Annotated in this window: 191 protein-coding genes, 1 tRNA gene, 4 pseudogenes and 2 other annotated features; of the genes and pseudogenes, 77 read left to right on the forward strand and 119 right to left on the reverse strand. The window is 53.0% G+C overall.

From position 1 onward, the window contains the following. The first annotated feature begins 49 nt into the window (after positions 1-49). Both ACF8D4_RS07240 and ACF8D4_RS07245 read left to right on the forward strand, forming a co-directional pair. Positions 50-1,615, forward strand: a complete 1,566-nt coding sequence (locus ACF8D4_RS07240) for an RNA-directed DNA polymerase (RefSeq protein WP_054745046.1) — start codon at positions 50-52, stop codon at positions 1,613-1,615. Between the two features lie 184 nt (positions 1,616-1,799). Then, positions 1,800-2,172 (forward strand): annotated as a pseudogene (locus ACF8D4_RS07245) (alpha-amylase family glycosyl hydrolase); the annotation flags it as partial. Between the two features lie 53 nt (positions 2,173-2,225). Here the strand turns inward: ACF8D4_RS07245 and tilS are convergent. From tilS to rpsB, 24 genes are all read right to left on the reverse strand, one after another. Beyond that, positions 2,226-3,761: a tRNA lysidine(34) synthetase TilS gene (gene tilS, locus ACF8D4_RS07250; RefSeq protein ID WP_274626085.1), complete on the reverse strand. Its 1,536-nt coding sequence runs from the start codon at positions 3,759-3,761 to the stop codon at positions 2,226-2,228. Beyond that, entirely contained in the window at positions 3,761-7,234 is a 3,474-nt protein-coding gene (gene dnaE / locus ACF8D4_RS07255) for a DNA polymerase III subunit alpha (RefSeq protein ID WP_274626086.1), read from the reverse strand. Before dnaE ends, tilS begins: the two co-directional genes overlap by 1 nt. Positions 7,235-7,409: 175 nt before the next feature. After that, positions 7,410-8,129, reverse strand: a complete 720-nt coding sequence (locus ACF8D4_RS07260) for a response regulator (RefSeq protein ID WP_392468566.1) — start codon at positions 8,127-8,129, stop codon at positions 7,410-7,412. After that, positions 8,113-10,770 carry a DUF4118 domain-containing protein gene (locus ACF8D4_RS07265; RefSeq protein WP_392464836.1) on the reverse strand — a complete coding sequence of 886 codons (2,658 nt, stop codon included), beginning with the start codon at positions 10,768-10,770 and terminating at the stop codon, positions 8,113-8,115. The genes ACF8D4_RS07260 and ACF8D4_RS07265 overlap by 17 nt, the downstream gene beginning before the upstream one ends. A 4-nt stretch (positions 10,771-10,774) precedes the next feature. Then, the gene (gene kdpC / locus ACF8D4_RS07270; RefSeq protein WP_107006177.1) at positions 10,775-11,332 is read right to left on the reverse strand and encodes a potassium-transporting ATPase subunit KdpC; all 558 of its coding nucleotides are present in this window, start codon (positions 11,330-11,332) and stop codon (positions 10,775-10,777) included. Positions 11,333-11,344: 12 nt separating this feature from the next. Continuing rightward, positions 11,345-13,360, reverse strand: a complete 2,016-nt coding sequence (gene kdpB, locus ACF8D4_RS07275) for a potassium-transporting ATPase subunit KdpB (protein ID WP_392464900.1) — start codon at positions 13,358-13,360, stop codon at positions 11,345-11,347. Between the two features lie 109 nt (positions 13,361-13,469). Then, on the reverse strand, positions 13,470-15,155 hold the full coding sequence (kdpA, locus tag ACF8D4_RS07280) for a potassium-transporting ATPase subunit KdpA (protein ID WP_392464838.1): 1,686 nt from the start codon (positions 15,153-15,155) through the stop codon (positions 13,470-13,472). A gap of 2 nt (positions 15,156-15,157) precedes the next feature. Beyond that, positions 15,158-15,247, reverse strand: a complete 90-nt coding sequence (gene kdpF, locus ACF8D4_RS07285; RefSeq protein ID WP_071238225.1) for a K(+)-transporting ATPase subunit F — start codon at positions 15,245-15,247, stop codon at positions 15,158-15,160. A gap of 288 nt (positions 15,248-15,535) precedes the next feature. Continuing rightward, the gene (locus tag ACF8D4_RS07290; protein ID WP_392464839.1) at positions 15,536-17,248 is read right to left on the reverse strand and encodes a GSCFA domain-containing protein; all 1,713 of its coding nucleotides are present in this window, start codon (positions 17,246-17,248) and stop codon (positions 15,536-15,538) included. Between the two features lie 338 nt (positions 17,249-17,586). Continuing rightward, positions 17,587-18,207 carry a ribonuclease HII gene (rnhB, locus tag ACF8D4_RS07295; protein ID WP_317058894.1) on the reverse strand — a complete coding sequence of 207 codons (621 nt, stop codon included), beginning with the start codon at positions 18,205-18,207 and terminating at the stop codon, positions 17,587-17,589. Further along, entirely contained in the window at positions 18,204-19,364 is a 1,161-nt protein-coding gene (lpxB, locus tag ACF8D4_RS07300) for a lipid-A-disaccharide synthase (protein ID WP_208137295.1), read from the reverse strand. Before lpxB ends, rnhB begins: the two co-directional genes overlap by 4 nt. A gap of 14 nt (positions 19,365-19,378) precedes the next feature. Further along, entirely contained in the window at positions 19,379-20,149 is a 771-nt protein-coding gene (lpxA, locus tag ACF8D4_RS07305; RefSeq protein ID WP_025010988.1) for an acyl-ACP--UDP-N-acetylglucosamine O-acyltransferase, read from the reverse strand. Then, complete coding sequence (gene fabZ / locus ACF8D4_RS07310; RefSeq protein WP_025010987.1) at positions 20,146-20,607, reverse strand: 3-hydroxyacyl-ACP dehydratase FabZ; 462 nt, start codon at positions 20,605-20,607, stop codon at positions 20,146-20,148. The genes lpxA and fabZ overlap by 4 nt, the downstream gene beginning before the upstream one ends. A 37-nt stretch (positions 20,608-20,644) precedes the next feature. Further along, positions 20,645-21,670 (reverse strand): UDP-3-O-(3-hydroxymyristoyl)glucosamine N-acyltransferase, encoded by a 1,026-nt coding sequence (gene lpxD / locus ACF8D4_RS07315; protein ID WP_107110913.1) that lies wholly within the window; start codon positions 21,668-21,670, stop codon positions 20,645-20,647. Positions 21,671-21,674: 4 nt separating this feature from the next. Beyond that, positions 21,675-22,172, reverse strand: a complete 498-nt coding sequence (locus ACF8D4_RS07320; protein ID WP_037466989.1) for an OmpH family outer membrane protein — start codon at positions 22,170-22,172, stop codon at positions 21,675-21,677. Positions 22,173-22,230: 58 nt separating this feature from the next. Beyond that, the gene (bamA, locus tag ACF8D4_RS07325) at positions 22,231-24,714 is read right to left on the reverse strand and encodes an outer membrane protein assembly factor BamA (RefSeq protein WP_025887252.1); all 2,484 of its coding nucleotides are present in this window, start codon (positions 24,712-24,714) and stop codon (positions 22,231-22,233) included. Between the two features lie 31 nt (positions 24,715-24,745). Then, positions 24,746-26,128: a sigma E protease regulator RseP gene (gene rseP / locus ACF8D4_RS07330; RefSeq protein ID WP_392464841.1), complete on the reverse strand. Its 1,383-nt coding sequence runs from the start codon at positions 26,126-26,128 to the stop codon at positions 24,746-24,748. Between the two features lie 15 nt (positions 26,129-26,143). After that, complete coding sequence (ispC, locus tag ACF8D4_RS07335; protein WP_044734897.1) at positions 26,144-27,334, reverse strand: 1-deoxy-D-xylulose-5-phosphate reductoisomerase; 1,191 nt, start codon at positions 27,332-27,334, stop codon at positions 26,144-26,146. 4 nt (positions 27,335-27,338) lie between these two features. Further along, a complete protein-coding gene (locus ACF8D4_RS07340; RefSeq protein WP_044734898.1) occupies positions 27,339-28,196 on the reverse strand; it encodes a phosphatidate cytidylyltransferase in 858 nt (285 codons plus the stop codon). A gap of 20 nt (positions 28,197-28,216) precedes the next feature. Beyond that, the gene (gene uppS / locus ACF8D4_RS07345) at positions 28,217-29,044 is read right to left on the reverse strand and encodes a polyprenyl diphosphate synthase (RefSeq protein WP_028779852.1); all 828 of its coding nucleotides are present in this window, start codon (positions 29,042-29,044) and stop codon (positions 28,217-28,219) included. Positions 29,045-29,128: 84 nt separating this feature from the next. Next, on the reverse strand, positions 29,129-29,686 hold the full coding sequence (gene frr / locus ACF8D4_RS07350) for a ribosome recycling factor (protein WP_025010981.1): 558 nt from the start codon (positions 29,684-29,686) through the stop codon (positions 29,129-29,131). Between the two features lie 28 nt (positions 29,687-29,714). Next, positions 29,715-30,446 carry a UMP kinase gene (gene pyrH, locus ACF8D4_RS07355; protein ID WP_025010980.1) on the reverse strand — a complete coding sequence of 244 codons (732 nt, stop codon included), beginning with the start codon at positions 30,444-30,446 and terminating at the stop codon, positions 29,715-29,717. Positions 30,447-30,515: 69 nt separating this feature from the next. Then, positions 30,516-31,367 (reverse strand): translation elongation factor Ts, encoded by an 852-nt coding sequence (gene tsf / locus ACF8D4_RS07360; protein ID WP_044734899.1) that lies wholly within the window; start codon positions 31,365-31,367, stop codon positions 30,516-30,518. 132 nt (positions 31,368-31,499) lie between these two features. Next, positions 31,500-32,228, reverse strand: coding sequence for a 30S ribosomal protein S2 (gene rpsB, locus ACF8D4_RS07365; RefSeq protein WP_025010979.1), 729 nt, complete (start codon positions 32,226-32,228; stop codon positions 31,500-31,502). A 417-nt stretch (positions 32,229-32,645) separates the two neighbouring features. Here rpsB and map point away from each other — a divergent pair, with 417 nt between their 5' ends. The 4 genes from map to ACF8D4_RS07385 all read left to right on the forward strand — a co-directional run bounded on the left by map (position 32,646) and on the right by ACF8D4_RS07385 (position 37,514). Continuing rightward, a complete protein-coding gene (gene map, locus ACF8D4_RS07370) occupies positions 32,646-33,449 on the forward strand; it encodes a type I methionyl aminopeptidase (protein ID WP_028779850.1) in 804 nt (267 codons plus the stop codon). A gap of 20 nt (positions 33,450-33,469) precedes the next feature. Further along, positions 33,470-36,049 (forward strand): bifunctional uridylyltransferase/uridylyl-removing protein GlnD, encoded by a 2,580-nt coding sequence (gene glnD, locus ACF8D4_RS07375; RefSeq protein ID WP_109248336.1) that lies wholly within the window; start codon positions 33,470-33,472, stop codon positions 36,047-36,049. A gap of 17 nt (positions 36,050-36,066) precedes the next feature. Next, the gene (dapD, locus tag ACF8D4_RS07380; protein WP_028779848.1) at positions 36,067-36,891 is read left to right on the forward strand and encodes a 2,3,4,5-tetrahydropyridine-2,6-dicarboxylate N-succinyltransferase; all 825 of its coding nucleotides are present in this window, start codon (positions 36,067-36,069) and stop codon (positions 36,889-36,891) included. Positions 36,892-37,148: 257 nt separating this feature from the next. Continuing rightward, positions 37,149-37,514 (forward strand): DUF3718 domain-containing protein, encoded by a 366-nt coding sequence (locus ACF8D4_RS07385; protein ID WP_025010977.1) that lies wholly within the window; start codon positions 37,149-37,151, stop codon positions 37,512-37,514. 25 nt (positions 37,515-37,539) lie between these two features. Here the strand turns inward: ACF8D4_RS07385 and purU are convergent, their stop codons facing one another. The 3 genes from purU to ACF8D4_RS07400 all read right to left on the reverse strand — a co-directional run bounded on the left by purU (position 37,540) and on the right by ACF8D4_RS07400 (position 40,357). Beyond that, positions 37,540-38,373 (reverse strand): formyltetrahydrofolate deformylase, encoded by an 834-nt coding sequence (purU, locus tag ACF8D4_RS07390; RefSeq protein ID WP_044734902.1) that lies wholly within the window; start codon positions 38,371-38,373, stop codon positions 37,540-37,542. A gap of 86 nt (positions 38,374-38,459) precedes the next feature. Continuing rightward, a complete protein-coding gene (locus ACF8D4_RS07395) occupies positions 38,460-39,941 on the reverse strand; it encodes a PTS transporter subunit EIIC (protein ID WP_045283557.1) in 1,482 nt (493 codons plus the stop codon). After that, on the reverse strand, positions 39,893-40,357 hold the full coding sequence (locus ACF8D4_RS07400) for a flavodoxin (RefSeq protein WP_028779863.1): 465 nt from the start codon (positions 40,355-40,357) through the stop codon (positions 39,893-39,895). Before ACF8D4_RS07400 ends, ACF8D4_RS07395 begins: the two co-directional genes overlap by 49 nt. 127 nt (positions 40,358-40,484) lie before the next feature. Here ACF8D4_RS07400 and ACF8D4_RS07405 point away from each other — a divergent pair, with 127 nt between their 5' ends. After that, positions 40,485-40,661: a hypothetical protein gene (locus tag ACF8D4_RS07405; RefSeq protein ID WP_099049524.1), complete on the forward strand. Its 177-nt coding sequence runs from the start codon at positions 40,485-40,487 to the stop codon at positions 40,659-40,661. A gap of 264 nt (positions 40,662-40,925) precedes the next feature. Here ACF8D4_RS07405 and truC read toward each other — a convergent pair whose 3' ends face one another. Both truC and ACF8D4_RS07415 read right to left on the reverse strand, forming a co-directional pair. Then, the gene (gene truC, locus ACF8D4_RS07410; protein WP_144132626.1) at positions 40,926-41,768 is read right to left on the reverse strand and encodes a tRNA pseudouridine(65) synthase TruC; all 843 of its coding nucleotides are present in this window, start codon (positions 41,766-41,768) and stop codon (positions 40,926-40,928) included. Further along, on the reverse strand, positions 41,740-42,063 hold the full coding sequence (locus tag ACF8D4_RS07415; protein ID WP_208141981.1) for a YqcC family protein: 324 nt from the start codon (positions 42,061-42,063) through the stop codon (positions 41,740-41,742). The genes truC and ACF8D4_RS07415 overlap by 29 nt, the downstream gene beginning before the upstream one ends. Positions 42,064-42,167: 104 nt before the next feature. Here ACF8D4_RS07415 and ACF8D4_RS07420 point away from each other — a divergent pair, with 104 nt between their 5' ends. Continuing rightward, complete coding sequence (locus tag ACF8D4_RS07420) at positions 42,168-43,181, forward strand: DUF3549 family protein (protein ID WP_096142630.1); 1,014 nt, start codon at positions 42,168-42,170, stop codon at positions 43,179-43,181. Beyond that, the gene (locus ACF8D4_RS07425) at positions 43,178-43,567 is read left to right on the forward strand and encodes a DUF3301 domain-containing protein (protein ID WP_025010973.1); all 390 of its coding nucleotides are present in this window, start codon (positions 43,178-43,180) and stop codon (positions 43,565-43,567) included. The genes ACF8D4_RS07420 and ACF8D4_RS07425 overlap by 4 nt, the downstream gene beginning before the upstream one ends. 1,002 nt (positions 43,568-44,569) lie before the next feature. Here the strand turns inward: ACF8D4_RS07425 and ACF8D4_RS07430 are convergent. The 3 genes from ACF8D4_RS07430 to ACF8D4_RS07440 form a co-directional block, all read right to left on the reverse strand. Further along, positions 44,570-45,127: a hypothetical protein gene (locus ACF8D4_RS07430; protein WP_045283555.1), complete on the reverse strand. Its 558-nt coding sequence runs from the start codon at positions 45,125-45,127 to the stop codon at positions 44,570-44,572. A 197-nt stretch (positions 45,128-45,324) separates the two neighbouring features. Next, positions 45,325-45,630 carry a DUF962 domain-containing protein gene (locus ACF8D4_RS07435; protein ID WP_025887243.1) on the reverse strand — a complete coding sequence of 102 codons (306 nt, stop codon included), beginning with the start codon at positions 45,628-45,630 and terminating at the stop codon, positions 45,325-45,327. 12 nt (positions 45,631-45,642) lie between these two features. Further along, positions 45,643-46,293 (reverse strand): GNAT family N-acetyltransferase, encoded by a 651-nt coding sequence (locus ACF8D4_RS07440; protein ID WP_096142629.1) that lies wholly within the window; start codon positions 46,291-46,293, stop codon positions 45,643-45,645. A gap of 222 nt (positions 46,294-46,515) precedes the next feature. Between ACF8D4_RS07440 and ACF8D4_RS07445 the strand changes: the two genes are divergently transcribed. Beyond that, entirely contained in the window at positions 46,516-46,746 is a 231-nt protein-coding gene (locus ACF8D4_RS07445) for a DUF2789 domain-containing protein (protein WP_045283554.1), read from the forward strand. Positions 46,747-46,768: 22 nt separating this feature from the next. Here the strand turns inward: ACF8D4_RS07445 and ACF8D4_RS07450 are convergent, their stop codons facing one another. Continuing rightward, positions 46,769-47,134, reverse strand: coding sequence for a DUF3192 domain-containing protein (locus ACF8D4_RS07450; protein WP_037466957.1), 366 nt, complete (start codon positions 47,132-47,134; stop codon positions 46,769-46,771). Between the two features lie 166 nt (positions 47,135-47,300). On the opposite strand from ACF8D4_RS07450, the gene ACF8D4_RS07455 reads away from it, so the two are divergent. Next, complete coding sequence (locus ACF8D4_RS07455) at positions 47,301-47,639, forward strand: hypothetical protein (RefSeq protein ID WP_037466986.1); 339 nt, start codon at positions 47,301-47,303, stop codon at positions 47,637-47,639. Then, the gene (locus ACF8D4_RS07460; protein ID WP_028779837.1) at positions 47,639-48,412 is read left to right on the forward strand and encodes a Zn-ribbon-containing protein; all 774 of its coding nucleotides are present in this window, start codon (positions 47,639-47,641) and stop codon (positions 48,410-48,412) included. Before ACF8D4_RS07455 ends, ACF8D4_RS07460 begins: the two co-directional genes overlap by 1 nt. A gap of 41 nt (positions 48,413-48,453) precedes the next feature. On the opposite strand, the gene syd is transcribed toward ACF8D4_RS07460, so the two are convergent. Continuing rightward, a complete protein-coding gene (gene syd / locus ACF8D4_RS07465; RefSeq protein ID WP_045283553.1) occupies positions 48,454-49,095 on the reverse strand; it encodes a SecY-interacting protein in 642 nt (213 codons plus the stop codon). Between the two features lie 59 nt (positions 49,096-49,154). Here syd and queF point away from each other — a divergent pair, with 59 nt between their 5' ends. Further along, the gene (queF, locus tag ACF8D4_RS07470; protein ID WP_025887237.1) at positions 49,155-50,012 is read left to right on the forward strand and encodes an NADPH-dependent 7-cyano-7-deazaguanine reductase QueF; all 858 of its coding nucleotides are present in this window, start codon (positions 49,155-49,157) and stop codon (positions 50,010-50,012) included. A 61-nt stretch (positions 50,013-50,073) separates the two neighbouring features. On the opposite strand, the gene ACF8D4_RS07475 is transcribed toward queF, so the two are convergent. Then, positions 50,074-50,814: a 4'-phosphopantetheinyl transferase superfamily protein gene (locus tag ACF8D4_RS07475; protein ID WP_146146520.1), complete on the reverse strand. Its 741-nt coding sequence runs from the start codon at positions 50,812-50,814 to the stop codon at positions 50,074-50,076. A gap of 146 nt (positions 50,815-50,960) precedes the next feature. Next, positions 50,961-51,245 (reverse strand): hypothetical protein, encoded by a 285-nt coding sequence (locus ACF8D4_RS07480; protein WP_129978400.1) that lies wholly within the window; start codon positions 51,243-51,245, stop codon positions 50,961-50,963. Between the two features lie 392 nt (positions 51,246-51,637). Here ACF8D4_RS07480 and ACF8D4_RS07485 point away from each other — a divergent pair, with 392 nt between their 5' ends. The 6 genes and pseudogenes from ACF8D4_RS07485 to ACF8D4_RS07510 all read left to right on the forward strand — a co-directional run bounded on the left by ACF8D4_RS07485 (position 51,638) and on the right by ACF8D4_RS07510 (position 70,450). Then, positions 51,638-52,423 (forward strand): helix-turn-helix domain-containing protein, encoded by a 786-nt coding sequence (locus tag ACF8D4_RS07485; RefSeq protein WP_051472692.1) that lies wholly within the window; start codon positions 51,638-51,640, stop codon positions 52,421-52,423. Further along, positions 52,420-59,901: an SDR family NAD(P)-dependent oxidoreductase gene (locus tag ACF8D4_RS07490; RefSeq protein ID WP_392468569.1), complete on the forward strand. Its 7,482-nt coding sequence runs from the start codon at positions 52,420-52,422 to the stop codon at positions 59,899-59,901. Before ACF8D4_RS07485 ends, ACF8D4_RS07490 begins: the two co-directional genes overlap by 4 nt. Beyond that, positions 59,898-62,060: a PfaB family protein gene (locus ACF8D4_RS07495; protein ID WP_144132617.1), complete on the forward strand. Its 2,163-nt coding sequence runs from the start codon at positions 59,898-59,900 to the stop codon at positions 62,058-62,060. Before ACF8D4_RS07490 ends, ACF8D4_RS07495 begins: the two co-directional genes overlap by 4 nt. Before the next feature lie 15 nt (positions 62,061-62,075). After that, a complete protein-coding gene (locus tag ACF8D4_RS07500) occupies positions 62,076-68,003 on the forward strand; it encodes a beta-ketoacyl synthase N-terminal-like domain-containing protein (protein WP_260885283.1) in 5,928 nt (1,975 codons plus the stop codon). Positions 68,004-68,229: 226 nt separating this feature from the next. Then, positions 68,230-69,660, forward strand: a pseudogene (locus ACF8D4_RS07505) (PfaD family polyunsaturated fatty acid/polyketide biosynthesis protein); the annotation flags it as partial. A gap of 325 nt (positions 69,661-69,985) precedes the next feature. Further along, a complete protein-coding gene (locus ACF8D4_RS07510) occupies positions 69,986-70,450 on the forward strand; it encodes a GNAT family N-acetyltransferase (RefSeq protein WP_025010961.1) in 465 nt (154 codons plus the stop codon). Positions 70,451-70,600: 150 nt separating this feature from the next. Here ACF8D4_RS07510 and ACF8D4_RS07515 read toward each other — a convergent pair whose 3' ends face one another. Next, positions 70,601-71,047: a GNAT family N-acetyltransferase gene (locus ACF8D4_RS07515; protein WP_144132613.1), complete on the reverse strand. Its 447-nt coding sequence runs from the start codon at positions 71,045-71,047 to the stop codon at positions 70,601-70,603. A 305-nt stretch (positions 71,048-71,352) separates the two neighbouring features. On the opposite strand from ACF8D4_RS07515, the gene ACF8D4_RS07520 reads away from it, so the two are divergent. Beyond that, positions 71,353-71,760, forward strand: coding sequence for a hypothetical protein (locus ACF8D4_RS07520; protein WP_392464851.1), 408 nt, complete (start codon positions 71,353-71,355; stop codon positions 71,758-71,760). Here ACF8D4_RS07520 and ACF8D4_RS07525 read toward each other — a convergent pair. Continuing rightward, on the reverse strand, positions 71,754-72,476 hold the full coding sequence (locus tag ACF8D4_RS07525) for a helix-turn-helix transcriptional regulator (protein ID WP_144132611.1): 723 nt from the start codon (positions 72,474-72,476) through the stop codon (positions 71,754-71,756). The two genes, ACF8D4_RS07520 and ACF8D4_RS07525, sit on opposite strands and share 7 nt — an antisense overlap. A gap of 228 nt (positions 72,477-72,704) precedes the next feature. Here ACF8D4_RS07525 and ACF8D4_RS07530 point away from each other — a divergent pair, with 228 nt between their 5' ends. Further along, a complete protein-coding gene (locus ACF8D4_RS07530; protein WP_392464852.1) occupies positions 72,705-75,824 on the forward strand; it encodes an NAD(P)-binding protein in 3,120 nt (1,039 codons plus the stop codon). A 94-nt stretch (positions 75,825-75,918) separates the two neighbouring features. Here the strand turns inward: ACF8D4_RS07530 and ACF8D4_RS07535 are convergent, their stop codons facing one another. Together ACF8D4_RS07535 and ACF8D4_RS07540 are read right to left on the reverse strand one after the other, a co-directional pair. Next, a complete protein-coding gene (locus tag ACF8D4_RS07535; RefSeq protein WP_037474430.1) occupies positions 75,919-77,586 on the reverse strand; it encodes a GGDEF domain-containing protein in 1,668 nt (555 codons plus the stop codon). A gap of 228 nt (positions 77,587-77,814) precedes the next feature. Continuing rightward, entirely contained in the window at positions 77,815-78,330 is a 516-nt protein-coding gene (locus ACF8D4_RS07540; RefSeq protein ID WP_028779824.1) for a GNAT family N-acetyltransferase, read from the reverse strand. A 234-nt stretch (positions 78,331-78,564) separates the two neighbouring features. Between ACF8D4_RS07540 and ACF8D4_RS07545 the strand changes: the two genes are divergently transcribed. Next, positions 78,565-79,548: a DUF4382 domain-containing protein gene (locus tag ACF8D4_RS07545; protein WP_096142620.1), complete on the forward strand. Its 984-nt coding sequence runs from the start codon at positions 78,565-78,567 to the stop codon at positions 79,546-79,548. Between the two features lie 110 nt (positions 79,549-79,658). Here ACF8D4_RS07545 and ACF8D4_RS07550 read toward each other — a convergent pair whose 3' ends face one another. Next, positions 79,659-81,029, reverse strand: coding sequence for a magnesium transporter (locus tag ACF8D4_RS07550; protein WP_028779822.1), 1,371 nt, complete (start codon positions 81,027-81,029; stop codon positions 79,659-79,661). A 120-nt stretch (positions 81,030-81,149) separates the two neighbouring features. Here ACF8D4_RS07550 and ACF8D4_RS07555 point away from each other — a divergent pair, with 120 nt between their 5' ends. Continuing rightward, positions 81,150-81,641 (forward strand): glutathione peroxidase, encoded by a 492-nt coding sequence (locus ACF8D4_RS07555; protein ID WP_045283548.1) that lies wholly within the window; start codon positions 81,150-81,152, stop codon positions 81,639-81,641. A gap of 322 nt (positions 81,642-81,963) precedes the next feature. Here the strand turns inward: ACF8D4_RS07555 and ACF8D4_RS07560 are convergent, their stop codons facing one another. Together ACF8D4_RS07560 and ACF8D4_RS07565 are read right to left on the reverse strand one after the other, a co-directional pair. Then, entirely contained in the window at positions 81,964-82,161 is a 198-nt protein-coding gene (locus tag ACF8D4_RS07560; protein ID WP_025010954.1) for a hypothetical protein, read from the reverse strand. A gap of 668 nt (positions 82,162-82,829) precedes the next feature. Further along, the gene (locus ACF8D4_RS07565) at positions 82,830-83,348 is read right to left on the reverse strand and encodes an SCP2 domain-containing protein (RefSeq protein ID WP_025011922.1); all 519 of its coding nucleotides are present in this window, start codon (positions 83,346-83,348) and stop codon (positions 82,830-82,832) included. 140 nt (positions 83,349-83,488) lie between these two features. Between ACF8D4_RS07565 and ACF8D4_RS07570 the strand changes: the two genes are divergently transcribed. Next, positions 83,489-84,490: a peptidase U32 family protein gene (locus ACF8D4_RS07570; RefSeq protein WP_044734919.1), complete on the forward strand. Its 1,002-nt coding sequence runs from the start codon at positions 83,489-83,491 to the stop codon at positions 84,488-84,490. A gap of 10 nt (positions 84,491-84,500) precedes the next feature. Next, positions 84,501-85,361, forward strand: a complete 861-nt coding sequence (locus ACF8D4_RS07575; protein ID WP_044734920.1) for a U32 family peptidase — start codon at positions 84,501-84,503, stop codon at positions 85,359-85,361. A gap of 44 nt (positions 85,362-85,405) precedes the next feature. Here ACF8D4_RS07575 and ACF8D4_RS07580 read toward each other — a convergent pair whose 3' ends face one another. Then, positions 85,406-86,113, reverse strand: coding sequence for a DUF998 domain-containing protein (locus tag ACF8D4_RS07580; protein ID WP_045283546.1), 708 nt, complete (start codon positions 86,111-86,113; stop codon positions 85,406-85,408). Positions 86,114-86,629: 516 nt separating this feature from the next. Here ACF8D4_RS07580 and ACF8D4_RS07585 point away from each other — a divergent pair. From ACF8D4_RS07585 to ACF8D4_RS07610, 6 genes are all read left to right on the forward strand, one after another. Continuing rightward, positions 86,630-88,174: a PAS domain-containing methyl-accepting chemotaxis protein gene (locus tag ACF8D4_RS07585; protein WP_144132605.1), complete on the forward strand. Its 1,545-nt coding sequence runs from the start codon at positions 86,630-86,632 to the stop codon at positions 88,172-88,174. A gap of 373 nt (positions 88,175-88,547) precedes the next feature. Next, entirely contained in the window at positions 88,548-89,825 is a 1,278-nt protein-coding gene (locus ACF8D4_RS07590) for a YjiH family protein (protein WP_392464901.1), read from the forward strand. Between the two features lie 139 nt (positions 89,826-89,964). Next, complete coding sequence (locus tag ACF8D4_RS07595; protein ID WP_392464857.1) at positions 89,965-93,615, forward strand: two-component regulator propeller domain-containing protein; 3,651 nt, start codon at positions 89,965-89,967, stop codon at positions 93,613-93,615. Positions 93,616-93,704: 89 nt separating this feature from the next. Then, complete coding sequence (locus tag ACF8D4_RS07600; protein ID WP_052658119.1) at positions 93,705-94,571, forward strand: UDP-2,3-diacylglucosamine diphosphatase; 867 nt, start codon at positions 93,705-93,707, stop codon at positions 94,569-94,571. A gap of 15 nt (positions 94,572-94,586) precedes the next feature. Next, positions 94,587-96,335, forward strand: a complete 1,749-nt coding sequence (locus ACF8D4_RS07605; RefSeq protein WP_280638541.1) for a lysophospholipid acyltransferase family protein — start codon at positions 94,587-94,589, stop codon at positions 96,333-96,335. 51 nt (positions 96,336-96,386) lie between these two features. Beyond that, positions 96,387-96,794 (forward strand): CBS domain-containing protein, encoded by a 408-nt coding sequence (locus ACF8D4_RS07610; RefSeq protein ID WP_025011917.1) that lies wholly within the window; start codon positions 96,387-96,389, stop codon positions 96,792-96,794. Positions 96,795-96,831: 37 nt separating this feature from the next. Here the strand turns inward: ACF8D4_RS07610 and ACF8D4_RS07615 are convergent, their stop codons facing one another. The 12 genes from ACF8D4_RS07615 to murJ form a co-directional block, all read right to left on the reverse strand. Beyond that, positions 96,832-97,131, reverse strand: a complete 300-nt coding sequence (locus ACF8D4_RS07615; RefSeq protein WP_144134829.1) for a TapY2 family type IVa secretion system protein — start codon at positions 97,129-97,131, stop codon at positions 96,832-96,834. Next, positions 97,128-97,523, reverse strand: a complete 396-nt coding sequence (locus tag ACF8D4_RS07620) for a type IV pilin protein (RefSeq protein ID WP_028779812.1) — start codon at positions 97,521-97,523, stop codon at positions 97,128-97,130. Before ACF8D4_RS07620 ends, ACF8D4_RS07615 begins: the two co-directional genes overlap by 4 nt. 8 nt (positions 97,524-97,531) lie before the next feature. Further along, positions 97,532-101,113: a pilus assembly protein gene (locus ACF8D4_RS07625; protein ID WP_144134831.1), complete on the reverse strand. Its 3,582-nt coding sequence runs from the start codon at positions 101,111-101,113 to the stop codon at positions 97,532-97,534. Then, complete coding sequence (locus tag ACF8D4_RS07630; RefSeq protein ID WP_044735902.1) at positions 101,110-101,568, reverse strand: PilX N-terminal domain-containing pilus assembly protein; 459 nt, start codon at positions 101,566-101,568, stop codon at positions 101,110-101,112. Before ACF8D4_RS07630 ends, ACF8D4_RS07625 begins: the two co-directional genes overlap by 4 nt. Before the next feature lie 10 nt (positions 101,569-101,578). Then, positions 101,579-102,538 carry a PilW family protein gene (locus ACF8D4_RS07635; protein WP_025011915.1) on the reverse strand — a complete coding sequence of 320 codons (960 nt, stop codon included), beginning with the start codon at positions 102,536-102,538 and terminating at the stop codon, positions 101,579-101,581. 4 nt (positions 102,539-102,542) lie between these two features. Further along, positions 102,543-103,094, reverse strand: a complete 552-nt coding sequence (pilV, locus tag ACF8D4_RS07640; RefSeq protein ID WP_025011914.1) for a type IV pilus modification protein PilV — start codon at positions 103,092-103,094, stop codon at positions 102,543-102,545. A 255-nt stretch (positions 103,095-103,349) separates the two neighbouring features. Further along, positions 103,350-104,303 (reverse strand): 4-hydroxy-3-methylbut-2-enyl diphosphate reductase, encoded by a 954-nt coding sequence (gene ispH / locus ACF8D4_RS07645; RefSeq protein WP_025887210.1) that lies wholly within the window; start codon positions 104,301-104,303, stop codon positions 103,350-103,352. A 1-nt stretch (position 104,304) separates the two neighbouring features. Continuing rightward, positions 104,305-104,727, reverse strand: coding sequence for an FKBP-type peptidyl-prolyl cis-trans isomerase (gene fkpB / locus ACF8D4_RS07650; protein WP_025887209.1), 423 nt, complete (start codon positions 104,725-104,727; stop codon positions 104,305-104,307). A gap of 5 nt (positions 104,728-104,732) precedes the next feature. Continuing rightward, the gene (lspA, locus tag ACF8D4_RS07655; RefSeq protein WP_025011911.1) at positions 104,733-105,248 is read right to left on the reverse strand and encodes a signal peptidase II; all 516 of its coding nucleotides are present in this window, start codon (positions 105,246-105,248) and stop codon (positions 104,733-104,735) included. A gap of 11 nt (positions 105,249-105,259) precedes the next feature. Beyond that, the gene (ileS, locus tag ACF8D4_RS07660; protein ID WP_392464862.1) at positions 105,260-108,085 is read right to left on the reverse strand and encodes an isoleucine--tRNA ligase; all 2,826 of its coding nucleotides are present in this window, start codon (positions 108,083-108,085) and stop codon (positions 105,260-105,262) included. Between the two features lie 32 nt (positions 108,086-108,117). Beyond that, positions 108,118-109,053: a bifunctional riboflavin kinase/FAD synthetase gene (gene ribF / locus ACF8D4_RS07665; protein ID WP_044734928.1), complete on the reverse strand. Its 936-nt coding sequence runs from the start codon at positions 109,051-109,053 to the stop codon at positions 108,118-108,120. Between the two features lie 65 nt (positions 109,054-109,118). After that, a complete protein-coding gene (gene murJ / locus ACF8D4_RS07670; protein ID WP_101059508.1) occupies positions 109,119-110,678 on the reverse strand; it encodes a murein biosynthesis integral membrane protein MurJ in 1,560 nt (519 codons plus the stop codon). A 255-nt stretch (positions 110,679-110,933) separates the two neighbouring features. On the opposite strand from murJ, the gene rpsT reads away from it, so the two are divergent. Beyond that, the gene (rpsT, locus tag ACF8D4_RS07675; protein WP_025011908.1) at positions 110,934-111,200 is read left to right on the forward strand and encodes a 30S ribosomal protein S20; all 267 of its coding nucleotides are present in this window, start codon (positions 110,934-110,936) and stop codon (positions 111,198-111,200) included. Positions 111,201-111,263: 63 nt separating this feature from the next. On the opposite strand, the gene ACF8D4_RS07680 is transcribed toward rpsT, so the two are convergent. Beyond that, positions 111,264-111,560, reverse strand: coding sequence for a metalloregulator ArsR/SmtB family transcription factor (locus ACF8D4_RS07680; protein WP_025011907.1), 297 nt, complete (start codon positions 111,558-111,560; stop codon positions 111,264-111,266). Between the two features lie 135 nt (positions 111,561-111,695). On the opposite strand from ACF8D4_RS07680, the gene ACF8D4_RS07685 reads away from it, so the two are divergent. Then, entirely contained in the window at positions 111,696-113,099 is a 1,404-nt protein-coding gene (locus ACF8D4_RS07685) for a M28 family metallopeptidase (protein ID WP_071238257.1), read from the forward strand. Between the two features lie 75 nt (positions 113,100-113,174). Here ACF8D4_RS07685 and yaaA read toward each other — a convergent pair whose 3' ends face one another. Then, positions 113,175-113,951: a peroxide stress protein YaaA gene (yaaA, locus tag ACF8D4_RS07690; RefSeq protein WP_392464865.1), complete on the reverse strand. Its 777-nt coding sequence runs from the start codon at positions 113,949-113,951 to the stop codon at positions 113,175-113,177. A gap of 111 nt (positions 113,952-114,062) precedes the next feature. After that, a complete protein-coding gene (locus tag ACF8D4_RS07695; protein WP_096140796.1) occupies positions 114,063-115,562 on the reverse strand; it encodes a sodium:alanine symporter family protein in 1,500 nt (499 codons plus the stop codon). 425 nt (positions 115,563-115,987) lie between these two features. On the opposite strand from ACF8D4_RS07695, the gene ACF8D4_RS07700 reads away from it, so the two are divergent. The 5 genes from ACF8D4_RS07700 (at position 115,988) to ACF8D4_RS07720 (ending at position 122,988) form a co-directional block, all read left to right on the forward strand. Continuing rightward, positions 115,988-118,354 (forward strand): phosphoketolase family protein, encoded by a 2,367-nt coding sequence (locus ACF8D4_RS07700; protein WP_392464867.1) that lies wholly within the window; start codon positions 115,988-115,990, stop codon positions 118,352-118,354. Positions 118,355-118,642: 288 nt separating this feature from the next. Further along, positions 118,643-119,743: an OmpA family protein gene (locus ACF8D4_RS07705; protein ID WP_392468572.1), complete on the forward strand. Its 1,101-nt coding sequence runs from the start codon at positions 118,643-118,645 to the stop codon at positions 119,741-119,743. A gap of 242 nt (positions 119,744-119,985) precedes the next feature. Continuing rightward, entirely contained in the window at positions 119,986-120,939 is a 954-nt protein-coding gene (gene tal, locus ACF8D4_RS07710; protein WP_101059481.1) for a transaldolase, read from the forward strand. A gap of 38 nt (positions 120,940-120,977) precedes the next feature. Next, complete coding sequence (pgi, locus tag ACF8D4_RS07715; protein ID WP_144227353.1) at positions 120,978-122,615, forward strand: glucose-6-phosphate isomerase; 1,638 nt, start codon at positions 120,978-120,980, stop codon at positions 122,613-122,615. Positions 122,616-122,805: 190 nt separating this feature from the next. Next, complete coding sequence (locus tag ACF8D4_RS07720) at positions 122,806-122,988, forward strand: DUF3545 family protein (RefSeq protein ID WP_025010585.1); 183 nt, start codon at positions 122,806-122,808, stop codon at positions 122,986-122,988. A gap of 61 nt (positions 122,989-123,049) precedes the next feature. On the opposite strand, the gene ACF8D4_RS07725 is transcribed toward ACF8D4_RS07720, so the two are convergent. The 3 genes from ACF8D4_RS07725 to ACF8D4_RS07735 form a co-directional block, all read right to left on the reverse strand. Continuing rightward, a complete protein-coding gene (locus ACF8D4_RS07725) occupies positions 123,050-123,592 on the reverse strand; it encodes a hemerythrin domain-containing protein (protein WP_025010584.1) in 543 nt (180 codons plus the stop codon). A gap of 201 nt (positions 123,593-123,793) precedes the next feature. Next, positions 123,794-124,891 carry a response regulator transcription factor gene (locus tag ACF8D4_RS07730; RefSeq protein WP_044734935.1) on the reverse strand — a complete coding sequence of 366 codons (1,098 nt, stop codon included), beginning with the start codon at positions 124,889-124,891 and terminating at the stop codon, positions 123,794-123,796. Then, positions 124,879-126,888 carry an ATP-binding protein gene (locus ACF8D4_RS07735; protein WP_392464870.1) on the reverse strand — a complete coding sequence of 670 codons (2,010 nt, stop codon included), beginning with the start codon at positions 126,886-126,888 and terminating at the stop codon, positions 124,879-124,881. The genes ACF8D4_RS07730 and ACF8D4_RS07735 overlap by 13 nt, the downstream gene beginning before the upstream one ends. Before the next feature lie 99 nt (positions 126,889-126,987). Here ACF8D4_RS07735 and nfo point away from each other — a divergent pair, with 99 nt between their 5' ends. Then, positions 126,988-127,842 carry a deoxyribonuclease IV gene (gene nfo / locus ACF8D4_RS07740; RefSeq protein WP_045283538.1) on the forward strand — a complete coding sequence of 285 codons (855 nt, stop codon included), beginning with the start codon at positions 126,988-126,990 and terminating at the stop codon, positions 127,840-127,842. 151 nt (positions 127,843-127,993) lie between these two features. Here the strand turns inward: nfo and thrC are convergent, their stop codons facing one another. The 3 genes from thrC to thrA are packed head-to-tail and all read right to left on the reverse strand — an operon-like array spanning position 127,994 to position 132,737. Further along, a complete protein-coding gene (gene thrC / locus ACF8D4_RS07745; protein ID WP_146507769.1) occupies positions 127,994-129,277 on the reverse strand; it encodes a threonine synthase in 1,284 nt (427 codons plus the stop codon). A gap of 38 nt (positions 129,278-129,315) precedes the next feature. Then, positions 129,316-130,275 carry a homoserine kinase gene (gene thrB, locus ACF8D4_RS07750; protein ID WP_044734938.1) on the reverse strand — a complete coding sequence of 320 codons (960 nt, stop codon included), beginning with the start codon at positions 130,273-130,275 and terminating at the stop codon, positions 129,316-129,318. Continuing rightward, positions 130,272-132,737, reverse strand: a complete 2,466-nt coding sequence (thrA, locus tag ACF8D4_RS07755) for a bifunctional aspartate kinase/homoserine dehydrogenase I (RefSeq protein ID WP_392464873.1) — start codon at positions 132,735-132,737, stop codon at positions 130,272-130,274. Before thrA ends, thrB begins: the two co-directional genes overlap by 4 nt. 34 nt (positions 132,738-132,771) lie before the next feature. Next, positions 132,772-132,892: a sequence feature (Thr leader region), on the reverse strand. 77 nt (positions 132,893-132,969) lie between these two features. Here thrA and ACF8D4_RS07760 point away from each other — a divergent pair. The 3 genes from ACF8D4_RS07760 to ACF8D4_RS07770 all read left to right on the forward strand — a co-directional run bounded on the left by ACF8D4_RS07760 (position 132,970) and on the right by ACF8D4_RS07770 (position 134,537). Continuing rightward, a complete protein-coding gene (locus ACF8D4_RS07760) occupies positions 132,970-133,095 on the forward strand; it encodes a hypothetical protein (RefSeq protein ID WP_258180936.1) in 126 nt (41 codons plus the stop codon). 302 nt (positions 133,096-133,397) lie between these two features. Beyond that, a complete protein-coding gene (slyD, locus tag ACF8D4_RS07765) occupies positions 133,398-134,009 on the forward strand; it encodes a peptidylprolyl isomerase (protein ID WP_144379870.1) in 612 nt (203 codons plus the stop codon). Between the two features lie 147 nt (positions 134,010-134,156). Continuing rightward, complete coding sequence (locus ACF8D4_RS07770; protein WP_345869955.1) at positions 134,157-134,537, forward strand: hypothetical protein; 381 nt, start codon at positions 134,157-134,159, stop codon at positions 134,535-134,537. 1 nt (position 134,538) lies between these two features. On the opposite strand, the gene trpR is transcribed toward ACF8D4_RS07770, so the two are convergent. Continuing rightward, positions 134,539-134,814 (reverse strand): trp operon repressor, encoded by a 276-nt coding sequence (gene trpR, locus ACF8D4_RS07775; RefSeq protein ID WP_025010576.1) that lies wholly within the window; start codon positions 134,812-134,814, stop codon positions 134,539-134,541. Positions 134,815-135,011: 197 nt separating this feature from the next. Between trpR and ACF8D4_RS07780 the strand changes: the two genes are divergently transcribed. Beyond that, positions 135,012-135,464 (forward strand): cytochrome c, encoded by a 453-nt coding sequence (locus ACF8D4_RS07780; RefSeq protein WP_025010575.1) that lies wholly within the window; start codon positions 135,012-135,014, stop codon positions 135,462-135,464. A 62-nt stretch (positions 135,465-135,526) separates the two neighbouring features. Here the strand turns inward: ACF8D4_RS07780 and ACF8D4_RS07785 are convergent, their stop codons facing one another. Beyond that, complete coding sequence (locus ACF8D4_RS07785) at positions 135,527-136,204, reverse strand: cytochrome b/b6 domain-containing protein (protein WP_025010574.1); 678 nt, start codon at positions 136,202-136,204, stop codon at positions 135,527-135,529. Positions 136,205-136,516: 312 nt separating this feature from the next. Here ACF8D4_RS07785 and hpf point away from each other — a divergent pair, with 312 nt between their 5' ends. Both hpf and ACF8D4_RS07795 read left to right on the forward strand, forming a co-directional pair. Next, the gene (gene hpf, locus ACF8D4_RS07790; protein ID WP_054744341.1) at positions 136,517-136,870 is read left to right on the forward strand and encodes a ribosome hibernation-promoting factor, HPF/YfiA family; all 354 of its coding nucleotides are present in this window, start codon (positions 136,517-136,519) and stop codon (positions 136,868-136,870) included. Between the two features lie 108 nt (positions 136,871-136,978). Further along, positions 136,979-137,098: a sequence feature (Phe leader region), on the forward strand. Between the two features lie 38 nt (positions 137,099-137,136). Next, positions 137,137-139,092 carry a chorismate mutase gene (locus tag ACF8D4_RS07795; protein WP_107110675.1) on the forward strand — a complete coding sequence of 652 codons (1,956 nt, stop codon included), beginning with the start codon at positions 137,137-137,139 and terminating at the stop codon, positions 139,090-139,092. Here the strand turns inward: ACF8D4_RS07795 and ACF8D4_RS07800 are convergent. The 11 genes from ACF8D4_RS07800 to ffh form a co-directional block, all read right to left on the reverse strand. Beyond that, positions 139,080-140,381 carry a sodium:proton antiporter gene (locus ACF8D4_RS07800; RefSeq protein ID WP_096140804.1) on the reverse strand — a complete coding sequence of 434 codons (1,302 nt, stop codon included), beginning with the start codon at positions 140,379-140,381 and terminating at the stop codon, positions 139,080-139,082. The genes ACF8D4_RS07795 and ACF8D4_RS07800 overlap by 13 nt on opposite strands. A 46-nt stretch (positions 140,382-140,427) precedes the next feature. Further along, positions 140,428-140,763 carry a hypothetical protein gene (locus ACF8D4_RS07805; protein ID WP_025010570.1) on the reverse strand — a complete coding sequence of 112 codons (336 nt, stop codon included), beginning with the start codon at positions 140,761-140,763 and terminating at the stop codon, positions 140,428-140,430. A 99-nt stretch (positions 140,764-140,862) separates the two neighbouring features. Further along, positions 140,863-141,960, reverse strand: coding sequence for an FAD-binding oxidoreductase (locus ACF8D4_RS07810; RefSeq protein WP_392464878.1), 1,098 nt, complete (start codon positions 141,958-141,960; stop codon positions 140,863-140,865). A 68-nt stretch (positions 141,961-142,028) separates the two neighbouring features. Beyond that, positions 142,029-143,690: a hydroxylamine reductase gene (gene hcp, locus ACF8D4_RS07815; RefSeq protein ID WP_392464880.1), complete on the reverse strand. Its 1,662-nt coding sequence runs from the start codon at positions 143,688-143,690 to the stop codon at positions 142,029-142,031. Between the two features lie 229 nt (positions 143,691-143,919). After that, complete coding sequence (tyrA, locus tag ACF8D4_RS07820) at positions 143,920-145,059, reverse strand: bifunctional chorismate mutase/prephenate dehydrogenase (protein ID WP_045283579.1); 1,140 nt, start codon at positions 145,057-145,059, stop codon at positions 143,920-143,922. Positions 145,060-145,072: 13 nt separating this feature from the next. Further along, positions 145,073-146,164: a 3-deoxy-7-phosphoheptulonate synthase gene (locus ACF8D4_RS07825; protein WP_044734945.1), complete on the reverse strand. Its 1,092-nt coding sequence runs from the start codon at positions 146,162-146,164 to the stop codon at positions 145,073-145,075. Between the two features lie 325 nt (positions 146,165-146,489). Then, entirely contained in the window at positions 146,490-146,843 is a 354-nt protein-coding gene (gene rplS / locus ACF8D4_RS07830) for a 50S ribosomal protein L19 (RefSeq protein WP_025010567.1), read from the reverse strand. A 34-nt stretch (positions 146,844-146,877) separates the two neighbouring features. After that, on the reverse strand, positions 146,878-147,621 hold the full coding sequence (trmD, locus tag ACF8D4_RS07835) for a tRNA (guanosine(37)-N1)-methyltransferase TrmD (RefSeq protein WP_093982523.1): 744 nt from the start codon (positions 147,619-147,621) through the stop codon (positions 146,878-146,880). 16 nt (positions 147,622-147,637) lie between these two features. Continuing rightward, a complete protein-coding gene (gene rimM / locus ACF8D4_RS07840; protein WP_025010565.1) occupies positions 147,638-148,168 on the reverse strand; it encodes a ribosome maturation factor RimM in 531 nt (176 codons plus the stop codon). 21 nt (positions 148,169-148,189) lie between these two features. Next, positions 148,190-148,441, reverse strand: a complete 252-nt coding sequence (rpsP, locus tag ACF8D4_RS07845; protein WP_025010564.1) for a 30S ribosomal protein S16 — start codon at positions 148,439-148,441, stop codon at positions 148,190-148,192. Between the two features lie 215 nt (positions 148,442-148,656). Then, positions 148,657-150,030 carry a signal recognition particle protein gene (gene ffh, locus ACF8D4_RS07850; protein WP_025887855.1) on the reverse strand — a complete coding sequence of 458 codons (1,374 nt, stop codon included), beginning with the start codon at positions 150,028-150,030 and terminating at the stop codon, positions 148,657-148,659. Positions 150,031-150,335: 305 nt separating this feature from the next. On the opposite strand from ffh, the gene ACF8D4_RS07855 reads away from it, so the two are divergent. Then, complete coding sequence (locus ACF8D4_RS07855; RefSeq protein ID WP_025010563.1) at positions 150,336-151,124, forward strand: inner membrane protein YpjD; 789 nt, start codon at positions 150,336-150,338, stop codon at positions 151,122-151,124. Between the two features lie 100 nt (positions 151,125-151,224). After that, on the forward strand, positions 151,225-152,493 hold the full coding sequence (locus ACF8D4_RS07860; protein WP_025010562.1) for an HlyC/CorC family transporter: 1,269 nt from the start codon (positions 151,225-151,227) through the stop codon (positions 152,491-152,493). Positions 152,494-152,516: 23 nt separating this feature from the next. On the opposite strand, the gene ACF8D4_RS07865 is transcribed toward ACF8D4_RS07860, so the two are convergent. The 12 genes from ACF8D4_RS07865 to rpoE all read right to left on the reverse strand — a co-directional run bounded on the left by ACF8D4_RS07865 (position 152,517) and on the right by rpoE (position 162,896). Next, positions 152,517-153,056, reverse strand: a complete 540-nt coding sequence (locus ACF8D4_RS07865; RefSeq protein ID WP_345879589.1) for an Mpo1-like protein — start codon at positions 153,054-153,056, stop codon at positions 152,517-152,519. Between the two features lie 295 nt (positions 153,057-153,351). Then, on the reverse strand, positions 153,352-153,732 hold the full coding sequence (acpS, locus tag ACF8D4_RS07870) for a holo-ACP synthase (RefSeq protein ID WP_028779787.1): 381 nt from the start codon (positions 153,730-153,732) through the stop codon (positions 153,352-153,354). Then, positions 153,732-154,469, reverse strand: coding sequence for a pyridoxine 5'-phosphate synthase (pdxJ, locus tag ACF8D4_RS07875; protein WP_025887852.1), 738 nt, complete (start codon positions 154,467-154,469; stop codon positions 153,732-153,734). The genes acpS and pdxJ overlap by 1 nt, the downstream gene beginning before the upstream one ends. Positions 154,470-154,580: 111 nt before the next feature. After that, positions 154,581-155,306, reverse strand: a complete 726-nt coding sequence (gene recO, locus ACF8D4_RS07880) for a DNA repair protein RecO (protein WP_109247701.1) — start codon at positions 155,304-155,306, stop codon at positions 154,581-154,583. Positions 155,307-155,314: 8 nt separating this feature from the next. After that, positions 155,315-156,304, reverse strand: coding sequence for a GTPase Era (gene era / locus ACF8D4_RS07885; RefSeq protein WP_025887851.1), 990 nt, complete (start codon positions 156,302-156,304; stop codon positions 155,315-155,317). Next, positions 156,301-156,984, reverse strand: coding sequence for a ribonuclease III (rnc, locus tag ACF8D4_RS07890; RefSeq protein ID WP_028779786.1), 684 nt, complete (start codon positions 156,982-156,984; stop codon positions 156,301-156,303). Before rnc ends, era begins: the two co-directional genes overlap by 4 nt. Continuing rightward, positions 156,981-157,895: a signal peptidase I gene (gene lepB, locus ACF8D4_RS07895; protein WP_025887849.1), complete on the reverse strand. Its 915-nt coding sequence runs from the start codon at positions 157,893-157,895 to the stop codon at positions 156,981-156,983. The genes rnc and lepB overlap by 4 nt, the downstream gene beginning before the upstream one ends. A 437-nt stretch (positions 157,896-158,332) precedes the next feature. Beyond that, a complete protein-coding gene (lepA, locus tag ACF8D4_RS07900) occupies positions 158,333-160,123 on the reverse strand; it encodes a translation elongation factor 4 (protein ID WP_025010555.1) in 1,791 nt (596 codons plus the stop codon). A gap of 117 nt (positions 160,124-160,240) precedes the next feature. Beyond that, complete coding sequence (locus ACF8D4_RS07905) at positions 160,241-160,720, reverse strand: SoxR reducing system RseC family protein (RefSeq protein WP_208124981.1); 480 nt, start codon at positions 160,718-160,720, stop codon at positions 160,241-160,243. A 10-nt stretch (positions 160,721-160,730) separates the two neighbouring features. Continuing rightward, positions 160,731-161,663, reverse strand: coding sequence for a MucB/RseB C-terminal domain-containing protein (locus ACF8D4_RS07910; protein ID WP_025887844.1), 933 nt, complete (start codon positions 161,661-161,663; stop codon positions 160,731-160,733). Positions 161,664-161,672: 9 nt separating this feature from the next. Further along, the gene (locus ACF8D4_RS07915) at positions 161,673-162,293 is read right to left on the reverse strand and encodes a sigma-E factor negative regulatory protein (protein ID WP_025887842.1); all 621 of its coding nucleotides are present in this window, start codon (positions 162,291-162,293) and stop codon (positions 161,673-161,675) included. Positions 162,294-162,317: 24 nt separating this feature from the next. Continuing rightward, on the reverse strand, positions 162,318-162,896 hold the full coding sequence (rpoE, locus tag ACF8D4_RS07920) for an RNA polymerase sigma factor RpoE (protein WP_025010551.1): 579 nt from the start codon (positions 162,894-162,896) through the stop codon (positions 162,318-162,320). A gap of 199 nt (positions 162,897-163,095) precedes the next feature. Between rpoE and nadB the strand changes: the two genes are divergently transcribed. Next, complete coding sequence (gene nadB, locus ACF8D4_RS07925) at positions 163,096-164,706, forward strand: L-aspartate oxidase (protein ID WP_025010550.1); 1,611 nt, start codon at positions 163,096-163,098, stop codon at positions 164,704-164,706. Between the two features lie 17 nt (positions 164,707-164,723). Here nadB and ACF8D4_RS07930 read toward each other — a convergent pair whose 3' ends face one another. The 10 genes from ACF8D4_RS07930 to rppH form a co-directional block, all read right to left on the reverse strand. Continuing rightward, on the reverse strand, positions 164,724-165,146 hold the full coding sequence (locus ACF8D4_RS07930) for a protein YgfX (RefSeq protein ID WP_025010549.1): 423 nt from the start codon (positions 165,144-165,146) through the stop codon (positions 164,724-164,726). Further along, a complete protein-coding gene (locus tag ACF8D4_RS07935; RefSeq protein WP_028779782.1) occupies positions 165,127-165,366 on the reverse strand; it encodes a succinate dehydrogenase assembly factor 2 in 240 nt (79 codons plus the stop codon). The genes ACF8D4_RS07930 and ACF8D4_RS07935 overlap by 20 nt, the downstream gene beginning before the upstream one ends. Before the next feature lie 98 nt (positions 165,367-165,464). Next, entirely contained in the window at positions 165,465-166,373 is a 909-nt protein-coding gene (gene nhaR, locus ACF8D4_RS07940; RefSeq protein WP_025010548.1) for a transcriptional activator NhaR, read from the reverse strand. A gap of 16 nt (positions 166,374-166,389) precedes the next feature. Beyond that, the gene (locus ACF8D4_RS07945) at positions 166,390-166,773 is read right to left on the reverse strand and encodes a hypothetical protein (protein ID WP_037474378.1); all 384 of its coding nucleotides are present in this window, start codon (positions 166,771-166,773) and stop codon (positions 166,390-166,392) included. Next, positions 166,770-167,945, reverse strand: coding sequence for a Na+/H+ antiporter NhaA (gene nhaA, locus ACF8D4_RS07950; RefSeq protein WP_025010547.1), 1,176 nt, complete (start codon positions 167,943-167,945; stop codon positions 166,770-166,772). Before nhaA ends, ACF8D4_RS07945 begins: the two co-directional genes overlap by 4 nt. A 116-nt stretch (positions 167,946-168,061) precedes the next feature. Next, positions 168,062-168,856 (reverse strand): thymidylate synthase, encoded by a 795-nt coding sequence (gene thyA / locus ACF8D4_RS07955; RefSeq protein WP_301560764.1) that lies wholly within the window; start codon positions 168,854-168,856, stop codon positions 168,062-168,064. Further along, positions 168,856-169,683 carry a prolipoprotein diacylglyceryl transferase gene (lgt, locus tag ACF8D4_RS07960; RefSeq protein ID WP_044734948.1) on the reverse strand — a complete coding sequence of 276 codons (828 nt, stop codon included), beginning with the start codon at positions 169,681-169,683 and terminating at the stop codon, positions 168,856-168,858. Before lgt ends, thyA begins: the two co-directional genes overlap by 1 nt. A 37-nt stretch (positions 169,684-169,720) precedes the next feature. Beyond that, positions 169,721-170,521 carry a sulfite exporter TauE/SafE family protein gene (locus tag ACF8D4_RS07965; protein ID WP_044734949.1) on the reverse strand — a complete coding sequence of 267 codons (801 nt, stop codon included), beginning with the start codon at positions 170,519-170,521 and terminating at the stop codon, positions 169,721-169,723. Positions 170,522-170,570: 49 nt separating this feature from the next. Next, on the reverse strand, positions 170,571-172,805 hold the full coding sequence (gene ptsP / locus ACF8D4_RS07970; protein ID WP_044734950.1) for a phosphoenolpyruvate--protein phosphotransferase: 2,235 nt from the start codon (positions 172,803-172,805) through the stop codon (positions 170,571-170,573). Between the two features lie 25 nt (positions 172,806-172,830). Then, on the reverse strand, positions 172,831-173,355 hold the full coding sequence (gene rppH, locus ACF8D4_RS07975) for an RNA pyrophosphohydrolase (protein ID WP_096140816.1): 525 nt from the start codon (positions 173,353-173,355) through the stop codon (positions 172,831-172,833). Between the two features lie 697 nt (positions 173,356-174,052). On the opposite strand from rppH, the gene mutH reads away from it, so the two are divergent. Further along, positions 174,053-174,727, forward strand: a complete 675-nt coding sequence (gene mutH, locus ACF8D4_RS07980) for a DNA mismatch repair endonuclease MutH (protein ID WP_025010541.1) — start codon at positions 174,053-174,055, stop codon at positions 174,725-174,727. A 123-nt stretch (positions 174,728-174,850) separates the two neighbouring features. Continuing rightward, positions 174,851-175,933, forward strand: a complete 1,083-nt coding sequence (locus tag ACF8D4_RS07985; protein WP_025010540.1) for an adenylate/guanylate cyclase domain-containing protein — start codon at positions 174,851-174,853, stop codon at positions 175,931-175,933. A gap of 52 nt (positions 175,934-175,985) precedes the next feature. Here the strand turns inward: ACF8D4_RS07985 and oxyR are convergent, their stop codons facing one another. The 3 genes from oxyR to ACF8D4_RS08000 all read right to left on the reverse strand — a co-directional run bounded on the left by oxyR (position 175,986) and on the right by ACF8D4_RS08000 (position 178,587). After that, complete coding sequence (oxyR, locus tag ACF8D4_RS07990; RefSeq protein WP_028779775.1) at positions 175,986-176,894, reverse strand: hydrogen peroxide-inducible genes transcriptional activator OxyR; 909 nt, start codon at positions 176,892-176,894, stop codon at positions 175,986-175,988. Between the two features lie 258 nt (positions 176,895-177,152). Beyond that, positions 177,153-177,518: an Hpt domain-containing protein gene (locus ACF8D4_RS07995; protein ID WP_025010539.1), complete on the reverse strand. Its 366-nt coding sequence runs from the start codon at positions 177,516-177,518 to the stop codon at positions 177,153-177,155. Positions 177,519-177,666: 148 nt separating this feature from the next. Continuing rightward, positions 177,667-178,587 carry a TIGR01212 family radical SAM protein gene (locus ACF8D4_RS08000; protein WP_025887834.1) on the reverse strand — a complete coding sequence of 307 codons (921 nt, stop codon included), beginning with the start codon at positions 178,585-178,587 and terminating at the stop codon, positions 177,667-177,669. 500 nt (positions 178,588-179,087) lie between these two features. On the opposite strand from ACF8D4_RS08000, the gene gltB reads away from it, so the two are divergent. From gltB to ACF8D4_RS08040, 8 genes are all read left to right on the forward strand, one after another. Continuing rightward, positions 179,088-183,536 (forward strand): glutamate synthase large subunit, encoded by a 4,449-nt coding sequence (gene gltB, locus ACF8D4_RS08005; RefSeq protein WP_392464891.1) that lies wholly within the window; start codon positions 179,088-179,090, stop codon positions 183,534-183,536. 6 nt (positions 183,537-183,542) lie between these two features. After that, positions 183,543-184,949 (forward strand): FAD-dependent oxidoreductase, encoded by a 1,407-nt coding sequence (locus ACF8D4_RS08010; RefSeq protein ID WP_392468575.1) that lies wholly within the window; start codon positions 183,543-183,545, stop codon positions 184,947-184,949. Positions 184,950-185,167: 218 nt separating this feature from the next. Then, entirely contained in the window at positions 185,168-185,860 is a 693-nt protein-coding gene (locus tag ACF8D4_RS08015; RefSeq protein WP_045283528.1) for a 5'-methylthioadenosine/adenosylhomocysteine nucleosidase, read from the forward strand. 19 nt (positions 185,861-185,879) lie between these two features. Next, the gene (locus tag ACF8D4_RS08020) at positions 185,880-186,869 is read left to right on the forward strand and encodes a cobalamin biosynthesis protein (RefSeq protein WP_144159506.1); all 990 of its coding nucleotides are present in this window, start codon (positions 185,880-185,882) and stop codon (positions 186,867-186,869) included. Positions 186,870-186,939: 70 nt separating this feature from the next. Further along, positions 186,940-187,314 (forward strand): DUF2721 domain-containing protein, encoded by a 375-nt coding sequence (locus ACF8D4_RS08025; RefSeq protein WP_025010535.1) that lies wholly within the window; start codon positions 186,940-186,942, stop codon positions 187,312-187,314. After that, entirely contained in the window at positions 187,314-187,937 is a 624-nt protein-coding gene (locus tag ACF8D4_RS08030) for a trimeric intracellular cation channel family protein (RefSeq protein WP_190532882.1), read from the forward strand. Before ACF8D4_RS08025 ends, ACF8D4_RS08030 begins: the two co-directional genes overlap by 1 nt. Before the next feature lie 2 nt (positions 187,938-187,939). Next, on the forward strand, positions 187,940-188,413 hold the full coding sequence (locus ACF8D4_RS08035; protein ID WP_025010533.1) for a nuclear transport factor 2 family protein: 474 nt from the start codon (positions 187,940-187,942) through the stop codon (positions 188,411-188,413). Between the two features lie 90 nt (positions 188,414-188,503). After that, positions 188,504-188,935, forward strand: a complete 432-nt coding sequence (locus ACF8D4_RS08040) for a hypothetical protein (RefSeq protein ID WP_052678787.1) — start codon at positions 188,504-188,506, stop codon at positions 188,933-188,935. 100 nt (positions 188,936-189,035) lie between these two features. Here the strand turns inward: ACF8D4_RS08040 and tyrS are convergent, their stop codons facing one another. Then, complete coding sequence (gene tyrS / locus ACF8D4_RS08045; protein ID WP_054744332.1) at positions 189,036-190,232, reverse strand: tyrosine--tRNA ligase; 1,197 nt, start codon at positions 190,230-190,232, stop codon at positions 189,036-189,038. 124 nt (positions 190,233-190,356) lie between these two features. On the opposite strand from tyrS, the gene ACF8D4_RS08050 reads away from it, so the two are divergent. From ACF8D4_RS08050 to ACF8D4_RS08070, 5 genes are all read left to right on the forward strand, one after another. After that, on the forward strand, positions 190,357-191,757 hold the full coding sequence (locus ACF8D4_RS08050) for a peptidoglycan DD-metalloendopeptidase family protein (protein WP_045283526.1): 1,401 nt from the start codon (positions 190,357-190,359) through the stop codon (positions 191,755-191,757). 14 nt (positions 191,758-191,771) lie between these two features. Beyond that, positions 191,772-192,881 (forward strand): anhydro-N-acetylmuramic acid kinase, encoded by a 1,110-nt coding sequence (locus ACF8D4_RS08055; RefSeq protein WP_025010529.1) that lies wholly within the window; start codon positions 191,772-191,774, stop codon positions 192,879-192,881. 269 nt (positions 192,882-193,150) lie between these two features. After that, the gene (gene aqpZ / locus ACF8D4_RS08060; protein WP_028779766.1) at positions 193,151-193,849 is read left to right on the forward strand and encodes an aquaporin Z; all 699 of its coding nucleotides are present in this window, start codon (positions 193,151-193,153) and stop codon (positions 193,847-193,849) included. Between the two features lie 126 nt (positions 193,850-193,975). Then, positions 193,976-194,353, forward strand: coding sequence for a DUF2750 domain-containing protein (locus ACF8D4_RS08065; protein ID WP_025010527.1), 378 nt, complete (start codon positions 193,976-193,978; stop codon positions 194,351-194,353). A 59-nt stretch (positions 194,354-194,412) separates the two neighbouring features. Then, positions 194,413-194,832 (forward strand): hypothetical protein, encoded by a 420-nt coding sequence (locus ACF8D4_RS08070; protein ID WP_146507787.1) that lies wholly within the window; start codon positions 194,413-194,415, stop codon positions 194,830-194,832. Between the two features lie 63 nt (positions 194,833-194,895). On the opposite strand, the gene erpA is transcribed toward ACF8D4_RS08070, so the two are convergent. Further along, complete coding sequence (erpA, locus tag ACF8D4_RS08075; protein WP_025010525.1) at positions 194,896-195,246, reverse strand: iron-sulfur cluster insertion protein ErpA; 351 nt, start codon at positions 195,244-195,246, stop codon at positions 194,896-194,898. Then, positions 195,239-196,042 (reverse strand): DUF6776 family protein, encoded by an 804-nt coding sequence (locus ACF8D4_RS08080; protein WP_146507788.1) that lies wholly within the window; start codon positions 196,040-196,042, stop codon positions 195,239-195,241. Before ACF8D4_RS08080 ends, erpA begins: the two co-directional genes overlap by 8 nt. A 130-nt stretch (positions 196,043-196,172) precedes the next feature. Between ACF8D4_RS08080 and ACF8D4_RS08085 the strand changes: the two genes are divergently transcribed. From ACF8D4_RS08085 to nhaD, 4 genes are all read left to right on the forward strand, one after another. After that, positions 196,173-197,825 carry a chloride channel protein gene (locus ACF8D4_RS08085; RefSeq protein ID WP_081782932.1) on the forward strand — a complete coding sequence of 551 codons (1,653 nt, stop codon included), beginning with the start codon at positions 196,173-196,175 and terminating at the stop codon, positions 197,823-197,825. A gap of 124 nt (positions 197,826-197,949) precedes the next feature. After that, complete coding sequence (locus ACF8D4_RS08090) at positions 197,950-198,969, forward strand: aspartate carbamoyltransferase (protein WP_025010522.1); 1,020 nt, start codon at positions 197,950-197,952, stop codon at positions 198,967-198,969. Between the two features lie 29 nt (positions 198,970-198,998). Continuing rightward, positions 198,999-200,282 carry a glutamate-1-semialdehyde 2,1-aminomutase gene (gene hemL / locus ACF8D4_RS08095; RefSeq protein ID WP_028779763.1) on the forward strand — a complete coding sequence of 428 codons (1,284 nt, stop codon included), beginning with the start codon at positions 198,999-199,001 and terminating at the stop codon, positions 200,280-200,282. 477 nt (positions 200,283-200,759) lie between these two features. Continuing rightward, complete coding sequence (gene nhaD, locus ACF8D4_RS08100) at positions 200,760-202,010, forward strand: sodium:proton antiporter NhaD (protein WP_045283525.1); 1,251 nt, start codon at positions 200,760-200,762, stop codon at positions 202,008-202,010. 66 nt (positions 202,011-202,076) lie between these two features. Here nhaD and ACF8D4_RS08105 read toward each other — a convergent pair whose 3' ends face one another. Both ACF8D4_RS08105 and ACF8D4_RS08110 read right to left on the reverse strand, forming a co-directional pair. Further along, positions 202,077-203,237, reverse strand: coding sequence for a general secretion pathway protein GspB (locus ACF8D4_RS08105; protein ID WP_190532891.1), 1,161 nt, complete (start codon positions 203,235-203,237; stop codon positions 202,077-202,079). Continuing rightward, positions 203,237-204,892 carry an ExeA family protein gene (locus ACF8D4_RS08110; protein ID WP_025010520.1) on the reverse strand — a complete coding sequence of 552 codons (1,656 nt, stop codon included), beginning with the start codon at positions 204,890-204,892 and terminating at the stop codon, positions 203,237-203,239. The genes ACF8D4_RS08105 and ACF8D4_RS08110 overlap by 1 nt, the downstream gene beginning before the upstream one ends. 167 nt (positions 204,893-205,059) lie before the next feature. Here ACF8D4_RS08110 and ACF8D4_RS08115 point away from each other — a divergent pair, with 167 nt between their 5' ends. Next, a complete protein-coding gene (locus tag ACF8D4_RS08115; RefSeq protein WP_101059501.1) occupies positions 205,060-206,301 on the forward strand; it encodes a multifunctional CCA addition/repair protein in 1,242 nt (413 codons plus the stop codon). Positions 206,302-206,528: 227 nt separating this feature from the next. Then, positions 206,529-206,795: an Lpp/OprI family alanine-zipper lipoprotein gene (locus ACF8D4_RS08120; protein ID WP_025010519.1), complete on the forward strand. Its 267-nt coding sequence runs from the start codon at positions 206,529-206,531 to the stop codon at positions 206,793-206,795. Positions 206,796-206,927: 132 nt separating this feature from the next. Here the strand turns inward: ACF8D4_RS08120 and ACF8D4_RS08125 are convergent, their stop codons facing one another. Genes ACF8D4_RS08125 through folB form a run of 4 tightly spaced genes read right to left on the reverse strand, consistent with a single transcriptional unit; the run spans position 206,928 to position 209,417 of the window. After that, entirely contained in the window at positions 206,928-207,737 is an 810-nt protein-coding gene (locus ACF8D4_RS08125) for a putative RNA methyltransferase (RefSeq protein WP_025887815.1), read from the reverse strand. A 1-nt stretch (position 207,738) separates the two neighbouring features. Continuing rightward, positions 207,739-208,545 carry an undecaprenyl-diphosphate phosphatase gene (locus ACF8D4_RS08130; protein ID WP_101059502.1) on the reverse strand — a complete coding sequence of 269 codons (807 nt, stop codon included), beginning with the start codon at positions 208,543-208,545 and terminating at the stop codon, positions 207,739-207,741. A gap of 16 nt (positions 208,546-208,561) precedes the next feature. Then, positions 208,562-209,059 (reverse strand): 2-amino-4-hydroxy-6-hydroxymethyldihydropteridine diphosphokinase, encoded by a 498-nt coding sequence (gene folK / locus ACF8D4_RS08135; protein ID WP_101059503.1) that lies wholly within the window; start codon positions 209,057-209,059, stop codon positions 208,562-208,564. 7 nt (positions 209,060-209,066) lie between these two features. Next, positions 209,067-209,417 (reverse strand): dihydroneopterin aldolase, encoded by a 351-nt coding sequence (folB, locus tag ACF8D4_RS08140; protein ID WP_025010515.1) that lies wholly within the window; start codon positions 209,415-209,417, stop codon positions 209,067-209,069. 274 nt (positions 209,418-209,691) lie between these two features. Between folB and plsY the strand changes: the two genes are divergently transcribed. After that, a complete protein-coding gene (gene plsY / locus ACF8D4_RS08145) occupies positions 209,692-210,288 on the forward strand; it encodes a glycerol-3-phosphate 1-O-acyltransferase PlsY (RefSeq protein WP_371873721.1) in 597 nt (198 codons plus the stop codon). Positions 210,289-210,388: 100 nt separating this feature from the next. Here the strand turns inward: plsY and tsaD are convergent, their stop codons facing one another. Further along, positions 210,389-211,405: a tRNA (adenosine(37)-N6)-threonylcarbamoyltransferase complex transferase subunit TsaD gene (gene tsaD / locus ACF8D4_RS08150; RefSeq protein WP_129978443.1), complete on the reverse strand. Its 1,017-nt coding sequence runs from the start codon at positions 211,403-211,405 to the stop codon at positions 210,389-210,391. 194 nt (positions 211,406-211,599) lie between these two features. Between tsaD and rpsU the strand changes: the two genes are divergently transcribed. From rpsU to ACF8D4_RS08180, 6 genes are all read left to right on the forward strand, one after another. Then, entirely contained in the window at positions 211,600-211,815 is a 216-nt protein-coding gene (gene rpsU / locus ACF8D4_RS08155) for a 30S ribosomal protein S21 (RefSeq protein ID WP_006080725.1), read from the forward strand. Positions 211,816-211,821: 6 nt separating this feature from the next. Beyond that, complete coding sequence (locus ACF8D4_RS08160; RefSeq protein WP_025010513.1) at positions 211,822-212,265, forward strand: GatB/YqeY domain-containing protein; 444 nt, start codon at positions 211,822-211,824, stop codon at positions 212,263-212,265. Positions 212,266-212,345: 80 nt separating this feature from the next. Further along, a complete protein-coding gene (gene dnaG / locus ACF8D4_RS08165) occupies positions 212,346-214,073 on the forward strand; it encodes a DNA primase (RefSeq protein WP_045283521.1) in 1,728 nt (575 codons plus the stop codon). A 133-nt stretch (positions 214,074-214,206) separates the two neighbouring features. Next, positions 214,207-216,054, forward strand: coding sequence for an RNA polymerase sigma factor RpoD (gene rpoD / locus ACF8D4_RS08170; protein WP_101059504.1), 1,848 nt, complete (start codon positions 214,207-214,209; stop codon positions 216,052-216,054). 180 nt (positions 216,055-216,234) lie between these two features. Next, positions 216,235-216,311: transfer RNA gene (locus ACF8D4_RS08175), tRNA-Ile, on the forward strand. A gap of 139 nt (positions 216,312-216,450) precedes the next feature. Then, positions 216,451-217,119, forward strand: a complete 669-nt coding sequence (locus ACF8D4_RS08180; protein ID WP_025010512.1) for a hypothetical protein — start codon at positions 216,451-216,453, stop codon at positions 217,117-217,119. A 303-nt stretch (positions 217,120-217,422) separates the two neighbouring features. Here the strand turns inward: ACF8D4_RS08180 and ACF8D4_RS08185 are convergent, their stop codons facing one another. Both ACF8D4_RS08185 and ACF8D4_RS08190 read right to left on the reverse strand, forming a co-directional pair. Further along, on the reverse strand, positions 217,423-217,887 hold the full coding sequence (locus ACF8D4_RS08185) for a hypothetical protein (RefSeq protein ID WP_107005921.1): 465 nt from the start codon (positions 217,885-217,887) through the stop codon (positions 217,423-217,425). Positions 217,888-218,041: 154 nt separating this feature from the next. Continuing rightward, positions 218,042-218,282, reverse strand: a pseudogene (locus ACF8D4_RS08190) (alpha-amylase family glycosyl hydrolase); the annotation flags it as partial. 163 nt (positions 218,283-218,445) lie between these two features. On the opposite strand from ACF8D4_RS08190, the pseudogene ACF8D4_RS08195 reads away from it, so the two are divergent. Continuing rightward, positions 218,446-218,616 (forward strand): annotated as a pseudogene (locus tag ACF8D4_RS08195) (IS4 family transposase); the annotation flags it as partial. Positions 218,617-218,636: 20 nt separating this feature from the next. On the opposite strand, the gene ACF8D4_RS08200 reads toward ACF8D4_RS08195, so the two are convergent. The 4 genes from ACF8D4_RS08200 to ACF8D4_RS08215 all read right to left on the reverse strand — a co-directional run bounded on the left by ACF8D4_RS08200 (position 218,637) and on the right by ACF8D4_RS08215 (position 230,665). Continuing rightward, positions 218,637-219,320: a hypothetical protein gene (locus ACF8D4_RS08200; RefSeq protein WP_208156547.1), complete on the reverse strand. Its 684-nt coding sequence runs from the start codon at positions 219,318-219,320 to the stop codon at positions 218,637-218,639. Beyond that, positions 219,317-226,846 (reverse strand): FG-GAP-like repeat-containing protein, encoded by a 7,530-nt coding sequence (locus tag ACF8D4_RS08205; RefSeq protein ID WP_392468578.1) that lies wholly within the window; start codon positions 226,844-226,846, stop codon positions 219,317-219,319. The genes ACF8D4_RS08200 and ACF8D4_RS08205 overlap by 4 nt, the downstream gene beginning before the upstream one ends. 581 nt (positions 226,847-227,427) lie before the next feature. Then, positions 227,428-228,504: a DNA polymerase IV gene (gene dinB, locus ACF8D4_RS08210; protein ID WP_028779751.1), complete on the reverse strand. Its 1,077-nt coding sequence runs from the start codon at positions 228,502-228,504 to the stop codon at positions 227,428-227,430. A gap of 154 nt (positions 228,505-228,658) precedes the next feature. Next, positions 228,659-230,665, reverse strand: coding sequence for a methyl-accepting chemotaxis protein (locus ACF8D4_RS08215; RefSeq protein WP_392464893.1), 2,007 nt, complete (start codon positions 230,663-230,665; stop codon positions 228,659-228,661). Positions 230,666-230,686 lie beyond the last annotated feature (21 nt).

The following is a 230,686-nucleotide window of genomic DNA, read 5'->3' on the forward strand; positions in this document are numbered from 1 at the left end:
ATTTATTTTTGTTTCCCGCAGGCATTGAGCAACTAAAGGAGTATTTATTTTGAAGTTAAAGGATTTTCTCACTAAAGGATTTTTACCGAAAGAATTCCCTAGCCTATTTGATTCATCAGATCTATCTAAAACGATCAGCTATAACGACAATGTATTTAAATCTGATCCTAAAATTAGCAGGCCGACAAAAACTAGTATCCCTAAAAGTGCAGGCTTCCGCAGAAGTATTACTATGCCAAACCCTAAACATTATTCGATGTTGGTAAAGTTCTTAGTTAAGCACTCTCGTGAAATTGAAAGGTTTTACAATGTTAGTAAAATTTCGATGAGTAAAGCTATATCTAAAAATGATAGTAGCCGAGCAATAGTTAATGAGTATAACTTTGAGCAAGTTATGCAAGAGAAAATCAATAAAGGCTATTCGTCTCGATTTTTGTTAACTGCCGATATTTCAAAATTTTATAACACTATATATACGCATAGTATACCTTGGGCAATACATACTAAAGACGTATCAAAAAGAGATCGAACAGATAATTTATGGGGAAATGAATTAGACCGATTAGTAAGAAACATGCAAGATGGACAAACTCTTGGTATTCCAATTGGCCCAGATGCCTCAAGGGTAATATCTGAGTTAATAGGAGTCGCTCTTGATCGAGCAATTCAAAATTCCGAACCTGAACTTAATGGTATTAGATTTATTGATGACTTTTTCTTCTTTGCTGATACAGCATCGGAAGCGGAAAGTTTAGATTTAAAAATAAACAGAGCATTAAGTGAGTTTGAATTAACAGCTAATGAAAATAAATCCAGTATTGAATCAATGCCGGTTCCTATAGAAAGCCTTCAATTACAAACCATTAGGCATTACAAAATTAGAAAAAATGCTCCAGAACAAAAACTCGATATTATACATTTATATAATATTGCTATAGATGTACATAAAAATCACCCACAAGAAAACTCATTTCATTATTTTTTAACAAAAGTAATGCCTATAAAAATACATGAAGATAATTGGAAAATATTGGAATCAATTTTACTTCAAATTAGTATCTGTGAACCAAAATCAATTACCGTAGTATCTAAGATACTTATCTCTTATAAGTCTTACGGTTACCCATTAAATTTAGGGTATATTAAGGCTGCATTTTTGAAGGTTGCTAAAAAAGGAATTGATAATAATTTTGGTTATGAAATTTGTTGGTCATTTTGGGTATTGAGTCAATTAGGTGTAACCATTAACGAGGAAATAATAGGCTTATCAAGCATAAATGACTCGATGGCAATATTATCTGTTTTAACTGCTAGGGAAAAAGGGATTTATAACGGTCGATTAGACACAAATTATTGGGATACTATTATCACTAATGATGGCCTCTATGATTCATCATGGATGCTAAGTTATGAAGCAGAAAATAGAGGTTGGCTTACAAATCAAAATGGGATCGACGTTATTGGAAATGACCAATATTTCAAAAATCTCAGAAGCTCAGATGTATCGTTTCTAAATATGGATAGTACTATTAACCCTATGGTAGAAGAAGAGCTACATGATGAAACAGAATTTGACACAGAAATAGATATGTTTGAATTAATTTACGGAACATAAATATAAGAGAATACAGGACAGCCATATCTTTTTGATGTTTCGCACAGCCTTGACTAGGCTTTGAAATACCCATCAAAGCTAAGTCAAGGTTCACAACAAAGACAGGACAGTCATATCTTTTTGATGTTTCACACAGCCTTGACTAGCCTTTGAAATACCCATCAAAGCTCAGTCGAGGTTGGTTATGACCACTGCCCGTCGCCAGTTGATAGATGCTGAAAGTACGCCCTTTTACCACGTGATTAACCGTTGCGTCAGAAGGGCATTTTTGTGTGGTGAGGATGCACTGTCGGGGCGCAGTTACGAGCATAGACGTGGCTGGATAGAGGATAAAATCAGGCAGTTGTCGTCAGTATTCTGCATCGACGTTTGCGCTTATGCGGTTATGAGTAATCACTACCATTTGGTGCTCAAAATCGACCTGGCTGCACAACAAGCGTTGTCACCATTTGAAGTCATTGAGCGTTGGACAGGGCTCTAATGGCAATCCTGTGGCAGCAAAGTTCCTTAAGGGCGATAGCCTCTCCGAAGGTGAGAGAATACTGTTGCATACGCTGAATAGCGATTAGCAAGAACGCCTCCCGAGCCGCTGTGCCCGCAACTATTTGCGCTAAGGGGTTGCTTCAGCAACCAGCTTCAATACGATTCCGGGTTCAGAGCCAGAGGCCAGTGCGCTACGCTCGACAAAACCACCGGCCAGCGCCAGCAGTCGGCCATTTTGCATCAGCAGCGGCACTCTGTCTCTGAGCCAGGGCGGCACCCCGAGTTCATGCCAGAGTTTCTTGAGCTCACGGCCCTTGTCGCGATTGTGGGGCTGACAGCGGTAACTGCCCTTGAGCCCCATGACCAGTTCAGGTGCTGCAGCGGTATCTGATGGCTGAACTTTTACCCTTAGTGACGCCAGTTGTGGAGACATTACCTGAGCCAGCGCCACCCTGGGCCCTGAGTCAGCCAATGTCAGCTCCAGGCGCTGCCAGGGGGAGGCGAGCCCAACACTCAGACTCTGCCCTTGGCTCAATGCTTGCAGCTGCTTTGTGCTCAGGGTCAGTTTCGAAGGTTTTGCAGCTACATCAACTTCAACCGAACCTACCCCATCAAGCAGCTGGAATGCTGCCCCCGGCAGAGGCGCCATGGCATAGATCTGTTGCCCATAACGCCTGAGGAGCAATCCCTTAAAGCTAAGCTCAAGCTGAGCATCCTCCCTGGCATCGAGTAACTGCGCCAAGGCTTGTTGCAACTGCACCTGCGCCGGTAAGGGCAAGCGCTGCATCTGAATAAACTGCCGCAGCAACTGCGCCTGCCACTGGGGTGACAGCGCTTTGAGCCCGGCGCTATCCAGTACCCGAACGCCGCTGAAGCGGCAACGGCTGAGCAAGGACTGTAACTTTTCGGTGCTGACTTCATCGAGCAGCAACTGCTGCTCGGCGCACAGCGCGGCGCTGCGTGAGGCCGTAGTGGCAATCGAAGGCCAGCGCTGCTTGAGTACAGGGATCACCTCGGCGCGCAGGAAGTTGCGGTCATACTGGGTGTCCTGATTACTCTCATCATTGATATAGGGCAGCTCGAGACTCGCCACCGCCTGCTCTATCTGAGCCCGGCTGCTGTCCAGCATGGGCCGTAATTGCCAGCATGGTGCACTTTCTTCCTTGGGTGTCTGGGCCAAGTGCTGGGCTTGCCCCATGGCCGCCAGTCCCTTGGGGCCCTGACCACGCTTGAGTGCCAGCAGCAGCGTCTCCAACTGATCGTCCTGATGATGGGCCGTCAGCAAAATGTCGCCGGGATTGAGCAGCTCGGCAATCGCCTGATAGCGGCCGCGCCGCGCCTCGGCCTCGATACTGACGCGCGGGCCGAGCTCAAGTTGCACCTTCCGAAGAACAAAATTCAGGCCATAATGCTCGGCTCTTTGGCGACAATGGGCCGCCCAGGCATCGGCATTGCGGCTGAGGCCATGGTGTACGTGCACCAGGGAGACTTGATAAGGCGTCTTGGGATGAGTCTGGCGAAAGCGCGCCAAGGTATAGGCCAACAGCTCTGAGTCCATACCGCCGCTGTAACCCAGCCAGAGGTGGTTGTCAGCCGTGGCGCCGATTTGATCCAGCAGCGCCGTTAACTTGAATACCAGGGTATCGACCAGAGTATGAGACATTAAAAGAGGATCCTGACCTTATCTGTGCCGAGCATGGCTTCCAGTGCCATCATGAGTTCATCGCTGGGGTTCACCCGCCAGTCGTCACTCAAACGGAACTGCCCCTTGGCCAGGGACTGACGATAGTTGATCGCCACAGGCACAGAGCCGCCGCGCCAGGGTGAGAGGGTCTCATAAAACTGTGTCAGCCATTCCGGGCTCAATATTGCCGCGTCGAGATCCAGCTCCACCGCCGCCGCAAAGTGGCTGCGGGCTTCGCCCATATCTATGATGTTGCGCGCCGTCATCCGGTTGCCGCCGGAGAAGTCATCGAAGCTCACTTCACCTTCACAGATGAGGATCCTGTCTTTCTCCAGCAGGTGATTGAATTTCTCGAAGGCCTCGGTAAACAGCATCACTTCCAGACGGGCACTCTTGTCGTCCAGCGTCAGCAGCCCCATCTTGGAGCCTCGCTTGGTCAGCATCACCCGGGTGGCGACCACCAATCCGGCGGCCTTGACCGTCTTGCCCCTGTCTGTGGGGTGAATATCCTTGAGCCGCCCGGAGGTGTAGTGCCTGAGCTCTTTGAGATATTGGTTGATGGGGTGACCTGTGAGGTAAAGCCCCAGGGTCTCACGCTCCCCTTCCAACCAGACCTTGTCCGGCCAACGCGGGCAGTCAACAAACTGTTGTTTGCTGTCCTGGGGGTCGTCGTTGAGCAGACCGAACATGTCGCACTGACCTATGGCTTCGGCCTTGGCGTGCTGATCGGCGGCGCGTATCGCCTCCGGCAAGGTAGCCATCATGGAAGCCCGGTGCGGCCCCAGATTGTCCATGGCGCCGGCATTGATAAGCTTCTCAATCACCCGGCGGTTGAGTTTTTTCAAATCCACCCGGGCGCAGAAGTCGAACAAGTCTTTGAACGGCCCACCCTTGCGGGCTTCCAGAATCGATTCGACCGGCCCCTCGCCCACACCCTTGATGGCGCCTATGCCGTAGACGATATTGAGCTCTTCATCGACGGTAAACTTGAACAGGCCCTTGTTGACATCCGGCGGAATAAGCTTGAGTCCCATGCGCTCACATTCATCCACCAGGGTCACTATCTTGTCTGTGTTGTCCATATCGGCGGACATTACCGCCGCCATAAATTCAGACGGATAGTGGGTCTTGAGCCAGAGTGTCTGATAAGACACCAGTGCATAGGCGGCCGAGTGCGATTTGTTGAAGCCGTAACCGGCGAATTTCTCCACCAGGTCGAAGATCTTCATCGCCAGTTCGCCGTCGACGCCGTTTTTTATCGCCCCGGCCTCAAAACCGGCACGCTGCTTGGCCATCTCTTCCGGTTTTTTCTTACCCATGGCCCGGCGCAGCATGTCCGCGCCGCCCAGGGTATACCCTGCCAGCGTCTGGGCAATCTGCATCACCTGTTCCTGATAGAGGATGATGCCGTAGGTAGGATCCAAAATCGGTTTAAGGCTCTCGTGTTGCCACTTCTCATCCGGGTAGGAGATGGCCTCGTGGCCGTGCTTACGCTCGATAAAGTTATCTACCATCCCCGACTGCAGCGGGCCTGGGCGGAACAGGGCCACCAGAGCGATCATATCTTCGAAACAGTCGGGCTGCAGACGCTTGATAAGATCTTTCATGCCGCGGGATTCCAGCTGGAATACCGCCGTGGTTTCGTAGCGTTTCAGTACCCCGAAGGACTTGGCATCGTCCAGCGGAATGGCGGCAATATCGACCGGCGGCTTGCCGAGCTTGGCGAGCCTTGGATTAATCATCCCCAGTGCCCAGTCGATAATGGTCAGGGTTCTGAGACCCAGGAAGTCAAACTTCACCAGACCGGCGGTTTCCACGTCGTTCTTGTCGAACTGGGTCACCGGGTTTTTACCTTCGGCGTCGCAATAAAGCGGCGAGAAGTCGGTGATCTTGGTCGGCGCAATCACCACGCCCCCGGCGTGCTTACCCGCGTTACGGGTCACCCCCTCAAGCTTGCGGCACATGTCGATAAGGTCTTTGACATCCTCATCGGCCTCATAGGCTTCGGGCAGCGCAGGCTCGGCCTCGAAAGCCTTGGCCAGCGTCATCCCGGGCTCGGCCGGGATCATCTTGGAAATTCTGTCGACAAAACCATAGGGGTGACCCAGCACCCGGCCCACATCACGCACTACCGCCTTGGCGGCCATGGTACCGAAGGTAATGATCTGCGATACCGCATCCCGGCCATAGAGTTCGGCCACGTGATCGATAACCTCGTCGCGCCTGTCCATACAGAAGTCGACGTCGAAGTCGGGCATCGACACCCGCTCGGGGTTAAGAAAACGTTCGAACAGCAGGTCAAATTCCAGCGGGTCCAAGTCAGTGATCTTAAGCGCATAGGCCACCAGGGAGCCGGCACCCGACCCCCGCCCAGGGCCCACGGGAATGCCGTTGTCCTTACCCCACTGGATAAACTCCATCACGATAAGGAAGTAGCCGGGGAAGCCCATCTGGTTGATTACCTTGAGCTCAATATCCAGACGCTCGTCATACTCGCCGCGCTTTTCCGCCCGCACCTGTGGGTCCGGAAACAGGAACTCGAGACGCTCTTCCAGCCCCTCTTTGGAGCGCATCACCAGATAGTCCGCGGTGGACAGCTCACCCGTGGGGAAGTTGGGCAGGAAGTACTCGCCAAGCCGCACGGTAACGTTACAGCGCTTGGCTATCTCCACCGTGTTTTGCAGCGCTTCCGGAATGTCGGCAAACAGCTCGCACATCTCAGTTTCTGTCTTGAGATACTGCTGCTCGCTGTATTTCTTGGGTCTACGGGGGTCAGCCAGAGTGTAGCCATCGTGGATAGCCACCCGGATTTCATGGGCCTCGAACTCTTCCGGGGTCATGAACACCACCTGGTTGGTGGCAACCACAGGCAGGCCTGTGTTGGCGGCATGTTCCACCGCCATATGCAGGTAGCGCTCCTCATCCGGGCGCCCGGTACGGATCAGTTCAATAAAGTAACGGTCGTTGAAGTGCTGCTTGTAGAAATCGGTCAGTTCCTGGGCCTGGTTCAGGTTGCCCTTGAGTAGTGCCTTGCCCAGGTCCCCTTCCCTTGCGCCGGAGAGCAGCAAAATACCGGCGCCGTGCTCCAGCAGCCACTCCTGATCGATAGCGACCCGGTCACGCACCTGACCGCGCAGATAGGCCTTGGAGATCAGCTGAGTCAGGTTCTGGTAGCCGTCGTTATCCATGGCCAGCACAGTAAGCGCGCAGAACTCATCTTCAAAGCCGGGCACCAACATCCAGAAGTCGGCCCCTATGATGGGTTTTATCCCGGCGCCATGACAGCCACCGTAGAATTTCACCAGACCACAGAGGTTGTTCTGATCCGTCAGCGCCACTGCCGCCATGCCCTCATCGGCCACCTTGGCCAGAATGGGCTTGACCTTGGCCAGACCATCGGTCATGGAAAAGTCTGAGTGAACACGTAGATGGACGAAACGGGGCTGTGACATGAAAATCCGATTGCTCTGACTGGCTGAAAATCAATAGGGAAAGATAACACGCCGGAAGAGGTTCACCAAAGTTAAAACCGGCCGCCTTGCCGGCAAAATCACGCCAAAGGCATTATCTGGCGGCTTTTGCGACAAAATCAAAAACTAAGGCCTGAAGCCGAGCCGGGCCTCTCCATTATTTACCGCTGACGAGGCGATAACCTATGCCGATTTCCGTGAGCAGGTATTTGGGGTTGGCGGGCTCAGCTTCTATCTTATTGCGCAGATGCTTCATATAGGTGCGCACATAGTGGCCATGCTCGACAAATGTCGGCCCCCAGACCTGTTTCAGCAGGCTCTGTTGAGTCAACACCTTGCCCGGCTGCTCCAGCAAGGCGTTCAGGAGCTTTAATTCCGTCTTGGTCAGATGCACGGGCTCGCCGTTACGGCTCAGCTGCTGACGGCGGCGGTCGAACAAGACCTCTCCCAGCTGCACCTGAGCTTCAGGCTCATGGCTGTGGCGCAAGTGTCGCCTCAACGCCACCCGCACCCGGGCCAGCAACTCCTCTATGCCGAAGGGCTTGCACAGGTAATCGTCGGCGCCGCTGTTAAGCGCCTGCACCTTGTCGGCTTCATCGCTGCGGGCCGACAGCACTATCACAGGGGCATCACTCCAGCTGCGAAAACGGGGAATAAAGCTCTGGCCATCGCCATCGGGCAAACCGAGATCCAGGATCACAGTATCCGGCTGCCGGGTCGAGGCCTCCATCAAGCCCTGATTGAGCGAGTGAGCGGTGAACACCTCAAGCCCCAACTGCTGCAAGGCCTTACTGACAAACTGACAGATCTCCTGGGTATCATCTATCACCAATACCCTTCTATGATGAAACGGCTGCGGATCAATCAATGCTGGCATAACTGGATTCCTGCTCGGGTAAATACTCTTCTTCGCCGCACATCTCGGGCGGTGAAACATAGGGCAAGCTGAAGGTGAACACGGCGCCGCCCTGCTCGCGGTTATGGGCCCAGATACGGCCGCCATGGGCCGAGACTATCGCCTGACAGATGGCCAAGCCGAGCCCCAGCCCGGGAATGCCACACTCCTTGTTGCCGCGCTCAAACTTGGTAAACAGCCAACTGGCATCCTCTGTGGGAAGCCCGGGCCCGTTGTCGGCCACTTCAATATAAAACTGCTCGGCATCCAACTGGGCACTGATGTTTATCTGTACCTCCGGCGGACCATATTTAAATGCATTTTCCAAAAGATTCAACAGCACCCGCTGAATGAGATTGCCATCGCAATAGATAAGCGGCAGCTCGGCAGGGATATTCAACCGAATCTGGGTTCTGGGTTCCAGTTGCCTTAGCGTCACCCCGAGGATCTCCTCCAGATCCTGCCAGTCAAGCTGCAAAATAAAATGGCACGACTCGAGGCGGATCATCTCCATTACATTGTTGGTCAACCGAATGGTTTCACCTATCCGCTGCGCCAGTTGGCGCGCCTGCTGACACTGTTCGGGGAAAGGCGCCAGACTGGTCACCAGGCTGTCGCTCTGGTTGCGGATAAGCGTCAGCGGAGTGCGCAAGTCATGGGACAGGGAAGATAGCATAGTGCTGCGCATCTTTTCGGTTTCCACATTCAACTGCGCCTGCTTGGAGGCCTTGGCCAGCTCGAGCCGCTCAAGCGCCTGCGCCAACAGGCAAACAAAGGCATTGAGCAGCCTTTGCTGCTCAGGTGCCAGCCAACCGCTGAGACTCACAGGCTCGAGCACCACCATGGCCAGCACCCGCTGCTCTATCGCTACCGGCTGATAGTAGCAACCGGCATTGGGCAGGGTATCTGTTCCGGCGCCAGCTGCACAGTTGTTGGCTATGCTCCACTTGGCAATGGCCGAATCATAACGGGTAAAACCCTTGGTCAACAGCAAGGTCCCCTGCTCTTCGGCCTTCAATACCGCCACCGCCGCAGCGAAGCTCTTGCCGATATGCTGCTGGGCGATGGCTGCCATCTCCCGCTCGGTTTGCGCCGAGCCCAGTTGCTGCGACATCTCAAACAGCTGATAGGTGCGCAGCTCCCGCTGCCGGGCCATTTGCGCCTGAATACGCGTGGTATGTGTGAGTTGGGTGATGGCGATACTGACTATAGCCATGGCGAAGAAGGTCATCAGATATTGGGCATCGGCAACCGAGAAGGAGAACCTGGGCTCGACAAAGAAGAGGTCAAAGCAGGCCACATTGACCAAAGTTGCCAACAAGGCGCTCATTCTGTCGAGCCTGAGCGACAACAATACAGTGCCCAAGAGGTAGATCATCACTATGTTGGTGGCATGAAACCAGGGCGCCAGCCAATAGCCAAGCAAGGTACAAAAGGCCGACATACCAAGGGCCAGGGCTATATTCGCCGGGCGCAGCCTGGGCCAGGCTCTGGGATTGGCGGCCTTAGGCTGCTTAGTGGCTTGATCAAGGTTGAGGCTGATAATTTCCTCATCTGCGGCGCGCTTTCTCAAACGCTGGCCCAGCTCCCGGCGCCATGGCAGCTGCCGCTTGCCGCTGTGGTGGCCGATAAGGACCCGCTCCAACCTGTGCTCGCCGGCAAATTCCAGCAAGCCGTGGCAGATATCATGATCCACCAGAGTCGCGGTCTCGGCCCCCAGGCTCTCGGCCAGCTTGAGGTTATCCTGCAGCTGTTGCCGCTTGTTATCATCCCACTGCTGCGCCTCGGGCGTTTCCACATGCAGGGCATACCAGCGGCAATTGAGACGCTTGGCCAGACGCATGGCGTGGCGAATAAGCTTCTCCTGCTGCTCACCATGGGTCAGCCCAAGCAGCAGGCCGCCCCGGAGGCCGGGCTCATTGTCCTGACGCCTACGCTGCTCCAGCCGCTCGGCGGTGGCGTTGAGGGCCAACTCCCTGAGCGCTGTGAGATTCTGACGGTTGAAGAAGTTTTCTATCGCCCTTTCCACCTGGGATGAGAGATAGATTTTACCCTCACGCATTCGCTGCATCAGATCATCGGGTGGCAGGTCCACCAGCACCACTTCGTCGGCCTCATAAAACACTGAGTCCGGCAGGGTTTCCGACACCTTGATACCGGTAATGCCGCCCACCAGATCGTTGAGGCTTTCAAGATGCTGCACATTGACTGTGGTAAACACATCTATACCGGCATCCAGCAACTCTTTGACATCCTGCCAACGTTTGCGGTGACGGCATCCCGGGGCATTGCTGTGGGCCAGCTCATCGACCAATACCAGCGCCGGATGCCGGGCAAGCACGGCATCGATATCAAACTCCTGATAACGCCTGTGCATTATGCTCAGCGCTTTGGGCGGCAGCAGCTCCAGGCCTTCGAGCAGGGCCGCCGTCTCATCTCTGCCGTGGGTTTCCACCAATCCGGCCAGTACATCCAGCCCCTGCAGTCTTAGCCTGCGAGCCTCGCTGAGCATGGCATAGGTTTTGCCCACCCCGGCAAAGGCGCCGAAGAAGATTTTGAGCCGCCCCCGGGAGGACGGCTGTTGCTGTAGCAGCAAATCGGCATTGGGCCTGATTTCTGACAAGTGATTACTCCATTTTGCTCAATGCCAGGTTCAGCAATGAAACATTGACCGTAGGCTGACCGATAAAGGGCAAGGGCGGCTGCCGAATATGGCTGTCAATCAGTGCCTTTAACCGCGCCTCTGATACCCCTCTCGCCTTGGCGACTCGCCCCAGCTGCCAGTAGGCGGCCTCGGGTGAGATATGAGGGTCCAGACCACTGCCGGAGGCAGTGACCAGCAGCCCAGGCACAGATGAATTTCCAGGGTTGTGGGCATTCAAGACCGCGGCTCGCTGCTGCCACAGGGATTGCAACTCACGGCTGTGGGGCGACAGGTTACTGCCGCCGGAAGCCAGGGCGTCATAAGCCGAGGCCGAAGCGCGACCATGGAAAAAACCATCCGCCTTGTAGTCCTGCCCGATAAGCTCTGAGCCCAGTAAGACGCCATCTCGCTCTATTATGCTGCCTCCTGCCTGGTGCGGGAACAGTGCCGTGGCGCCAACAGTTACCAGCAGCGGATAGACCAACCCGGTCACGACAAAGATAACGCCAAATACCCACAAGCCCATTTTCAAGGTTTTCATAACATACTCCAATCAGATCCAGCCAGTAGCGGCAAGCAATGCGTCTATGACTTTAATGGCAACAAAGGGCAACAGCAGGCCGCCAACCCCATAAAACAACAGGTTGCGTTTGAGCACTGCGGCGGCCGCCATGGCGCGATAACGCACGCCCTTGAGTGCCAGCGGCAACAGCGCCACCAGGATCAGCGCATTGAAGATCACCGCCGAAATGACCGCCGACTCGGGCGAGTGCAGTCGCATCAGATTGAGGCTCTCAAGCGCCGGAAATGTGGTGCTGAAGGCCGCGGGAATGATGGCAAAATATTTGGCCAGATCGTTGGCTATGCTGAAACTGGTAAGCGAGCCACGGGTCATCAACATCTGTTTGCCGATATGCACCACTTCGATAAGCTTGGTGGGGTTGGAGTCGAGATCCACCATATTACCGGCCTCCTTGGCCGCCTGGGTGCCCGAGTTCATTGCCAGGGCCACATCCGACTGTGCCAGCGCAGGTGCATCATTGGTGCCATCGCCTGTCATGGCCACCAGGCGGCCCTCATTCTGGTATTGCCGAATCAGTGCCAGCTTGGCTTCGGGTGTGGCCTCGGCCAGATACTCATCCACCCCGGCCTCGGCGGCAATGGCCGCGGCGGTGAGCGGGTTATCGCCGGTGATCATCACGGTTTTGATGCCCATCTTGCGCAGTTGGATAAAGCGCTCCTTGATACCGCCTTTGACTATGTCCTTGAGCGCTATCACCCCGAGAAGTTTGTTGCCTTCGGCCACCACCAGAGGAGTGGAGCCCTGCTTGGCCACCTTATCCACCAGGGCTCCCAGTTCTTTGGGAACCTCGCCGCCGTTGGCCTTCACATATTGGCTGATGGCATCGAAAGAACCTTTGCGTATCTGCCTCGTCCCCAGATTGATACCGCTCATGCGGGTTTGGGCAGTAAAGGGAATAAAACTGGCGTCGAGTTCGGCAAGACTGCGCTCCCGGATGGCAAACTTCTGTTTTGCCAGCACCACTATGCTGCGCCCCTCCGGGGTTTCATCGGCAAGAGAGGCCAGCTGCGCCGCATTGGCCAACGCCTCTTCAGCTATACCGGCCACAGGCAGAAAATCACTCGCCTGGCGATTGCCCAGGGTGATGGTGCCTGTCTTGTCCAGCAAGAGCACATCCACATCACCGGCGGCTTCCACCGCCCTTCCCGAAGTGGCTATCACATTGACGCCTATCATGCGGCTCATGCCGGCGATACCCACGGTAGACAGCAGCCCGCCTATGGTGGTGGGGATGAGGCAGATGAGCAGCGCCAGCAGCACCGTCATCGAGATAGGCTCGCCGCCGCTGTCCATGGCACCATAAGCGGAAAATGGCGCCAAAGTCACAGTGACCAACAGGAAAATCAGCGTCAGGGTGATCAGCAAAATATTCAGCGCCACCTCATTGGGGGTCTTGCGCCGCTTGGCGCCGTCCACCATGGCAATCATGCGATCGAGAAAGGTATTGCCGCTCTCCTGGGCGCAGCGCACCACCAGCCAGTCTGACAACAGCCGGGTTCCACCCACCACAGAGCTGAAGTCGCCGCCGGACTCGCGGATAACGGGTGCCGACTCACCGGTAATGGCGCTCTCATCCACAGAGGCAACCCCTTGAATAATCTCCCCATCGCAGGGAATGATCTCACCGGCTTCCACCCGCACGATATCACCGCACTTCAGGGTATCGGCGAGCACTTTCTCAAGCCCCTTGTCTGTCTGCTTGTTGGCCCAACTGCTGCGTCGGAGTCCCCGCAGACTGTCGGCCTGCGCCTTGCTGCGTCCCTCGGCCAGCGCCTCGGCAAAGTTGGCAAACAGCAAGGTCAGCCACAGCCAGATGGCGATAATACCGCTGAACCAGGGATTTCCGGCGCGCCAACCCAAGCCTATGGCCACCGCCTCCAGCGACAGAAGAATACTGGCGACATAAACCACAAACATGATGGGGTTCTTCAGCTGCACTCTGGGGTTCAGCTTGGTCAGCGTGCTTAGCAGCATTTGCCTCAGCATGGCGGCATCTATCTGCAGCACGGGATGACGCTTGTTGCAGCCTGTCTCTCTTGGATGATCAGGCGTTATATCAAAACTGAAGGTTTTCATTGTCTGTTTCTCCCTGAATTCATTGAGCTGTCGGCAGTGCTTGCGGCAACGGGAATGTCAGCTGCTCGGCCACAGGCCCGAGAGTCAATGCCGGAATAAAGGTCAAGGCGCCAAAGAGCAAGAGGGTTCCCAGCAACATGCTGGCAAACAGCCAGCCATGGGTGGGCAAGGTGCCTGGGCCTGCCTCTTGGGCGGGTTTGGCAGCCATACTGCCGGCTATCATCAGCACAGGTAGGATCACGCCGAAGCGCCCAAATAGCATGGCAGCTGCCAACAGAAGGTTGTAAAAAGGCGTATTGGCGTTGAAGCCACCAAAGGCGCTGCCGTTGTTGTTGGCCGCCGATGACAGGGCGTACAACAGCTCGCTGAAACCATGGGGGCCGGTTTCCTGCAGCGACTCGGGAGAGAGCACCAAGCCAAGCGCCGCGCCGGACAGCACTATCACAGGCGAACAGAGCAAAGCCAGACAGACGAGTTTCATCTCCCGGGTTTCAATCTTCTTGCCCAGATACTCGGGGCTGCGGCCTATCATCAGTCCGGCAATAAACACTGTCAGAAATACAAACAGCAAGATGCCGTAAAAACCGCTGCCAACGCCGCCGAAGATCACCTCGCCAAGTTGCATCAACCACATGGGCATCATGCCGCCAAGCGCGGTAAAGGAGTCGTGCATGGCATTCACCGCGCCGCAGGAAGCTGCCGTGGTGACAGTGGCAAACAGGCTGCTTGCTCCGATGCCAAAGCGGGTCTCCTTGCCTTCCATATTGCCGGGGAAGTGAATGTCGGCCATCTGCTGCAGTTGCAGCTCAGAGTGATTTATCCATAGAAAGGCCGCCACAAACACCAATGCCATACACCCCAAAATACTCGCCCCCTGGCGCCAATCCCCGGCGCAGAGACCAAAGGCGATAACCAGGCTGCAGGGCAACAGGAAAATACTCAGCATCTGCAGCAGATTGCTCAGCGCCGTGGGATTTTCAAAGGGGTGCGCCGAATTGGCACCAAAGAAACCGCCGCCATTGGTACCCAGCATCTTAATCGCGTCCTGGGATGCTACCGGCCCCATGGGCAACAGCTGTTGTTGCCCTTCCAATCCGGTCACCGGCAGATAAGCGGCAAGATTCTGAATGACGCCCTGCTGCACCAACAACAGGGCGATCAACAAGGCCAGAGGCAACAGAAGATAGAGGTTCACCCTCAGCAAATCCAACCAAGCATTGCCGAGCATAGTCTGCCCCTTGGTTGTCAAGGCTCTGATAATGGCAAAGGCCACCACCATACCCGTGGCGGCCGAGCAGAAGTTCTGCACCGTCAGCCCCGCCATCTGGCTGAAGTAACTGAGACTGGTCTCGCCCGAATAGGCCTGCCAATTGGTGTTGGTCACAAAGCTGATTGAGGTGTTGAACGCCAGTTGCCAATCCATCCCCGGCAGGTTTTGCGGGTTAAGCGGCAGATATTGCTGCAACAGCAGGATAAGCATCAGGCACAGGGCGCCAAGGGCGTTGAAACACAAGAGCGCCGCCGCATATTGGCGCCAGTTCATCTCCTCAAATACCGCGGCCATCCCGGACCATAGCGCCGCCTCGCGTTTGAAAGGCTTTTGATGCCGGATTAATAACGCCAACGGCTTTGCCAACAATAGGGATGCCGCCAACAAGAGCCCTAGAAAAATCGCCGGCAAACCTAAGGATTCCATAGTCAACATAGTCAGAAATCCTCTGGATGCATCAGGGCAAAAAACAGATAGCCAAATAATCCCAAGGCCAGCAGCAAAGCGGCCCACTCCATAACAGCCATAGTGAATATCTCCTGAAAAAGACTTTAATTTCAGGGTCAAAGCTTATGAAAACCGGTATAAAAACGGGGTGTAAATATCCGCAGGGTTTGTATAAAAGTTGTATAAATGGGCGGGATTGGCATTGCACTACTGCCAAGCTAAACGGCGTATACACTGCATAAAGGCAGCAAGCCATGACATGGCCGGTCAAGCTACAGGGACAATGTATTGCGAAGCCGCGGTTAAATCAGCAGCGAGACAAACCATGGATTGGTGGCGCCATCAATGACAGCGCCCGAGTTAAGAAGTTACAGAAGGGCGTTAATTTGTCGCGCCAGCCAATCGTAGTAAGGCGCTCCACCATGGAACCAATCATGTTGGCCATCGGCATAAACCAGCTCTGAAGCATAGGCCAAAGGATCGGTTATGGTTTCGTTGAAATGACGGGCGGCGTGCAGGAACTCAACCCCCATCTGATCCCAGACATATTCCATGGCATCCATATAAGCCAGCACAAATGGTGCCATTGACTTGGACTCTTCAAAATACTCAACGAACGGGGTATCTGAGATCACCACAACTCTGTGCCCCTGCTCTTTGAGCCTGAACACTATGGTCATCTGCTCCTGCATCTGTTCATTGAAGAAGTCGACATAGTCGCTGAGTTCAATATCCTTGAGTTTTTCGGCTCTGGAATTCCGCATCCATTCAATAAACATGGAAACTGTCTGGTGCGTCTGTAGCCCTATATTGGTCAAGACAACAGAGTCTGCGAGTTTCTCCGATTTTACCAAAGCATCCAGGTTGGCCAGGATCGGCTGCCAGAGCTTTCTCGAATCGGCACTCTCCAGCGGTACCATGATGTCACTCTCCGGACTCAGTACAAATTTATGCTGGGCAAATCCCGAGCCATTCATCACCATGCCACCGCAGAAAGCTTGCCCCAGATGTTCAAACGCCTTGGCCAATTTCCCCATATGGCTGTCGCCAATCAGTGTCAGGGTATCGGTCGTGACCTTGGCACCTGTGGCGGTTCTTTGCAAGGCATCCAGCAACTCTTCGTCACAATCGGCTTCAAGGTGATTGGCAACCAGGTTTTCCTCGCAGGCCAACGCCTTGGACCAGTGACGCATCACATAGCCGACCCCCTCTTTGGAAACAGTGCGCCTGTTGTCCAGAAACCGGAAATCCGCAGGCAAGGAGGTAGTGATCAACTCATAGGAGGGAAAGTAACTGGCATCGGCGACATCCTTGCAGAAGCTGCCGGCAACGGCCCGTAAAACAGACTTGGAATGACCATTGGCCACCAACACATGTTCTTCAGTGGCCGTGGCTGTGAGGGGCACAGGAGACACAGTTAATATCAATTTCAGCTTTGGATTGATGCACTTGAGTTGCTGCAACAGCCGGTCGAGATCGATATAGACCTCTTCGTAATCGAAGACCTTGAGCCGGTAACAATCAGGGTCAAACTCGCCCAGTTTGACTCCAGGACAGGAGGGATAACAAACCCCATTGGGATCGATCCAGGTTTCAATCAGCCCCAGAGTGAAAATAAAGCTGCTACTTGCGGCAATATGGCGTTTGGTTTCGGCCACGACCTTGCGACGATATTCGAGCAATGCCTCCCGGGAGGAGTAGCCTTCCTTGCTTGTCGGCAGCAGTAAGTCGTAATAGCGTTGATTTTCTTCATCAAAATAGATGCTGTACTGAGCCAGTTCCTGTTCCCCCTTGATAAACCATTGCAACAAGGCACGGGCGTTATACAGGTTGCCGAAGGCAAAACTGGATGTCACATCTGGATTTAGCTCACTGCGCAGATAAGAGTAGTTATGCTGTTCCAGCCAATTCCCTATGTGCTGGGCAAAACAGGAACCTGCCGAAGAGAGTTGTTGTTTGGTATCAATGGGGAGCCTGGGGATGAGCTCACGAAAAAGCTCAGTCTCGGGCCGAATATCCGCCACCGCTGAACGCCAAAAACGCTCCTTATGAACGGGATCATAAGGTAAAGAATGCTCCATGCTACTGCCTCCAATGCAAAATATTCCTCTACCGCCACCACGGTACAGCTGTGGTTACCCGATCCAGTGCGCGGTATAGATTAATTGCGACAGGCAACCAAAAAGAGACATTATTTAACACTTTCATAAACTTGACGTCTACATCAGCAGATCACATATTGCAGATGTGGGGCAGAAATTTACCAATTCAAAGGAGCAAGCCAAGCACGGTTTTGGGAAACGAAGCAGACGTTTTGGCAACAACGCAGGTATAGCCGTTGTGATTACGCCATATCAGAGCCACAAAAAAGGGCAGCCGCTGCTGCCCTTTTGGTTGCATCTTTAGGTTTCAGTACGGCTTATGAATGCTGCTCCAGCCATTCGCGTACCGGCCGGAAGCTGCGTCTGTGCTCAGGCAAGACACCGTGTTGACTCAAGGCTTCGAAATGCGCCTTGGTGGGGTAGCCCTTATGGGCAGCAAAACCATACTCAGGGTGGCGACTGTCAAGCTCGGCCATCTCCCGGTCGCGGGTGACCTTGGCTATGATAGAGGCGGCGCTGATGACAGGGATCAAGCCATCGCCCTTAACCACCGCGGCTGAAGGCAGGCCAAAATCCGGGGTCCGATTACCATCTACCAAGACTTTCTCGGGACGCACGTTCAAGCCCGCCACGGCGCGCTGCATCGCCAACATGGTGGCATGCAGTATGTTGAGCTCATCGATTTCCGCCGGGCTGGCTCGACCGACTGAGACCGCCAGCGCCTTGGCCAGGATCTCTTCATAGAGGGCATTGCGTTTCTTTTCGCTGAGCTTCTTGGAATCATTAAGGCCGCTAATTGGATTGGCGGGATCCAGGATCACCGCTGCGGTGACCACATCGCCGACCAAGGGGCCACGCCCCACTTCATCTACCCCGGCGACCAGCCCCTGGCACAACAGCTGCGCTTCGGCTTCCGAGAGTTGCTTATAGACTGTCATCTTTCCTCGGCTTTTTTATCGAGCAAGGCCACAACGGCCTGGGCCGCCTTTTCACTGGCGTTGCAGGCCAGCAGGCTGTGCAGCTTAGTAAACTCGGCCAGCAGCGGCCGGTTATCTTTATCCAGCAATTTGCCCACCTCTTCGGCTATCCGCTCGGGAGTGCAATCATCTTGGATAAGCTCTGCCACCAACTCCCTTCCGGCCAACAAATTGGGCAAAGAGAAGTGGTTTATCTGCATCATCCGCTTGGCAATACGGTAAGTGATAGGGCTGACCCGATAACCGACCACCATGGGGCGCTTGACCAACATGGCTTCCAGTGTGGCGGTGCCCGATGCCAACAAGATGGTATCGCTGGCAGCCATCACTTCCCGAGAGCGCCCTTCCGTCATATGAATTTCCAGATCCGGCGCATAGGTTTCCAGTGCGGCAAGAAACTGCTCGCGGCGTTTTTCATTCACCAAGGGGGTAATAAACTTGAGATCAGGATAGCGCTGTTTCAGCAGCCTGGCCGCCTCCACAAAGGGTTGGGCCAACATCTTCAGCTCACCACCACGGGAACCCGGCAGGATAGCCAGATATTCGGCTTCGACTTTCAAACCGAGTGCTTCTCTGGCAAGACGCTTGTCATTCTCCATCGGGATCTCATCGGCCAGAGTGTGGCCGACAAAAGTACAAGGCACCTGATGCTTGTCGTAAAAGGCTTTTTCAAACGGCAGCAGTGACAACACCATGTTGGTGGCGCGGGCGATTTTAAAGATCCGCTTAGGGCGCCAGGCCCAGACCGACGGGCTGACATAATGCACCGTCTTGATCCCGTGCGCCTTGAGCTTGAGCTCCAGGCCGATATTGAAGTCCGGGGCATCTATACCGATAAAGCAATCCGGCTGCAGCGCGGTTATCTGTTTGACCAGACTCGAGCGTATCTTCAGCAATCTGGGCAGGCGGGAGAGCACCTCGGCAATTCCCATCACGGCCAACTCTTCCATGGCAAACAGCGACTCGAATCCGAGAGCTTCCATGCGGGGGCCACCGATACCGATAAAACGGGCGTCCGGATAGCGCTGTTGCAATGCTTTCATCAGGCCGGCACCTAAAATATCGCCGGAGATTTCTCCGGCGACCATTGCAAAGACTAACTTTCTATTTTGTGTCATTCGTTCTCACTGTGTCAGCGAATAATTCCTCGATTCGAGGAGGTCACAAAATCAACAAATGCTTGTACCTGCGGCTCTTTTGCGGCGTCTTCAGCCATGGCGGCAACGGCCTCTTCCAGAGTCAGGCTGCTGCGGTACAGGGTCTTGTAGGCCCGGCGCAGCGCTTGCTGGGTCTCTTTGGCAAAACCGCGGCGCTTCATGCCTTCCATATTCAGACCACGTGGTATGGCCGCCTGGCCAGAGGCCATCACGAAGGGAGGCACGTCCTGCAGTACCAAAGAGCAACCTGCAGTAAAGGCATGGGCACCTATGTGCACAAACTGGTGCACCCCTGTCATACCGCCGAGAATAGCCCAGTCACCCACATGGCAATGACCGGCAATAGAGGCGTTGTTGGCCATGATCACATTGTCGCCCACCACGCAGTCGTGGGCGATATGTACATAGGCCATAAACAGGTTATTGGAGCCGATACGGGTCTCGCTGTTGTCCTGCACCGTACCGCGGTGAATGGTGACAGATTCACGGATGATATTGTTATCACCCATGATAAGCCGGGTAGGTTCACCGGCATATTTCTTGTCCTGGCAATCTTCACCAACGGAGGCAAACTGGAAAATCCGGTTGCCCTTGCCAATGATGCTGGGTCCCTTGATAACCACGTGGGAACTGATCCAGCAGTCATCGCCGATCTCCACATCCGCCCCTATGTAGCTCCAGGGGCCGATAGTGACATTTTTACCTATCTTGGCTTCGGGGTGAACGAAAGCTAATTTATCTATCACTTGCTAATCTCTCTGCGGGCACACATGATTTCGGCTGAACACACCAGCTCACCATCCACTTTGGCCTCGCCGTAGAAAACGCCAATCCCGCGGCGTTCCTTGATCATCTTCACTTCAAAGTGCAGTTGATCACCTGGCTCAACAACCCGCTTGAAACGAGCATTGTCGATACCGGCAAAATAATACAGCACGTCCGGAGACGGCTTGTCGCTCATGGTCTTGAACGCCAACAAGCCGGTGGCCTGCGCCATGGCTTCCAGAATGAGCACGCCAGGCATAACCGGCTGAACAGGGAAATGCCCCTGGAAGAAAGGCTCATTGATGGTGACGTTCTTGATCGCGTGCAGAGTTTCACCCGGAGTAAAATCCAGTACTCTATCGATCAACAAAAATGGATATCTATGTGGCAGGTAAGCCAAAATCTCTTTGATATCCATTGTATTTAATTGATTAGACACGAACTCGTTTCCTCATGCCGCTTAACGCACAGCGGTATTAATCTTGGGGTTTAACGGTTTTTTCCAGGGTTTTGACCCGCTGGAACAGCTCGTCCAACTGACGGAAGCGAACCGTATTTTTACGCCACAGCCTGTTGGGCATGGCCACAGTGGCCGAGGAGTATACCCCAGGTTCACGAACATCGTTAGTAATGTTGGTGCTGCCAGTGACGTGCACCCCATCCGTAATGCTCAGATGACCGGAAATCGCGCAGTTGCCACCAATAATACAATGTTTACCTATAGTCACGCTGCCTGCCAGTACTGTGCAGCCGGCAATCGCAGTGTTGGCACCTATGACATCGTTGTGAGCTACCTGCACCTGGTTGTCGATTATCACGCCATCATGGATTTCAGTATGATCGATCGCGCCGCGATCTATAGTAGTACCGGCGCCAATCTCTACTCTGTCACCTATGCGCACGCCGCCTGTCTGAGGGATTTTGATCCACTGACCGCGTTCGTTGGCATAACCGAAACCATCGGAGCCGATAACGGCCCCAGAGTGAACGATACAGTTTTGCCCCAAATGTACATCGTGATAGACGGTGACATTGGCCCACAGGCGGCTGCCCGAGCCTATGATAACGTCCTGACCGACCACTGTACCGGCACCTATCTGGACGTTTTCGCCCAAAATACTGTTGGCCCCGATGACCGCATTGGCCCCCACCGCAACGCCCTCACCCAGTTTGGCACTGGGATGAATTTGCGCCGAGGGATGGATATCCTCTGCTGCAACCGGCGTGCTGTCCAGCAATTGCGCAACTCTGGCAAAGCCGACATAAGGGTCATTGAGCACCAAGGCGTTACCGGCAAAACCGTCCAACTCTTTAGGCGAGATCAATACCGCACCAGCCTGAGTCTGCTCCAGCTGGCTACGGTATTTGGTGTTGGCCAGAAAGGTGATCTGATCCGGCCGCGCCTTTTCAAGTGTCGCCACAGAGGAGACAGTCACACTGTCATCCCCACGAACTTCGGCCCCTAACAGCTGGCCAAGCTCTTTCAACGAAAAAGACTTCATCGATTTACTTGCCTTTGCTCAAGGCTTCAACCACTTTGGAGCTGATGTCGGCAGCTGGCTTAACATAAACCACGGCGCCACGTTGCAGTACCATGTCGTACTTCTCTTTTTCAGCTATGGTGTTGATAGCCTTCTGCACTTTTACCAGCAGTTTGTTTTGCTCTTCACCCTGACGACGACGCAGATCTTCATCCAGCGCCTTACCTTTGAGCTGATAGTCAGCCTTCAGGGATTCCATTTTACGAACCAGTTCGGTCTTTTGCGTTTCGCTCATCAGCGCGGCATCACGCTGCTGCTTTTCCAGCAAACCACGGAGGTCTTCCTGCAGCTTCTGTACTTCAGCCATACGATCGCCGAATTCAGTCTTGAGTGCGTTGCTGATCTGCTCGCGTTGTGGCAGTTGTTCAAACACAGCGCCCATATCGACAACCGCCAGTTTCTCCGCTTGTGCGGCCAGGGGAGCACCCATCAACATCAGCGTCATCAGTGCGCCGTTTACCATTTTTTTCAAAATCAGACTCCTTGTTTTTCTTCAGCAATGCTTGCCGAGTTTATGTAATTTAGAAAGTTTTGCCAATATTGAACGAGAAGATCTCGGTCTCGTCATCGTCGTATTCCTTAACAGGCCAGGCCAGGCTGAACACCATGGGGCCCATGGGTGACAGCCATTGCAGGCTAAGACCCCAGGAAGCACGGATACGGCTCGGATCACTGTAATCGGCCAACTTGGAAAACTCATCTGCCGGCAAGAAACGATAGGAGTCATAATCAAACTCCGTATCCCAGACGTTACCCGCATCGATAAAGAAGCTGGTACGTACTGAGTTGCTATAGGCCTCATCCAGGAAAGGAGTCGGCACAATCAGCTCCATACTGGCCGTGGCGATGGCGTTACCACCGATAGAACGGCCTGAGCTGATGTAAACTTGGTTTGGATCGCCCGGCAGGCTACAGCCTTCACCATCCGGATTGGGTGAACAAGGCTCGCTGCCGCGATACAGATAGAAGGCCCTTGGGCCCACGGAGTTGGACTTAAAGCCACGCAGTGAGCTGGAACCACCTGAGTAGTAGTTTTCCCAGAATGGCAGGATCTGGTCGTTTTCATTGAAACCACCGTAACCGTTACCATACCCCAAACGGGCACGGGTCAAGAGCACAAACTTGTGGCTGCGGGTCAGCGGCCAGTAGAAGCTGGTGTCAAAGTCGGTCTTGAAGTACTGCAGATCAGAACCGGGAACCGTGATCTTACCGCTCAAACGCTGGGATGAACCGTCGGTTGGGAAGGTTCCGCGGTTAAGGGTACTGCGATACCAGCCGAGGCTGAGCTCGAAGTTGTCGAAGCTCAAGTCAGAGTTGGGGTCATCACTGTCACGGTAAATGTTATAGAAACGGATAGCCTGCTCATAACTGGAAATTTCAGAAATGGTGTTATGGCGATAGCCTATGCCGCCATTGATCCTGTTGTACTCGTTAATGGGGAAACCGCTGTTGAGTGCAATCCCATAGGAGCTGTTCTTATAACGCTCGAGGTTGGCCTCGTTGGCGTCGAACTCGTTCCAGTAGATGCTGCCACCCAGGCTGACCCCATCCTTGGTGAAATAAGGATCGGTATAAGACAGGTTGACGTTCTTGGAGTACTTGTTGGTGTTCAGGTTAATCCCGGCCTGATTACCCGTGCCGAGGAAGTTGGACTGCTGAACCCCAAACTGCAGACTCAGACCTGACTCGGTACCATAACCTACACCTGCGTTAAAGGAGCCTGATGGCTGCTCTTTCACCTTGAAGGCCACATCCACCAAGTCGTCTGTGCCCGGCACCTGCACGGTTTCGGTATCGACTGTTTCAAAGTAGCCCAAACGGTTGAGGCGCGCCTTGGATTGCTCGACCAAGGCCGAGTTTAACCAAGCCCCTTCCATCTGTCTCAGCTCACGGCGCATCACTTCATCTTTGGTCACTGTATTACCGGTGAAGTTGATGGAGCGGACATAAACACGCTTGCCGGGCTTGACGTTAACATTCAGGGTGACTTCCTTGGTTTCATCATCGATCTCAGGGAAAGTCTTCACCTCTGGATAGGCATAACCGAAACGACCCAGATACTTGCTGTACATCTCTTCGGTAAAGGTAACATCGGCGCCGTTGTATTGCTCACCGGCCTTGATAGGCAAGATACCCTTGAGCAACTCTTCACGGCCCATGAGTTCACCGGTCAGGTTGACTTCCTTAACCTTGTACTGGTCGCCTTCATCGACGTTAATGGTGATGTAGAGGCCCTTACGGTCCGGCGTCATCGCCACCTGAGTCGAGGTCACCTTGAAACGGATATAACCATTGTTGTGGTAGTGGGTCTTGATGGTTTCGAGGTCGGCCTGCAGCTTTTGCTTCTGATAACGGCGCTCGCCGAACAGATCCCACCAGGCCACATAGTCTTTGAGCTCCAGCATACCGATAAGGTCGGCATCACTGAAACGCTCGTTACCCACTATGTTGATCTGACGGATTTCGGCCGCCAGACCCTCGGTAAACTTGAACTTGAGTTCTACCCGGTTACGAGGCAGGTTAATCACCTGAGCCTCGACCTTGGCGCCGTATTTGCCCACGCCGTAGTAGAAGTCCTGCAGGCCCTTCTCGATACCCGAGAGCATGGTGCGGTCGAGGGCTTCGCCCACTTTCACACCACTGCCATCCAGGCTTTCCTGCAACTGTTCATCTTTGATGTCCTTGTTACCTTCGAAGGTCACGGCACTGATGGTCGGTCTTTCACGTACCGACACTATCAGCACCCCGCCATCGCGGGACACCTGAACATTTTCAAAGTTACTGGAGGCATACAGGCTCTTTATCGCCTGTTGCAACTTGAGTTGATCGACTGTGTCGCCCACTTTGACAGGCAAACTCAGCAAGGCCGCACCGAGTGCCACTCGTTGCAAACCTTCAACTTGGATGTCGGTCACTTCAAAAGGCTGGAAAGACTCTGCCCAACCATTCCCTGAAAACGACGCGCCGACTAATAACATCGAGGCAAAAAGTTTATTCAATCGCATAGCGCACTTCTAATTATTTGTCTGTCCTTGCTCAGAGTCGGGCAAAATCATTGAAAAGGGCAATGCTCATCAACATCAGCAGCAACGCCGCCCCAAATCTGAATCCAATTTCCTGTACCCGTTCGGATACAGGCTTACCTGTTATTACTTCCACCAAGTAATACATCAAGTGTCCCCCGTCCAGCACTGGCAACGGCAAAAGGTTAATAATGCCGAGGTTTACGCTTATCAGGGCGAGGAACCCGAGAAAATAGACCAACCCTATGTTGGCGCTGTTACCGGCCCCCTGCGCGATGGAGATGGGGCCGCTTAAATTTTTAACCGAAACATCACCGGTAAACAACTTGGCGATCATCTTAAAGCTGACTACCACAAGTTGCCATGTTTTATCTGCCGCCACCGAAATAGACTCAAGCGGGCCATACTGCAGATCCAGCAGCATGTTGTCCGGCCACTTGGGAGCTTTGGGCGCCAGGCCGATGACACCTTCCATTTCCCCACTGGCCCCCTTGCGGCTGTCCGGGATAAGAGTGAAGGTCTGTTGCTCACCGCCGCGTTTAACCGTCAATTGCAGCGGCTTTCCGGCAGATACTTTAATTTGTCCGACAAAGGTTTGCCAGTCGCTGTATGCCTCACCATTGACGGCCACCAGAATATCCCCGGCCTTGACCCCGGCCTTGGCAGCCGCTCCGCCATCGGTAACCGTCTCCACTTCAGGGATCACATCCGGACGGAAAATATCCAGCCCCAGGGTGCTGAAGGGGGATTCTTTTTCCGGATCGAAACGCCAGTTGCGAATATCCAACTGATAGGTGCGTCCGGAAGGCTCAAGCCCATCATCTGGCTGAGATGCCTGGCTGAGAGGCCTCAGGGTCAAGCTCATGCTGTCATCGCCGATATGACCGACCAGCGCCAGATTCACCTCTTCCCAGTTGCGTACCTTTTGCCCGGAAACCGCCACTATCTGCTGTGGGCCATCTATCTGCATCACGGCCGCAGGCGAGCCGGGTCTGACATCGCTGATCACCGGCTTGAGTGAAGGCACGCCGATGAGATACATAATATAGAGCGCGAAAATGGCAAAGATAAAGTTGGCTATCGGCCCGGCTGCGACTATCGCGATACGCGCCCAGACACTCTTGCGATTAAAGGCCTGATCTTTAAGCTCTTCGGGCACATCCTCGACCCGCTCGTCGAGCATTTTGACATAGCCCCCAAGCGGGATCATGGCTATCACGTATTCGGTGCCATCTTTACCGAGGCGACGCCAGATCGCCTTGCCAAAGCCAATGGAGAAACGCTCTACCTTGACACCACAGCGCCTGGCTACCCAAAAGTGGCCATATTCATGGGCAGTGATCAGTATCCCCAAGGCGACGATAAAAGCGCCCAGGTTCCATAAAAAATCAAACATCAGACCTTATTTTCCTCACTTGCATCCGGCGATAGCTTCCTCGGCATACTGACGGCTTTGGCCGTCCAATGCCAGAATATCCGCTATGGAATTTAAAGGCGATTGCGGCACACGCGCCAAACAAGCTTCATTGACCCGGGCGATATCGGTAAAGCCGATTTCCCCTTTAAGGAAGCTGGCGACGGCCATTTCATTGGCTGCATTAAGCACTGTAGTGGCTTCCTGGCCCGAAGCGCAGGCACTCATTGCCAGCTCCAGACAGGGATAGCGGGCAAAATCCGGCTCACAGAAGCTCAATTGTCCGACTTTGAAAAAGTCCAAAGGTTCAACCCCGGAGACAATTCTCTCTGGATAGGCCATACAATGGGCTATCGGGGTGCGCATATCCGGATTACCCAGCTGCGCCAGCACGCTGCCATCCTGATACTGCACCATGGAGTGAATCACACTCTGGGGGTGGATAACCACCTTGAGCTGCTCGGCACTGGCGTTGAAGAGCCAGCGCGCCTCTACATACTCAAGCCCTTTATTCATCATGGTCGCCGAATCGACAGAAATTTTAGGCCCCATGGACCAGTTGGGATGCTTGATAGCCTGGGCCGGCGTCACACTCGCCAGACTGGCAAGATCGGCGCTCAAAAATGGCCCGCCTGAGCCGGTGAGCAGAATCGATGAAATCCCTGCACCTTGAAGGTTGCAATAACCCAGCTGTTGCTGCACGGCTTCCGGCAGGCATTGGAAAATAGCGTTGTGCTCGCTGTCTACCGGCAGCAGAGTCGCGCCCGATTGGCGGGTGGCTTCCATAAATAAGCGCCCGGACATTACCAGCGCCTCTTTGTTGGCCAGCAACACTCGCTTACCTGCCTTGACTGATGCCAGTGTTGGTATCATACCGGCGGCGCCAACTATGGCCGCCATCACGGTATCGACCCGGCTGTGAGTCACCAGCTCAAGTAGTTCGGACTCGCCGGTACTGACCCGGGTATCCGAGCCGGCACCCAAACGCTCGGCCAATGCCTTGGCCGCTTGAGGGCAAACCATATGGGCAATTTCAGGTCGGTGGATCGCACACAACTCGGCCATCTTGTCCACATTGGTATTGGCCACCAGCGCATAAACATGATATGCCGCCGGATTATGTTGGATCACACTGAGGGTACTGGCACCAATTGAGCCAGTCGCTCCTAAAATCACCATGTTTTGCATAGCACTACATCCAGAATGCAATATAGATAAGGGTAAAGACGGGCAAGGCTGCGGTCAGGCTGTCGATGCGATCCAGCACACCACCGTGGCCGGGCAATATGGTGCCCGAGTCTTTAATTTTAGCGGCGCGCTTGAACATGCTCTCGGACAGATCGCCAAGCGCCGAGGCAAGTGCGGTAAACAGGGTCACGGCAACCAGCAGTCCAAGCTCCTGTTCGGGAGAGAAATAGCTGACCCCGGCCACTACCACCATGGTGGTCAGCAGGCCACCCAGCAAACCTTCCAGGGTCTTGGCCGGGCTGACATTGGGCATGAGTTTAATCCGTCCCAGCGCCTTACCGGCAAAGTAGGCCCCTGAATCAGCGGCCCATACCGTCAGCATCACCAAAAACACCAGGATACCGCCAAAATAAGGGTCAGCAGGACTGCTGAGCGCTTTGAGGGCTATCAGGGAAGCGAAACAAGGTAGCAAGGTCAACTGGCCGAACATGGACTTGAGCATAGGGCTGCCCTGCCAAAGTTTGGCGCTGCGGGGATAGGAGATCACCAGCACCAGAGAGAACAACCACCAACAGGCACCGATAAGAATGATGGCCAGCATAATGGGGTGTAACTGGCCCCTGGACCAGACGGCATCGGCCGGAACCAGAAGATTAATCGCCACCAGCACTATCGCCAGGGTAGCGGTAAAACTCCATTGAGTAACCTCACAGCGGCTGTCGATAATGCGGCCCCATTCTTTTGCCGCAATCAGAAATACCGCCACCAAGGCCCATGAAAAATAACTTGCCGGGAGCAAAAAGATAGCCCCCATAACTAGTGGGATTAACCAAATTGCTGTTATTATTCGTTGTTTTAGCAAAAAATGTCCCTCGTAAGATGTTATACGCTGCGTATTTCTTCTATCTGACTTCCGGTCAGACCAAAACGACGCTGGCGGCTGGCAAAAGTCGCCACTGCCTGGCGAAACGCCTGCTCATCAAAATCCGGCCAAAGGGTGTCGGTAAAGACCAACTCGGCATAAGCCGCCTGCCAGAGAATAAAATTACTGATGCGGTAATCCCCGCCCGTACGGATCATTAAATCAACTTCATGTTGATTTTGCATGCACAAATGTTCTGCCAAGGCCTCTTCGCTGAACTGACTGCTGGTCATTTCACCGGATTCTACTTTTTCGGCCAGTTTACGAGCAGCTTGCATTATGTCCCAGCGGCCACCGTAGTTGGCGGCAACATTGAGGATAAGCTCTGAATTGGCGGCGGTTTTCTCTTCGGCTGCGCGGATCTGCTTTTGCAGCCTCTCGGAGAAGCGGCTGGTATCACCTATGATGTTCAGCCGGACACCGTTTTGGTGCAGCAGTTTGATTTCCCGGCGCAGCACGGTAAAAAACAGTTCCATCAGCAGGCTGACTTCCTGATCCGGACGACGCCAGTTTTCACTGGAAAACGCAAACAGGGTCAGTGAACGTACCCCGAGTTGCCTGGCGGTACTCACGGCGCGGCGCACAGCCTTGACACCGGCCTTATGGCCTATGACTCTGGGTTTACCCTGGGCCTGAGCCCAACGGCCGTTACCATCCATAATGATAGCCACATGCTGCGGGATAGACTGCTTTACCAGCTCTGAAAGCTGCTCCGGTAAGCACTCAGAGGTCAGGCAGTCGCCGGTGCTGGTTGGAGTCGTAGGATCGGCTTCCATATTGGATGACATCTGAATAAACAACCCTTATAAATAGACAAACGCCGCGTAGTATACCCCTACACGGCGCATCAACTCTAGTTTAGCGAGTCAATATCAGACTTCCATCAATTCCGCTTCTTTTGCGGCCAACAGCTCGTCTATCTTCTTGATATGTGCGTCAGTTATCTTCTGCACTTCCTCTTCGCTACGGCGTACATCGTCCTCGGTACACTCTTTTTCCTTCTCCAGGTTCTTCACCGCAGAGTTGGCATCACGACGAACGTTACGCACAGCCACGCGGCCGTTTTCGGCTTCGGCGCGAACCACTTTAACCAGATCACGACGACGCTCTTCGGTCAGGGCCGGCAGAGGGATACGGATAGTGGCACCGGCAGACATAGGGTTCAGGCCCAGATCTGAGCTCATGATCGCCTTCTCTACGGCCTGGATCATGCTACGGTCGAATACGTTAACCGCCAGAGTGCGGCTGTCTTCAACAGAGATATTACCCACCTGCTTGAGCGGGGTCATGGTGCCGTAGTAAGACACCTGGATAGAGTCCAGCAATGCAGGGTGAGCACGGCCGGTACGCACTTTGGCCATTTGCGCCTTGGTGGCATCTACACACTTGTCCATACGAACCTGTGCATCTTCTTTAATCGCATCAATCACGTTAAATGTCCTTTTTGCAATCAGTCGGTTATTTCGTTTTGATCAGCGTGCCTTCGGCTTCTTCACCCATGATCACCCGGCGCAGTGCACCTGGCTTATTCATATTGAAGACCAATATAGGCATGTCGTGGTCACGGGCCATGGTGAAAGCGGCCAGATCCATGACTTTCAATTCTTTATCCAGAACTTCAGTGTAACTCAGTTCATCGTATTTGACGGCTTCGGGGTTCTTCATCGGATCATCCGAATATACGCCGTCAACTTTAGTGCCTTTTAGCACGACTTCTGCTTCAATTTCAATCCCTCTCAGGCAAGCAGCAGAGTCTGTAGTACAGAATGGGTTACCGGTACCGGCAGCAAAAATCACCACACGTCCGGACTTGAGCAGGCTGATAGCCTCGGCCCAGTTGTATCTATCGCACACACCATTGAGCGGAATAGCAGACATCAGACGGGCATTAACATAGGCACGGTGCAGCGCATCACGCATCGCCAGACCATTCATCACTGTCGCCAGCATACCCATGTGATCGCCCACCACGCGGTTCATACCAGCCTTGGCCAGTCCTTCACCACGGAACAGGTTTCCGCCACCGATGACCACGCCAACCTGAATGCCGAGCTCAACCAGCTCTTTAATCTCCTGGGCCATACGATCCAGTACCTTGGGATCGATACCGAAGCCTTCTTCGCCCATCAGGGCTTCGCCACTCAGTTTCAGCAGAATACGTCGAAATGCAGGTTTTGGGTTGGTGCTCATCTTTTTCTGTCCTGGTCATAACAAGACCGCAGCGGCTGCTGCGGTCTTGGGAGGGTTAAGAATTGGCGATTAAGCCTTCTTGGAAGCAGCGATTTGGGCAGCTACTTCAGAAGCGAAATCTTCTTCTTTCTTCTCGATACCTTCACCCACTTCCAGGCGGATGAAGTTAGTCACAGTGGCGCCTTTCTCTTTCAGAACTTCACCAACAGTTTTCTTTGGCTCCATAATGAATGGCTGACCAGTCAGAGAAACCTCACCGGTGAACTTCTTCATGCGGCCGGCAACCATCTTCTCAGCGATTTCCTGAGGCTTGCCTTCGTTCATAGCGATTTCAACTTGAACGGAACGCTCTTTCTCAACCACTTCGGCTGGAACGTCTTCTGGGTTAACGTACTCAGGCTTAGAGGCAGCAACGTGCATTGCAATGTGCTTCAGCGTTTCTTCATCGGCTTCACCGGTAACAACTACACCGATGCGATCGCCGTGACGGTAGAAAGCCATTTTGTCACCGTCGATGTACTCAACGCGACGAACATTGATGTTTTCACCGATTTTGGCAACCAGGGCAACACGCGCTTCTTCGAACTGAGCTTTCAGATCTTCAACAGTCACTTTGGCAGCAGCGGCAGCTTCCAGAACTTCGTTGGCGAAAGCCAGGAAGTTGGAGTCTTTTGCTACGAAGTCAGTCTGGCAGTTAACTTCAACCAGAGCAGTGTAACCAGCACCGTTCTTGATCAGGATAGTACCTTCGGCAGCGATGTTACCGGCTTTCTTGGCCGCTTTGGCCGCGCCGCTCTTACGCATGTTATCGATTGCAGCTTCGATATCACCGTTAGTTTCGGTCAGGGCTTTTTTACAATCCATCATGCCTGCGCCAGTACGGTCGCGCAGTTCTTTAACCAGGGCAGCAGTAATTGCCATTGTTAAATCCTCAATTGATAATTCGACAAATTTAACCTGTTGATAATCAGGTATAAAACAGGGGCCATATGGCCCCTGTTAACCAATCATATCTCTTGGTTAATAAGGGTGATGTACTAGCATCGCACCTTATTATTCAGCTTCGATGAAACCGTCTTCTTCAGCTTGAACAGCCAGGTCCTGACCACGGCCAGCTTTGGCAGCAGCAGCTACAGACTCAGCATACAAACGGATTGCACGCATAGCGTCGTCGTTACCAGGAATGATGTAGTCAACGCCATCTGGAGCAGAGTTGGTATCTACTACGGCAACAACTGGGATACCCAGATTGTTGGCTTCTTTGATAGCGATGTGTTCATGGTCGGCACCGATAACGAAAATGGCGTCTGGCAGACCGCCCATGTTCTTGATACCACCCAGAGACTTCTCAAGCTTTTCCAGCTCACGGGTACGCATCAGCGCTTCTTTCTTGGTCAGCTTGTCGAAAGTACCGTCAACAGACTGGGTTTCCAGATCTTTCAGGCGCTTGATTGACTGACGAACGGTTTTCCAGTTGGTCAGCATACCGCCGAGCCAGCGCTTGTCCACGTAGAACTGCTCGCAAGATACGGCAGCTTCTTTGATGGCTTCACTGGCAGCGCGCTTGGTGCCTACGAACAGGATTTTACCTTTCTTGGAAGCAATGTTGCTGATGAAAGCCAGAGCTTCATTGAACATTGGCACAGTGTGCTCGAGGTTGATGATGTGTACACCGTTGCGGGCGCCGAAGATGAAAGGCTTCATCTTCGGGTTCCAGTAACGGGTTTGGTGACCGAAGTGTACACCGGCCTGGAGCATATCGCGCATTGAAACTGTAGTCATTTTCTATACCTTAATTTAAGGGGTTAGACCTCCACGCATCCCATGTCTTCGACCCTTTGGCCAAGCCGCGGGCACCCCGAAGAATGTGTCGATACGTGTGTGATTTAGTATTTGAGTTAAATGCCATGTATAATGGCCGCCATCTTTACTCTGACCTGCCAACGAAATGGGATCACCCACCGAAGGCAGCCCGACTTGAAGTCAATTCGAACTCGTAGAGTCGTCAGCTCAAAGTCACTTAGAGTCAAACATAACGGCGCGCTTTATACCATAAATCGCCGGCAAACACAAATTTTTTACCGCTCATATGTCGGCCTTAAACTCAGTTCAAAGCCGCGCCAGGAGCGTTATTTTACCGTTTCACAAACAAGTTGGATTGGCCTTGGCCAAGACACAGGTTATTAAGAGAAAACCCCCATGAGTATAGTCATCAAGACAGCAGACGAAATTGAGAAAATGCGTGCCGCCGGTAAGTTGGCCGCCAGTGTACTGGAAATGATAGCCCCGCACGTCAAGGCAGGGGTCAGCACCAACGAGCTCAACGATATCTGCGCCAAGTACACGGAAGAACAAGGCGCCATCTCTGCGCCGCTCAACTACCATGGTTTTCCCAAGTCCATCTGTACCTCTATCAATGAGGTGATCTGCCACGGTATTCCCAGCGATCGCGTGCTCAAGGACGGCGATATTCTCAATATCGACATCACTGTCATCAAGGATGGCTATCACGGCGACACTTCCAAAATGTTCCTGATTGGCGATGTCAGCCCAAAAGATCGCCGCCTGTGCCGTATCGCTCAGGAAAGCCTCTACGCCGCCATTCGTAAAGTTCGCCCCGGCATGCAGTTGGGTGAAATTGGCACCACGGTCGAGAAGTTTATCAAGGCCAGCAAGTCAGGCCTGGACAAATATTCGATAGTGCAGGATTACTGCGGTCACGGTATCGGCGCCGGTTTCCACGAAGAGCCACAGGTAGTGCACTACAAAAACAACGACAAGACCATACTGCGTCCAGGCATGTGCTTTACCATTGAGCCGATGATCAACGCCGGTCGCCACACTTCTGTATTGAACAAGGATGACGGCTGGACTGTCACCACCTCAGATGGTAAAAATTCAGCTCAGTGGGAACATACTCTGTTGATCACCCAGACCGGCGTAGAAGTTCTGACGCTGCGCGCTGAGGAAGATTTCCCGAGGATCATCAATCACGCCAAATAAGGCGTCACCCAAGGAATAGAATGAGCACAGCGCTGGCAGCCAAAACGGCACTTTGTGAGCAGAATCAAGCCCTGTTTGACAGGTTTACCTCGCGAGAAAAGATAGTCGAACTGGTTACCAGCCGCTGTCGCTTTGTCGATAAGCAGCTGATTGAACAATGGCAAGCACAGGGGCTGAATGATTATCCCATCGCCCTTATCGCCGTTGGCGGCTATGGCCGCGGCGAGCTGCACCCCTATTCAGACATAGATCTGCTGTTTCTGGTGGATGACAACCTGGACCCGGCAGCCGAGAGCAGGCTCAGCGCCTATATCGCCTTTCTCTGGGACGCAGGTCTTGAAATCGGCCACAGTGTCAGAACCCTGGGCGAAACCCTGCAGCAGGGTCGCCAGGACATCACCATAGCCACCAATCTATTGGAAGCCAGGCTGCTTACCGGCCCGGAAATCCTGTTTGATACTCTCTACGACGCGATTCGCGAGCACCAATTCTGGCCATCGAACGAGTTTTTCAACGCCAAGCGCGATGAACAGCGCGCCCGCCACGCCAGGGCCAATGCCTTCGATCTTGAACCCAATATCAAGACCTGCCCCGGCGGCCTCAGGGATATTCAAACCATAGCCTGGGTCGCCATGCGCCACTTCGATGCCGCCAAACTCGAAGAGTTGGTCGGGCACGGTTTTCTGGAGCAGGCCGAACTCGAAGAGCTGCTGGAGTGTCAGCACTTCCTCTGGGAGCTGAGATTTGCCCTGCACCTGGCATCAGGCCGTGACGAAAACCGTTTGCTGTTTGACTTGCAGCGTCAGGTCGCCGGCTTGATGGGCTACGAAGATGCCACCCAACTGGCGGTCGAGCAGATGATGAAGCGCTATTACCGCACAGTACGGCGGGTGATGGAGCTCAACGAGATGCTGCTGCAACTGTTCAAGCGCGCCACCCTGGGGCACACCCAGGCGCTGGAAATCCAGCCTATAGATGAACACTATCAGCGTCGCGGCCGCTTTATCGAGGCGCTGGACTTGGCACTGTTTGACGATCCGGAAGAGATCGTCAGGCTGTTTTTGCATGTGGCCCGAAATTCCAACATTCAGGGAATTTATGCCCCGACTCTGAGGGCACTTAGAAGGGCCAGACGCGCCCAGCCGCAACCTCTGATGGCCTGGGAAGGCTGCCGCGGGGTATTTATGGAAATCCTCCGCCACCCTCGTGGCATTGCCGCCCTGTCGCTGATGCACAAACATGGGGTGATGTCGGCTTATTTGCCTGCCTGGCGCGCCATTGAGGGCCAGATGCAGTTTGACCTCTTCCATGCCTACACTGTAGATGAACACACCCACAGGCTACTGCTCAATATCGACAAATTTGCCCAGGCAGAACAGAAAGAGGAGTTCCCACTCGGCTCTGTACTGATCAATCAGTTGCCGAAAAAAGGGCTTCTGGTCTTGGCGGCCATTTTCCACGACATCGCCAAGGGGCGCGGCGGCGATCACAGTAAACTCGGCGCCGTGGATGCGCTGGAGTTTTGTAAACTCCATGGCCTCAACGACCACGACGGCCGCTTGGTCAGCTGGTTAGTGGAGAATCATCTGTTGATGTCGATTGTTGCCCAGCGACGGGATATTTCCGATCCGGAAGTAGTCGCCGACTTTGCCGACAAGGTTCGCGATGCGGTGCACTTGAGTTACCTCTACTGCCTGACAGTGGCCGATATCTGTGCCACCAATGAAAAAACCTGGAACAACTGGAAGGGCTCCCTGCTGAGGGATCTCTATTTTGCCACCCAGAGGGTGCTCGCCCGCGGCAAAGAAAAGCCGGTGGATATTCGTGCCCGGGTGCGGGAGCATCAGGCCAAGGCCAAGAAAGAGTTGCTGCGGCGCGGCTTCAAGGAAAAAGCCCTAGATCAGCTGTGGCAGAGATTCAAGGCCGATTACTTTTTGCGTCATCAACCCAATCAAATCGCCTGGCACGCCGAGGCGATTCTCAAGCACAAGCAGGATGAGCCGCTGGTGATGGTATCCAAACACACCACCCGTGGCGGTACCGAGCTGTTTGTCTATTGCCAGGACAAACCCAAGCTGTTTGCCACTGTGATGGCGGTGCTGGACAACAAGAATATCAATGTTCATGATGCCAACATCATGACATCCAAGGACAACTACGCCCTGGATACCTTTGTGATCCTCGAACAGGACGGCAAGGCGGTTAGTCAGCTGTCGCGGATACAAAGCATACGCAAAACCCTTGGCAAAGCGCTCAGCGGCGAACAACCCAAGATCCCGCGCTTTCGCAAGTTGTCGCGCAAGATGAAACCTTTTAAAGTTCCGACTCAGGTCAGTTTCCTGCCGACCCGCCGCCATGGTACAAGTATGATGGAACTGATAGCCTTGGATAGCCCGGGCCTGCTGGCCAAGATAGGTGAAACCTTCTATCGCTGTGATGTCACCCTGCTGGCGGCCAAGATCACCACGATAGGCGAGCGCGCCGAGGACTTTTTTATTCTACAAACCAATCAGGGACTGGCACTGGATGAAGCCCAGCAAAACAGGCTGAAAGAGTCACTGATCAGTGCCCTGTCCCAATTCGGGACCCCAACAACCTAAGTAAACGGGAGAAACCAATGGAGGCTTTACGCCAACGTATTGAGGCGGCTTTTGAAGCTCGCGCACAGATAAGCCCAACCACAGTTGACGCCGAGCTGCGCGCCGATGTGGAACGAGTGATTGACATGCTGGACAGAGGCGAGGCCAGAGTGGCCGAGAAACTGGACGGCCAGTGGCATGTGCACCAATGGCTCAAGAAAGCCGTTTTGCTGTCTTTCCGTATCTTCGACAATGGCGTAATCGATGGGGCCGAAACCAAGTATTTCGACAAGGTACCACAGAAGTTTGCCGACTATGATGAAGCCCGTTTTCGCGCCGAAGCCATACGTGTTGTGCCACCCGCTGCGGTGCGCAAAGGCTCTTTCATCGGTAAAAACACTGTGCTTATGCCCTCTTACGTTAACCTGGGCGCCTATGTAGATGAAGGCACCATGGTCGACACCTGGGCCACGGTTGGCTCCTGTGCGCAAATTGGTAAAAACGTGCATCTCTCCGGCGGTGTCGGTATTGGTGGCGTACTCGAGCCGCTGCAGGCCGGCCCAACCATTATTGAAGACAACTGCTTTATCGGTGCCCGCTCTGAAATCGTTGAAGGGGTAGTGGTCGAGGAAGGCTCAGTGATCTCCATGGGGGTCTATATCGGCCAGAGCACCCGCATCTATGACCGCGAAACCGGTGAAATTCACTATGGCCGGGTTCCAGCAGGTTCTGTAGTGGTGTCAGGCACTCTGCCCTCCAGCTGCGGCAAGTACAATCTTTACGCCGCCATCATAGTCAAAAAGGTAGACGAGAAGACCCGCGGTAAAGTGGGTATCAACGAACTGCTGCGGATGGTCGACTGACCCTTGCCCTCGAGAGCTGACCTAGAGCAATAAGCGCTTTAGCAGGTCAGCAACCCCGTCTATGTGTCTGTCTGCTCTGCCCATAAGGGCGCGGGCAGACACATTTACTTACCAAGAGACAAACTTCCACACCTTGGGACACGCCTTGCCCAAGCAGCAACAACTGCTGACAGAAAGCCTCTATTCAATCGCTGGCAAATGCCCCTGCTGCGACTGTACTTAAATGGTACTTGAAGCATCCCCAAAAGGAGCAAGCCATGAACCTTTGCCAACGTACCCGCACCGGCGCCGTATTACTGGCTGTCGCCGGCCTGAGCTTCGGCTCTCTCAGTGCCCAGGCGGCAATGGATCCTTATATTGAGCAGGCGTTGATCCAGGTCTGTAAGTCCAGTGCCAGCAACAGCATGATAGCGTTTTCCAACACCCTGCGTGAGTACCGGATCAATGAACAGCGAGTGTTCCCCCGTCTGGTGTGCAATGGTGAGTCACTGCATCAGTTTGCCATGAGTCACGGCGCCGATCGCACCGCCAAAAAGATTGGCCGCTTCCTGCCCGGCAAAGTGACCATTTCCGATATGGCCATGATCCCAGAGGAGGAAAAACTCTACGTGAGTTTCCGCTGAACCTACTGAGCCCAAAACACTCGGGTTAAAACACCAAGGTCTTGTTGCCGTACACCACGACCTGTTCATTGAGTACCAGTGCCAGAGCCCGGCTGAGAACACTTTTTTCCACATCTCGGCCGGCTTTGGCCATATCTGCCGCACTGTAACTATGATCCACAGGGATCACATCCTGCTTGATGATAGGTCCCTCATCCAAGCAGTTATTCACAAAGTGCGCCGTGGCACCAATAATCTTCACCCCGCGCTCCCACGCCTGACGATAGGGATTGGCGCCGATAAAGGCCGGCAGGAAGGAGTGATGAATATTGATGATCTTATTGGGATACTGCTCGACAAACTCAGGGGTGAGTACTCGCATATATTTGGCCAGTACCAGGTATTCAGGCTGGTAGCCGGCGATAATCTCCAACATGGCGCGCTCGTGGGCGCTGCGATCCAACCCCTGATGACAGACGTGATGAAAAGGCACCTCAAACTTGGCCGCCAGCGGTGCCAGGGTGTCGTAGTTGGCCACTATGGCGGCTATCTCCACATCGAGAGCACCATAGTAGGTTTTCATCAAGAGATCCCCGAGGCAATGGGCCTCCTTAGTCGCCAGCACCACTATGCGCTTGCGTCCGGCATCCACCAGTTTCATATGGTTTTGCTTGGGCAGGACCTCGGCCAACTCCTTTAGCAGCTTAGTTTCATCGAACTCGCCTTCAAGTTCGGTACGCATGAAAAAGCGCCCCTGCTGATTATCGACAAACTCGTTGTTCTTGATGATGTTCAGTCTGTGCTGAAAGCATACCCCGGTGACTCTGGCGATAAGCCCATATTCATCGGCACAATCAATCATCAGTATTTTGCGTGGCATATCGGCTCCTGTCGCTGCATCAAAGTTTGAATATGCCACAGTCTCGCCGCTGGCGCGCTTAAAATTTATTCATCAAAAGCAGCCCGTTATCTCCGGCTTGCCTGGCGACTGTCCAAATACTTTTGCAAAAGCCCTCTCAAGGTCTCGGCCTTGGTGCCAAACACCACCTGGACGCCCTGCCCTACCACTATCACGCCCTTGGCTCCCAATCCCAACAGGCGGGACTTGTCCACCAGCTCTGGGCGTTCGACACTCAGGCGCAAGCGGGTCATACAGGCGCTGAGATTGCGGATATTGGCGGCGCCGCCGAGCGCGCCTATCATGGCCAGCAGATTGCCGCCCGAGGCGGTTTCCGGCTCCAGCCGCCCCGGCGTCTTGAGATTGAATGCCATAATGGAAGCGCGGAAAATCAGATAATAGATGACTGCGGTCAAGGGGCCCAGGATCAGAAACCAACCGGCGTTGGCAGATTGATGCCACAGAAGGGCAAAATCCAGCAAACCGTTGGAAAACACCAATCCATAGTGAATGTCGAGCCAGATACAGACAGCATAAGCCAGCCCGGTCAGCAGTGCGTGCACCAGATACAGCAAAGGCGCCACAAACAGGAAGGCAAACTCAATCGGCTCAGTCACCCCGGTAAGCCAACTGGTTGCCGCCGCCGACAGCATGATGCCGGCCACCCGATTGCGTTCACTCTTGTCGGCACAGCGCCAAATCGCCAGGGCCGCCGCCGGCAGGCCCCACATCTTGATGAGATAGCCACCGGCCAGATTGCCGGCCTGGGGATCGCCGGCGAGGTAGCGTGCCACTTCGCCTCTGAGCCATTCACCATCCTGATAATACTGCCCAAGCTCCAGGTAGAAAGGCGCATTCCAGATATGGTGCAGCCCAAGTGGCAACAAGAGGCGCTCCACTGTGCCATAGATGGCAAAGGCCAGCTGCGGCTTTTGATACACAGCCCAGTTGGAGAACACCTCAATATAGTGAGCCAAAGGTGGCCAGATAAGCGCCAGCAAATAGGCCAGCAACACAGCCAACGGCAACATCAGCAACGGCGCGCTGCGGCGTCCCTCAAAGAAGGAAAAGATAGCCGGCAAACGCAAGTGACGACTCATGGCCATCGCCAGGCAGGTCATCACCCCAAGCAACATACCACCGGCAATACCTGTATCTATGGTTTCCACTCCGAGCCAGACTGAGGTGTGCACGGGGTTTTGCGAAGCCAGCAGCGATAAGGTGGAACTGAATACCCCAAAGCCGAACGCCGCACTGAAGGCAGCAATCCCCTGATCGCGACAAAAGCCTATGGCAATGGCGATGGCAAACAGCAGCGGCATCATAGTGAAGATGAGATTGCCTGTGGTGGCAAACAGCTCATTGAGAGAAGGAGACAAAATACCTGTCGGCGTACTGGCCAGGCCTTTCATCACCCCGGCAGCAGGCAGGATAGCTATGGGGACAAGCAGCGCCTGACTCAGGCGCTGGGCAAACTTAAACCAATGTTGTGAAAAGCCTTTCAGGCGCCCGGTTCTGTTTTCAGCAGGGGTAGCCAGTTGTTGAGCCATGCTTGAGCCTCGACCTCGGGTTCCATGGTTTCGCAGGCATCAATCTCCAAACGCTCACCGACACGTTTGGCACCAAGCTCCGCAAACAGTTCATCCAATTGTTTACCTGCGCCGCAGAAAGTCTCATAACTCGAGTCTCCCAGGGCAATAACCCCGTATCTAAGGTCTGGTAAGTAAGGGGCCGTGTCTTTCAGTTCCAAAAACCAGGGCAAAATATCATCCGGAAGATCCCCTTGGCCGGTAGTGGAAGAGACCAGCAACAGATACTCATCGGCAGTCGGTACATATCCTTTAAGCTCATGACTTTGCCAAAGTTTGGCATCCACACCATGAGTCTGGAGCTGCTTCAGGAGTGTCTCGGCAACAAACTGGGCGTTACCATAGACAGTTCCAAACACCAGGTTCACTTTTTTCATGTTATACTCTGCACCTCGGAGCCAATATTCATTGTTCTCCACCATACTGTATCGTCTGCTTGTGCTGCAAGCACAAGCATCAACAGACACCAAGCCGACACGCCACTGGCGATAAGGAAACGCAGCGATGCGACAGAGCAGCAGGCAGAAACTTCAGAAGCAACACCAAAGGGCAACTCATGTCCGCCGTATGTGTTACTTCAGAGCCGCTCAACAAGACCAACACCATGCCCACTATCCACTCGACGCCTATCGTCCCTTACTTGACATGATGCACCAGCGCACCAATAAAGACGAAACCTAAGGAAGGTGCGAACAAGTCCCATGTGTGCTCTGCGTCGGCTTACGGGTCTGGATGCAAGGCGTGGTTCGCAGCAAATGGCCCTAGTCCTTTGCAAGAAGCACAACATAGCAGGCAGGTCTGTAAGCCACGCCCTTCGGGGCTTTCACAGCAACCGGCTCTCTGCGTTATCCGACTTCGACAGGCCCCGGCATGCCTTCAGTCAGATGCCTTGAACGCCAATTGCTGTGCAAGCCAGAGTGCCACGAGGACTTATTCGCACCTTCCCTAAGCCAGCAGCAAACCGCTGTCTGACTCAAGCTGGGACTCATCCCAGCCCAGGCCTTCGAACACTTGCAGCCATTCGGCCTCCGGCTCTGTCACTATGGTGACGGGTTCGCCTGTCGTTGGGTGAGTGAAACTCAAGCTCTGAGCCAACAACCATAAACGGTTGAGGCCGAAGTGTTCGCGAAAGAAACGGTTTTGCTTGCCATCGCCGTGGGTGGTGTCACCTATAATGGGGTGACGCAGATGAGCCATATGCCTTCTGAGCTGATGCTTGCGCCCAGTCTGCGGCGAGAGACGTATCAAGGCAAAACGACTGCTGGGGTAACGCCCTGACGGGAAAGGGATCTCGGCATTGAGTAGCGGTGCATATTGAGTAATGGCGTCCTGGGCTTCCTTGTTGCGGTCGGCATGTTTATCGGCCACGGCATCAAGCTCTTCTTTGAGTGGATAGTCCAGCGTACCGGCTTGGTGCATATTGCCGCGCACCAGGGCCAGATACTCTTTGCGTGTCTCGCGCCCGGCAAACTGCTGACATAAAATAGCGGCAATTTCACTGCTCTTGGCAAACAACAAGACACCCGAGGTCGGCCTATCCAACCTGTGCACCGGAAACACATGGCAACCCACCAGATCACGGGTCAGCTGCATGGCGAAAAAACGCTCTTTTCGCGCCAGATAGGTTCTATGCACCAGTAATCCCGCCGGTTTATGGATGGCAACCAAGTGTTCATCTTCATAGAGGATACGGATCTCGGGGCACTCTTCATCCACAGGTGTCAAAGCTTGCTCCGAAATCTCGGCTTGAATCTGGGTCTCATCTTGCTTGTTTGGTAAGGAGTTCATCCAAGGTTCTCAACAAAGTGATCAAATTACGGTATGTGGGCGCTTCGCCCCAGACATGCTCGGCCATAGGTGCAGTTGCTATGGCTGATGGCAGCGGCATTTCGGCGTCTATCAGCGTGCGCATTTTTGGCAGCAAAATAAACTGCAACCAGGCTTCAAATGCCATGCTCTCGCAGGCAAAGGGCGCCTGACTGGCCATGGCTGCCGCGCCAGGTTCGGTTGCGCTCCACATTCCCAGGGCTTTCAACTCGACCTCTATGGCCAACAGGAGTTTTTCAGTCGCCAGAAAAGGCATCTGTCACCTCGCAGATCCAAAACAATAAATTGGCACCAATCATACCATCAGGCCAAGCTTATCCCTATAATGCACCGCATTTGTTGTACAAGAGTCAAACGAGCATGGACAGTATCACTACCCTCAGCGAACTTCTCAGCGCCGCCAACACCCAATATCAGGTCTATGATCTCGGCCGCCGGGTGCAACACATAGATCCCATGGCTTTTCATCAGATAGAGGCCCTTCAAAGCCCCTATCCCTTCCCCATACAAGGGCATGCCCAGTTTGCCCTGGTGTTCTGGGATGGCAGTAATCAGCAATATATCTGGTTCCTGAAATTACCTTTGGATGAGCGCGGACTCCTGGTCCCCGCTGCACGCAGCCAGTTTATTCAGATGTTGCTTGAAGCCATGGGGGAAAACCTGACCCGTGAACTGACCGAAGCCCAGCAGCAACAGATGGCCAATCATCCCTTCAGTTTCAAGCCGCCGCAGGAAAAACTGGCCCTGTTCAACGCCTTGGTGCGCAAACAACTGGGACAAGCCGCTTCTGTGCAGTATGAATATGCCTGCCAATACCTGAGCGGTAAGGTGGCTGCCGAAAACTGGCAACATTTGGGACTGCAAGGGCTGGCGGATATCTGTGCCCGGGTCAATGAACTGGATCACTCAGCCCTGTTGCAACAAGGGTTGAGCAAAGGCGCCACCGAGGTGCAAATTGCCCTTTGCCAGCAACTGGAACATATACTATTGCCAGAGCCGCTTACCGAAACGCTCTTCCAGGCATTCAAAGACGCTGCTCCCGAGCATAAGGTTTACTTCCTTCGCGCCTTGGCATCTCACCCTGAACTCTGCCAACAGGCGATAACAGAGCTGGATAGTCAGCAGGCGCTGAATATTGACGCCTTGATCGCCATCGCCGCCCGTTGCTGGTATAGCCTGAAACAGGATGAGTGCCGCAAAATTTATCTCGAGGCTCTGGCTTTGCAGGAGCAAAGCTTCTTTAATCAAATCTTTGCTGATATTGTGGCCATACCCGGGATACGTACCCAGGTATTGAGCGAACTTCGCAATCCTCACCGCAGTGACCGCCTATCCGGCGCCATCGGCGGTCTGTTCAGGGCGACCACAGAATGATGACAGATTTTCTCCTGATCGCAGCGCTGGTAATGATTGCTGCGTTTTTCTGGCAGTTGCGACAAATGGCCGAACTCAGTCGGATATTTGCCGAGCGGGAATGCCAACGGCAAAAGGTGCAGATGCTGGCCATCGCCATGGAGTCAGCCCGTCCCAGCATAGGCGGCAAGAACGGTCTGTGCTGGAATGCACGCTTTATGTTTGAGTTCAGTACCGATGGCATCAACCAGTATCGCGGCCACATCCTGATGCACGGTAAACAGATCCAGAAAATTGAATGGCCAATATTTCCCGAACCCGAGTGGCATGAAGCGCCAACTGCCAGAGGCAGCGTCGGTGGCGGTTGTGGCTCCCGCGGAGGTTGCAGTTCGGGTAAGTGCCGCTGATATTTTGCTGCATCTGACAGAAAACTGAGCCAACCCCGTCGTTGAAGAATCAGTAAAGTTTGCCAGGTTACACAGATAAAAAATCAGAAAAATGGCAGCAGACTCTTGCGCCATCAAAGTTTGAGAACCATTTAAGTCCCCAAATAAAAAATCCTTAAATAAGAAAGGGCGCGACAATTAAGCCGCGCCCATCTGTTTCTCTGTTAAGCCTTCCAGCTATTAAGTTGCTTCCCTGCACCATCCATGCGTCTGCCGTGCGTCCTGCGCTCCCTGTACCATCCTGGTGAGTCCCTGTACTTGCGTACCTGTTCCCTTAGTCCCGATTATCCCTTGATCGGGCCTTGCTCTATCCTTAAGCGTGTCCAGTATCGTCCTTGCGCATCCGTTCAATACATCCTGTTTCGTCTTCCTGACGCTGACCACATTCCTTGGGTCAGTACCTTTCCCTGTTTGCCATCATCCTGATAGGCATCTTCCTTGAGTCATCCCTGGACCGTGTTCCTCACGGTTTAGGTCTTCCTGACCTTGTTCCCTGAATCATCCTTGTCCTTGGATGATTTAAATACTAATCCAATCCCGGCTCCAGGGTTGTACAGAAACCGTTCAATAACTCGTGCAACTTTTTTGTAGCAATTGAAATGGAGTGCATAACCAATTAATTTTAAAAAGCTTAATTGTTTTTTAACGACAAAACCTGCTGTTTAACTCTTGTTTGTCTCACAGTCTTGTGAGACATCTCGCACACGATGCCCGGCTTTAATGGAAAACGATGTGTAGTTAAAGACACATCGCCTATAAATCAGTACCGGAATGACCCTAGCTTTAATGACGCCCTATAAGAAAAAACAGCAAAAGAAAAGGCGCGTCCTAAGACGCGCCCTATTTACTGCTGTCAGCCATCCCGCTGAGTTGTGCTCCCTGCACCTTCCATGCGTATGAATTTCTTCCTGTGGACACCTTGTCTCAGTTACGACAGCTTCCAAGCTATCTTTTCATCCCTGCTTACAACCATCCTGGTGTCTGCTCAATTCCCTTGAGCCTCCTTGTGGCCTCCTGGCACTCATCTTCCATGTTTGCCCATCCACTAGCAGCTGTCGTCCATGAGTTGGGTATTCCCTTAACCCAAAGGCTGGCATCCCTGAGCCTGTCCTCTACTTCGTCCTGAACGCTTTCCTTAGCAGACCTTCCTGTCTCAAATTGCCTTTCCTGGCGCGGCAATTTCCTTATTACCGGAAAAATCTCCTGCGTATCCATCATGGATACTGCTTTCCCTGCGAGCCATTTCCTTGGCTTGAACTTCCCTGGAATGGTTTCAAGACGTCCTGTCTTGATTGTCATCCATGACTGAAATCCATTTAGCAGGCTTCCTTGCAGCTCGTCCTTGCATAGGCCTTTCCAAAACGTGTCATCCTGACACTTGCCCTTCCTTGGCTGCCGCCTTAAACTCCTTGGCGTTGCTTTCCTTGCAGCTCCCTCTTCCTTGAGGCTCGTAATTTCAGCTCCTTTCCTTGGAAGCTCTGTCAAAGCATCCTGCCCTGACCACAACTTAAGTGTACCCAAGGACCCCTCTTTGAGATGGTCAATTTTAGAACAGGCTGGGAATGACAAATATTCAGCAGTCGCTAATGAAATGCTAATCACTTGTTTATTAACAATATTTAATTATTCGCCAGTAAGAACAGCCAATAAGTCTTATGTTTGTCGCACAGCTTTGTGAGACATATCTCACATTGGTACTGGTAAATAACCAAAAACACTCAGAAACGACGTTTGCCACTGACAAATTGGGCCAACATGACCCAGTCAGCCATCAAGCTGTAGACTGGGTATTGAAAGGTCGCCGGCTTATTGTGTTCAAAACCAAAGTGACCAATCCAGGCAAAGCCATAACCCACCACAGGCAGAGCCAAGAGCCATACAAATTGTCCACTAAGCAGGCTGAATAACAGAATAAGTAATACCAGGGTCGAACCTAGATAATGCAAACCTCGGCATACGGGATCGGAATGCTGAGATAGATAGAAAGGATAAAACTCAGCAAAACTCTTGTACTTTTGCTCCACTCTTAACTCCTGTTATTGGTAGACGTCATCATCGGTATGACTGTGGTAAAAGAGCAACTCTCCGGTTAACTGCCCTATATTGAGCTCAACCACGGGTACAAAGCCTTGCTCTCGGAACAGATGAGAATGGCCATCCTCAGTCACAAAGACTCCAACCCCTTCCAGCTCCGGCTGCTCATCACACCAACCCAATACCGCCTGGACGAGCAACTTGCCATAACCCTTGCGCTGCTCGGTTAAAGCTACTGCAATGAACTGTATAATGCCGTATTCAGTAGCCGGCAGGTGCTCCAGAATTGAATTCTCCTTCTGCATCAACTTCTGCGTCGATTGCCAGCCTGTCCCCAGCAGCATTTTCAAACGCCAATGCCAATAGCGCCCCTCCCCCTGGGGAAGTGATGAGGTCACCACGCAGGCAACCCCAATCAAGCGCTCTGCGTCGAACAACCCAATAAGAGGCTGCTCCTGTTGCCAAAGCTCATTGAGCTCTTCACGGATCGCGGCTCTGAGCTTTTGTTCATATTCGACGGCATTGGCGGCCGGCAAGGTCTGCTGAAAAAACGCATCATAGTGATAGGCGTTATAGAGAATTGATGCGGCCAGGCGCAAATCTTCCGCTGTCAGGTAGACGGCACGCAGAGAATCGGGAGTCTGGGTTTCCATTTGTTGTTGTCCTTGTCAGCCAAAAGGGCAATTTCCAATTTAACAATATTGGATCAAAGTGCAATATCTTGATCTTGCTTGCCAGGCATTGTCACTTCATCTTTAGGCAGATTGGTATAAGCTAAGGGGAAGGAATAAGGCTTACTATCTGTTTTATTAAGGCTTGTTCACCCATCACTCATCACCTTGGCAATATATGTCAGGATTTCAGGAGGTCAGAATATGGATACCACCCACACAGACTTGGCCCATTTATTTGAGCAATTGGGACTCCCCAGCAGCAGCAAGGCGATAGAAGGCTTTATCGGCGCACATCCTATCCCCGAGGGAGTCAAACTGGTGGATGCACCATTCTGGAATGAAGCGCAGCGCACTTTTTTAACAGAGGCTCTGGCCGAGGACGCCCAATGGTCAGACACCATAGACCATTTGGACGCCCAGCTCAGGAGTTGATTGGAATTGGGATGAGTTTGAATTACAGCTGCGCGTAAGCCTTATCGCCCCAGCCAATCAGTTGTTGATCGCGAAACACCAAGGGGGTGCACTCATCCTTGGTGGTCTTGCCATCACTGTGTCTGTGGCGGGTACGGTAAAACAGTACCTGTACTTGCTGATCATTGGAGAGAAAGGCTTCATTAAAGTCGGCCTGCCCCATGAGCTGCTGCACCTGTTGCTGATCCATCCCCAGAGTCAACTTGGCCAGTTGTTGCTGATTTTGCTGTTGCTGCAATTGCCAGGACTCCTTTTCATCCCAGTTGGCTTCGTGATCGCCGACATTGACCACACAGGCACTAAGCCCTAAGCTTGCAATCCCCATCAGTGGCAGTAATAACTTGTTCATTGTCACTCCTTGTTATATTTATCAAATGTTGACTTTTGTTAAGCAAATGCAGCAAACGCTATGCAACATGCAGGCCAACAAATAAACTGATAAATATCAAAATGATAAAAGCAAACAACTGCTGCACTATGTAACTATTCGCGAAAATGTGAGGTTTTTTACCAAGATGTCCACTCCACTGGAACAGGTCATGGCCGCCGCGGCGGCAGTAGCCCAAAGCGGCCATACTCCCTCTCTGGCACTGATTAAGGCAAGACTCGGCAACAAGTTACCAATGCCACTGCTGGTTGAAGGTCTGCAGCGTTTCAAATCCCTGCCAGAGAGTGAACGGGAAAAACAGCTTGAAGACGCACCTCAACTGCAAGAAACCGTGCCACAACAAGCTGTCACCACAGTAGAAGTTCTCCAGCAGGAAATCAGCCAGCTACGCCAGGAACAGCAGCAACTGAAACAAGAATTCGCGGCCTTGCAGCAAAGACTCGCCAAGCTTGAGGAACAGCAATAATGTTTGTCTGCGAACTCAGGTTTGAATGCTTTGCCAACACCACTATCAGCGCCGCAGAAAAAGCCATCAATACCCTGCTTGAGGCCTGGCGGGCCAACGGTCAGGTATTGGGACGGGAATTTGCGGTGGCCTTTAGGGACGGGGAGTTCAGAGTCAGGCTGCTGCTACCGGAAGAAACCAGTCTGGCCAACAGGCACAACAGTCCCTGGGCCAAACAGGCGTTGCAGCAGTTAACCGAGGCCAAACTGCTGGCCCCCAAGGAAAAGCTCATAGGTCAGGATATCAATTCCGAGGTCAGCACCCTGGAGCCCCCAAGTTGGCAGCTGCTTTATACCAGCTATGTGCATATGTGCTCGCCGCTGCGCAGCGGCGATAACTTGCTACCCATTCCACTCTACCGCATTCCCGCGACCTTCAACGGCGATCACAAGCGGGTGATCCGTTGGCAAACCGAGTGGCAAGCCTGTGATGAACTGCAGATGGCCGCAGCAACCAAGGCCGAATTTGCCGCCCTCGAGGAGCTCTCCAGCCCGGACAGCGATCTGTTCCGCCGCGGCTGGGATCTGCGCGGCCGCATCGAATATCTGACCCAAATTCCTACCTATTACTACCTTTACCGGGTCGGGGGAGAGAGTAAACAAGCCGAATTGGCCCGTCCCTGCCCCCGCTGCGGCAACCCGGACTGGCGCCAACCCAGCCCGTTGCTGGATCTGTTTCATTTCCGCTGTGATAACTGCCGGATAGTCTCCAACCTCTCCTGGGATCATCAATAGCAGTGATCATCAATCAATAGTGATTGTGGTAACCCCGACTGTCAGCGGCGGGAAAACAGGTGTTGCCACATAAGCTTCATCCGCGCCCAGAGACCGGGATGGTCGACATCCGCCATGGCCGGCTCCACAGGCTCAACTGCCGGCGCCACTCTGGGGCGCAGCAAAGCGAGAAACTCTTCCAGGCTGTCTGCCAGCTTCTTTGAGGGGAGCTCACCCGGGGTCTCACGCCAGACAGCACCGGTTTCGTTATCCACGCAGATCATCTCATCACCTTGCCCCAATAGGCCGATAAACCAGGTCGGTGGCTGCTTGAGCTTGCGTTTCATCATCAGGTGCCCAATCAGATTCTGCTGCAGGAACTCAAAATCATCCTGACTCCAGGGCTGCAGTAGTTCCCCTTCGCCGAAATCGGCTTCAAACAACAGATGCGCGGCAAAAAACTGTCCATAAAACTCGTCGATATCGGCATGCAGCGGCAACTCCAGCGCATGACTGACATTGGCAAAACTGCCTGGCTGTTCACGGCGAATAGTCTGCCACAGTAGCGGATCTTCGCCATTCTCCTGCAGCAAACAGGGTGAGGCTTCTCCCCTGGCATAATATCTGGGGCCTTCCCCCAGACTCGACTGGTAACTTTGATGATAACGGCTGAGAAATTGCTCCAACGCCTGAGCACAAGACACTTATCGCACTTCCAAATTCAGGTATAATGGTGGCCTATTTTGACACGGAAACCCGCTTGATGACACAGAATCACGACCCTTACCGGAACGCCGAAGCCTTATCTGGCCTGACACTGGGTCAGCAGACAGATTATCAAGAGCATTACGCCCCTGAGCTGTTACAGGGTGTGCCCCGCAAACTCAACCGTGATGCAATCAACCTGAGTGCGCCTCTGCCGTTTCAGGGGGCCGATATCTGGACCGGCTATGAACTCTCCTGGCTCAATGCCAAGGGCAAGCCCATGGTGGCCATCGCCGAGTTCCAGCTGGATCTCAACAGTGAGCATTTAATCGAGTCCAAATCCTTCAAGCTCTATCTGAACAGTTTCAATCAAACCCGCTTTGACAGTACTGAAGCCGTCGAGCAGACCCTGACCCAAGATCTGAGCCGCTGTGCCAATGGCGAGGTAAAAGTCAGAGTGATTGAGCCCAAGCACTTCAACAGCCAGAGAGTTGTTGAGCTGCCGGGGCACTGCATTGACGATCTGGATATTGAAGTCAGCGACTATGAGTTCAACCCCAAATGGCTCGAGGACAGCACAGACGACAAGCAGATAGTCGCCGAGACCTTGAACTCCAACCTGCTTAAGTCCAACTGTTTGATCACCTCACAGCCTGATTGGGGCAGCGTGATGATCCGCTACCAGGGACCCAAGATAGACAGGGAAAAACTGCTGCGTTATCTGATCTCTTTCCGCCAGCATAACGAGTTCCACGAGCAGTGTGTGGAGCGGATATTCACCGATCTGAAGCGTTTCTGCCATTGCAGTAAATTGACCGTCTACGCCCGCTACACCCGCAGAGGCGGATTGGACATCAACCCTTTCCGCAGTGACTTTGAGCACGTGCCGGAAAGCCAACGCTTGGCAAGACAGTAATCGAACATAAAGCGGCTTTAAAGCCGCTTTTTCATTCTTGCCGGTAACCTATTTCAGAGTACTACTGACCAAGGTGCCAGTGCAGTTGCCAGTTGATGGCTGCAGGCGCCCCCAGCGTCAGGGCCAATCGATAACCCGGCTCCATATGGCCAAGCCAACTCTGCCATTGGGTGTTTTCCTTAGGCTTTAGCAAAAGCCCACGGCGCATCGAAACAATCTCGGCTGGCCGCTCGGCCGAGCATGCCTCCCCTGAGCTCAAGTCGAACGCAAAACCATCGAGCGGCTGCGCCAACCCCTTGCCGGTCGCTTTGATATAAGACTCTTTCAAGGCCCAGAGGTCGAAAAACGCCTCTCGCCGCGTGGCATCATCCAGATTTCGTAATTGCTGCAGCTCAAAAGGCGCAAAATAGTGGCGCATCACAGTATCGATAGCCGTGCGCATCCGTAAACGCTCTATATCGACTCCGAGTTGCAACTCAGGAGAAGGATGTTTCAGCAATGCCAACAGCAGCCAATCACCGCTGTGACTGAGGTTAAAATGCAGCTGAGTCTGTTGAAACTGCTCATCACAAAGGCGCGGCTTACCCTGGGGACCATAATCGAAACACCACTCCCGGGCTGCAAGCGGCGCTTGAGTACTCAGGGTCTTTCTCAGCAAGGCGCGGCTTGTTATTGCCCGTTGCTTAACCTCTTTATGGCTTATTCGGGCAAACTTTTCCCGCTCGGCCGGCGTCAGACACAGCGCCAGGTCTTTTATTTTTAAAGGCTCACTCTGGCGTAAGGGATACAAAAAGAGTTGCACGGCGTTGATGGGAGACTCCAAAAAACCAAGGGGGAGTAGGCTATTTTGCCTTGGCCTCCCCCCTGTCTCAAGTGCCTTTAACGCCAATTGCTGTGCAAGCCACTCTCTACAAAAGAGAAGGCCACGAAGACTTATTAGCACCTTCCTTAATCATTCATGTTTTGCTGATTCATTTTATCGACATAGGCTCTCGCCTCTTCCCGCTCTCTTTCCCGCTGCTGGGCGGTTGTACAGCGGCGGTTGGGAATATTGCTGCCGGTAACCCTAACCCGGTCGCAGCGGTATCCCTGTTCATCGAGTCTTTGTTGGCGGGCCGCGTCCTCAGGCGACAACTCGGCGGTAGTGGCACTGGTACCACTGCAACCGGCGCCGAGTACAGTAAACAAGGCAGCACTCGCCATTCCCAGTAGATTATTTTTTGTTAAATACACCTGACACTCTCCATTTCTGTTGCTGATTCCTATTCATCCAGTTGCCCTAAAGGCAGATACCCAAGTTGTAACATAAGCTGCAATATAAGCTGCAACAGACCACTGGGGATTAGGGATAAATAGGTATCAGATATCCATTTTTACAGCACAAAAAACCAAAACAACCAATTTATATCAATTTAAAAACAAGTTAACAACAAGCGAAGTTAGCGAACAAAAGTCTTTAAAACAAAAGCAGGATTTTCAGTCCCAGATGATTGTATCGAGCGGCAGGCACTGGTAATCTGCTTCACCTGTTACTGAAATAACAGCCTGACGCTCAGTATTGTGGAAGTTTGCAACCATGGCAGACAGGCGAGAAAGGAAGCCCAAGGGCCCAGTCCCAGCTGATTATGAAGCAAACTCAAACCGGAAAACGGCGTCATCGTAATGCCACCACCACCCCGGAAATGCGCCGCTTTATCCAGGAGTCGGAGCTCAATGTCAGCCAACTGGCACGGTTACTGAATATCAGTGAAGCAACCGTTCGCAAGTGGCGTAAACGCGAGTCGACCCAGGATCAATCCCACACCCCGCATCATCTGAATACCACTCTGAGCGATATTCAGGAGTATGTGGTTGTCGGGCTGCGCTGGCAGCTCAAGATGCCGCTGGACAGGCTGTTGCAAGTCACCCAGGAGTTTATCAATCCCCATGTTTCGCGCTCCGGGCTGGCCCGCTGTCTGAAACGCCACGGCGCATCCCGGCTCGACAATATCGATGCCGCGCACTCGCTACCGCCGAAACACTTCAATAAGCTGCCGGTCTACAGCGGCAGCAAAATGCAAACCTACACCCTCAACAGCCAAACGCTCGCCGATGCGTTGATGCTGCCCAGTACCGATGAACACACTGTGGTTCAGGTCGAAGCCATGAGTATTCCCATTGGCCAACAGACCCATTCGGTACTCATAGGGATGGATCCCGTCAGCGGCTGGGTCTATGTCGACATCTATCAGGATGACGACACCCACGCCGCCGACCGCTACATAGCCTACGTCCTCAAGCGAGCCCCGTTTGCCCTGCGCCGCTTGCTGGTACGCAACTATCATATTTTCCAGTCCAGGTTTCCCGCTGCCGCCAAGGCAGGGCGCAAACCCAGGCCGCAACTTGCAGCCACCAATGGAGACGCTCAATGAGCCAAGAACAAGCCTCTCAGATAGACAAACGCCTCAACAAAAGGCTGAAAGACACGCCGATTGCCATAGTCGGCATGGCGAGCCTGTTTGCCGGCAGCCGTTATCTGAACCAGTTTTGGGATCTGATCTGCGACAAGATAGATGCCATCACCCAAGTGCCCGCCGACCGCTGGCAAGTGGCAGACTATTTTGACCCCGACAAGAAAGCCGCCGACAAGAGTTACTGCAAGCGCGGCGGCTTTATCCCGGAAGTGGATTTCAACCCCATGGAGTTTGGTCTGCCGCCCAATATCCTCGAACTGACCGACACCTCGCAGCTGCTGTCGCTGGTGGTAGCCAAAGAGGTGTTGGAAGATGCAGGTATCCATGAAGACTCGGACTATGATCGCGACCGCATCGGCATCACCTTGGGGATTGGCTGTGGCCAGAAGATCAGCCAAAGCCTCAATGCCAGGCTGCAATACCCTGTGCTGAAAAAGGTGTTCCGCGAGAGTGGCGTCAGTGAGCAGGACAGCGAAATGCTGATCCGCAAGTTCCAGGACCAATATATACACTGGGAGGAAAACTCCTTCCCTGGGTCGCTCGGCAATGTTATCGCCGGTCGGATTGCCAACCGTTTCGATCTCGGCGGCATGAACTGTGTGGTCGACGCCGCCTGTGCCGGATCGCTGGCGGCAATGCGAATGGCGCTCACCGAGCTGACCGAAGGCCGCAGCGATATGATGCTCACCGGAGGCGTCTGCACCGACAACTCCGCCTATATGTACATGAGCTTCTCCAAGACCCCGGCCTTTACCAGCGACGAGCAGATAAAGCCGTTCGACGCCGACTCCCGCGGCATGATGATAGGCGAAGGCATAGGCATGGTGGCGCTGAAACGCCTGGATGATGCCGAGCGCGACGGTGACCGCATCTATGCGGTGATCAAAGGGGTTGGCGCCTCCAGCGACGGCAAGTTCAAGAGCATTTACGCGCCGCGCCCCGAAGGCCAGGCCAAAGCGCTGCAGCGGGCCTACGATGATGCCGGATTCCCGCCCCATACTCTGGGCCTGATGGAAGCCCACGGCACAGGTACGGCCGCCGGTGATGTGGCCGAATTCAGCGGCCTCAACGCCGTAATGAGTCAGGATAATCCTGAGCTGCAACATATCGCCCTGGGTTCAATCAAGTCCCAGGTGGGCCATACCAAGTCGACCGCCGGCACCGCCGGGGTGATCAAGGCGGCTTTGGCGCTGCACCACAAGGTGTTGCCGCCCACCATCAATGTAAAGCAGCCCAATCCCAAGATGGCAGTGGAGCAATCGCCCTTCTATCTCAACACTCAAACCCGCCCCTGGATGCCAAGAACCGACGGTACGCCAAGGCGCGCCGCCGTCAGCTCCTTTGGCTTTGGTGGCACCAACTTCCACCTGGTATTGGAAGAGCACAGCCCCGAATTACCCAAGCAACCCGCTCGCCTGAGACGCACACCTTTGCCGCTGCTGTTCTGCGCGCCGGACAAACCGGCGCTGGAGCAAGAGCTAAGCGCTCTGCTCAAGACGCTTGAGTCAGATGCCCATGGCGACCTTGAAACCCTGTGCGCGCCCTATCGCCTCGGCAGCCAGACACAGGTACAAGGCCCCAGGCTGGGACTCCTTGCCTGCGACACCATAGAGCTGCAGCAAAAGCTGCAACAGGCCTTGAACAAGCTGCAAAGCACGGCTGAAGAACAGCCGCAAACCCGTTGGCAACATCAGGGAGTCGAGTACCGCAGCGCGCCTTTGACTGAGGCCAAGACCGCCGCCCTGTTTGCCGGTCAAGGCAGTCAGTATCTACAGATGGGCTCTGGGCTAACCCAGCTCTATCCCGAGCTTCGCGCCGAATTTGCCGCCGCCGACCGTGAGTTTTCCCGCCAGGGCATAGCCGACAAGTACGGCATGGGCCCCTTGTCGGCGCGGGTGTTCCCGATAGCCAAATTCACGCCCCTGGCCAGCAAAGAGGATGAACTGGCACTGGCCAATACCCGCTTTGCCCAAAGCGCCATCGGCGCCCTCGGCATGGGGCAGTTTACTCTGCTTTGCCAGGCCGGATTCCAGGCGGATATGCTGGCCGGTCACAGCTTTGGTGAGCTGTCGGCACTGCGCGCCGCTGGTGCCTTGAGCCGTGAGAGCTATTACGCGCTGGCCTTCGCCAGAGGCGATGCCATGGCCAGCGTCCCCGAGGATAAAGACCCGGGCAGCATGAGCGCCGTTATTCTGCCTTCGGCCGCAGAGCGCAATACTCTCGAGCAGCTGCTGCAGACTGAACCCGAGGTGCAGATAGCCAATATCAACAGCCCGGTTCAGCTTGTGATTGCCGGCGCGAGTGAAGCGGTGGCCCGGCTCAACCTCAAGCTGAACGAGGCAGGTTTGCGCGCCATAGCGCTGCCGGTATCCGGTGCCTTCCACACTCCGCTGGTGGCCCACGCGCAGCAACCCTTTGCCGAGGCGATTGCCCACCAGGGCTTGAGCGATGCGAAAACGCCTCTGTATGTCAATGCCACAGGTGACAAGCTGGCACAGGATGCCGAAAGCCTCAGAGCCAACCTGGAGCAGCATATGCTCAAGCAGGTGCGCTTCAGTGAGCAGATAGAGAGCATGTACCGGGACGGCGCCAGAATATTTGTCGAGTTTGGCCCGAAAAACACCCTGGCCAGGTTGGCACAAGCCACCTTGGGCGATCGCGCCGCCGAATGCCTGTTCCTGTCGCTGGACAGCCCAAGCTGTATCGATTCCCTGGCCGCCGACACTGAGCTGAAGCAAGCCCTGCTCAGCCTGGCATTGGCGGGCCTGCCTCTAACAGATCCCGATGCCTATCGCGCCGTACAAACCCAGGCCAAACACAAGGCCTCACCGATGACTATCAAGCTCGGTGCCAGTAACTATATCAGCCCGGCGACCGCCCAGAAGATGGCGGCCTCACTCAAAGAGGGCCGGGTCAGTCAACAGACAAAAATAGTCGAGAAAGTCGTGGAAAAAATCGTCGAGATCCCAGTTGCGGCCGCAAGCCAGAACCCGAGTCAACCGAGCCAAGCTACAGCGCCACAGGCAGCGAACAGCAGCGAATTACAGCAGTTTTTCAGCGCCCAGCAACAGTTGGCCGAGCTGCATCAGCAGTTTCTGAATATTCCATTGCAATATGGCAACAGTGTGCAACAACTACTCGCAGAGCAAGTAAAACTGGCGACGGCCGGCAAAGCGATTCCTGACAGCCTCAATCAGACCCTGGCCATGTTCCACCAGCACCAGGCCGAGACGTTGAAGATCCACAACGACTTTATTCAGTCGCAAAATCTCGGCGCCCAGCAGTTGTTGCAACAACTTCAGGGCGGTGCTGTGTTGCCCAATATAGAGCAAACCCAAGCAGTGCCAGTGCCCGTCCAGGCTGCAGCGCCTTTAACTCACGCCGCAGCGCCAGTCAAAGCAGCAAGCACGCCACAGCAACCAAGCCAAGTGCTACAGAGCCGGCCTCAAGCTCCAGCCCCTGTCCCAACCATAGCCGTAACCACAGCCAAGCCAAGCACAGGTGTCGAAGAGCTGATGCTGCAAGTGGTGGCAGATAAGACAGGCTACCCCACAGAAATGCTCGAGCTGGGGATGGATATGGAGGCCGATCTCGGTATCGATTCCATCAAGCGGGTGGAGATCTTGGGCACAGTACAAGATGAATTGCCTGAGCTGCCGCCGCTGGACGCCGCAACTCTAAGTGAATGCCGCACCCTGGGGCAAATTGTCGACTATCTGCAGCAAAGCGCCAGTGTGAACTCCAGTGTTCAGCCAACCCTGGTTCAATCAAACACTGCTCATGCAAATCAGAATGATGTCACGGCACTGATGCTGCAGGTAGTGGCCGACAAAACCGGCTACCCCACAGAGATGCTGGAGCTGGGGATGGATATGGAGGCTGATCTCGGTATCGATTCCATCAAGCGGGTGGAGATCTTGGGCACAGTACAAGATGAATTGCCTGAACTGCCGCCGCTGGATGCAGCCACCTTAAGCGAATGCCGCACCCTGGGGCAAATTGTCGATTATCTGCAGCAAAGCGCCGGAGTGAACGCCAGTGTTCAGCCAACCCTGGTTCAATCAAACACAGCTCATTCAAATCAGAATGATGTCACGGCACTGATGCTGCAGGTAGTGGCGGACAAGACCGGCTACCCGGCAGAGATGCTCGAACTGGGGATGGATATGGAGGCCGATCTCGGTATCGATTCCATCAAGCGGGTGGAAATTCTCGGCACAGTGCAGGATGCCTTGCCTGAGCTGCCACAATTGGACGCCGCCACCCTAAGCGAATGCCGCACCCTGGGGCAGATTGTCGATTATCTGCAGCAAAGCGCCGGAGTGAACGCCAGTGTGCAGCCTGAGCCAGTTTCAAATCAAAATGATGTCACGGCACTGATGCTGCAAGTGGTGGCCGACAAGACCGGCTATCCAGCCGAAATGCTCGAGCTGGGAATGGATATGGAGGCCGACCTCGGTATCGATTCCATCAAGCGGGTGGAAATTCTCGGCACAGTGCAGGACCAATTGCCAGAGCTGCCGCCGCTGGATGCAGCCACCTTAAGCGAATGCCGCACCCTGGGGCAGATAGTCGAATATCTGCAGCAAAGCGCCGTAGTGAACGCCAGTGTGCAGCCTGAGCCAGTTTCAAATAAGAGTGATGTCACAGCAATCATGCTACAGGTAGTGGCGGAGAAGACCGGCTACCCGGCAGAGATGCTGGAACTGGGGATGGATATGGAGGCCGACCTCGGTATCGATTCCATCAAGCGGGTAGAAATTCTCGGCACAGTGCAAGACAAACTGCCTGAGCTGCCACAGCTGGACGCCGCAATCTTAAGCGAATGCCGCACCTTGGGGCAGATAATAGATTGTTTTGCCGGCTCAAGCGCTGAGCATGCAGCCGAGCCGCTAACCCAAACCGATGAGATGCCAAACACTCAGCCCAGTTTGGCCTTGCCGCCCCATTCGGGAGTCAGCCTAAAAAAGCTGCCGGCGGCAGATAGATTCTCAGGCGCAAGCGCCGAGGCTCTGTTTGCCGCGAACAGCTGTGCGCTGCTGCTCGATGACGGCCACAATGCCGGTGTCCTGGCCAAGAAACTGACAGACAGTGGCATCAATGTCACGCTTGTGCGCCCGGCGGCAACCGATTCGCAATCGGCGCTGGATAGCAAGCTGCCAATCCTGACTCTGGCCAGCAATGATGATGCCGGAGTCGAGGCGCTCATCGCCGGGCTCAAACAGCAAGTGGCCATCTATATCCATCTGCAGCCACAACTGCCGCGGGAACAACTCGAGGAGTTGATGCCGCTCAACATCACGGCCAAGACTCAGGTACAACTGAGCTTCCTGTTCGCCAAGCATTTGAGCCCAGCCTGGCAAACGCCGACAAAAGGCCGCCGCGCCTTTATCACTGTGGCGCGCATGGATGGTCAGCTGGGTTTCAGCGGTCAGCCCTGTGAACTGAATCAAAGCGCCCTGTTTGGCTTAACCAAGACCCTGGCGCAGGAGTGGCCTCAGGTGCATTGCCGCGCGTTGGATCTTGCTCCTGATCTAGATGCCTCGGCGCTGGCCTCGCAAGTCATGGATGCGCTCTACAGCCCGAGTAAGGATCCGTTGGAGTGGGGCAAAAGCGCCGCCGGTAGAGTGACCCTGGTAGCGACTTCGGCCGATGACAAGAATGCTGCCGATACAAGCCTGGCGCCATGCAGGCTCGATAGTTCAGATAAAATACTGGTGACCGGGGGCGCAAAAGGCGTCACCCTGGACTGTGCCCTGGCGCTGGCCCGCCAAAGTGGCAGTCACTTTATTCTCGCCGGTCGCAGCAAGGCCTTGGCATTGGAAGCCTTTCCCGATTGGGCCAAGGGGCTTGAGAGCGGTCAGCTAAAAGCAGCCGCAATCACCGCGCTAATGGCCAAGGGGCAAAAGCCCTCACCCAAGGAAGTGGAAGCCCTGATAAAACCTCTTGTCAACGCGCTTGAGATTCACGCAGCGCTCAAGCGCTTTGAGGCCATAGGTGCCAGCGCCGAATACCTGAGCCTGGATGTCAGTAACCCGGATGCGGTCGCGTCCACACTGGCGCCCATTCAGGCATTGGCGCCTATCAGCGGGCTGATTCACGGCGCCGGGGTGTTGGCCGATAAACACATCGCCGACAAGACCCTCGCCGAACTCGAATTGGTTACAGGCACCAAGGTTGGCGGCCTCTCCGCCTTGCTAAGAGCCTTGGCGCCAAACAAAAAGGCCGCCGAGCACTTAAAACTGTTGGCGCTGTTTTCCTCCGCCGCCGGTTTCTACGGCAACACAGGCCAGAGCGACTACGCCATGGCCAATGAAATTCTCAATAAAACCGCTCATCGGCTGCATCATGAGTTGCCGACCACCCGAGTGGTCAGTTTCAACTGGGGCCCCTGGGATGGCGGCATGGTCAATGCGGCGCTGAAGCAGATGTTTGAGTCCCGCGGCGTCTATGTGATCCCAAGAGAAGCCGGTGCCAAGCTGTTTGCCGAGGCGATTCTGGCCCGCTCAGAGCCGCAGCTATTGATTGGCTCCAGCATGCAAGGCCCGGGTGGCAAACAAGGCCTGAACCACATAGATGTGCCAGAGGCCCAAGCCAGCCCTCAAACCCTGAGTCGCAGCATCAAGCGCCAGGAGCTGGCGCTGCTGGAAGATCACTGCATAGGTGGCAATCCGGTATGGCCGACTGTCTGCGCGCTCCAGTGGATGCTGCAAAGTGCCCAGAGCCTCTTTGGCGGCGATTGGCGCGCCGTGGACTATAAGCTGCTCAAAGGCGTGGTATTTGACAGTGATGAAAAGCGATTGCAGCTCAGCCTGACGCTGGGAACCGACGGCGAGCTGCAGGCGAGCATCAGCTGTGATGAGCGGCCTCAGTACCAGGCGACCCTGCTGCCGTTAATACAGCAGCCGTTAATGCCGCAGCAAGCCAGTCAGCCACTGGCGCATGTTTCTATGACTGAGATAGGCGAAGGTGAGCTCCAAGTACGGCAAGGCAGTGAGTTTTATCACAGCGGCGCCCTGTTCCATGGCCCGCAGCTGCAGGCCATTACTGAGGTGCTGCAGTTTGACGATCAAGGGCTTAGCTGCCGATACCGGCTACCGGATGCCGCATCGAGCGAAGATCGCGCCCTGATCCAGCAAGACGCACTGCTGCAGGCTATGTTGATCTGGGCCCGGCTCAAATACGATGCCGCCAGCCTGCCCTCCTCCCTGGCGGCGCTCTGGCAAAACGCCCTGCTGCCTGAAAATGACACCGGCCTTATTCGCCTGCAGGTGACCAAGCACTCCAGCCGTCAGCTCAGCGCCGATCTGGCCCTGTTCAACGCCGAGGGCCAGCTGCAAACCGGGCTGGAAAATGCCAAGGTCACCATTAGCAAGGGGCTCAATGCCGCCTTTGAACCGGCCAAGGCCGCCACAGGGAATAGAGAAAGGCCTTGAGCAAAGCGATAGGCCCTATGCCTCACATTGAAGTAAAGCCAGCTGAGTCCGCGGCCGAAAAGCCGCTGCGGCTGGCACTGTGCCTGGTCGAAGAGGAGCAAAGCCTGGCGCCCAAGCTTCGGGCAGCCTTGCGCACTATCGCGTTTGATAGCAATCAGGTTCCCGACTGGCCTTGGCTGGTGGCCGAGGTCAAGGCCGGGGCAAGCCTGAGCCTGGCGCTGCCATCAAAGCAGCGGCTATTGCTGCTAAGTGCAGTCGATGCGGCGCAAGCAAGACTGCATCCCCAAGCCTTGCTGCAGGCATTAAGCCATGGCGCTCACAAGCCGCAGCAGCTTCTTAAGCAGGCCTGGCAGCAGGCAAAACGCCCGGAGGTGGAGGAAAGGGACACTCTGTTTCTGGAGCAACCGTTGCAGCTTGAGCAGTTATGCCTGCAACTGGAGGCATTTGCCAAGCGGCGCCTGGCGCAGAAAATGGCGGGGTTGCCTTTTCAAGGCAAGTCTCTGGCGCTGGTCTTCAGCTCCCCTGCTATGGCGCTGATCCTCAGTCAAGGCACAGCCTTGAGCGGTTCTTGTGATAAAACAGCCTTGAGCGGCTCTTGCGATGAAGCAGCCTTGAGCGGCTTGGCTTCTGGAAAAGAATCAACTTCTGGCCTTTGCACCCAAGGAGCGCCCTGGCTTTTACCGCTGACCTTGATTGCCAGCCCAAAGACTCTGCTCAGTGAGGCGCAAACTGCGCTGCAGCAGGCCCAAAGTCGCCTGAGCCAATCGATGAGCACTCATGCTCTGGCGCACTGGCTGACGGATGAATTAAAAACCCTGGAGCAGAGCTTTTCAGACACAGCGCCCGAGGGCTGCGAATACTATTCGCTGGCGCTTATTGGCCGAGATGCCACCGAGCTTATTGCCGAGAGCGAATTGCTCCTGGGTCAGCTTCAAAAAATAACGTCTTTGGCCGAACTGCCAGAGCTTGAGCTTATTACGCCAAATGGCAGCGTTTTTTGCGCCAAGCCACTGGGCCCTGCTCGCCTCTGCTTTGTCTATCCGGGTGTCGGTACGGCTTACCATGGCATGCTCGGCGCCTTAAAACAGGCCTTTCCCAAGAGTTATGCCGATTTTGAGGCCGCAGCAACAGCCGAAAATGTCGCCCTATCCACCCTGCTGCCAACAGCCTTGAGCGATGCTTCTAATGAAACAGCCTTGAGCGATAAAGGAGAGGCCGCACCCAGTCCGGCGCCAACAATGACACTCGCCGAGCAGGCCGTTGCCGGGGTCGGCGCCAGTGTGCTGCTGACGCAGATACTGCGGCGTGAGTTCAAGCTCCGCCCAGCCTTTGCCATCGGCTACTCCATGGGCGAAGCGGCCATGTTTGCCGCCAATGGCGTCTGGGACAAGCCTTTTGCTTTGGTTAAACCTACGCTGGAAAGCCGGATTTTCTCGGAGCAGATCTCGGGCGCGCTCACAGCCGTGCGTCAGGAGTGGCAACTCGATGCCAGAGATGCCATCTGCTGGAACAGTTTTCTGCTGCGCATTGATGCCGACAGCATCACGCCATTATTGCAAAACCCGGCTTACTCGCGGGTCTACCTCGCCATACGTCAGGGGCCTAGCTGCGTGCTGGCCGGGGATGAGGCTCAGTGCCGGGCACTGATAAAGTCCCTTGGCAAACGCGGCGTTGCCGCCAACCGGGTCACCGCCATGCACACACCGGCGGCCCTGCGTGTAAAGCCCGAATTGACCGCCTTTTATGACAGGCCACTCTCGGGCGAGCTTGAACAGCCGCAGCCCGTCTATATCAGCGCCGGCAGCGAGCAGCCGCTCAAACCTGCCAGGCTTGAGCGCAAGCCGATAGCCGAGACCATAGCGACTTGTTTCAGTCAGCCACTCAATGTGGAGTCGCTGCTGCAACGGGCCCGAAAACATGGCGCGCAACTGTTTCTGGAGGTCGGCGCCGACAGCCAAACCAGCAGCATTATTCAGGCGATGGCCGGAAAACAACTCTCCAGCGATATCAAAGCCTTTGGCTGCGATCGCAAGCATAGCGGCGCCGCCGACAACAAAGCATTACTCAAGGCCCTGGCTCGACTCATCAGCCACAGGGTCCCACTGGCCACAGCGGCACTGTATCCACAGCTTGCCCGGCCCGATAACTTAGTGACGTGAGAAAGTGAGAACAGAGTGACAAGTAAACAAGCCGAGCCCATTGCCATTGTTGGCATGGCCGCCCGCTTCCCGGGCTGTGAGGATCTGGACGCCTTCTGGCAACTGCTCAGCGAAGGCCGGGATGCCATCAGCTCCCTGAATGACAGCCAATTGGGCGCCAGTGTCAGCGATTATCAAGGCGCAAAAGGCCAAAGCGACCGTTTCTATTGTGATCAGGGCGGTTATATTCGCCAGCTAAACTTCTCGCCCGAGGGCTATGCCAGATCAGCGGATGAAATGGCAACGGGTGCCGAAACCTGGGATCAGCACCTGTTGTGGGCACTCGATTGCGCCCGTAAGGCCCTGCAAAGCGCCGGGATCACCCCAGCGCAAAACGCTCCCGACTTGGCGCGCTGCGGCGCCGTGATGGGCACGCTTTCGTTCCCTACCCAAGCTTCCAACAAGGCCTTTTTGCCGCTGTATCATCACAGTGTCGATACGGCGCTGCGGCGCCGTTTCCCCGGCATGCCGCCATTGGCGTCAGCCATAGATGCGGGAACGGCGGCAGATACAGGCATTCGCCATTGGGATACGGATATCGCCGCCCAGGGCTCTGAACTGCTGTGCGATTGCCTGGGCCTTGGCGGCCCCAGCCTGAGCCTGGATGCCGCCTGCGCCAGCTCAGTCTATGCATTGCGCCTGGCCTGCGACTATCTCAGCAACCACAGCGCCGATGTGATGTTGGCCGGTGCCGTCAGCGGCGCCGATCCCTTCTTTATCCATATGGGCTTTTCCATTTTCCAGGCCTTCCCCGAGTCGGGCCAAAGCGCCCCGCTGGATAACAGTTCCGGCGGCCTGTTTGCCGGTGAAGGCTGCGGCGTATTGGTGCTCAAGCGCCTGAGCGATGCCCAAAGGGATGGCGATACCATTCACGGCATAGTCAGAGGCACAGGGCTTTCCAACGATGGTCGCGGCCAGTTTGTCTTAAGCCCCGCCAGCAAGGGCCAGGTACTGGCGTTTGAACGGGCCGCCGAGGCGGCAAATATCGCGCCATCCCAGGTGGAGGTGATTGAGTGCCACGCCACGGGCACGCCTCTGGGTGACAAGGTGGAACTCAGTTCCATGGAGCAGTTTTTCGGCCCATGTCTGGAAGGCAGCGCCGCGCCTAAAATCGGCTCGGTCAAGTCCAACCTCAGCCACTTGCTGACCGCTGCCGGTATGGCAGGCATCATCAAGTTACTGCTGTCGATGAAACACAAGCTGTTACCTGCTTCGGTGAGAATATCCGCGCCGCTGAGTTCGCCCAACGGCGTGTTTGGCGAGCACAATATGGTGCGCAGCGCCATCCCCTGGCCGACCAAAGCGGGCAATCCCGGCCCGGTTGCGGGGGTGTCAGTGTTCGGATTCGGAGGCTGCAACGCCCACTTGCTGCTCACAGGGCCCGATGCTGCCAAAGAGCTTATTCCGGCCAAGCCTTCGCCGGAAACGGCTGCAAACCAGGGCACTGACTGCCTGGCGATTGAGGGCGCCGCCGCGCATTTCGGCGCCGCCGACTCGCTCGAGACGCTTGCCAAACTGATAGCCAAAGGGCAAACGGCCACCAGAACCCTGCCACCCAAACGCTGGAAAGGCCTGGAGCGAAACCGCTCTTTGCTCTCCAGAATGGGGCTTGAACAGGCGCCCAATGGCGGCTACATAGACAAGTTTGAACTGGATTTCCTCAAGTTCCGCCTGCCGCCCCATCCGGGAGATAGACTGGTGGCGCAGCAATTACTGCTGCTCAAGGTGGCCGATGATGCGATTCGCGATGCCAATCTGCCCATGGGTGGCCGGGTGGCTGTGTTGGTCGCCATGGAAACCGAGCTTGAACTGCATCAGTTCCGCGGCCGGGTTAATCTGCATAGCCAGATTAGCCAGAGCCTTAAAGATGCCGGCATCACCTTAAGTCAAGATGAGTATCTCGAACTCGAGCGTTTGGCGATGGACAGCGTACTGCCCAGCGCCAGCCTCAATCAATACACCAGCTATATAGGCAACATCATGGCCTCCCGGGTCGCCTCCCAATGGAATTTCAACGGCCCGGCTTTCAGTATTTCGGCCGCCGAGCTGTCGGTTCCCCGGGCGTTGGAAGTCGCCGCCAATCTCTGCCGCACCGAGGCGTTGGACGCCGTAGTAGTGGCAGCGGTGGATCTCGCCGGCAGTGCCGAGCGGGTATTGCACTCGGGCAAGCGTCTGCAACAGCTTGGACTGTTACCGGGTGAAGGCGCCGGCGCCTTGGTGCTGACGCCGTCAGTTGCGCATCAAAGCGGCCGCTACGGCGCCCTGACAGAGCTGAGTTTCAAGCCGTTTTCATCAGTGGAATTAACAACTACAGAGCCTCTCTCTACGGCAGACTCAAGAGAGCAAACATTTTGCCGGAACGCACAGCCTGAGGTAGATGAACACAGCCCCAGCTTCAAGGCTTTTCGTCGTCTCGCGGCCACCAGCCACAGCGCCGTCTCGCGTATGGGGCACAGCTTTGCCGCCGCCGGGATGGCCAGTTTGCTGCACTCGCTGCTGCGCCTGACTCAGGATAGGGATAAAGATTCCCACACCCTGCTGATAGATGGCGAGCGCCGCTGCGCCGCGGTTACTTTGCAACAGTCGGCGGAGCAAAAGGCGCGCCTGCAACAGGCGCTCCTCACGCAGAATAAAAAGAGCAGTCAAGAGAACAGTCAAGGGGCCAGTGAAAAGCCCAGTCAAAAGATAGCCGGCGCAAATGTCCGCCAGCTGTGGCAAACCATCACCCTTGGCGGTGACGCCATAGAGCAGCATATCGCCAACGCCGAGCTTAAACACGAGACCGGCATTCGCCAAAAGCTTGCCCAGGCAAATAACACTCAAGCCCAGGCAGTGCCGGTAATGCACACCAGCAGCCAACAAGTTAACAGTGAACTGACTTTGGAGCTCACTCAGGAACTCATTCAAGAACACTCTCAGGAACTTACTCAGGAACACTCTCAGGAGCTCACTCCGGTGAACAATCAGCACGCCCCATCAGCTCTCAGACAATCCGTGCCCGGCGATAAAATTGCGGCCGCACCCCATAAAGCCGGTACCGAAGCGCACCTGCAGGCACTGGCAGATAATCAACGGCTGGCACGTGAAGCGCACCTGGCCTTCCTCAAGAGCCGCGAAACCGGACTGGCACTGGCCAGCGCCCTCTTGGGCGCCGGGGCCACGGCCAAAAACCGCTTAAGCGCTGAAACTATCGGCTCAGAAGACAAACGCTCGGCAGATCAGAGCTCTGCCTCAGTAGTGTCTTTGCCAGCGCGCACGCCCAAGGACTCAGTCCAAACGGCTGCTGAAGCTGTTGCCAAAACCATTACCCCCAAAGCGACATCCCAAGTGCCCAAGGACAAACCCTGTATCTGGAATTATCAGGATCTGGTGCAATACGCCGAGGGCGACATAGCACCGGTATTCGGCCCCGAGTATGCCGTGATCGACAGCTACCGCCGCCGGGTGCGACTGCCCACCACAGATTACCTGCTGGTCTCCAGGGTGACTAAACTCAATGCCCGTCTTGGCGAATACAAACCAAGCACCATGACCACAGAGTATGATATTCCCGTGGACGCCCCCTATCTGGTCGATGGCCAGATCCCCTGGGCGGTGGCCGTGGAGTCGGGCCAGTGTGACTTGATGCTGATAAGCTATCTCGGCATAGATCTGGAGAACAAGGGCGAGCGGGTCTACCGTTTGCTCGACTGTACCCTCACCTTCCTCGGCGATCTGCCCCGTGGCGGTGATACCCTGAGATACGACATCTCCATCAATCACTTCGCCCGCAACGGCGATACCCTGCTGTTTTTCTTCTCCTACGAGTGTTTTGTCGGCGAACGTCTGATCCTCAAAATGGACAACGGCTGCGCCGGTTTCTTCACCGATGCCGAGCTGGCCGATGGCAAGGGAGTCATCCGCACCGAAGAGGAGATCAAGGCCCGCAACCTGGCGATGGCGAACAAGCGCCAATTCCAGCCCTTGATCCACTGTAAACAACAGATATTTGATTACCAGCGAATGAGGCAACTGCTGAGCGGCAATATCGGCGCCTGCTTTGGCCCTTCACATGACTTGGGTTACCGCCAAGTCTCGCTGTGTTTTGCCTCGGAAAAGTTCCTGATGATCGAAGAGGTCAGCAGAGTCGAACCAAGCGGCGGCGCCTGGGGCCTGGGCCTGGTTGAAGGACACAAGCAACTGGAGCCGGATCACTGGTATTTCCCCTGTCATTTCAAGGACGATCAGGTGATGGCCGGCTCCTTGATGGCCGAGGGCTGCGGTCAGTTGCTGCAGTTCTATATGCTCTATCTTGGCCTGCACAAACACACCCGCAATGGCCGCTTCCAACCACTGGAAAGTGCGCCGCAGAAGGTGCGTTGCCGCGGGCAGGTACTGCCGCAATCCAATCGTCTCACCTATCGGATGGAAGTCACTGAAATAGGACTGACACCCAGCCCCTGGGCCAAGGCCAATATTGAGATCTTGCTCGACGGCAAGGCGGTGGTGGACTTCCAGAATCTTGGCGTCATGCTCAAAGAAGATGAAGACTGTCACAGGTATGCCGATGACAGTGCTGTGAGTGACCAGGAGCACGGCGGAAAGCCGCAACAGGTTGCCGCCTCGGCAAGTGATACTAACGAGGCGCTGAACGCCGGGCGCCAGGCATCCATCAATGCTCCCTTGATGAGCCAGGAAAGCTGCCCGGATTCCCAGCCCATTCACGGCGTGCTCCCGGTCAGGCATGTTCCGGCACCAGTAACGCCGGACTACCCGAATCGCACGCCCGATACTGCGCCCTTTACCCCCTGGCATATGTTTGAATTTGCCACCGGCGATATTGAGAACTGCTTCGGCCCCGACTTTGCCGCCTACCGCGGGCTTATCCCACCGCGCACCCCCTGCGGCGATCTGCAGCTCACCACCAGAGTGACGCAGGTGATTGGCAAGCGCGGCGACTTCAAGTCTCCGGCCTCCTGTATCGGCGAATATGAAGTGCCACCCAAGGCTTGGTACTTCAGTGAAAACAGCCACCCGGCGCATATGCCCTACTCGATTTTGATGGAGATAGCGCTGCAGCCCAATGGTTTTATTTCCGGCTATATGGGCACCACCTTGGGCTATGGCGACACAGAGCTTTTCTTCCGTAACCTCGACGGTAAAGGCACACTGCTGCGCCGGCTTGACCTGCGTGGCAAGACCATCAGCAACGACTCGCGTCTGCTGAGCACTGTCAAGGCGGGCACCAACATCATCCAGAGCTTCAGCTTTGTGCTCAGCGCCGATGGTGAACCCTTCTATGAAGGCGAAGCAGTATTTGGTTACTTCAAGGCCGAGGCGCTGAAAAACCAGTTGGGGCTGGATAACGGTAAGGTGACCGAGCCCTGGGATAAACAGCAAGGGCTTGAGGCCGATGTGAGCTATGATCTTCGCGCCACCGATTGCGCTCTCTATCATGGCTCTTGGGATCAAAAACACCTGCGCCTGCCGGGCGGTCGACTCAACTTTGTCGATTCTATCCGCATCTGCCGCCAAGGCGGCCATTCCAACTTGGGCTACATCTATGGCGAGCGCAAAATCGATGCCGCTGACTGGTTCTTCCGCTTCCATTTCCATCAGGACCCTGTGATGCCGGGCTCGCTCGGGGTGGAAGCCATGCTGGAACTCCTGAGTGCCTTTGCCCTGGACGCCGGGCTTGGGAGCCAATTCAATAACCCAAGATTTACCCATTGCCTGAGTCAGGTGCAGTGGAAATACCGCGGTCAGATCAATCCCCTGAACCGGCAGATGTCGCTGGAGCTGCATATCACAACCATAGAAGATACGCCGGACAGAGTCACACTGACAGCCGATGCCTGGCTCGCCAAAGATGGCCTGCGAATTTATGAAATAAAAGATCTGGCTCTGGCCATTGAAGAAGCCTGAGCCCTCAGGCAAAAACAACCGAACAGATAATGAGAGCAACAAGATGACAAGCTTCAATTGGCCCTGGGCCCTGAACCCGAACAGTGATGATGTCTTTGCGGCCACGGATAACTGTGCCGGCAACGCAATCAAGGCGCTGGATAAGCCGCTGTTTGTCGCCAGACAAACCAAGGGTGAAATCCTGTTTGCCAATCAGGCGCAGCTTGCCGAGACGAGTGCTAGCGGCAATACACTGCCGGTTTGCGCCATGGTGCCGCCACTCAGCGCAGCAGCGCTCGGCGATCCGGCCTTTGCCGCCTGCCACAAAGTCAAGTACGCCTATTATGCCGGCGCCATGGCCAACGGTATCGCCTCCGAAGAGCTGGTGATTGCCCTCGGCAAGGCCGGCATACTCTGCTCATTCGGCGCCGCCGGTCTGGTGCCCTCCCGGGTGGAAGCCGCCATCAGCCGAATTCAGGCGGCGCTGCCAAGCGGCCCCTACGCCTTTAACCTGATCCACAGCCCCAGCGAACCGGCACTCGAGCAAGGTGCGGTCGAGCTCTATCTCAAACACCGGGTACGCACAGTCGAAGCCTCGGCCTTTCTGGCGCTGACCCCTCACATAGTGAGATATCGGGTGGCCGGACTGAGCCGGGACAGTGACGGCAACACCCTAATCGCCAACAAGGTGATAGCCAAGGTGAGCCGCACCGAAGTCGCCGCCCACTTTATGGCGCCGCCGCCGGAGAAAATCCTCCAGCAACTGCTGAGTCAGGGATGGATCACTGAACTGCAGGCCGAACTTGCCAGGCAGGTGCCCATGGCCGACGACATTACCGCCGAGGCAGACTCCGGCGGCCATACCGACAATCGTCCTCTGGTTACCCTGCTGCCCACCATTATCGCCTTGCGGGATCAAATGCAGGCAAAATACGCCTACCAAGAACCTATCCGGGTTGGAGCGGGTGGCGGCATAGGCACGCCGGATGCGGCTTTGGCGGCCTTCAATATGGGCGCCGCCTTTATCGTTACCGGTTCTATCAATCAGGCCTGTATCGAAGCAGGTGCCAGCGAGCACAGCCGTAAGCTATTGGCGACAGTGGAAATGGCCGATGTCACCATGGCGCCGGCCGCGGATATGTTTGAGATGGGCGTCAAGCTGCAAGTGGTAAAACGCGGCACCCTATTCCCCATGCGAGCCAATAAGCTTTACGAAATCTACAGCCGCTACGACTCGATAGAGGCCATTCCGGTCGATGAGCGCCAAAAGCTGGAAACTCAGGTGTTTCGCGCCAATCTGGATGAAATCTGGCAAGGCACGGTTGCCCACTTTATGGCGCGGGATCCCGAACAGATTCGCCGCGCCGAGGGCAATCCAAAGCGCAAGATGGCGCTCATTTTCCGCTGGTATCTGGGGCTATCGAGCCGCTGGTCCAACACAGGGGAAAGCGGTCGGGAGATGGATTACCAGATCTGGGCCGGGCCGGCACTGGGTGCCTTCAACGCCTGGGCCAAGGATAGCTACCTGGATGATTACCGTCAGCGCCGCGCCGTGGACTTGGCACTGCAACTGCTCGTAGGTGCCGCCTATCAAAACCGGGTCAACCAGTTGCGAAGCCAGGGCATAGCCCTGCCATCCAGCCTGGGCCATTATCGACCGCTGAAATCGCTGGACTGAGCAGGCTCCCTGCTCATCAAAAAGGCCTTAAAGGCTCTTTACCATGCACCGCAAACGGGCACTCTGCCTGCTTGCGGTGCAATTCAAATGACACCACTCAATTTGGGGCCTGTAGCCAGTTTGTCATATAGACCCACCAGCACCGCGTCCAACTTCAATTCCATGTCTAAAATGGCCATCTTTGCAAGGATGGCATAAGCATTGCCACGTTCGCTACTTGGTCAATAGAGCCAAGCCACTAATTATAGCGAGCCATAGCAACGAACCTTAGCAACGAACCATAGCAACGAGCAACACCATGAATATCATGCCCAAAGAAGATTCAATGCAGATCAGAGCCGGTGATTTAAGCCATCCGGCGGTTTTGCAACTGCTTGCAGAGCACCTGCAAGAGATGCAGGCCACATCGCCGCCCGAGAGCGTGCATGCCCTCGACCTCAGCGGCCTGAAACAAACGGATATCCACTTCTTCACCCTTTGGGTAACAGAAATACCCGCCGCCTGTGGTGCCATCAAACTTCTTGGCAACGCCGAGGCCGAGCTTAAATCCATGCGCACAGCTGCAAGTTTCCGCCACCGCGGGTACGCCAGAGCCATGCTCAGACACCTGCTGCATCATGCCGCAGGCCTGGGTGTCCAAAGGCTTTACCTGGAAACTGGCACTATGGCCTATTTCGCCCCGGCCCGAGCCTTGTACGCGAGTGAAGGCTTTAGCTTCTGTGCCCCCTTCGCCGACTATCAACAAGATCCAAATAGCTGCTTTATGAGCTTAAAGCTGGCAGCGCTGTAGGTCATGCATGGATGCATTTGCATAGCGGCTATGCAACTCTAGGCCTTAAATCGCTAACCTACTTGGCCTGGGTTTCCGTCGAAGCGGCAATCCATCACCTGCTTTGTGAATAGCTGAGCTGCCTTTAGCACAGACGAAAGTCCACAGTAGTTAGCCGCAAGACTGATGACTCTGGGGGATAAGCTGCAGATGCAGCTCGCCATCTTCGGTAAGCCCCAAGGATTGCCAGCCGAGATGGCGATAGAAGCCTTCGGCGCGGGTACCCGGCTCGGTACTGAGTTGCAGCTTGCTACAGCCACCGGCGTGGAGCCAGTCAACAGCTTGCTGTAACAGGGCCTTACCTATGCCCTTTCCTTCCGCCTCTTGAGCGATAAAAAGCGCCCAAATTCTGGCATCATCACGGTCGGCGCAGCTAAAGCCAAGCAGTTGTGTGTCAGTCTCGGCAACCCAGCTTCGCCGCCGGCCGCTCAGGTAACCGAGATAACAGGCATGAGTGATCCGCCCGGGATCCTGCAGGCGATTTTCGCTCACATTCAACCTCAGTGACATCATGGCGGGGATATCGCTTAACCTGGCGGTGCGTATGTTTATGCTCATGCTCGCGCTTGCAGCTAAAAAGACTCTCTTCATAGTGTTCAAATTAGCGCCAACTTAAGGTGACTGTCCAGTTGCCGAGCTCCAGTTGCCGAGAGTCAGGTTGCCTTGAAACGATTAAGGCACTGGCATTGTCATCTTCACCAAGCACCATATTCCTTGGACATCGCCAGCACATTATGGCGTGAAAACCACACAAGTTGGCGCCAATACCAAAGCAGCACCCAGCCTGATGCGGCACCATGGTGTTGCTTAACAGAAAAGCTTAACCGGGACATCCCCCGGGATAGACCAACAAGGAGCCGAAAATGAAGCTGGATCCCAAAGAGAAATTGTTAGCCGGCAGAGTGCAACAGATATTGGGCCGAGTGCTGACCAGCGCCGATTGGCAACTGGCATTAACGCAGGACTTTCATCCGGAATATCGTCAGTGGGTAGATGGTAAGGAGCTGGATTACCGGGCCTTTTGTGCTCACATTCACTGGCTCAGAAGCCAGGTAAAAATTAGCGAGATCGGCTTTGAGCAGCTCATTTGTCAGCAGCAAAAGGTGTTTTCCTGTCATAGAGTGGCGGGAGAGAAAGCCGATGGCAGCCGATTCAGCATCAGAGTATTGGCCCTATTTCAATTCGAGGCCGAACGTATTATCCGCACCGACGAGATGAGTTGTGTGTTAATCGGCGATGATAGCGCCAAGCGACTGGCGCAGAGCTACTGAGGATATGACTGGCGCCGGAAGAAATTGTGATAAGCCGCCGAAAACGCACTGAGATTCTGATAGCCAAGCTCCAAAGCCACCTGTGTCATCGGCTGCCCTTGCCGCAGTCGGCGCTGGGCTTCGAGCATAAGGCTACGACGGCGCCAGTCCTTAAAGCTCACCCCCAGGCACACACGGAACAAGCGATTCAGCGTCCGCTCGGAAGCGCCGCAGTGCTTGGAAAAACCCTCTAGACGCAGCTTAAGATTGGGTGAACGCTGCATGGTTTCGATAACTGGCAATAGCCTGGGGTCCAGACTCTGGTAAAGCGGCTCGAGCCGGCCTTGAGGCTGAAGCTGACACAGATTATCCTGCAGCACTTCAAGATAGGCGGCCTCCTTGTCTTCAGTGACAGTTTCCAGTCTTTGCAGCAGCGCCGACCACAGTGGACTGACGCTCATGGGCGCAGGTCCTTGATGCAATCCCTGAGACTGCCAATGCTGCGGCAATACCTCGGGCCGCAAATAGAATAAACTGCAGCGTGTATGTTTCAGCAATCTATGAGCATGCTCGCACCCGGGCGGCAGGTACAGGAGTTGACCGCTGAGCAGTAAGGACTCGGCTTGGCCACTCTCCAGCAAAACCGCGCCATGATGCAGATAGATAAGCTGACCGATATCGTGGCTATGGCACCCTGTGGCGTCGCTTTCACTGTAGTGTCTCAATAAATGCCGCATCGCTTTCCCTTATCTCCTTGCCTTGACACAATCTTCCGGCTCATGCCCGGAACGCAAGCATAGCGGCGACGTCCCCTTTCGCTCAAGCGAGCTTGGTTCAAGGTTCCCACAAAGAGCAAACCACAGGCAACAGGACTGCAATTGTAAGATGCCTGAATATACGCTAGGTTTATTCAGTTAATTCAGCCAGATAAATCTGGCAAACGTCAGTACACAAGGATGGTCGCCATGAACGAACAACGCCCCGACTTTATCTACCCTCCCGGCTCAGTGCTTATGCACTCTCCTCTGGTGTTAACCCAGGCCGATATGTACGGCTTTTTCCTCAAGGGCAAGCTTGCCAATTTGCAACAGAGTGTCGATCAAACCCTGAACCGGGTCGCCAACAACAAGATGTATTTCAAGGTGTTGTCCCCTTATGTACTGACAACTTTCACTCAAATCGCCAAGGCTTATTCCAGTGTCGAGGTGGATCGCAACAAGGGTTGGATCCAGGAAACCGATATCATCACCTGGGTGATGGTGGGCAAACAGGCCGGTCCGGATTCCGGCGAAATCAGCGAAATTCTGTTTCAGCCGCTGCATATCTGGGTCAATGATGCCATGGCATTGATCAATGGCCGCGAGTTGTTTGGTTATCCCAAATACGCCTGCGAATACCGGATGCCTGGCGTAGATGAGCCGCTGACAGAACTATCGTTGTCGGCCAAGAGTTTTCAAAAATTTTCCCCGGATGCCGAACTGGCAATGGCACCACTGCTCCAGGTTAAGTGCAGGCCGCAGCAGGAGAATGCCCTCTCTCCACTGGAAGCCATAGGCCAAACCTGGGACTTTATTCAGGCCCAAACCGACTTTATTCCCGATCTGGATGCTCTTGGAGCCGAGCAGGTATTCGAACTGCTGTTCAAACCGGCGGTGGAGCAAGTTTTCCTGAAGCAGTTCCCCGACGCTTCCGGCACCAAGGCGGTATATCAGGCACTGCTGCAGGCGCCGGCCAGAGTCAACAAGGTGCATCATCTGTCGCTGCTGGATAACTCCCTGGTGGCCACCGTCTTTGCCAACGACAGCTTCCCGCTGGCCGACACCCTGGGGGTACAACTCGGCGAGCAGCAGGTGTTGCTGCCCTACCATGTTAACTTTGACTTTGAGGTACCGCCGGGCGAAGTGTTGGTGGACAACTCTGTGGTCAAAAAAGAGAAAATTGCCATTCTCGGTGGAGGCGTTGCCGCCATTACCGCGGCCATGTGCCTGACCGAACAACCTGGCTGGCAAAACCGGTACCAGATAGATATCTATCAACAGGGCTGGCGCATTGGTGGCAAGGGAGCCTCCGGGCGCAATGCCGCCATGGGGGATCGTATCGAAGAGCATGGGCTGCATATTTGGTTTGGTTTCTACCAAAATGCCGCCGCTCTGATGCGCAAAGCCTATGAAGAACTGGGGCGAGCGGATGACGCGCCGCTGGCCAGCTTTGTCGAAGCCTTCAAGCCCCATAACTTCATTGTGCTGCAGGAGCAGATAGAAGGTCGCAGCCTGAGCTGGCCCATAGAGTTCCCGCCCATGCCGGGTATCCCCGGCGACAGTACAGAAACCCTGACGCTGTGGAAGTTGGTCAAGGCGGCCTTCTACTGGATCCGCCAATGGTTAAAACAGATGGATGAAGTCGATGAGGCCGTGGCCAAGGATAGCCCCAGAGACTGGTTCTCCCGCGACTGGTTTGAACGTCTGAACGATCGCATCGAAGAGGCGCTGGATGATGCCAAAGATAGCCTGGAAACCCTGGGGGATAAGCTGGAGTGCCGCTTCAACCAGTTGATAGGCCAGGAGTGTGACGAACACCACCACCAGGCTGTCGAGGACGATGGCCTAATCGAGAATGCCGTCGATATACTGCATCGGCGTCTCAACCGCCGCTTTGGCGATCACTTGAGTGGCAATGACGAGCTCAGGCGCCTCTACATAGGTGCCGACCTCGGTCTGACCATACTCAAGGGGATGTTTGTCGATGGGGTATTCAAGGGCGGATTCGATGTTATCAACGGCTATGACTACCGCGAATGGCTGCGTCGCCATGGCGCCAGCAAGCGCTACACTGTCGATTCCGCACCGGTCAGGGGCTTCTACGATCTGGTGTTTGCCTATGAGCAGGGCGATTTCTCCCGCCCCAATGTGGAAGCCGGCACCATAATCCGCTCCATGTTGCGAATTGCCCTCTGCTACCAAGGGGGCGTGATGTGGAAAATGCAGGCCGGCATGGGCGACACAGTATTCACCCCCTACTATGAAGTGTTGAAACGCCGCGGAGTGAATTTTCACTTCTTCCATCAGGTACAACAGCTGCATTGTCAAGGGCAATCCGTCAGCAGCATAGAGATAGTGGAGCAGGCCAACCTCAAACCCGGACTCAGCGAGTATCAGCCGCTGGTGGATGTCAAAGGACTCGGCTGCTGGCCAAGCGAGCCTCTGCTATCACAACTGGATGAAACTCAAGCCAGATTAATTGCCGAAAACCGGGTCAACCTGGAACACTTCTGGAGTGATTGGCCGCAGCTGTACCAGCAAGAAACCGGTCACACTCTGCCGGTGAAACAGCTGCGTAAGGGGATTGATTTTGACAAGGTGATCTTCGGTCTATCCATAGGAGCCGTTCCTCATGTGGCTAAAGAGGTGATGACCCAAAGTCCGGCGCTATCTCAAGCTGTGGCCAAGGTGCAAACCGTGGCGACCCAGGCCTATCAGCTGTGGCTCAACACAGATCTCAACGGCCTTGGCTGGCAGCCTTTTCCGGCTTCCGGCGAAGAGCCTGTGCTGTCGGCCTTCAGCGAGCCCTATGACACCTGGGCCAGTATGGATCAATTGATTGACAAAGAAAGCTGGCCGATAGGCAGCGTCAAAAATGCCAGTTACTTCTGCTCGGCGCTGCCGGTTGCCGAATATCCACCCAGAGAGCAGAGTGACTTTAACCAGCAAATGAATGCCGTGGCCAAGTCCGGGGCGCTGGGGCAACTCGAGCATCAAATAGGCAATCTCTGGCCGGAAGCCAAAAATGGCTTTGTCTGGGATTGGCTGCACGACCCGGAGGAACGTCAAGGACAACAGCGCTTTGACAGCCAATACTGGCGTGCCAATGTCGACCCGTCCGAGCGGTATGTGTTGTCGGTGAAAGATAGCTCGCGTTTTCGCATCACCACAGACGGTACTGGGCTGGATAACCTCTATGTCACCGGCGATTGGATAAAAACAGGGCTGAATGTGGGCTGCGTCGAAGCCGCAACCATGGCGGGTATGCACACCTCCAAGGCCATCAGTGGCTATCCGCGCCATATCAAGGGTGAGGAAGACTTCTGATAGGCATCCAGGCGAGATTTAGCCTGTTCGACTCAGCTTTGGACTGAGCTCCTGACTTAGCCCAGGAATTAGTCCCGAAATTAGCCCCGTGAGTTTAGCGGGGCAGGCCTTCGGCTGCTGCAAGTTGTCTGGCGTGCAGCTCACGGCGACGCAGACTCTTGCACTGATACAAGTCTTTGTCGGCGGCGCGGACCCAATCCTGGATCTTTTCTTTATCTGTACTGGTGGCAGAGCCATGATTGACACAGAGCTCAGCAAAACCTTCACTGGCAATACGCTGCTCCAGCCTCGGCAGTAAGTTCTGCAGTTGCTGCGCCTCGGCTTCCGGCAACAGCAAAGCAAAGTCATCGCCACCGATACGAAAAGGCTTTAACTTGGCCACAGACCAGCTCTTTAGCTCTTCGGCTATCGCCAGCAGCAATCTGTCCCCTTCCCCATGCCCCAGGGTGTCATTGACCCGTTTCAGCCCCTCAATATCCAGCAATACCAACATGTACCCCGGCTTGGGCATGCCACTACTCAGGCAAGTATCCGCCAGACTCTCATCATAGGCCAAGCGGTTGGCAAGACCTGTGAGGCTATCACTGCGGGCTCGCTCCCAAGCGATGCCCAACTTGCGGATATACTCCTGGCGCTCTTCCGACAAGAGTTTGAGCTTGCTTGCCAACGCCAAGGACAGCAGCAGAGCATCGGCAGTGCCGCCCAGCAGAGTCGCCAGCTCGGCATACTCAAAGAAGTCCGGGGTGATACCCATGTTACCGGGCAATATGATGATTGCCGGCAATAGCAAACAGCTGAAAGCCATGATGAAATAGCGTGCCGGCGAGAAGCCTTTCATCAGACAGACATTACCGCAAACTATCGCCAGTCCAATCCAGAGCATGATAAGCACGGAAGCAATAATCGCCGTGTAGGACAAAAGCCAGATACTGGTAGGCAGAGCCAGCACACAGGCCCACAGTAAGATGCGGCTGAGACGCCAAAGCTTGGGCGAATAGAGAGAAAGCTGCAAAAAATTGTTATAGAACAAGATGTTCAATATTGGCAGGCTGATAAAGAACAGGTGGTGCAACTCGAGTTGCCGAAACTGAAACAGGTGCACAGGCAAGTGGAAGGTCAAGGCCCAGCCGCAGAAGTAGGCCAGCACATAAAGACCGTACCAAAAAAACGCCTTGTCACGGGTGGTAAAGAAGATGAACAGGTTATAGCAGGCGATAAAAATCAAGCCCCCGAGGCATAGCACCACGGCGGTGGCATGCCTGTCGGCACTGAGCCTGTGTTCCCTTTCCGGTGCCAGACGGATCTCGGGTGCCGATGAGTAGTAACGGCTCTCGACCTTGACCACCAACCAATAATCTATCCCCGGCTTGATGGTGAACCGCCTGCCGTAATCAAACAGATACTGATAGTCGGCATCATAGCCAGAGTGGGCTTGTTGCATGCTGCCATCCTGCCCAAGCAGCAGAAGGTCGATGGATTCTATGATGGAGTTGCGTACGTCTATGACCCAAGTCTGTTCACGACTGGCCACCCGCAAAGGGTTCACCATCCAGTAACTGCCACCACTCAAACTCAGGCTGGTTTCCTGTTGCGCTCGGATCCAGGCAGGTACCCCCTCGAATGAGGTCGGAGCCAGCTGTTGTGGCTCAGCCTTAAGAATGTAGCTGTTGTCGAGCACCTGAGCGGCCCAGGCACCAACACTGAATTGGAACAGAACAAACGCAAGCAGTAGCCTGAAAAGGTAACCTGGGTGTTTATCCATATTGAAGGGCGAACGTTTGTCTGTCGGCAAATCGATTTCCGTCCAAGACCATGGCCGTATCCTTATCCCTGAGCACAAAAACGCCCAAGGCACTGAATCTATTTTTATTGTTGGTGATTTAACTCTATTTCGGCTAATGGCATTTTGCAATCTGGCTCACGGCATTCGTGACAAAATTCTGTCAGGAAACGCAAGTTTGCCACGAGCTGATGACAAAAAAGTGTAAATTCAGTCGATTCTGACCCTATCCCCTACCAACTTGAGCATTTCTGTAGCGACATCCACTTGAGCGGCCAACACTAAAAAGTACCAACCCACGGTATTGCCTGTGCCCCTGATACTCAGATAATTACCCCAAAACTGCATCCCGGACTTGAGCAAGTTGTCACGACTGGCACGATTCTCTTCTCTAACTGTAGCAAACAATAGCCGAATCCCCATTTCCCGGGCGATTTGGATCCGCTTTCGCGTCAAGGCCGCCGCAATCCCCCGTCTTCTGTACTCAGGATGCACCATTAAATACCCAAGCTCGGCGATATCTCCTCGTCCGGCCTTAATCACAGCGCAGCCCACCAGCTCCCCGGCCCCGTTTTGCGCCACTATCACGGCACGGGAGGCCATAAAGGCCTGATGATCCAAGGGGTGAGCATTATCATCGCGGCTGTCCACCAAAGCGCAAGCGGCAGCAATCAAGTCAGGGCTTTGGGCCAGGGAAACCGTGATTTCCTGGGCAGGATTAGGCATAGATACTCCTTTGGTGACTATACTTGGCGGATATGTGAGCTATTGAAGGGGACATCCCCCATAAAACTTAACCTCGGCTTAACCAGATTAACGTATGGCTACAGGTAAAAGCCGCAATTGGTTAGTATCTTAGCCCCATTGAGGGAGTTTGTGGCAGACAACAAACATAATTCTCTGAGTAACCCCCGGTAATCGGGTAGCTGTCACGCTCCGGGAACAACAAGAGGAACCAAGATGAAAAATCGTATCTCGACTATTGCACTGCTTTGCGGCTCAGGCCTATTACTGGCGGCCTGTGGTGGTAGTGACAATGACACCCCGCCGACACCTACGCCTGATACCGCCAAAGTCAGCTTTGCCGTGTCTGATGCCCCGGTCGACAGCGCCGAAAAAGTGGTAGTGGCATTTGACAAAATTGAGCTGGTAAGAGCAGGACAGGATAACATCATCCTCGAGGTCTCCGGCGCCAATGGCGAGGACTACCGCCAACTGGATCTGCTGGAATATCAAGGCAGCGACAGCGCCCTCATCCTCAGCGATGCCGAGTTGGAAGTAGGCACTTATTCAGAACTCATCCTGCATGTATTGGATGAATCGGTCGGTTCAGATCTCAGCTATGTGATCGACGAAACCGGTCAAGTGCCACTCAAACAACCCAGTAATAAACTGCGTTTGGGCAGCTTTGAGGTTGGCAGCGCCGGCGTTCAGCGTTTTACCATAGAGTTTGACCTGCGCCGTAGTCTGGTGGAGAACCAAAATGGCCAGCGTTACAACCTCAAGCCTCATGGCGTGACTATAGTCGACAACGCGACTGTGGCTTCATTGTCCGGCCAAGTGGATATCAACCTGTTCAACGCCGGTGAATGTGCTGCCGATAGCGGTAACTTTGTCTACCTCTATCCCGGCCACGATCTGGACCCAACACTGCTGACCGACAACCTGGATCCGGATGTCAATCAGAATGCCGTACCAGAAGGTGCCGTAGTGCCTTACAACTCGGTCGAAGTAGAGTATGAAGTGGGTAACTTCGGCAAATACGCCTTTGGCTTTATTCCCGCCGGGGATTATACAGTAGCCTTCAGCTGCAGCGCGGAAAATGACGATCCAGAGCAATATGATGGTCTTATCATTCCCAACCCTGCCCCTCAGTTGCATCAGGTCACCCTGAGCAACCAAACCGACACTGTGCAAGATTTCAACGCAATTGTTGCCCAGTAGCTTTCAAAACCTTTTGTGAAAGGGAGCCTGTGCTCCCTTTTCTTTTGACTGTCTTCTATTGAGCCCACTTTGCAGAAGTGGTCAATGCTGCGCCATAAAAAAGCTAACGACTATAGATACAGTAAGGTTGCCAATCCAAGGAAGGTGAAGAAGCCGACAACATCCGTGACCGTGGTCAGGATCACTGAGCCTGAAAGCGCAGCATCCTGATTGAATTTCTGTAATATCATGGGTACTGCCACCCCGGCCAAGGCCGCAACCAGCATATTGACCAAAATTGCCACGGCTATCGTCATACCAATCAGGTTATCGTCAAACCAGAGCCCGGCCACCAAACCTATGAGTATGGCCCAGAGAATGCCGTTGAGTGCCCCTATCCCGAGTTCGTTCTTCATCAAGGAAAACAGGTTGCCTATGGAAATCTGTCCCATCGCCATGCCGCGGATCATCAGGGTCAATGATTGCGATCCGGCAATACCACCCATAGAAGCCACTATCGGCATCAATACCGCCAGCGCCACTACTTTTGCCAATACATCCTCGAACAAACCTATGGTGGCAGAGGCCAAAAATGCCGTCAGCAGATTGATCCCGAGCCAAATGGCACGGCGACGCGCGCCCTTGACGATAGGCGCAAACAGGTCATCGGATTCATCCATACCGGCCGAAGCCATCAAACGCGCTTCATAGTGTTCTCGCACCAAGGCGGTTGCCGTTCGCAGCGTCAAGCGGCCGATTAAGGTGCCTTCTTCATCGACCACCGGCAGTTCAATGTCTGAGCTATGCTCTATCGCTTCGGCCGCCTCTATCAAGGATGAATCGGCCGACAATACCCGGCTGTCCGGTTCAATAAGCGAAATAAGCTGGGTTTGTGGATCCTGGCGAAAAATCTCATAGCGACTGACTGTCCCCTGGTAATGATTATCCTCATCCACCAGATAGAGATTTTCGCAGCAATCCAAGTCAATGCGGCGGAAAAAACGCTGCGCCTGTTCCACCCGGCTTTTGTTACTGAGCACCAAGGCCTGATGTTCTGTGTAACGGCCTATTTCATTTTCCGAGTATTGATCATAAAGCTCGTAGCGCTTGCGTTGCCGCTCACCCATTTGCGCCAAAGCGCGGTCGATAAAGCTGTCGGGCAGATAATCGCTCCACTCGATCATCTCTTCAGCTGACAGCTGCGCCAGCAACAGATCCACCTCTTCCACAGACATCTGCCTAAGAAGGCTCATCCTGGGTTCGGCGCGCATCAAGCTGAGCACAGCCGAGCGCTCGGCAAAGGCTATCTGATTCCAGCGCTCATAGCGTTCATCCAGCGGCAAGGACTCCAGCAATAAGGCTATAGTGCCAGGTTCGGCCTCTTCAAGGATCTCACCAAAGACCTCGGCCTGAGCCTCGCCCTCCAATAGCGTTAACTGCTGTACCACCTGCCCCACTTCTGCTTGAGGTTGAAGCTCCGGCTCGGCTGCTGTTTGTGTCACTCAACTCTCCTCTCTTTCTTCTTGTTGGTATGCGCTTGGGCCAATATTTAAATTGCACACAAATAAATTGCTGACAATAAAACTTGTGATATATAGTAAAGTCTCAACCAAGGAGCCACTATGTCTAACTCAATATACGCTATCCCACTGGAGAATATCCAAGGACAACAAACGGATCTCAGTGAATTTCAAGGCCGGGTCATGTTGCTGGTCAATACCGCCAGTGCCTGTGGCTTTACTCCTCAGTATGCCGGATTGGAAAGCCTGTATCAGGAATTCAAAGACCAAGGCCTGGTTGTACTCGGCTTTCCCTGTAACCAGTTTGGTGCTCAGGAAAAGGGCAATGAGCAGGAGATCCAGTCCTTCTGCGAATTGAATTTTGGTGTCAGCTTCCCGCTGTTTGCCAAGCTGGAAGTCAATGGTCCCAATGCTCATCCCTTGTTTAAACTGCTCAAGCAGCAGGCCCCTGGCGTGTTGGGTTCGAAAGGGATTAAATGGAATTTCACCAAGTTTCTGGTCGATCGCCATGGCAAAGTCATCAAGCGCTATGCTCCCACAACCAAACCCGAGGCTCTGCGTGAACAGATTCTCCAGCTGTTACAAGATAAATAATTAATTGAAAAATAAACCAATTAAAAAAACATGATTATTTTTCGCCATTCAGGGGGAACCAAAACATCACTAAAGACTCCAACATAGTGAGCAGTGAATTTACTTTTTCATGTTCATCATTCTCCCTAAGGGGCTTCTAGCGCGGCCCCATTGATCTTCGATAGATCATAAGGCAGTCCTTAATGGCTGCCTTTTTTTATGCCTGCCGGCTCCCCAAGAAAAATCTCTTTATGGCTGAACTTTTTCTCTCCGAATGGCTCTGAATAAGTGAAGCGATTTTAACGGTTTCATCATCATCTCCCTTTGGACTGAGATACTGGAGCTAGCGCACAAGATCTTTGTCCCCTGCATTTTTTAGGCAGTCCTTTGGACTGCCATTTTTATTCTCTATTTTCATGCTGTTTGGGGACTTCCCTTTAATCATGCTTGGCATGTCGCAGATAAAAAATTTATCCACCAGGGAAACTTTTTCGTCAAAGCCGACTCTGAATAACTGAACCTTTTTCAAGTGTTTCATCATCACCTCCCTTGGATGGGAGCCCGACGCTAGCGCAGCGGGTTTTCATTCTTTGCATGACTTAGTTTTGTACGAATTTGTATGGCAGCCCCTTGGGTTGCCATTTTTTTATCCCCGGTTTTTCATTGCAAACCAAGGTCAGCAAAAAAATTTCTCTTCCAGGGAAACTTTTTCGTCAAAGCCGACTCTGAATAACTGAACCTTTTTCAAGTGTTTCATCATCACCTCCCTTGGATGGGAGCCCAACGCTAGCGCAGCGGGTTTTCATTCTTTGCACGACTTAGTTTTGTACGACCCAGTTTTGTACGAATTTGTATGGCAGCCCCTTGGGTTGCCATTTTTTTATCCTACAGCTCGACTCATTCGGATAGATAAATGGTTAATGCCAATATTGTCATTCAAGAAAATGAAAAGACTGAGTCAAACTCACTGTAAAACCATAATGTGACAGACTTTTTGGGGTTCTACAGATAGGCGTGAAGCAAATAAAACTGAATTATTTTGCTTGGTGCGGGAACTCGCGGAAAAATCGGCAGTCAGAATTAGTGAACCGAGTGTTTCATCATTATCCTCCCTTCAAGATTGTTTCTAGCGCACCATCCAGAGTTTAGATTGAACTCTGACAGCGACCCAAATGGGTCGCTTTTTTTATGCCAGGATTTTACTGTTTGTCAGGCCCATTGAGGTGCGGTTTGTGAACTTTGCAGGAGCGTGGTCAGCATATTGGCCAGCTTATCCAACATCAGCTTCAACCCCTTTGGCATACTTTGAACATCTATGCCGAGCAGCAAGTTTTTAACCTCGAGGCCCAATTCGGTATCACCTTCAATACTGAGTCGGCGCTGGAAAAACAGGGTGTCAGGATCCTCTTTGGCAGCGGCGACCAGCAAGAGTTCGGCGCTATTGGCGCTGAAGGTGACTTCCGGAGCCGTAAAAGGCCGCACCTTGAAACCTTGTTCGAAACTGACTTCAAATGCCAACTCCATATCCTCGACCCGAACGCCCACCCATTGCCCTTCAAGAAAGTCCAATTCACCATCCTTAACCTGTTCGCTGAGCAATACCGCCAATAGCTGCTGCAGTACGTTCGCCTTGATGGCGAAGGGAACCAAGGTCAGTGGTTTTCCAACCAACTTGGGAGCCAGAGTGAGAATATCGCGCGCCGCCTTGGCGGCTAAAGCCGTGCGCATCTTGAGTTACTCCTGATTAAAATGCCAAAACTCCGGCAGTCTAACCAAGTTTTATGATCATAAACCTGTTTTATATCAATTCTGTGAGATCCAAAGGTCGATAAACTGCGGCTTTGTTTGTAATTAGGGAGAAAGTTAACATGGAACTCCTGTGTCCGGCCGGGAACTTGGCATCACTCAAGGCTGCTCTCAACGCCGGCGCCGATGCCCTCTATCTGGGGCTGAAAGATGACACCAATGCCCGCTCATTTGCCGGACTGAACTTCACACCGACCAAACTGCAACAGGCAGCCAAAGAGGTAAAGTCACAAGGGCGCAAGCTGTATCTGACTATTAATACCTTTCCGCAACCGGGTGAAGAGAAACGTTGGTATCAGGCCGTCGATCTGGCCGCCAACACGGATATAGATGGACTGATCATGGCCGATCTGTCGCTACTGGATTATGCCCATAGCCACTATCCTCACCTGCCGCTGCATCTTTCGGTACAGGCCAGCGCCACCAATCTCGGTGCCCTGGCACTCTATAAGCGTGAATTCAACATTGAGCGCGCCGTACTCCCCAGAGTGCTATCCATCAAGCAGGTCAAAGATCTTGCCAAGGCCAGCCCGGTTGATCTGGAAGTGTTTGCCTTCGGCAGTCTGTGTATCATGGCCGAAGGGCGCTGTCAGTTGTCTTCCTATGTGACCGGGGAATCACCCAATTCAGGTGGCTCCTGCTCACCGGCAAAACATGTGCGCTGGCAGGAAAATCAGGGCTGTCGCCAGACCCGCCTCAACGAAGTCTTGATTGACAGCTCGGGGTTGAACGAGCAGATGGGCTACCCGGTTGTGTGCAAGGGACGTTATCTGACCGAAGAAGACAGCCAGCCTGGCTTTTTGCTGGAGTCCCCCACCAGCCTCAATACCCTGGACTTGCTGCCGGAACTGGCCCAGGCCGGCATAGTGTCACTTAAAATTGAAGGTCGCCAACGCAGCCCCGCCTATGTGGAACAGGTTACCCGGGTTTGGCGCCAGGCTCTGGACACCTATCAGAATGCGCCGGAGCGGTTCCAATCCAAACCCGAATGGCATGCCGCGCTGGCCAAAGTATCCGAGGGACAAACCACCACGCTGGGTGCCTACGAGCGCAGCTGGCAATAGGAAGTTTTCTATGAATATTTCTCTTGGCCCGCTGCTCTATTGCTGGCCCAAAGCACAAGTGCAGGCCTTCTACCGTGAAGTTGCAGACAGCACTATTCCACTGGTTTATCTGGGTGAAGCCGTTTGCAGCCGCCGCAGGCAGATGAAGTTTGCCGATTATCTGGCCCTGGCCCTTGAGCTCAAAGCCGCCGGCAAACAGGTTGTATTGTCGACTCTGGCCTTGATAGAGGCACAATCCGAGCTTAAAGAGCTTAAAAAGCAACTCGATAATGGTGAGTTCATAGTTGAGGCCAATGATATGGCAGCCGTTGGTATGGCGCGGGAGCAGGGACTGCCTTTTGTCTGTGGTGCCAGTATCAATAACTACAACAGAGCCAGCCTGGAAAAGCTGCATCAATGGGGCATGCAGCGCTTTGTGATGCCCATTGAGCTGTCAAAGATGTGGCTGCAAAAAGTCACCGCCCCGACGCCAAACTTTGAAATTGAAGTACTGGGTCATGGTTATTTACCATTGGCGCACTCGGCCCGTTGCTTCACCGCCCGTCATCAAGGGTTGGCAAAGGATGACTGTCAGACGGTATGCATCAAGCATCCAAAAGGCCTGGTCGCCCAGACCCAGGAGCAACAACCGCTATTGCGACTCAACGGCATACAGACTCAGTCGGCAGCCCGCTGCGATCTCAGACGGGAAATACCAGAAATGAAACGTTTGAGTGTTGACTGGTTCAGGGTTTCACCGGATGGCCATGACTCCATCGCTCTGGCGGAGTCTTTACTGCAAAATGCAGGGAGTGAAGTCGATGCTGAAACAGGCAAAGAAGCCTGTAATGGATACTGGCACGGCGCACCTGGCATGGTCTATAGACGTTAGCGTCAAGGTCTTAAGCAAGCCCGTGCTGTGGGCTTTTCCGGCCTTTAATAAGGACTTTCAACAGGCTCCTGTTCATCGGGGGCCTTTTTTGTGCACAGCAACAAACACAAGACCCAGAGCATAAAGCTGCCGAGCCCCAGCCATTCGAGGACTGCTGGCCACCAAAAGTCAGGCCGAGGTAATTGCAGCACCAACTCATGGTAAAAGGGGTTATCCCCCTCGGTAATACCAAGTTCAAGATGCGGTAGAAACAGAAACGCGCCCAGACTGACGCCGCTGATAAGCGCCGGGATCAGAGTCCACAGAGTGGCGGCACCAAAGGGGCGCTGCAGCAGATAAACCAGGTAGCAGCCAACACTGATACAGCCAAAGATAAAAAACCACTTCAGCATCAGGATATGAAGGTGATAGACATTGACGGGAAACAGGCCAACACCGGCCAGGGCCATACAAGTCAGGGTCAGGCTGAGATACAGGAGATGGCCGCTCAATAAGCGAGACAACTGCAGGGTGAATAACCAACAGAGCACCAGGCTCAAACTGCCGAAGAACAAACCACCATTGAGCAGTACCGCCAACTTAGAATGGCCGTAACTGCCGAGTTCACTCAGGCTGTGATTGAGCAGGCTGAACTCCCGCCCATCGCCGCTCTGATAGCCCCAGATAACCAAACCCAGGCCAAGCAGCAGTCCAAAGAGTCCCAGCAAACCAAAGCTCAACGCCATTCTTGCCAGTCTCTGTCTTCTTAACATGCCAGTGTATGCCCCGGATTCATTTTCTGCTGTCTAACTTACATGCTCCAGATTTTTTTTAAAGCCCGGGCAAGGTCTTTTTGCGTTACCGATCGCTTATTTACCCGAGTTTAAACAACAAAATTCGCTTCCGGTCGAATTATTGCACTTTGATGCCTCGGCCATTCTTTGCTGTTTTGGCATATCCTCCCGCAGGAGATGACAGTAACCTTGGTTAGCAAGATCATGCCGGGTCTGGAAACTGCAGTTCCGCCCAAGAGCAAAAATACAGCGCTAGCAGATTTCACTGTGTCCAGCCGTTGGATTGCTTGTTTGCAGAGTTTTATCCCGACTAAAACACTGGCCATCGAAGTTTTCAATTAGTATACATATCAATAACCTGCAAACGCTTTACCTCTAAAAAAGTTGCAAAAAGCGCTCACTCAAATAACCACAAAAATGTTATGCTTATCACACTTAAAACGATAATAAGGCCTGAATCAATATCGGGCCACTAACTCTGAGCCGGAATTAAAGATGTCCAGAAGGAATTCCACTACCACAGACAGGGAAGTCTGTCTGCAATCCACCGACGAACTCATTTCCACCACAGATCTTCGCGGCGTTATCACTTACGTCAACCCGGCCTTTGCTGAGATATCGGGTTTTTCTGAAGCCGAGCTGTTGGGCCACAGCCACAACATGGTTCGCCATCCCGACATGCCCAAGGCGGCCTTTGCCGAAATGTGGCAATGCCTCAAGGCCGGCAGTTCCTGGCGGGGATTGGTCAAAAACCGTTGTAAGGACGGTGGTTTTTACTGGGTCGATGCTTTCGTGTCCCCCATCTTTGAACAGGGAAAAATCATTGGTTATCAATCTGTCAGGGTTAAACCCAGTCAAGGCACCATCAAACGGGCCATCAAGGTATACAGTCGCCTGAATCAGGGCAAAAGAGTCAAAGATCCGCTGACGCTGACGCAAAAACGCTTGCTTTCGGCACTGGTGGCCGGCTCTGGCTTACTGCTTAGCGGCTATATCTGGGGCTGGGGCGTGGTGTTGGCCGGAGCCATGTTGATGGCGCTCAATCTGGCTATCTTCTATGACGAAGCCTTTCGTATTCCGGCACGATTGATGGCACTCAAGCAAGAGTACGATTCTGTCAGTCGCTTCATCTATGCCGGGCACGATACGTCATCCGTGCTCGAATTTCAGTTGCAGCGTAAGACCGCCATGCTTCAGGGCGTTTTGGGCCGGACTCAGGATCAAGCGCTTAAAACCAATGATATTGCCGCTCAGTTGGTGGTGGCCACAGAGCAGGCCAGAGTCGGCATGGATCTGGAACAACAACAGATGCAGCAGATAGCCAGTGCCATCGAAGAGCTGCATGCCACTATCAGTGAGGTGGCTGACAACACCCAGGCAACCTCAGGCCGTATAGATGAGGCTTATGGCCTATGTCGTCAAAGCCGGGATGTGATGCATCAGAACAGTGAACACATTCTCCACCTGGCCGATGATGTTGCCAGGGCGGCTTCCAATGCCAAACGCCTGAACGATGAAGCACAGCAAGTTGCCAACGCCATGTCGGAAATCGACGCCATTGCCGACCAAACCAACCTGCTGGCTCTCAATGCAGCCATAGAAGCAGCCAGAGCCGGCGAACAGGGACGCGGCTTTGCGGTGGTCGCCGATGAGGTCAGAGCCTTATCCGGCCGCACCCAGCAGTCCACCAAGAGTATATCTGCCAGCATAGAGGCCATGTTCAGCATGCTGACCCAGTGGGCCAATGAGATGGAAGCCAGTAGACAACAGGCACAGGAGTGCGCCACCGAAGCATTGTCGGCTGTGGAGTCCATCAACACAGTTAACCAAGGGATGGCTGAAATACACGATCTCGCCAGACAAAACGCCGTGGCGGCAACCCAGCAAGGGCAAGTAGTGCAAGAGATAGCAGGCGGCATACAGACGATTCACGGCGCCACCAATGACAATGTCAGCGCCCTGTGTCAGGTTGAGCAAGCCGTATTGCAGTTAAAGGCCAGTGCCGACAGGTCGCTGAACCTGAGACAGACTTTCGGCTGATACCAAAGCCCAGGTTCAGCCTGAATAACAAATATTTAACCATTTCTTTTTGAAGGATTTTTCATAAGGAACTGCTCAAATAATAATTAAGCAAGGACAGGAAATAACTATGCTGTTGTGATCAAAGAGACAGAACTGACAGCGAATGAATTTACATAGCCGCGCTAAGGGGGTAATCTTGCCCCCTTAAATTCGGGGGCCGGTTGAATGAAAATGCATTCAGAGCCAATATTGCCCCTGGCGAGTAGCTTTGTTACTCATCCAATTAGTGTAGATTCAGGGTGTAATAACCGTGGCAGACGAAAAACAACCCCGCAACATAACAACCATACTCACCTTCCTGGTGCCATCTCTGCTCGGCGTCTTACTCTTTATGACGCCTATCAGCTATAACAACGAACTGACCATTCCTGTGGCGGTGTTGGCCGGTGAACTCAAGAATTTGCTCAATGATTATTTGACCAGCATAATTTGCGCCATAGTGGTATTTACCGCCACGGCCAGTGTATTGGTGAAACTCCTGCGCCCCGCTTTTATCCGCCGCAGCAAGTTTCTCAATTCCCTGTTGAATATCAGCCCTGCCTGGCTCTTGGTCAGGGTTTTGGGCGCCATATTTATCTGTCTGACCTTCTTCCAGGTTGGCCCTGAGATGCTCATAGCCGATTCCACCGGCGCCTTGGTGATGAATGGCCTGTTGCCACTGCTGTTCTGTGTATTCTTTTTTGCCGGTATGTTCCTGCCTTTGTTGCTCAACTTTGGCCTGCTGGAACTCTTCGGAACCTTACTGACCAAGTTGATGCGGCCGGTGTTCAACCTACCGGGACGCAGCGCCATCGACTGTATGGCCTCCTGGCTCGGGGATGGTAGCGTTGGTATTTTGCTGACCAGTAAACAGTATGAGAACCGCTTCTATACCCAGCGTGAAGCGGCGGTTATCGGCACCACCTTCTCGGCAGTCTCCATCACTTTTACCCTTGTGGTACTCACCCAAGTGAAACTGCAGGCAATGTTTGTACCCTTCTACCTGACAGTCTGTCTGGCCGGCATTGTTGCCGCCATAATAGTGCCCAAGTTGCCGCCGCTGTCGCGCAAGAAGGATGTTTATGTTGATGGCAGTCCCAGACAAAAAGATGATGAGTCGCTGCCAGAAGGTCATAACTCTCTGTCCTGGGGGCTGGATCTGGCGCTCACCAAGGCGTCCCACACAGGTGGCGTATTCAAGGTGCTCTCCGAAGGGGTGAAAAATGTCATCGATATGATCTTCGGTGTGCTCCCTGTCGTAATGGCATTGGGGACCATAGCTCTGGTCATCGCCGAATACACCCCGGTATTTAACTATCTTGGTAAGCCTTTTATTCCATTGTTGGAACTGATGCAGATCCCCGAAGCTACCCAAGCCTCCAAGACTATAGTCGTCGGGTTTGCCGATATGTTTATCCCCTCGATTCTGGCCACCAGCATAGAATCCGACATGACACGCTTTGTGATTGCGGCGCTGTCTGTCACCCAATTGATCTACATGAGTGAAGTAGGTGCCTTGCTTATCGGCAGCAAGATACCGGTGAAAATTTGGGAGTTGTTTGCCATCTTCCTGCTGCGAACCCTGGTTACTCTGCCTGTGATTGCCGGGATGGCACATCTACTGTTCTAAGGGCAATTTAGCCGGACTTCCCCACAACGGCCGCTACATGCGGCCGTTTTTTATTTCTAAGCACTAGAATGTGCTCACAAAATTCGCATTTCGGCCACCAGCATCTACACTGAAAAAAGTCCGTTTTTGAGGCTTTTCGGTGAAAATCTTTGCGTTTCTGCTCCTTTTTACGGCACTTTGGTGCCTCGATAGCCTGACGCCGTCATTGGGCTATCGCCCCGTCCTTGAGCAATTTCAGGCCGAAGACGGCTTGTCGATGAACACTGTCAATGACCTCGCCACAGACGATCGTGGTCACCTGTGGATAGCCACACAAGCCGGACTCAACCGCTTCGATGGCGAACATTTCAGAATCTACAGTAAGCAGGACGCTCCCCACGGCCCTAGTGGCAATCACATTGAAAGGCTGTTGTTTTCAAGCCAGAAGGAGTTGTGGCTGCTGACCTTGAGCGATGGCCTGAATCTTTATCATCCGGACAGTGGCCGCTTTGAAATATTGGGTGCCGAAGCAGACCTGCCGCTGACCGGGATCCGCGAGCTGGCAGAAGACAAGCAAGGCATGCTCTGGCTGCTGATGGATGATGCCAAGGTTTGGCGCTACGACCCCAAACGCCGCCAACGCCTGGATAGCCAGCAGCTTCAGACAAATACCGTTTCACAACTGAGGTTTTATGCAACGCCTTCCGGCGACTTGTATCTTGCAGGAGACTCGCTCTGGCAGCTGGATGACAGCAAGTCCTGGCAACAGATGACAATATTGCCGCAGTCTGCTCAGGTAGAGTCTCTGATACAGGCCAAAGACGGCAGTTTATGGCTCGCAAGCAAAGGAACGCTCTGGCACTGGTCTTTGGGAACCGAGGCCGTGCCTTACTCCATCAACCAACTTGGCGATGCCGGCATTCGGCATATGGTTTTGGATCCACAGCAACGGCTCTGGTTGGCGGTGGATAAACTCGGTCTAGTGCGGTTTACACCTCAAACCAGGGAGCTTCTTTGGCAACAAAACAGCGATGGCAAGACCATCCAGACGCTGCATCTGGATGACAGCAACCAACTTTGGATAGCGACCAAGGGAGCCGGTCTCGGTAAGCTGGAGCTCAATCAGGAAGCCATGGGAAAACTGCTCCCCAACAGTTTCGAGAACCACAACCTGGGTAATGGCGATGTCAGAGCGATTTTTCGCGATCATCTGGGGCAACTCTGGGTCGGCACCGCCAGCGGCCTTTATCAGGCACTGGAGTCTGACTCGGGCAAAATTCAAGGCTTCAAACCCTCGCCGCTGGCAAGCCAACTGCTGGATAAGGCCTTTATCGGTTTTATCAAAGAAGACAGTCAGGGCCGGCTGTGGATTGGCACCCGGGGCGAAGGCTTACTGATCTTCAATGCCGAGCGCGACAGCTATCTGCACTATCGCCATCAGGCCAATGAACCGGGCTCACTGCCGGCCAACACCCTCTACAGTTTAACCTTTGACCAAAGTGGCATTGCCTGGATAGCAACCAAAGAAGCCGGAGTCAGCCGTTATCTTGGTATCGAAAAAGGCTTTGCCGCGCCGGATGCCACGCCGCTGCCCAAAACAGAAACCACTTCGATACTGGAGGATGACGGCGGCAATATCTGGATCACCAGTTACGGTGAAGGCCTATTCAGGCTCAAGCCGGATGGCAGTGTATCTCATTGGTCCACGGATACTGAAGTCCCTCTACCCAGCAAGCATCTGTTTTCCATCTACCAACATCCGGATGGACAGTTATGGATAGCATCCAGTGACGGCGTATTCTCATTCACCCCGGATAGCGGGCAGTATCAAATGTTTGATCGCCAACACGGTCTGATAGGCGATGTCGCCTACCTGATGCAACATGATACCGACAACAAACTCTGGATTGGCAGCGCCAGCGGCCTGTCATGGCTAGATCCCGCAACAGGCACAAGCCGGAATTTTGCTTATGAAGATGGCTTGCAAGCCAACGAGTTCAACTTTGGCGCCGGGTTTCTCGATCGGGACGGTAGCCTGTTTCTCGGCGGTGTAAAAGGCCTCAACCATATTCAGCCCCCCGCTTTACCCGCGAGGAAACCTCCGGCGCAGCCGATCATAGATGAACTGCAGGCGCTGGGGCAAACACAAGAGCACGCACCAAAACCCTGGAGCCGACAGAAACTGGTTCTGGGGGTTGATGCCTTGCCGCTGAGTCTCAAATTCCACAGCCCGAACCTGCATCACGCCAGGCATCTTGAGTATCAATACAAACTCGAAGGCATGCAGCAGGAGTGGCTCAATACCCGGGGGGCCAGAACCGCCTTCTTCCCGGCGCTCAAACCCGGTGACTATCGCTTTATGGTCAGAGCCGTGGATATTGACGGCAATACCAGCCCGGCGCAGAGCCTGCAGCTGAGCATAACCCCCAGGCCCTGGCAAAGCCCCTGGGCTTATACTATTTACAGCTTATTGTTGCTGAGCTTGATATTTGGCTTTGCTTATAACAGGTGGCAGAAGTTTATTGAGCAACGAAAACTGCTGCAACAGGTGGCGAGCAGCGAGCAAAAGCTGCAACTGGCACTTATCGGCAGTGGCGATGAGTTTTGGGATTGGGATTTGCAGGCACAGGAGGCCAATCGCAATAACGCATTTCTCTGGTATCCCGAGCCCGAAACCCACCTGAAAGATACACTGGAGCGCTGTGTCCATCCCGAAGACTTGCCGCTCATCTGGCCCGAGATTGATGCCTGCCTCCATAAAGGCCGGCAAGAATTTGAACTCAGCTATCGCGGCAAGACCCAGGACAACAGCTGGCTTTGGGTACTCAACCGTGGCCGGGTCATGGCCAGGGATCAAGAGGGGCGCCCTTTAAGGATTACAGGAACCATCAAGGATATTCAGAAACTGAAAGAAACCGAATCGGCACTGCGTCGTTTCAATCAGGAGTTGGAGCAGAGGGTTAAACAGCGCACTGAAGCGCTGCAACAGAGCAATGATGAACTGAACCACACCCTGGAAGAGTTACGACTGGCGCAGTCTGAACTGCTGGATAAGGAGAAAATGGCCACACTTGGTGGTCTGGTTGCCAGCATCACCCATGAAGTCAACACTCCCATAGGTATCTGTGTTACCGCTGCTTCGCATCTGGCGGAGAATGTTAAAGCCTTCAACAAGCGCTTTTACGCCGAGGATGTCGATCAGCAGGATTTCGAACAGTACCAGAGTGAAGTGGCCGACTGCAGCCGACTGATGCTGACCAACCTGGAACGCGCCGCCAAGCTGATCCGCAGCTTCAAACAGCTCTCCGTCGATCAGTCCCATGAAGAACTGAGGGAATTTAACCTGGGGCACTATCTGGATGAGATTTTCCTGTCGCTCAACCCCATGCTGCACCGCTCGCCTCACAAGTACAGCTATCAATGCCCGGCCGACATCACCCTCAACTCCACTCCGGGCGTCTTTTACCAAATTATCAGTAACCTCTTTACCAATTCACTGGTACACGCCTTTCCAGAAGGAAGCGAGGGACGGATGTCGCTCAATGTCAGCCGCACAGATAACGGCATAGAGCTTGTCTACCGTGATGATGGTTGCGGCATGAATACCGAAGTACAGCAGAATATTTTTGTTCCCTTTTTTACCACCAAACGCGGTAAAGGCGGCAGTGGCCTGGGGATGAACATAGTCTATAACCTGGTGACTCAAGTACTTGGCGGCGAGATCCGTCTGATCAGTGCACCGGGTCATGGCAGCGAGTTCCGCATCATACTGCCAAATGATATAGAGGTAAGTTCAGGGGCGTCACAATAAGGTCATCAAGACGTCACTTCAAGGTCAAATAACTGACTTAGAGTCTTTCACAGTCAAACCCGTTTCACTGGTTTTATCCAGGAGCCGCGATGAAAGACAGCAAGTCATTGGTAGCAAAACCATCGACATTTCACCCATCCTCCCGCCGCGCAGCCGAGTCTGTCATCAAGCTCAACGCCCTCTGGCTCTCGGATATTCACCTGGGCAGCATTGACTGCAAGGCCGAATATCTGCTGCATTTCCTAAACAGCGTTCAGCCCAAGGTGCTGTATCTGGTGGGGGACATAGTCGATATCTGGGCCCTCAAACGCCGGGTATTCTGGCCCGAGAGTCACAACCAACTGCTGCAAAAACTGCTGCAAATGGCACAGAGCGGCATCAAGCTGGTGTATCTGCCCGGCAACCATGACGAGCTGTTTAAGGATTACCACCAGCTGCAACTCGCCGATGTCATTATCAGCAAAGAGTACAGACATCAAACCCTGAGCGGCAAAACCCTGCTGATGCTGCATGGCGATCAATTTGACTCCGAAGTCTGTATCGGCCGTATCACCGCCCGCCTCGGCGATCACCTCTACGATGTATTGATGTTTCTCAACCGCCAGTTGCACAAGGTTCGCCGCCGTCTCGGTTACCCCTATTGGTCTTTGGCCGGCTTTATCAAGCAAAGAGTCGGCAAGGCTCAACAAGCCATCAACAGTTTTCGCGAAGCCGTGGTGCGTTATGGCCGCAAGCAGAAGGTGGACGGCATCATCTGTGGCCATATTCACCAGCCGGAGCTCACGGAAATGAGCGGCTTTATCTATGCCAATGATGGTGACTGGGTAGAGAACTGCACCCTATTGACTGAAACCCTCGAGGGCGAGCTGCAACTCGAGCGCTGGAATGAACAACTGGGCCGGACCGAAGTACTGAAACGCTTCGCCTGGCAGGGACAAGAACAACAAGCTGCTTAAATCAGGTACCCCATTATGATGTTTACCGTCGATAAAGTCGTGGAATCCAATCTGCCCAATATCAACAGCAAGCCTTGGCTCGCCAAGCCAACCAAGGCCTTACTGCGTTATCTGCTTAATGAGCGGGAGTGCAATGATATCGCCGGCCAATTCAGTTTTCTCAAGGGCGTGGATTTTGTTGAACAAGTGCTGGAAAGCTTTGCCGTCAGCTATACAGTGCCGGACAGTGAGGTGGAAAACATTCCCCATCAGGGCCGGGTCGTTATCTTCGCCAATCATCCGATAGGTTCGCTGGATGCTCTGGTGCTGATAAAACTAATCAGCGAAGTCAGGCCTGACATTAAAGTGGTTGCCAACGAGCTGCTGATGACACTGACGCCACTGCACAACATCCTGCTGCCGGTTCGCAATATGACAGGCGGAACCCCCAGACAACACCTGGAGAAGATCCATCAGCATCTGCGCAGTGAAGGTGTTGTGCTCATCTTTCCATCGGGTGAGGTATCCAGGCTCAGACCAAACGGCATTCGCGATACCCAGTGGCAAACAGGCTTCCTGAAGATGGCTATCAGCTGCAATGCGCCGCTGCTGCCCATGTATGTCGATGCAAAGAACTCGGCGACCTTTTACGGCGCTTCCATCTTGTATAAACCTTTGGCTACCCTGCTGTTGGTGAAGGAGATGTTTAAACAAGCCAGTAACACTCTGCCGGTGCGTATCGGCGAGCTTATCCCGGCCGAAGCGGTCAGCGGCAGTGACTTCCCGCTTAAAACCCGGGTCAGTCTGCTGAAAAACCACCTCTATCGCATCGGCAAGAACCGCAGCCCACTGTTCAACACCCAGAGTGCCATCGCCCATCCGGAAAAACGTCGTGAGTTGCAACAGGCTTTACTGCAGTGCGAACAACTTGGTCAAACTCAGGATGACAAGCAGATCTTCCTCTATCGCCATCAGGGCAGCAGCCCAGTGATGCGGGAAATAGGTCGGCTTCGGGAGCTGGCTTTTCGCGCCGTGGGTGAAGGCACGGGAAAACGCAGAGACATAGACAAATACGACTCCAGTTATCTGCACCTGGTACTCTGGGATCCCAAGGAGCTGGAGATAGTCGGCGCCTACCGTTTTGCCGAAGTCGCCCGCTTGCACAGTGCAGGTGAAAACCTCTACAGTGAGTCACTGTTTCACTATCAAACAGAATTTGCTCCCTATTTCGCCAAGGGCCTGGAACTCGGCCGCAGCTTTGTGCAACCTAAATATTGGGGAAAGCGCAGTCTCGATTATCTCTGGTACGGCATAGGTGCCTTTCTGGCTCGTCATCCCGGCTACCGCTACCTTTTCGGTCCTGTGACCATAAGCAATCAGTTGCCGGCACAGGCCAAGGAGATGTTGGTGCACTTCTACCTGCAGCAGTTTCCCTGTAAGACGCAGCTGGCACAGTCTTTCACGCCTTTTGGTCTGCCTCCTGAGCGCCAGGCTGAGCTGGATAAGCTCTATGTTGATTCAGATTACCAAGGCGCATTCAAACTGCTCAAGCAGACCCTTGCCAGTATGGGCGCCGCTGTGCCAACTCTCTACAAGCAATACGGCGAACTTTGCCAGCCTGATGGGGTGCGCTTTCTCGCCTTTGGAGTAGATGCCGACTTTGCCGACTGTATCGATGGTTTGGTGCTGGTGGACTTGGACAAACTCAAGTTCAAGAAACGCAGCCGCTATATCGATTGTCATCTGCAGGAACTCAATCAGCAAGATGAGAACGCTCCGAGTTAGCATTATTGACAGGGCTCTGATATAACAAAGAAAAGGTTATGGAGGATCCCTATGCAGCTCTGCATCGCCGATATCATGATCACCCGGGTCGTCACAGTGGAAATGGACGACCGCCTGAGTGTGGCCAAAGAGATATTTCATCATGCAGGCTTTCATCATCTACTGGTGGTGGATGATGAAGGCAAGCTGGAAGGCGTCTTGTCCGAGCGGGATCTGCTGCGGGCCTTAAGCCCCAATCTTGGCAGCGAAACGGCCACCAGCAGAGATCTGGAGACCCTCAATAAGCGGGTGCATCAAGTGATGAGCCGTAATCCTGTGACCGTTGCGCCGCATCTAGGCTTGGCGCAGGCATCCAGACTACTGCTGGAGAAAGATATAGGTTCACTGCCGGTACTGGAAAACGGTGAGATTGTCGGCATAGTGACCTGGAAGGATCTATTGCGAGCCTATTGCTGTTAACCACAATAGGCTCAGACTTCATAGGTCTGGGTGAAAGCTATCTCAGAGTTACCTCATCCAACTTACGGGCCTTTTCAGAGCTGAACTCCTCATTGAGCAACACACACTCACTGGCCTGCTTGATATAGTAACGTTTCCCCTGAGCATCCTTGAGCGGCTTGCTACTCAAACGCGCCATCAATAGCGGTTGCTTTTCCAGATCCCAGCGATAGAAGGCAATTTGCTCTCCCTTGCTGGTGATCAAGTGACACTTCACCTCTTGCCGCTCGGCGGCTTGGGTTGTCAAAACGATACCGGGCAAGATGAGCAACAAGCCATATTTGATTGATTTCATCATTTCCAACACTCCGCAGAGGCGCCGCCTTTAACCCCGGCGTCAGTCAAGGTCAGCGTCTTGCACTTGCTGTCACGACTGGCCTGTACCCCTTGCGCCGTTGCTGTCAGGGTAAAACTGCCGGTGCCGGTTGACGCTATGCTGTAGTGACCATTTTCAGTAATAAAGGGGCTGGCATTGAGCCCCAGTTTGGTCATATCCGTGGCGTAAGTGCGATTGTCCAAATAGTACTGCTCCTGCAGATTGGCCAGTCGCATCAAGGCTGCATGAGCCTCAGCCCTGGTACTCTTGGCAATGTACTGCACATAAGAGGGATAAGCGATCGCCGCCAGTATGCCGATAATGACCACAGTGATCATGACTTCAATCAGGGTAAAACCCGCTGCTTTTTTCATCTCTTATCCTACTCATTCACATGATAATAAATCTTGTTGGTACTCAGGCCTGTATCCAGCGCCACTGTACCGGAACAGTTCTCACCGGTTTCATCACACTCACCGCGACCAATAATCAAGGCAGCATCTGGATTGTCCGGATTATCCGGGTCATCTGGATCTTTGGGCGGGGTAATGATCTTGGGTGGCTGAGGAATACAATCCTCACACACTTCCAAAAACTCATAATTGTAACGCCCGCCTTTATGCAGGTCGAAACTGTACAAGCGTCCGGTCGAAGAGATGAGACAGCTATTTTCAGTTTCGGGTGTCGACTGCGCCGGCACAAAGGAGGTGAAGTAGACACGCCCTTTGATGATGGCCGAAGGTGACAGACTCTTCTCACCAATGACAGAGAAGTTATAGTACCAGCCCAGCTTGGTACCAAAGTCGATATTCTCACTGTCGCTGCTTGGCGCCGCCGATGTCACATTGTAAAGGTTGGCCAAAGTGATCGGGCTGGGCACAGTCGCACCTGAGCCGCCAAAAGTCTTGGTCACCACGTTGCGATCCTGCAGCACAAAGAACATATCTTCGGCATCGGTAGCCAGTGGTGATGCCCTGTTACCACTGCCGAGCGTGACGGCATCATAAGGTACGTTTTGATATGCCGTAGTAGTACTGGTGTTACCGTCGGCATCTGTCGTTGTCACCCGGGTGACATTGGTAAATACCGTCTGGGCTACCACAGGCTCATAGAAGAAGCGGCGATCGGAAGATGCCAGCGCGCCGCCCACAGAGGCAAACTTGAAGCCACTCCAACTGGAGGTGTTTTCTGAAGGCATATCCATACGCCAGACATTACCACCAAGGTCTGCGGCATATAACCTGTCTGTAGCGCCATCGCTGTTGCTGTCGAGAGTGGCTATTGAACCGGCAATGCTGTGTTCTATGCCGGTCAACGCTGTGCCACCATCGACACCAAAGCTATGCTTGAGTACGCCGGTTTCGGCGTCGACCAAGTACACATTGCGGCCATCTGAGTTGCTGCCTGTGTTGGCGTCATATCCCAGATTGTAACCACCGCCGAAGATCACTACAGGTTTATCTGAACCCGGCACCTTAGTCACAACCGGTGTCGACCAAGTCTGCCCCATATTGGCAAACCCGGCGCTATTGTTGTCAATCCGCCACATCATTCGAGGCGAATCCGGGGCGGTAACATCGAAGCCATAGTAGGAACTCCCGCCCCTACGCATGCCGAAGAAGATCCAAGCCTTGGTAATGGCACCCGAGTCGTTGCGCTCCAAATAGGAAACCGGCGAGCCATCTATGCCATAAACACTGTGACCATTGGCATAGCTGTTATCTCTGAGTTCCTGCACATTACTGAGTAGCTCATAGGGCATAAAGGCCCAACTCTCTTCAACACTGCTACCCGTGTCTTTGAAGGCATGTAACATACCATGGTTGGTGCCAACGAAAATGCGCACATTGCTATTGCCATCGCCACCAAAGTCAATGGCAAGCGGTTGCGAGTGCATGGGGTCACCCATGATATCGCCGCGAACCCCGTTGTAATCATCAGAGGTAAATTCGCCATTTTCATCTTTATCGACATTTTTGCCCTTGATCCACTCAAAAGCTTTTTCCAGCTCAGAGCTTTCTGTACCGGCGGCTACACTCATGTTCATATGAGTCAACAAGGCAAGGTCACCACCGGCATAGCTGGAAGCCTGATTCTTGCTTAGGGTCGCGAGGCCACCACCTACCTTGATGTTACTGTAGAGAGTACGGCTGTCAGGTACTATGGTTCTGGCTGCACCGCCTTCCTGTACATCGTTGCCATCTGGGTCCGGAGAGCAGTGACTCCATAGACTACAAGCCGTGTCCGCAATACCACCCGAACTTGAGATAGCCGGTCTGTCGTTGGCATCTATCAGTACGCCTGAGGAGTTCACCTTCAACTTCTTCAGGTTACCGGCCCACTTGGGCCCTTGAGATGGGCTGAACAAGGCATAATAGGCAGAGTCCAGAGTACGGGTTGGGTCAGCATTACTGAAGGCTACCCCTGGCGCCGAAAACCTTTGTCCTTCGTCCGTGATACTGTCAAGCACATTGCTGAAGGCCTGCTGCAGATCGGCCACACTATTGGCAGCATGGTATTTGCCCTTTCCTCGTTTGGCAGTCTCTTCCAGCAAGGGCTCGGCCGCAGATCCCTCATCCAGCGCAAAACCTATGGTGTGAGTCACCACCCTTTGGAATTTCTCCGTGGCCGGCAAAATATCGTTGCGATACATGTAACTGGCCAGCGCCGGCAGATAGCTCTTCTTTTCTCTACCGTAATAATCTACTTCATAGGTGTATGGGCTGTAATTACCGTCGGAGTTCACCCCCGAAGCGCTTGTAATGGATTGAATCGCGGCATCGGCAGATGAGTCCAGCGTTGGCACCCCATCGGTAATATAGATGATATAAGCAATATCACTACAGACACTCATGGGAGACTTATAATTACCGCTATTCTCAATGGTCGTGTCATACATAGGCCTGTTGGCGGTATACTTTATCGAGCCACTGTTATAGTTTCTATCACTGTGGCCAAAGGTAATCGGGCCGCCGCTAAAGTACCGATAGGCTTCAAACAAAGTTTCACAAAGTGGAGTGTTGGTTTCGGCCGGCAGGTTTTCAACCGTACTGATCAGGGTTTCTTTCTCAGGCGCCGTGCGGCTACGAATACCGGCGACGATTCGGCCACCATCCCGATCCCCCTCATAGCGATAGTTCATATTGAATACCGCCAGGCCAAAATCAACCGTCGGCATCGAACTTATCACCCCGGCGATAGCTGTCTTGGCAATATCCAGTCTGCTGAGGTCTTGAGTATCATCCAAGTCGCCATTCTTATATAGGGTGTACCAACGCAGATAATTGTCAGTGTATAAGGTTACCAGCTCGCCTTGGTTAAAGCCCATGGATTGCGCGTTGCTGAGTGCATTTGCTTCATTGCTGTATGGAATATAGTTTTTACCCACTTTGACGCTATTCTGTGGATAGCCATCACCATAGGTAACCCCATCTACTGTGATACCGTTATTGCTTGGATTGGCGGCTTCAATATCTTCCCAACAGTCCACCGGGTTGTTCTTTTCGGCGCCACTGTTTTCTTTTATCTGCTGCCAGGTTCCCTTGGCATTACCGGAAAACACAAACTCTCGGATATAACCGGTAAAACGACCATAGCGATCCAAGGCGGTTTTAGCGACGGCGCAACCATTGAGAGCATCGTTGAAACGGCGCGATTCCGAAGGGCTGTCCGGCACAGGTAATGAACTTTCATCCATCCCGGAGCCGACGGTAAAGTAGATCATCCTTCCTTGATAGGAATTCGAGGAACCGACAGGGGGATACTCTTCGGTTGGATCATATCCTCCTGGCACTCCGGTTTCTATGGTATCCATGGATGCCGAATTATCAAAAATAATCAGCACCTTGGCTCGTCCCTGATTTGGCGGCGGGATCAAGTAAAGGTCTGTATCATCGGCCGAGACTTGCCCGGAAGAGCCAACCAGCACAAACAACAAACCGCATAAACACTTTTTGAGTTTCATGATCCGCTCCCGTTAAGCACTTCCTGCTCAACTCCTTCGATAACTGTCAGTTGCCCGAGGTTGTCCCGGCCGTACCTAACCTGGCTGGAAACCTCCACTCTTCGGCACTTGATAAGATCTGTACCGCTGGCATCCCTGCTACGCTGACAGGAAACATTCCTGGCATCCACAGTGCCATCACTCTTTAATGGCAGAGGCGTCAAAACCTGAGTGCCACCCGAATAGCTGTTGCCTGTATCTATCGCTGTCATTGTCGCCAATTCTGCTTGGCTCTTGGCATTCAATACCGCCTGCAAACCACCGTCGGCCAAGGCCTTGGCTTCCACCCGCTCGGCACCGGCGCCGGCCATACGCAGCGACTGACTGGAGTTAACTGCCAGAGCCACCCCAATCAGGGTCAGAATAATCAAGAGGATAAGTGCGAAGAATAGTACGACTCCCCGCTGTTGTCTTATTTTCATCTGCTTAGTTCCTAATCAACACAGGGTTTTCAAGTACCACTGTGGTCGAAACCACTTTCCGGCGGAAGTTATCGCCACCACCACTGATGGCTCTGTCGCCGGTTTTGTCGCCCAGTGAGTAAGTCGCATTATTGGTGTAACTATTGTCAGCATTGGGCGAACGCACCAATAAAAATATTCTCAAGGCCACGATTCGCTGGAACAACTGGTTGTCCCACATCAGATCCGTCACATTCTGTACCGGCATAAAGCTATCGGCCGTGTCATCACCGTTCTCGTCGAAACCATAGAGAATACGCATGTTTTCGATACCCTCGACCAAGGGCTCGTCTACGTTCATTCCGCTGGCAGAGAGTGATTTGCGGGTCAGAACCGGCACGCCGTTGTTGTCTTTAATAAAGTAGACATGGTGTTGGTATTCCCACACCCTCTGGTTTTCAAGGCCGGGATCTGTATCTTTAAAAAACACCGCCTGGCTGGCCGTTGCTGCCACCCGAAAACCACTGGTGGCTCCGGGAGGGCCTACCAGTCGTTTAATCTGAATTACATCTGTCCCTGTCATCGCTGAATTGACACAGCTCAGTGAGCCGGCACTCACCCCGGCCTCATATCCCCAAAGACGTCTGAAGTGGGCCGGTTGGCCATTGGGCAGAGTGGCATTGTTGAGCCCTTGACCGATACAATCTGTTCCGACAGCATCATCGACCCGAGCGTTGGTACCCAGCACGAAATCTGTCCCTGTCATATCGCCAAAGAAGCCTACCTGACTCAGATCCGGCACCATGATGGCCAACGCAATACGGCCATTTTCCTGTAACTGATTGAACTGCCCTGTGGTAGTAACATTAGTGGCAGACATACTGAACATGGCGAACAATCCGAGCGCCAGAAACAGACTGATGACCATGGCCACCATGAGTTCTACCAGAGAAAAACCCGACTGCTTTGAATTTTTCACACTCACCGCCTTAACCTTGATTGATCACTGTCTTGAGGATAAAGACCCGCCGGCGCTTACCCAAGCTACTGCCGCAGTCAGTCGTTTCATAGGCGGTGCCGGCGGTTTCCTGAATGCCTCGCCATGCCATCACAATAGTGACATTGCTGCCATTGACATTCAGACAAGCGGTAGCACTGTCGAGGCCGCCGACATTCTGGCTGCCCACGGCTTCAGCGGCGCCGGTAAAGAGTTCTTGCCATTGGTAAAGATCCCAGGCCAGGGTCTCGGCAGCAGTGCAGGTCACCGTGGCGCCAAGGGCCACATCGCAGGATTTTGCAGGAGCACTTCCGCCCCCGGAATAGGGAGAGCCGTCGTCGTAATTATTCAGTACCGTGTTATTAAGCTTCATCCGATTGAGGATATCGTTGGCAAAGTACGCCGCCTGAGTCTGTTGAAATGATTCAAAGCTGGCGCGCTTTGCCACTATATGTAAATTAAATATCCCGATAAGCCCTATCACCAAAATGACGAGCGCTACCATAACCTCAATCAGAGAGAATCCCTCTCTCCGTTTTTTCATCTGTGTCAAATCTCCAGACAATGCCATGTTTTTGACAATAAATTCAGCCTATTAGTTCTTTAATATCTTATAGTTAGCTCAAGACCACAATAATACCTGTTAATGATAGTTGAGTCGAATGTAAATCTCCAGTAACAAAGAACGCTAATAAATTCAAGCCTTATAAGAGGTATTTTTTCCATAAAAAAAAGAGGCTTAGATAGCCTCTTCTTAAAATGCTTTTCACTTATATAAGCGCAATAAATCCGCGGCTTCTTACCTTAGCTCCACCGGAACGGCAAACACGGTATCTTCCTTGCGCCCTTCCACTTCGGTCACCACGCTTGGCGCCAGTTTGGCTATGGCCTCAACCACCTGCTGCACCAACACCTCAGGAGCAGAAGCCCCGGCAGTAACGGCAACCTTGCTGACGCCATCAAACCAATCCCGCTCGACATCATCGGCGTTATCCACCAAATAGGCCTGAGTGTCTGACTTGAGCGCCAGTTCGCGCAGTCTGTTGGAGTTTGAGCTGTTTTTGGAGCCAACCACTATCAACAAGTCCACATCCTGGGCCATCTTACGTACCGCATCCTGGCGGTTTTGGGTCGCGTAGCAGATATCGTCTTTACGAGGACCTTCAATCGAAGGGAACCGCTTCTGCAGCGCAGCAATAATATCCAGGGTATCATCCACCGACAGCGTGGTTTGGGTGACAAAGCAGAGATTGTCCGGCTCTTTCACCTGCAATGCATCCACGTCGGCCGGAGACTCAATGAGATAGACTCCCCCTTCAGGGTTATCGTACTGCCCCATGGTGCCTTCCACTTCGGGATGACCGGCATGACCGATAAGAATGCACTCAATTCCCTTACGACTGGCGCGGGTCACCTGCAGATGCACCTTGGTCACCAGAGGACAAGTGGCATCAAACACCTTAAGACCACGACGCTTGGCCTCATTGCGCACCGCCTGTGACACCCCATGGGCACTGAAAATCACTATGCTGTTGTCGGGTACCTGATCCAGTTCGTCGACAAAAATCGCCCCGCGCTGCTTGAGATCTTCAACCACATAACGGTTATGCACCACTTCATGGCGCACATAGATAGGCGGGGAAAAGAGTTCCAGCGCTCGTTCCACTATGCTGATGGCCCGGTCGACACCGGCACAGAAGCCTCTGGGATTGGCCAGCAATATGTTAAGACCGGTAGATTTTGCTACTGACATATCAAAGCTCCTGCAATACTTCCAGTTCAAATGTCACCTGATGGCCCGCCAGCGGATGGTTCAGATCCACTGTGACAGAATCACCGGCTATCTCCCTGACAATTCCAGGTATTTCACTGCCACCTGGGCCAGCAAAACTGACGATAACACCGGGTTCCAGCGTCATATCTGCCGGGAATCGGCTGCGATCCAAGTGATGAATGGCATCGGGATTGGACTCGCCGAAAGCATCGGCAGGGGCCAAGGTAAAGCTGTGATTGTCGCCGGTTTTCAGCTTTAGAAGCTCAGCCTCAAACGCCGGGCTCAGACTACCGTCACCGATATTGAGCCGGGCGGGTTTACCAGATGCTTTGGTGCTGTCGGCGGTCGAGCCGTCTTCCAGCAGTATATTCAGGTGACACAAGAGGGATTTCACATCAGACATCTGTGTTACTCCTTGGCTTCATTCTGCTTGGCAGCGGCCTTGTCACCGCCAAAAAATGAATCCCAGATGATCAGGACTGCGCCAACACAGATAGCCGAGTCAGCGATATTGAATGCCGGGTAGTGACTGGTTTTCCAGTAGAAATCGAGGAAGTCCACCACAAAACCGTGCATCAGGCGATCGACAAGATTTCCCAGCGCGCCGCCTATTACCAGAGTGTAAGCCAGGTTGAGGCGCCACAAGCCGGCCGATTGCCGTCTAAGCCAAACGGTCAGCAACACACTGAAACCGACAGCGACGGCGGTAAATAACCAACGCTGCCAGCCACCGGCATCACTGAGGAAGCTGAAGGCGGCGCCGTAGTTGCGCACATAGGTCAGATTAAAGAAAGGCAACAGCTGCACCGACTCATACAGCTTGAAGTTACCCAATACCCACTGTTTGGACAGCTGGTCAGCCAAAAAAGCCAACACAGCCACCCAATACCAGCGCAGGCCACTTTGTTTCCAGTCTGCGGGCATGTTTATTATCCTCAGGCGAACAGGCGCTGTTCACCTTCTCCTTCGATATTGGTCACACAGCGGCCACACAGCAGTGGATGCTCGGCGATCTGGCCAACGTCTTCTCTGTGGTGCCAGCAGCGGTCACACTTGGCCGCTTCTGACTTGGCAACGCTGAGCTTAAGTGATGCCAGCTCAGTTTCACGGGCATCGGCAGGCGCATCGCCAAGCGGCTTAACCACGGCTTTGGAAGTCAGCAGCACAAAGCGCAGCTCGTCACCCAGTTTGGCCATAGCTTCGGTCAGCGCCGCATCGGCAAACAGAGTTACCTCGGCTTCCAGCGCGCCGCCGATCAGTTTATCGCGGCGGCCCTGCTCCAGAGCCTTGTTGACTTCATCACGAACCTGCAGCAACTGTGCCCAGTATTCATCACTCAGATCTGAGTCCAACTGTACGGCCTTGAGACCCTGGAACCATTCCTGAGTAAACACATAGGCGTCACGCTTACCCGGCAGCAACTGCCAGATTTCATCGGCAGTGAAGCTGAGGATAGGGGCAACCCAACGCACCATGGCTTCGGCAATCAGATACAGAGCCGACTGACAACTGCGACGGGCGTGACCATCACGCTTGGCGGTATACTGTCTGTCCTTGATGATATCCAGATAGAAGCTGCCCAATTCAACCGAGCAGAATTGCATCAGCTTCTGGGTCACTATGTGGAAGTTGTAGGCATCATAGGCTTCCAGCAACTCTTCCTGCAGCTTGGCGGCGCGGCGCACCACCCAGCGATCCAGCGCCACCATGTCTTCGATGGCGATCATGTCTGTCTCTGGCTCAAAACCGCTCAGGTTGGCCAACAGGAAGCGTGCAGTGTTACGGATACGGCGATAAGCATCGGCGCTACGGTTGAGGATCTCATCGGATACCGTCATTTCACCGCTGTAGTCGGTAGAAGCCACCCACAGACGCAGAATATCGGCGCCCAGTTTGTTGGTTACCTGCTGTGGTGCAATCACGTTGCCGATGGACTTGGACATCTTGCGGCCCTTGCCATCCACGGTAAAGCCGTGAGTCAGTACCTGCTTGTAAGGAGCCTTGCCGTTCATGGCGGTTGAAATCATCAGTGATGACATGAACCAACCACGGTGCTGATCCGAGCCTTCCAGATAGAGGTCAATTCCCTGCCCCTGGAATTCAGGGCGGGCGGCAACCACAGAGGAGAAGGTAGAACCTGAGTCATACCAAACATCCAGAGTGTCGGTCACTTTGCGGTACTGTGCTGCATCTTCACCCAAGAGCTCAGACTCGTCCAGATCCCACCAGGCTTGAATGCCCTGCTGCTCAATGCGATGAGCAACACGCTCCATCAAGGCCACGCTGTCTGGATGCAGCTCTTCGGTTTCCTTGTGAACAAACAGAGTGATAGGCACGCCCCAGGTACGCTGGCGCGAGATACACCAGTCAGGACGGTTCTCGACCATCTTCTCAATCCGGCTCTGTCCCCAATCAGGGATCCACTGGGTTTGCTCGATTTCACCCATGGCTTGAGCACGCAGCCCTTTGTTATCCATGGAGATAAACCACTGCGGTGTGGCGCGGAAGATAATAGGTGTCTTGTGGCGCCAGCAGTGTGGATAGCTGTGACGATAGGCTTCACGGTGCAGCAAGGCATCTTTTTCCTGCAGCAGCGCCACAATTTCATCATTGGCCTTGAACACGTGTTTGCCGGCAAACAGCGGGGTATCCGCCTTGTAAACGCCGTTATCACCCACAGGATTAGCCACTTCCAGACCATACTTCTGACCAACCACAAAGTCGTCCTGACCGTGTCCAGGTGCTGTGTGTACCACACCGGTACCGGATTCGGTGGTCACATGATCGCCAAGAATCGCCGGCACACTGAAATCATAGAAAGGGTGCTGGAACTGCATCAACTCAAGCTCGGCACCTTTGGCACGACCGAGGATCTGATGGCTCTTGACGCCATAACGAGTGATACAGCTTTCCACCAGGGCTTCCGCTAGAATAACGGCTTGCTTGGCGCCGTCTTCAGACTCAATCTCCACCAGCACATAGTCCAAATCCGGGCTCAGAGACAGCGCGCGGTTGGCAGGTAAGGTCCAGGGAGTGGTAGTCCAGATAATCATGGAGACTGGCGCCTGGTAGGCGTCAACACCGAAAGCGGCCAAAACTTTAGTCTTGTCCACAGCGGCAAAAGCCACGTCTATAGCCGGTGAAGTCTTGTCTTCATATTCCACTTCGGCTTCGGCCAGGGCAGAACCACAGTCGGTACACCAATGCACCGGCTTAACCCCTTTGTGCAGGTGGCCGTTGTCAATCACTTTGGCCAATGAGCGAATGATGTTGGCCTCAGTGCTGAAATCCATGGTCAGGTAAGGTTTAAACCAGTCACCGAGCACGCCGAGACGGATAAAGTCATTGCGCTGGCCATCCACCTGTTTGGCGGCATACTTACGGCACTCGTCACGAAACTCGGCAGCAGAGATTTTCTGCCCTGGCTTACCGACTTTCTGTTCTACCTTAAGTTCAATCGGCAGACCATGGCAGTCCCAACCTGGCACGTAAGGCGCATCAAATCCTGACAAGGTCTTGGACTTGATAATAATATCTTTGAGGATCTTGTTAACTGAGTGACCAATATGAATATCGCCATTCGCATATGGAGGGCCATCGTGCAGAATGAACAGCTTGCGGCCAATACGGCTATCACGGATCTGTTGGTACAGATTATCCTCGGTCCAGCGTTTCAACATCTCTGGCTCGCGATTTGCCAAATTACCACGCATCGGAAACTCGGTTTCCGGCAAATTCAAAGTTGATTTATAGTCGCTCATTGATCCTATACCATTAATTTAGCTAAGAGAGCTCAGCCTGCTTCATTGCTGAGTAAGGCGCGAGCCTCATCAGCGTCATTCATTATTTGTTTCTTAAGTGCCTCAAGGGACTCGAACGGTTTCTCGTCACGGATCTTGGCCACTAATTCCACTTCTACTTTACGCCCGTAGAGGTCACCTTCAAAGTCAAACAGGTGCACTTCCAACTGGCAGTTTTGTCCCTGAACCGTGGGTCGAAACCCCACATTGGCAACACCATCGTATTGCTCACTGCCATCCCACCAGAGCCTGACCGCAAATACGCCCCTCACAGGAACCACCTTGCGCTTCATGGCGATATTGGCAGTGGGGAACCCCAGCGTCCGGCCCAGCTTTTTCCCATGGGCCACCTTACCACTGAGAGTATAGGGATGTCCCAATAAACGTCTGGCCTGCTCAAGATTGCCCTTGGCCAGCGCATCTCTGACCATGGTGGAACTGACCCTGTGATCGCCAACCAAAAAGCTTTGGGTACTGACTACCGCAAAACCGTGCTGTTCACCGGCAGAGCGAAGCAGCTCAAAATTGCCCTGACGAGCCCGTCCGAAACAGAAATCGTCACCGACCACCAGATACTTGACCCCAAGTTTACGCACCAGCAGCTCTTCGACAAACTCCTTGGCCGGCATTTGGGCAAACTTTTGATTGAAATTGACACACACAAGCCTGTCTATTCCAAGTTCAGCAAGCAGCTTGACCTTGTCGCGAAGCAGGCTCAAGCGCGCAGGGGCATCCTGGCCGCGAAACAGTTCCTGCGGTTGAGGCTCAAATGTCATCAGGGTAGCCGGTAAACCAAAGTGACGTGCCTTCTTGACCAGATTGGCTATCACTTCGGCATGGCCCCTGTGCACACCATCGAAGTTACCTATGGTCAGCACACAACCGCGATGGGCCGGCAATATATTGTGTATTCCGCGAATCAGTTCCATGAAATCAACGACCGCTCAAACGTAAATTGGCGGATTATATAACAGCTCGGCAGCAGAATCAGCCCTCAGTTCCGGGCTTTGAGCCGCCATGGACGGATCCCAAGCAGCACCAGTGCAATAAAATACCCCAGAGCGCCACCTAAGATCAGGGCAAACAAATGGCTGATTCGCTCAACAAACGACCAGCCAAGCCATTGCGCCTGCTCTGGAGAAAAGTAGAGCAATAGGGCCACCATCACGACAGTAGCAAGTAATGCCTTGATAAAAAAGATGATTGTTTGTTTGCTGACTCGATAAACACCGGCCAGATGCAAACCGCGATATAACAGGGAAGCGTTGAGTAAAGCAGACAGAGAAGTGGCGATCGCCAGCCCCACATATCCAAATGGCACGGCAAAAATAATATTGAAACCCATGTTGCTAACCATAGCAATGATGCCATAACGCACAGGTGTCTTGGTGTCCTGACGGGCATAATATCCGGGCGCCAGTACCTTGATCAGCATAAAACTCAACAAACCTGTGCCGTAGGCCACCAGAGAATAGGAAGCCATTTCCACGTCACTGATGCTAAAGGCGCCACGCATAAAAAGCACCATCAACATCGGCTGAGCCAATACAATCAGCCCCATCATGGCCGGTAAACCCAGCAGCATAATGGCACGAATCCCCCAATCCATGGTGCGACCAAAGCCCTCACCCTCGGCATTGACATGGTTTTTGGATAGAGCAGGTAAAATAACAGTGGCAATGGCAATACCAAATAATCCCAGCGGAAACTCCAACAAACGGTCTGAATAATAGAGCCAACTGATAGAACCTGTGACCAGGAAACTGGCAATAAAGGTATCCAGCATCAGGTTAATTTGCGACACAGATACCCCAAACAGTGCCGGGATCATCAGAGTACGGATTTTGACCACTCCCGGATGATTCCAGCCCCATGAGGGCCGAACCAGGGCTTTTTCCTGCAGCAGAAAAGGAATTTGAAACAAAAACTGAATCACACCACCAAAGAACACCCCCCAGGCCAAACCTATTTCAGGCTTATCCAGGGTGGGGCTCAACCATAGGGCAGCGGCGATAATGGCAACATTGAGAAATACCGGGGTAAAGGCTGAAACGGCAAAGCGGCCCCGGGTATTGAGAATCGAGCCGGCCAAGGCGGTGAAAGTGATAAACCATAGATAGGGAAAGGTGATCTTCAGCATTAACGAGGCCAGTTCAAACTTGGCACCGTCAGGCTCGTCATTGACCCAGGCCATAAACCAGCCGGCTCCGAACAAAGCGGTCAATATTGGCGAAGCCAGAACCCCAATCAGGGTCACTACTGTTACCAATAACCCCAAGGTACCGGCAACCTTTGATAATAACAGTTTGACCTCTTCGCTGGACTCTTTCTCCTGATACTGAGTCAATACAGGTACAAAAGCCTGAGCAAAGGCACCTTCAGCAAACAAGCGCCGCAAAAAGTTAGGGATCTTGTTGGCAAAAAAGAACACATCGGCACTGCTGCCCGCGCCCATCAAGTTGGCGACTACCACATCCCGTACTAATCCCAGCACACGAGAAATCAAGGTCATGACGCTGACAATGGCGCCGGACCGTACCAATTTTTTGCTCAAATATTCCCCCAGAAGACTCAAGCCGCCATAAACGGCGACAAGTCTCAAAAATTCCACTTAAGCTCTGTCACATGCCAGCAATTGCTGGTAGAATTGCGCCACATCTTACACGAGTTGGGTTGAGGATAGCCAAATCAGGTTGGATTAATTTATCTTTATGATGGATATTCAATCATTGTCATTGACAAAGTGGCGAAAACCGGGCATTCTCCTCGGCCTTTAAAAGTATCAAATCCAGTTTTTAGGAGTTGCACCTTGGCTAATAGCAAGACTGCAAAGAAGCGCGCGCTTCAATCAGAAAAGCGTCGTCAACACAACGCTAGCCGTCGCTCTATGTTGCGTACCTACGTGAAAAAAGTTATCGCTGCTATCAAAGCTGGCGATCACAAAGCGGCTACTGAAGCTTTCGCTGTTGCACAACCCATTCTTGACCGTATGGCAACCAAAGGCCTGATCCACAAGAACAAGGCTGCCCGTCATAAGGCTCGTCTGAACGCTCGTATCAAAGCACTGGCTGCTTAATTCGATACCAGCATAAAAAAAACCGGCATTTGCCGGTTTTTTTATATCTGAAATTCAATAACATCAATGACAATAGATGTTATTCAACAGCTTGATGATTTCGCGCACTTCTTCACTCTTGAGCGAATAGTACACTGTCTGGGCTTCTTTGCGGGTTGCCACCAGATTGTCTTTCCGCAACCAAGCCAGATGCTGAGACAAAGCCGACTGACTCAATCCCAGTTTCTTGTTCATTTCCCCAACGCACATCTCTCCCTCACTCAGGAGATAGCACAGAATAAATAAACGCCTCTCATTGGCCAGCGCCTTCAATAATACGACGGCATGGTCCGCTCGCTGCTGCATCAACTCAATATTCATGACGAGCCTATTCTCCTAATACAAACTCCGTCCCTAATATAGCCTTGCCTTACGGAGATAGTCGGGACATAAAGCACACTTTTTGTTAGATTGTTTTCAAAAATGGGACATACCTAATAAAAACAAAGGAAACACATGAAAAACTATCGAACCGCCCTGTTACTCCCACTGTTGATTTCTTCACTTATAGGTTGTCAATCCCCCTCTCCTTCCAATACAAATCAACTGCTTGCTGAATCATTGCAGCAAAAAGCCCTAGATTCTGACCTCGGCTTTCAAATTGTGGAATCTTTAACAGTGGAAGTCGGCCCTCGCCTGGCCGGTAGCCCAAAAGACGCCATGGCGGTTGCCTGGGCGGAGAAAAAGCTACAGTCACTGGGTTTTGACCGTGTCTATAAGGAAGCGGTGGAAGTCCCAGTGTGGGAGCGCGGTGAAGCCAGCGCCAGCATAGTGGCCCCCTTCCAACAGCCTCTGGTCATCACGGCCTTAGGCGGCAGCGTTGCCACCCCGGCAGAGGGCATTACGGCCAAGATAGTCCGCTTTGACAGCCTGGCTGCACTTAAAGAAGCCAATCCTGATGATGTTGCCGGGAAAATTGTCTTTATCGATCAGAAAACCGAGCGCCACAAGACAGGTAAAGGTTACGGCAAGAGCGTAGGTGGCCGCTCAAGAGGCGCCATAGAGGCGGCGCGTAAAGGAGCCTTGGCAATAGTTATCCGTTCGATAGGTACAGATCATGACCGTATGGCTCACACAGGTACCATGCGCTATGAAGAAGGCTTGAAGCGGATCCCGGCTGCGGCCATGTCGGCGCCGGATGCCGATCTTGTCAATGCCATGCTCAAGCGCTCTGCAGATATAACTCTCACGTTAAAGATGTCACCCGAGAACAAGGGCAGCGCCATTTCCTATAACGTCATCGCCGAAGTCACCGGCAGCAGCAAGCCAGATGAAATCGTGCTGATAGGGGCTCATCTGGACTCCTGGGATGAAGGTACAGGGGCCATAGATGACGGTGCCGGAGTCGCGATTGTCACTGCGGCCGGGAAGCTTATCCAGGATTTACCTGTAAAACCTGCACGCACAGTACGTGTCGTGCTTTATGCGGCCGAAGAGATAGGCTTGGTTGGTGGTAAGGCTTATGCCAAAGCCCACGCTGCAGAGCTGGATAAACACTATATCGCTGCAGAATCCGATTTCGGGGCAGGCCCTATCTACCGCATTGACTTTCAGGTCAATGAGCAAGTGCTGCCGAAACTACAGCAACTGACCCAGGTGATGCAGCGAAACGGCGTTGCCGCCGGTGACAACAGCGCCTATGGTGGCCCGGATGTTTCCATGCTGCCGGCCAGTGGCGTTCCTGTCGCCTCCCTGCGCCAGGATGGTACCGATTACTTCGACTACCACCATACCCCCAACGATACCTTGGACAAGATAGATCCCAAGGCGCTGGCACAAAACATTGCGGCCTATGCCCAGTTCGCCTATTTGATGGCACAGTCTGAACTGGAACTGCGGCCACTGCCTGCCAAACAATAAATCACTGCCGCCTTCTATATAGAAAGCCGTTCAATAATGAACGGCTTTCTTATCTTTATATACAGGAAAACACTATCAGCTCTGTTCTTCCCGCAGGAACACTGGAGTATCAGTGCTGGACTCGGCTTCACTGTAATAATAGCCGGCGCTGTTGAATGCCCTTAACCGCTCCAGACTCTGTTCCTCTTGCTCCAATAGGTAACGAGCCATCATGCCTCTGGCCTTCTTGGCATAGAAGCTTATCACCTTGTACCGACCTTTTTTGCAGTCCTTGAACACAGGCGTAATGATACGCCCGTCAACCTGCTTGGTTTTAACCGCCTTGAAGTACTCGTTGGACGCCAAATTCACTACAATATCATCCCCTTGCTGAGCCAATGCCTGATTAATGGCATCTGTGATGATATCCCCCCAGAAGGCGTACAGGTTATTGCCCCTGGGATTGGCCAAGGAGGTGCCCATTTCCAGCCGATAGGCTTGCATCAAGTCCAGAGGCCTCAAGAGGCCATAGAGACCTGACAAAATACGCAGATGCTGCTGAGCCCGAGCAACTGTTTCCGGGGCAAGGCTGTCAGCATCCAGACCTATGTATACGTCACCACGGAAGGCATAGAGTGCCTGTTTGGCATTCTCCGGGGTGAAATCAGGTTGCCACTCGGCGAATCTGGCAGCATTCAAGCCGGCAATTTTGTCACTGACTTTCATCAAAGAAGCAATATTGGCTGGAGTCAGATCCCGGCAAACCTGAATAAGCTCGCTGCTGTGCTCAAGAAACTGTGGCAGGCTGTATTCAGATACCGCCGCAGGGTTGTCATAATCCAGGGTCTTGGCCGGTGAAACCAAAATCAGCATATTCACTCCGTCTTATTCATATAGATTTACCTATGATACTGGCAGGAAATAAAAAAACCACGCACTGATGGCGTGGTTTTTTCGATGGCCCCAATCTGGGGCCGGATTCAGTTACAGGCCTTTGTCACTGCGAACCACAGGTTCACCGGTCCAGATACCCTCTTCGATATGGCCTTCAAGCTCTGGGAATTGGCTCTTGTCAAACACAGGCTCTTTGCCTTCGCTCAACTGATCACGGTAGTCATTAATCACCCGCATGGCAACACCGGAAAGCAATACCAAGGCAATGATATTGACAGTGGCCATCAACCCCATGGACAAGTCTGCCATATCCCACACCAGCTGGATCTTGGCAACAGCGCCAAACATCACCATGCCGAGTACACACAAGCGGAACAGGGGCAGTACCTTGCGGCTGTTATTGGAAAGGAACAGCACATTGGTTTCAGCGTAAGAGTAGTTGGCGATAATGGAAGTGAAACAGAATAGCAAGATGGCAAAGGCCACAAACAGGCCGCCCCAATCACCAACATGGTTGGTCAAAGCAGCTATGGTCAGTTGAATCCCCTTGTCTCCCTCGCTGACGTTGACACTGCTGAGATCACCGGCCAGCAATATGATGGCAGCAGTAGCACTACAGATAACGATAGTGTCCATAAACACACCTATCATCTGTACAAAACCTTGAGATGCTGGATGGTTAGGCGTTGGCGACGCGCTGGCAGCCACATTGGCGGCACTACCCATACCGGCCTCGTTGGAGAACAGACCGCGGGCAACCCCGGACTGCATCGCCTGAGCCACAGTATAAGCGACTCCCCCTGCGGCCGCTTCCTGCCAGCCGAAGGCACTGTTGACTATCAGTTCAATAATGGTCGGCAGTTGCTCAATATTCATGCCGACAACGACCATGGCGATCAGGATATAGGCAAAAGCCATAATAGGCACAACCACCTCGGAGACCCGCGCAACCTTACGCAGCCCCCCCATGATCACCACACTGCTGGCCAGCACCAGGAAAATACCTATCCAATAACTGGCTTTTACATCAAACCAGTAGGCCTCTTTTACATCAAACACGATCTCCAGAGCACCGGCTATGGTATTGGACTGCACCGCATTAAATACCAAGCCGAAGGCGATGATCAGAAACACGGAGAAGAGAATCCCCATCCAGCGTTGTCCCAGTCCCCGTTCCATATAATAGGAGGGACCACCACGAAACTGGCCATCTTTATCTTTTACTTTATATATCTGAGCCAGAGTCGACTCAATCATAGCCGTGGCCATACCCAGAAGGGCGATGAGCCACATCCAGAATACGGCTCCAGGGCCACCGGCCCCTATGGCAACCGCCACACCGGCCATATTACCGGCCCCGACCCTGGCGGCCATGCTGGTGCAAAACACCTGAAATGAAGACAAACCACTTTCACAGCCCTGTCTACTGGTTGCCATCACCTTGGCAGAATGCCCCAGGTGAGTAAGCTGAATGAACAACAACCTCAGGGTAAAGTACAGGCCGGCCCCCACCAGGGCATAAACCAATAGTTTTCCCCAAAGAAGAGAGTTCAAAAAACCGACTATGGTTTCGATAGTTTCTATTATCATAATTGTAAGCTTTCCCGTGGCAAACCTGGCCCATCACTGACTGGATGACGCCAAATTTGTGGTTAAGATTCCTTCCTGAATGAAAAAGGATAAGCATCGGCCAGTTTCTTTTCGAATTATCCTACATACACTAAGGTATGCCGGCCGCGCTTGAGGGCGGAGAAAATAGCATAGGATGCTAAAATTCTCGCGTGATCAAGATCACACTTAATCACTCATGTGACAGTAAATTCACCATAAAAACACCAGAACAAGCTAGTGTTATAACCTAAATAACAAGGGCATCACAGAGACTTTCGAACAAAGCCACCGGCTAAACAAACTTTCAAAACTTGGATGCGGGACACATTTTTGTAATAAAACTACAAATATAGTACCTACAAGATAATCTGATTCACTTTTAGCTAGCTCAAGCGAGGCACGATATGACCCAAAAGCAAGAGATAGGTGCACTGAAGAAATTTGTCCGGGCCACTAACTTCCTGGCAACCTCACAGATTTACCTCAAGCACAATGTATTGTACAAACGCCCGTTGCAACACAGTGATATTAAGCCAAGGCTCTTGGGTCACTGGGGAACCTGTCCGGGGATCAACTTTGTATACGCCAACGTGAACAGATTGATTACCAAGCACAAGCGCCCATTCCTCTACCTGGTCGGCCCAGGTCACGGTTTCCCAGCTGTACAGGCTAACCTCTTCCTCGAAGGCTCTCTCAGCCACTTCTATCCAGAAACCATTCCGTACAACGAAACCGGTATTGAAGATATCTGTCGCAAGTTCTCCGCGGCTTACGGCTATCCTTCGCATGCCAACCCCGAAGCTCCCGGACAAATCCTTGAAGGGGGTGAGCTGGGCTACTCCTTGTCTGTCGCTTGGGGCGCTGTTCTGGATAATCCTGACTTGATTGCCGCTGTACTCGTTGGTGACGGTGAATCTGAAACCGGTCCACTGGCTGCCTCCTGGTATGCCAACCGTCTGGTTTCTCCTGCCACCAACGGTGCCATACTGCCAATAGTGCATATTAATGGTTACAAGATTTCCGGCCCAACCCGTATGGGACGCATGAGCCACGAAGAGCTGGAACTTGAATTCAGAGGCCTGGGTTATCACCCCATCATAGTGGACAGCGAGCAGGAAGAAGATGTCTACCTGCAGATGACCAAAGCGATGGATACGGCTTATGAGATGATCAACGACATCCAGAAACGTGCCCGCAACGGCGAAGATGTGGTCAAGCCACGTTGGCCGGTGCTCCTGATGCGCACCGCCAAAGGCTGGACCGGCGTTCCCGAATACGATGGTAAGAAACTCGAAGGCAACTGCGAGTCTCACCAGGTAATTGTCAATAAGTGTGCCACCGACAAAGGTCATCTGGCCGCATTGGATGGCTGGCTCGACAGTTACAAGTTCTCTGAACTTTACTCTATCAATGAGCAGAACCAGATTGTCTTCGACAAAGACATCCAGTCACTGCTGCCCCCTGCTGAACTCTGCTGTGGCCGTCAAAAGATGAGCTATGGTGGTGAAGTGGTGCGTGCCCTCAGCAATCCTGATCTGGAAAAACTGGCCTATGGCCCCGAAGTCCCAAGAGGTCATCGTGGTTATTCCATGCTGAAAATGGGTCAGTGGATGCGCGAAGCCTTCCGCCTCAATAAAGATCAGCGCAACCTGCGGATCTTCAGCCCTGACGAAACTTACTCCAACCAGCTGCAAGCCGTATTCGAAGCGACAGATCGCGCCTGGCAATGGCCGATTGAAAGCTGGGATGAAGATATGAGCCGTGATGGTCGGGTCATGGAGCTGTTGTCTGAAAACCTGCTGTTCGGCATGATGCATGGCTACACAGTCACCGGCCGCCACGCTATGTTCCCTACCTATGAGTCTTTCTCGCAGGTAGTGTCTTCCATGGCCGACCAATACTGTAAGTATGTCTATGCCAGCCAAGGGGTTCACTTCCGTAAGCCGCTGCCGGCTTGCAACGTGGTGCTTTCCTCTCTGCTGGAACGTCAGGATCACAACGGTTACTCTCACCAGAACCCTTCTTTCCTGGGCGCCATGCTTGAGAAACATCCGAAGATTATCTCGGCTTATCTGCCAGCCGATGCCAACACCACTCTGGTTTACACAGAACGCGCTTTCGCCGACCGCGACAAACTGAACATTCTGGTCGCCGGTAAGAAAGAGCTGCCTCAATGGCTGAGCCTTGATGAAGCCCGTAAACAAGCCAAAGACGGTGTAATGGTCTGGGACTTTGCCTCTGATGAAAACCCTGATGTCGTCCTGGCTGGCTGTGGTGACTATGTCACTCAGGAGTGTATGGCGGCATTGGTATTAATTCGTGAACTCCTGCCAAGAGTGCGTATCCGCTTTGTCAGCGTCACTGAATTACACAGCAGTGGTCTGGGTAGCCTCAAGTTCCAGGAAAAACCTTGGTTGATGGATGAGATATTCACCGAAAATAAAGGTGTGGTATTTAACTATCACGGTTATCCAAACACCATCAAAAAACTGATCTTCGATTACAAAGGTAGTCACAGATTCAGAATTAAAGGTTATGAAGAGGAAGGTTCAACCACCACACCATTTGATATGGGTGTTCGTAACGGCACTTCCCGTTATCACCTGGTAATAGATATGGCTTACAAACTATTCCAGCAAGGTGTTATCGATGAAACCCGCCACGTTGCGATTACCACAGATATGTTACAACGCTTGGTTGATCATAGAAATTATATCAAGGCCAATGGTGTGGATCCTGAGTATATCGAGAACTGGATTTGGACCCGTTAAGCTGAACCTTAGCTAAACAATAGACAAATAATTTAGTTATAAAATTGTTTGCCAAAAATAAAAAAAGCGCCTTCAAACAGGCGCTTTTTCTTTATTTTAAATTGTTAAGCAAAGCCCAAGAGCAAATCTTGAACAATAAATTTATTGGTCGATAAGTGGAAAATTGCTTTTTTTCAATGGATAATTGACCCAGCTAGCTAAAACACTAAAGGAAATCCCACATTAAGTGCTAGTCATGTTTCCTATACGGGACATCTGGGTAATTGAATAGCAATGGACTTGGAGAACATGATGAATAAGACATTTAAAGTATTGTTGCTCGCATCTATGATGCCTTTTGCAGCATCTGCAGCAGACGAGCTCAGCCCATGGTATGTGGGTGCGGGCCTCGGTGTAAATAACTACGAACCTAACTGCGATCAGAAAACCATGAAAACCTGTGGTGAAGACGATCCATATGCATGGGACGTGTTTGCAGGTTACCTGTTCAACGATTACTTTGGTGTAGAACTGGGTTATCGTGACCTGGGTCGTGCCGAATGGACCGACTATACCAACAAGCTCAATGACGTAGGTGCCAAGGGCGCCACTCTGGGCCTGGTGGCTTTCTGGCCTTTCGCCGACAAATGGAGCCTGTCTGCTGAAGCCGGTGCCATGAACTACCACATTTCCAACAACAGACAATGGGGTAGCGAGTACTACAGTGACAGCGGTGTTGCACCTTACTTCGGTGCCGGTATCGGTTACAACATCACAGAGAACCTGAAACTAGCCGCCAAGTATCGTCGTTATGAAAACCTCGACGAAGAAAAGTGGAACACTCTGGCAATGGAAAGCAACTACTGGGGTCTTGAACTGAGCTACCGTTTCGGCAGCACTTCAAAGCCTGCTCCAGTAGCACCAGTGGTCATAGAGCCAGTTGACAGCGACAACGACGGTGTCAACGACGATATGGACCAGTGTCCAAACACACCAGCTAACCACAAAGTAGACGCCAACGGTTGCTCTATCTATGTTGAGAAGCTGGAGAAGCTGGAAGTTAAGGCTGAGTTCGATAACAACTCATCTGTACTGAAAGCCGACTCTATGGCTGAAATCCAGAAAGTCGCTGACTTCATGAACAAGTACCCTAAAGCCGATCTGGAAATCGCCGGCCACGCATCACTGCCTGGTAAAGCCGATTACAACCAGTGGCTGTCTCAGAAACGTGCCGACGCAGTTGCCAAAGTACTGGTTGACCAGTATGGCATCGATGCCAGCCGTATCAACGCCAAGGGCTACGGTGAAAGCCAGCCGCTGATGCAGGGTTCTTCTGCTGAAGCCAACAAGGTTAACCGCCGTATTGAAGCTCACATGAGCTTTAAAGAAAAAGAAGCCCTGCTGAAGTAAGCTGAACTTCTTCTGGAAAAGTCGCTGCCCTGCAGCGACTTTTTTGTTTTCAGCCTTTGTGTCATTAGAATTCCCCCGGTTATGGGAGTACACTTCCTTTAACCGAAAACGGCCCTCATTGACAATTTCTCACCATTTTTGTAATTTTTTTTCAATCCTGGTTGGAAACGAGGGCAAAATCGCTTTTAATAGCGTCATGCAATCCCCGCGTAAACGGCCGCAATCTGAGAAGGATGTTTTTCATGGCAAACACACTCACGCAACTCAAATCCGTTACAACCATAGTTGCTGATACCGGCGACATCGAGGCGATCAAGCTCTATCATCCGCAAGATGCCACCACCAACCCATCACTGATCCTTAAAGCCTCTCAGATCCCTGAGTATGCCCCACTGATCGATGATGCTATTTCCTGGGCCAAATCTCAGAGCCAGGATCCGCAGCAACAACTGGAAGACGCCGCAGACAAGCTGGCGGTCAACATAGGGGTGGAAATTCTCAAGCTGGTACCGGGACGTATTTCAACCGAAGTAGATGCCCGCCTGTCATTTGATAAAGCCGGCTCCATCGCCAAAGCCTATAAGCTGGTTAAGCTCTATGAAGCAGCCGGTATCGATAAGTCACGCATTCTGATCAAACTGGCTTCCACCTGGGAAGGCATCTGTGCCGCCAAAGAGCTGGAGCAAAACGGTATCAACTGCAACCTGACACTTTTGTTCAGTTTCGCCCAGGCCAGAGCCTGCGCCGAAGCCGGAGTTTACCTGATCTCGCCCTTCGTCGGCCGTATTCTCGACTGGTACAAGAAGAACACCGGCAAGGACTATAGCGCTGGTGAAGATCCAGGTGTGGTCTCAGTAACCCAGATCTACAACTACTATAAACAGCATGGTTATCAGACAGTGGTTATGGGTGCCAGCTTCCGTAACACAGGTGAAATCATTGAGCTCGCCGGCTGTGATCGCCTGACTATAGGCCCATCTTTGCTGGAAGAACTGGCCAACTCAGACACCCAAATAGTGACCAAGCTGCAACCTGCCACTGAAACCCAAGAACCACCCAAGCCGTTGACCGAGGCTGAGTTCCGCTGGGAGTTCAACGAAGATCCCATGGCAGTGGAAAAACTGGCTGAAGGTATCCGTAACTTCGCCATAGACCAGGGCAAACTCGAGACCATGCTCAAGGCTAAACTGAGCTAGACAAGGTCTGTGCTGAAATTGAAGATCAGGGACAACTCATGACACATTTGACTCAATCCGCTAGCTGGCAGGCTCTCAAGGCGATGAGTGCAGACCTGCCTCACATGCGTGAACTCTTTGCCGAAAACGCGCAGCGCTTTGAACAGCTGTCGCTCAAAGACTGTGGACTGCTGTTGGATTATTCCAAGAACCGCCTCACTGATACCGTGCTGCAGGAGCTGCTCAAACTCGCCCGTGAAGCCGGACTTGAGCAAAAAATAGCGGCTATGTTTGCCGGCGAAGCAATCAATACCACGGAGCAGCGTGCCGTGTTGCACACAGCTCTGAGAGCACCGGCCGATGCGGATATTCGCGTCGATGGCGTCAATGTAGTCCCTGAAGTTCAGCAAACCCTGGCGCAAATGGAGGCTTTTGTCGAGGCGCTCTATTCAGGTCAGTGGCGCGGCTATACCGGCAAGAAGATCACTGATCTTGTCTCCATCGGAATTGGCGGTTCCTTCCTCGGCCCCAAGATTATCTCCGAGGCCCTGCGTCCCTATTGGAACGGTAAGCTACAGTGTCACTTCGTCGCCAATGTCGACGGCACGGCCATCAGTGAAAAACTGAAGAAGCTGGATCCTGAGACCACCCTGTTCCTGATGTCGTCAAAATCCTTTGGCACTCAGGAAACCCTGACCAACACCCTCAGCGCCAAAGAGTGGTTCCTGGCCAAAGGTGGTTCACAGCAGGATATCGGCAAGCACTTTGCGGCAATTACCTCCAATGTCGCCAAGGCAACGGCGTTTGGCATAGATGAAGACAACATCTTCCCCATGTGGGATTGGGTTGGCGGGCGCTATTCTCTCTGGTCGGCCATAGGTTTACCCATAGCCGCCCTGATAGGCATGGATAACTTCAAGGCACTGTTGGCCGGCGCCAGAACAATGGATGTACATTTCGCATCCAGACCTCTTGAGCAGAATATGCCAGTGATCATGGGCCTGCTCTCTGTTTGGTACAACAATTTCTTCAATGCCCAGTCCCACGTGGTGTTGACCTATGATCACTACCTCAGAGGGCTTCCGGCCTATTTCCAGCAGCTGGATATGGAGAGTAACGGGAAGTCCGCCACTCTGGACGGCAATTCAGTGGATTACAGCACAGGGCCGGTTATTTGGGGCGGAGAAGGCACTAATGGCCAACACGCCTACCACCAGCTGTTGCACCAAGGTACAGCTTTGATTCCGGCGGACTTTATCCTGCCGCTGCAAAGCCATAATCCTATCGGTGAGCATCACGCTCAGCTGGCATCCAACTGTTTTGGTCAGACCCAGGCGCTGATGCAAGGACGAACCTTCGATGAAGCCTTGGCCGAACTGGCCGACAGCCCACTCTCAGAGGCTGAGAAACAGCTTATTGCCAAACATAAGGTCATGGAAGGCAACAAGCCGAGCAATACCCTGTTGATGGACAAGCTGACCCCAATAACCCTGGGCGCCTTGATTGCTCTTTACGAACACAGAACCCTGGTTCAGGGCGCTATCTGGGATATCAACTCATTCGATCAATGGGGAGTTGAGCTGGGTAAAACGCTGGGGAATGAAGTGCTGTCGCGTATCGGCGCAGAGCAAAACAGCCAGGATCTGGATGCTTCCAGCAATGCCCTGATCAATCTCTTCAAACAAGGAAAAATCTAGCCCGTTAACCTTGTAAATCAACAGATACCAGCCAGCTCCACTGGCTGGTATTTTTTTGCCCGCCATCTTGTCTATACGCCTTCATCAAAGCATCACTCAAGTTTAACAAAATAGAAACATTCTTCTTGCACCCTGTTTGCCAAGTATGATATTTAAATGTTGATAAAACATACAACAACAGGAGGTTGCCATGGATCGTTTGGATTATGGTAGTGCGCTAGACGAAGTCGTTGAAAGACCAAGCCGCTCTCGAAGCTCCAACAAGAAGCGCAAATGGCGCGAAATCGAAGCGCTGAAAGATAAACATCGTCTGTTGAAGGAACTACAGGAGATAGACAGCAGTTTTGACTATGATATCGACAGCCTCCTCTGAATATGAGAGACATTAAAAAAGAGCGCCAAGCGCTCTTTTTTAATGTCTGCTTCCCACAAGGTTATCTGTCTGCGGTTTGAATATAGCTTCTCAGCTCGTCGAATAGCTGGTTATCATCGCTGCTGAACAAAGGATCCTCTATCAGCTTCAACTCACACATGCTTTGGATCTTCTGCCAGTCTTCATCCTTCAGGCTCTTGGCAAGCAAAGGAAAGATCTCCCGCTCTTCATACAGCATGTGCTTTTCCTGCAAATCCACATATCCCTTCAATTCAGCAACCAGTTTTTCCTTGGCCACCACCACGTCGTTCAGGATCAGGTTGAGTGTCGCCATCAAGGCCGATGAAGCTTCAATCAATTTTTGGTGCTCTTCCTCAAGACGCCGGGTAGGCTCGGTACGGCTCTCCTTGATAAGGAAATAGTCGTAAATGATGTCTTCGAGTGGATGATGGCTGTGCTCGGCATAGCCCTGCATATATTCGACAACATCCCGTACCAGATTAAAATTGACGTGCTCACCTTCGGCCAGCTTCAGGTATTTCCCCTTCAGCAACTTCAGCAATATGGCAATATGCTTGTGGTCATTCATCAATCTTTGCAGCATAGGGCACTCCATTTTGAGTCGGGCCTTTCTAGGTAATAGTAGTAAACAGGCCAAATATTACTCAATACTAACCATAGATGTTTTCCGGGGACATGATAAAGATCAAGGAAAATAACCTTCTAAATCAATAATTCATAAATTAGCACCTTGTATAATCTTCAATGCCTTTACGCTGCTTGCCCCAAAAGCGGGCCAGGCGCCTCAGCCCCCTTGGCTTTCCTCCATCATCACCAGCATCTCTTTGAGAGAGCCACGGATACGATTGAAGGCTTCACCGGCAGAGCTGGCTTCGCGCAGATGTCGCTCAACCATGGAGGTAAAATAACTCTCCTGCTCTTCTGTCATGTCCAGCACATGAAAGCTACTGCGAATTTCAGTAGTGATCCCCGATAAGGTATCGCAGAAGCGCTGATCCTGTTGCTGCATGGAATCACCCAACTGCTTCATCAGCAGGTGTAACCTATCCATCACCCGTCGCAGCATCTGCTGACGCTCTATGTCCAATACCCTAGCCTCTAATCCTTCGACCACAACGGCAATCACATCCCTGAGGCGGCCGTAAAGCACCTCATCCTTGACCGGCATATTCTTGATCAAGAATGACACATGCTTGTCATTGCACATGGTTCGGTTGCCAAAGTCATACAGGCGTCCCTGTTTGTCCAAAAGTTCAAAGATATTGGCTTCTATCGGGCTTATCTGGGTATTGTCCGGCACAAAATATTCGGCGCTGTCTGTGCGTATTTCCAGACAGGTATTGAGGTTGAGCTGAGTCATCAGCTCAAAAAAGGCATCGGCAAGGGCACGGTAGTTGTTACAAAGAAAACATTGGCGGAAGAATTGCAGCACGCAGCCATATTGGGACGATTCACTCATGGACTGAAACGCCATATTTCTCGACATGGACTCGGCCTGCATCAGAGACTGTTTGCGCTGTTGATATTGCGCCACACTGCGTACCTTGGCCAACAGCTCTTTCAGCTCAAAGGGTTTAGCGATAAAGTCTACCGCCCCGGCCTCATAGGCCTTGAGGCGCTCATTGAGGGTATTCATACCGGAAACAAATACCACTGACGCCTCTCGCCCCTGTGATTGCAAGTGAGCACATAACTCCACACCGCTGGAATCCGGCAGATTGATATCCATCAGGATAATTTCCGGTGTCGCCGACTCCAACGCCGCCAAATAAGCTGCTGCCGAATCAAACACTTTGACGGAGTAATCATCCTGTAAGACTTCCTCTATCAAAGCCAGATAATCAACATCATCATCCACTACCCAGACAGTTAAATTGTCCATAACTCTCCCTTACTGTCATCAGCAAATCTAATTCCCACCTGCTTGAGTGCCAGAATCAATCCTGTCAGATCAAAGGGTTTATGCAGTACCGGAAACGGCATCTCATCGGCGCTGGAAATACCTATGTCCTGAATAAAGCCGGAGATCAGCAACACAAGCAGTGAGTGTTTAACATTGAGTTTTTGTGCAAGTTCGTAGCCGTTGATACCGCCAGGCATCAACACATCTGTGATAAGAAGCTCGGCATCACAACGCTGCTGCTCGTAGCGTTGCAGCACTGTGAGGGGATCATGGAACAGCTCCGCCTCTATCCCCAGCAGGTCGCAATAGTCGGCCATCACTTCCAGCATCTCAGGCTCATCATCCACCACTATCGCCTTTATCGGACGCCTGACTCTGGGCAATTCCCCCGTATGGGTACTGAGTTGTGGCTCAGTCGCCAACTTACGACTCTGCGGGAACCATAATCTGAATTCAGTGCCGGCGGCGCCTGTGTTCAGGATGGCGATATAACCCTTGGAACGTTTAACAAAACCGTACACCATGGCCAGTCCAAGACCTGTGCCCTTACTCTTGCCCTTGGTGGTGAAGAACGGGTCGAATACCTTGTCCTGAAAGGCTTCAGGAATACCACTGCCGCCATCAATCACACTGATCCATACATAATGCCCGGGCTCTACCTGGGTCTTGCCTATGGCGATCCCGGGTAGATAACCACTCAAATAGCAACTGCCGGTACGTATCTTGAGTTCTCCCTTGCCCTCCATGGCATCGCGACCATTGAGCAGCAGATTCAATAAGGCGTCTTCAAGCTCCCCTTTGTCGAGCATCACAGGTTTGTTATCCGGTGCCAGCTCAATACTCAGCGTTATTTGACTGGTCAATGACTTGGCAAACAACTCCTGCAAACCTTCAATCACCTCATTGACCTGACAAGGCTCGGCATTGAACTGTTCCTGGCGCGAAAACGACAACAGTCTGCGGGTCAGATCTGTGCCTCGCTGGCAGGCCTTAAAGGCGGTATTGAGGTATTTTTCAGCTTTGGGATCAGAGGTTTTAAGCTGCATTAACTCCAGGTTACCCTTCAATACCCCGAGAATATTGTTGAAGTCGTGGGCTATGCCGCCGACCAACTCACCAATGGCCTGCATCTTCTGGGTTCTGGCCACGGCCTGCTGCAATTGATGCTGCTCGCTGTAATCGCGACCTATAACGGCGTATATGCGCCGACTTTGGGAAATACAGTAACAATTGAGATGCAATAACTCCCTGCCGCCATCGCCCTTATGACACCAAAGTTCCCCGGTATAACTGCCCTTACGGCGCAACTGCTCCCTAAAGGAGTCACTTTCTTCGCCTTCAAACAACAAGCCGGTTAAATTGGCGCCCACCAATTCCCGGTTGGCATATAAGGTCACAGCTGTGGCTGCCGGGTTGGCGTAAAGGATGGGTTCTCGCTCAGTTTCAAGACTAAATAGCAGTAATAAACTGTCGGCACCGTCTATAACAGCCTTGAAGCAGAGTTCATCCTCTGCCGACTGTGATGAACTGCGGCTGAGCTGACATTGATAGATGGCCCCCACCAAGGGGCCGATACTGGCCTGGAATGAGGCCAAAGACTCAAACCAACCGGGAGCAGATGAGTGGAAAAACAGCAATAGATCTGAATCTTTGATTGGCCAGACGGTAAACTTCAGCCATTGATGAAGCCCTTGTTGGCTCGCTTCTTTGGCCCATTGATTAACACTGCTCCAAAGCGTCAAATAGATAACCGGATCCCGACACCAACAAGTGACTGATTCCGGCATATCGTTGGCGCCCAACTCTGAGCGTTCCACCATCAGCAAAGCCTCTGCCCCTGAGGCATGTACCAGGGTCTGGCACAGGGCCGGCAATACGTCCTGTCCCTGGGTCAAACCCAGTTGCAATTTAGCCAGTTCAATCAGCAGTCGGGACCAGTCGCCAGGGAATTCGGTTTGAGCCTCAGAGGAAAACACGTTAAAGTCCCTTTCCGTTGTTTTTCAGTCATTCAAGCATAGACAAGTTTGCAATATTAGCGACTTATCCAGCTTGCCAAACGCTATAGAGGAGTCTGGGTGACGAGTCAGGAAAGGTGGGTTGGAGCCCATGTCAGCGCCCAGGGTGGTGTGGAAAATGCTCCGCTCAATGCCCACAAGATAGGGGCCAGTGCCTTTGCACTGTTTACCAAGAATCAACGTCGCTGGCAGGCAGCACCTTTAACCGAGCAGTCCATCGCCGCCTTTCAGGAAAACTGCCAAAAATTGGGGTTCAGACCCGAGGCGATTCTACCCCACGACAGCTACCTGATTAACTTGGGACACCCGGATCCCTTGCTGCTGGAAAAATCCCGCGATGCCTTTGTCGATGAGATGCTTCGTTGCAAACAGTTAGGATTAACCTTGCTGAACTTTCATCCAGGCAGCCACTTGCGACAGATAAGTGAAAACCACTGTCTGCGTAACATCAGCGATTCAATCAACCTGGCATTGGCAGCTTGTGATGGCGTCTGTGCCGTCATCGAAAATACCGCGGGACAAGGCTCCAACCTGGGACACAGCTTTGAACAACTGGCGCAGATCATTGACGGGGTTGAGGATAAATCCAGAGTCGGTGTTTGCCTGGATACCGCCCATATGTTTGCCGCGGGTTACGACATTCGCACTCAGGAAAGCTGCCGGGAAAGCTTTGACGCCTTTGGCCGCATAGTGGGCTTTCAATACCTCAAGGGCATGCACCTCAACGACAGCAAGACGGGACTCGGCAGCCGGGTCGATCGCCACGACTCCCTGGGCATGGGCGAAATAGGCAAAACCGCTTTCGAGTATATTCTCGGCCACCCAGCCACCAAGGGGATACCCTTGATATTGGAAACCATACGCCCGGAGATCTGGCCCGAAGAAATTGCCTGGCTGAACAGCCTTAGCCGCTAAACCATCCATTCGCTCTCCGTCGATTCAATCTCCTGACTACCCCAGTAAAAAGCCGCAAATGATGCGGCTTTTGGGATAATTGCTGCACTAAATTCAATCCTTGGCAGCCCTATCGACCTTCAAGGGCTGAACCAAGAGCCGAGCCAAAGCCTTAGTTCAACACCGCAAACATGTGCTGTTTAAGACTATCAAAATCGGCCGGCAGAACAGCCGACAGCAGCGGCTTATCAGCCACCCTTTGCAATGCCTGTGGCAGTGGCAGACTGGTGTTCAACTCGCGGTCGACCACATCCTTGAATTTGGCCGGATGTGCCGTCGCCAGAAAAATCCCCTGCTCTTCATCCTGCAGAGACAAACGCAGTGCCTCGGCGGCCACCGCTGCATGGGGCTCTGCCAGATAACCTGTCTGCTCAAGCGCTAACATGGCCTGACGGGTTTGCCCCTCGGAAAGCGCCAAGCCGGACAAGTCAGACAGCGGCCATTTCATCTCGGCAAAAATCGCTTCCACTCTCGGCCAGTTGCTCGGCTCGGACACATCCATGGCGTTGGACATGGTCGCAACAGTTTGCCGCGGCGCCCAATCACCAAAACTCAAATAGCGCGGTACAGTATCATTGCTGTTGGTGGCCGCCACAAAACGCTTGATGGGCAATCCCATGGCTTTGGCCAGCAGACCCGCGGTCAGGTTACCGAAGTTACCACTGGGGACACTGACAACCGGCGCCGATTGATGCTGCTTTCTATGCTGGGCGACCGCTTCAAAGTAATAACAGATCTGCGCCAGCAAACGGCTGATGTTGATGGAGTTGGCCGAGTTGAGGTGCAAACCGTCACGAATATCACTGTCTTCAAAGGCTTGCTTGACCAAGTGCTGACAGGCATCGAAGTCGGCTTCGACCGCAACTGTGTGAATATTGCCGCCCAGAGTGGCAAACATCTTCTCCTGCAACTCACTGATCTTGCCCTTGGGATAGAGCACCATCACCCGCACCTTATCCAGGCCAAAGAAGGCATCGGCCACCGCCGCGCCTGTATCCCCTGAGGTAGCGGTCAAAATAGTCAGCGGTTCTGAGCCGCCAAGCTGATTGAGACACTGAGCCATAAAGCGGGCACCGAAGTCCTTGAAAGCCAAGGTTGGCCCATGAAACAGCTCCAGACAACTGCGCTGCTCATCCACCTGCACCAGCGGCAGAGGGAAATTAAACGCCTTCTCCACCAGTTTATCGACACAGTCCTGCCCCAGTTCATCGGCGAGCCAAGCACCGAGTATCTGCTTGCTGCGCTCAACAAAAGGCAGAGCCAACAGGGCATCGACATCTGCCAGTTTCGGGATCCGGGTTGGGAAAAAGAGCCCTCGGTCCATGCCAAGACCCAGCTTGAGCGCTTCAGTAAAACTTACCCGCTGTGCCGGGTGCTTGAGGTTATAGAGTTCCATATTGATGCCTTAAATTCTTTTTTGGATGAAAATGCGTTTCAGGACAATACCCGGGTGCCTTGCATATCCAGGCGGCAGATGTGAGCAAAGCCGCCCGCTTCGGTTAAATAGTGTTGTTCCAGGTAGCGCTTGGCCTGCTCGGCGCGGGCCAGATCGGCGCTGATGGAAAACAGGGTTGGGCCACTGCCGGAAATCCCGGTGGCCAACATACCCAGCTCAGACAATCCGCGCCGCGCCGCCTGATACCCGGGAATAGCCTCGGCCCGATAGGGTTCGGCCAACACATCTTTCAACACAGTCAGCGCCAGCGCCTCATCCTGGCGATAACAGGCATGAACAAAGGCACTGAGATTGCGGCCAAATTCTATGCAGGTTCCCTTGTCGTATAGGTTCGGCATCAAGGCGCGCATGGCGGCGGTCGACAATGAAATGCCGGGATAAGCCACCAGCCAGTACCAGGAATCAAAGGCCGGCAAGGGCTCGCAGATACGCCCGGGCAAATCCAGCATCAGTTGCAATCCCCCCAAGTAGCAAGGCGCCACGTTGTCATAATGCACCGAGCCACTGATCTCCCCTTCAAAACGCCCCATTAACCCCAGCAAGGCCTGCTCATCATAGGGACGGCCGAAATACTCATTGAGACCATAGAGCGCCGCCACCACTGAACTGGCACTGGAGCCAAGACCACTGCCAACCGGCAGGTTCTTGGACAGGGTCAAGGAAACGCCTTGATTGATCCCGGCCTCACCTAGGAAAAACTCGGCGCAGCGATAAACAATATTCTGCTGCGGCTCCTGTGGCAGCTTATGAGCCCAGGGGCCAAGTTGAGTGAGAGAAACGCCGCAAGGCGCTGGGCCCACTGTAACTGTATCCCCCAGCAAACTGCCATCAATGGGGGCCAGTGCAGCGCCCAGCAAATCAAAGCCGACACCGACATTTCCCATAGAGGCGGGCGCATAGACAGTCACAGGTGCATTGGCGGGAATAAACTGACTCATGCGCTGACCTCCCGAGTCCAGTTGAGGGTTCTGAGTAAGTCGGCAAACACCCCGGCGGCAGTGACTTCAGTACCGGCGCCATAGCCTCTGAGCACAAAGGGGATCGGCTGGTAGTAGCGGCTGTAGAAAGCCAGCGCATTCTCGCCGCCTTTTACGCTGAACAGGGGATCATCGGCTGCCACTTCGGCGATACGCACCCTGCAACCTGACTCATCTATCTGGCCGACATAACGCAGGCGTTTACCCTTGGCATGGGCGGCAGCGACTCGCTCGGCAATGGCGGCATCCAGCTGTGGAAGAGCCGCCATAAACTGGGCCACATCGCCTGATGCATCGAAGTCATCCGGTAAGACAGACTCCACCTGAATATCATCCAGCTCCAGCGGCAAGCCCACTTCCCGGGCCAAAATCAACACCTTGCGCGCTACATCCATACCATTGAGATCGTCCCTGGGGTCCGGCTCGGTGAAGCACTTTTCCCGGGCTATGGCCGTGGCCTGTGACAGACTCATCCCCTCATCCAGCATACCGAAGATAAATGACAGCGAACCCGAGAGTATCCCCTGGAAACGCAGCAGCTTATCACCGGCAAACAGCAGCTTTTTCAGGTTATCAATAACCGGCAAACCGGCGCCGACATTGGTTTCATAAAGGAACTGGCGCCGCTGGGCCAGCGCGGTTTGCCGCAGCGCGCGGTAAAAAGCCAACTCACGGGTATTGGCCTTCTTGTTGGGTGTCACCACGTGCAAACCGGCATTCATCACATCCAGATAACGGCCGGCAATGACATCCGAAGAGGTGCAATCCAGCAATACGGGATTGAGCAACTGCTGTTCTTTGGCCCAGGCCAACATCTGTGTCAGATCAAAGGCTAGTGTCGAGTCGTTGAGCCTTGACTGCCAATCGGCCAGGGAGATACCGGCGGCATCGAGCAACATCTTGCCTGAGTTGGCGATGGCGCAAACCCGAATACTGATATGTTGCTCCTTGAGCATAGCTTCCTGCTGTTTTATCTGCTCCAGCAAGCCTGCGCCTATATTACCGGCGCCAACCAGGAAGACATCGAGATACTGCTGCACATCGAAAAAGCCCTGGTGACAGGCCGCCACCGCATGACGCGTCTTGCGCTGCTCGACCACGGCCGAAATGGAGCGCTCGGACGAGCCCTGGGCAATGGCGATGATATTGACACTAGCCTGGGCCAGAGCCTGGAAAAAGCGCGCAGCCACGCCCTTATGGGTACGCATACCGTCACCTATCAGGGACACTATCGCCAGTTGATCCCGCATCTCCAGCGGCTCCAACAGCTCACTCTTGAGCTCAAGTTCAAACTCCTGCTCCAGCGCCCACTTAACTCTGGGGGCATCCAAAGTGGCCACACAGAAACTGATGCTGTACTCACTGGAGCTTTGAGTGATCAGCGATACCGAAACCTTGGCTCTGGCGATGGACTCCAAAATACGCGACGCCATGCCTACCATGCCTTTCATTCCCGGGCCTGAGACGTTGAACATGGTTTGGTTATCCAGATTGGAAATCGCCTTGACCTGCAGCCCGGTCTGATCCGGCAGATTGGATACCAGAGTACCCGGCGCCTGGGGGTTGAAACTGTTTTTGATGTAGCAAGGGATTTGGAACTGGGCTATGGGTGAAATGGTCTTGGGGTGCAGTACCTTGGCGCCAAAGTAGGAGAGCTCCATCGCCTCCTGGTAACTGAGCTGGGAGAGCAGCTTTGCATCGGCAACCACCCGGGGGTCGGTATTGTATACCCCATCGACATCTGTCCAGATTTCGCAGCTGTCGGCATCCAGACAAGCGGCCAAAACTGCGGCCGAATAATCCGAACCATTGCGTCCCAGAGTCACTACCTTGCCATCGGCACCGGCGGCGGTAAACCCGGGCATGACCCACACTCTCTGCTCATCGAGTTTAAGCAACGCAAATCTGGGCTTACTGACGGCGATATCCACCACAGACTCCAGAGGTGTGCCGACGCCGAGGAATAATTCTCTCGGGTCGAGTAAACCTGCACTGACTCCCTTGGCCTTGAGCACTTCAACCATCAAGGCAGCCGAGAGTCGCTCCCCAGCCACCAGGATCTCGGCCCGCACACTGTCAGGACACTCCCCCAGAAGCTGAACCCCAGCCAATTTTGCCCGCCAACTCGCCAGTTGCTGTGCCAATACCTTCTTCAACTGCTGTCTGGCTTCCTCTGCGAGAGATACAGATGCATCGGCATACAAGGCTTCAAATACCTCAGCCACCTTGGCAAGCGCCTCGTCGACATCCCCCTTTGCCAATACCATATCAACCATGGCCAATAGATTGTTGGTTACGGTTGCCGGAGCCGACAGCACTGTGGCCACTTGGTCTTCTCTGGCACTGGTCAGAACTATTTCTGCTGCCATTTCAAACCGTTGCCAGTTTGCCAGCGAGGTACCGCCGAACTTCATTACTTTCATCTATCTCTCCTTTAAATACCGCGCCCGCCCAGGAAACAAAAAAGCCCGCTCCTTGGGGGGAGCGGGCTTCTTGTTTGCAATTCTTCAGGGTATAGTCAGCCCGCCCCCACACTGGTAATGGTGGTGGTTGTAATGGTGGTAATTACAACTGAGCTTAGCTGATACATAGGGTTTCTATACTCGTTTCGTTCTCTTGTGTTCAGGCCGGTTCATTCAGGAGTTGAGCCCGAGAATGACAGCAATGCAAACAGGATTGCTTTTTTTTGTAGCCCTTGTCAAGGGGCGTTTTCATGAAAATTTTAATGAAATGGCAATCTTATTGAATAAGCCTCACCAAAGTCTGTTTTTAACTGGATAAGCATCAACGAAATATCCTTATTGCAATTAACCTTGACGTAAAGTGTATTGGATAAAAGCTGAGTATCAGCCAAGCAGGAACCGTCGAGCACACCAAGGTGAAAGCCTACTGGGTTCAAAAACACTCAAGTCAAGATTTTTGGAAAGACGTTTGAAAAATAATGGCTTTTTTAGTGCCTTTCCAACCCAAAATGTCATCATGATGGCAAAACTCTGTGCAACAGTTGGCATAAGCAACGCTCGGATATCGCCAGCGCGGGAAAAGCACGTTATCATGCGGCCACATTCTGAACGGGAGGCGATATGCAAATCACCCAACACAGCGCGGTTACCATTCACTACCGCCTGACTGACGCCAAGGGTCAGTTGATAGAAAGTTCTTTTGAGGCAGATCCTATGGTCTACCTTCACGGTATGGAAAACCTGATCCCGGGACTTGAAAAGGCACTGGAAGGCAAAGGCAAAGGCGATACACTGGAAGTGACCATAGAAGCCGAAGAAGCCTATGGCCCGTACCACGATGGTCTGCGCCAGGAAGTTCCTCTGGAAGCCTTTGGCGATATCCAGGACATAGTACCAGGCATGCGCTTTATCGCCGAAACTGAAATGGGCCAGCGCCCGGTACAAGTGACCGAAGTACTGGACAACAGTGTTATCGTTGATGGCAACCACCCTCTGGCTGGCCAATCACTGACCTTTAATGTGGAAGTGATGGACGTGCGTGAAGCGACGGCCGAAGAGGTCGCCCACGGCCATATCCACGCCCATGGTGGTTGCGGTGGTCACGGCCATGATCACGGCGGATGCTGTGGCGGTCATGATCACGAGCATGGCGGTTGCTGTAGCTCAGATGCCGAAGAAGGCACCAAGAAAGAAGGTTGTGACGGTAACGGTGGTTGCGGCTGCCGCGGTTGATAGCCAGTCACACCGACGCCTACTACTGATATCAATCGAGAGTCCGGCCAACGCCGGACTCTTTGTTTATGCCACTTTGGAAAACAAGGCTGGGGCTCCTGCTTTGGACTAGAATCAATAGATAACCTGGATGCGAAGGAATGCCCCGTGATCTTGTCCAGAATGGTCTATGAGAGCCTGCCCTATCTGTATTTTTTTACCGGTAGTCTGGCACTCTATCTACTCGATCCCCTACTTGGGATCCTGGGTTCCGTTTTGCTTATATTGGCCGCGGCCTGGATTTACAATTTGCGTTCGAGTCACAGACGCAGCGATCCCAAACGCCTGCGACGGGGAGGATTTTGGCCCGAACCCCTGTATGCAGGATTGCCTTTCCTCTGGTTACTGTCGGGCATGCTGCTGTTGAGATTTGCAGATAAGGAAGTGTACCAACTGCTGGGGCTGCTCATTTGTGCCTGGGGAAGCTATATTCTGAGTCAGCGTCACCTCTACCGCCGCCACAAATTGCCACGACAGCCCCTGGTGTAACTCAAAGGATCAAGGCGCGGATCTTTTCTTTCAGCGCTGCGGGCATATGCTTCAAATAGTTAGAGCAACGGGTGATTGTCGCAATGCTCACCTCATATTCGGCAGCTATCTGTCTTTGACTCATCTCCCCTTCAAGCAATACCTGAAACACCTTCAAACGGCCGGCGATGGCATGCCTTTCATCATCGGTCAGCAGCAGCTCAAACAGGCAATTAAGATCTTCTGGATTGTTATGGGCCAGCACCTTATCCAGTACTGATATCCAATCTGGGCGCATATAAACTCATTCGTGTTCACGTAATGGTACGTGAACACAGTATAGCCTCGTTTTCCTGCGAAAAAAAGTCGTGTTTTAGCAGCCAGTTACTGACAAAACTTTACATGTAAACTGAAAAAGCCTACTCCCTCTGTCACACAAAATGTGTACAATAGCCAAGCAATGTCACATTAACGCACAAACTTGTGAGAATGATAATGAAAAAATACTTACTGATGTTAGCCGCCACCGCGGCGCTTAGCGCTACAGCTGTTCAGGCCCACAACTTTGAAAGCAGCGATGATGCCATCCAGTACCGTCAGTCTGGTTTCAGCCTGATGGCCTATAACTTCGGTGATATCGGTGCCATGCTCAAAGGCAAGAAAGACTTTGACGCCGATGTTGCAGCTATGCGTGCAGCCAATGTGGCCGCCCTGGCGAAACTGCCACTGGAAGGCTTTATCGACGGTTCAGACAAGGGTAATACTGAAGCCCTGGCCAAGATTTGGGCTGACAAGGCTGACTTTGAAGCCAAGTTCAAAGAACTGCAAACCAATGCCGATGCCCTGGCCATAGCAGCCAAAGGTGGCGACAAGAATGAGCTGAAAAAAGCCTTCGGTGCCGTTGGCAAAAGCTGCAAAGGCTGCCACGACGTCTACAAGAAAGACTAAGCTCTTTCGTTGATTCCATTAAAAAAGCCTGCATTGAGCAGGCTTTTTTAATGCTTGGAAACTTACAACATGCCGATCACGGGCATCATCAAGAAGTGCACCACAGGCACGGCAACCACCAACAAAAGCACCAGTGCCAACATCAGAGACGCAAATCTGGGCTGCTGTGCTTCTGCAGCAGGTAAGCGCTTATAGCCACTGAACATGGCCCCCACCAGCTTTTCACCTTTGAAGCGGTGCAACAAGACGGCGGCCACATGAATACCGGCAAGGATCAATAAAAGATCGAAATTCTTCTTGTGTAACCAGGTAAACCAACTGGCGGTTTCACCGCTGACATAGGAGACCAAGGGCCCTTCGGTAAATATCTCATCTGTGGCAAACAAACCCGACACCAATTGCAGACTGATGATTACCAGCAATAGCACCACCATATACCCCCCAAGAGGGTTATGCCCTAAAGAATGAGGAGCCTGCTTGGCCCGCATCTTGGCAAGATAATCCAATGCCTGGCGGGGATGACGGACAAAGTGGCTGAAACGGGCTGTGTCGCTGCCGATAAAACCCCAAATAAGCCGCACCACCAGCAAGATCATCAGACTATAGGCAAACAACTGGTGATAACTCATCTCCCCCTGATCGGCGCTCCACCATAGCCCGGCCAGGAGCAGCAGCATACCCCAATGAAACACCCGCACAGGTATATCCCAGACCTTCACTTTAACTTCGTTGTTATTCATAAAGTACTTCCTGTTATCACCCGTTTTGGCCCAAACGGCATAAGGGTAAAGAGTTGTAGATGACAAACATGATGATATTTAAAGCGAGGGAAGGAGGCAATCGGAAAGGACTGATACTCAGTGATCTCATCGAATATGACCCTTTATTGACAAGGGTTCAAGGCTTTTTAGGGCAAAATTATCCAAACTTGTCTAAGTGATCAAATAAGTGACAAACGCTCTCTGACTCGCCACAAATATTGATCTGGATCACATTTTTAACCTCAGGTATTGTTAGTCTGAAGTCAAGGAAACAACAGAGGGTTTGACAATATGCTAAAGATCACCAGCAAGCAATTTGAAGTCACAGCTGCTATCCGTGAACGTGTTGAGAGCCGCCTTGCCAAACTGAACCGTTACGATACCCAGTTGATTAATCCCCATGTCATCATCCTCACAGAAGGGCCACTCTTTAAAATAGAAGCATCAATTAAACTGGCCAACGGACAACTTTTTGCCCAGGCGAAACATGAAAATCTCTACGCAGCCATAAATGCAATGGGACAAAAGCTGGAAAAACAGCTCAATCGCCTGACCCACAAACCCACAGCTCAGCGTGGTGCCTTGGAAACCGAAGCCACCGAACCTGAGTTCGAATATGATTATAAGGAGGATTACGCAGCTTGATATTTCAATCTCCCACTAACCAGCGCACCTCCGGGTGCGCTTTTCATTGCTGAACCCAAGGATTTTTTGATTGACAGCCCAAGGGGATAGTTTTAGCTTAAACGCCATGAAATACCTCAATCGCTCATTTTTTATTTTCTTTTTTACACCTCATTTCCGGAGGCGGCCCTGACGTGTAAAAACGAAAGTGAAAATTGCCAAGCCTCCCACCCGGGAGGCTTTTTTGTCTGTATCATGCACTGAGTATTACTGGTTTAGAGGTCAGAATGAACAAAGTACCATCGCTGGAGCGAATAAGGGATGACATCACTACCCTGGACAGGGATCTGTTGGCACTGTTGGCCAAACGCCGGCAACTCAGCCTGGAAGTCGCCCGCAGCAAAGAGGTGGACATTCGCCCTATCCGTGATACCCAGAGAGAAAAAGAACTCTTGGCCAGGCTGGTTCGCCAAGGGCGGGAACAGGGGCTGGATGCCCACTATGTCATCAGTCTGTACCAGGCCATTATTGAAGATTCTGTACTGAACCAGCAAGCCTACCTACAGGGCAGAGCCAATCCCGAAACCCAGAAACAGCAATACTGCATCGCCTATTTGGGCGCCAGAGGTTCATATTCCTACCTGGCCGCCAGCCGCTACTGTCAACGCCGTCAGGTAGAGATGCAGGATCTGGGTTGTCAGAACTTCGATGATATAGTGCAGGCCGTCGAGTCCGGCCATGCCGACTATGGTTTTCTGCCGATAGAAAACACCTCATCCGGCTCAATCAACGAAGTCTACGATGTGTTGCAGCACACCAGCCTGGCTATTGTGGGTGAAACCACTATAGAAGTGGGTCACTGTCTGCTGGCCAAAGCGGGAAGCAAGCTTGCGGATATTAAAACCGTCTACGCCCACCCCCAACCCATCAGCCAATGTAGCCGCTACCTGAGCCGCCATCCCGACTTTCGTCTGGAATATTGCGCCAGCAGCGCCGAGGCAATGGAAAAAGTTCTCCAGGGCGATAACACTGTGGCCGCTATCGGCTCCAGTGAAGGCGGCGCCCTCTACCAGTTGGAACCTCTGGAGCAGGAACTGGCCAATCAAAAAATCAACCAGAGCCGCTTTATCGTAGTGGCCCGCAAGGCGATAGAAGTGCCGGAGCAACTGCCGGCCAAGACTACTCTGATTATGGCCACCGGTCAGAAGCCAGGCGCCTTGGTGGAAGCCTTGCTGATCCTTAAAGATCACAACCTCAATATGAGTAAGCTGGAGTCACGCCCTATCCCGGGCACGCCTTGGGAAGAGATGTTTTATCTGGATGTCGATGCCAATCTGGCATCCATAGCTATGCAGCAAGCACTTGCCGAGCTTGAGCGGCTCACCCGCTTTATCAAGGTACTTGGCTGTTACCCTTGTGAGACGGTCGAGCCAACCCAGCTGAGTCACAGCCAACTGTTGATTGAACCTGAGAGTTCCAGGCAGGACAGCGCCAAACCGTCACCCCAGAGACATTCCCGCCACTATAAACCGGCCAGCACAGAAATTAGTTGCGGCCAGCTCAAACTGGGGCAAGGCCAGTTCGCCGCCTTGGCGCAACTGAACCTCCCCATAGATGCAGCCAGCTTTGCCCCAAGCGCCAAGGCCCTCAGGGAAGCGGGATTTCAAGGGGTGGTTCTCAGCACACTGACGCGCCAACCCAATGCCAAACAGCAACTGCCCAAGTTGCAGAGCCTGTTAAACCAAGCCGGGCTGCAGAGCATTGTTACCTTGGAGCATGCAGAAGATCTCGCTCTGGCCCAGACCGCGGCCGACATGCTGCTGCTCAGCGGCAAACAGATGTACAACACAGAGCTGCTCAACGCGCTTGGTGGACAGAACCTGCCGGTAATATTGGAGCGTAATCCCATGGCCAGCCAACAGGATTGGCTGACCAGCGCCGATACTCTGCTCGCCGGCGGGAATCAGCAGTTGATCCTTTGTGATGCGGGGGTCAGTGGATTGAATCAACCAGAACAACTTGTGTTGGATCTCGCCGCCCTGGTGGAACTAAAAACCCAGAGCCACTTACCGCTATTGGTAAATCCAAGTCTGTGCCTCAGCCCAAGCAGCAGTGAGCAAACACTGACTGCTCAGGCCTTGGCTATCAAGGCGTTGGGAGTAGATGGTTTAATCATCGCAGTCGATGTCCGTCATCCACAGCAACATGGAGGCTTAATCGCCAAGCTGTATCAGACAGCTTGAGTCGATTCGGCAGCGGCTTTACCGGCCTCTGCCGCCTCGCGGCTGCGGCGGATCAAACGGGAAACCGTTGAGCCCTGCACCATGATAGAAAAGACCACCACGGCATAGGTCATTACCAGCAAGAGATCCCTGAGCTCCAGCTCGGGGGTCAGCACTATCCCCGCCGGAATACTCATGGCCATAGCCAGCGCCAGGCCGCCCTTGAGCCCGCCCCAGATCAGGATCCCCTCCGCGCCTTGGCTGTATTGCCGCATACGCCGGAACCCCAGATAAGGTAAGTACACACTGACACATCTTGCCAACAACACCACAGGGATACTCAGCAGCACAAACCACCAGAGTTGCATATCCAGATGGGTCAACAGCAGCAGGAGCCCCAATAGCAGGAACAAGAGCGAATTGAAGAAGTGTTCAAGCAGGCCCCAGAACCTTTGCAGCAATATTCTCCCCGTGACCCCAAAGCATTTTGGCACGGTGAAATTCCCCAGCACGATTCCAGCGGCCACCATGGCCAGAGGGCCGGACACCGAGAGTTTTTCTGCCATCACATAACCTGCGGTCGGCACCACCAAGGTAATCAAGAGTCTCTGGGTTTCTTCATCCGTGAGTTTCATCAGTTGATGCAGCGCAAAGGCCAACGCCAGGCCATAGGCAATGCCACCAACGGCCTCATGGAAAAACAGCGCGCCGACATCGGCCAGGCTCAGAGCCTCGGCGGAAAAAGCCAGCTGCGAGACAGCAACAAACAGCACCAGGCCAATGCCATCATTGAACAGCGACTCACCCTCAACCTGAATGGCAATATCCTCAGGCGCGCCGAGTTTTTTCAAGATGGCCAAAACCGCTATCGGATCGGTTGGTGATATCAAGGCCCCGAACAACAAACAGTAACTCCAGGGCAGTATCAATCCCAGCAGCGGCATCAAATAGAAGCAAAGCGTTGCCACTGTCAGAGTGGAAATCACAGTTCCTAGCAGAGCCAGACAGAGAATTTCCCATTTCTGGCTGGCCAGCACCTTGAGCCTTATCTGCAGCGCACCGGCGAAGAGCAGAAAACCCAACATACCGTTCAGCAGCAGCGCCTGAAAGTCGAGCCGCTGCAATACCGAAATGGTTTTGATATGGATATCCAGCTCAAACAACTTACCCACCACCAGTATAATCAGGCTAAGGAGCATGGCCAGGCCTGTGATGGCTATGGTTTCTTGCAGTGAGTGAAAACGACTGGATAACAGCGAGATAATCAGTGCCAGCGCCGCCAGCACACAGAAGAGTTGATAGTCCGTCATATTTCCTTGCGATCAGGCTGACCGCTTCCCTGGTAGCAGACAAGAGCTACATGGCTTGTCCATCTGTTAGGCTGAGCCAGCCCTTGAAGATCCGGTAACTGAACCAGATAACCCCCAGGGCGCACAAGCTGAGGCTGAGCCACAGCGGATTGACCCAGTAGCCCATAGCCAGTAACAGTGCCAAACCCATAATACTGCGCCTTTGCCAGCGCAAGTGAGAGCCCAGCAGCGACAGAGGTGCAACCTGCCTTTGGCTTAAGTTAATCAACAGGCTCAGGAGCACAGGCAGGAAAAACAACGGAAAGGCACACATAAGCGCATATAAAAAATGGCCCATGCTGCGATCTTCACTGGCAAATGCTTCTGAGGGTAAGCTGGTCATAGTCTGTCTCCGGCCAACATCTGGAATGCAGGGCCCAAAGCTCTTGCCCTGCTTTAACCATACTGTGAGATCGCCACTTCTGCAATGCCGGAAACAGAATTAGAAGGGGCCGGTTTCCAGTTGAATATCACTCTTCACCCGGCTGGAGCACGCCAGCACCATACCTGAGTCAATCTCATCCTGGTTGAGCGTCTGTTGGCTGCTGCTTTCCACCTCACCGGAGACAACCCGGCACTTACAGGAGCCACAAACGCCGCTGCGACAGGCGGCAATAATGGGCAAACCTTCAGACTCCAGCGCTTCGAGCAGGGTCTGATCGCCATTGATGCTGAGCTCAAGGCCGGCAACACTCAAGCGATAATTGGCCGAACCGTCACCCGCGGGCGCCGAGGTATTTTCAGCAAAGCTTTCCTTGTGAAAACGCGTCATATCGAAATCTGCTTGCGCTAGCATCTGCTCTGTGGCCGTCATATAAGCCTCAGGGCCACAGACATACACGGTGCGCTGGCGATAATCCGGCACCAGTTGTTCCAGTGCCGCCAAGCTCAGGCGTCCCGGTAACATAGGGCACTCGGCAAGCTCCCCGGAGACTGAGGCAGTCTCACTTCCCTGCTCCAGCAGATAGCCCAGCTTAAAATTATCGTGACGGCTGTTCATGGCCCGCAAACTGCCTCGGAAGATGAGATCCTGCTCGCTTCTGGCACAGTGAATAAAGGCGATATCGCTGTCAAGATAACTGTCGGTCAGAAAACGACTCATGGAAAACATCGGCGTGATGCCACAACCGGCGCTTAAAAACAGGAAGCGCTCGGCTGGTATATCGATAAGGTTGAACTGGCCGTAGGGCCCGGAAGCCATCAGGCTGTGGCCCGGCTTAAGATTATCGATAAGGTAGTTGGAAATTTTGCCGCCCTCAACCCTCTTGATGGTCAGCATCAAAGAATTAGGCCGAGATGGCGAAGATGAGATGGTATAACAGCGGCGATACTCCTCACCGGCAATCTCCAATTGCAATGCCAAAAACTGCCCGGGCTTGAAATGAAAAGACAGCGGCTGGGCCGCTTTAAAACGAAAACTCACCACATCCGGGGTTTCCTGCCAGCGGGCGACACAAATGAGCCGCAGCTCTCCGGGAACCCATTGACCAGCCTGAAATTGACTGATTGCCGGCGAAACTTGTAATGGATTGAGTGTCATCGAAACTCCCTCTACAGAGAAAGAAATGGCCGGAATGCCGCTGGCATTCCGGCCTCAAGAGATACGCATCAAGCGGCGCCGAGAATCGCCTCCAGGTCTTCCTCAACCGTGCCGACATTGCGCAGGCCGAACTTATCTTCCAATACCTTCAGCAAATTGGCGGTCAGGAAGGCCGGCGGAGTTGGGCCGGTACGTATGTTCTTCACTCCCAGTGACAACAAGGTCAACAGGACCACTATCGCCTTCTGCTCAAACCAGGACAGCACCAGACTCAGCGGCAATTCGTTGATATCACACTCAAATACCTCGGACAGTGCCAGCGCCAGCTGAATCGCCGAGTAGGCGTCGTTACACTGGCCGATATCCAGCAGTCTGGGGATACCGTTGATATCACCGAATTCGAGCTTGTTGAACTTGTACTTGCCACAGCCCAGGGTCAGGATCAGGCTGTCTTTTGGGGCCGCCTTGGCAAGGTCGGTGAAATAACTGCGCTCGGCCTTGTCACCATCACAGCCGCCAATCAGGAAGAAGTGGCGGATATTGCCGTTCTTGACGTTTTCAACCACGGCAGGCGCCGCGTTCATCAAAGCGTTGCGGGCGAAACCTATGGTGATCATATGGGGGATCTCATCATAGGCAAAGCCTTCAAGCGCCAGTGCCTTGTCGATAACGGCACTGAAATCGTCGCCGGTCAGGTGAGTCACGCCCGGCCAGCCAACGATACTGCGGGTAAAGATGCGGTCGGCATACTGACCGACATTAGGGTCGATAATGCAGTTGGAGGTCATCACCACGGCGCCGGGGAAGTTGGCAAATTCCTTCTGTTGATTTTGCCAGGCGCTGCCGTAGTTCCCCACCAGATGCGGGTATTTCTTCAGCTCGGGATAGGCCAGCGCCGGCAACATCTCACCATGGGTATAGACATTGATACCCTTGCCTTCTGTCTGTTGCAGGATGAGCTCGAGATCTTTCATATCGTGGCCAGAGACCAAGATTGCCTTGCCCTTCACCGGTTTGGTGTTGACCTGAGTCGGCTCTGGATGACCAAAGGCCGCGGTTTCACCGGCGTCTAGCATAGCCATCACAGAATAGTTGAGCTGACCTATCTCCATCGCGGTGGCAAACAGCTTGTCCGCATCTGTGCTGTCGGTCGCCAGAAAGGCCATGATTTCGTGGAAACGACCGGCCACTTCGCTGCTGGTCTGATCCAGAACCCGGGCGTGTTCCATATAGGCAGCCGCCCCTTTCAGGCCGTAGAGGCACAGGAGCCGCAGACCGAGAATATCTTCATTGAGGTCATCACCTCGGTTGGGCGCAGCCACTTTGGCCTGTTGTAACAGCTCGGCCTTGGACGCCCCCAGCAGCAGAGTCGCCGCGGCGGACATAGACTCGGGTGTCACGCCCCTTTGTTCGCAAAGCTCCAGATAGCGCTGCTTTAACTGATCTCGCAAGCGAGCGGCCTCTTTTGCATATTCGCTAATCCGCTCATCGTCGAAGTTGACATTGGTCAGAGTGGCGAAAAATGCCTTGGGCACAAAGGTATCGACTTGCGGATCGATAACCTCAAACTCCCGGAGTTTGACAGCATAGGCCGACAGCCCCTGCAACATGTAAATCAACAGATCCTGCAGATCCGAGGTCGCGGCCAATTTACCGCACATCCCCTGGGCATAGCTGCAGCCATTACCGGCCGGGGTTCGAATGGTTTGCTCACACTGAATACAAAACACGGCATATCTCCTTTAATCATGCTTTATTTTTGCATGTTTTAAATCAGTGTACTCTTTCATCGCTCAGACGAAAGAACGTGAGTCGCAAAGCTTGAAGGGGATCACCTTAAGCGATTGCTGAACAAATGGCTTTTTGACTTCTATCTGGCTGATACAAATGAAAAAGGAGCCTAGAAGGCTCCCTTGGATAAATCACGTTGCACCGTCGGCTGAGTTAACGGCCTTGAGATCAGTGACTCTTCATATCATTGACCGACTGCAGCATGCTGCGGCTCTCGCTGCGAAACTGTGGTGCAAAGTCACCGAACCATTCGGCCACCTCACGGAACTGGCGCACAAAGCCATCTCTGTCGCCGGCCTTGAGCATGGCCAAAGCGCCGGCATAGTTGTCCAGATAGTCGGAGATAGCCCCCAGGCTCTCCTGCTGGGCGAAGATGATATCGGCGTAAAGCTCTGGGCTTTGGGCAAACAAGCGACCGACCATGGCCAGCTCCAGCCGGTAAATCGGTGAGCTGAACTGCAGCAGACTATCGAGATCGGCCTGCTCCCGGCACAAGTTGAGGCCATAGACAAAGCTGGAGAAGTGGCGCATCGCCTGCACCAGTTGCATCGCTTTATCATGCTTACCGGCATCCGCTTCCACCAGCCGAGCTCCCCAAATAGCTATCTGCTCCAGCAGCCAGGCATAGGCCTCACTCTGCCGGCCATGGCACACCACAACAACCTGCTTGGCAAGGCTGCCCACATCCGGGCCAAACATGGGATGAAGCCCCACCACAGGCCCGCTGTGGGCCTCGAGCATGGCTTGCAGCGGCTCCGACTTTATCGAGGTCAGATCCGCAAGAATGCAATCCTTGGGCAAACGCTGTAAACGGGAGCGAATAAGCTCACAGGTAATGGCAATCGGCACTGTGACCAATACCAGACCGACCCCGTCGAGGATAGCATCGGCATTATCCCAATCATCCTTATCGAGCAGATGTACTGGATAGCCGGAGAGTGTCAGCATCTGGGCAAACAGGGTGCCCAACTGGCCACGACCGCCGATGATCACCACCTTGTTGATATCCGGGTTCACCTGCTTGAAACCCACATCCTTCTCGTTGAGATAGGATTCCCGCATCAGGCGCCTGAGCACATCTTCTATCAACTGCGGCGATACCCCCAGACTTTCGGCTTCAGCACGGCGCTTGGCCAACATGGCGGCCTCCCGCTGCGGTGCATAGATGGGTAGGCCGGCGTTGTGTTTGACCGCGCCGACCTGGGCCACCAAATCCAGCCGCTGACGCAGCAACTTGAGTAACTCTTGGTCGACGCCGTCAATCAGTCCGCGTAACTTTTCCAGCTCTGCCGTGGTTTTCTCACTCATCTCAAATCTTCCGTCAGCCATTTGCCACCCTGAGCATATCAAAGCGAGTGGGTAAAATAGAACTCAGTTGCGCCGCTCCTTGCCTGAGCAGTTGCTCCGTGTCCTGCCAATCTATGCAGGCATCTGTGACCGAAACTCCGTAGTCAAGCTCGGCAAGCGGCTTGTCACAGGCCTGATTACCGGCAAACAGATGGCTTTCCAACATCAAACCTATGATGGAACGATTGCCCGCCGCTATCTGGTCAAATACATCCCGGCACACAGGCAGCTGCCGCCGATGATCTTTGTTGGAGTTGCCATGACTACAGTCGATAATCAGCCTGGCATTGAGCCCGGCACCATGCAGCTGCCGTTCACACTCGGCCACAGAATCGGCGTCATAGTTGGGGCCAGCCCCACCTCGCAGGATCACATGCCCGTCCGGGTTACCGGCGGTTTGCAGCAAAGCCACCTGCCCTTGCTGGTTGATCCCCATGAATCTGTGACTGCTGGCCGCCGACTTGAGGGCGTTAATGGCCACCCCCAGATTGCCATCCGTGCCATTCTTGAACCCTACCGGCATGGAAAGCCCGGAGGCCATCTCCCGGTGGGTTTGTGATTCTGTGGTTCTGGCGCCTATGGCTGACCAAGTCACCAGCTCGGAAATATATTGCGGACTGATGGGATCCAGCGCTTCGGTGGCAACCGGCAACTCGAGTTCGGCCAGAAACAGCATTAACTCCCGCGCCATCCGCAACCCTTTTTCAATATTGAAGGACTCATCCATATCGGGATCATTGATCATCCCTTTCCAGCCCACAGTCGTTCGGGGCTTTTCAAAGTAGACCCGCATCAGGATAAAAAACTGGTCCTTGAGCTCGTCATGGAGCTTTTTCAGTTTGAGGGCATATTCCTTGGCCGACTCAATATCGTGAATAGAGCAAGGGCCGGTGACGACCAACACCCGGTTGTCACGCTTGTGAACTATGTCGGAAACCGTCTTGCGGGCACTGAGAATATAGCGATAACCGTGATCAGAAAGTGGCAACTGCTGCTTGAGTTCTTCGGGAGTTATGAGGACTTGTTCGGCACTGATGTGCACATTCTCTATATTACTGGACTGCATTCTGATCACCTGAAATTAATTTGCGCGACTGTCTCAATCGCATCATTGTAGCGGTACACCATTACGGCATTACACTATGCCGAGACTGGGCCAAGAGATCAAGGGCGAAACCAGAAAAAATTTTCATGTCGTCGCAAAGGTGGGAGCAATAGGCTGGGCACTTAGTCTGTGCAGGCGTGCAGGCGTGCAGGATTGTGAGCTTGGCTGACTTGCGCGATAGCAATCTGCTGTCGCCAGTTCATGGAGCAGAGAAAGAGAAAGAGAAAACAAAAACCCGCCATATAGGCGGGTCTCTGTGCGAACACTTGCGTCTTTATGTAGCGGCTTACTTAGTAGCCAGCTTCTCACGGATACGTGCAGACTTACCTGAACGCTCACGCAGATAGTACAGCTTGGCGCGACGAACGCGACCACGACGCTTAACTTCGATGCTGGAAATCAGTGGGCTGTGCGTTTGGAAAGCACGCTCAACACCTTCACCATTAGAGATCTTACGTACGGTAAATGCAGAGTGCAGACCGCGGTTACGCTTAGCGATAACCACGCCTTCAAAGGCCTGCAGACGCTCTTTGTCACCTTCTTTAACACGAACCTGAACGACTACGGTATCACCGGCACCGAACTCAGGTACGTCTTTTTTCATTTGCTCATCGTTGAGCATTTTAATGATGTTGTTCATAACTTACTCCGTTCTAGAATTAACTGAGCTGCGACTAGGCTGAGTCCATTGCGTCAACGAACTGCGCTAATAGAGTCGTCTGTTCGTCAGTCAGAGCTAGATTTTCAAATAATTCTGGTCGTCGCTGCAGTGTTCTTATCAAACTCTGCTGTAGACGCCAGCGTCTAATTTGTTCGTGGTTGCCGCTGAGCAACACCGCCGGAACATCCAGTCCATCGAGACATTCAGGCCGGGTATAGTGAGGACAATCCAATAATCCGTCAGAGAAGGAATCCTGCTCTGCCGAGGCCTGTTTACCCAGCACGCCGGGAACCAGTCTCGAAACCGAATCTATCAGGGTCATTGCCGGCAATTCACCGCCCGAGAGCACGTAATCACCAATCGACCACTCCTCATCCACTTCCGTCTGAATGATGCGCTCATCGATACCTTCGTAGCGACCACACACCAGGATCAGCTTGGATGATTGTGCCAGCTCAGATACGCCTTGCTGAGTCAGCTTGCGTCCCTGAGGTGACAGATATATCACCTTGGCTCCCTCACCTGCCGCAGCCTTGGCTGCATGAATGGCATCGCGAAGGGGCTGAACCATCATCAACATCCCGGGACCACCACCATAAGGTCTGTCGTCCACAGTGTTGTGTCTGTCATGGGTGAAATCCCTGGGATTCCACGTCTGTACTTCCAGCAGGCCATTCTTCACGGCCCGACCCGTCACGCCAAAGTCTGTTACTGCTCGAAACATCTCCGGGAACAGGGTGATTACCCCTAACCACATAAGCTGTTTCCTCGACTCAGAAGTCCGGATCCCAATCCACTAAAATCTGTTTTGCCGAAACGTTCACCTCTTTGATGAACTGTTCGGTGACAAAGGGGATCATACGTTCCGCTTTGCCAAAGCTATCTTTGGCGTTGGCCTTCACCAGCAAGACGTCGTTGGATCCTGTTTCCACGATCTGATCGACCTTGCCCATGTTATAGCCCTTGGTGTTGATCACTTCGCAGCCGATAAGATCGCGCCAGTAGAATTCATCTTCCGGCAGGTCTTTCATCTGCTCAGGCAGTATGCCGATCTCACAGTTAGTGAGCATCTGCGCCCGCTCCCGCGTCTCTACCCCTTCAAGTGCGGCAACAACCGCCTTGCCCTGATAGCGCCACTGGGTGACCTTCACTTCACGCCACTCGCCCTGCTCTTTAATGAGCCAAGGTGAATAGTCAAAAATACCTTCAACAGAATCGGTATAGGCGGTGATTTTCAGCCAACCTTTAATGCCATAGCTGGAACCAAGTTTGCCCAACACGATTGGCTGTGGGTTACTGCTCATCAATCTATACCTTAAACGCTATTAAGCAGCTGCTTTACGAGCGTCTTTGATCAGTTTTGCTACGCGTTCTGTAGTTGCAGCACCGTTTGAAACCCAGTGCTCAACACGGTCCAGATCCAGGCGCAGAGTTTCTTCCTGACCTTTGGCCAGAGGGTTGAAGAAACCTACACGCTCGATGAAACGACCGTCACGGGCATTGCGGCTATCAGCAACAACGATGTTGTAAAATGGACGCTTTTTCGCGCCACCACGAGCTAAACGAATGGTAACCATGCGTTCTTTATCCTCTAATGATTTGCTTTTCAGCAAAAATAAAAACTGGAACCCCGTGTTCGCGAAGAGTCCCAGATAGAAAGCCGGAAGATTTTACCTAACTTTCGGGCGAATGCAACCGATCCCGGCTAATTTTACAACGCCCATTCACAGCTTATCCCAAGCGGGACAATAGCTAAGGAAGGTTTGCACCTTCCCGGTAAGGTCATTTGGTATCAGCGACCGGGGAATTTCATTCCCGGAGGCAACATGCCTCCCAGGCCGCGCATCATCTTATGCATGCCGCCTTTGGCGGACATTTTCTTCATCATTTTCTGCATCTGGGTAAACTGCTTCAGCAAGCGGTTTACATCCTGAATTTGAGTGCCGGAACCGGCGGCGATGCGGCGTTTACGTGAGCCCTTGATCATATCCGGGCGCTTACGCTCATCTGGCGTCATGGAGTTAATGATAGCCTCCATCTGACCTGTGAGCTTACCGTTTTGCACCTGCGCCAAAGCATCGGGAGGCAGTTGACCGACACCGGGCAGCTTTTCCAGCATCCCCATCATGCCGCCCATATTCTTCATCTGTTGCAGCTGCTCACGGAAGTCTTCCAGGTCAAAACTGCCGCCGGACTTCACTTTTGAGGCCAGCTTAAGGGCTTTTTCCTTATCGACACCGCGCTCAACTTCTTCGATGAGCGACAACACGTCCCCCATCCCCAGAATACGGGAAGCGACCCTGTCTGGATGGAAAGGCTCAAGGGCATCAGTCTTCTCACCGACCCCAAGGAACTTAATGGGTTTACCTGTAATATGGCGAATGGACAGGGCGGCACCGCCTCTGGCATCACCATCCACCTTGGTGAGGATCACCCCGGTCAGCGGCAGCGCTTCATTAAAGGCCTTGGCGGTATTGGCCGCATCCTGACCTGTCATGGCGTCGACCACAAATAAGGTTTCAACCGGCTTGACCGCAGCGTGCAGCGCCTTGATCTCATCCATCATCGCCTCGTCCACATGCAGACGACCGGCGGTATCCAGAATCACTACATCGATAAACTTACGCTTGGCGTAAGCGATGGCATCATTGGCGATATCCACCGGTTTCTGGCTGACATCCGATGGGAAAAATTCGACTTCAACTTCATTGGCCAGGGTTTCCAGCTGCTTGATCGCCGCCGGACGGTATACGTCGGCACTGACCACAAGCACAGACTTCTTCTGTCTGGTGCGCAGGAACTTACCCAGCTTGGCGACACTGGTGGTTTTACCCGCGCCCTGCAGGCCCGCCATCATCAATACGGCAGGTGGCTGGGCGGCCAGGTTGAGGGCCTCATTGGCCTCGCCCATGGCTTTTTCCAGTTCACTCTGGACAATTTTGACAAACACCTGGCCCGGGGTCAGGCTCTTGGCCACTTCCTGGCCAACGGCACGTTCTTTGACGCTGCTGACAAATTCCCGCACCACAGGCAGGGCCACATCGGCCTCCAGCAATGCCATACGAACTTCGCGCAGGGTGTCCTTCACGTTCTCTTCAGTCAAGCGACCCCGACCACTGATATTTTTCAGGGTGCGGGACAATCTGTCGGTGAGATTCTCAAACATCGTCCAGTTCTATACCGTTTATGAATGTAAAATGATGGGGCGTATTATAACTATGCCGGGGTATTAATGCAGCCCTGTTCTCAAGATGGGGTTAAATAGACGCTTATCAAGGTGCAAATAAACATTTTGCCTTAATGCGGGTGGGAACCAATTGCCGTATTTTATGCACTAACTGTCGGGAACTGCATAATTTTGTCGTCTGGGTCACTGCCCAATTACCGACGGCTCATGTTATTCTAACGCAAACAAGTTTTTCCGATGCCGCCCACAGAGGCCAATTACACATAAGGATAGGTTAATCCCAGATGGTCATTCTCTCTGCTGCCGCGATGTTTTTCTACAGCATAGCGCTGATATTAGTAACAAGCCGCTTATTTCATGCCGAGGGGCCCAACCGCCGCGCCGTAGCTGGTTTTGCCGCCTTGGGTGTGATATTGCACGCCGCAGCCCTGTACCAGGCAATCTTTACCGCCGATGGCCAGAATTTCAGCCTGACCAATGTGATATCCATGGTGAACTGGATCATCGCTTTGGCATTCACTCTGGTGCTTTCCCGTATCAAGGTCATAGTCTTGGTGCCTGTTGTGTATGCCTGCTCTGTGATATCCGTAGCCCTGCTATGGCTGCTGCCGCCCAAATACATTACCCATTTTGAGCTGCACCCCGAAGTGTTGGTCCATGTGGTGTTGTCACTGATGGCCTACAGTGCCTTGATGATAGCGGCACTCTATGCCATCCAGCTGGCCGTTATCCAGAACAAGCTGAAGAAAAAGCAGCTGATGTTGAGCCCGGCTATTCCGCCGCTGATGACGGTCGAAAAGCAGTTGTACCACCTGATCATCATAGGGGTGATTTTGCTGAGTCTGTCGCTCGCCACCGGCTTTATCTTCCTTGATGATATGTTTGCCGATGGCAAGGGGCACAAGGCGGTACTTTCCATTCTGGCTTGGTTCGTCTATATCGCCATGTTGTGGCAGCAATATACCGTGGGTTGCCGTATCCGCACGGCGGTGATCTACAGTCTGACAGGCGCCAGCCTGCTCTCCCTGGCTTACTTTGGCGCCCGCATCGTCAAAGAGCTGATCCTGAGCTAATCTGAGTCGAGTCGGGCAAGGCCTAGACCTTTGCCTGACTTGACACTCCATCCAATTGCCAGTATTTACTAACTTTCGCTATTCCTGACGGGGCCCCTTTTTGGACGATATATCGACCGGCATACTCCTGATAATTCTACTGCTGTTAATCCTGATTTCGGCGTATTTTTCCGGTTCGGAAACCGCCATGATGACCCTAAACCGCTACAGGTTACGTCATCTGGCCAATAATGGTCACAAGGGCGCCAGACGCGCCATTAAGTTGCTGGACCGCCCCGATAGGCTCATAGGCCTGATCCTCATAGGCAACAACCTGGTCAATATCCTGGCCTCCTCAATCGCCACAATTTTAGGGATTCGACTCTGGGGCGACTTGGGATTGGCCATAGCCACCGGGGTACTGACACTTGTGGTATTGGTATTTGCCGAAGTGACGCCCAAAACTGTGGCTGCGCTGCACCCCGAACGTATCGCCTTCCCCTCCAGCCTGGTACTCAAGTGGTTGCTGTGGCTGTTTTCGCCTCTGGTCAAGAGCGTCAATATTATCACCTCCTTTATTCTCAGGCTGATGGGAATACGCTCCATCCGTGCCGATGATGCCCTGAGCCAGGAAGAGCTGCGCACAGTAGTACATGAAGCCGGGGCCCTGATCCCAAGACGCCACCAGGAGATGCTGTTGTCGATTCTGGATCTGGAAAAGGTCACAGTGGAAGACATCATGGTGCCCCGCTCCGAGCTCTATGCCATCAATATCAATGATGACTTCAAGAGTATCAACAAGCAGGTTATTCAGAGCCCGCATACCCGGGTACTCTTGTATCGTGACAACATAGATGATGCCGTGGGTTTTGTGCATCTGCGTGATGCCTTGAGACTGCAGTCCAAGGAGCAGTTCAGTAAATCCTCGCTACTTAGAGCCGTGAAAGAGCTGTACTTTATTCCCGAGGGCACGCCGCTCAACGTGCAATTGGCCAACTTCCAGCACAATAAGGAACGTATAGGCCTGGTGGTGGATGAATACGGTGATATTCAAGGATTGGTGACGCTGGAAGATATTCTTGAGGAAATCGTCGGTGACTTTACCACTTCCATGGTCACTACTCCCAGCGAAGATATTACCCCGCAGCAGGATGGCAGCTTTCTGATCGATGCCACCATCAACATCCGCGATCTCAACAAAGAGATGGAATGGGACTTCCCCACCGACGGCCCCAAGACCCTCAATGGTTTGATCCTGGAATATCTGGAAGAGATACCCCAGGCCAATACCAGCCTGAGGCTCGCGGGTTACCCGATGGAAGTGGTGGAAGTGGCCGACAACATGATCAAGACAGTGCGGATCATGCCGCAGTTTTATCGCCCATCCTGAAACTCAACCCGCTTTGAGCTGAGTCATTGGGCAGTATTGTCTGCCCTCTTGGCGGCTTCCAGTGCCCGGCGTTTGTCCCAGGCTATCGCGGTTATGGTGTTATCCAACTCACCTTCCAGCCCCAACATAAAAAACACTTCGGCCATCAGGAAAAAGGGGCCAATAAGCAGTTGGTTAAGATCATCGATAAAGGCCGGTTTGGCCTTTTCATACTTGTGGCCAATAAACTGGAATATCCAACCTATGACAAAAACCGTTATGCCCAACCAAATACTGGCATAGCCCAGGGTATAGAGCCATTCGGTTGTCAGAATCACCGGCAGGATAAACAGCGCCAGTCCCAGCGCCAAACGCCAATGCAGCTTGATGTAATAAAGCATCACCCCAACAGCCAGCAACATGGCGACGCTGAGAGTGCCGCTTGAAAAAGGCAGGCGCCACAACGACAGCATTAAAAATACTGACCAGATAATCAATGGGATACCGATAAAATGAGTTTTGATATTGGTAGGGTTCAGATGCACACTCTTATAAGTGGACAGCTGTTCAACAGCCGACTTCATGACGCTCTCCTTGGTTTTGTTATTATTCTCCTCCCGCCAAGCAGGGACCTCGAGTGTCTATTTGATTCCGGTGCAGGCCCATATACTTGAGCTTCAGATAAGTGCCTGTACTCAGATGCGATTAATACACCTGATGGTTTGAGAGTACCGCAACAATTAACCAGTGACAACGCCATAAAAAAGGAGCCTCTCGGCTCCTCTCATGCTTTGACAAACTGTACTTTGACAAACCTGACAAACAGCCAGTCTAACAGACTTGGACAAGGCCCTCAGTACCAGGCAAGACTTAGTTGTGCTAGTCGCTTAAGATAACAGTCGCCACCGCATAGTGACGTTCATCGGCAATGGACAGCAGTGCCCGCTTGGCGCCCAGTGTTTCCAGGCGCTGGTGCGCGCCATCACTGAATTCAAGCTGGGGCGCACCATCGGCATTATTGCTGATATGAATATGCTGAAACGAGACTCCACGGCCTATTCCGGTTCCCAGCGCCTTGGCAGCCGCTTCCTTGGCCGCAAAGCGCTTGGCCAGAAATCGCGCCGGTTCGCTCAGCGTCTGAAAGCGGGCATATTCGGCCTCGGTCAGCACCCGTTTGGCCAGCCTATCTCCGCCCCGCTCCAACTGAGCCTCAATGCGGGCGATTTCCACTATGTCGGTTCCCAGTCCCAGCACAGCCATTACTCGCCTCTGCGACCTTCCAGCATGAGTTGCTTCATATCTCTGACCGCCTTGTCCAGGCCGTCTATCGCCGCCCTGGCTATGATGGCGTGGCCGATATTCAGCTCATGCAACTCGGGGATGGCAGCTATCGGCTTCACATTGTGATAGTGCAACCCGTGCCCTGCGTTGACCACCAGGCCCTTGCCATGAGCATAGGCAGCCATTTCCGTGATACGGGCCAACTCCTCGCTCTCCTCTTCGGCGCTATGGGCGTCGGCGTAGCGGCCGGTATGAATTTCTATCACGGGCGCACCCACGGCTACGGCGGCATCTATCTGCTCGCGGTTGGCATCGATAAAGAGTGATACCTTAATGCCCTGCTCGGCCAGACGTTTAACCGCCGCGGCGATTTTCGGCTGCTGACCGGCAACGTCCAAGCCGCCCTCTGTAGTAAGCTCTTCACGTTTCTCCGGCACCAGACATACATAGACAGGCTTAACCTCACAGGCGATATCCAGCATCTCTTCGGTGACCGCCATTTCCAGATTCATCCGGGTCTTGAGCGTCTTGGCCAGCAGATAGACATCGCGATCCACTATGTGGCGTCTGTCTTCACGAAGATGGATAGTGATCCCCTCGGCGCCGGCGTGCTCGGCAACGGCCGCTGCATGCACAGGATCCGGGTAATGGGTGCCACGCACCTGCCGCAAGGTGGCGATATGATCTATATTCACCCCTAACAAGATTCTATTCATCTTTAACTCCTTGATAATTCCTGGAATGCACCAGCCTGTTCGGCGGTATAAAAGCAGTTTCTATTCTCTGCCATTGTAACGGCAGCATTTGAAAAAAGCGGGCTGAAGAGCTCATTTCTCTCCTCGACTGGACGGCTGTGGGGCCCTTGGCGAACTTTCCCTCCGGCGGGCAAACAACTGCCTGCTGAGCAGTGGCTTATCACCGAGCAGAGGCCGGAGCAATTGCCGGGTCAAGACTTTGGCGGCTTGCCAATCCTCTTGCTGAAGGCGATTTTCTGCCAATGCCAATAGAGTGCTTCCCGGTAGTGCCTCTTGTCGCTTGGCATCACCAATAAAGGGGATGAACCCCTGTTCGGGAATGAATCTGTAGCAGCCATCGGCTTGGATATCGGCGCCATCAGCATCCTTCACCAATGAGGGCATGCAGCCAAGCTCGGATAAGAGTCTGAGCTCGAAATAGCGCAGTGTTGTCTGCTCAAAGCCCTTGGCCAGCGCCAGCAGGCTCTGATGATAACTGAAAAACAGCGCTTCGCCACTCTGGTGGTTGCCCAGTACCCGCACCAAGAGTTCATTGAGGTACATGGCCGCATATAAAGCGTCCCCGGACAGGGGCACTGCCGGGGACGCACTCTCAATTTGAGTCAGGGTTCTGAGGTCGCTGCGGCCACTCAGTTGGAACAGCAGCGGCTGAAACGGTTGCACTATGCTCTTTATCGAGCGCTTGCCACTGCCGACTCTGGCAACGGCGTCGACCCGACCAAGACCATCCACCAGCAGGTTCAACAACATGCTGGATTCCCGATAGGGCCGGGCGTGCAGCACATAGCCTCGCAGCATAGTCGGCCTCAGTCTTCGCCGTAACCCAGGCTGCGAAGGGCACGTTCATCATCGGCCCAGCCCGACTTCACCTTGACCCAGACTTCCAGGAACACTTTGTTATCAAATAACTGTTCCATGTCCTTGCGGGCCTCAGTGGCGATAGTGCGGATCCGCTCGCCCTTCTTGCCGATCACCATGCGTTTCTGGCCGTCGCGTTCAACCAGAATAAGCGCATTGATCTGATAGACACCATTCTCCATCATCTTGAACTGCTCGATTTCCACCGTGGCATCATAAGGCAGTTCATCACCGAGAAAACGCATCAGTTTTTCACGGACAATTTCAGAGGCCATAAAGCGTTGTGAACGGTCGGTAATATAGTCTTCCGGGAAATAGTGCACGCTCTCGGGCAGTGACTCTTTCGCCAGCGACATCAAGCGGCCAACGTTGGTACCCGACTTGGCTGAGATGGGCACAATTTCATCGAAGGCATATTTCTGCCCCAGGGCTTCCAGGTGCGGAAACAGTGTCTCCTTATCCTTGATATAGTCGACCTTGTTCACTGCCAACACTGTCTTGCGCTCACTGCCGCCATGACGCAGTTTATTGAGCACCATTTCGTCATCGGCGGTCCAGTTGAGACCATCGACCACAAAGATCACCATGCAGACATCGGCCAGCGAGCTGGCAGCGGCGCGGTTCATCAAGCGGTTAATGGCGCGCTTTTCCTCTATGTGCAGTCCAGGGGTGTCGATAAAGACTATCTGCGATGGGCCTTCGGTGTGGATCCCCATGATCCTGTGGCGGGTGGTTTGCGGCTTACGGGAGGTGATACTCACCTTTTGGCCGAGCAAACGGTTGAGCAAGGTGGACTTGCCGACATTGGGGCGACCGACTATGGCCACCATACCGCAGTAGGTAACATCATAGGCGGGTGTCGGCGACTGCTGGTTCATCTTGGCCAGCAGTTCATCCAGGCTCGGCTCCTGGGCCGGTACCTCTGGGGTCTTACTCATTTTTTCAGTAACTCCAATATCCCAGCAGCGGCTTGCTGCTCGGCTTTTCTGCGTGAACTGCCGGTGCCGGATACGGCTTGAGCCAGCTCTTCGATACGACATTCTACGGTAAAGGTCTGATCGTGCGCCTCGCCGGAAACCGCCACCACTTTATACTCAGGCAGAGGTTTCTTATAGCCCTGCAGGTACTCCTGCAACTGGGTCTTGGCATCTTTCTGGCTGACCCCGGGCTGAATCGCCTTCAGTCGCTGCTGGTACCAGCCCAAAAGCAGTGGCCGACAGGTTTCCAGATCTGAGTCCAGGTAGATGGCACCTATGATGGCCTCCACCGCATCGGCAAGAATGGATTCGCGGCGAAACCCGCCGCTCTTGAGTTCGCCCGGGCCCAGGGTCAGATAGTCACCCAGCTTAAACTCCTTGGCGATTTGTGCCAGGGTGTCACCGCGCACCAAGGTGGCACGCATCCGGCTGAGATCGCCTTCGGTCGCCTTGGGGAACTGATGATACAGGGCATCGGAAATCACTATCGACAGGATAGAGTCACCGAGAAATTCCAACCGCTCGTTATGCTTGTTGGCCGCACTTCTGTGAGTCATGGCCTGCTCCAGCAGCGCCATGTTATTGAATTCATACCCCAGAGTACGACACAGACGGGCAAAATTCTTCACAGGTTCTCTCACTTCAAACCACCTACACGTTCAAAACGCACACCGCTTGGCACCCAGGTAGGTAACCAATCCTGAGGCTGGCGCTCAAACTCAAAGCTTATCCAGATTGCCACAGCCTTACCCACCAGGTTGGCTTCAGGCACAAAGCCCCAGAAACGGCTGTCGGTACTGTTGTCGCGGTTATCACCCATGGCAAAATAGTGGCCTTCAGGTACGACAAACTCGCCTTGAGCAAAGCCTGGCTCACGGTAATAGAAGGCCGATGGCTCAGGGCGGGCCGGGTTGATCAGAATATCGTGTGTCACCTCACCCAGTTGCTCGCGAAAACGCAGCAGATCCACGCCATCATCCTGGAATTCGCCTTTATTGACCGGTGCTCTCAATACCAGTTTAGGGCCTGGACAAGGTTGTTGCTCCTTACAGGCTTCCTGAATATAGAGTTCCTTGTTGCGATAGATGATCTTATCGCCTGGCAAACCGATAACCCGTTTGATGTAATCGACCCGCTCATCTTTAGGGTATTTGAATACTATGATATCGCCGCGCTCCGGCTCGCCGGTTTCCACCAGCTTGCTGCGCCATACAGGATCTTTCAGGCCATAGCTGAATTTTTCCACCAGAATGAAGTCACCCACCAGCAGGGTTGGCATCATGGAGCCGGAAGGGATCTGAAACGGCTCGTACAAAAAAGATCTCAGGATTAGCACAAAGGCTATCACAGGGAAAATGGACTTGGAGGTTTCCACATAACCTGGCTCCTGAATGATTTTTTCAGTGACTTCATCGGTCAAGGTGCCATTTTGCGCTTGGGCCAATGCCAGTTTAGCCTGACGCTTGGGGGCCAGCACAAAGGCATCGAGTGCCCAGATAAGGCCACTGACCAAGGTCACCAGCACCAGAATAATGGAAAAATAGGCTGCCATTGGTTATTTAACTCCTGCCTTGTATTAAATTGGAATAAGTCTTGTCAGCTTTAGGGAAGGTGCGAACAAGTCCCATGTGTGCTCTGCGTCGGCTTACAAGCCTGGATGCAAGGCGTGGTTCGCAGCAAATGGCCCTAGTCCTTTGCAAGAAGCACAACACAGCAGGCAGGCTTGTAAGCCACGCCCTTCGGGGCTTGCACAGCAACCGGCTTTCGGCGTTATCCGCCTTTGGCAGGCCCCGGCATGCCTTCAGTCAGATGCCTTGAACGCCAATTGCTGTGTAAGCCAGAGTGCCACGAGGACTTGTTCGCACCTTCCTTAGTTAGTTTACCCATATTTGCCGTTCCAGGGACAGGTCTCCCCTTAAACTAACTAAAGCGCCGCAAAATGCGGCGCAAATGAGATGTTGCTATCCAGGGCGCCGAGGCGCCACAGGATCACTCGTTCAGTTTCAATACCGCCAGGAAGGCTTCCTGTGGAACTTCCACGTTACCGAGCTGCTTCATCCGTTTCTTACCTTCTTTCTGCTTCTGCAGCAGTTTCTTCTTCCGGGAAACGTCACCACCGTAACACTTGGCGGTTACGTCTTTACGCAGTGCTTTCACGGTCGAACGGGCCACAATCTGACTGCCCACTGCGGCTTGGATTGCAATATCAAACATCTGCCGCGGGATCAGCTCTTTCATCTTCTCCACCAGGGCGATACCACGGTGGCGTATGTTGCCCCTGTGGATGATCATCGCCAGTGCATCGACTCTGTCGCCGTTGATCAACACATCCAAACGCACCATGTCGGCCGCCTGGAAGTAGACAAAATTGTACTCGAGCGAAGCATAGCCACGACTGGTGGACTTAAGCCTGTCAAAGAAGTCCATCACGACTTCGGCCGCCGGAATATGATAGGTCAGTGCTACCTGGTTGCCGTGGTAAACCATATTCTTCTGCACACCGCGCTTTTCAACACACAGAGTGATCACGTTGCCCAGGTAATCTTTGGGCACCAGAATATTGGCTTCGACGATAGGCTCACGCATCTCTTCGATATAGTTGAGCGCCGGCAACTCGGATGGGTTATCCACATAGACAACATCGCCATTGGTCAGTTCAACTTCATATTCCACAGTCGGTGCCGTGGTGATCAGATCCAGGTCATATTCCCGCTCCAATCGCTCCTGGATGATCTCCATGTGCAGGAGTCCCAGATAACCGATACGGAAACCAAAGCCCAAGGCGGTGGAGTTTTCCGGCTCAAACTGCAGTGAAGCATCGTTCAGACTCAACTTATTCAGCGCATCACGGAAGCTTTCATAGTCGTCGGTAGAGATGGGGAACACACCAGCGTACACCTGAGGCTTCACTTTCTTGAAGCCAGGCAGAGGCTTGTCTGCGCCGTGTTTGGCATGGGTCAGGGTATCCCCCACAGGGGCACCGTGGATCTCCTTGATACCGGCGATGATAAAACCTACTTCACCGGTTCTCAGTTCAGTTTTTTCTGTCTGCTTGGGTGTGAAGATCCCCACCTTGTCGGCGTTGTAAGTCTGGCCTGTGCTCATGACCTTGAACTTATCGCCCTTCTTGAGCACGCCGTTCTTGATCCGCACCAGAGACACAACCCCTTGGTAGCTGTCGAACCAGGAGTCGACGATCAGAGCCTGCAGCGGCCCTTCCGGATCACCTTCCGGTGGCGGAATTTGTGCCACTATGGTTTCCAGCACTTCGTCTATGCCAACACCAGTCTTGGCAGAGCAGCGTACAGCGTCTTTAGCTTCAATGCCGACTATGTCTTCAATCTCGGCCGCAACCCGCTCGGGCTCAGCCTGAGGCAGGTCAATCTTGTTGAGTACAGGAACGACATCCAGATCCATTTCCAGCGCGGTATAACAGTTCGCCAGTGTCTGGGCCTCAACCCCTTGACCAGCATCAACCACCAGCAAGGCTCCTTCACAAGCCGCCAGCGAGCGGGAAACTTCATAGGAGAAGTCAACGTGCCCTGGGGTATCGATGAAGTTCAGCTGATAAGTTTCACCGTCTTTTGCCTTATAGTCGAGTGTAACGCTCTGGGCCTTGATGGTGATACCGCGTTCGCGCTCCAGATCCATTGAATCCAGCACCTGAGCAGCCATTTCACGGTCGGTTAAGCCGCCACAAACCTGGATCAGGCGATCTGAGAGGGTAGATTTGCCATGGTCGATATGGGCAATAATCGAAAAGTTTCTAATATGTTTCATTATGCTGCAATGACTAAATTCTAATGGGAGACTGTGCTCAAAGGTGCGAAATTGTACCCGATTGCTGGGCCAATACCAATTAGATTCACACTTTGAGCCTTTGTGGGAAGGACAGGATTAGTGGCAGTGAGTTTCTGAAGCGCTCTCCATGGCTTGGCCAAGATTGGCGAGAATGACGGGTTGAGCCCGGTTTTCAATCCTGCGTGCCTGAGACTTGCCCAGTAGCCAAGCCAGCAAGGCAAAGGCGATCGCCATGGATATGGCGCCGCCATCTGTACTGAACCCGGCGAGCGAGGCAACAAAGCGCCCCAATAACCCGCCCAGAAACAACCCGGCCAAAGGCAGCATGTAAACCAGCAGAGCCGCCTTGAGCACTACGCTTTCCGGCAAGCCCAAACGCAGCAAAGTGCCTTCGGGATAAGTTTCAGTGCTGGGCAGGGAAAACTCCTGCAACCGACTGCCAAACGCCTTGGCAACTGCCGAAGTGCCGCAGGATTCGCTGCTGGAACAGTGATTGCAGGCGCTCTTCAACTCCACCTGCACCTTGACCCAACCATCACTGTCTGTACCTATGACCTTAGCCACCTGTTCCATCATAACCCTGTCCTCACTCCAGCCTTAGGCCCGAAGCGATACGGATAAGCGTTTGTGTCGGCACCTTACCGACTGCAACCACTTCCAGGTTACCGACTCGGTCAGCCGCCATGGAAAGGCCATTACGGGTCATCAGTTCTTCCGGCATGGGCGCATCACCGGCGCGGGCAACATAGACAGAGATATTGCTGAGGCCATCGGTGAGGGCAATGTATTCCACCGGCTCATGACTGCCTATCAGGCGATGGTGATCGCGAACCACCACCTGAAAACCGGGCGGCAGCCAATCAAATTGCCAGTTCTGGCCATCTTCCCGCTCTGATGGATTCATCACCGCCGGCCATTCCTGCTTGTAGGCTTCCACCAGCAGAGGTGCGGTTTCCTGCAGTTCTATCAATTCAATGACCAACAACTGCTCCAACAACTGCTTGTCCTGATTCAGCATGTCATAGCGCAGCGGCAGAAAGGTTTCCATATCCATCCACACCTGGAAACCATAGCGATATTCATCATTGGGTAAAATGCGAACCATCTGTCCAGGACGTCCGGCAATACGACTGCGGCCACCCAGCACCAGTTGGTACCCGGCTTCGAGGTCGCCACTGTCACCGAAGAAGGCTGCCGGCATCACCCCTTGAATACGCTTGGCTTTGATGCTGTAGGCGGGCTGTTCGTGTTCTATAAAGGTCACTGTATTGCCGACACGAACGGCATTCTTTGGCGGACCATTGAGGTGTTCGAGAAAGGCCACTTCCTCGCCGTTGACTTTACCGTGCAGGTATACCAAAGGCCGAATATTATCGGCCTGAAGTTGGATGAGAGAAATCTTGTATTCTTTTTCGCGCAGAGCCTGACTCATTTTTTCAAGCCAGGCTTTGGCGGACATATCATCCTGCGCGAAGGCAGGTACTGCAAAGGCCAGAATGGCCAGGAGGAAAAGGCGCAAGAGATTTCCTTAACGATTCATAGGAACAGGAACGACCTCATTATTGTTATCCATAACCACACCGGCATTCAATCTCTGTTGCAACATATGATCCTGAATATAGCTGTTGATCCTGCGACGTTGCTCAATCAACTGCTCATTGGTATAGCCCTGTGGCTGCTGAACCGGCCCGGTTTGCAGGCTAACCGGTGAGGCGCTGCCCACCAAAGGACGGGTAATAAGCACAGGGGATGCAGGATCCTGGCTTTCAGGTGACTGGTTGTAGTTCTGAACACCAACAATGGCAACCATGGCAACGGTGGCAGCAATCGCATACTGGCCAAACTGCTTGAACATGGGGATCACTCTAGCACCGCTGGCAATCTGACGCTGAGGCTCATCGGCCACAGATACCTGGGTTGAGGTGACAGGTGCGACAATCGCCGGCTCCTTGTCGATAGCGGCCGCAATACTGGCGGACAGATCCAAGGGGATAGCGGAAGGTAACTCGCCACGCATGGCATCACCGATAAGATGATAGTTACGCCACTTGTCGTGAGAAGCAGTGTCACCAGCCAGTTCTGCCAGCGTCTGAGCGTCGGTTTCGCCGTCCACTGCCGCAGAAACCCACTCCTGACCTAATTTATCCATTACTCACCTGTCTCTATTAAAGGATCATCTTTCCAGCAAAGGCTGGAGCTTCTTGTCTATGGCTTCCCGGGCACGAAAGATACGGGATCTCACAGTACCTACAGGGCAATCCATCACATTGGCAATATCCTCGTAGCTCATACCATCAAGCTCACGCAAGGAGATAGCCATCTTTAACTCTTCCGGCAGCGATTCGAGAGTGTCGAAGACAGTCTTCTTTATCTCGTCTGAAAGCATCAACCGCTCAGGAGAGGCGAACTCTTTCAGGGCATCACTGCCATCGTAAAATTCGGCTTCATCGGCATCAACATCGTTCGCAGGTGTTCTGCGCCCCTGTGACACCAGATGATTCTTGGCCGTATTTACTGCTATTCGGTACAACCAGGTATAAAAGGCACTCTCACCGCGGAAATTAGGTAACGCCCGATAAGCCTTAATAAAAGCCTCTTGCGCCACGTCTGCTACATCGGCCTGATTCCGTACATAACGGGATATCAGGTTGATGACCTTACTCTGGTACTTTTGCACCAGCAGGTTAAAAGCGTTTTTATCGCCACGTTGTACGCGCTCAACCAGTTGTTGATCACTTGTTTGTCCACTCATCCGAGCCGACTTCTCCCAAATCTTATAATGCTGATTTCTCAGTCGCTCGAATCATATTCACTTATGTAGACTAGCGTGCTTCGAAAAAGTTCTGATGTTTTGCAAAAAATGTACTGTGAATATCCTGAGCTGGGTTGTATCCATCCCTTGCGAGTTGGTTTACCATAACCGAACCCCCAGTCACATCTCATGATACCCGATGAAACAAGTAGTTGAACACCAATCTGACGTCCTGGTCATAGGCAGTGGTGCAGCGGGCTTGACTCTCGCCCTTCACCTGGCTGAAAAAACCAAAGTCATTTTACTCTCCAAAGGTCCTCTCAACGAAGGCTCAACCTATTATGCCCAAGGGGGCATAGCCTCGGTTTTCGACGAGGAGGATACCATAGAATCCCATGTGGCCGACACCTTGGTCGCCGGCGCCGGACTCTGTGATGAAGCCGTGGTAACCTACACCGCCGAAAATGCCCGCGCCGCCATGCAATGGCTGATTGAATGCGGTGTTGCCTTCGATAAGGAAGAAAATCCCGATGGCAGCATCAATGACAGCGCCTACCATCTAACCCGCGAAGGCGGCCACAGCCACAGGCGTATTCTGCACGCCGCCGATGCCACCGGCAAAGAGGTACAGACCACACTGCAGGAGATGGCCCAGGCACACCCCAATATTCTGGTACTTGAGCGTTACAACGCCATAGATTTGATCACCACCCGTAAACTGGGCCGTCCGGGCAACCGGGTATTGGGCGCCTATGTCTGGAACCGTAACCTTGAGCAGGTTGAAACCATCAAGGCCAAGTTTGTCGCCCTGGCGACCGGCGGCAGTTCCAAGGTTTACCAGTACACCTCAAACCCGGATATCGCCAGTGGCGATGGTATTGCCATGGCCTGGCGTGCCGGTTGCCGGGTGGCCAACATGGAATTCAATCAGTTCCACCCAACCTGTCTATATCATTCAGATGCCCGCAATTTCCTGCTGACAGAAGCTTTGCGTGGTGAAGGCGCCTATCTGCGCCGTCCCGATGGCAGTCGCTTTATGCCTGACTTTGATGAACGCGCCGAACTGGCGCCCAGAGACATAGTAGCCAGGGCCATAGACTATGAAATGAAGCGCCTCGGTGCCGATTGCGTCTATCTGGATATCAGCCACAAGGACCCGGAATTTGTCATCAAGCATTTCCCCACCATTTACCAGCGCTGCCTGGACTTAGGGATAGATATCACCAAGGAACCTATCCCTGTGGTGCCTGCCGCTCACTATACCTGCGGCGGGGTAATGACAGATTTTCACGGTCAGACAGATCTCAATGGCCTCTATGCCATAGGTGAGGTGGCTTATACCGGACTGCACGGTGCCAACCGCCTGGCGAGTAACTCCTTGCTGGAGTGTCTGGTATTCGCCCGCGCCGCTTCGACCGATATTCAAAGCCAGCTAGGTAAAATTGCCATGCCCGGCAATATCCCGGCCTGGGATGAAAGCCAAGTATGTAACTCGGATGAAGAAGTGGTTATTGCCCACAACTGGCACGAGCTGAGACTCTTTATGTGGGACTATGTGGGGATTGTGCGCTCAGACAAGCGTTTGGAGCGTGCCCTGCGCCGCTGCGCCATGCTGCAACAGGAGATCCAGGAGTATTACAGCAACTTCCACGTCAGCAACAACCTGCTGGAATTGCGCAACCTGGTGCAAGTGGCCGAGTTGATCATCCGCTGCGCCATGGCCCGCAAGGAAAGCCGCGGCCTGCACTGTAATATCGATCATCCGCAGAAACTGGAGAATCCGCAGCCGACCATTCTGCAACCTGAATAACTTGGGCGGGAATGAGTTCAGTTAGCGGACTTTGAGCGCTGCAACAATAGACGACACAGGTGACGATAGTCTGTGTCGTCAAACATATCGGCAAACAGCCAGCAACGCCCGTAGTTATCCTCCCCCTGATAGGTAAAAGTCACCACAAAGGGGCTGACCCAAGGTCTGCCACTAAGTTCGAAACTCGAACCGGGTTCGAACTGTCCTTCACCCAATTCATTAAGCCAGAAACAGAGTTGCCAGCAGCGCAAACGCCACAGCGCAAGGCCAAAGCCTGCCAGCATTAGCAGTAAACATAGGTATTTGAACAATAAATAGAAAGGATAATCCAGCGCCGGCCAGGCAAGAAAGCTGCTCAGGCAAATAGCAGCCAGCACCGTCAGACTCAGATACTGGCTGAAGGAAGAACTGAGTTGAAACCTATGGCGCTGCCCGGCCACGAACGCGCACTACCATCTGTGCCAGTTGCGGATCCGGACATTGCTCATGCCCCATAAACCAGGCAAAGAGCTCAGGATCTTCACACTCAAGCAGACGAACAAATAAGGCCTTATCCTCAGGGCTCAGAGTCTCGTAATGCTGTTCCACAAAGGGTTGAAACAGTACATCAAGCTCCAGCATACCACGGCGACATGCCCACTTAACTCTGGGGGTACTCATCAAGTCAGACACCTATCATGCTCCAATCAAGAATTTTGTCGCAAGTTTACATTCTGGCGTCTGCGCTGTCGAATATCCGCCTTAATCATCCACCCGTATCAGAACTGCTGCACCTGAAGGTCACGACCGGCGAACAAGTCACCAAAATCGGTTTCCAGCAAGCGCTGCACCGCCGGATGCTGGATCATCCGCTCGGCGAACATCACATGATATTCCTCTTTGATCTCCATGGTTTCACCGAGCAGACGTATGTTGTGCTCGAGAATATCTTGCTGATAGATGGAGGGGGCGACAAATATCCCCTTACGGAAATAGCCAAAGGCCTTCATCATAGCCGCATCGTCAAACTCACCGAGAATCTTGACATTAAGGCGTTTCTCATCAAACCAGCGATAGAGTTGCTGGCCCAGAGAAGTACGCCGGCTGGGGATCAGCAAGGGCCCCTCTTCCAGACACTCGGGAAAGCCACTTTTAAACTCCTGCGCCGAGAAGAAGGCAATACCGCACTCCCCCAACTTCTTGGAGAGAATTTCCGGATACTTGAGAGACTCACCGGCGCAGTCCGACAGTATCATATCCAGTTTATGCTCCCTGAGCCTGGCCATCAGGCTTTCGTGGGTTGCCTCATAACAGGCCAGGTGCATGGAACTGTTGGCCGGGATCACCGACATCAGCACCCGACTGGCCAACGCCTTGGAGAGAGCATCGGCAATACCCACCTCAAACAGGATGGATTCATCCTTGCGATAGTTGAGCACATCAAGCATCTCATAAGAGAGGCTGAACATTTTGTCGGCGTAACGAAACACCAGCTCGCCCAATTCAGTAGGGGCCAGGTTGCGCCCCACCCGCTTGAACAGACTCCCCTTGAGCCTTTCTTCCAGCGTCCTTATCTGGCCGGTAATGGTTTGGGGAGTTAAACAGAGTGTCTCGGCAGCCTTGGTCACTGAGCCTTGCTTATGCACCATCCAAAAATAATACAGGTGGTTGTAGTTCAAATGAGACATAGGCTGCCCCGACTCCTTACTTCAAACGCTGACAGTCCAGCAAATTATTTACGGCAAGCTGTAGTGTATCTATATCCTTGACCTCACCGCTTTCAAAGGCTTCGCTGATACCCTGTACCAGTTGATCCCTATCCGGGATCCTGTCCAGGCAATACTTGCGATTGGCTTCCTGAAAGCGCTTTCCTCCCCGATACTTAAGGGCGCGGGCTTCATAGCCGTTGCTGTCCAGGCGAGCGCCTACCGCTTGTGGCTTATACATGAGGGCACCATCAACAACGCCTTCGAGGTAACTCTGACACAGGGCTGCTTCCTTGTCTGCAATACAGGCTTCTATCTGTGACGCCTGAGCCAAAGGGGCTAAGCCCGCCAGAATGAGTCCGGCCATTATGCTTGTTTTCATTCCTTTTCTCCTTTTTCAGGTAACACTTTTGACAGCCAGAAATAGCCCACGACTGCCGCCAACATAGATCCGATCAGGATCCCCAACCTGGCCAAATCGCTATAGACAACGCCACCATGCTCAAATGCCAGAGAGGCAATAAACATCGACATGGTAAATCCTATACCGCACATCACAGCCACAGGCATGATATGGCGCCAGGCAATGCCCTCAGGCAACTCAGCCAGACGCAACTTAACCGCAATAAAACTGAACAACACCACACCAATCGGCTTACCGAGCAACAGACCCAATGCAATACCCAGAGGTACAGGCGATACCAGGCTTTCCAGCGACATGCCCCCCAAGGCTACCCCGGCGTTGGCAAAGGCAAATACCGGCAGGATCAGGAAGGTGCTCCAGGGGTGCAGCGCATGCTCCAGGTGCTCTGACGGTGAACCACCTTGCTTGTCGCGCAGCGGAATACAGAAGGCGATGATCACCCCGGCCAAAGTGGCATGAACCCCGGACTTGAGTACGGCGACCCAGAGAATGGCCCCCAGTACGCCATAGGCTCCAAGCGCGGTCACACCGCGGCGGTTCAAGGTAACCAAACCTATGACGGCAGCGGCGGCAATCAAGAGGCTGATCATGGATAGATCACTGCTATAGAACAGCGCAATAATAACGATTACACCCAGGTCATCTATGATTGCCAGCGCCAGCAAAAACACCTTGAGCGCCACGGGAACCCGGTTACCCAAAAGTGCCATGATCCCCAGCGCAAAGGCGATATCAGTCGCGGCCGGAATCGCCCAGCCCCCCTGAGTCACAGGATCATTGGCATTGAACAGCAGATAGATAGCGGCCGGAACAACCATACCACCTATAGCGGCAAAGGTTGGCAGAGATGCCTTGGAAACACTGGACAGTGCCCCCTCCAGCAACTCACGTTTGACTTCCAGACCAATCAAGAGAAAGAACAGCGCCATCAGACCATCGTTGATCCACAGCAGCAAGGGCTTGTTGATATCCAGGGCCCCGAGACGCAACTGCATCGGGGTATCCAGAAAACCTTGATAGAGGCCGGAAAGCGGTGAATTAGCCAGGACCATAGCCAAAGCTACAGCAATCAATAACAAAATACCGCCGGCAGATTCCTGGCTCAGGAAATTCCGAAGTGCCTTTTCCATACTAAACTCCCAAAAACATAATTGATTTGAGTGTAGTAGATGGATTTAAGTAAGTATAATCGAAAGTTTCTAAGGAATACCTCGAGATATGCGAAGTATTCCACGAAAAACCCGGTTTAGATAGCGACAGGCGCCTTAATATGAGGATGAGGTTCGTAACCGGACAACTCGAAATCTTCGAATCGGTAGTCAAAAATTGATTCAGGTTTACGGGTTATTTTCATTTGCGGCAAAGGCTTGGGCTCACGGCTGAGTTGCAGCGCCGTTTGCTCCATATGATTGGAGTAAAGATGGGTATCACCGCCGGTCCAGACAAAATCGCCCAATTCGAGGCCACACTGTTGCGCTACCATCATGGTCAACAAGGCGTAGCTGGCGATATTGAACGGCAGTCCCAGGAATACATCACAGCTGCGCTGATACAGCTGACAGGACAACTTTCCATCGGCTACATAAAACTGGAAGAAGGCATGACAAGGTGCCAGCGCCATCTTGTCGAGCTCGGAGACATTCCAGGCCGAGACAATCAAACGTCTGGAGTCAGGTTGCGCCTTGATCTGCTCTATCACCTGAGTGATCTGATCGATATGACCACCATCGGGTGTTGGCCAACTGCGCCACTGAGCGCCGTAAACCGGCCCCAGATTACCGAACTCATCGGCCCACTCATCCCAAATCGTCACTTTGTTTTCATGCAGATAGGCAACATTGGTGTCCCCTTTCAGGAACCAGAGCAGCTCATGGATGATGGAGCGCAGATGGCATTTCTTGGTGGTCACCAAGGGGAACCCCTTACTGAGGTCAAAACGCATCTGGTAGCCAAATACAGAGCGGGTTCCCGTGCCGGTACGGTCATTCTTATCGGTACCGGAATCTAAAATATGTTGCATTAAATCAAGATATTGCTGCATTACTGCTTGTCCTTCACCACGCCGGCCTGCGGCGCATTACGCATTAACAGATAGAGTCCAAAGAGGATCATGGGCACTGACAGTATCTGTCCCATGGTCAAAAAGCCCAAATAAAGCCCGAGTTGGGCATCCGGCTGTCTGACCGTTTCCACTATGCAGCGGAAGATACCATAGCCGAGCAAAAACATCCCAGACACGGCTCCTGTCTTGGGACTGCGTCTGCTGAACCATTGCAGCAAAATAAACAGCGCTACCCCTTCGAGGGCAAATTGATACAGCTGCGAAGGGTGACGAGGCTCGGGGCCACCTGAAGGAAACACCATGGCCCAAGGCACATCAGTTACCCGGCCCCAGAGTTCACCATTGATAAAGTTACCCAGACGCCCAGCGCCCAAACCGATAGGCACCACTGGAGCCACCATATCGGCCACCGCGAAGAAGCTGCGCTTCTGTTTCCAGGCGATGTAGAGCATGGCCAGAATAACCCCCATCAAACCGCCGTGGAAAGACATGCCACCTTCACTGATCTTGAATAGGTACAAGGGGTCTGCAATAAAGAAATCCAGATGGTAGAAGAGCACATAACCTATGCGGCCCCCCAGGATCACCCCGAGAAAAGCGTAAAACAGCAGATCCGATACCTGTTCGCGGCTCCATAACCCTTTGGATCTGTCAGCCATACGGTTGAGCAGTATCATAGCGGCCAAAAAGCCCAGCAGGTACATGAAACCATACCAACGCAATGCCGGTTCAAAAGTCTGGCCGAACAGCTCAAAGGGGCCAAAAGAGACGATCACAGGATCAATATTGGGAAATTCTAAAGCCATAACAGAAAGACGATTCCTAAATTAACGACGGCGCAGATCAGGCCAGGATAAGTTTAAGACCCACAACAACCAATAAAAGTGCAAATATTTTCTTCAATACCGGCGTCGGCAAAGTGCTGGCCGCTTTTACACCCAGCGGCGCCACCAACATTGAGGAGGCAATAATGCCCACCAAAGCCGGCAGGTAAACGTATCCCAGAGTGCCGCTTGGCATATCCGGGGCGTTCCAGCCTGCGATAACATACCCTAAACTCCCCCAAAGGGCGATGATAAGGCCGGTAGCCGATGAAAAACCCACCGCCTGACGCATCTGCAGCCCACACCAGGTGAGGAAAGGCACCAAAAGCACCCCACCACCAATGCCCATCAAGGCGGCAATAATGGCAATAATCGCCGAGACTATGAGTAAAACGGGAAATGGCGGCAAGCCCTCTTTCGCCGATGGACGAAAAGGAAATGCCATCTGGACGGCCATTAATATTACAAACACGGCAAAGGCGCGGCGCAGATCATCGGCCGGGATCAATTCGGCGATAAACCCCGAACACAAGGCCCCCAGCGCCAGACCAGGCAACATGGATTTAAACAGTGGCCAAGGAATATTGCCGTGGCTGTGATGGGCGCGGGCCGATGAAAAAGAGGTCAAAATGATGGCCGCCAACGAAGTGGCAATGGCAACATGGGGCAACTGCGCGGCGGGAACTCCCACCTTGGGTAAAATATACAACAGCGCCGGCACCACAATAAGACCACCTCCTATCCCCAACAAGCCGGCCATAAAGCCGACAAAAGCCCCCAACGCCAGACAAACACCGAATACCCAGAGAAATGTGTCCACAGAGGTTCCTTAATTCTTGTTGTTATTCCATACACCCGCCACGGCAGGTTCAATTGAGAATGGCCGCCAGCTCTCTTTGCCCCAAATAATCGTGCACCAGTTGCCGCACTTCACTGCCGCTCCTGAGTGTCAGCGCCTCGGCCAACAACTGCTCGAGTTCACTGCTGCGCACTCGCCGCAGCAGATAATTGATCCTGGCCAAACTCCCCTGGTTCATACTCAGGCGGTTATAGCCCATGGCGACAAGCAGCAAAGCGCCGCCGGGTTCACCGGCCAATTCGCCACAGACACTGGCACCTAGGCCATATTGACGGCAGGTCTCCCGCGCCTGTTTCAGTGAACGCAATATCCCAGGATGATAGCTGTCAAACAGGGCGCTGACCCTGGGGTTGTTGCGATCTACCGCCAACAGATATTGGGTCAGGTCGTTGCTGCCGACGGAAACAAAATCAACACGCTTGGCGACTTCATCCAGTTGAAACAGCAGCGCCGGCACCTCCAGCATAATGCCGACCTTGGGTCTTTTCAGCTCAGGGTTCACATCCGACTTAAGCTCGGAATAAGCCTGTTCGATATATTCCAGCGATTGATCTATCTCATCGAGATTACTGACCATGGGCAGCAAAATATGCAGTTGCTCGCCGCTGCCGCTGGCCTGGAGCATGGCGCGAATTTGCACCAGAAACAGCTCGGGATGGTCCAGCGACAAGCGAATGCCACGCCAGCCCAAAAATGGGTTTTCCTCCTTGATGGGGAAATAAGGCAAGGGTTTGTCTCCGCCCACATCCAGGGTGCGCATCACCACGGGCCGACCGGACGCCGCCTCCAGCACCTGGCGATACACCTTTACCTGCTCAGACTCGCTGGGAAAGCGCTGCTGTAACATGAAGGGGATTTCGGTGCGATACAACCCAATACCATCGGCGCCCTCGGCAATTTCAGAGGCCAAACCGCTGAGTAACCCTGCGTTCATATACAGATGAATACGTTTGCCGTCGACCGTCTCGGCCGGCAGGTTCAGCTCTCTGGCGTATTGCCGCTGCAACGCTCTCTCGGCAGACAATAAACTGCGGTACTCACCGACCACGGCCGGAGACGGCGACACCATCAGCTGACCGCGGGTGGCATTGAGCACCAAAAGCTTCTTGTCGATGTCGGCAGCCAAGACCTGGTCGACCCCTGTGATGGCCGGTACACCCAGCGCCCGGGCCAGAATAGCGGCATGGGAGTTGACCCCGCCAAGCTCTGTCACTATCCCGGCCAACTTTTGCCGCGGAAACTCGGCCAGCAAGGTGGTATCCGCCTCACGGGTCACCAGAATAACCGGCTTATCGGCATTGAGCTCCAACCGTTCCGGCTCAATCAACTGGCGCAGCACCTTCTGCCCCAAGTCACGGATATCGCTGGCCCGCTCTTTGAGATAGGGGTCTTCCATCGCCATAAACTGGGTGATGTAACGCAAAGACACGCGACTGACCGCCGACTCGGCGCACCAACCCGCAAGCACCTCATCGCGATATTCGCCCCCAAGGCTGGCCTCTTCCAGCAAGAGTTGCAGCGCCGAGAAGATAGACACCACCTCTTCATCCTGCTCACGGTCAAAACGCTGTGCCAGGGTGCTCAGGGTGTTACGGCAACGCTCGATTGCTGTCTTGAGGCGCTCAAGCTCATTGGGGATATCTGCTGCGGTTTGATCCGGCTGCTCCAGTGATATCTGCCCGCCCAGCACCAAAGCATGGGCAATGGCAATACCATTGGAGGCCGGCGTGCCCTGGAACAGGATTTGCAGCTGATCTTCCTTGACGCTGGCTTTTTGTTTGAGGCCGCGAATGGCCATGGCCAACTGCGCCGCCAGCGTCATTAGAAAGGCTTCTTCCCCTTCACTGAACTGACGGGCACTGGGCTGCTGCACCACTATGACGCCAAGCAGCTGTTTCTGATAGATAATGGGCGCGGCGAGAAAGGCGCGATATTCCTCTTCGGCCACTTCGGGAAAGAGTTTGAATCTGGGATGGGCTCTGGCATCGGCAAGGTTGATAGCTTCTTCACGCTCGGCAACCAGGCCTACCAGACCTTCGGTCAACGGCATGCGAACCCGGCCGACGGCACTGGGTTCCAAGCCATCTGTGGCGGAGAGGACCAACTCATTTTTATCCAGAATATAGATAGAACAACACTGAGTGCTCATGGCGGCCTTTATTTGACCGACCAATAGCTCAAGGGCAGCCTCAAGATCCCTTGCGGCCGCAACTGCCTGAGTAATATCCCTGAGCGTGTTTAACACCTGTTCCCCCTTTCGATATCAAACCTCAGCCTGCTGCTCTTTGTCGTCCCCTTCTGCGTGAAGGCTCCCGTGCCTGCAATGCCAGAGCCGTGGTGGCGAACTCTTTCATAACCTTACGGTAGACGTCACGTTTAAAAGATACGACCTGACGCACAGGGTACCAATAACTTACCCAGCGCCAGTCATCGAACTCAGGATGGCCGGACGAATTCAAGTTGACGGCACTGTCCTGACTCTTGAGCTGGAGCAAAAACCATTTCTGCTTTTGGCCGATACAGACAGGCTTGCTGTCCTGGCGCACCAAACGCTTTGGCAATCTGTATCGCAACCAGGAGCGGGTGGATGTCAGTATCTGCACATGTTCCGGCCTGAGCCCTACTTCTTCATACAGCTCTCGATACATGGCATCTTCAGCGGATTCACCGTCATCCAATCCCCCTTGGGGAAACTGCCAGGAGTGCTGACCGAAACGCCTGGCCCACATTACTTGGCCAAATCTGTTACAGATAATGATGCCCACATTTGCGCGAAAACCGTCGCTGTCAATCACATGGACTCCGAAAAAGCGATAAATTTCAATGATTCGATTGTTTCACAATCCCACGTCGGCAGCAATTCTCTATTTACGGCTTTTTCTCTGGATAAGCAAATGGAGTTTTCCACTTTATCAACAACTGCTCTGCCATGTTTGAGTGGATATCCACAAAAACTGTGGATATCTCTGTTCGAAACTCGACTGAACTTCTGGAAACGCTGTTTTTTGCAACCCTTACAGTCTAAGCCCAAAAGTAAGAATCAAAACAAAATCATTTTAAATACAAAAAGATAGACATATAAAAAAGAAAGCGATCGACAGCAATCATATCAACAGATCACTTTTTAACCAACGAGTAATCAGAACCGACTTGCGGGCAATATCACAAAACTTTATTCACACCCCATGGACAAAAACTCGGCTTAAAGGTCCAAAATGGTGCCAAAACCCGGTTGACACTCACCATTATTTGCTTTATTGAAGCCAAAAATACTCAGTTATCCCAAAATGCTGTGGATAAGTTTGTTGGCAACACAGGGGAAATCGGCGAGTAACTCAGGAAAACCATTATTCGGCGGTCAACCAAAAACACTTTAGCCAATAAAAACATTAAGATACAAACTTGCACACAGGGGATTGGCTTGGTTTGCACAGTGGCGGTCGGTTTTTGTACAACCTTGTTATCCAGTGCCGCTCAGGTAAAATCAGCGCCATGAAAACCAATATCATGCCGCCAAGCTCATTGGCACAACTACTGCAGCGCGCTGACGATATCGCCGGGCTGACGCTGGGACAGCTCGCAAAATCCTTAGGGGTAGCCGTGCCCAGAGACTTTCGCCGCGACAAAGGTTGGACCGGACAACTGCTGGAACTGGCATTGGGGGCGACAGCGGGCTCCAAACCTGAGCAAGACTTCCTGCATCTTGGGGTAGAGCTTAAGAGTATCCCGATAGATGAGCGCGGCATGCCGCTGGAAACCACCTATGTTTGTGTCGCGCCGCTGACCAATATCTCAGGGCTGCGCTGGGAACAGAGTCTGGTGTATCACAAGTTGCAGCGGGTACTGTGGATCCCGGTTCAGGGAGACAGAGAACTTTCTCCGGGTGTTCGACGTATCGGCTCACCGCTGCTGTGGGAACCCAGCACTGAGGAAGACAGGCTATTGCGCCAGGACTGGGAAGAGATCATGGAGCTTATCAGCATGGGCAAAGTCAGCAAGATCACCGCCAGGCACGGTGAGGTATTGCAGCTCAGACCCAAGGCGGCCAACAGCAAAGTGTTGACCGAAAGTATTGCCGAAGACGGCAGTATTCAGATGACAAACCCAAGAGGCTTTTATCTCAAGACTCAGTTCACCAAAGGACTACTTGAGCGCTTTTTTGGTTGATATCGACTCTAATCCGCACTTGCCTTGATTAAGATCACAATTACCACTGGAAATCAGAGGGGTATATTCTATAAACTAGCGCATCCTGAGAAGGCCCCTTAAATTTAGGATAGATTTCACCTCGTGAGAGCGCGTCGCCAGGCCAAAAAGCTTCTGTTTGCCATTATGGCATGGACGGGAGCCATGGCAGCTTTTGTATTTTTTCGCTATGCCCAAACCACTGAGCTGCCTCAGTGGGCTGTCGGCTCGGCGGATCTCGCGACCCTGGCCGCCTACATGGGAGTAATTTTCGGCAGTCTGCATTGGATGTCGAACCTGATAGCCGATTTCAGTGCCATCAATCGCCTGCCCTACGTCTTCTCCGTCATCTTCAAAGGGCTGTTTCTGCTCTTGGGCGCCACCACTTTGGCCTATATGACCCAGTACCTCAATATGTGGGCCATAGAGAACCATATGGCAACCTTGAGGCAGATGCTGACAGTGCATATCCTCTATAGCCCCTCATTTCAGGCGCTAATCATCTATCTGGTGGTCGTACGGGTCGGGCTCGCCTTTATCGAACAGATGGCCCTGCTGGTGGGGCCAAGGATCCTGCTGAATATAGGTCTGGGTAAGTATCATAAGCCCAGATACGAGCAGCGACTGTTTCTCTATCTCGATATGGTGGCTTCCACCACCCATGCCGAATCTCTGGGGGATTACCGCTTCAGTCGACTGATCCAGGACAGCTTCAGCTTACTTTCCGACACAGTCACCAACAATGATGCCGAGATCTATCGTTACATGGGTGACGCTGTGCTCATTCACTGGCCATTGGAAGACGGCATCATCAACGACAGATGCATGAACATCTACTTTGAATTCAGCCAGCAGCTTAATTGGCAGCGACGCTATTTTGAAGAGCATTACGGCTTTGTTCCCAAATTCAAGGCGGCGGCCCACTGCGGCCAAGTGGTGGCTGCCGTGGTCGGGGTGCAAAAGCAGGAGATCAGTTTCTTCAGCGACGTGCTCAACACCTTGGCGAGACTGCAGGATCAGTGTAATCCCTTAGGACAAAGAATGCTGCTCTCCGGCGCGCTGGTAGCGAGGCTGGAAAACGACGACAGTGAGTATCAGCTCACCAATCTGGGACCGGTCAAGCTCAAGGGAAAACAACACTCCATTGAAGTTTTCGGGGTTAAGCCCAAACAAGGTAATCAGTCATAAAAAAACGGCCCATCAAAGGGCCGTTTTTTATTGTTATGGATTGAATCCAAGCCTAAACCTGCTGCTGCAGCAGTTGCTGGATCTCCAACCCCAAAGTTCTGAAGGTCAGGATCCGGCTGGTTGTCTGACGCCACACCAGGCCTATCTCACGAAATGGTGCCTCCCCTGGAGGGCTCATCACCGCAAGATCCGTGTCTTTCAATATCCCTGCATCTATTGCCATCTGCGGCAGGAAAGTCGTGCCCAGTTTACTGTTCACCATCTGTACCAAGGTATGCAGACTGGTGGCGGCGAAAGGATTGACCTTGGCGCTGTCACCCAGCTGGCAGGCACTGATGGCATGCCCGGTAATGCAGTGCTCACTCTGCAACAGAAAAATACTCTCATCCGGCAGCGCCTGATAGTCCACCGGCTCATGAATGTCGGCAGACAAGTCCTTGTGCACCACCATCTTGAAAGGGTCAATACCCACCTTCATGCTGTGGTAGCCGGAAGTATCGGCCGGCAGAGCCAACAACAACAGATCCAACTCGCCCTTACCCAAGGCAGTCAACAAACGCTCTGTGGTGTCCTCTTTGAGCAGCAGACTCAGATCTGGATAGGACTTCTGGCACTGCTTAACTACACGGCTCAGCAGGAACGGGGCAATGGTGGGAATACAGCCAAGCCGAATCTCCCCTGTCATGGGGGCGCCTTGGTTCTTCACCAGCTCCACCAGATCGTCGACATCGGTCAGAATCTTCAGCGAACGCTGCACCACTTCTTCACCAATAGCGGTAAACATAAAGGACTTGTGGTCCCGCTCGATCAGCTGATAGCCCAACTGCTCTTCCAGATTCTGGATCCCGCTGGAGAGTGTCGATTGGCTCACATGGCACACCTTGGCCGCCCGGTTGAAGTTCTGCTCCTGATGCAGATTCACCAGATAATAGAGGTTTTTCAAACTGGGTAAGTGTTTCATTTTGTCGATTACCAATTGAGTAATGCATTAGAAAGTTCTATCTAATCTAACACAAAAAGTCTGCCGAGCAGCAGTATCAAATCAGGAGTGTGACCGAGGCGATAAATCATCCAGGTAAGAAATCCATTGCTGATGCGGAAATAGCAGAAAACCCAAGCCTTGACGGCTAAGGTTCAGGTATTAGAAAAGGGGTAGTGGCGGGAGTTTCTGAGTACCTTGGCAGCGCCGGAGCTTCTCTCCGGCACCCAAGGCCGGAATTTATGCTTTGGCTTCGAGGAAAGACTTAAGTTGCTGCAGATCTTCACCGGCATGTTCAACAATGATTGTCAGCCACTCTTTGTGCCCGGCTTCCCATTCTGCTTCTTCACCGTGTTGCAGTTGCTGTGCTGTCTGTTGGATCCGTTTCAATCCTACAGAGCCGGCAGCACCTTTGAACTTGTGAGCCTCGGCACACAGGGTATCCTTGTCTCCGGCCGCCTCGGCCTTTTGCAGGTTCGCGACATACTCTGGCAGCAACTGTTCAAATAACACCACACTCTTGAGTAAGGTGCCGGCACCTATAGCACTACAGTACTGCTCCAGGGTATTGAGATCTAAGATAGTATCCAGTTCAGTTGTGGCCATGAAGGCGCTCCTCGAATGTGTCAGATTTACCACATCATACCCGCTAAAATTGCAGGTGCAACTTATAGGCGTCAAACGGGTCAAAACTTTCTTGCATTTAACATAAGTGATACAAAAAGCGAGAACAACTCATACAAAAGTTTATAGGCTATTGATTTAAATTGATTAACCCAGAGCCCTGCCCGCCCTTGGCCGCCAACTCATCCACCAGTGCTACCAAACCTATCCAGCGCTGAGCGCACCAATCCGGCGCCAGCAACACGGGACGACTGGCATAGGCGGTCACCCGATGAAACACTATCTCTTTTGGCGTATGACGGATCAACTGCGCCGCACTGATAACATACTCCTCAAGTGTCGGCGGCTGCAACCTGCCCGCTTCCCAGGCCTTGGCCATGGTACTGCCGGCCACTATATGCAGGGGGTGCAGTTTAAGACCATCCACTCCAGAGTCCAAAACCGCATCCAGAGTTTGTAGATGCTCCGTCATACCTTCTCCCGGGAGTCCGAGGATCAGATGAGTACACACCTTGAGTCCGCGACTACGGGCTCGTAAGACGGCGTCCTGATAGACGGCAAAGTCATGGCCACGGTTAATCCGTTTGAGCGTGGCATCGTGAGCACTCTGTAAACCCAGCTCCAACCAGACTTCACTGCCGTTTTGTTGATATTGCGCCAGCAGATCAAGCACTCTATCCGGTACGCAATCCGGGCGGGTACCGACACACAAACCCACTACCTGCTCGCTCTGCAGCGCCTCATCGTATTTACGCTTGAGCTCGGCATACTCTTCATAGGTACTGGTATAAGCCTGGAAGTAAGCCAAAAACCGCGAAGCCTTTGCCTGCATCTTCTGTTTGCCGGCCTCGAGCTGAGCCGCAATCGACAAGTCGGTTCCATGTTCATGACTGAAGGATGCGACATTACAGAAAGTGCAACCACCGCGCCCCAGAGTTCCGTCGCGATTGGGACAGGTAAAACGCGCATCCAGAGTCAGCTTTTGTAACCGTTGACCAAATTGTTGCCGGCAGTATTGACCAAAGGTAGTGACAAAGTCGTCCAGTCCCATTTGCTTCTCTCAAAAAAGTCGCCAGTCTAACGACTCCTGTTCAGGGCCGCTCTGCTCCAGGTCAATTTATGTCACAAATGACTGCTGCTTTTGCTGGTGATCGAAGACCAATTCGATTGGATGCAACCCGATCCAGCTCACACTTTTATGAATATTTAGTCACTCCAGGCAATTTTTTAACGCAAGAGACAATCAGGCTAGAAATCAGTTTTTCTTCTGCAAGGATAATTCGAGGCTATTTGTTAAAATTAAGTGAACATCAAATCACCCCAAAGTAGATTTTCTTTTCATTCATAGTGTTATACAGCTCAATTTTCAGTTTACGTTAACGTAATGCAATTAAAGATTCTGTATGAAACACCCCAAATATCATCAAATATATGCAATATTTAGGTTTGACCTTTAGCAAGTCTCAGGATAATTTGGATGGTTCGGGTGCATATCTATAGAGTTTGGTACTCTCTCCCGAGTAGTAATAGTGATGTTAAGGGAGGTTTTGTATGAGCTTGTATCATCCCAGTTTCGAGCGGGATAACTGTGGTTTTGGATTGATAGCCCAGATGGATGGCGAAGCCAGCCATCGCATTGTTCGCACGGCAATCCATGGCCTCGACCGCATGAAACATCGTGGTGGTATTGCAGCTGACGGACGCACTGGCGACGGTTGCGGTTTGCTGATGCAAATGCCCACAGGATTCTTTGAGGCCATTGCGGCCGAGCAGGGCTGGCATCTCAGCCGTAAGTTCGCCGTTGGCATGCTGTTTTTAAACCAGGACGAAACCCTGGCAGCCGAAGCCAGAATATTGCTTGAGCGGGAACTGGAGAAAGAGACCCTGAGTATTGCCGGCTGGCGTCCGGTTCCGGTTAACCCGGAAGTGCTCGGCGAGATAGGCAAGTCCAGTTTGCCGCAAATTTGGCAAGTGCTCATCAATGCTCCCATTGGCTGGCGTGAAAAAGATCTGGAGCGGCGCCTCTATATGGCTCGGCGCCGCCTCGAGCAGCAATTGACCCAGGATAAAGACTTTTATGTAGCCAGCCTTTCCGGCCAGGTCATTGTCTACAAAGGCTTGATGATGCCGGCCGATCTGCCGGCCTTTTATCCGGATCTGGCCGATATTAGGCTGCAAAGCTCTATCTGCCTGTTCCACCAGCGCTTCTCGACCAACACCTCACCCAAGTGGCCACTGGCACAGCCGTTCCGTTTTCTGGCCCACAATGGCGAGATCAATACCATCACGGGTAACCGCCAATGGGCTCGGGCGCGGGCTTACAAGTTCAACTCACCGCTGCTGCCTGACTTGCAGCAGGCCGCCCCGTTTGTCAATGAAACCGGCTCAGATTCGTCGTCACTGGACAATATGCTGGAGATGCTGCTGGCCGGCGGCATGGACCTTTACCGCGCCATGCGTTTGCTTATCCCGCCTGCATGGCAGAGTAACCCCGAGATGGATGAAGAGCTCAAGGCCTTCTATGACTTTAACTCCATGCACATGGAGCCTTGGGATGGCCCGGCAGGGATAGTCATGACCAACGGTCGCCACGCCGCCTGCGCGGTTGATCGCAACGGGCTGCGGCCATCACGCTATGTGATCACCAAAGACAGAATTCTCACTCTGGCCTCGGAAGTGGGTATCTGGGACTATGGCCCGGATGAAGTGATTGAAAAAGGCCGGGTCGGCCCGGGTGAACTTTTGGTGCTCGACACCCTCAGCGGCCGTCTTTATCAGTCATTCGAAATCGATAACGACCTCAAACGTCGTCACCCCTATAAGGAGTGGATGGCAAAGAATAGTCAGACTCTGGTACCGGCTGAGCAACTGTCGCCGCAGGATCAGGGCGTCAGTGAATTCAACCAGGGCACTTTGCTGCAGTACCAGAAGCTGTTCGGCTACAGCCGAGAAGAACTTGAGCAAGTGATCTGGGTACTGGCCAGCAAAGGCGAAGAAGCCACCGGCTCCATGGGCGATGACACTCCGATGGCAGTGCTGTCGAAGAAACAGCGCTCGCTGTATGACTATTTCCGGCAAAAGTTTGCCCAGGTCACCAACCCGCCGATCGATCCGCTGCGGGAGAAACATGTGATGTCGCTGGCCACCTGTATCGGCCGCGAGCAGAACCTGTTTAACGAAACCACGGGACACGCCTATCGGGTGATGTTCAACTCGCCTATCTTGCTGTTCAGTGACTTCAACCAACTGCTGAGTCTGGACAGCACCTATTACCGTGCCAACAAGGTTGATCTTAACTATCCGGCCTCCGAAGGCCTGAGTCAGGCAATCAAACGGATCACGGATGAAGCCGAGCGCCTGGCACGCACCGGCACCACCCTGATAGTGCTCTCGGATCGCGCCGTCAGCAAAGACACCCTGGTCATTCCGGCCGCCATGGCGGTAGGTTCAGTACAACAGATGCTGGTGAACAAGAGCCTGCGCTGTGACACCAACATCATAGTGGAGACGGCCTCGGCCCGGGATCCGCACCATTTCGCGGTACTGCTGGGCTTTGGCGCTACGGCCATTTACCCCTATCTGGTGTACGAGTCCATTGCCGAACTCGCCAAGCGCCATCAGGCCGAGGATATCGTTAATCTGATGCTCAACTTCCGCTACGGCATTGAGAAAGGGCTGCGCAAGATCATGTCCAAGATGGGGATCAGCACAGTCGCCTCCTATCGCTGCAGCCAGCAGTTTGAGGCCATAGGCCTGGCCGACGAGGTAATTAAACAATGCTTCAACGGCGTGGTCAGCCGTATTCAGGGTGTGGGTTTCGATGGTATAGAAGCCGATCAGCAACTGCTGAGTCAGGCGGCCTTCCGCCCCCATGTACCGCTGCCGCAGGGCGGTTTGCTCAAGTACGTTGAGGGCGGCGAATACCACTGCTTTAACCCGGATGTGGTCAACACCCTGCAACGGGCTCTGAAAGAGGTGGATTACCCGCTCTATAAACGGTTTGCCGAGTTGGTAGACCAAAGGCCTGTCGCCACCTTGAGGGATCTGCTGAGCATCAAACAGCAGCGCGAGAGCATAGCGATCAAGGATGTGGAAGGGGCCAAGACACTCTTCCCCAGATTCGACAGCGCCGCCATGAGTATCGGCGCCCTGAGCCCGGAAGCTCACGAAGCGCTGGCCATCGCCATGAACCGTCTCGGCGGTCGCTCAAACTCGGGCGAAGGCGGCGAAGATGCCAGCCGATTCAACAGCGAGCGCAATTCGGCCATCAAGCAGATAGCCTCTGGCCGCTTTGGGGTTACCGCCCATTATCTGATTAACGCCGAAGTGTTGCAGATCAAGGTCGCCCAGGGTGCCAAGCCCGGTGAAGGCGGTCAGCTGCCCGGTCATAAGGTCAGTGTTGAAATCGCCGGCCTCAGGCACGCCCGCCCGGGCGTGACACTGATATCACCGCCGCCGCACCACGATATTTACTCCATCGAGGATTTGGCGCAGCTGATCTTCGACCTCAAGCAGATAAACCCCAAGGCGCTTATCTCGGTTAAGCTGGTCTCTGAGCCAGGCGTTGGCACCATAGCCACAGGGGTCGCCAAGGCCTATGCCGATATGATTACCGTTTCCGGCTACGATGGCGGCACAGGCGCCAGCCCACTGACTTCGGTCAAGTATGCCGGCAGCCCTTGGGAGCTTGGCCTTGCCGAAGTTCACCAGTCTCTGGTGGCCAATGGTCTGCGACACAAAATACGCCTGCAGGTGGATGGTGGTCTCAAGACTGGCACAGATGTTATCAAGGCGGCCTTACTGGGTGCCGAAAGCTTCGGCTTTGGCACTGTGCCCATGATAGCGCTCGGCTGCAAATACCTGCGTATCTGCCACCTCAACAACTGTGCCACCGGGGTCGCCACTCAAGACAAGACCTTGAGAGACAAGCACTATCATGGCTTGCCCGAGCGAGTGATGACTTACTTTGAGTTTGTCGCCGAAGAGGTGCGTGAATGGATGGCCAAGCTGGGGGTCAGTGAGTTTGAACAATTGGTAGGACGCAGCGATTGGCTGCAGGCCATCGAAGGCCAGACCGCCAAGCAGCAGGGACTGGATCTGACCCCTATCCTGTTCAAACCCGAAGTATTGCCAAGCACCAATCTGACCTGGAAAGAGACCAACACGCCGGCAGATCCCGGCAGCCTGAACCAGGAACTGCTGGCCAAGTGCGCCGAGCGCGCCACCAAGGGTGAAGGTTTCGATGTCTGCTTCCCCATCAATAATACCGACCGCTCGGTAGGCGCCGCGCTTTCGGGCCATATTGCGGCAACCTGGGGCGTAAAAGGCTGTCCCAAGCCGATAAGGCTCAGCTTCAACGGCAGCGCCGGTCAGAGTTTCGGGGTCTGGAACAGCCCTGGACTCGAGCTGTCACTGTGCGGCGACGCCAACGACTATGTGGGTAAAGGTATGTCCGGCGGCAAAATCGCCATCTATCCGCCGCTCGGCAGCGCCTTCCAATCCGAGCGCAGCGCCATTGTCGGTAATACCTGTCTCTATGGCGCCACCGGCGGCAAGCTGTTTGCGGCGGGACGAGCCGGTGAGCGTTTCGCGGTCAGAAATTCAGGGGCGCTGGCGGTAGTTGAAGGGGTCGGTGACAACGGCTGTGAATATATGACAGGCGGCATAGTGGTGGTGCTGGGTACCACGGGCGTCAACTTTGGCGCCGGTATGACCGGCGGTTTCGCCTATGTGTTCGACCAATTCGGCCGCTTCAACCGTAGGGTCAATACCGAACTGGTCGACACCCTCAAGCTGGAGTCGCCGATTCATCAGCAACACCTCAAAGGGCTGATAGAGCAGCATGTGGCCGAGACCGGCAGTGAACACGCCAGTGCCATTCTCAGTGAGTTTGAAAACTGGCTCGATTGTTTTGTCCTGGTCAAGCCCAAGAATATTCAGGTTTCGGATCTGCTCAAACTGGAACAACCGAGCCCGGAACTGGCCGTAAAAGCGGGGTAAGCGAGCATGAGTAACGATTTTCAGTTTATCGAAGTGGGTCGTATCGACCCGATCAAGCAGGCTATCTCACGCCGCAAGACAGAGTTTATTGAGATTTACCAACCCTTTGCCCAGGCGCAGGTCGACCAGCAGGCAGACCGCTGCCTGGACTGTGGTAACCCTTACTGCGAGTGGAAATGCCCGCTGCACAACTATATCCCCAACTGGCTCAAGCTGGCCAAACAGGGACGTATCCTGGAAGCGGCAGACCTGGTGCATGAAACCAATACCCTGCCGGAGGTCTGCGGCCGAGTCTGCCCGCAGGACAGGCTATGTGAAGGCGCCTGTACCCTGAATGATGATTTCGGCGCCGTCACCATAGGCAATGTGGAAAAATACATCACGGATACCGCCATCGCCCAAGGCTGGCGCCCGGACATGAGCCAGGTGACGCCCAGAAGCGAGCGGGTCGCCATCATAGGCGCGGGGCCGGCCGGTCTTGGCTGCGCCGATATCCTGGCCCGCAACGGAGTCAAGGCGGTGGTCTTTGACAAGTACCCTCAGATAGGCGGCCTGCTGACCTATGGTATTCCCGCCTTTAAGCTCGACAAGTCAGTGATGGCTACCCGCCGCAACGTGATGGAAGGCATGGGGATAGAGTTCCGCCTCGGCGTCACAGTCGGCCAGGATATTCCCTTTGCCGAGTTGCTGGCCAACTTCGATGCCGTGTTCCTCGGCATGGGTACCTATAACGCCATGCAGGCGGGCCTGCCCGGTGAAGAGGCCGAAGGGGTTATTCAGGCCCTGCCCTACCTGATTGCCAACACCCGAGAGTTAATGGGGCAAGCCGATCCGGCGCAGCCCTATATCGACCTCAAGGGCAAGAAGGTAGTAGTACTCGGCGGCGGTGATACCGCCATGGACTGTGTGCGCACGGCGGTGCGCCAAGGCGCCGAATCTGTTATCTGTGCCTATCGCCGCGACGAGGAGAATATGCCGGGTTCGCGCCGTGAGGTGCAAAATGCCCGCGAAGAAGGGGTCGAGTTCCTGTTTAATCGCCAGCCGGTGGCGATTGCTACAGACGATGGCAAGGTCAAGGGAGTCGAATTTGTTGAAACCGCGCTAGGCAACGCCGATGCCAGTGGTCGTCGGCGTCCTGAGCCCATCCCGGGCAGCGACCAGCTGCTGGACGCCGACGCCGTGATTGTAGCCTTCGGTTTCCAACCCAGCCCGGCGCCCTGGTTTGCCGAGTTTGATATCGCCCTGGATCAATGGGGCCGGGTAAAAGCCGAGAAAGAAGCGGCCAATCCGTTCCAAACCAGCAATCCTAAAGTGTTTGCCGGTGGTGACATGGTCAGGGGTTCAGATCTTGTGGTCACCGCCATCGCCGAAGGACGTGATGCGGCGCTTGGGATACTCAACTTCCTCAGCTGACAACTCAACACTTTGAGCGCATCCGGGAACCCACCTCCCGGGTGCGCTTTTTTTCATCTGTTCTACACTCCGGGAATAGCGCAGCCAAAGCCGTTTATTACATGCGGCCTGACTTCAGCGACCAGGCTGTCACCGGCTGACTTATTCGCACCATCCTTGGCTTGTGCTATATTAAGCCGCCCTCAGGCTCACTCAAGACATTTAAAGAAGGTTAAGCCATGAAAATCGGTATTATCGGCGCCATGGAGCCGGAAGTTGCTCACCTGATTGCCTCTTTGGAAAACCCACAGCACAGCAAGGTTGCCGGCATTGAATTTGTCAGCGGCACTCTGGTTGGCAAAGAAGTCATAGTTACCCGCTCCGGCATAGGCAAGGTTGCCGCCAGCATAGCGACCAGTCTGTTGATTGAAAAGTTCGCCCCGGATGCGGTCATCAATACCGGCTCGGCCGGTGGATTTGTCGATGCGCTGCAGATAGGTGACATAGTGATTTCCGATGAAGTCCGTTACCACGATGTCGATGTCACCGCCTTTGGCTATGAGATGGGCCAGATGGCGCAGCAACCGGCAGCCTTTATTCCTGATCACAAGCTGATGCTGGCGGCCAAACAGGCTATCGCAGGTTTGGGAGAGGTCAAAGCCATTGAAGGCCTTATCTGCACAGGTGACAGCTTTATTTGCGATCCCGAGCGCACCGCCGTCATGCTAAAGCATTTCCCCACCATGGCCGCCTGTGAAATGGAAGGCGCCGCCATTGCTCAGGTGTGTCATCAGTTCGGCGTGCCCTTTGTGGTGATCCGCTCTCTGTCCGATAATGCCAACAACGACTCTCCGGTCGACTTTGATGCCTATCTGGTCAAGGCAGGGCACCACTCGGCCCTGATGGTCATAGGCATGCTGCATCACCTTTAATTAAGGAGCACCGGAGCCCATGAGCCTGCCCTTCTACGAGCAGCTGCTGGCCTTAGACGGGCCCCTTATTCAGGGGTTTCTGGTGCTGTTTTTTGCCTTATTACTGGCGCGATTGGCGCCGCTGCCCCAGGCTTTTCAACCTCTGGCCTGGTTGAGCCACCTGGCCAAGTCACTGGCCGCCAAGGTCAAACGGGGCGACAGAGACGAAAGGCAGCAACTGATTGCCGGCTCTCTGGCCATTTTGCTGCTGGTGCTGCCATTTTGGTTAATCATCACCTTCCTGCTGGAACTGGCGGCATTCCCCTGGTTCTTTGAGTTTTTGATCCTCTATCTATGTCTCAACGATGCCTGTTTCATTCAGGAAGCCGAAGAGATATACCAGGCCCTCAGGCGGGGAGACAAACCGGCCGCCAGAGAGCTGCTCTCCCCCTGGGTCGCCCGCGACACTGCCGAACTATCCGAGGCTGGCATCGCCAAGGCTACCATAGAAAAGCTGGTGACTACTCCCATTCATGGCACTGTTACTGTGGTATTTTTCTTCTGCCTCGCCGGCGCGCCCATGGTGCTGCTGGTGAGAATGTTAAAACAGCTGGAGCAAAGCTGGTGGTGTCTGGATCCACAATACCGTTTCTTCGGTCGGCCCGTGTTTCTGGTCAATCAGGTACTGCTGTATATCCCGGCGCAGCTGTGGCGTTTTACCCTGGCGATTCAGGGCGGCCCCCAGGCACTGAAACTGATTTGGCAAACACCTCACAGCCGCTTTCCCATCGGCTTTAACTTCCAGGTGGCAACCATGGCGGCGTATGTATTGATGACAGAGCTTGGCGGACCACAAAAATATTCCGGCATCAAGGTTCAGGTGGAGAAAGTGGGCCCGGGCCCAGTGCCGGATCACAAGACCATTCCCAAGGCGATTTCACTGACATTTCGCACCTTCGCCATCTGGTTTGCTTTCGTCGTATTGTTACCTCTGATTTGGGTTTTGTTACGTTATTCACAAACGCTTTAAATTATTCATTTTCTCCTTATAATGCCTTCATTCCCCGCTTGCCACTGAGAAAACCGCCGTGCTGGACAATATGCATATCTCTTTGACGACCCCGGCACTGCTGTTTCCGGCTATTTCCCTGCTACTGCTGGCCTATACCAACAGATTTTTCTCGCTGGCCGCCTTGATCCGCACCCTGAGTGGCGGTGATAAACCCGTTGCTGCCGAACAGCTGAAAAACCTGCGCCGCCGCATCGTTATCATCCGCCGCATGCAGGAGGCCGGTGTCACCAGCTTCGCCCTGTGCGTACTGTGTATGATTTTTATCTATCTTGGCTTCAATACCACAGGCTCGGTGATTTTCGGCGCCAGTTTGCTGTTGCTGCTGTATTCCTTGATCCTGTCGGTGATTGAAATCCGTATCTCGGTTGATGCCCTCAACATTCATCTCAAAGAGATGAGCTAATGACGCTGTGGGTCTATAGCCTGGATCTGTTTGGTACCGCCGTATTCGCCCTTTCCGGCGCTCTGGCTGCCGGCCGGCACAGGATGGATCCATTCGGCGTTTTGGTGCTGGCAGCGGTCACCGCCATCGGCGGCGGCACCCTCAGAGACACAATTCTGGGCGCTCCGGTATTCTGGCTTCATGACCACAACTATCTCTACGTGATACTGCTGACCGTGGTGTTGACCTTGATTCTGGTACGCCGGCCCTGGCGTTTGCCCCCATCTAGCCTTGCCATAGCCGATGCCGTCGGCCTGGCACTCTTTACCGTTATCGGCGCCCAGAAGGCTCTGACAATGGAATACGGCGGTATGATAGCCGTAGTCATGGGCTTGATCACCGGAGTGGGAGGAGGCATTATTCGGGATCTGCTTTGCCGCCGGATCCCCATGGTGCTGCGTACCGAAATCTACGCCACGGCATCTATTCTGGGCGGTCTGGTGTACACCTGCAGCCTGCAGCTGAAACTCGAAGCCGAGGCGGCACTGATGCTGGCTTTTATCACAGCCTTGATAATTCGTCTGGCCGCCATACGTTGGCACCTGTCGTTACCTGCGTTTGACTTGAAGACCAAGAGAGAATGATTGTGCGTTATTTGGGGTTGATCCTGGCATTGTTAAGCTCACCATTGCTGGCCAACAGCGGCGATATGCCGCCGGAGCAGCAGATGGCCGTGCGCTATATCCATGCCCTAACCACTCACGACTATGATGAGCTGGCAACCTTTTACAATCGCGACAGTGTCTTCAACGACAAAACCGCAGATCGCAAATACACGGGTGGCAGGCACATCATAGAGTTTCTGGAGCGGGCCCACCGCGGCGTGCTCGAGTATCAATTCAACATAGAGCACATGTTCAACTCTGGCTCTCTGGTGGTGATGATAGGCAACTATCACTACAAGGGTCCGGGAGAACAATTCGGCAAACCGGGCAAAATCATAGACATCGCCATTCCCGGAGTGACCACACTAAAGCTGGATACCCTTAATCACAGGGTTAAAGAGCATATGGATCTGATGGACTATCAGACCATGGCGGACCAACTCTCGGCTCAGTAATCCTTGCCGGGAACCCGGCCTGTTTTTTACTGTCCAACCCTCTGAGTGCCAACAGCGAGATCAGGGTTCACTCTGATCCGAGAGGTAAAGATGAGTCGCTTATCCGTACTGGCTGCCCTGCCCCTGTGTTTCCCTTTGATGACTCAGGCCCAGGCAGCATTCAATGCCGAAGAAAAGTTTGAACCACCTCTGGTGGTTTCCTACGCTGCACAACCTGTAAATCGTTTCAATCAAAAGCTGTTGCAGGCGCAACATCAACAGGCTCCCTGGAGTCAAGATCCTGAAGGGATCAGCCGCCAATACTCAGGCTCGGCCTTTAAGTTCATTCGCATCAGTCACTCTCACGGCAAGACCCTGACCTACAATGTCAGCACCCAGGAAGGGCATCCTCAGATGCTGCTTATTCTGGCGCTCGATAACAATGCCGGCGACTGGTCAGTGGAAAAAGCCGTGCTCAGTTGGCGCTGCCAGAACAAGGTCTACTTTGGTACCGACAACTGCAGCCCGCCTCACAAACACTGAGCCTGATACAGGCAAGAAAAAACCCGGCCGTGCCGGGTTTGATATTTTAAGGGCTAAAACAAGCGCTTAGATTGAAGTACTAAATTGAAGTACTTTGGGCTCAGGCCAGTGTTACCTTGGCAAACTTACGCTTGCCGACCTGGAATACTGCGCATGTGCCGGCGTTCAGTACCAGCTTGCTGTCTTCAAGCTTGTCACCATCCATCTTCACCGCACCTTGTTTGATCATTCGCATGGCATCGGAGGTTGAACCAACCAGACCCGCCTCTTTCAGCAGATTGGCAATCGCCAGTCCTTCACCTGCTTCCAGAGTCAGCTCGGGAATATCATCCGGCATGGCACCCTTTTGGAAACGATTGATAAAGGCTTGATGGGCAGCCTCGGCTGCTTCTTCACTGTGGAAGCGACCGATAATCTCTCTCGCCAGGGCTATCTTGATATCCCTGGGGTTGGCACCGGCTTCGACATCGGCCTTGAACTGCTCGATTTCAGTCAGTGGACGGAAAGACAGCAGCTCCAGGTAACGCCACATCAACTCATCTGAGATAGACATTATCTTACCGAACATCTCATCCGGAGCTTCACTGACACCTATATAGTTGCCGGCAGACTTGGACATCTTCTTCACGCCGTCCAGCCCTTCCAGCAGTGGCATCATGATCACCGCCTGTGGCTTCATGCCCTCGGCTTTCTGCAACTCACGGCCCATCAGCAGGTTGAACTTCTGATCTGTACCGCCCAGTTCGACATCGGCGTTCAATGCCACTGAGTCATAACCCTGCAGCAGCGGGTACATGAACTCATGGATAGCAATCGATTGACCCGAGGCATAACGCTTCTTGAAGTCGTCGCGCTCCATCATGCGGGCCACTGTCTGACGGGAGGCCAGACGGATCATGCCGGCAGCGCCGAGATCTTCCAACCAGCTGGAGTTGAACTCAATCCGGGTCTTGGCAGGATCAAGAATCTTGAACACCTGTTCCTTATAGGTCTCGGCGTTGGCCAGCACCTGCTCACGGGTCAGTGGCGGGCGAGTACTGTTCTTGCCACTCGGGTCGCCGACCATACCGGTAAAGTCACCGATGAGGAAGATAACCTCGTGTCCCAGGTCCTGGAACAGTCTGAGTTTGTTGAGAATTACGGTATGGCCAAGGTGAATGTCCGGCGCAGTCGGGTCAGCACCCAACTTGATTTTCAGTGGTCGACCTTCTTTCAGCTTTTCCAGCAGATCCGCTTCGAGCAAAATCTCGTCGGTACCACGTTTAATTTCCGCCATTATTTGTGCTAAATCAGCCATCTCGCCAACAACTCCCAAGGCTCTTCAAATTCAAAGAGACTTATGTTACTTGTTAGCCAGCCTAAATGAAAGTGTGTACACTAAGGCAATATGCCCAAGAATTAAGAAATTGGTATCGGGGTCGATGGCAAAGCTTATTACTCTCTTCAGACTGCTGCCCAGAAAGCATCAAATCCTGCTCAGTATTTTAACCACCATTACCTTGATAACCCTGTTGCTTCCCTCTGACGAAGCCGAGGCATCGAAAAACAGCGCCGGCCCGCAAACCCAGGTACGTTACCAAGTGCCACTGGCCTTTCGTACTCCCACCTCACCTACAGCCCAGCAAGTGGTTGAAAGCGGGCAACATCCGGATTCAGAAGCCGCCGCCGAGGCGCTGACAGAGAGACTAAATCAACAGGCAGAAGCCGCGCTTGAGGTTCCCGAACAAACCAGTCCAGCCATTGCCGAGCTGGAACACTTCGAGATTAAAAGCGGCGACACCCTGGCGGCACTCTTCAGCCGCGCCTCACTTACCGCCAGAGAAGTTCACGACATTACCCAACTGCCACTGGCAAAGAAAAACCTGCTGAAGATAATGCCAGGTGACGAAGTCGCCATAGGCAAAAACGCCGATGGCGAGCTGCAGGAGCTAAGATACCGCCTCGATGCCGTATCCACCCTGATAGTCCGCAAACAGGGCAAGAGTTATGAAGAAGAACTGGCGGTAAAAACCGTTGAGACCCGGGATAAATTCGCCCGCGCCAATATCAAGAGCAACTTCTGGAATGCCGGTGTCGAAGCCGGACTGACACCGGCGCAGATTATGCAACTGGCCACCATATTCGGCTGGGATGTCGACTTTGCCCTGGATATCCGCGAGGGTGACAGCTTTGCCCTCATGTATGAAGAAGAATATGCCGACGGCGAGTTTCTGCGTAACGGCAATATATTGGCCGCCGAATTTATCAACCAGGGCGAGCGTTACACTGCGGTAAGATACAAAGACGGTAACTACTATTCAGAGGAAGGCCGTAGCATGCGCAAGGCGTTCCTGCGCTCACCGGTTGACTTCAAGTATGTGAGTTCCAACTTCAACCCTCGCCGTCTGCATCCTGTTACCGGTCAGGTGAAGGCCCATCGCGGGGTAGATTATGTTGCCGCCATAGGCACTCCCATCAAAGCGGCCGGTAGCGGCCGGGTGGTCAAGGCCGGCTACAATCAATACAACGGTAACTATGTGTTTATCAAACACAACGAAACCTATACCACCAAATACCTGCACCTCAACAAGCGTAAGGTTAACCAGGGTGAAAGCGTCAAACAGGGACAGATCATAGGTACCCTAGGCCGTACAGGTCGGGTAACAGGCGCACATCTGCACTATGAGTTTATCGTCAACGGTGTACACAGAAATCCACGCACTGTGGATCTCCCCAAGGCTGAAGCTATTGCCAAGAGCGAACGTGTCGCCTTCCAACAACTCAGTAGCCAATTGATGGCCACTCTGCTGCGCAACAAACAAGTTCAGGTTGCGATGCAATAACAGGGACAGCATAGATGAATTCTGGATACTTTATTGGGCTGATGTCCGGCACCAGCATGGACGGCGTTGACGCCGTGTTGGTGGACTTCAGCAGTGGCCAACCCAAACTGCTTGGCCAACATACAGAGCCGTTACCCACCCATCTGTTCAAGGGCTTGCAACGTCTCTGCCAACCGGATACTGATGAAATCAATCGTTTGGGACGGCTGGACCGCACAGTAGGTAAGGTGTTTGCCAGCGCGGTCAAGCAACTGCTCGCCAACACTGGGGTGAGTAAGGAACAGGTCTGTGCCATCGGCAGTCATGGTCAGACAGTGCGCCATATGCCCAATCTGGAAGTGGGTTTTACCTTGCAGATTGGCGATCCCAACACTATCGCCGCCGAAACCGGCATAGATGTTATCGCCGATTTTCGCCGCAAGGATATCGCCCTCGGCGGCCAAGGCGCGCCGCTGGTGCCGGCATTCCACCAGCAGATATTTTCAAGCCCTGGCACCAACCGCATCATCCTCAATATTGGCGGCATAGCTAACATCACTTTCCTGCCCGCCGATAACCGGGAGATCCTTGGCTTTGATACCGGCCCGGGAAACACCCTGATAGACGCCTGGAGCCAGCAGATAAGACAACTGCCGTTCGATGAAGACGGTCAGTGGGCCGAAAGCGGCAACAGCTCGGCAGAATTTCTGGCACAACTGTTATCACACCCCTATTTCTCGCTGGATTACCCCAAGAGCACGGGCAGAGAGCTGTTCAACAACGCCTGGTTGGATCAACAACTGGCGCTGTTCAGCCATCTGCCGGAAGAGGATATTCAATCAACACTCCTGGACCTCACCTGCCACAGCATTGCCAGGGACATAGCCAAGTTGAGCCCGGATGGCGAAATCTACGTCTGTGGCGGCGGTGCACTCAATGGCGCGTTGATGAAACGCCTCGGAGCCCAGTTGCCCAACCACAGCATAGCCACCACCTCTGTGCTGGGTATCGATCCCAAATGGGTGGAAGGCATAGCGTTTGCCTGGTTGGCGCTGCGCCACCATCAGGGGTTGCCGGCCAATCTGCCGGCGGTAACAGGTGCCAGCCGCGAAGCCGTACTCGGCGCCCGCTTCCCCGCAGCCTGACTCCTTTCGATACAAGGTGCTGTAACAACAGCACCTTGACGTTAAACATCAGCCTTGTTTACCCCAAACCAACCTGGGCAACAGCGAATTTTTCAGCCTGTTAACCTTAACCTTCGCGTCCTCCAAGCAGCTGATTTTTCTGACACAAATTGGCGCTTCAGCTCACATTGAACTAGTGTTCATCTGGCTATACTGCGCCGGTAATATTCGGGAGCTATCCTGAATACCCGCGAATTTGTGGGAAACACATCACTGCACAGGATGCAACAATGAAGATGACACAAAAAATGCTCGCCGAATTTCTCGGCACCCTCTGGTTGGTTCTTGGCGGTTGCGGCAGCGCCGTATTGGCAGCCGCCTTTCCTGAGCTGGGGATCGGCTTTGTCGGGGTTGCCCTCGCCTTTGGTTTAACCGTGCTGACCATGGCATTTGCCATTGGCCACATTTCAGGTTGCCACCTCAACCCGGCAGTCTCTTTCGGACTCTGGGCCGGCGGCCGCTTTCCTGCTGCCGAGCTACTGCCTTATATCGTCTCTCAGGTGGCAGGGGCCATTGTCGGCGCCGCCATTCTCTATGTGATAGCCTCGGGTCAGGACGGATTCTCTCTGAGCGCCGGCTTTGCCTCCAACGGCTTTGGCGAGCACTCTCCCGGGGGTTACAGCCTGACGGCCGTGCTGGTTTGTGAACTGGTCATGACACTGTTCTTTCTGCTGATCATTCTCGGTGCCACCGACAAGCGAGCTCCAGCTGGTTTTGCTCCCATCGCCATAGGCCTTGGGCTGACACTTATCCACCTTATCAGTATCCCTGTGTCCAACACCTCGGTGAATCCGGCCCGCAGCACAGGACCGGCACTGTTTGTCGGTGATTGGGCCCTGAGTCAGCTATGGCTGTTTTGGGTTGCGCCTATTGCCGGTGCAATCATTGCGGGACTCATCTACCGCGCCTTTGAGAATCCATCCGAGTAAATAGTCTGGATAGTCAAAAAATCGATTGCGCCCTGCGGGGCGCTTTTTCTTGCCCGCAAGCGGTGTTAACATGCCGTCAATTTTTGGCCGGGCGCAGTGCCGCGGCCACCGAGATGAGATGTCACCATGAGCAAGAAACAAACCCAGGCCCAGTTCGCCGGTATGACTCCGGAAGGCCGCTACGACTTTCTGGTAGAGCAGGTCAAAGAGCATAAAGAGCTATGGGTACTACAGGACAATGACGGCTGCGTGATGCTGACCACGGATGATGAAGACTGTATTCCGGTATGGCCCAGTGAAGAAACGGCGTCCCTGTGGGCCGTGGATGATTGGCAGGATTGTCGGCCGCTGTCCATAGGCCTTGCCGAGTGGCTGGAGCGTTGGGTGCCAGGTATGGAAGATGACGAACTCTATGTTGCCGTCTTCCCTATGCTGGAAGATCTCGGCGTGGTTATTCCACCACATGAGCTGGAGCAGCGACTGGCGCCCAAGACGCGTCACTGAGTCAATAGCGCCATGTTTCAATAGAACATGAGTTAATAGAGCACAAGGAGCGCCGTAAGATGAGCCAAGCCGCCACTGAAATCTACGCCATTCCCAAACGCCTGCTGTTACTGATGCTGCTTTATATTGCCGCCTCGGTCAGTGGCCTGATTGCCGGTCAGGGTGTCGTCTTTTGTCTGCTGACGCTGATCATGGTGTTGGCGGTATTAGCGCGCCATCAGGCCGGCCTATGGGCACTGCGCTTCTATACCTTGGCGCAGCTCACGCTGGTGAGTTTCCTGCCCTATATTCTGGATCAGGGCGACAGTGTGGCCACAGGGCCCAATACCCTCAATATCGCCGGAATGGAACTCAAGGCTCCGGACTGGGCCATTTTCGGCTTTCTGATAGGCTTTTGCATGCTGCAGGTATGGATAGCCTTTACTCCTAAGGTCAAAGCCTTCTTCAAGCGTAAGATGAACTTCAACCTGATGCAGTAACCGGCCTTGCGCCCACAAAAAAAGCCGTCCAATAGGACGGCTTTTTGCTGCTTTCGCTCTCGGTTATACCGAGAAGCTGGCGCCACAACCACAGGTCGTGGTTGCGTTGGGATTTTTGACGAAGAAACGCGAGCCTTCCAGCCCTGAGGTGTAATCTACTTCACCGCCGACAAGATATTGCAGGCTCATGGGATCAACGACCAGCTGTACCCCTTGTTTTTCCACGGTGAAATCGCCTTCATTCACTTTTTCATCAAAGGTGAAGCCATACTGAAAACCTGAGCAGCCGCCGCCCGTGACATAGACCCGCAGCTTCAGCGCACTGTTCTGTTCTTCTTCCAGCAAGGCCTTGACCTTGGTTGCCGCCGCATCGGTAAACTGGATGGGCATAGCTGATTCAGCTTGTTCAGTCATTACTACCTCTTACATCTGTTTGCTGTGGCAGATTATCTGTTACCTGACTGTTTTGTTCAAGTATTATGCCGGGATCTTTTTCGCCCTCCAGCAACTCCGGCAGGCTGAAACTTTGTTCGGTTTCGGCGCCTTTGCTCCAGCGGCTGGCAGGCACGACGACCTTGGCCTTCATCTGCTGTAACTCGAACCCTTCAGGCAGGGTAAATTCCGCTTCCAGTACCTGAAAGTACTTGAAGTTAAATGCCAACTTGGTGTCCACCAGTTTAGCTAAACTCAGTTCGACTTGCTTGCCCTCTTGCATGCCAATGAGAAGTATCTCACTTCTTCCCTTGAGCGCCTGTTTGCGCTTTTGCAACTGGGTCAGTATCAGCTTGAGACGGTATTGCCCTGGGCCCGCCAACGGCATCAGTTCCAAACCATGGATAGCCACGCCTTCGGCGTTATGCTCCGGCGCCATGATACTGCGGTAGAAGGCCAGCTCACGTTCCAGCTCCTTCTGTTTCTTATGCTGCTTGTTGAACAGCTGCTGCATCTCCTCATTGGCCTCCTTGGCCAGGCTCAGCTCCAGATTACGGCTCGCCAGCAGCTGTGCTTGTTCCTGCAGTTGTCCCTGCAAGCGTTTCTTTTTACCGTCATTTTGTTGCAGCTGGACTTCACCTGGCGGGATAAAAAAGTGATAGCTGAGCAGTCCGGTCAGAAAGGCCACCATGACCAAGAGCAACAAATACAGACTGGATGGACGAATATTTCGCTCCATCACTTGCAGGCGATCGAGCCAGCGATGATAATTTGCCATTAACTAACAGCCCCTTATATAAAAATTTCCATCTTAGGTACTAAGATTTCACATCAGGCTTCGGAAAGCAGCAGTGCAGGCAAGATTCAGAAAGTTCAAACTTGAGGCGCGAAAGTATCTGCGCCACCAGATGAGAGACAAGCTGTCCCAAACGAGGATCAGTATTCAACTGTGTCTGCTGGCCCTGTTGTTTGCGCTGATGGCCTCGGCTGTCATCATACTGTTTCGCCTGCTGCTGCAATGGGCCAATCATTTTACCCAAACACAGGAATGGGATTTTACGGGCTCAATCGGTGACTGGCGAGTCCTGTTACCACTTTTTGGGGCTTTTTTGATCTGGCTGGTGGCCAGGTTTGGCTCCAAACGCTACAAGCGGATGGGTATAGCCTATGTGCTGCACAGGGTGAAACTGCATTATGGCAAGATCCCGCTGCAGTCGGCACCGGGGCAGTTTTTTCAGGCGCTGTTTGCGCTGGCGAGTAACTTCTCGGTTGGTCGTGAAGGCCCGGCCATTCATCTGGGGGCGGTCACCGCCTCAGTATTGGCAGAAAAATTCAAGCTGCCGGACAACAGTGTGCGCATCATGTGTGCCAGTGGCATAGCCGCCGGGATAGCCGCCACCTTCAACGCGCCCCTGGCCGCCGTGGTATTTGTCCTCGAAGTGGTGCTCAGGGAATACAAGGTGCAATACTTCTTCCCCATCATGCTGTCGGCCATCTGCGGCGCCGTATCCAGCCAGGTGGTGTTCGGTAATATCCACGAGTTTGATGCCATCAAGGTCAGCCATATTCCACTGGATCAATACCCGCTGCTGGCCCTCGGCGGTATAGTGCTGGGGGTCGCCGCGGCCCTATTCAATCACAGCCTTATTCAGGTGACCGAGCGCGGCCAACACTGGCCCTTGATTGTCCGCCTGTTGCTGGCAGGTGTTATCACCACTCTGATAGGACTGGTGCTGCCTCAGGCTCTGGGCAGCGGTGAAATGGCCATAGGACTGGCGGTCAGCGACAACCCGGCCATCTGGTTTTTGCTGGCGGTATTGCTGGCCAAGATTATCGCGACCATTGCCGCCATCGGCCTTGGGATCCCGGGAGGGATCATAGGTCCACTCTACGGCATAGGCGCCTTGGGCGGCGCCATTCTAGCTCAGGCGACCGCACTGCTGTTTCCCTCGGTGGCCCCCTATGCAGGGCTCTATACTGTTATCGGCATGACCGCCATGATGGGGGTTTGTCTCAGCGCACCACTCGCCGCCCTGGTGGCGCTACTGGAGATGACCAACGATGCCTCCATCATACTGCCCGGAATGATAGTGGCCGTGCCCGCCTACCTCATCGCCTATCAGGGGCTGAATGCCAAATCCATATTCTTTCGTCAGTTGGACATCATGGGCCTGGGTTACAAGGTGGCCCCGGTTAACCTGGGATTGCAGAAACTCGGGGTACGCGCTCTGATGGACAGGCGCATAGTGATAGTCAACAACAATGACGAGCTGTTGCTGGAGGTGATGAAACGCGCCCAGGGCAGGCCCGTGCTTGTCAGAGATGCCGAAGGGCAGATTGCCATGCTGGATCTGCAGATGCCTTCGTTTGACACTGACACCAGCCTGACCCAGCACAGGATCCAGGGGCTACCCGACTCGGCCACCCTCAACGAGGTGTACGAAATTCTGGCGCCGAAACGTGCCGGTGAAGTCTATATCTATCAGGATACACCGGAGAATATCGTCGGGGTGATCAGTTGGTCTAACCTGCAGCAGGAAATCCGTGCCGGAGAAGTGTAATTTCAATCATGGGTCATTTTCATAGCCGTCACCTTCTGTTATAGTTGCGCCTCAGCCAAACCCTACATAACCCATGGGTCCAGACCTCAGTGTCAGTACCCAATTGCATTGGAAACCAAGGCTGATGAACCAGTTCCAGGGATCACATATCCTCTCCGTAAACCAGTTAGATCTGGACGCCATTCAAACCATTTTCACCGTAGCCCAAAAGATGACCCCATACGCACTGCGCGAAAAGCGTACCAAGGTGCTGGATGGTGCTATTCTCGGCAATCTGTTTTTTGAACCCAGTACCCGTACCCGGGTCAGCTTCGGCTGCGCCTTCAACCTGCTTGGCGGCCGGGTCGCTGAAACGGTCGGCATGGCTTCCTCGTCGCTGTCCAAGGGGGAGTCCCTCTACGATACCGCCAGGGTGTTGTCCAGCTACTCGGACGTGATTGCCATGCGCCACCCCGAGTCCTATTCGGTACGCGAATTTGCCGAAGGCAGCCGGGTGCCTGTGATTAACGGCGGCGATGGTGCCAACGAACATCCAACCCAGGCGCTGCTGGATCTGTTCACCATACAGAAAGAGCTGCACAGCAAAGGCTTAGGCATAGACGGCATGCATATCGCCATGGTGGGCGATCTCAAATACGGCCGCACGGTGCACTCGCTGTCGCGTCTTCTGTGCATGTACAAGAACATCAGCTTCACCCTGATCTCCCCTGCCGAGCTGGCAATGCCTGACTATGTGATCGCCGACATTGAAAATGCCGGGCATAAGATCACAATAACAGACCAACTGGAAGGCAATTTAGATCAGGCTGATATACTCTATCTGACGCGCATTCAGGAAGAGCGCTTCCCCTCGCAGGAGGAAGCCGATAAGTATCGTGGCAAGTTCCGTTTGAACAGCGCCATATACACCAAAAATTGTAAGTCCAATACAGTGATCATGCATCCATTGCCTCGGGACTCCAGGCTGCAGGCCAATGAGCTGGACAATGATCTTAACAACCATCCCAACCTGGCTATCTTCCGTCAGGCCGACAATGGCTTGTTGATCCGCATGGCACTGTTTGCCCTGACACTCGGGGTGGACAATCAGTTGGAAAAATACGAGTGTCCGGTTAACTGGTATTCACGCAAGGCCGATCGCTAGAGAGCGGCCACTGACTTTAAGGATTAAACATGACCCGTTCTGAAGACCTGTTTGAACAGGCCAAGAAAACCATCCCCGGCGGTGTGAACTCGCCAGTACGTGCCTTCAACGGTGTAGGCGGCTCTCCCCGCTTCATCGAAAAGGCCGACGGTGCCTATATCTATGATGCCGACGGCAAAGCCTATATCGACTATGTCGGTTCCTGGGGGCCTATGATCCTGGGTCACAACCATCCCAAGATCCGCGAAGCGGTACTCAAGGCGGTGGAGAACGGTCTGTCTTTCGGTGCACCTACCGAGCTGGAAGTGCAGATGGCAGAAAAAGTCATTGAGATGGTGCCTTCCATAGAACAGGTACGCATGGTGAGCTCTGGTACAGAAGCCACCATGAGCGCCATACGCCTGGCTCGGGGTTACACCAACAGAGACAAGATCCTCAAGTTCGAAGGCTGCTACCACGGCCATGCCGACTGTCTGCTGGTTAAGGCTGGTTCCGGCGCCCTGACTCTGGGTCAACCCAGCTCCCCAGGGATCCCTGCTGACTTCGCCAAGCACACCCTGACCGCTGTCTATAACGATCTGGACTCAGTCAAAGAGCTGTTCAGCCAGCATCCGCAGGATATCGCCTGTATCATACTCGAGCCGGTTGCCGGCAACATGAACTGTATCCCGCCGGTTGCAGGTTTCCTCGAAGGACTGCGTGAGCTTTGCGATCAGTTCGGCGCCCTGCTGATCATCGACGAAGTGATGACAGGCTTCCGCGTCTCCAAGAGCGGTGCCCAAGGTCACTATGGGGTGACACCGGATCTGACCACTCTGGGTAAGGTTATCGGCGGCGGTATGCCGGTTGGTGCCTTCGGTGGCAAGAAAGAAGTCATGCAGTATATTGCCCCGACCGGCCCTGTGTACCAGGCCGGCACACTTTCGGGTAACCCTATCGCCATGACTGCAGGTCTGGCTCAGCTGGAAGCCCTGTCAGAGCCTGGCCTCTATGAGGAATTGGCAGCCAAGACCAAGCGTATCGCTGAAGGCTTCAAGGCCGCGGCCGACAAGCATGGTATCCCCATGGCCATCAACTATGTTGGCGGCATGTTTGGTTTCTTCTTTACCGATGAAGAGAAGATCACCGGCTTTGAGCAGGTCACCAAGTGCAACATGGAGCAGTTCCGCGCCTTCTATCACGGCATGCTGGACGAAGGTATCTACCTGGCACCGAGCGCCTTTGAAGCAGGCTTCCTGTCCATGGCTCACGGCGAGCAAGAGCTGCAGGCGACTCTGGATGCAGCCGATCGTGTTCTGGCACGCATGAAGTAATCCGCAGATGGATTGAAAACGGGGTCTATACGGCCCCGTTTTTTATGCCCACTCCCGCCGGGTAGATTTCTCTGGCGTCCAGCTCGAATTCTGGTTGCTCAATTCCCCTTCCACAAATTTTCCATCCAGCGCCATACTCACAAGCCAATTCAGGCTGCACCATGGCTGTCACGCCAACTTGCCACCGGCTCGCTAGTCGACTGTCGCCTTTCGCTGCCAAACAGGCCCAATCAGTACAAAACACCAAGATATAAAAAACAAACAGACCAAATCACTGGCTTAGCCCGAAAGTCGACGGACACTTATCACAAAGTCTAAGAAAATGTGTTCCAGTTAACAGTTGCGTTATCCATGTCAGTGTGGTCTGATCCGCACGCGTTATCACAGCTCGATTAATTGAACCTTGATAGCCGACACAAAAACTGCCCACTTCCCCCAGGGCAGACGAACATAAAATCAGCAGTTGGAATTGCATTTATGCTCTATACCTTTCTTATCATACTGGCGGTGTTGGCACTGCTGAGTATCATTTTTGAAGAGGTGACTCACCTCAACAAAGCCAAAACGACTCTGTTTTTCGGTTGTATCTCCTGGATAGCTCTGTTCATGTCTGCCGGCGACCCCGGCCATGAAAAGCTGGTAGAGCATCAACTCAATGAAAACCTGCTGGAAATCGCGACGCTCTGGCTGTTTTTGATGTCGACCATGACCTTTGTGGCCTATCTCAACGCCAAGGGCATGATCCAGATAATAGTGCAGAAGCTGTTTCCGCAGCGGGTCAGCACCCGGATGCTGATGCTGCAGGTTGCGCTGTTTTCCCTGGTATTGTCGGCCATCTGTGACAACGTCACCGCCACCTTGGTCTCTCTTGGGCTGCTGACCACCTTCAAGCTCGACAAACAGATGCGTCGCCGGATGGCGGTATTGATTATCTTTGCCGTCAACTCAGGGGGAGTTTCTCTGATAACGGGTGACGTCACTACCCTGATGATCTTCCTCGGCGGCCATGTGCATATGTCAGAACTGCTGATGTTGGTGCTGCCGGCGGCATTCAGCGTGATGTTGCTGGCAATACTCTTCTCCCTCAATGCCAAGGGCGAGGTGTCCACCACACCTATTCGTCAAAGTTACGAGACAGTGGATGTGCTTATCGCCATCATCTTCTTCACCACCATATTGATGACCATGGCACTGAACATTCTGTTTGCCATTCCCCCCGTGCTAACCTTCCTCACCGGGTTATCAATCATGTTCCTGGTGGGCCACACCGCCCGCAACGACAAAGAAGAACTGCAGATCCTCGAGTATATCCGCCAAGTGGAATACGACACCCTGCTGTTCTTCCTCGGGATCCTCTTGTTGGTGGGTATGCTCAAAGAGATAGGCACGCTGGATCTTCTGGCCCAGGTCTACGCCCGTCACGACCCCAACATTTCCAACTTTGTCACTGGTATGGGATCGGCCATATTGGATAACGTGCCACTGACCGCGGCGCTTTTGAAAGCCGCACCTGAACTGACCACGCCTGAGTGGCTGGGCCTGACCTACGCAGTAGGTGTGGGTGGCTCTCTGCTGGTGATAGGTTCGGCGGCCGGGATCATCGCCATGAGCAAGGTCAAAGAGCTGACCTTTGTCTCTTACCTCAAGTATGTTCCGGCGCTGTTGCTGTGCTACTCTGTAGGCTACGCCCTGACACTGCTGCTGGGGAACTACTTCTACGGAGCTTGAGCTCTAAGATAAAAAAGCGCCTTAATGGCGCTTTTTTATGCTTAGTTCCAGCCGTTTTGGGTCGACTTAGATGGCCGGCACCCGGAACTTCTGCCCTTGAATTTCCAGCACCACATCCCTTGGACGTATCTCAACGATCTTCAGTTGACCCTTGATGCTGTCACCCTCCTGCAGTTCGGCACCCTCCACATTCAGCCAACGCTTGGAAGGCTCTGAGGCATATACGTGAGCACTGATCTCAAACTCAGGAACCTGCAATTGCAGCCCGGCCGGCAAGCCGCCGTAAGGAGGCACCTCTTCCTCAGTCTTGGGAATGGGATCCAATTCGGGAGGCGATACGGGTTTTTCCGCCGAGTGCCGGTGCTCCACATCGGCAAGCGCCGCCTGAAACTGAGCCACCAACTCATCCTGGCGGCGGCTCTCGGCACTGGATAGCCCCACATCCTCAGCCGCTTCATTAACCTGCCGCTTGAGAGACTCTAGCACCTCAAGCCCACGGCGATTGGGGTTGGCTCCCAGGATAATCGGCTCATCGTCAGCCGCCGGCATCTCCTGCGGCTGATTTACAGTTGCTGAGCCATCAGCCTGGAGTTGCGCAAACTGCAGCTCTTTAGCCGCTTCGGCCACACTGGCGGCCAATAAATCACTGCCAGTCGACTGTGCATTAACCGAAGCCGGACTCTGGCGGGCTGCAATTTCAGCTTCGCCGCTTTGGTTTATTGAGCTCTGGCTTATTGAGCCCTGGTTTACTGAACTTTGGTTTATGGTCGCCCTATTCTCAGCCTGAGCATTTTGAGGCAGCGTATTTTGCGACTGGATTGTCCGAGATTGAACAGCCTGAGTCTGAGGTATCGGCTGGGCCATAGGCAAGGCAACCTTACCGGCCAAACGTACTTCCGTTGCACCTTGTTCAGCCACCTCAGCGGCTTGAGTCGGTTGCTTATATCCTTGAGACTCATCTTGTTGCCTGGCTTGCTGCTGCGAGGCTTTCGCCCCAACTGAAGATGTCTCGGGAGCCAGCGGCTTTTTATTGGTATCAAGCGAGTGCCAGCCCCAAGCCAAGGCGCCACCTGCCAGCACGGCCGCCACCAATACCGCCAGCGGCTTGAGATAGCGACTTGCCGAAGATTGTCGGCGATATTGCGCCCTGGGAGTCAACACAGGATCCAGTTGTTCACCCATTTCCTGTTGCTTGGCCCGGGTCACGGCATCGAGAAGGATAGACATCAGCTCGCTCCTCCTGCGTGCAATCTGGGGCCTTGATGACTCAAGTACAGATTGAGCTGAACCAGAGTTTGGCTGCCGGCAATGCCGTCCGGTTTCAAGCCGTGGCGCCGCTGAAACTGTTGCAGTGACTGCTCCAGCTCGCTGTCGAAATAACTCATCAGCCTGGCCGGGCGTTCATCCACCTGCGCCAGGGTATTTTCCAGCCACTGCACCTGGGCCAAACCGGCACTTGGGCCTATCGCCTTGAGCGGATCCTTGGGGGCATCCCAGATGATTTCAAAAGTACCGCTGAAATGACGGTTGAACCAATCGACGCTGACCCAGAGTTGTTGTTCATTGAGTTGCAGCAACAACTGCTCACCATCTTTGGTCACCAGAGTGCCATAGAAAGGCTGCTGTTGTTCATCCTCCAGATAGACCACAGCCGGATAGTTGAGCCGCAGTAAGGAGTTGAGATTGCCCTGCTGCTGATAGCAGGCAAGCCCCTGCTGTTCGGCGGCCTGACAGGCACTGATGCCTGAATATGGCACCTTGTCCCAAAGGGCAAACAGGGCCGCAAAGGCGGTATCTATATTGCGGCTCTGATCTATGGCCTGCGTCAAGATCCGCTGCGCCCGATTGACTGCGGGCTTGTCCGCAGCAGCTTGATTGACAGAAAGATGGTTAACAGCAGCTTGATTGCCTGCAACCCGAGTCTGCTTGGCATCTGTCACTGAATGAAGTTGATGTTCGGACTGATCTTGGGCCACAGCCTGTTCCGGCTGTGCTAGGAAATAGTAACCACCGGCAAATGCCAAAAGCAGCATGGCGGCGGCAGAAGCCGGTAACAAATAATTACGCTGTTTGATTTTCTCTCCCAGCACCTCTTCGGCGGCAGTGGCCACCATTTTGGCATCGATAGGGGTTCGAGACTGACCATAACCCGCCATCAAGGCCCGCTCACACAAGAGGTTGATAAGCCTTGGAATACCACCACTGAATTTATGCAGCGCCCGAATCGCGCCGCGGTTGAACAAGGGCTCGCTGCGCCCGGCCACCTGCAACCTGTGCTGCACATAGAAGCCCACCTCCTCTTCGGTGAGCGGCAACAGATGGTAACGGGCAGTGATTCGCTGCGCCAACTGCCGCAGTTCCTGGCGCTTGAGCAGTTGCTGCAGCTCGGGCTGACCTATGAGGATCACCTGCAGCAATTTACGGGTATCTGTCTCCAGGTTGGTAAGCAGGCGCAGTTGCTCAAGCACTTCGGCCCGCAGATGCTGGGCCTCATCGATGATCAGCACAGTGTTGCGCCCGGCCTGGTGGTTAGCCAACAGAAAACCACTGATATGATCGGTCAGCTGTTTGAGGGTGGGCGCCTCGCCATAGGGAATTTTCAACTCATCACAGAGGGTAGCCAGCAGTTCAAGCTCGGTCAGAGATGGATTGAGGATAAAGGCAGTATCGGTATTTTCCGGCAGTTGCCGCAGCAGGCAGCGGGAAACCGTGGTTTTCCCGGTACCGACTTCACCTGTCAGCAGCACAAAGCCCCCCGTCTCCCCAAGGCCATAGGTCAAATGCGCCAACGCCTCCCTGTGCCTGTCACTGAGAAACAGATAACTGGGATTGGGCGCGATAGAAAACGGGTTATCGTTCAGTCCATAAAAGGCCTTGTACATAGGCACTGCCATCCTTCTTTGCTAGAGACAGCCCAGTTTAAGGCAAGGCCATAAATTGTAAAACCCCGGCCGCCATTTATGTGATGCACGGGAAAGTCCCCCACGGCCGGGTCTCATGTTATCCTGAGGCCATTACCAAAGCAGTCGATTATAAGGAATCCACAAGCGTGCAGATTTATCTGGTTGGTGGCGCAGTGCGTGACAAACTATTGGGCTTACCCGTCAAGGACAGGGATCATCTGGTGGTAGGCGCGACTCCGGAGCAGATGGCCTCACTGGGATACCGGCAGGTGGGCAAGGATTTTCCCGTGTTTCTGCACCCCAAAACCCAGGAGGAGTACGCCCTGGCCAGAACCGAGCGCAAGACAGGCCTGGGTTACGGCGGTTTCTCCTGCTATGCAGCGCCCGATGTCACCCTGGAAGAGGATCTGCTGCGGCGGGACTTGACCATTAACGCCATAGCCCAAGGTGAGGATGGCGAACTGCACGACCCCTACAACGGCCAAAAGGATATCGAGGCCCGGGTGCTGAGGCATGTCTCCCCCGCTTTCGTTGAAGACCCGCTGCGGGTACTCAGGGTGGCCCGTTTTGCCGCCCGCTTTGCCCCTCAGGGCTTCAGTATAGCGCCGGAAACCCTGGCTCTGATGCAGGAAATTGCCGCCGGCCCCGAGCTTGGCGCACTGACGCCTGAGCGGGTATGGCAGGAGCTGGATAAGGTGCTCGGCTGCGAGCAGCCCCAGGTGTTTTTTGAAGTACTGCGCCAGGTTAACGCCTTACAAGCACTGATGCCGGAAATCGATGCCCTGTTTGGTGTGCCGCAACCAGCCAAGTGGCATCCGGAAATTGATACCGGCCTTCACACCTTGATGGTACTGGAGCAAGCCGCACTATTAACCCGCGACAAAGCCGTGCGCTTTGCCGCGCTGGTGCACGATCTCGGTAAGGCACTGACCCCGGCCGACATGCTGCCCAAGCACCATGGCCACGGCCAGAAGGGACTTGAACCTATTCGAAACCTGTGCGAGCGGCTGCGAGTGCCTTCCGAGTATCGGGATCTGGCGTTGCTGGTCAGCGATCAGCATCAAAATATTCATAATCTGGCGGAGCTCAAGCCGGAAACCATAGTGAAAATCTTCGACAAAGCCGATTTCTGGCGCAAGCCCGAGCGTCTGGAGCAACTGGCGCTGGCCTGCGAGGCCGATGCCAGAGGCCGCAGCGGGCTTGAACAAGCCCCCTACCCGCAGGCGCAAGCATTGAGGCAGTTATTTGCTGTCGCCTCAGCCATAGATGTCAAACCCATAGTGGCAGCGGGACACAAGGGGCCGGCCATCAGAGAAGAGCTCAGTCGCCAGCGGATTGCCGCCGTACGTCAAGAAAAGCAACTGTTACTGAATTCCGCCGTTTCCTGATAGAAAGGCAAGATATTGACGGCAATATTTTCAGTTATGTTAAGAAAATGGCGAAAGAAACTGGCTATCTTCCCAAAGACTTGGCAATTCAATGAGTATTCGATAAGGTAAAGCGGCCTGTACGTGAATATTCGTAGCAAAATAAATTGACTATGACATAATTAGGCGGTGTCGGCTGTTTTACAGTCGAGCCATTAAAAATCCAACCTATCTAAAGGGATTTCTTCATGAACAAAAAAGTACTGATGATTGCTGGCGTAGCAATGACTGCTCTGCTGGGTGGCTGTGCCAACACCACTGCTCTGGAAGAAAGCGTTGCTAACCTGGGCAACAAAGTTGATCAATTATCAGCCGAAGTTAGCTCTCTGAAAGCAGAGCAAGGCAAACTGTCTGCTGACGTTAAAGATGCCAAAGCTGCTGCTATGGACGCTCAGTCTGAAGCTAAGCGTGCTAACGACCGCTTGGACAACGTTGCTTCTCGTTACAAGAAGTAATTCAGTCCCGGATCGGCAACACCAAGGTGTTGCCGATTTGCTTTTCGCTAAAACCTATAGTGACTTCCAGTCAGTCCTGACCCAAATTCCAGCCAAAACCTTCACTTTTCAGCCTAAACCCGAGGCTCAAACTCAGTTCCGTTTAATCACCAACACACGGTAATCCAGCTCCAGCCCCTTAACTGCTCGAGTAGCAAGCGCACGCTTCTGTTTTTCGCTGGCGCGCCAGGCATAAGGAGTGGTTTCCAAAAGCGTCAACGCCTGCTCACCGCTCACATCCAGAGAAAAACTCAAGCTCTCGGTTTCCAGCACAGTCAACTCGGCCGGCAGGCTGATACTGAACTCCCGCTGCTTGAGATCCGCGTTTAATTGCTCACGCAACTGCCATAAGTGTCTGGGCCCGGGTGCCAACATCACAAGATGTGCCCCAGGCTTCATCACCCTGGGGATCTCCTTGCCCTTGAGCTGACCATCGAGCAGAGTCACCAGTGAAAACTGCGCATCTTCAAAGGGCAAGCGTTTGGCAACACTGAGAAATACCTGCGCCGTCGGCAAGGCTTTGGCAGCGGCGAAGGCGGCATTTTGCGCATCACAGATAAGCAGACGTTGCAGTTCATCCGGCAGTTGCAGCATCTGCTGCAAGGCGCCGTCTCCGGCGTTGGGATCAAGTACAGCGTCACAGTTTTCGGCGAGCCTGGCCAGCTTAAGATTAAGCGCCTGATGCAAAGGCGCCATCAACTCAGACTGCAGCAGAAAACGCCGGGCCCGCAACGCCTGGCGCGACAAGGCATGTACCGCCGCGCTCTTGGGCTTGGCCAGCAGCCAATAACCGTCTTCCTGGCGATCGAAGTGATGTTTGTTGGCGCAGTAAAAACCTCTGGATGCCTGATGTTGCTTGAGTTCACTCTGGCAAACCGGGCACTGAAATTGCGCTGAATTCATCTTAGCTCCACAGAAAGATAAAGCCGCATAGAAGCGCGCCGAGCGCCAGACGGTAGAGCACGAAAGGCAGCATGCCCATCTTGCTGATAATCTTCAAAAACAGGTGGATACAGGTATAAGCCGCCACAAAAGAGAGCACTACGCCCAGTATCAAGGCCTGCCAGTCAATCACATGCCCGCCGTCGAGCAGATCTTTGCCCATCAGCAGCGCCGCCCCCAGGATCACAGGAATCGACATCAAAAAAGAGAAACGCGCCGCCGCCTCACGGTTTAGCCCCAGCATCAGGGCCGCCGTCATGGTGATCCCCGAGCGACTGGTGCCGGGAATAAGTGCCAAAGCTTGGGCGAAACCTATCATCAATGCCTTGCGCCAGCCGGTTTGATACTCAGTGAGCTCAAGCCGTGCCATCTTATCCGACCACCAGAGCAGCAAACCGAATACCACAGTAGTGATGGCAATAACGCCTGGCCCCCGCAGATAGGTTTCAACCAGATCTTTGGCCACAAAACCAAAAACGACCGCGGGTATGGTGGCCAGAATAATCCACCAGGCCAGTTTGCTCTCGGCACTGTGGTTACCCTTGAATATGCTGCCAAACCAGGCGTTCAGCATAGCGATGATTTCAGTACGGAAGTAGAGCACCACCGCCAGTAATGAGCCTATGTGCACCGCCACATCGAAGGCCAGCCCCTGATCTTCCCACCCCAGTAATTGGGAGGGCAAAATAAGGTGCGCCGAGCTGGAGATAGGTAAAAATTCAGTCAGGCCCTGGATCAGGGCAAGGATGATGACCTGTATTGTGTCCATAATTGTCCTTTAAAAATCAGGCCGACAGGCCCCAATCGAAAGCGATAGGCCAGAGTTTCTGGCTGGCCTTGTCATATTCCTGCCACAACACTTGGTAGCTGAGTTGTGCCAGTGGATGCTTGGTTTGCGGCGCCAGTTCAGCCAGTGGCCAAAGCACAAAGGCATTGGTCAGGATCTCGGCTCGGGGCAAAACTACCGGCTGGTGGCAGACCCGGTCATCATAGAGCAGCAGATCCAAGTCCAAGGTGCGCGGAGCAAACTTTTTCGCCCCGGGAATACGCCCATGACGCAGCTCTATATCCTTGAAGCAGGCCACCACTTCGGCAATGTCGAGCGAGGTGTGAGCGCCCACCACCATGTTGAGAAAGTTGCTGCCCTTGAATCCCACAGATTCACTCTCGTAAACCGATGACAGTTGCAGCTCGCCAAACGCAGCGTGCAGCTCTTTGATAGCTGCACGCAGATAATGTTCCGGGTCGATATTACTGCCCAGACTGATGTAGATATGTGCCATATTGCCGTTAGATACCACGCTCGATTTCAACACCGACCGCTTTGGCCGAAGGAACGGCGCCGGGCTTCATCACCCGCACCTTGACCCAAGGCACTGAAAATTCGCTCATCAGGCAATGGGCTATCATCTCGGCCACGGTTTCAATCAACTCAATGGGCTTTTCGGTGATCAGGGCGGTGAGGCGCTTGCTAACGGTTTCATAACAGAGCGCCTGGCTGTAATCATCACTGTCGGCGGCGGCTCTGTTATCCCAGGCCATATCCAGATCGATAAGCAGTGTCTGGTGTACCTGTTTCTCCCACTCATAGATCCCGATAACCGTTTCTATCTGTAATTCCCGTATCAGCACTCTGTCCATAAAATCCCCCTTAGCAACTGCCGGGCCTGAGGTCAGATAAGCTATCGGCAATAAAACCGCTATAATCCGCCCCGTTCCTGAGATATTCACTGTAGCCCCTTTCTACCTGGCCCGATCTTAAGTAGGATAAGGCATTGAAGGACAAGATGAACCCGAGATTTTTAACCGCCAGCTGACGGTAAAGATTTTCACCTTGGGTTATCCGGGCAAGGGCTGCATATTTCAGTGTGCGCGATAATACCTTAAGACGAGTAAGGAAACCAATTTGAGTACCATGGTACTGACCCCAATTATGATTGTGGCCGCTTACCTGCTCGGCTCTATCTCCAGTGCCGTGCTGGTGTGCCGCCTCAAGGGCCTGCCGGATCCCAGAGGCAAGGGTTCGGGCAACCCGGGCGCCACCAACGTGTTGCGCATCGGCGGCACTTGGGCCGCAGCCATGGTGTTTTTCTTCGATATGCTCAAGGGTGCCCTGCCCACTTATACCGCTTATCTGATGGGAATAGATGCCATCTGGCTCGGGGTGATAGCCATTGCCGCTTGTCTGGGGCACATATACCCGATTTTCTTCGGCTTCAAGGGCGGCAAAGGCGTTGCCACAGCACTCGGTGCCATGGCGCCCATAGGTGAAGGCTTGGCGCTGTGTTTGATGGGCACCTGGTTATTGGTGGTATTGCTGACCCGCTATTCATCACTGGCGGCTTTGGTAACGGCGCTCTTGGCGCCTGTATATACCTGGTGGCTGGATGACAGATTTACCCTGCCGGTGGCCATGCTATCGACGCTGATCATTATCCGCCACAAGGATAATATTCGCCGTCTGCTCAAGGGAGAAGAGTCCAAGATGTCGCGCTCAAAGCGCACTAAATAGGGCCAAAGGCTGCCAGCTTTTAAAGCAGCTATCAAAAAGTAAAAGGCGCCAATGGCGCCTTTTACTTTTCAGGTATTACAGATGGTGGGTTAGCCGGGCTTCAGGAAATCGCTTCCAGGGTATCCAGCGGCCAACGTGGCTGCCCTTTCACTGCCAGCGTCTCACGCTCGCCGGCCTTGAGGCGCTGCAAGCCAGCGTAGGCTATCATGGCACCGTTATCCGTGCAGAACTCGCCTCTTGGGTAGAAAACCTTGCCGCCACGGCTTTGCATCAACTCGGCCAGTGAGTTTCTCAGACGGGTGTTGGCGCTGACGCCACCGGCAATGACCAAGCGCTTAAAGCCGGTTTGCTCCAGTGCTCGGCGGCACTTGATGACCATGGTATCGACCACGGCTTCTTCAAAAGCCCGGGCGATATTGGCGCGGGTCTGCTCATCATCCGGTTCGGCGGCTATGGTATTGGCGGCGTAGGTTTTCAGCCCTGAGAAACTAAAATCCAATCCCGGTCTGTCGGTCATTGGTCGGGGAAACTTATAGCCGGCCATTTCCCCTTTGGCGGCAAGCTTGGCCAATCTTGGGCCACCTGGATAATCCAGCCCCATCAGTTTGGCTGTCTTGTCGAAAGCTTCACCGGCCGCATCGTCTATGGATTCACCCAAAACTTCATAGCGGCCTATGCCTTCCACCTTCACCAGCATGGAGTGACCACCTGAAACCAAAAGTGCCACGAAGGGAAACTCAGGCGCATCCTCTTCCAGCATGGGCGCCAACAGATGCCCTTCCATATGATGAACACCTACTGCGGGCTTATTCCAGGCAAATGCCAGGGAACGGCCGACGCAGGCGCCCACCAAAAGCGCACCAATCAGGCCAGGGCCCTTGGTGTAGGCGATGCCGTCGAGATCTTCGATACGGGTATCGGCCTTGGCCAGCGCCTCACGGATCAGCGGTACTATTTTGCGCACATGATCCCTTGATGCCAGCTCAGGCACCACGCCACCATAGTCGGCATGTAACTTAACCTGACTGTAGAGAGCATGGGACAACAACCCCTGCTCTTCGTCGTAAACCGCTATTCCTGTCTCATCACAGGATGTTTCAATACCTAAAACCCGCATCTATGAAATCTTTCCGCCTGAAAAGGGGCGCCAATTCTACCCCTAACCAAGAGATTTCTCCAGTTGTAGGCTAAAGTGAATTTACTTTAGGGACTTTACATCCAGTGCCAGTCGGTTTAAAATTCCGCACCATTTTAAATACACTTGGGTCAAGATTGACTCAATACAAACTTACACCTAAGGGGTGATGGCGTATGCCAATTATTAAAGTACGTGAAAACGAACCATTCGACGTAGCTCTGCGTCGTTTCAAGCGCTCTTGTGAAAAAGCCGGTATCCTGGCCGACGTGCGTGCTCGTGAATTCTACGAGAAGCCAACTACTGCTCGTAAGCGTGCAAAAGCTGCTGCAGTTAAGCGTCTGGCCAAGAAGCTTTCTCGCGAAAACGCACGTCGCGTACGTTTATACTAATTCCTTATGAGCCTGATAGATAAGCTAAAAGACCAAATGAAACAAGCCTTGGTGGCCAAAGAGAAGGTCCGCCTTGGTACGATTCGTATGGCATTAGCTGCCATCAAACAGATTGAAGTGGACACCCGCGAAACTCTGAATGATGAGCAGATAATAGCTGTCTTGACCAAAATGGTGAAACAACGCCGTGATGCCATTGCCCAATATGAGGCAGCAGGTCGTCCGGAGTTGGCAGAAGCCGAAGCAGCAGAGATTCAAGTTATTGAAACTTTTCTGCCCCAGCCTCTGAGCGAAAGCGAAATCGCTGCGCTGATTGATGCCGCTATCCAAGATAGCGGTGCCAGCACCATGGCGGATATGGGCAAAGTAATGGGAGCGTTGAAATCCAAAGTTCAGGGTCGTGCAGACATGGGTGCCATCAGTGCCCAGATCCGTGCCAAACTGCAATAAGCGGGTTTCCACGTATGAACAAGCCGTGCTTCTGCGCGGCTTGTTTGTTTACATCGGTCAAGGGTGCATGACTCAGTCTGATGGCTATACCTCGTGATTTTATCAATGAGCTGATTGCTCGCACAGACATAGTTGATCTTATCGATCACAAGGTACCCCTTAAAAAAGCGGGTAAGAATTATTCTGCCTGTTGCCCTTTCCACAGTGAAAAATCACCCTCTTTCACCGTCAGCAGAGACAAACAGTTTTACCACTGCTTCGGCTGTGGTGCCCATGGCAATGCCATTGACTTCATCATGGAGTATGACCGTCTCGAGTTCCTCGATGCCATTGAGGAGCTGGCAAGCCAACTGGGGCTGGAAGTGCCGCGGGAGAACAATCCCAACCGTCGTCGTGACGAAGGGCTCAGCCGCGATCTCTACCAGTTGATGGAAGAGGCCAACAGGTTTTATCAAAGCCAGCTCAGGCAACACCAGGACAAACAGAAGGTGTTGGACTATCTGGCCTTTCGAGGGTTATCGGACCAGGTTGTCGAGCGCTTCGGCATTGGGTTCGCCCCCGACGGCTGGGACGGTTTACTGAGCCGTTACCGCTCGCAACAAGAGTCGCAGGACAAGCTGCTGACTGCAGGGATGATCATCAGCAACGACAACGGCAAGCGTTATGACCGCTTCCGTGACAGATTGATGTTCCCGATCCGCGATAGGCGCGGCCGGGTGATTGCCTTTGGTGGCAGGGTGTTGGGAGATGGTACCCCCAAGTACTTGAATTCTCCGGAAACGCCCATATTTCATAAGGGTAATGAGCTTTACGGTCTGTATGAGCTGAAGCAGGCCCACAGAGAACCCCGGCAAGTGCTGATTGTCGAAGGTTATATGGACGTGGTGGCGTTGGCTCAATTTGGGGTCGATTATGCGGTAGCCTCTCTGGGCACCTCGACAACGGCCGAACAGTTTCAGTTGTTGCTGCGCAGCGCCAAAGAGGTGGTTTGCTGCTACGACGGCGATAACGCCGGTAAAGAAGCCGCTTGGCGCGCACTGGAAACAGCCCTGCCACTGCTGAAGCCCGGCGATACAGTGCGCTTTATGTTTTTGCCCCAGGGGGAAGATCCCGACTCCATGGTGCGCAAGACAGGCAAAGAAGCCTTCGAAGCTTTGATAGATGAAGCGCAAACACTGACAGGGTTTCTGTTCGATACCCTGACCACTAAATACGGGACAGACAAGGGCAACCTGGCGAAGCAGGCCATAGCCCTGATTGAAAAGATTCAAGACACAGTGCTGCAAAATCTGTTGCTCGAAGACCTGTCACACAGGCTCGGCATGAACAGCGCAGATGATCTGAAGAAAAAGCTGGGATTCAAGGGCCCCCAAGGGGTTGCCCCCGCCCGGCATAAAGCGCTTAAGGGCCGGGGTACACCGCTGCGACTCGCCGTCGCCTTGCTGGTACAACACCCACAGTTGGGGCTGAATTTGATCCCCCAACCGGCTCTCAAGCATTTACAGATGGCTGGCATAGACTTGCTGGTCGAATTACTGGATTTGACTCGCGCCCAGAAGATGAACAGCGCACAACTACTTGAGCAATTCAGGGATACGGACGAATTTTCCGCCCTGAGAAAACTGGCCCAATGGGAGCATCAAGTGGCGGATGAAAACCTGGAGCAAGAGTTCAAAAAATCCCTGGTATGGCTGAATAATCAATACATTGAGCAGCGCTATCAGGAATTAAGTCTGAAACAGACCCATACTAAAGAAGAGAAAATACAGCTTAAGAAGCTAATCGCGGCCATGAAAAGCCGCCAATGAGCTCTCTCAATTTATGGGTCCGGTCGCCGGACTAGCACAGGGATGCGCACATGGCTATAATTGACGATTTGTGCGGCAAGAGCCCAAGGCCGCTGCCCATCGTTGTAACAGTTACCCAACTTGGATGATATCTATGGATCAAACTCCGCAGTCGCAACTTAAACTGTTGCTCGCCAAAGGCAAAGAGCAAGGTTACCTAACCTATGCAGAAGTGAATGACCACTTGCCTGCAGATATGGTCGATTCCGACCAGATCGAAGATATTATCCAGATGATAAATGACATGGGTATCCGAGTGTTTGAAGAAGCACCGGATGTCGATGACATTATGATGTCGGAAGACAGCACGGATGAAGATGCCGCCGAGGAAGCCGCCGCCGCCCTGGCCTCAGTTGAGAGCGAGCTGGGCCGCACCACAGACCCAGTGCGTATGTATATGCGCGAAATGGGCACAGTGGAACTGCTGACCCGCGAAGGCGAAATTCAGATCGCCAAGCGTATCGAAGAAGGCATCAACACGGTACAGAGCTCAGTCGCCGAGTACCCACAGGCGATCGCCATGATCCTCGAACAGTTTGATCAGTTCGAGGCCGAAGAGATCCGCCTGTCCGACATTATCTCTGGATTTGTCAATCCCGACGAAGACGATGTAGGCCCAAGCGCCACCCATATTGGTTCTGAATTGTCCGATGATGATCTGGATGATGAAGATGATATGGACGACGATGACGAAGATGACGACAGCGATTCCGAGGATGAAGGCTCCAAAGGCCCGGATCCGGAAGAAGCCCGTGAGCGTTTCGGCCAACTACGTGCCGTCTATGAGAACTCACTGAAGCTCATCGAACTCAAGGGGCGCGATCACCCCGAGTCAGTCGCGGCTCTGTTCCACATCGGCGAAATTTTTAAAGAGTTCCGTCTGGTGCCCAAGCAGTTTGACCGTCTGGTCAAGAGCATGCGCAGCATGATGGACAAAGTGCGGGTTCAGGAACGCCTGATCCTCAAGCTTTGTGTTGAACAGGCCAAAATGCCGAAGAAGAACTTTGTTAAGCTCTTCACCGGCAACGAAACAGATATCAGCTGGTTCAACGCCGAGATGAACTCCGGCAAGCCATACGCCGAAGGCCTGAAAATGGTCGAGGAAGACGTGCTGCGTTGCCGCGCCAAGCTGGAAGCCATCGAAGCCGAAACCGGCCTGTCTATCGCCTCAATCAAAGACATCAACCGCCGCATGAGCATAGGTGAAGCCAAGGCTCGCCGTGCCAAGAAGGAAATGGTTGAAGCCAACTTACGTCTGGTTATTTCTATCGCCAAGAAATACACCAACCGTGGTTTGCAGTTCCTGGATCTTATCCAGGAAGGCAACATAGGCCTGATGAAGGCTGTAGACAAGTTTGAATACCGTCGTGGATATAAGTTCTCTACCTATGCTACTTGGTGGATCCGTCAGGCCATTACCCGCTCCATCGCGGACCAGGCCCGTACCATACGTATCCCAGTACACATGATAGAGACCATCAACAAGCTCAACCGTATCTCGCGGCAGATGCTGCAGGAAATGGGACGCGAGCCTTCTCCGGAAGAGCTGGCCGAGCGGATGATGATGCCGGAAGACAAGATCCGCAAAGTGCTGAAAATCGCCAAAGAGCCTATCTCCATGGAGACCCCTATCGGGGACGACGAAGATTCGCATCTGGGGGATTTCATCGAGGATACTACCCTCGAGTTGCCACTGGACAGCGCCACCAGCGAAAGTCTCAAGAGTGCCACTCATGAAGTGCTGGCAGGCCTGACAGCCCGTGAAGCCAAGGTCCTCAGAATGCGTTTTGGTATCGACATGAACACTGACCACACCCTGGAAGAAGTGGGCAAGCAGTTCGACGTTACCCGTGAACGTATTCGTCAGATTGAGGCCAAGGCACTGCGTAAGCTGCGTCACCCGAGCCGCTCGGAAATCCTCAAGTCCTTCCTGGACGAGTAAGCAAGCTTTTGTACAAAAACCCCGCTACGCGGGGTTTTTTATTGTCGTTATGCCTCGAGTCTGATTAACAGATAACCACTTGAAAGCAATGACATCAATAATGCGCAAAACACGGGTGACAAGCACGATTAAACTTCGTATACTCTGTCCCGCTTCTGGTGATGACGATTACCTTAAGCTGGCCCCTTAGCTCAGTTGGTTAGAGCACACGACTCATAATCGTTAGGTCCCCAGTTCGAGTCTGGGAGGGGCCACCACTTTTTCGAAGGCTTAGCTAACTCAATTTAGCTAAGCCTTTGTTGTTTCTGGGATATAGCCTTTATCACTATCCTTTCCTCTCTTCCCATCGATAAATGCCTTATAGTTGACTACTCGTCACCAACTGTAAAACCGAATATGGATATTCTCGATAAGTACGAACTAAAAGAGTGGTGGAACACAGCACTAACGCCTGCTCAACGTGACCAAATCTCACGCGACTATCAGCCAATGGGTTACCCGTCTGGCGCACGTTATCTCTATGCAAAGCTGGTTGGCAAATCGTATTGTGAAACAGATAAGTGCTGTTTTCTGGATGTGTTGGCATGTGTAGCTAAAGATGATGCTAAAGACATCATTAGGGACAAAACCGAGCAAGCAGTTAAAGAGGCTCTTAGCCAGCCAAGGAAAAATTACAAAGACATTCATTTAGCACTAACTGGCTTAATTAAACATCACTACCGCCTTCGACAGAATCCAGCGCACTACAACAAAGCAAAAGAGCTTTGTTTGCTACAAATATCCATTTCACGCCAAGCTGCGAGTGCTTTCAAAAAGCCGCCTAAACCACATGGCATGAACATGAAGAAATTTGAGGAACTGTTAGGCCATACACCTGTTGGCTATGACACTCCGCAAATGATGCCTTCTCATCTTGGCTATAAACAACTGGCGATAATTCTTGAAAAGGAAGGGGAGCTTGAAAGTGCTCTTGAACTTACAGAGAAGGCTTTAAAACAAGGCTGGACGAATGATTCGGACAAATGCATCACCAAACTAACGGTAAAGCTAGACAAACGAAAATAATCCTTTTTATAGAGTATGATAACCCGCGTTAAAGGTGCCAAAAAACGCCGCTAGTGATGTCCAAAACTCAAGATTATCACCATAAAATACCAGGAACCTCTAAAATACCCCTTAATCATCATTGGATTACTGTTTAGTTGTGGTGAGCTAATGCCACATAATCCAGACGAAATTGGTGTCTACATTAAGTGTAAAGACGCTGTATCAATAGTCGGAGGCTAACTAACGCGATATTAAAGTTAGGTATCCTCATTTTTATTCCTTTCCATTTTATTCGCCATTAAGGTTAAGTATCTTCATTTTTCAATGGCAATCAAAAATTTTCTCACCTTGGTAGAATACTTTTCCAGACTCAAAAAAATACATGCGCTCCTTAGCGACTCCACAAGTGTCAACATTGATGACACCATTACCTACACCCCGTGTATCAATAAAATATTCCGACATATGAGGATTGCGAAGCCGATAAATATTGAACCCATCATCTAAAACACCGCTACAAGACAAAATACCTTTATAATCATCTTTTCTATCTTCAAATGAACCTGTATCTCCATGCGAGAAAAATACATCTACAAATTCATCACTATCAACATAAACTACATATACACGATCAACTTCTTCTATATCCTTCCCATCACCACTTGCTGCATATGCATTTAAGCAAGAAAAAATCAATGGCGTAAAAAAATCTGAAGTTGACTTGCTTTCAATTGCCACACAAGCAAATTGATTCAAAAGAACAACAATTAGTAACAAGAAGCGCATGACTATAACACCTTATTGGGTAGTGTATCCAACAGTATTCGCTCACCTTCTGAGAGACTATCGCCCTTGAGGAACTTTGCCGCCACAGGATTGCCACTAAAGAGCCCTGTCCAACGCTCAATGACTTCAAATGGCGACAACGATTGTTGCGTAGCAAGGTCGATTTTGAGCACCAAATGGTAGTGATTACTCATGACCGCATAAGCGCAAACGTCGATGCAGAATATTGACGACAACTGCCTGATTTTATCCACTATCCAGCCACGCCTATGTTCGTAACTGCGCCCCGACAGTGCATCTTCACCACACAAAAACGCCCTTCGGGCGCAACGGTTAATCACGTGGTAAAAGGGCGTACTTTCAGCATCTATCAACTGGCGACGGGCTGTGGTCATAACCAACCTTGACTGAGCTTTGATGGGTATTTCAAAGCCTAGTCAAGGCTGTGCGAAACATCAAAAAGATCTGGCTGTCCTGTTTTCACTGTTTTCACTTGTTTTCACTTTGGCAGAAATCCTGCTTTGGTGCATCGATCTGGCTGCCAGGCATCTGGGATGGCAGCGGAGGTTTCAAGCCAATACGATACGTGACAGAAACGTGCTATCTGTGCTCCGGCTCGGCAAAGAAGTGAGACGACGTCCGGAATACTCAATCAAAGAATCGCATTTTCGCTGGGCTTGGGGTGAATTTCTTAAACAGGTTAACACCTCTGGGAGGCCCGAATTATGAGGAGATCATCCAACGCCAAATTAATGTACACTTGCTTCGTCCCACCTTTTGAATGTACTTATAATAGCTTGTTTCAATTTGAAATCAGCCAAAAAATATTTGGCGTTTGTTGTGTACTTAATTGACACATCTTTATAACTAGTAACTGCTGTACATTTTACATTACTTAAATCATATTTTTCATCTTCTAATGGCCCGACAGTGCAACTACCAAACCATTCATCTGATTCATCGATAGAGTCGGTATCGGCCTTAAAGTAATGCCATAGCTTAGGGTACCCAGATTTCGGATAAACTCTATACAATCCTAAATAAGAGTCTTTTTCTATTATCGCCCCCTTATATAAACCAAGCTGACTCTTAGCATCATCAATATCTTTTGAAGGCCCCTCATCCACTACATTCCCAATAAGCAATATCGCATTACCCAACAATGATGAGTCACCTTTTGATTCAACATTAAACTCGAAAAGAGGTACTTTAAGAGATAATTGTTCACTCTGTGAATCAAGATTTTCATCCGCTACAATTGATGTAGGAAGATCACTTAAAACATAACTTTTAGGAATAAAAAGTTTTGTACCCGCTATTTTAACTTCTAATATATCCATAGACTTAATCTCTTCAGTTTCACAGCCAGCAAGAAAAAGTAACAGAATTACCAGTGCGATTTTACGATAAAGCACATTTATTGTATTTCTCATTGATCACATCCTTGGCACCACATACTACTGTATGTATTTGCTTCAAACATTACTGGACTCCAACCCATTGCAGATGGGACATAAGCCCCCGGTATCGCATGAGTTCCACCAAATATATGTGCAGGAATCCCATGATTTGTAAATACGGCATGGTGATAGTCTGTTACCTGTTGAGGACTCAGTAAATTAGCTATACTTCTAGTATCCCCCATAACAGCCTGAGCGTGAGCCAAAGCTAGCTCAGCTCCAATTTGTTCCATAGTAACACTCAAGTCATTACCTTGAATATAACCTTCTAAATCAGACCATGTATGTGCCGCAGCCAGTCTTTCTAATATACCTGCTCCCACATAATCAGCATCCCCCCACCCAGTCAAAGCTGTTTTAGCAACGGGGTCTCCATCATCATACCTAGAACGCCAAAATTCCTTATATTTACCATTTTTGGCTAATTCCATTTGTTCATCTGTTATAGGAGAGCCCTCTCTAGGATGCATTTCCTCATTAAAAATTCTCGAAAACGCTCCAGTGAGTGCTCCGTTAGCAAATTTACCACCTGTTATTTTTGAAGCAGTCCCCCCAACAACTGCAGAAGCAATAATCCGTTTAAAGTACCCACTTCGCCCATTTAGACGGTCAATACTGTTTGCAAATGATTGCGTTACCCCTGCCGCCATAAATCCATGACCGAACTTTCCTCCCTGTAAAACATTCATAACTCCGCCGGTTAGTCCATGAGCAGCAACTTTTCCAAAGTATCCTGCCGACCCCAAAGAGGTATTAACTCCTTCAAAAGCATTCCCTACGCCATAAAAAGCAGCACCACTTAAAGCTCCCCTTAGCGCCCCCGTTAGAACATTTCCCCCGTTAACCCCTGAATTTACAGCACCGGCAATAGCCCCGGCTGTGGCAGCGCCATACCAAGACCCAGCAAAGTAGGCTCCACAAGCAGGGCAATATATAGACGCAACAGCAACAACAATTGCCCCAATAAAAGGTTTAATTGCCTTCCAGAGTTTATCGAAGAAGAACCCACTCGGATCGGAATAACTCATCGGGTTATTCAAAACATAACTATAACGGTTATAGCTTTGTGTATTGGTTGGCGCTTGGATATGCGGATCGGCCTGCAAGAAACGTCCTATGGTGGGGTCATAGATACGCCCATTCATATGGATAAGATTCAGGTTATCTATACCTTCATGCCCGGTATAACCTTTGGATGCAGCTGGCGCGATATAATCATTCAACAGTGAATGGCTATAGGCGGCGGTTTGTTTACCCCAAGGGTCATAGGTAAACTGCTGCACCACATTACCGGACTTATTGGTAATCGTCGTGGTTGAGCCTTGATGATCTTTGTGCAGGTAAAACTCGTCAACAGTGTTATTACTACGCTTGGTTATCACCAAATTGCCGACATACAATTTTTGCTCGGTGAGTGCCGGTTTGTTGCCGCCGCTACGGGTGACTTTCTCATACCCCCCGACATATAAGGTGGTGAGATAGCTTGTCACTCCCGCTTCAACTTTAACGTCGTAACGCTCGAAGCGTTGCCGGTTGGCATCATACTTAAAGCGGGTTGATTCCCCACCTTGAGTAATGTTGGTGACCAAATCGTAAGAACTGTAAGTGAAACGGCGACTGCCATCCTGGGTGATATTGCCATTATTGTCATAGGTCATGGTATGTGATGGCCCATCGGATATCAGGCAACTTGAACCATTGAGCACACCATTGGCCGGACAGGAATAGATCACTGCGGCACTGAGCTGACGGCGACAACTGCTACCGGAAACCGACCAACCACTTGGGCAACTCCAACTACTGGGGCTGGCTGTCTGGGTACCTGTGCAGTTGGTTCCTGACAGCGCAGTTCCAGCAGGACAGGACCAGCTAGGCGCTGCAGTATAATTCTTGTTACAGACACTACCCGATAAGGTACTGCCGGCCGGGCATGACCAAGTGTTGTTTTGGGTCACTACTTTGTTGCAGCTACTGCCGGACAGGGTACTGCCTGCGGGACATGACCAGCCATTACTCTGGGTTTGCAATTTGGTGCAGCTGGAGCCTGAAAGCGTACTTCCTGTTGGACAGGTATAGGTATAATTCGCCAGCTCTGTTTTCTTACACTGCTCTCCACCAGGCCACACATTGTTATAACCCGAAGGGCATTTCCAATCACAGACTTGGGCACGGGTACTGAACTCAGGGATAGTACTCTTGGGGTCTCTACCTCCTCCACCACTTCCCGTACATACCCATTTAGCCCAGGTAGTACTGGTTTGAGTACACTTATCTTGTGCACTGGAATAGCTATAACCAGCCGGACAAGTCTTGGCAGCACTGGAAACCACCTTCTTCTCACAGCGTTTAGCAGTGCTGTTGTAGGTGTATCCGGCTGAGCAGGTTGCGGTTGCCTGTGATGTCACAGTCTTCTGGCAGGAACTGCCATTCCAGTTGTAACCCGCAGCACAAACGGCGGTTGCCGGACTGGATACTGTTTTAAGGCATTGACTACCACTCCAGGAATAACCTGCCTGACAAACAGGAGTCGCAGGCGTTGAGATGGCTTTCTGGCAGTTGCTGCCATTCCAGCTATAGCCGACAGGGCATACCGCAGTGGCCGCTCTTGTCTCCGTTTTGAGGCAACTGGTTTTGCTGCTGTTGAAAGCATAACCTGCCGGGCAGGATTTACTGGCCGCAATTGTACTTGTGTTGGCAATGGAGGCCAGACGATAGGGGTTGGTGCTATCGTAGCGGTAATCACCAACACCGGTTTTAAAGGTGATATTGCCCAAATCGTCATATTGCATCTCATGGGTGGCTTTAAAGTCTGATGGCAGACTCGTACCACCGGAGTGGATGCTGACGGTACGTTCATACAGGCGATACAAATCATCATAGTGATAGTTTTCGCTGAATGTGGCCGGAGCCGAAGACAGGCTGTGCTGACGGTACTCCAGGTTACCTACAGTATCAAAGCGATAGTCAAGCTGATGGGCTGTTACTCCCGCAGTGGTCAAATTGATACCGCTAACCCAGCCAGTGGTTGCATCAAAAACGGTTGATTCCTGGGCACCATTACCATAACGCACCTGCTCCACCTGACCTCGGGCATTCATTTCGGTGATAGTTTGATATGCCTTACCTGTTTGTTGGTCGGTACGCTTGAAAAGGTATCCCTGAGCGTTGTAGTGGTTGACAACCGTCAGCAAGTTATTGGGGTATGTCTGAGTCGCCGCTCTGCCATGGCTGTCATAGCTAAAGCGATGCTCATAGCTACTACCTGCTATGCTTGTCTTGCTGCTGGCCAACCGGCCGGCACTGTCATACCCGCTCTGCTTGCTGTGTACCCAGCCGGTTTGAGAGCAATTGGACACAACTGTGTCGAAACGGGTTTCCGTAATAAGTAAACCGGCAGTTTTGCTGCCTTTGTTACCATAGGTCCAGCAAGAGGTGCCATCTGGCTCAGTTTGCCTGACTTTACGCCCTAGAATGTCATAGTAGATAAAGCTGGATTGGGATTTACCATTGGTCTGTGACAGCATTTCGCCAAAGGCGTTATAAGTGTAGCGCCACTGTCCCTTATCAATGTCCTTGGTGCTGATTTTGCGGCCGTAGGCATCATAGCTTGCCTCGGTGCGCAGCAGCTCTTGTCCCGAGGCTGAGGTGATAAAACTTTTCACCAGCTTGCCACTGGCATCATAGACAAACTCCAGTTCGTTGCCGATATCATCAACAACTTTAAATTGCTCACCCATGGCATTGGAGATAGCACGCTTTTGCTTGCCATTGGGGTCTATCGTCAGCGTCTCAAATCCCAGATATTGAATACTGGAAACGCCGCCGTTGGGATTGGTTTGGTTGATGACCCGACCAAAGTGGTCGTACTCTATTTCGGTGTAATAGGCACTGATACCGGCAAAAGCGGGTTCATATTGTCTGACAGGCCTTCCCTGCGCATCGTAGCTAGTTGCAGTAACAATCCATTGCCCATCAAAACCCTGCTTCTGCTTACCGACTTCACGGCCATATTTATCTGTGATGACTTTGGATTGAGGCGCACCGGCCTTGGTCTTGGTGGTAACCAAATGGCCATGACTGAGAGGTGAACACCCGGCATCACAGGTGGCATACTGATAGCTTGTTGGAACACCATCCGGAGTGACTTCCCGCACCAGCCTTCCCCACTTGTCATGGTCTTTGGTCAGTTTGCGACCATTGGCATCAGTCACGGTAATTTGAGTGATTTTACCCGTTACCTGGTCTGCCGACTGACCATTGTAGGTATAGGTGCTGCTGTCGCCTGCCGCGTTGGTCACTGTCTTGAGCAGACGCCCTCTGGCATCGAATAAATAGCTCATCTGTCTCGACTGCTGGGTGTTGCCGGCGGCATCTACGCCTCCGGTGACCCGCTCGGTCAGGGTGTTGCCGTAAATGTCATAGGTTTTGCCGGTAGTCAATTTGTAGCGATTGTCATTTGGCGATACCGTTGAGTTCATCAGCAAACCGTTATCGTAATAGCTGAATGCGCTCTCGGTCACTATCGCCTGAACCTGCTCTCGCTGATTAAAGCGTGATTTAGTCACCCTGGTATGACTCAGTCGCCCCTTGGCTTCGCCGCCACCATGACCGTCATACTGGTTAACCGTCTCGACCCTTGAAACCAATTGAGTGGCTTCAAGGTCAGTTACATCCACTTTAATGGCAATGGCATTTCCCCAGTCGTCGAACTGAGTCTGGGTGTTTGTCTGCGTTAACTCCCTTACCACCCCATCGCTGCCATATTGCGAGGTGCGCTCCACTACGTTTTCTTCAACCCGGCGATAAATGCCGTCATTGCCTCGCTGAAAGCTGTATTCATTGATTGCCGAGTACAATGTTTTTCCCTGATAGGTTTGTTTGGTTGCCAGGGGCAAACCTATTTGCGGGAACAACTGATGATAGATAGTCTCGGTCACCACCTGAGTCTGATTGTCTATGGTGCGTAATAACTCAAACCCGGCCGGGCCACGCCCCAAACGGTTTATCAGCAAGCCGCCATACTCATAGTTAACGGAAACCTGGCTGCCATCCCCGGTTTCGGTGGCAACTTGCTTGACGACTTTTTGCGGCGGAATAAGGGAGAAGTTACGACTGTTGTCCAGATAACTGGATACCTGAGTCTTATAGACACTGTATTCGCCAGCAGACTTTTCCGTCAGCGGCGCGTAAGTCACCCTGGTCTTGACTCCAAATCCGTCGGTAATCCCCTTGATGGTATTGTGATATGCATGGCTCTTATGGGTTAACCTTTGCCATTGACCGTCTCGAAAATAGACAATATCCAGCTTTCCACGACCATCAATATCCGCGAAATTCAATGGTTGATCGGACAGGTCATTGATTGCGCCATAAGTGGTCCATGAAGTTAACTCGGGGTTGGAGTGATACACCAACGCCTGAGACGAGGTATGCTGAACCACTATTTCGGCTCTACCATCACCCACGATATCGATAAAATAGGTTTTGTACTTCTGAGCATCGGAAGTGGTAATGCCCGTATCGATTCGAGGCAAGAAACCATTGCCATCTGACAGTTGAATAAACCATTTATTATTATGGACATAGGCAATATCCGACAAGCCATCACCATTGAAATCGGCACTGCGTAAGGTATTGGCGATATTGAGGTAATTGTGCTGCCCACGATAGATTTTTTGATGCCGGCGATAACTGGAGCCAGTAGAGACATAAAGGTTCCAATACTCGTAATCACTGACAGACCAAGTACCTCTGATGTCCATCCGGCATTCGTTTTCGGTCACACCAGAAATCACTTTGCCGCTACCGGAGATACACACAGCTTCCCGCTCTCTAACCTCCAACATAAAGTCGGTGAGTCCATCACCGTTGATATCCATAAAGGAGCTGCCAAAACCTCGACTGGAATGCCACTGGTGAACGCTGGTGTTGTGCCCAACTTCAGTACTGGGGAAGCTATAAAGACTTTGCGCCGCAGCAAAACTTCCATTTCCCAAGTTGCGATACCACTTGATGGCGCCACCATCAATGAAGATGATGTCCTCCAATGCATCACCATTGACATCGGCAACCAGCGCCTTACCTTCAAGCCCGATAGCCTTAAGCCCCAAATCCTTGAGCGTGTAATTCACCACACGCTCAATATCCTCACATAGTTGAGTACCGCCGCCATTAGGCTCACACACTGTGTGCTGATAGCTGGAGGGTTTAAAGGACAGAATTTGCCAATTGGCGGTTTCACTGTTGGCCACCAGCAAGTCTCGCTGGCCATCACCATCATAGTCTATAGTTTGGGCATAAGCCGCCTTACCGGCACCGGTCGAGGCCATCGCCTGTTCAATACCCGACTGAATACCACGCTTGTACCAACGCCCGTCCCGTACATAAACGATATCTGATAAACCGTCACCGTCCATATCAAAAAACTTGGCGGTGTCGTTGTTACCGGACGGAATACTCAACGCCCGTCTGCCGGAAAAGGGCTGATAAGCAGGGCCAGCAGACGCACTCGCCTGTCTGTCCCACTCAAAGGTTATCGGTGTACTGCAGTCGGTTTGGGTTTGACCAATACAGGCTTTAACCTGCTCAAGGTAATCATGCTTATCACTGGAAGTCGCCTTGTGATACGTCAGGTAATAGGTTTTGTCGACTTCGTCATCCAGCCTCACCTCAATCTTTTGCAGTTGCTGCTTTATCGCAACAGAGGTGCCATAGGAATAACCATACTTAGGGTAACTGAGGGGGGTATAGATAAATCTGACCTGATTATAGGGAGCCTCACCATTGCTGTGCCCGGCATAATCGATGCTTTTCAGGTATTGCTCACCAGCGGTGTTTTCATAGTGATAACTAATGTAGTTACCTACGGAGTCCTCAATGGCCTTCAGACTCCAATGATAAATCACATCACTGTTGTTTTGAGATACGGACCGATAACCATCTCCGGATGATGAGGTGCCATTCACATCCAGAAACTGCTTCCCGGAAACCTCATCCACATCGCCATAGAAATAGGTGTCTCCCGATTTGGTTTCAACCTTGAAGGCCGCTGGACCGCCGCCAGGCGCCTGGCCAATCACAGTCACCACAGAGGCATCATCCAGCTCCTTACGGTACTCGGCGCCATTTAGACTATGGGTTCCGGCGGTTAAAACCAGACGAGCACCGTCAAGGCAGTAACTGTCCTTGTTGGTAAGCTCTACACCTTGTAAATAGCCATCCTGTTCAATGGTTTTTGGGCAGCGGCTGATGGCGGAAAGCCCTTGAAGCCCCCACCCCAATCCCATAATGGTTTCTCCGCCACCTGATGAATAACTCAGCTCTACGGCGGGCTTTAACTTGCCTCTGGCTGCGGGTGTATCTATGGGGATGGTATATGTTGCCGCACCTTGCTCACTAACCCGAAAAGAGCCACTTAAAGGGACGCTGGATGAAGCAAATACATTGTTTTGGGTAGCAATAGAGAGCAAAAAAAGGGAAATGGGGAGCCCGTACTTCATATAAAACACTCCATGTTTTAATTATTATCAATAGTCCCAAAAAAAACGGGTTAAGCCAACTTAAAGCAAACTTTTTGTTATCCAAACAACCTACCACAAAAAACTAAACATTAAAATAATTAACTTTTACATTACCAATCTTCAGGTGTTACTCAGAAAGCTCAAAGAGTTAAGAAGGATACAAACAGAAACACTCACCAAGAAAAAGCGAAAATTCAAAGAATATTTCCCATCAAGCAAGTTAAATGCTTCTTATAAAACCATCACCACATCAAATCGATTTAAAACTTATTACAAAGATCTCAAAACGTAACTAAGTAGAGCCCATTCACTCTAATATAGAAATCTATTAAAAATAGATTTTGGTTTTTTAGAATTTGAAATTCGCAGAAATTCAACAGAAAGCTTGTATCGAGCTTATAATTACGTATATACAGTAAGACTTACACTGCGACAGTGGCAAGGTATCGCCAGCTATGCTTGTGAGTCGGAATACGCTGAAAACCTGCTATAAAGAGCCCATATGGAACAGAAATGGAGCTTGTTTATCCCCTCGCTGAGTGCAAACCATCAATTGGGGATTAGAAAGCCAGATCCAACTGCTGCAGAGCTTCCTCTGCCGGTGAGTGGCTATCATCCTGGCTGACCAGCCCGGCAGCCACCCCCAGCAGACGGATGCCTCGGCCGTTAGCTCTTTGCAATGCCTGGGTCAGCAAGTCATCCAGCAGGCGCACAGATAACTCACTCGAGCGGGTTTCTATAGTGGTCTGTTTAAAGTCACTGAACTTGAGTTTGACCACCAGCTTATGAATTTGCCTGTCTTTGGCTCCGCGCTCCAGACGGCGGGCCAACTCCTGCACCAACTGTGGCATTACCTGGCGACACTGGGCCAGGGTATGAATATCCTCTGCCAGCGTGGTTTCTACCCCAACAGACTTGCGCTCTCGGTTGATGGTCAGTTCACGCTCGTCTATCCCCTGAGCCCTTTCATAAAGCAAGGTACCAAACTTTCCAAACCGCTGTTGTAACTTGGTCAGCGGCACCTTTTGCACATCCGCGCAGGTATGCAGCCCCATATCGGCCAGCTTCTGGGCGGTGACCTTACCGACGCCGGGGATCTTGATAAGCGGCAGGTTTTTTACAAACTCGGGCAGTGCCTGTGGCGTGACCACATACTGGCCGTTGGGCTTGTTGAGATCCGATGCCACCTTGGCGAGAAACTTGACCGGGGCGATACCTGCCGAGGCCGTCAGGCCGGTTTCCGCCAGGATATCGGCGCGAATAGCCTCGGCAATGAGGGTGGCCGAGCCTTGGTATAGTGAGCTATCGGATACATCCAGGTAGGCTTCATCCAGCGACAGAGGTTCAATCAGTGAGGTATAGCGGGCGAAGATGGCCCGTATCTCTGCCGAGACTTCCTTATAAACAGACATGCGCCCGGGGATCAGCAGCAGATCCGGGCAAAGCTTTAACGCATAGGCCGAGGCCATGGCAGAGCGAACGCCAAATTTACGCGCCTCATAATTGCAGGTGCTTATCACCCCGCGTCTGTCACTGCTGCCGCCGACGGCCAGAGGTCGGCCACGATATTCTGGAAAATCACGCATCTCCACCGCGGCAAAATAGCAGTCCATGTCGATATGTATGATCTTTCTCAAGCTTGCTTTCCGGATCTCAAAGGGCTCGGTCGAGCCGGACACAAACAGAGTACTGTATAAAAACACAGTTAACAAGCCAGGATAACGAAAAAGCAGATCAATCGAGAGCAAAAAAGGAGAGCCAAAGCTCTCCTTAATGGATTTAAAGCTCGTCTTAATCGATGCGGAACTGACCTATGTTAAGCCCCAGAGCCGTGGCCAACTGTTGGAATGCCTGTATCTGATGTGACAGCTCTTCGCTGGCGCTCAGGGATTCATCGGAGCGGCCACGAACATTTTCAATGTTGCAGGCCACTTCTTCGGCCACCACAGCCTGCTGGCCTATCGCCGCAGTGATCTCCATGGTTTGCAGCTGGATGGCATCCACTGCCGCGGTTATTTCTGTCAGTGCCCGCTCCACTTCCAGAGTCAGGCTTTGGCCCTGGTTGGCCTCCCTGACTCCGGCTTCCATCACCTGTTCGGCTTGTTGTGCCTGTTGCTGCAGAGTCTGGATAATGCCCTGAATATTGGTCGTGGAGTCCTGAGTGCGGGATGCCAGGGTGCGCACCTCATCGGCCACAACCGCAAAGCCCCTTCCCTGCTCGCCGGCGCGGGCCGCTTCAATGGCGGCGTTGAGTGCCAGCAGATTGGTTTGCTCGGCAATGGCGCGGATCACACTGAGCACCTCGCCTATCTCCTCTGAGCTGCTTCTGAGCGCCCGAATAACCCCCGCAGCCTGGTTGACCTGAGTAGAAAGTGAGTGCATTCCCTGACTGGCCTGCTGCACCACATCTGCGCCGTTTCTTGACTGCAACAGCGCCGTCTCGGCAAACTCGGCGGCTCGTTGGGCGCTGGTCGCCATCTCCTGGCTTGTGTGGGCCATTTCGGTAGCGGCTGTGGCCACTGAGGCAATTTCCTGTTTCTGGGCGCTGACAGAGGCCAGTGCGTTGTCACACACTTCAGCCGCGGCGGCAACCCCATTATCCACCCGACCACTGAGCTCACGGGTTTCCAGCAACAGACTCTGCACCTTGGCGGCGAAACGGTTGAATGCGGCGCCGAGACGCCCAAGTTCATCGGCGCGGTTGATTTCAATCCGGCGTGACAAGTCGCCCTCACCCTCGGCGATATCTTCCATGGTGTGCAGCAGGCTATTGAGATTACGCCGAAACGGCAACATCATCAGGAAAACGGTTAACGCCACCAGTAAAATAATCCCCACTGAGACCAAGCTGGTTTGCCAAAGGCTTTGCTTCACAGGTGCCTGAAACACTTCATTGGGCAACATGAACCCCAAATACCAGCGCACTTTGGGATAGTCACCGCGAATGGCAATGTAGCTCACCCGCTGCAACTCTCCCTGATAAGTGACTTCGGCAATACCGGCATCCCGGGTTTGCATTTCACGTTTCAGTTCACTAAAACCCTGATTGTCGCCGCTGAGATTGTCAATAACGGCCGCATCAGAGCCGGCGGGAAACCCCTGGTTAAAACCCGGGAAGTAAACCAGCTTTCCCTGCTCCGTCATCAAAAACGCCTGGCCTTCGCCCCGGTATTTGATTGGCGCCAGCAGGTTTTTACCTATGGTATCGATGAGAATATCCATACCGCCTATGCCTATCAGGCGACCATTGGCATCCTTGACTACAGTCTTGACCGTGGCCGAGATTGAGCCGTCGTTGGCATCCACTGCCGGGTCGCCGACAAACAAACCATTTTTGTCTATCGCTTCCTGCCACCAGGGACGTTTGTTGGTGTAGTAGTCGGGATCGCCATCGTAACGGCCATTGAGATCAAAGTACTCGAAGGTATTGGCCGAGCCGAAGAACACCGACTTGATCTCCTTGTCCTGCTCGGAGAAAAAGTGGAAGTAATCCACCAGCTGTTGATAGCCGGGATCGAGGCTGAGATCTGAGCCACGGCTATGGTATTTGGCAAACCAGTTATTGATGGCAGGGTTAGCAAAGACAGAGTGAATAATCTGCCCCTTGGCGTAGAAGTAATTGCCTATTTCATTGGCCTTGAGGGTGATCAGCGCCGATATGTCCTGATCTATGCGGGCACGGGTATCGTCGCTGCTACTCTTTACCATCACGGCGGCCACTATAGACAACAACAACGCCAGGGCACCGACGATAGCCAATACAAGTTGCAAACTGAGAGAACGTCTTATCTGCTCCATTGCGAGTCCTATTTGTTATAT

Source organism: Shewanella sp. YQ_9 (assembly GCF_043103185.1).
Taxonomy (GTDB): domain Bacteria; phylum Pseudomonadota; class Gammaproteobacteria; order Enterobacterales; family Shewanellaceae; genus Shewanella; species Shewanella algae.

Excerpts from the sequence above, each read along its gene's own strand:
- ACF8D4_RS07260 (WP_392468566.1), bottom strand. The coding sequence starts at position 8,129 with ATGCCAGCATTGATTGATCCGCAGCCGTTTCATCATAGAAGGGTATTG.
- thrA (WP_392464873.1), bottom strand. The coding sequence starts at position 132,737 with ATGAAAGTAATGAAGTTCGGCGGTACCTCGCTGGCAAACTGGCAACGG.
- ACF8D4_RS07530 (WP_392464852.1), top strand. The coding sequence starts at position 72,705 with ATGAACGAACAACGCCCCGACTTTATCTACCCTCCCGGCTCAGTGCTT.
- ACF8D4_RS07800 (WP_096140804.1), bottom strand. The coding sequence starts at position 140,381 with ATGACGGACTATCAACTCTTCTGTGTGCTGGCGGCGCTGGCACTGATT.
- ACF8D4_RS08200 (WP_208156547.1), bottom strand. The coding sequence starts at position 219,320 with ATGAGAAATACAATAAATGTGCTTTATCGTAAAATCGCACTGGTAATT.
- ACF8D4_RS08215 (WP_392464893.1), bottom strand. The coding sequence starts at position 230,665 with ATGGAGCAGATAAGACGTTCTCTCAGTTTGCAACTTGTATTGGCTATC.
- rpsP (WP_025010564.1), bottom strand. The coding sequence starts at position 148,441 with ATGGTTACCATTCGTTTAGCTCGTGGTGGCGCGAAAAAGCGTCCATTT.
- ACF8D4_RS07415 (WP_208141981.1), bottom strand. The coding sequence starts at position 42,063 with ATGCCTTTTCTGGCGACTGAAAAACTCCTGTTGGCCATAGAGGTCGAG.
- ACF8D4_RS07395 (WP_045283557.1), bottom strand. The coding sequence starts at position 39,941 with ATGGCTCAACAACTGGCTACCCCTGCTGAAAACAGAACCGGGCGCCTG.
- ACF8D4_RS07865 (WP_345879589.1), bottom strand. The coding sequence starts at position 153,056 with ATGAAGTCGGCTGTTGAACAGCTGTCCACTTATAAGAGTGTGCATCTG.
- map (WP_028779850.1), top strand. The coding sequence starts at position 32,646 with ATGAGTATAGTCATCAAGACAGCAGACGAAATTGAGAAAATGCGTGCC.
- ACF8D4_RS08000 (WP_025887834.1), bottom strand. The coding sequence starts at position 178,587 with ATGGGACTGGACGACTTTGTCACTACCTTTGGTCAATACTGCCGGCAA.
- acpS (WP_028779787.1), bottom strand. The coding sequence starts at position 153,732 with ATGGCTGTGCTGGGACTGGGAACCGACATAGTGGAAATCGCCCGCATT.
- ACF8D4_RS07620 (WP_028779812.1), bottom strand. The coding sequence starts at position 97,523 with ATGAAAAAAGCAGCGGGTTTTACCCTGATTGAAGTCATGATCACTGTG.
- ACF8D4_RS07290 (WP_392464839.1), bottom strand. The coding sequence starts at position 17,248 with ATGGAGCATTCTTTACCTTATGATCCCGTTCATAAGGAGCGTTTTTGG.
- ACF8D4_RS07705 (WP_392468572.1), top strand. The coding sequence starts at position 118,643 with ATGATGAATAAGACATTTAAAGTATTGTTGCTCGCATCTATGATGCCT.
- ACF8D4_RS07405 (WP_099049524.1), top strand. The coding sequence starts at position 40,485 with ATGCGACAGAGCAGCAGGCAGAAACTTCAGAAGCAACACCAAAGGGCA.
- ACF8D4_RS07570 (WP_044734919.1), top strand. The coding sequence starts at position 83,489 with ATGGAACTCCTGTGTCCGGCCGGGAACTTGGCATCACTCAAGGCTGCT.
- ACF8D4_RS08125 (WP_025887815.1), bottom strand. The coding sequence starts at position 207,737 with ATGAATTCAGCGCAATTTCAGTGCCCGGTTTGCCAGAGTGAACTCAAG.
- ACF8D4_RS07780 (WP_025010575.1), top strand. The coding sequence starts at position 135,012 with ATGAAAAAATACTTACTGATGTTAGCCGCCACCGCGGCGCTTAGCGCT.
- kdpF (WP_071238225.1), bottom strand. The coding sequence starts at position 15,247 with ATGGCTGTTATGGAGTGGGCCGCTTTGCTGCTGGCCTTGGGATTATTT.
- rpoD (WP_101059504.1), top strand. The coding sequence starts at position 214,207 with ATGGATCAAACTCCGCAGTCGCAACTTAAACTGTTGCTCGCCAAAGGC.
- ACF8D4_RS07545 (WP_096142620.1), top strand. The coding sequence starts at position 78,565 with ATGAAAAATCGTATCTCGACTATTGCACTGCTTTGCGGCTCAGGCCTA.
- ACF8D4_RS07510 (WP_025010961.1), top strand. The coding sequence starts at position 69,986 with ATGCAGATCAGAGCCGGTGATTTAAGCCATCCGGCGGTTTTGCAACTG.
- fkpB (WP_025887209.1), bottom strand. The coding sequence starts at position 104,727 with ATGTCTGATGTGAAATCCCTCTTGTGTCACCTGAATATACTGCTGGAA.
- ACF8D4_RS07520 (WP_392464851.1), top strand. The coding sequence starts at position 71,353 with ATGAAGCTGGATCCCAAAGAGAAATTGTTAGCCGGCAGAGTGCAACAG.
- ACF8D4_RS08040 (WP_052678787.1), top strand. The coding sequence starts at position 188,504 with ATGAGTCGCTTATCCGTACTGGCTGCCCTGCCCCTGTGTTTCCCTTTG.
- gltB (WP_392464891.1), top strand. The coding sequence starts at position 179,088 with ATGAGCTTGTATCATCCCAGTTTCGAGCGGGATAACTGTGGTTTTGGA.
- ACF8D4_RS07610 (WP_025011917.1), top strand. The coding sequence starts at position 96,387 with ATGCAGCTCTGCATCGCCGATATCATGATCACCCGGGTCGTCACAGTG.
- folB (WP_025010515.1), bottom strand. The coding sequence starts at position 209,417 with ATGGACAGAGTGCTGATACGGGAATTACAGATAGAAACGGTTATCGGG.
- ACF8D4_RS07945 (WP_037474378.1), bottom strand. The coding sequence starts at position 166,773 with ATGAAAACAAGCATAATGGCCGGACTCATTCTGGCGGGCTTAGCCCCT.
- lepA (WP_025010555.1), bottom strand. The coding sequence starts at position 160,123 with ATGAAACATATTAGAAACTTTTCGATTATTGCCCATATCGACCATGGC.
- ACF8D4_RS07440 (WP_096142629.1), bottom strand. The coding sequence starts at position 46,293 with ATGGAAACCCAGACTCCCGATTCTCTGCGTGCCGTCTACCTGACAGCG.
- lgt (WP_044734948.1), bottom strand. The coding sequence starts at position 169,683 with ATGGCTTTAGAATTTCCCAATATTGATCCTGTGATCGTCTCTTTTGGC.
- tyrA (WP_045283579.1), bottom strand. The coding sequence starts at position 145,059 with ATGAGTGAGAAAACCACGGCAGAGCTGGAAAAGTTACGCGGACTGATT.
- ACF8D4_RS08065 (WP_025010527.1), top strand. The coding sequence starts at position 193,976 with ATGAGCAAGAAACAAACCCAGGCCCAGTTCGCCGGTATGACTCCGGAA.
- ACF8D4_RS07685 (WP_071238257.1), top strand. The coding sequence starts at position 111,696 with ATGAAAAACTATCGAACCGCCCTGTTACTCCCACTGTTGATTTCTTCA.
- dnaG (WP_045283521.1), top strand. The coding sequence starts at position 212,346 with ATGGCTATACCTCGTGATTTTATCAATGAGCTGATTGCTCGCACAGAC.
- ACF8D4_RS07695 (WP_096140796.1), bottom strand. The coding sequence starts at position 115,562 with ATGATAATAGAAACTATCGAAACCATAGTCGGTTTTTTGAACTCTCTT.
- plsY (WP_371873721.1), top strand. The coding sequence starts at position 209,692 with ATGGTACTGACCCCAATTATGATTGTGGCCGCTTACCTGCTCGGCTCT.
- ACF8D4_RS07455 (WP_037466986.1), top strand. The coding sequence starts at position 47,301 with ATGTCCACTCCACTGGAACAGGTCATGGCCGCCGCGGCGGCAGTAGCC.
- pdxJ (WP_025887852.1), bottom strand. The coding sequence starts at position 154,469 with ATGAATAGAATCTTGTTAGGGGTGAATATAGATCATATCGCCACCTTG.
- queF (WP_025887237.1), top strand. The coding sequence starts at position 49,155 with ATGACACAGAATCACGACCCTTACCGGAACGCCGAAGCCTTATCTGGC.
- ACF8D4_RS07580 (WP_045283546.1), bottom strand. The coding sequence starts at position 86,113 with ATGTTAAGAAGACAGAGACTGGCAAGAATGGCGTTGAGCTTTGGTTTG.
- ACF8D4_RS08025 (WP_025010535.1), top strand. The coding sequence starts at position 186,940 with ATGCATATCTCTTTGACGACCCCGGCACTGCTGTTTCCGGCTATTTCC.
- ACF8D4_RS08130 (WP_101059502.1), bottom strand. The coding sequence starts at position 208,545 with ATGGACACAATACAGGTCATCATCCTTGCCCTGATCCAGGGCCTGACT.
- ACF8D4_RS08055 (WP_025010529.1), top strand. The coding sequence starts at position 191,772 with ATGAATTCTGGATACTTTATTGGGCTGATGTCCGGCACCAGCATGGAC.
- dnaE (WP_274626086.1), bottom strand. The coding sequence starts at position 7,234 with ATGTCACAGCCCCGTTTCGTCCATCTACGTGTTCACTCAGACTTTTCC.
- ACF8D4_RS07625 (WP_144134831.1), bottom strand. The coding sequence starts at position 101,113 with ATGAAACTCAAAAAGTGTTTATGCGGTTTGTTGTTTGTGCTGGTTGGC.
- lpxD (WP_107110913.1), bottom strand. The coding sequence starts at position 21,670 with ATGAAGTCTTTTTCGTTGAAAGAGCTTGGCCAGCTGTTAGGGGCCGAA.
- ribF (WP_044734928.1), bottom strand. The coding sequence starts at position 109,053 with ATGGAACTGATTCGCGGAATACACAATATATTGCCGGCCCATCGCGGT.
- tilS (WP_274626085.1), bottom strand. The coding sequence starts at position 3,761 with ATGTCTCATACTCTGGTCGATACCCTGGTATTCAAGTTAACGGCGCTG.
- ACF8D4_RS08030 (WP_190532882.1), top strand. The coding sequence starts at position 187,314 with ATGACGCTGTGGGTCTATAGCCTGGATCTGTTTGGTACCGCCGTATTC.
- ACF8D4_RS07615 (WP_144134829.1), bottom strand. The coding sequence starts at position 97,131 with ATGATGAAATCAATCAAATATGGCTTGTTGCTCATCTTGCCCGGTATC.
- ACF8D4_RS07445 (WP_045283554.1), top strand. The coding sequence starts at position 46,516 with ATGGATACCACCCACACAGACTTGGCCCATTTATTTGAGCAATTGGGA.
- tal (WP_101059481.1), top strand. The coding sequence starts at position 119,986 with ATGGCAAACACACTCACGCAACTCAAATCCGTTACAACCATAGTTGCT.
- ACF8D4_RS07515 (WP_144132613.1), bottom strand. The coding sequence starts at position 71,047 with ATGAGCATAAACATACGCACCGCCAGGTTAAGCGATATCCCCGCCATG.
- ACF8D4_RS08070 (WP_146507787.1), top strand. The coding sequence starts at position 194,413 with ATGAGCCAAGCCGCCACTGAAATCTACGCCATTCCCAAACGCCTGCTG.
- mutH (WP_025010541.1), top strand. The coding sequence starts at position 174,053 with ATGAAAACCAATATCATGCCGCCAAGCTCATTGGCACAACTACTGCAG.
- ACF8D4_RS07535 (WP_037474430.1), bottom strand. The coding sequence starts at position 77,586 with ATGGATAAACACCCAGGTTACCTTTTCAGGCTACTGCTTGCGTTTGTT.
- nhaA (WP_025010547.1), bottom strand. The coding sequence starts at position 167,945 with ATGGAAAAGGCACTTCGGAATTTCCTGAGCCAGGAATCTGCCGGCGGT.
- ACF8D4_RS07795 (WP_107110675.1), top strand. The coding sequence starts at position 137,137 with ATGAACAAAGTACCATCGCTGGAGCGAATAAGGGATGACATCACTACC.
- erpA (WP_025010525.1), bottom strand. The coding sequence starts at position 195,246 with ATGACTGAACAAGCTGAATCAGCTATGCCCATCCAGTTTACCGATGCG.
- pgi (WP_144227353.1), top strand. The coding sequence starts at position 120,978 with ATGACACATTTGACTCAATCCGCTAGCTGGCAGGCTCTCAAGGCGATG.
- ACF8D4_RS07485 (WP_051472692.1), top strand. The coding sequence starts at position 51,638 with ATGAAGCAAACTCAAACCGGAAAACGGCGTCATCGTAATGCCACCACC.
- ispH (WP_025887210.1), bottom strand. The coding sequence starts at position 104,303 with ATGTCAGTAGCAAAATCTACCGGTCTTAACATATTGCTGGCCAATCCC.
- ACF8D4_RS08010 (WP_392468575.1), top strand. The coding sequence starts at position 183,543 with ATGAGTAACGATTTTCAGTTTATCGAAGTGGGTCGTATCGACCCGATC.
- ACF8D4_RS07385 (WP_025010977.1), top strand. The coding sequence starts at position 37,149 with ATGAACCTTTGCCAACGTACCCGCACCGGCGCCGTATTACTGGCTGTC.
- trpR (WP_025010576.1), bottom strand. The coding sequence starts at position 134,814 with ATGCGCCCAGATTGGATATCAGTACTGGATAAGGTGCTGGCCCATAAC.
- ACF8D4_RS07760 (WP_258180936.1), top strand. The coding sequence starts at position 132,970 with ATGACAGCAATGCAAACAGGATTGCTTTTTTTTGTAGCCCTTGTCAAG.
- rimM (WP_025010565.1), bottom strand. The coding sequence starts at position 148,168 with ATGAGCAGTAACCCACAGCCAATCGTGTTGGGCAAACTTGGTTCCAGC.
- ACF8D4_RS07805 (WP_025010570.1), bottom strand. The coding sequence starts at position 140,763 with ATGACCAGCTTACCCTCAGAAGCATTTGCCAGTGAAGATCGCAGCATG.
- kdpB (WP_392464900.1), bottom strand. The coding sequence starts at position 13,360 with ATGCTGAGGCAAATGCTGCTAAGCACGCTGACCAAGCTGAACCCCAGA.
- thrB (WP_044734938.1), bottom strand. The coding sequence starts at position 130,275 with ATGAGTCAGTTTATTCCCGCCAATGCACCTGTGACTGTCTATGCGCCC.
- ACF8D4_RS07810 (WP_392464878.1), bottom strand. The coding sequence starts at position 141,960 with ATGACACTCAATCCATTACAAGTTTCGCCGGCAATCAGTCAATTTCAG.
- ACF8D4_RS08205 (WP_392468578.1), bottom strand. The coding sequence starts at position 226,846 with ATGAAGTACGGGCTCCCCATTTCCCTTTTTTTGCTCTCTATTGCTACC.
- ACF8D4_RS07905 (WP_208124981.1), bottom strand. The coding sequence starts at position 160,720 with ATGATGGAACAGGTGGCTAAGGTCATAGGTACAGACAGTGATGGTTGG.
- ACF8D4_RS07400 (WP_028779863.1), bottom strand. The coding sequence starts at position 40,357 with ATGAAAAAAGTGAACCTGGTGTTTGGAACTGTCTATGGTAACGCCCAG.
- ACF8D4_RS07460 (WP_028779837.1), top strand. The coding sequence starts at position 47,639 with ATGTTTGTCTGCGAACTCAGGTTTGAATGCTTTGCCAACACCACTATC.
- lepB (WP_025887849.1), bottom strand. The coding sequence starts at position 157,895 with ATGGCAGCCTATTTTTCCATTATTCTGGTGCTGGTGACCTTGGTCAGT.
- kdpC (WP_107006177.1), bottom strand. The coding sequence starts at position 11,332 with ATGAAAACCTTGAAAATGGGCTTGTGGGTATTTGGCGTTATCTTTGTC.
- trmD (WP_093982523.1), bottom strand. The coding sequence starts at position 147,621 with ATGTGGTTAGGGGTAATCACCCTGTTCCCGGAGATGTTTCGAGCAGTA.
- ffh (WP_025887855.1), bottom strand. The coding sequence starts at position 150,030 with ATGTTTGAGAATCTCACCGACAGATTGTCCCGCACCCTGAAAAATATC.
- ACF8D4_RS08090 (WP_025010522.1), top strand. The coding sequence starts at position 197,950 with ATGAACCAGTTCCAGGGATCACATATCCTCTCCGTAAACCAGTTAGAT.
- ACF8D4_RS07585 (WP_144132605.1), top strand. The coding sequence starts at position 86,630 with ATGTCCAGAAGGAATTCCACTACCACAGACAGGGAAGTCTGTCTGCAA.
- bamA (WP_025887252.1), bottom strand. The coding sequence starts at position 24,714 with ATGCGATTGAATAAACTTTTTGCCTCGATGTTATTAGTCGGCGCGTCG.
- ACF8D4_RS07525 (WP_144132611.1), bottom strand. The coding sequence starts at position 72,476 with ATGCGGCATTTATTGAGACACTACAGTGAAAGCGACGCCACAGGGTGC.
- ACF8D4_RS07605 (WP_280638541.1), top strand. The coding sequence starts at position 94,587 with ATGATGTTTACCGTCGATAAAGTCGTGGAATCCAATCTGCCCAATATC.
- tyrS (WP_054744332.1), bottom strand. The coding sequence starts at position 190,232 with ATGGCTGATTTAGCACAAATAATGGCGGAAATTAAACGTGGTACCGAC.
- ACF8D4_RS08020 (WP_144159506.1), top strand. The coding sequence starts at position 185,880 with ATGAGCCTGCCCTTCTACGAGCAGCTGCTGGCCTTAGACGGGCCCCTT.
- ACF8D4_RS07720 (WP_025010585.1), top strand. The coding sequence starts at position 122,806 with ATGGATCGTTTGGATTATGGTAGTGCGCTAGACGAAGTCGTTGAAAGA.
- ACF8D4_RS07590 (WP_392464901.1), top strand. The coding sequence starts at position 88,548 with ATGACGCCTATCAGCTATAACAACGAACTGACCATTCCTGTGGCGGTG.
- ACF8D4_RS07320 (WP_037466989.1), bottom strand. The coding sequence starts at position 22,172 with ATGGTAAACGGCGCACTGATGACGCTGATGTTGATGGGTGCTCCCCTG.
- ACF8D4_RS08185 (WP_107005921.1), bottom strand. The coding sequence starts at position 217,887 with ATGCGCTTCTTGTTACTAATTGTTGTTCTTTTGAATCAATTTGCTTGT.
- ACF8D4_RS07425 (WP_025010973.1), top strand. The coding sequence starts at position 43,178 with ATGATGACAGATTTTCTCCTGATCGCAGCGCTGGTAATGATTGCTGCG.
- ACF8D4_RS07995 (WP_025010539.1), bottom strand. The coding sequence starts at position 177,518 with ATGGCCACAACTGAACTGGATACTATCTTAGATCTCAATACCCTGGAG.
- aqpZ (WP_028779766.1), top strand. The coding sequence starts at position 193,151 with ATGAAGATGACACAAAAAATGCTCGCCGAATTTCTCGGCACCCTCTGG.
- rpsB (WP_025010979.1), bottom strand. The coding sequence starts at position 32,228 with ATGACTACAGTTTCAATGCGCGATATGCTCCAGGCCGGTGTACACTTC.
- nhaD (WP_045283525.1), top strand. The coding sequence starts at position 200,760 with ATGCTCTATACCTTTCTTATCATACTGGCGGTGTTGGCACTGCTGAGT.
- ACF8D4_RS07490 (WP_392468569.1), top strand. The coding sequence starts at position 52,420 with ATGAGCCAAGAACAAGCCTCTCAGATAGACAAACGCCTCAACAAAAGG.
- thrC (WP_146507769.1), bottom strand. The coding sequence starts at position 129,277 with ATGGAACTCTATAACCTCAAGCACCCGGCACAGCGGGTAAGTTTTACT.
- glnD (WP_109248336.1), top strand. The coding sequence starts at position 33,470 with ATGAGCACAGCGCTGGCAGCCAAAACGGCACTTTGTGAGCAGAATCAA.
- ACF8D4_RS07700 (WP_392464867.1), top strand. The coding sequence starts at position 115,988 with ATGACCCAAAAGCAAGAGATAGGTGCACTGAAGAAATTTGTCCGGGCC.
- recO (WP_109247701.1), bottom strand. The coding sequence starts at position 155,306 with ATGCTGCGAGGCTATGTGCTGCACGCCCGGCCCTATCGGGAATCCAGC.
- ACF8D4_RS07725 (WP_025010584.1), bottom strand. The coding sequence starts at position 123,592 with ATGCTGCAAAGATTGATGAATGACCACAAGCATATTGCCATATTGCTG.
- era (WP_025887851.1), bottom strand. The coding sequence starts at position 156,304 with ATGAGTAAGACCCCAGAGGTACCGGCCCAGGAGCCGAGCCTGGATGAA.
- hpf (WP_054744341.1), top strand. The coding sequence starts at position 136,517 with ATGCTAAAGATCACCAGCAAGCAATTTGAAGTCACAGCTGCTATCCGT.
- ispC (WP_044734897.1), bottom strand. The coding sequence starts at position 27,334 with ATGCAAAACATGGTGATTTTAGGAGCGACTGGCTCAATTGGTGCCAGT.
- folK (WP_101059503.1), bottom strand. The coding sequence starts at position 209,059 with ATGGCACATATCTACATCAGTCTGGGCAGTAATATCGACCCGGAACAT.
- ACF8D4_RS08015 (WP_045283528.1), top strand. The coding sequence starts at position 185,168 with ATGAAAATCGGTATTATCGGCGCCATGGAGCCGGAAGTTGCTCACCTG.
- rnhB (WP_317058894.1), bottom strand. The coding sequence starts at position 18,207 with ATGACAGTCTATAAGCAACTCTCGGAAGCCGAAGCGCAGCTGTTGTGC.
- ACF8D4_RS07420 (WP_096142630.1), top strand. The coding sequence starts at position 42,168 with ATGGACAGTATCACTACCCTCAGCGAACTTCTCAGCGCCGCCAACACC.
- yaaA (WP_392464865.1), bottom strand. The coding sequence starts at position 113,951 with ATGCTGATTTTGGTTTCACCGGCCAAGACCCTGGATTATGACAACCCT.
- pilV (WP_025011914.1), bottom strand. The coding sequence starts at position 103,094 with ATGAAAAAACGGAGAGAGGGATTCTCTCTGATTGAGGTTATGGTAGCG.
- ACF8D4_RS07540 (WP_028779824.1), bottom strand. The coding sequence starts at position 78,330 with ATGCCTAATCCTGCCCAGGAAATCACGGTTTCCCTGGCCCAAAGCCCT.
- purU (WP_044734902.1), bottom strand. The coding sequence starts at position 38,373 with ATGCCACGCAAAATACTGATGATTGATTGTGCCGATGAATATGGGCTT.
- ACF8D4_RS07565 (WP_025011922.1), bottom strand. The coding sequence starts at position 83,348 with ATGCGCACGGCTTTAGCCGCCAAGGCGGCGCGCGATATTCTCACTCTG.
- slyD (WP_144379870.1), top strand. The coding sequence starts at position 133,398 with ATGCAAATCACCCAACACAGCGCGGTTACCATTCACTACCGCCTGACT.
- ACF8D4_RS07560 (WP_025010954.1), bottom strand. The coding sequence starts at position 82,161 with ATGATGAAACACTTGAAAAAGGTTCAGTTATTCAGAGTCGGCTTTGAC.
- ACF8D4_RS08180 (WP_025010512.1), top strand. The coding sequence starts at position 216,451 with ATGGATATTCTCGATAAGTACGAACTAAAAGAGTGGTGGAACACAGCA.
- ACF8D4_RS08110 (WP_025010520.1), bottom strand. The coding sequence starts at position 204,892 with ATGTACAAGGCCTTTTATGGACTGAACGATAACCCGTTTTCTATCGCG.
- ACF8D4_RS07730 (WP_044734935.1), bottom strand. The coding sequence starts at position 124,891 with ATGGACAATTTAACTGTCTGGGTAGTGGATGATGATGTTGATTATCTG.
- nhaR (WP_025010548.1), bottom strand. The coding sequence starts at position 166,373 with ATGTCTCATTTGAACTACAACCACCTGTATTATTTTTGGATGGTGCAT.
- ACF8D4_RS07915 (WP_025887842.1), bottom strand. The coding sequence starts at position 162,293 with ATGGATAAATTAGGTCAGGAGTGGGTTTCTGCGGCAGTGGACGGCGAA.
- lspA (WP_025011911.1), bottom strand. The coding sequence starts at position 105,248 with ATGCCCGCAGACTGGAAACAAAGTGGCCTGCGCTGGTATTGGGTGGCT.
- hemL (WP_028779763.1), top strand. The coding sequence starts at position 198,999 with ATGACCCGTTCTGAAGACCTGTTTGAACAGGCCAAGAAAACCATCCCC.
- rpsU (WP_006080725.1), top strand. The coding sequence starts at position 211,600 with ATGCCAATTATTAAAGTACGTGAAAACGAACCATTCGACGTAGCTCTG.
- tsf (WP_044734899.1), bottom strand. The coding sequence starts at position 31,367 with ATGGCAATTACTGCTGCCCTGGTTAAAGAACTGCGCGACCGTACTGGC.
- ACF8D4_RS07575 (WP_044734920.1), top strand. The coding sequence starts at position 84,501 with ATGAATATTTCTCTTGGCCCGCTGCTCTATTGCTGGCCCAAAGCACAA.
- rplS (WP_025010567.1), bottom strand. The coding sequence starts at position 146,843 with ATGAACAACATCATTAAAATGCTCAACGATGAGCAAATGAAAAAAGAC.
- truC (WP_144132626.1), bottom strand. The coding sequence starts at position 41,768 with ATGAACTCCTTACCAAACAAGCAAGATGAGACCCAGATTCAAGCCGAG.
- ACF8D4_RS08160 (WP_025010513.1), top strand. The coding sequence starts at position 211,822 with ATGAGCCTGATAGATAAGCTAAAAGACCAAATGAAACAAGCCTTGGTG.
- rseP (WP_392464841.1), bottom strand. The coding sequence starts at position 26,128 with ATGTTTGATTTTTTATGGAACCTGGGCGCTTTTATCGTCGCCTTGGGG.
- tsaD (WP_129978443.1), bottom strand. The coding sequence starts at position 211,405 with ATGCGGGTTTTAGGTATTGAAACATCCTGTGATGAGACAGGAATAGCG.
- ACF8D4_RS08085 (WP_081782932.1), top strand. The coding sequence starts at position 196,173 with ATGAGAGACAAGCTGTCCCAAACGAGGATCAGTATTCAACTGTGTCTG.
- ACF8D4_RS07600 (WP_052658119.1), top strand. The coding sequence starts at position 93,705 with ATGAAAGACAGCAAGTCATTGGTAGCAAAACCATCGACATTTCACCCA.
- ACF8D4_RS08105 (WP_190532891.1), bottom strand. The coding sequence starts at position 203,237 with ATGTCTATCCTTCTCGATGCCGTGACCCGGGCCAAGCAACAGGAAATG.
- ACF8D4_RS07555 (WP_045283548.1), top strand. The coding sequence starts at position 81,150 with ATGTCTAACTCAATATACGCTATCCCACTGGAGAATATCCAAGGACAA.
- pyrH (WP_025010980.1), bottom strand. The coding sequence starts at position 30,446 with ATGAGCACCAACCCAAAACCTGCATTTCGACGTATTCTGCTGAAACTG.
- kdpA (WP_392464838.1), bottom strand. The coding sequence starts at position 15,155 with ATGTTGACTATGGAATCCTTAGGTTTGCCGGCGATTTTTCTAGGGCTC.
- ACF8D4_RS08050 (WP_045283526.1), top strand. The coding sequence starts at position 190,357 with ATGGCAAAGCTTATTACTCTCTTCAGACTGCTGCCCAGAAAGCATCAA.
- ACF8D4_RS07935 (WP_028779782.1), bottom strand. The coding sequence starts at position 165,366 with ATGAGTACCCCCAGAGTTAAGTGGGCATGTCGCCGTGGTATGCTGGAG.
- uppS (WP_028779852.1), bottom strand. The coding sequence starts at position 29,044 with ATGTCATCCAATATGGAAGCCGATCCTACGACTCCAACCAGCACCGGC.
- rpoE (WP_025010551.1), bottom strand. The coding sequence starts at position 162,896 with ATGAGTGGACAAACAAGTGATCAACAACTGGTTGAGCGCGTACAACGT.
- dapD (WP_028779848.1), top strand. The coding sequence starts at position 36,067 with ATGGAGGCTTTACGCCAACGTATTGAGGCGGCTTTTGAAGCTCGCGCA.
- nadB (WP_025010550.1), top strand. The coding sequence starts at position 163,096 with ATGAAACAAGTAGTTGAACACCAATCTGACGTCCTGGTCATAGGCAGT.
- ACF8D4_RS07450 (WP_037466957.1), bottom strand. The coding sequence starts at position 47,134 with ATGAACAAGTTATTACTGCCACTGATGGGGATTGCAAGCTTAGGGCTT.
- ACF8D4_RS08120 (WP_025010519.1), top strand. The coding sequence starts at position 206,529 with ATGAACAAAAAAGTACTGATGATTGCTGGCGTAGCAATGACTGCTCTG.
- lpxB (WP_208137295.1), bottom strand. The coding sequence starts at position 19,364 with ATGACACAAAATAGAAAGTTAGTCTTTGCAATGGTCGCCGGAGAAATC.
- ACF8D4_RS07785 (WP_025010574.1), bottom strand. The coding sequence starts at position 136,204 with ATGAATAACAACGAAGTTAAAGTGAAGGTCTGGGATATACCTGTGCGG.
- ACF8D4_RS08080 (WP_146507788.1), bottom strand. The coding sequence starts at position 196,042 with ATGGCAAATTATCATCGCTGGCTCGATCGCCTGCAAGTGATGGAGCGA.
- ileS (WP_392464862.1), bottom strand. The coding sequence starts at position 108,085 with ATGAGCGACTATAAATCAACTTTGAATTTGCCGGAAACCGAGTTTCCG.
- ACF8D4_RS07855 (WP_025010563.1), top strand. The coding sequence starts at position 150,336 with ATGGTCATTCTCTCTGCTGCCGCGATGTTTTTCTACAGCATAGCGCTG.
- ACF8D4_RS07680 (WP_025011907.1), bottom strand. The coding sequence starts at position 111,560 with ATGAATATTGAGTTGATGCAGCAGCGAGCGGACCATGCCGTCGTATTA.
- oxyR (WP_028779775.1), bottom strand. The coding sequence starts at position 176,894 with ATGAAACACTTACCCAGTTTGAAAAACCTCTATTATCTGGTGAATCTG.
- thyA (WP_301560764.1), bottom strand. The coding sequence starts at position 168,856 with ATGCAGCAATATCTTGATTTAATGCAACATATTTTAGATTCCGGTACC.
- ACF8D4_RS07825 (WP_044734945.1), bottom strand. The coding sequence starts at position 146,164 with ATGCAGTCCAGTAATATAGAGAATGTGCACATCAGTGCCGAACAAGTC.